A 230686-nucleotide genomic window follows, 5' to 3' on the forward strand; every position below is an offset into this window, starting at 1 on the left:
GACTCGCCGAGCGAGACATTACCCGAGGGCGGTAAAAAAGAAGCCGCAACGTTACACGTTACGGCTACCTTCAAAAGCTTAACTGAAAAGCATTAGAGCCGCTGGCTCCCTATCTATTTTACTTGTCCGCTGGCTTACTGCGGTTTTGCGGACGCGGCGCGCGGCGTTGGCCTTCGCCACTGCCCTTACCACTATTACCTTTATTACCCCCCCACGGGCTATCGCTATTACCGCCCGCTTTACGCGGCTGGCGATTGCCATCGGCCGGCCGGCGTTCGCCCTGACTCTGGCTGCGCTCGGACTGACCGCGTGGCGCGCCAGACTGTGCGCGAGGAGATGCGTTACGTGCACCACCGCCGCCACCGCCACGGTTGCCCTGACGGCCATTCACAATCGGCTCTGCCTTGATGGACGGATCCGGCTCGTAGCCTTCGATAGCGATACGTGGAATCTCACGCTTCAACAGACGCTCGATGTCACGCAGCAGTTTGTGCTCATCCACACAGACCAGTGACAGCGCTTCACCCGTTGCTTCCGCACGACCGGTACGGCCAATACGGTGAACGTAATCTTCCGGCACGTTTGGCAGCTCATAGTTCACCACGTGCGGCAGTTGGTCGATATCCAGACCACGCGCGGCGATATCCGTGGCGACCAGCACGCGAATGCTGCCGTCTTTAAAGTTCGCCAGCGCACGAGTACGCGCCCCCTGACTTTTGTTACCGTGGATAGCCGCGGCAGTAATGCCGTCTTTTTCCAGCAGCTCGGCCAGGTGGTTAGCGCCGTGTTTGGTGCGGGTAAAGACCAGCACCTGCTGCCAGTTATTTTCACCAATCAACTGCGACAGCAGTTCACGCTTGCGGCGCTTATCAACAAAATGCACATGCTGCGTAACCAGTTCAGACGGCGTATTACGACGCACGACTTCAACCGAGGCTGGATTAGTCAGCAGCTTGTTCGCCAGCGCTTTGATCTCATCAGAGAAGGTCGCGGAGAACAGTAGGTTTTGACGCTTAGCAGGCAGCTTCGCCAGTACACGGCGAATGTCATGAATGAAGCCCATATCCAGCATGCGGTCCGCTTCATCCAGCACCAGAATTTCAATCTGTGACAGGTCAACGGCGCGCTGATGCTCCAGATCGAGCAGACGCCCCGGTGTCGCCACCAGAATATCTACGCCACCGCGCAGTTTCATCATCTGTGGGTTAATGCTCACCCCACCGAATACAACTAGTGAACGCAGGCTCAGATACTTGCTATACGCCTTCACATTTTCATCAATCTGCGCGGCCAGTTCACGGGTTGGTGTCAGGATCAGCGCGCGTACCGGACGGCGGCCTTTCCCTTTGTGCTGCGCTTCACGGCTGGTCAGCAATTGTAATAACGGCAGCGTAAAGCCCGCCGTTTTGCCCGTACCAGTTTGTGCGCTGGCCATTAAATCGCGCCCTTCCAGCACGACAGGAATCGCCTGACGCTGAACGGGAGTAGGATCGCGATAACCCTGCTCGTCAATCGCGCGCAGAATATCGGCACTCAGGCCGAGAGAATCAAATGACATAAAAAGAACAACTCCAGATCCGCTCTGACCGGACAGCAGCCGGTGTAGTTTTCAGAGGGTCAATAAGACGGGTTTGGCGGGCCACGATTAACGTAACAACTTACTTAACAATCTACGTAAAACAATGACATACGCACAACCACGGTGAACGAGCACAACTACGGTGCATGACTGCCGACGATTGTAGCAGAGATTCTGACCACTAAGGGATTTTTATCTACGTTAGCCCGTTTTTGTATGGCGAGCTTCCTGCCCGCCACCCTGTGGGCCGTCGCAAGCGACGTTGAAAAACGTTCCCTACGTTTTTTTAGTGGGACGCAGTAGCGGGCAGTTTTGGCAGTATTCCTGCGGCTGCGATGCCTTGTAATAAAAACAGCAGGTGCGGCGAAAGCGCACGTCACGAAAGTTCGCCGAACGCCCCGCGACGGGAACCCGCGTTTTCGCACGAAAGAACGGTTTCAGCGGGTTGTCATCACAGCCAAAGCGTTCGCCGGGCGCAGCCCGCAAGGCGTCGAAATCCTGCTGCACCTGTTGTGCCAGCGTCATTCCCGGCGAACAGGACGCCGCCGGATCGTCCCACTCAATGCGCTGCTCGTATAACGAAAACACCCGCACCGCGACGTTTTCCCACAGAATGCGCAGCGGCGCGCCCGACACCGTAGACAGCGTATGCAGGATCGGCGACAGGTGTTGAGCAAACAGCGTGTCGAACAGGCTATCGCGCCACGCGTCTCGTCGCCCCAGCTCCGGCTGGGACACCGTCAGATCGTAAAGCGGCATGGTCGATGTCCACAGGCCGTTGTGTCCGAATTCCAGCACGCTGTTATCCAGCGTCATGTTCAGCCCTTTGTTATACACCGACATGGCGTACAGGCTGGCGGCCGTGGTTAAGAAGCCAATGCGTTTCGCCAGCAGCGAAGCGGTAACCTTGATCGATGGCGACAGCAGCGGCGGCGTCAGCGTTTCCAGCAGCCAGCGGCAATACTCAGGATCCAACACCCTACGGCTCGGGCAACTCTCCTGCCCTGCCCGCTGTGAGGCATCCGTTAATTGCAGCGTGCCGGAGAGCATCGCCCACTGCTGTGCCGTCAGGCGGTTAGCCGACATCGATCACACGCTCCGCCGCTTCACGCCCAAACGGAATGCACAGCGGCGTGCCGAAGAACGGATCGTCAATGATGCGACAGTTCAGGTTAAACACCGTTTTTACCGTGGCTTCCGTGAGAATGTCACGCGGATTGCCCTGCGCAAACACCGTCCGGTTATGTACCGCCACCATGTGATGCGCGTAGCGACACGCCAGATTCAAATCATGCAGCACCATCACGATGGTTTTGTGCTGCTGAGCATTCAGTTCCCGCAACAAATCCAGCACTTCCATCTGATGCGCCAGATCGAGATAGGTCGTCGGTTCATCCAGCAGAACGATATCGGTATCCTGCGCCAGCGTCATCGCGATCCAGACGCGCTGGCGCTGCCCGCCGGACAGTGAATCCACCGCCCGATCCTTTAATGCCAGCACGCCAGTGCTGCGCAATGCCTGAAGCACTTTTTCTTCATCCGTTGCCGACCACTGCTTCAACCATGACTGATGCGGGTAGCGCCCCATCTTCACCAGTTGATAGACCGTCAGGCCTTCCGGCGCGGTCGGCGTTTGTGGAAGAATCGCCAGTGACTTCGCCACCTCAACGGTGGACTGCCGATGAATATCCGCCCCGTTGACAATAATCGTCCCACTCGTGGGTTTCAGCAGGCGGGCAAACGACTTCAATAACGTGCTCTTGCCACAGCCGTTACTGCCCACCAACACCGAAATTTTCTGGGCGGGCAGTGTGATATCCAGCGCATCAATCACGACCTGTTTTTCATAACTCAGCGTTAGCGACTGGCTGGCAATCGCTTCTCGGTCAGTTGGGGGGACGTGTGTTGGCAACACATTCTCTAGCATCATCTTGCGATCTCAGTAACGTTGCCGAAGCAGTAAATAGATAAAGAAAGGCGTCCCAAGCACGGAGATAAAAATACCAGCAGGCAGATCCAGCGGTAAGAACGCAGTGCGGCCAATCAAATCGGCCACCATCACCAGTAACCCGCCCGTCAGCGCCGACACCAACGCCAGTCCAGGGAATGAACGGCTCGCCAACTTTTTCGCAATATGCGGGGCCAGCAGGCCAACAAACGCCATCGCGCCCGCATAGGCAATCGCCGCTCCTGCCAGCGCGACGCTCAGCGTCAACAGCGCGAGCCGGATACGCCCGACAGATTGCCCGACACCGCAGGCCAGCGTGTCATCCAGCTCATGCACATTAACGTGTCGCGCCAGCCCCACCAGAAACGGCGCACCGAGCAGCAGCCAGCCCGCCAGCGCAGATACATGCTGCCACTGTGCGCCATAAATGCTGCCCGTCAGCCAGACATAGGCCGTCAGCGTGGTACCTATCGGGCTAAACACCAGCATCATGGTCACCGCTGCGCCCATAATGGCAGACAGACCAACGCCGACCAATACCAGCCGCAGCGGCGATGCACCTTGTTTCCAGGCCAGCAGATAGATGGCGACAGCGGTGATCCACGCCCCGCCCATCGCTGCCACAGGGAGCCAGCGCTGGCTTATCGCCGTCGCCAGAAACGAGAGGAAGAACACCGCCGCTGCCGATGCGCCGCTGGTAATCCCCAGAATATCCGGCGAGGCCAGCGGATTACGCACAATGCTTTGCAGAATCAAGCCGGATATCGCCAGCGCGCCGCCCACTAGCAGCGCCAGCAGCGCACGTGGCAACCGCAGGTCGTTGACGATAAAGTGCACGCCGCTGTCTGCTTTTCCCAGCAACGCCGACATCACCTGAGCGGGCGACAGCACTACCTCGCCCAACGACAGCGAGAGGAACACGACGGCTAACAGTACCAGCAGCAGCGACAACGCTACCGCAGACGTGCGGCGATCAATCTGGCGCGATACCCTTCCCACGCGCACGGTATATACCTTACCCATGCCGCATTCCTCTTCTCGCCAGATAAATGAAGAAGGGCGCCCCCAGCAGCGCGGTCATTGCCCCGACAGGCACTTCCTGCGGCACGATCAGCAGACGCGAGGCGACATCAGCCAGCAGCAACAGCGTGGCACCGAAAATAGCGCAGCCGGGCAGCAGCCAGCGGTGATCGGCAGACAGCACGCGGCGCACAATATGCGGCACGATCAGCCCGACAAAGCCGATATTTCCAGCTATCGCCACCGCGCCGCCCGCCAGCCCGATCACGCACAGCCCGGACAGCGCACGCACCAGCGCCGTTCGCTGTCCCAGCCCTTTGGCGATCTCGTCGCCTGCCACCAGGATATTCAGGTGACGCGCCAGCAGCAGCGCTAGCAATAGCGCGATAACAAAGTACGGCAGGAGCGGTAACAGCATCGACAGACTACGGCCGGACACCGACCCGGCCAGCCAGAACAGCATGCTGTCCAGCCCGTCCTGATTGATCACCAGCAACGCCTGCGTAAACGAAATAAACAGTGCGCTAATGGCGGCTCCGGCCAGCACAATGCGTAAGTGGCTAGAACGAGCGTTGCCCAGCGTTCCCAACACGTACACCATGACGCCAGCAACGGCCGCGCCCAGATAGGCCGTCCATGCCAGCGCGATCTGCGAGGAAAAGGTAAATAGCGAAGACAGCAGGACGATGGCAAACATGGCTCCCGCATTAATGCCAAATATCCCCGGCGAGGCCAGCGGGTTGCGCGTCAGCGCCTGCATTAGCGCACCGGCAACGGCAAGGCTGGCACCGACAACGATGGCAATCACCGTCCGCGACAGGCGGGTCGTCAGCACCAAAATGTGATCGACCTGCTGCGGATCGTAATGGAATAGCGCGTTGAACACGGCGCTAAATGAAATCGTCGACTGCCCCAGCATCAGGCTGGCGACGATACTCAGCAGCAGCAATACGACACCCACTGCCGTCACGATGCACTGTCTCATCGCGTCTGACTCTCCTTGGTGATATCGGTTTTTTTACCCACGGTCTCAGCTTTGCCAGCAAACTGCCGTTCGATATCATCCAGCATATTATTCGCGCCCAAAATACCACCAGACAGGCTCCAGGCTACGTTATCCACCGGATAAACCTGTTGCTGCTGAGGCGCATGCAGCCGCTGCCAGAGCGGATGAGCCTGCCAGTCACGATAGTTCTGCGCTACCGCAGGCTTGTCTGACCGCAGCAAAACAAAGAACAGATCGGCATCCACCACCGGAATGCTCTCTTTGCTCGTAAGCTTTTGCATCACACCCGCCGTATAGCTTTCCGGCCGCGACCAGACAAAACCAATTTCCGACAGCACCGATCCAGCAAAGCTGGCGGGCAGATAGGTACGCAGGTGATCTTCACGGAATTCAAGAATAGACACGCTGAGCGGCCAGCGTTCGCCAAACCGGGCTTTCAGCCTGTCGCGCAGGGAATCCACGCGCCGATCCCAATGGGATAAAATCTCGTTCGCCTTATCTTCCCGATTCAGCGCTACGCCCATCATCTGCACCGTTTCTTTAAATTCAGACACCCTGTCCAGCGCAATTGTCGGCGCGATCTGCGACAGCAGACCGTAGATTTTCTCATGCCGAAACGTAGACGCCACGATGAGGTCAGGTTTGAGTAGCGCGATGGTTTCCAGACTGGGCTGCGTTTCCAGTCCAACCTGCGTGACGCCCTGCAAGGCGGGGCGAAGGTAGCGATAAATCGGCTTTTCCGTCCACGATTCCACCACGCCAATCGGCTTGATTCCCAGCGCGACGGCAGAGTCCGTCGCGCCCTGAAACAGCGTCACGATACGCAGCGGTGTCCCTGTTACCGTAGTCACGCCCAGCGCGTGCCGAATCTGACGCGGCGACTCAGATGCCTGCGCCAACGTCACCAGCAGAAAAGACAACAACACGGCCAGCGCAAAACGCGGTCGTGTTGCTGAATTGAGGACGGAATTAAATCGGTTAAGCTTAGAAATCAATCGAATAACCCAGCGTCACCGTGCGTCCACGCCCAGAGAAATAGCGCGTGTTGTTATTGAGCGCAGCCTGTGAGTAATACGTAATGTATTGCTTATCCAGCAGGTTAGCCACCGCAACATTGAGTCGGCCATACGGCAGTTTGTACCCCACGGCAGCATCCATCAGCAGGTAGCCGTCAAACGCCATGCCCGCATCGTCAAAGCTGCGGCCAAAGGCGTAATTTGTCTGCACGAATGAGCTCCATTGGTCATTCCAATTCGCTGACCAGCTTGTGATAAGGCGATCCGGTGCGATATTCAAGCCGTTGAATTTCTTATCCACCTTACCATCGCCATTGCTGTCATACTTCCCCTCGCTATGGGCATAAGAAGCATTAATTTTATGCTGCTCGTTAATTTGGTAGCCAGCACTGACTTCTACCCCACGGATCTGGGTACGCTGACGTTGGGACACAAAGACATCACCTTGTGCCAGAACGCGTTCGCCCAGTTTTGATTTGGACTCATAGTAGCTGGCTTCAAAGTCAAATTTATCACGCTTAAAGCGGAAACCTGTCTCTACGTTATCCGTCACAATCGGCTTAAAGCCGTCAAAATTTTTCAGGCTAATACCGGGTTGATCAATGGCACGCAACGCACGACCCACATCCGGCATGCCGAATCCTTCCGAGTAGTTGGCAAACAGGCTGAGTGAATCCGTCGCGGCATAGACGATACCGGCGTTATACAGTGTCTCATTAAATTTCGGACTCCCCCCTGCTACGGATACACTATTATCTGCCTGAGAGGCCGTACTGGAGGCCAGCGTTCGATAATCATTAACCTGAAGCTTGGCAATTTCATGGCGTACGCCCGCGTGCAATGTAACGTTATCCAGCAGTTGATATTCAGCCTGAACAAACGGTGAATAGTTGGTGTATTCCATCTCCGGCACATAGGTACGCTTGGTCAGATAGAGATCCTGCTTGCCCTTATCGTACAGCGTATCGAAACCCACCGTGACTTTCAGCGTATCATCCAGCAAATCGTCTTTAGTCAGCGCCAGCTTGGTGCCGTACTTATTGGCAACGGAGCGGGACTGATCGTACAGCGTATTTAGAGGAGCAATGGAGGTATCCTGAAAGGTATCCGACAGGGTTGCACCAAACAGTGCCTCATAGCGCTGATTAAACACCAGCGCGGACAGTTTCATCCCTGCCAGATCGTGGTGTTCGTAGGTTAATCCCGTTGTCCAGATACTGTTATTCGGCGCTTCACCCGGTGGCGTACCGCGTACCGACGTGGTAGGAATACCGAGCCTGCGCACGCCGTCAACGCTAAGGTAGTCATTGTCACCTTTGATATGATAGCGGTTCACGCTCAGTTGAACGCGCTGATAGTCATCCAGCCAGTAGCCGACTTTCGCTAACAGGTCGTAAGAGCGGGAGTCCATGGTGTCACCCTGCGTGTTATCCACGCCGACAGGGCGATTGTTACCGTCCAGATACAGCCCCTGATTCTCATAGCCAATCGCGAACAGGTAGTCGAGATAATCTTCACGTCCGTCGACCCGATAGGTGGTTTTATAGCTGGCAGTTTCACCGCGAATTTTCTCCGTCGGGATCGTGGTTTGCACATTGATGTGCTGATTAAATGAGCCGTTTTCCGGGCGACGGGTAATGATGTTAATCACCCCACCTGTCGCCCCCATGCCGTTGGTCGCGTTGGCACCGTGGATGACTTCAATACGCTCGACCATCGAGTAGTCTATCGTGTGCATCTCACGCCCGGTCGGACGCAGCGGGTTGGATTGGGGAATGCCGTCGATCATCACCAGCGCCGCACGGCCGCGGAAGGTTTCACCGCTGCCGCTCATTTTCTGCCGGCTGGGGGAGAACGAAGGCAGCAGATTGCTCAGAATTTGCGATGAGTCGGAGGTGACCTGCATCTGCTGCTCAATTTGCTCTTTAGTAATCACGGTGACCACCTGCGGCGCTTTCTGCTGCTGGATATTCGAGCGTGAGGCAGTAATCACCATCTCATCGCCGCTCGCCTCATCCTTTTTGGTCGTGTCATCCTGTGCATACGCCGGAGCAATCAGCACGCATGGCATCAGTGCGAGTAAAGTACGCATCTGGTTCACTGTCCTTCCCCTTTGGTTATGTATCCAACCGTGAATAAAAGTCATTACCGGTGACGGGTGGCTTATCTAAAAAACAGGCACCGCGACACGGACAAAAAAATGCCAAAATGCTTCGTTTCACGCGAAACATCTTGGCGGGTTATGATCGGTTCAGGCATTGAATGCAGGGATTTTCACTCTATACGCCGCGCCAGTGCTGCCAGATCACTATATCGGTGCAATAAACATGTAATTGCTAATAACAATTATTATCATTCAACGGAATAAATTACAATTTTTTCTAATTCCTTCCATTTTTTTAACAAAATAAAGGCGTTACGCCAGATAACGTCGGTATTGCGCAAAAACCTCGACCGGATGTAACGCATTTTTGTGAACTCGATCACTCTAAATCGTCATAAACCCCTGTAACCCGTCATATGATTAATAACCTTCAGAAATAAGAGACGACCTGCCCTCTTAACGGCCTGCGGGATCGCTACCGCCGACAAGCACACCGCTGATAAACAAGGAACTATGCTTGATAAACAAGGAACTATGCGTGATGAACAAGAGAAAACTGGCGTTCGCCGCCCTCGTCCTTATCCTGCTCGGCGTGGGTTACGGCTTTTATCACCACCATCAGCAGCAGGAAAAACCGCTCACGCTCTACGGCAATATCGATATCCGCACCGTCAATCTGGCCTTTCGCGTCGGCGGCAGAGTGGCCGAGCTGAACGTAGATGAAGGCGATGCCGTACAGGCAGGCCAGCCGCTGGCAACGCTCGATGCCGCGCCTTACCTGAATGCACAAAACCAGGCACAGGCGAATCTCGCCAGCGCGCAAGCACAGCTTCAGCTTGCACAGGAAGGCTACCGGCAGGAAGAGATCGCGCAGGTGCGATCTCAGGTTGTCCAGAGTCAGGCGGCCTATGATTACGCCAACAGCTTCTACCAGCGTCAGCAAGGGCTGTGGGACAAACGCGCCATTTCCGCCAACATGCTGGACGATGCCAGAACGACGCGCAATCAAGCGCTTGCGACGCTACAGGCGGCGAAAGACAAGCTGAGCCAGTTCGAAAGCGGTAACCGACCGCAGGAAATTGCCGCTGCGCAGGCAGCGGTGGCACAGGCCGAAGCCGGACTGGCTCAGGCGGAACTGAATAAGCAGGATACCGAACTGCTTGCACCGTCTCCCGGCGTGATCCTCACTCGCGCCGCCGAAAAAGGCAGTATGTTGGCATCCGGCAGTACCGTTTTCACCCTTTCCCTCACTCGCCCGGTTTGGGTTCGCGCCTACGTGAGCGAGAAAGATCTCGGCCGCGTCGTGCCCGGTAGTCAAATGCTGATTTACACCGATGGCCGCCCCAGCCAGCCCTATCGCGGTAAAGTCGGTTTTGTCTCCCCCAGCGCCGAATTCACGCCGAAAAGTGTCGAAACGGAAGATCTCCGCACCGATCTCGTTTACCGACTGCGCATTGTTGTTACCGATCCCGATGATGGATTACGGCAAGGGATGCCGGTCACGCTGCGTTTTGAGGATGCGCACACTGGAGATGCCAGTCGCGCCAACGAGCCCGTTCGTCATGACTAATGCTTCCACGCAGATTGCGTTGGACGGGCTGGAAAAACGCTTCGCCGGACAGGAAAAGCCCGCACTCGCCAGCCTTACTGCCGAGATACGCAGCGGCGCGGTTACCGGATTAGTTGGCCCCGACGGCGCAGGTAAAACCACCCTGCTGCGCATGCTGGCAGGATTATTAACACCCAGCCACGGAACTCTGCGCGTGGCGAATCTGGATCCCATCAAAGAGGATCGCCAACTCCATGCCATTTTGGGCTATATGCCGCAAAAATTCGGCCTGTATGAAGATCTGACGGTGATGGAAAACCTGACGCTGTATGCCGATTTGCGCGGTATCACCGGCGATGTGCGCAAAGAAACCTTTGACCGCTTGCTGTCATTTACCGATCTGACCCGCTTTACCGACAGGCTGGCAGGCAAACTGTCTGGCGGTATGAAACAAAAGTTAGGGCTAGCCTGTACGCTGCTGGGGCAGCCTAAGGTGCTTCTGCTGGATGAACCGGGCGTGGGCGTCGACCCGATCTCTCGCCGCGAACTGTGGCACATGGTGCACGAACTGGCCGACGACGGCATGTTGATCCTGTGGAGCACATCTTACCTCGATGAGGCGGAGCAGTGTCGGGATGTGCTACTGCTGAACGAGGGCGAACTGCTGTATCGCGGTGCGCCGCGCGATCTGACCGCACGCATGGCGGGGCGCTGTATTTTGATTGATACCGGCGATCGCCGACATCGGGATGTATTGCAGGAAGCGCTGCGCCTGCCACAGGTCAGCGACGGCGTGATTCAGGGGCAGTACGTCAGGTTGATGCTGAAACCCGACGCGGATCGAACATCGTTGCTCTCCGCCTTGCATCTGGAAGCTGGCAGCCTGCACGACACCGATCCGCGCTTTGAAGATGCTTTTATCGACCTGTTGGGCGGTGGCCCGGCCAGTGATTCATCACTGGCGAGCATCATGCCGCAGATTGACGTCAGCGGCGGTGAAACGGTGATTGAAGCCCAGGCGCTGACGAAAAAATTTGGTGATTTCGCTGCAACCGATCACGTCAGTTTTCAGGTGAAGCGAGGAGAAATCTTCGGCCTGCTCGGTCCGAACGGCGCGGGAAAATCGACCACCTTCAAGATGATGTGCGGCCTGCTGGTGCCGACTGACGGCAAGGCTCTGGTGCTCGACATGGATCTGAAAACCAGCTCCGGTAAAGCCCGTCAGCATTTGGGTTACATGGCGCAAAAGTTCTCGCTTTACGGCAACCTGACCGTCGAACAGAATCTGCGATTTTTCTCCGGCGTCTATGGGCTTAAGGGCAAAGCGCAGCGCGATAAAATGGCAGGAATGACTGACGCCTTCAACTTTCAACCGATTTATCGCCAAACGCCAGATGCCCTGCCGTTGGGATTCAAGCAGCGGCTGGCGCTGGCCTGCGCGCTGATGCACGAACCCGACATTTTGTTTCTCGACGAACCGACCTCCGGCGTCGATCCGCTCACCCGACGCGAGTTCTGGATACACATCAACGGCATGGTCAATCGCGGCGTCACGGTGATGGTCACCACCCACTTCATGGACGAAGCCGAATACTGCGACCGCATCGGGCTGGTGTATCGCGGCAAGCTGATCGCCAGCGGTACGCCGGACGAATTGAAGCATCAGGCAGCCAGCGCACAGATGCCATCGCCGACGATGGAGGAAGCCTTTATCGCGCTGATTCAGGCGTACGACGGGGAGGCGGAACATGCTTGAACAGAATAGATCCGAGCAGGATAAAACGAGCCAGCGCGGCAGCACGCACTTCTCCACGCGTCGCCTGCGGGCGCTGTGCCTGAAAGAGACGCGCCAAATCTTGCGCGACCCCAGCAGCGGGTTGATTGCGTTTGTGATTCCGCTGCTGTTGCTGTTTATCTTTGGCTACGGCATCAATCTGGACTCCAGCCGCCTGCACGTCGGTATCCTGATGGAGCAGCAGAGCGAAGACGCGCGCGATCTGGCGAATACTTTCGCGGCCTCGCCGTTTATCGCGCCGACCATCAGTAATAATCGTCAGCATCTGATTCAACAGATGCAGGCCGGCAGCATTCGCGGGCTGATCGTCATCCCCACTGACTTTGCCGAACGGCTGGCGCGGCCGGGCGATCGCGCGCCGATCCAGGTCATCACCGACGGCAGCGAACCTAACACGGCGAATTTTGTGCAGGGGTACGCGGAAGGCATCTGGCTACTTTGGCAACAGCAGCGGGCGGAAGATCGCGGTTATACCTTCGAGCAGCTTATTGAGGTGCAATCGCGCTACTGGTTTAATCCGGCCGCCATCAGCCAGCATTTCATCATTCCCGGCGCGATTACCATCATCATGACGGTGATTGGTGCAATTCTCACCTCACTGGTGATCGCCCGCGAATGGGAGCGTGGGACGATGGAGGCGCTGCTCTCTACGCAGGTAACCCGTGCCGAGCTGCTGCTGTCCAAACTCATTCCTTATTACTTTCTCGGCATGATTGCCATGACGCTGTGTATTCTGGTGTCGACCTTCATCATGCAGGTACCCTATCGCGGTTCGCTGATTTTGTTGTTTGTTATCAGCAGCCTGTTTCTTGCCAGCACGCTGGGCATGGGGCTGCTCATCTCCACCCTCACCCGCAACCAGTTCAACGCCGCAATGGTGGCGCTAAATGCCGCATTTCTGCCGGCTATCATGCTGTCTGGCTTTATTTTTGAAATCGACAGCATGCCGGAATTTGTCCGCGGCGTGTCGTACCTCATCCCGGCACGTTATTTTGTCAGCACGCTGCAAACGCTGTTTCTCGCGGGAAATATCGGTACGGTGCTGATGACTAACCTGCTGTTTCTGATTCTCTCCGCGATAGTCTTTATTGGCCTGACGGCCTGGCAAACCCGGCGCAGGCTGGATTAGGGAGCCACTATGCTACATCGTCTGTGGACGTTGATTATCAAGGAACTGCAATCGCTGCTGCGCGATCCGCAAACACGCTCCATTCTGGTGTTGCCCGTCATTCTTCAGGTTTCCCTGTTCCCTTTCGCTGCGACGCTCGACGTGACCAACGCGACCATTGCGATTTACAGCGAGGATAACGGGCCGCATGCAATAGAGCTGACGCAGCGCTTTGCCAAGGCAAAATCCTTTTCTCACGTGCTGATGCTGCACCACTCGCAGGATATTGCACCGACGCTGGATAACCAGCGCGCGCTTCTCATCCTGCGCTTTCCCCCGCAGTTCTCGCGCGATATCGCCAGCGGGAACAGTACATCGCTCCAGCTTATTCTGGACGGCAGGCGCTCAAACAGCGCGCAGATCGCCGCCAACGATGTGCAGCACATCGTACGGGATTATCAGTTGGAATTGCTGGCGGCAAGACCGGCTCAAAACGCCGCCACTCAGAACCATTCAAATCCAAACAACAGCGAGCTGGTGGTGCGCCACTGGTATAACCCGAATTTGGACTACAAATGGTTTGTGGTGCCGTCACTGATTGCCATGATCGCCACTATTGGCGTGCTGATTGTCACCGCGCTTTCCGTGGCACGTGAGCGGGAACAGGGTACGTTGGAACAGCTGCTGGTTTCGCCGCTGTCCACCAGCCAGATCTTTATTGGCAAAGCCATCCCCGCGCTGATTGTCGCCACGTTTCAGGCCACCATTGTGCTGCTGGCGGGCATATTGATTTTCCATATCCCCTTCGCCGGATCGCTGCTGCTGTTTTACACCACGATGCTGATCTATGGCCTGTCGCTGGTGGGCTTTGGCCTGCTGATTTCCTCGCTCTGTTCAACGCAGCAGCAGGCGTTTATCGGCGTGTTCGTTTTCCTGATGCCCGCGATTCTGCTTTCCGGCTATGTGTCACCGGTTGAGAACATGCCGATCTGGTTGCAGCACATCACCTGGGTTAACCCGATTCGTCACTTCACCGACATCACCAAGCAGATTTACCTCAAGGATGCAGATTTCAGCATTATCTGGGGCAGTCTATGGCCGCTGTTCATCATCACGCTAACCACCGGCTCGGCAGCCTACGCCATTTTTAGACGGAATATTGCGTAACAGCAGGTGAGAGGAAATAGTAGGTAGGAAGCTGTCTGGCGCGGGGATCCGCGCCAGACAGGAGAGATAAATTAACGACGGTTACCGAAAATACGCAGCAGCATCAGGAACAGGTTGATGAAGTCGAGGTACAACGTCAACGCGCCCACGATGGAGTATTTACGGAAGCTGTCTTTGTCATCAACGGACAACTGCTCGCCGATATTTTTCAGCTTCTGGGTGTCATACGCGGTCAGCCCGACAAACACCACCACACCGATGTAGGTTACTGCCCACATCAGCGCTTCGCTTTTCAGCCACAGGTTCACCAGCGAAGCCAGAACAATCCCGATCAGCGCCATGAACAGCATGCTGCCGAAGCCGCTCAAATCACGCTTCGTGGTGTAGCCGTACAGGCTCATCGCTCCGAACATCCCTGCCGTAATCACAAAGGTGCTGGCGATGGATTCACCGGAGTACATGATGAAAATGCTGGAGAGCGTCAACCCCGTCAGCGCGGAATAAAGCATAAACAGCGACGTAGCGACCGTGCCACTCAGGCGCTGCACCATGCCAGAAATCACAAAGACCAGCCCCAGTTGGGCAATGATCAGGCCGAAGAACGTGATCTGGCTGGAGAAAACAAAATTCAGTACGGCAGGCGTATTCGCCGCGTACCAGGAGACGAACGCCGTCAGCAGCAGGCCGCAGGTCATCCAACCATAAACCTGTGCCATATAGGCCTGAAGACCAGACTGCGAGCGCTCAACGATTGAACCCGAGCGTGGATATCTGTCCATGATGTTACCTTTGCATAAAGTTATCTGATTAACGCGGCGCGAACCGCTTGATTGGGGGATCGAGACGGAATATTCTCTCCCCGCCATCCTTTTATCCTAACACAGAAATGGACTACCAGCGCTGCGCGGCCTGTTTATCGCTGTCGCGTGATTCCACCCAGCGTTCGCCTTCCGGCGTCGCTTCTCGCTTCCAGAATGGCGCGCGGGTTTTCAGGTAATCCATGATGAATTGGGCGGCATCAAACGCCGCACTGCGGTGAGCGGCACTGACGCCAACGAACACAATTTCATCCCCCGGATAAAGTGCGCCCACCCGATGAATCACGCTCACACGCGGCAGTTCCCAGCGCTCGCGTGCTAGCTCAACAATCTCCGCCAGCGCCTTTTCCGTCATGCCGGGGTAATGTTCCAGCGTCAACGCGCTAACGTTTTTCGCCAGATTGTGATTACGCACTTTACCGGTGAACGTCACCACCGCGCCGTCCTCATCGCACTGCGCCAGCCACTGATATTCATCACCTACATTGAAGTTCTCTTCGCCGACCAGAATACGCGTGTCTGCCACGATCAACCTCCCGTTACCGGTGGGAAAAACGCCACTTCATCGCCGTCCTGTAACGGGTGCGTGAGCTCAACCAGCGACTGATTCACCGCAGCTAGCAGCTTGCCGGATTCCAGTGCCAGCGCCCAGCGCGCGCCGCGTTTGCATAGCGCCTGTCGGACATCCTCTACGGTGGCATACTCAGCAGGCAGCGACAGGCTGTCTGTCTCGATCAGTTCACGGACTTGTGCAAAAAACAGAATCGTAATCATGCTCCCTCCGCCGTAAAGTCGCCGGATTTGCCGCCGCTTTTCGCCAGCAGGCGCACCGGACCAATCACCATGTCTTTCTGCACGGCCTTGCACATGTCATAGATGGTCAGCGCAGCAACAGAAGCCGCCGTCAGCGCTTCCATCTCCACGCCGGTTTTTCCCGTCAGGCGACACACGGATTCTATACGAACCCGATTGTGCTCCGGCTGCGCTTCCAGCTCGACAGCAACTTTGCTCAGCAACAGCGGATGACAAAGCGGAATCAGTTCCCAGGTACGTTTCGCCGCCTGAATTCCGGCGATGCGCGCGGTGGCGAACACGTCGCCCTTGTGGTGGCTGCCGGCAATAATCATCGCCAGCGTCTGCGGTGCCATTTCAACGAAAGCTTCCGCGCGGGCTTCACGCACGGTTTCAACTTTGGCGGAAACATCCACCATCGCGGCTTCGCCAGCGGCGTTGATGTGGGTTAATTGTGGCTTAGATGATGACATAGTGAATAAGGCTTACCGTTAAGAGGATTTTTTCAAGTGCGGGTAAAAATTGCACGGTTTCTGGCGCGCATCCAGCTGTTCCTGAATGATGCGTTCCCATGCAGTTCGGCAGGCGCGAGTCGAACCCGGCATAGCGAAAATCACCGTCTGGTTAGCCAGACCGGCAAGCGCGCGGGATTGCAGCGTCGCCGTACCAATATCTTCGTACGACACCATGCGAAACAGCTCGCCGAAACCTTCAATTTCCCGATCGAACAAGACGCCAATGGCTTCCGGCACCACATCCCCTGCGGTAAAGCCCGTCCCGCCATTAATCAAAATGCCCTGCACCTCATCGCTGGCAATCCACGCCGAAATCTGTGCCCGAATCTGGTACAGATTCTCTTTCACGATGGCGCTGTCGACGATGCGATGTCCTGAGGACTGCGCCGCTTCACGCAGATAATCACCGGACGTATCATCTTCCGCCGTACGACGTTCGGACACGGTTAAAACCGCAAGATTGAGAGAAACGAATTCGCTGCTGACTTTGCTCATGTCAGGCTCCTTTAAGAATCAGTGATGTCGCGGATTAGCCGCCGATAAATGACAGGTTTTGCGTGATGCCGCTATTCCCTTCATGCAGGAAATGGGTCTGCTTTTTCGCCGATAGCCCGCCCGAGATACGCATTTTCAAATCATCGAGGTGGCGATCGTCGGCCAGCAAATCACGCAGCGGAATGCCCTGTTCGCCAAAGAGACACAGATGAAGATTACCCACAGCGGATACGCGCAGGCGGTTGCAGCTCAGGCAGAAATCTTTCTCATACGGCATAATCAGCCCAATTTCTCCCTGATAGTCGGGATGGCTGAACACCTGAGCCGGGCCGTCGCTGCGTGCGCGTTGTTGCTGCTGCCAGCCTTGTTGCAGTAGTTGCTGGCGGATCACCTCACCGGAAACGTGGTGACGGCGGAACACGTCGCCCCCTTCCCCTGTTTCCATCAGTTCAATAAAGCGTAGTTGAATCGGGCGGTGTTTAATCCAGTCGAGGAAAGTTTGCAGGCTGCCTGCGTTTACATCGCGCATCAGCACCGTGTTGACTTTGACCTTGGCAAATCCACAGTCAAAGGCCGCATCGATACCGTCCATCACCTGCCGGAATTTATCCTGCCCGGTAATCGCATGAAACTGGCGTGCATCAAGGCTGTCGACGCTGACATTCAGCGCCGTCAGGCCTGCATCGCGCCATTGAGCAACGTCGCGTGCCAAACGGTAGCCGTTGGTGGTTACCGCCAGCGTGCGGATAGCGGGGTTTTCACGGATTGCCGCAATGATATCGACAAAGTCACGGCGTAAAGACGGTTCACCGCCGGTGAGGCGGACTTTTTCCGTCCCTAATTCGGCAAAGGCGCGGCTGACGCGACGAATTTCATCGAGTGACAAAAAGCGATGTGGATTCGTACCATTGGCCTGATAGCCATCCGGCAGACAGTAGGTACAACGAAAATTGCAGACGTCTGTGATAGACAGACGCAAATAGTAGAACTTGCGCGCAAACGCATCAGTCAGTTGACTCACCATAAACACCTTTCCAAATACGGGAGATGCAGGCATTTCTGCCTCGCACCCTGGTGACCGCGAAGGCCACGGCCAGGGCACCGTATCATGCGCACTACGCGCATCACTTAGGCACCAAGGCTAGGAGTTTGATTCCTATCAGTTATCCGTTAAACAGCCACGAGATAACCGCTCAAGAATCGTGATTTCATTAAGCAGTCTACTGCGAAAAAGCACAGTCAACCACTCTCAAAATCGGTATATAATTAAATATATAGCGAATTTTCAATATCTTATGGTGCACAGCATACGGAAAAATACGCGGCAGAAATTGTCTCAGGTCATGCCTGCGTGAGGATTTTTCGCGTTTTAAGGTGAAATCAGCTACCTTAGCGACGATTGTCACATGTTATTCATATTACTCTGGCTCATTCATAAGGTTTTCTATGCGCAATCGCACGTTGGCCGACCTCGACAGGGTTGTCGCACTCGGAGGCGGGCACGGTTTAGGTCGTGTGATGTCTTCGCTCTCTTCCCTGGGTTCACGGCTAACCGGCATTGTCACGACGACAGATAACGGCGGTTCAACCGGCCGCATCCGTCGTTCTGAAGGCGGCATTGCCTGGGGCGACACCCGCAACTGTCTGAATCAACTGATTACGACGCCCAGCGTGGCATCCGCAATGTTTGAGTACCGGTTTAACGGTAACGGTGAGCTTGCCGGACACAATCTGGGTAACCTGATGCTAAAAGCGCTCGACCACCTGAGCGTCCGTCCGCTGGAAGCCATCAATCTGATTCGCAACCTGCTCAAGGTTGACGCCTTTTTAATTCCGATGTCCGAACATCCTGTCGATTTGATGGCAATTGATGAACAGGGCAACCCCGTTTATGGTGAAGTCGAGATCGATCAGCTGGCAGCCTTGCCGCAGGATTTGATGCTGTACCCGACGGTGCAGGCCACGCGCGAGGCGATTGATGCTATCGCAAAAGCCGACCTGATTTTGATTGGCCCCGGCAGCTTTCTGACTAGCCTGATGCCGCTGCTACTGCTGGAAGATCTGACACAGGCGCTCCGTCGTACGCCCGCTCCTATGGTGTACATCGGCAACCTAGGCAATGAGCAGAGTAACCCCGCCGCCCGCCTGACGCTGGTGGAGAAGCTATCCTGGATTGAACACAAGGTAGGGAAACCCGTGGTTGATGCCGCGATTGTCGGTCCAAAAGTCGATATCAGCCAGATCGGCGACCGTCTGGTCGTGCAGCAGGCGCTGGCCGCAGAAGATGTTCCTCACCATCACGACCGTGAGTTACTGCGCCAGGCCATCGATCGTGCGCTACAGCTGCTGGGCTCTCAATCCCGTAGCCACGGCGTATAAGTCACGCCAATCAGAATGCCTTCGGGACTCAGGAAACGCGTGACCTGCTGTCCCCAAGGCTCAAGACGGTTTTCCACCAGCAACGCATAGCCTTGCGCTTTCAGCGTGCTGGTCGCCTCCACCATGTCAGCCACTTCGAATTCCAGCCAGCTTTGCGGTTCAGGAAGATCCACAGGCCAACTTTCGTGCCCGAAACAGGATTCACTGGCCTGCGACAGCGGCCACAGCGCGAAATGCTTCACGCCCCCCATTTCATCGCTCACCAGATAGTCGCTTCCTTCCGCAACGGGCTTCAACGGCAACTTCAGCGTATCAACATAGAGCGCATGGCTGGCAGAAAGGGATTTCACGATCGGCCCAAAACCTGCCACAAACAGCACCTCAACACCCGGTATAGTCTGATCCATCATTGATCCTCAGTGAGCGCTTGCATCGTTAGGATACAGCGATAAATTGTGCGCGCAGTGCCTGTACTTCATCGCGTAGGGCGGCAGCCTCTTCAAACTCAAGGTTTTGCGCGTGCGTCAACATCTTGCTTTCCAGCTCGCGGATTTTCAGCTCCAGCGCCTTCGGCGTCATGAGTTCATAGCGTGCTGCTGGCTCAGCCGCTTTACGGTTGCCACGCCCCTTGCCTTTGTTCGTCGGCCGACCCAGTTGCAAGATATCGGAAATCTTCTTATTGATGCCCTGCGGCACAATGCCGTGCTCGGTGTTGTAGGCTTCCTGCTTCTCGCGGCGACGCTCCGTTTCACCAATCGCTTTCGCCATCGACGCCGTAATCCTGTCGCCGTAGAGAATAGCTTTACCGCTCAGATTACGCGCTGCACGGCCAATCGTCTGGATCAGGGAACGTTCAGAGCGCAGGAACCCCTCTTTATCGGCATCCAGAATCGCCACCAGCGACACTTCTGGCATATCCAGCCCTTCACGCAGCAGGTTGATCCCCACCAGTACGTCGAACTCGCCAAGACGTAAATCACGGATGATTTCCACGCGCTCGACAGTGTCGATATCCGAGTGCAGATAGCGTACCCGCTCGCCGTGTTCTTCAAGATATTCCGTCAGGTCCTCTGCCATACGCTTGGTCAGCGTGGTCACCAGTACTCGCTCGTTAATCGCGGCACGCAGACGAATTTCGGAAAGCAGGTCATCCACCTGCGTCGCGACAGGTCGCACTTCGATGATCGGATCGAGCAACCCAGTGGGGCGCACCACCTGATCGATCACTTCACCGCCCGATTTTTCCAGTTCATAGTTACCCGGCGTCGCAGACACGTAGATCGTCTGCGGAGCCAGCGCTTCAAATTCTTCAAACTTCATCGGTCGGTTATCCAGCGCTGAAGGCAGCCGGAAACCGTATTCGACCAGCGTCTCTTTACGCGCGCGGTCGCCGCGATACATACCGCCGATCTGGGGAACGGTGACGTGGGATTCATCAATGACCAGCAGCCCGTCCGCAGGCAAATAGTCAAACAGCGTCGGTGGCGGCTCGCCGGGACCACGACCGGAAAGGTAGCGTGAGTAGTTTTCGATACCGGAGCAGTAACCCAGTTCGTTCATCATCTCCAGATCAAACTGCGTGCGCTGACTCAGCCGCTGCTCTTCCACCAGTTTGTCATTGGCCAGCAGCACCTTTTTACGGTCGGCCAGTTCAACCTTGATGTCTTCCATCGCCTGCAAAATACGCTCACGCGGCGTGACGTAGTGCGTTTTGGGATAGATGGTATAGCGCGGCACCGTTTGGAGAACGTGGCCCGTCAGCGGGTCAAACAGCGACAGCCGTTCCACTTCTTCATCGAACAGTTCAACACGCAGCGCGATTTCATCAGATTCCGCAGGGAAGATATCGATCACCTCACCGCGCACGCGGAACGTACCGCGCTGAAACGCCTGATCGTTACGGGAATATTGCAACTCGGCCAGACGCCGCAAAATAGCACGCTGATCAATCAGCATCCCCTGTGTCAGATGCAGCATCATTTTCAGATAGAGATCGGGATCGCCCAGACCATAGATCGCGGATACCGAGGCCACGACGATGACATCGCGCCGCTCCAGCAGCGCTTTTGTCGCGGAAAGGCGCATCTGTTCGATATGTTCGTTAACCGACGCATCTTTTTCAATAAAGGTGTCCGAGCTGGGAACGTAGGCCTCTGGCTGATAATAGTCATAATACGAGACAAAGTACTCAACGGCATTATCGGGAAAGAATTCTTTCATTTCGCCGTACAGCTGGGCTGCCAGCGTTTTATTTGGTGCCAGCATCATCGTCGGCCGATTGAGGTCGGCAATCACATTGGCGATCGTGAACGTCTTACCTGAGCCTGTTACCCCGAGCAGTGTTTGGTGCGCTAACCCGTCTTCCAGACCCTCTTTTAAACGACGAATGGCCTCAGGCTGATCGCCTGCCGGTTTAAAGTCGGAATTCAGTGTAAATACTTTACTCATCGTTAAGCACGCTACTTATCGTTATTACCCATCGCGCAATGCGAGGTTCGTGGGTGGATGCTCAGAACTTTATTCTGAATCCCAATGATGAAATTCGCCACCGCAATGATACTGGATATAAAAACAGCATCAAGGAAATTATCGCTGGATTGGATGATTAATCGACAAATGAATTTGCTAGCACATCCCTCTTCAATCTACCAGATAAAATCATCGTGATTTATCCCCAGATTTGGTAAAAATGTAACATGCGGGGATGAGCGGTGACGTTAATTTATGCAACTACGCACCATTGATGTTCAAGACGCTTGATTTTACTTAAGCATATGATAACAAATAGATTAGCAAAACCGTGGAGAATAGCGCCAACCCGGCGACAACCCGCGCCAGCTCTCGGTTAGCGCGCGTTGTCTATCCATAATACACATAGTTATCCACAGAAATGGTGGATAACTCCCACAACACCGCATCAGCACTGAGTTAGAGAAATACCCGCTTCATTCGCGATTCCCTCTGATATGGATTTTCTTCACACTCTTTCTGTGATTTATCGCATAAGTATTAGACGGAAAAAGACTAAAAACAGCAGAGGACTAAATCGCAACAATTCAGGCATTACGGGGGATTAGAGAAAAATTCAAGAAGGTTTTAGCTATTGATCAGCATGAAAATGTAGGTTTTACGCTCATGAAACAGATGCCGGTAAAAAACAATAAAAACCGTTGCTTGATTAAACGCAGACGAAGGTTTGCCAACAGTCACCATCACAGTTGTCTTGGCAGTACAACCTCCATACCAACCCTTTTTCCCTTAGCGTCGACAAAAATCACCACCGTTTTTGTTTTATCCTTGCTCAGCCATTCTTCGCCGTTTCCCTCCACCTTCTCAAGGGTGCAGCCGATGGAAATAAGGTAGTCTCTCAATGAGGCAATATCTGCGGTGTTTTCAAAATATACTGCGCTCACTTCCGATGCTGGGCCCTCTTGAGGTGCGTTCACAAACTGATAAACCGCCGATATACGAGGTACACCTTTGACGATATCGTCAGTAATCTCTTCGTAGAGAGCTTTGTCTTCCATAGTGTAATGTTTACTTTCAAGATCGAAGCCTGAAAACAACCACCACAACAATCCCGCCGCCACGCAACAAGCGATGCCCAAGTCGCACAGTAATCGATATAGCCTCGTCATTTCTTCCCCCCAAAAGCACTCATGTCTCCCAGTTCATCACCACCACCACGGTGGCGGCAATCGAATTTCCAAATCCACTGTTTTTCCCTCAGGGTCGACAAAAATCGTTATTGCTTTGGTTTTATCCTTACTTAGCCAGTTTTCGACATTTACTTCCGTCCTATCAAGGGTACAACCGATGGAAATAAGGTAGTCTCTCAACGAGGCAACATCCGTGGTGTCTTCAAAATACACCGCGCTCACTTCCGATGCCGATCCCTGTGGTGGATAGTAAACAAACCGATAATTTGTCGAGATGCGCGGCGCGCCTTTGACAATATCGTCAGTGAGCGTTTCGTACAGGGCTTGATCCTCCACTGTGTAAAATTCAATACCAGACCCAGAACCAGTCAAAAACCACCACAACAGCCCCACTGCGATGAGACAACCCATAACCAGATTTTGCAGCAAACGATATAGCGTCGCCATTTACCCTCCTGATAATTTCAGGTGCAACCCAGTCCCATCATCAGTCACGATATCAACCCGTTCAGACGGAACGGAAGCGTAGGGTTTTATTCTCGTCATAAATGCAGGCAATACGCCGAAATAGGGCCGTGCATTAGGGTTCTTATCGGGGTCGGGAAAGAGCAGCGGCCTGAATGATTCATTCTTGAACATCCCGATAGGGCCGTAAAAATCCCAGCGCTTTAATGCCTCACCCCTGCTAACCGGCTTGAGTTCTGAGAAGTAATGTATGCCATCAACGACACGATAAAAACCCAATAAATCTGAGACAAGATCTTCGCCGCTAAATCCGCTGTCGGTGAAAAAGTTAAACGGAAAACCACCCTGTAGCCCTTCAAAACGGTAAGCGACTTTCATCATCATCGCTAACGCGATGCTGAACTGCTCGCTCCGTGACACGCCTTTCTTGATGCGCCAGACGGTATATTTAGATGTACCCACTCTCTTCCTAAATTTCCGCATATCCTGGAAATATTTCACATCGTAATACGGTTTTCCCCCACTCTCACCTGCCTCAAATTGAGGTAACAACTTTCTGATATCGTCGCCCTGTGCATGACCCAAATCAACCCAGCCAAGCACTTCAGTATAAATTAGTCCACGCTTGCCCAACGTTGCTGCTGGACCATCAACAATCTCCGAACGTTTACTCATAAAGTCCTCAATGCGTCCTTATTTACGGACTGCAGCGCAGGAAAATAGAAACAGCCAGAATGAAATGAATCAGTCATCACTTCACATAACGGTATCTTGCCAGAACAGATAGGAACTGGTGCGTGCAGCCACATGTTCCCATTCAATGGTGTGAAATTTAAAAGACACACTTTCGCTTGGCTGTAAATCGTTATGCGTCAAAGAATTAGGATACACAGCATTAATGCCAGAAATAATTCCACCTAATAACCTTATTTTGAAATACAGCTCATTACCGCCCGCCATTGCTGTCCGATAAAGAGACAGTTCACAGGTTAATTTTTCTTTATCGCCCAGAGCTTGGGATAATAGCGGCGTGGATTTATCGATGGGTTTTCTGATTTGGAGGGGATAGAATGAGACGTTATCTTCCCGCATAACGCTGGTATTTAATTCGTAAACAAAAATCTCATCTTCGTGTCCAGACTGATGCAGGTTGCCTATCGACGCCATGGTGGAGCACCCTGCTGATATCAACCCTTGTTTATCACCATTAAGTGAAAGATAAATAATATTTGCCATGATACATTCCTTGGATCATGTTAGTTGTTCGCGTAAGTATTTTAATAAAAACACATACAATAAAATAAATGTTACGAAATTTATTCTATCACTATTATTTCAAGAACGACCAGAAATTAATAAAGTGTGGCTTTAAAAAACAAATGGATTAGCGCTTTTATTAAAAACATCGCGTTAATCCATTGAGTGAGGAAATAATAAATAACGCCGTTATTATTTGGTATAAAACAATCAGCCAATAATAAAAAAATATCCCAATTTTTTAGTGACGTTACTCACCCCGCTAATAACCCAATATCAATGTACTGTCCCAAATTATGCTGCTGAAGATCCGATACATAAGGAATTTCGCCCAGCATCGGCGCGGGCAGGCGCTGTTGCAGCGTTTGCAGATACGGCTGATGCCATTTTCCAGGTGGCGTGATGTCATTTGCAATCCAGCCGCCAAGGCGCAATCCAGCGTGTTGAATGGCGTGGGCCGTTAACATCGCGTGGTTGATACAACCTAGCTTGATACCGACCACCAAAATCACAGGAAGCTGTTCCTGAACAACCCAGTCGGCAAACGTGTCCTGCTCCGACAACGGCGTAAACCACCCGCCCGCCCCTTCGACAAACAGCCAATCCGCCTGCGTTTCTAATGTCCGTAGCCCTGCGGACAACTCTGGGAGATGGATAGGCCGCTGCTCCACCGCACTGATAATATGCGGTGAAGTCGGTTCCATAAACGCCAGCGGGTTCACCGCCTGATAATCCAGCCGGACGCTGCTATTGGCCTGAAGCGCCAGCGCATCGCTGTTGCGAATGCCGTCAGCCGTCATTTCACAGCCGGACGCCACGGGTTTATAGCCCGCGGTGCGGTATCCGGCCTGATTCGCAGCCTGAAGTAGCGCCGTACTGGCGACCGTTTTCCCGACTTCGGTATCCGTGCCCGTCACAAACCAGCGCTCAATCACGATAAATCACTCCATAAACCAGTTGATAGCTGAGCGGGTAGCCGCCCTGTTCTTGCGGATAATGGGCAGACAGCGCCGCCAGACGCGCCCGGCTCAATAGCCCCAGCGCACGCCCGTCGTGCAACCAGGTCGCACCAATCCCCTTCAGCGATTTCATCAACGCCAATACGTCTGGGAAAAAGCAGACCTCACGTTCTTGAACCACATGATGGCGATAGGGCTGACAGGCTGCTTCGATAGCGGAGAGCGACAGAAAGCGATTCGTCCGTTGCGTGCCGTCCAGACGCTGCCACGCCTGTGACAGTTCACATAAGGAACCGTCCGCCAGCGTCGCAAACGCAATAACGCCCCCAGGCCGCGTGACCCGATACAGCTCGGCCAGCGCACGCGGTAACGAATCGCACCACTGCACCGCCAGATTGCTGTAGCTGATATCCACACAGCAATCCGCCAGCGGCAGATTTTCGATATCGCCTTCCAGATAACGATCGGCAACGTGCTGCTCACGGGCATGCGCCAGCATGTCCACCGACAAATCCAGCGCAGTCACATTCTTACCAGCCTGACGCCAGTGGCGACTAAAATGCCCGGTTCCGCAGCCCGCATCTAATACCTGTAAACCGCTGTGCGACGGCATCAGCGCCAGCAGGCGTTCTCCGCTGGTGCGTTGCAGTTCGGCAAAGCGGTCATAGCACCCTGCTGCGCGCCCAAACGCCTGCGCAATCGCCTGCTTGTTATAGTTTTCTGTCAGCATGGTGTAATACCGTAAGCAAGCGACTGATATCTTCCGGCTGGTGTTCCGCCGTCAGCGTAATGCGCAGACGCGCGCTACCGACAGGCACCGTTGGTGGCCGCATCGCACTGACCCACACGCCCTGTTCGCGCAAATGGCTCATCAACGCCATTGCCCGCGCATTTTCACCGACAATCAGCGGCTGAATCGCGCTCTGTGAATCCATCAATTGATAGGACGAGTTGGAAAAGCCCGCACGAAACAGCGCGATGTTATGTCGCAGCGCATCGCGCCGTGCCTCGCCCTGCCGGACACAGTTGACTGCCGCGCTAAGCGCACAGGCCTGTGCCGCTGGCATTGAGGTGCTGTAAATCAAATGACGAGCGAATTGCAGGAAGTACTCGGCCAGCGGTTCAGCGCACAGTACCGCCGCGCCGCTCACGCCAAATGCCTTGCCGAACGTGACAATCAGCAGTTCGGGTTTGACGCCCTGCTGCCAACAGCTCCCACGACCTTCATCACCCAGCACGCCAATCCCGTGCGCATCGTCCACCATCAGCCAGGCATCATGTGCCCTGCACTGAGCCTGTAGCGCCGACAGCGGCGCGGTGTCGCCATCCATGCTGAAGACGCCTTCGGTCACCACCAGCGTCTGGCCGTCCGTGGGTTTCTCCAGCAGAGATTGCAGATTATCGGGCTGATTATGTTTAAAGCGCCGCAGGGTCGCGGGTGACTGTGCAGCCGCTTCCAGCAGTGAAGCATGGCTGAGTTTATCGGCAAAGATACGGTCTTCTGACTGTGCCAGCGCCGCCACCACAGCCTGATTCGCGGCATAGCCGGAAATAAACAGCAGCGCACGCGGATAACCCAGCCAGTCGGCAAGCTGACTTTCCAGCGCGGCATGGGCATCGGTATAGCCCGTCACATGCCCGGAACCACCGCTGCCAATACCGTATTGCTCAGCGCCCTGCTGCCAGGCACGTACAATCTCAGGGTGGTGGCTCAGCCCCAGATAGTCGTTGCTGGAAAAATTCAGGTAGCAGTGGTCGCCCTGCATCAGCCAGCGCCCGCTGCCGCCTTGATTCACCCGTCGTACGCGGTAGGCATCATCGCGCTGACGCTGCACCAGCGCGGCGTCAATACGTTGCTGCCAGCTCATGATTGCGCATACCTTACCCGGCAGTTTGCAGGCTGGACGTTATACCGCAGCATTATAAAACTGCTCGCTATCGGCATTAACCAGCTGTTCCGCCAACCGCTGTTGCTGTTGGTTATCACCGTATTCGGTCGCCGTCTGTTGCGGATTCAGACCCAGTTTGAGGAACAGCGCCAGATCCTTGTCTTCTTTCGGGTTTGGCGTCGTGAGCAGTTTGCAGCCGTAGAAAATGGAGTTCGCCCCCGCCATAAAGCACATTGCCTGCGTTTGTTCGCTCATCTGCTCGCGTCCGGCGGACAGGCGTACATAGGAAGCCGGCATCATGATACGCGCAACGGCAATAGTACGAATGAAATCAAACGGATCGACATCATCGTTATCCGCCAGCGGCGTGCCTTTCACCTTAACCAACATGTTGATCGGCACGCTTTCCGGCGGCGTCGGCAGGTTAGCCAGTTGCACCAGCAGCCCGGCGCGATCGCGCACGGTTTCCCCTAGACCGACGATACCGCCCGAGCAAACTTTAATGCCCGCACCGCGCACTTTATCCAGCGTATCCAGACGCTCTTGATACGTGCGGGTAGTAATGATGCTGCCGTAAAATTCTGGCGAGGTATCGAGGTTATGGTTATAGAAATCTAGTCCAGCAGAGGCCAGACGCTCGGCCTGATCGTTGTGCAGCGTTCCCAGCGTCATGCAGGTTTCCATCCCCATTGCTTTAACGCCTTGCACCATCTGTTCCAGATACGGCATGTCGCGCTCGTGCGGGTTTTTCCACGCCGCGCCCATACAAAAGCGCGTCGAACCTGCGGCTTTCGCCTGACGAGCCGATTCCAGCACCTGTTCAACCTGCATCAGGCGTTCGGTATCAATCCCGGTGCGATAACGGGAGCTCTGCGGGCAATACTTACAGTCCTCAGGACAGGAACCGGTCTTTATCGACAGTAACGTACTGACCTGCACCTGACGGGGATCAAAATGCTGACGGTGGATCTGCTGCGCTTCAAACATCAGTTCCAGAAATGGTTTATTAAATAAGTCTTGCGCTTGCTCAAGCGTCCAGTACATGCGGTCAGCCATCTCGGCATCTCCAAACTAAAAACGTTTCGCCAGTGTAAATTAACTCGATATACTGTCAACCAAATAGAATCCATTTTGGTTTACGAAAGATCATCATGAGCCCGGAAGACATTGCTTTTGACCAACGCCACATTTGGCATCCCTACACCTCAATGACAGCACCGCTGCCCTGCTATCCGGTGATCGCGGCTAGCGGCGTCGAGCTTCAGCTGGATGACGGACGTCGCCTGATCGACGGCATGTCATCGTGGTGGGCGGCGATTCACGGCTACAACCATCCGGCGATCAATCAAGCGGTGCAGGCTCAGCTCAGCCAAATATCGCATGTGATGTTTGGCGGGATCACCCATCCGGCAGCGGTGGCACTGTGTCGCCAACTGGTGGATATCACGCCGGACACGCTGGAATGCGTTTTTCTGGCAGATTCCGGCTCGGTGGCAGTCGAAGTGGCGATGAAAATGGCGCTGCAGTATTGGCAAGCACGGGGTGAAGCCCGCCAGCGCTTTCTCACCCTGCGTCACGGCTATCACGGTGATACCTTCGGTGCGATGTCCGTGTGCGATCCGCAGAATTCGATGCATAGCCTGTATAAGGGTTACCTGCCTGCCCACCTGTTTGTCGATGCGCCGCCATGCGCCGCGATCAACGAAGGCGGTTTTACCGACGACTGGCAGGAAGCTGATATCGCGCCGCTACAGGCGATGCTGTCGGCGCACACTCATGAGATCGCGGCCGTCATTCTGGAACCCATCGTGCAGGGCGCGGGCGGGATGCGCTTTTATCATCCGGCCTACCTGCGCCGGGTACGGGAACTGTGTGACCAATGGGGCATTTTGCTGATTGCCGATGAGATCGCCACCGGATTTGGCCGCACCGGCAAGCTGTTTGCCTGCGAGCATGCAGGCATTTCTCCCGATATTATGTGTCTGGGAAAAGCGCTTACCGGCGGCTATATGACGCTCTCCGCCACGCTGACCACCCGGATAGTCGCTGAAACCATCAGCAACGGTGCGGCAGGCTGTTTTATGCACGGCCCTACATTTATGGGCAATCCGCTCGCCTGCGCGGCAGCCAATGCCAGTTTGTCGCTGTTGGCGGAAAACCGCTGGCAGCAGCAAGTGCAAAGTATTGAGCGGCAGTTGCGAGACGCGCTGCAACCCTGTGCGGATTCTCCGCTGGTGGCGGACGTTCGCGTGCTGGGCGCTATCGGCGTGGTGGAAACACAGCGTCCGGTCAATATGGCGCGACTACAGCGTTTCTTTGTCGAGCGTGGCGTCTGGATTCGACCGTTTGGCCGACTCATTTATCTGATGCCGCCGTTTATCATTCAGCCTGATGAACTGCGTAAGCTGACCGACGCCGTCTGTGCGGCCATCCGTGATGAACAGTTATTTGACTAACCGGTAAACCAAGGCGCACGCACTCGTGCGCCGCAAAACATGTCCTCTATTTTCATTACACATCATAACCATTCATTACCGCTCTTATAATTATTCACACGAATAAGTTTTTCATTTTATTCATGGTTAACGTATTGAATTACTCTGGCATCGATGAAATAAATATAAAATGTTAAGCACACCACAGTTTATATTCAACCAACCGTAGACACCTGATGAATACGTGTTAGATTTTAAAGTGAAACACCTCAAGCATATATTTAAAAGGAGATTTATTATGCTTATAATAAATAAGAAACCGTACCGTATCTTTCGCACATTATTCCCCGTATTATTTTCTGCCTTGTTACTCTCTCCATTCACCGCTTCTGCGGTCAGTTCCTCAAAAGACGCCGACAAACTCTATTTTGAGAATAATAAATATTATGTATTCAATAACGTCTGGGGAAAAGATGAAGTAAAAGGATGGCAGCAAACGGTTTTCTATAACAGCCCAACCAGTATGGGGTGGAACTGGCACTGGCCAAGTAGCTCCTCAAGCGTTAAAGCCTACCCATCGCTGGTGAGCGGTTGGCACTGGACGGCGGGCTATACGGCAAATAGCGGCTTGCCGATAAAATTGTCCAGTAATAAAAATATTACCAGTAACGTCACCTATTCCATCAAATCCACCGGCACTTACAACGCGGCTTATGACATTTGGTTTCACACCACCGACAAAGCCAGTTGGGATTCTACCCCTACCGATGAATTAATGATCTGGCTAAATAATACCAATGCAGGCCCAGCGGGCGATTATATTGAAACAGTTTTCCTCGGTGGCAGCAGTTGGAACGTATTCAAAGGCTGGATCAACGCCGGTAATGGCAACGGGTGGAATGTCTTTTCCTTTGTTCGCACCTCCAATACCAACAACGCATCGCTCAATATTCGCCATTTCACCAACTATCTGGTGGGAACCAAGAAATGGATGAGCAATACAAAATATATCAGCAGCGTTGAGTTTGGCACCGAGATCTTTGGTGGCGATGGGCAGATTGATATCACCAAGTGGAGCGTAGACGTAAAATAACGCGTCCATAATCTCTGTCTTTTCCGGTTCAGCCTCTTTGCCACACTGGCGTGGGGGTTGAGCCGAATTTATCTCATCGGCTTCACGATCCATTTCACCCCAGACAGATATCGCTCATATTTTAGGCGGACTATTCTTTCCTTCCCAACAAAATTCGTGAGCTGTGGCACGTAAATTCCATTAGCGTTATGATAATCCCCTCTGCTAATCAGGAATTTCCCATGCGTAATACGTTCATCGTGTGCTGGCAGTATTTACGCGCTTTCGCATTGATTTATCTCTGCCTGCTGGCAGGCAATGCGGTATCCGCGTTACTTCCATTCACTATCCCCGGCAGTATCATCGGCATGCTGGTCTTGTTCACCCTTCTTGCCTCGCAAATCCTGCCCGCGCAGTGGGTAAAACCGGGTTGCCATCTTCTTATTCGTCACATGGCGCTGCTGTTCGTCCCTATCGGCGTCGGCGTGATGAATTATTACGATCTGGTCAGCCAACAGTTCGGCCCCATCGTGGTTTCCTGCCTGATCAGTACCTTTATAGTGATGTTGGTTGTGGGTTTCAGTACCCAGATAATGCAGCGTGAACGAGCCGTGGCTGGCGATCGCACGCCGCCGAAGGATAACGAATAATGTTCAGCTATTTGTGGTGGTCGTTGCCCCTCACTTTGATGGTCTTTTTCGCCGCACGTAAATTGGCCGTACTGACCAGAATTTCGCTGTTGAACCCGCTGCTGGTGTCGATGGCGATTATTATTCCGCTGCTGCTGGTATTGAAGATTCCCTACGAGCACTATTTTCAGGGCAGCAAAGTCCTTAACGACCTGTTGCAACCGGCGGTGGTCGCACTGGCGTTCCCGCTTTATGAGCAGTTGCATCAAATTCGCGCGCGCTGGAAGTCAATCATCAGCGTGTGCTTCATCGGCAGCCTGACCGCGATTATCTCCGGCACGCTGGTGGCGCTGTGGATGGGCGCCTCGCCAGAAATCGCCGCCTCGGTGCTGCCTAAATCCGTCACCACGCCGATTGCGATGGCCGTCGCCAGCTCGATTGGCGGGATTCCAGCTATCAGCGCCGTCTGCGTGATTTTCGTCGGTATTCTCGGTGCTGTCTTAGGCCACAGCCTGTTCAACCGCGTCGGTATCAAAACCAAAGCTGCGCGTGGGCTGTCGATGGGTACCGCTTCGCACGCACTCGGTACGGCGCGCTGCGCAGAAGTCGATTATCAGGAAGGCGCATTCAGTTCGCTGGCGCTGGTCATCTGCGGGATCATCACGTCGCTGATTGCGCCGCTAATTTTCCCTCTACTCTTGCATGTCGTTGGCTGAATCTAGCGGGGATGGTGCGTAGCTCGCATCATCCAGCTATAAAATTGAGATACATCTCGCATTTAGCAGTTAATTTGCAGCCATTTCATTCAACAAAGAGATTTTGATCACAATTTATTGCTACTCTGCTACCTAACATGACGTCATTGACGGGTAAAAAGAGTACGCCACCATGCATCCACGATTTGAAAACGCCTTCCAGCAATTACCTGCCAGTCTGCAAGCCGCGATCGGTCCCTTGATCGATAAACCAGATTTCGCCGCCATGCTCACCGCAGACGACGTGAATGCCGTCTGCGAAGCCAGCCAGCTAGATGCCGACGCGTTGGCCTTTGCGCTATTGCCTCTGGCAGCTGCCTGCGCACAAGCGCCTATCTCGAATTTTCAGGTTGGCGCAATTGCGCAAGGACTCAGTGGCAATTTCTACTTTGGTGCCAACATGGAGTTCAGTGTCGTTCAGCTACAACAAACGGTGCACGCCGAACAAAGCGCCGTCAGCCACGCCTGGATACGCAATGAACGTGGGTTGCGGGCCGTGACCGTGAACTACACACCATGCGGCCACTGTCGTCAGTTTATGAATGAATTGCGTAATGCTGCGTCGCTGCGCATTCAATTGCCGGGTCGTCAGCCTGCCGTGCTCAGCCACTATCTGCCGGATTCCTTTGGCCCCGTCGATCTGCACATCGATACCTTACTGATGGATGACGTCAACCACGGCGCAACCTTGCAGAATGTGAATGCGCTTGCGCGTCGGGCGCTGGATGCCGCCAACCGTAGCCACGCGCCCTATAGCAAAGCCATCAGTGGCATTGCACTGGAAACCTTAAGCGGCAACATTTATACCGGACGCTACGCAGAAAATGCGGCATTTAACCCTAGCCTGCCGCCTTTGCAAGTCGCGTTGAATCTGATGAACCTTGCTGGCGACGATCCGTGCACCATTAAACACGCGGCTGTCGTTGAGCGTCGTAATGCAGTTGTCAGCCACTGGGCCATTTCGCAAATTATGCTGGCCGAATTGGGCTGCACCGACATTGAACATCACTTTATTGAGGAATAACGGCAGAGGTCAGCGCAGAATTTCGGCAAAGGGAAGTGTGAAAAACGAGAGGTGAATCGATAAAGCCTGCATTTTGACTAAGATGCAAGCCATCTGTAACTATTTTAATTAACAATTTCTGTACATATTCTCTGGGTAATTTAAGATCCGCAACAGTTTTTATCGACAACACCTGAGTTTTTTTCTGTTATCCGAAGAGTAAAAAGTCATGGAATTAGAATACGAAAGCAAACGTCCTCTCCATATTCCCTACGCTGGCCCAATCTTGCTTGAATTTCCCCTGCTGAATAAAGGCAGTGCGTTTACCGAAGAAGAACGCGCTAACTTTAACCTGCATGGTCTGCTGCCTGAAGCCGTCGAAACCATCGAAGAACAGGCAGAACGCGCCTGGCGTCAGTATCAGGAATTCAAACACGATATCGAAAAACACGTTTACCTACGCAACATTCAGGATACTAACGAGACGCTGTTCTATCGCCTGCTGGACGGTCACCTCAGTGAGATGATGCCTATCATCTACACCCCGACCGTTGGCGAAGCCTGTGAACACTTCTCCGATATCTACCGTCGCGCCCGTGGCCTGTTTATCTCCTACCCTAACCGTGCACATATCGACGATATGCTGCAAAACGCCACCAAGCAGAACGTGAAAGTCATCGTTGTGACCGACGGTGAGCGTATTCTGGGTCTGGGTGACCAGGGCATCGGCGGCATGGGGATTCCAATCGGTAAGCTGTCGCTGTACACCGCCTGTGGCGGTATCAGCCCAGCCTACACCCTGCCTGTCGTTCTGGATGTCGGCACCAACAACCCGCAGCGCCTGAACGATCCGCTGTACATGGGCTGGCGCCATCCGCGTATCACTGACGATGAATACTATGAATTTGTTGACGAATTCATTCAGGCAGTGAAGCGCCGCTGGCCGAACGTGCTGTTGCAGTTTGAAGACTTCGCGCAGAAAAACGCCACACCGCTGCTGAACCGCTATCGTGATGAAATCTGTAGCTTTAACGATGACATTCAGGGCACCGCCGCCGTTGCGATTGGCAGCCTGATTGCCGCCAGCCGTGCAGCAGGCACTCAGCTACGCGATCAGACCGTTACCTTCCTGGGTGCGGGCTCCGCAGGCTGTGGTATCGCTGAGCAAATCGTCGCACAGATGAAGTCTGAAGGGTTGAGCGAAGAAGAAGCACGCGCACGCGTCTTCATGGTTGACCGCTTCGGTCTGCTGACGGACAAACTGCCGAACCTGCTCGATTTCCAGAGCAAGCTGGTGCAGAAAAGTGAACTGCTGGCTGATTGGGATTGCAACAGCGACGCGATTTCACTGCTGGAAGTGGTACGCAATGCCAAGCCGACCATCCTGATCGGTGTATCCGGCCAGCCGGGTCTGTTCACGGAAGAAATCATCCGTGAAATGCACAAGCACTGCGCACGTCCTATCGTGATGCCGCTGTCTAACCCGACATCCCGCGTAGAAGCTCGTCCAGAAGATATCATTCGCTGGACTGACGGCTCAGCGCTGGTCGCAACTGGCAGCCCGTTCGCTCCGGTTAACTATCAGGGTAAAATCTTCCCTATCGCCCAGTGCAACAACTCCTACATTTTCCCGGGTATCGGGTTAGGTGTACTGGCGTCGGGTGCCAAACGTATCACTGACGGTATGTTGATGGCCGCCAGCCGCGCTCTGGCTGACTGCTCGCCGCTGGCGAATAACGGTGAAGGCGCTCTGCTGCCGGATCTGTCCGATATCCAGCAGGTGTCCAAACGTATTGCACTGGACGTCGGTAAAGCCGCACAGCTGCAGGGCGCAGCCGTGGTGACCTCCGCCGATGCGTTGCAGAAGGCGATTGACCATAACTTCTGGCAACCACAGTACCGCAGCTACAAACGTACCTCGTTCTAACTGCCTTACTGCTAAAAAGCGCGGCATTTGCCGCGCTTTTTTTATTCAGCTTTTCAATTTCGGGTCGAGCGCATCGCGCAGGCCGTCTCCCAATAAATTAAACGCCAACACCGTCAAAAAGATCGCCAAACTAGGGAAGATCGCGACGTGTGGGGCAATCACCATATCCGACCGCGCTTCGTTCAGCATCGCCCCCCACTCCGGCATCGGCGGCTGTGCGCCCAGCCCTAAGAATGACAGGCTGGCTGCCGTGATGATCGACATCCCAATGCGCATCGAGAAAAAAACCACGATGGAAGATACCGAGCCGGGCAAAATATGCCGAAAGAGGATCGTCCGATCGCTGGCACCAATGCTGCGGGCCGATTCGATGTAGGTAAGCTGCTTCAGCACCAGCGTATTGCCGCGCACCAGACGAGCGAAAGCGGGAATGCTGAAAATCGCGACGGCGACAATCACATTCGCCATCCCACTGCCCATAATCGCCACAACGGCAATCGCCAGCAGAATACCGGGGAAGGCAAACAGCACATCGCATAGGCGCATGATGATCCTGTCCGCCCACCCTTCGTAGTAGCCCGCCACCAGACCGAGTGTTGTGCCGATAATCATCCCGACCAGCACCGAGAGAATACCCGCCGCCAGCGAGATACGCGTCCCCATCAGGATCCGGCTGAAAATATCACGTCCTAATGAATCCACGCCCAGCCAGTGTGCCGCCGACGGACCTTCATTCAGACGTTCATAATCGAAATAATTCTCGGCATCATAAGGCATCAGATACGGTGCCAGAAACGCGACGACAATCAGCAGCAGTACAAACACGCCTGCGGTGACCGCGACGTGCTGCCGAAGAAAGCGCCGCCAGAATTCACGCCACGGCGTGCGAACGGGTTTATCCCTAATGACAGGGAGCGTCGCCAGCATAGCTTTACGTCGCCAGTGTCTCATTCCCTTTCCTTATTTATAACGAATGGCTGGATTAATCGCGGCATACAGCATATCCACCAGCAGATTGATCAGAATAAACTCCAGCGAGAACAGCAGTACCTCCGCCTGAATCACCGGATAGTCGCGCATCTCCACCGCATCCACCAGCAGCCGCCCTAGCCCCGGCCAGTTGAAAACCTTCTCCACGACGATTGAGCCACCGAGCAAGAAACCAAATTGCAGCCCCATCATCGTAACCACCGGAATCAGCGCATTGCGCAGCCCGTGCTTCACTACCACCAGCGATTCGCGCACGCCTTTTGCCCGCGCCGTACGCATATAATCTTCCTGCAAGACATCAACAAACGACGCACGGGTGAAACGCGCCATCACCGCCGCCACCGCCGCCCCCAGCGTCAGCGAGGGCAAAATGTAGTGCAGCCAGGTGTCCGCCCCCACCGTCGGCAGCCATCCCAGTTCGACGGAAAAAACCTGCATTAACAGCATGCCGAGCGCAAACGCAGGGAAAGAGAGGCCGGAGACCGCCAGCGTCATCCCGATTCTGTCTGGCCAGCCGTTGCGCCACACGGCGGACACGATGCCGATCGCCATGCCAAAAATCACCGCCCACGCCATGCTGCACACCGTCAGCCAAAAGGTCGGCATAAAGCGCATGGCGATCTCTTCGGTGACGGGGCGTTTCGATACGATCGATGTACCAAAATCCCCTTGCAGGACATTGGTAAAGAAGTGCCAGAACTGGTGCGGCAGCGGTTTATCCAACCCCAAATCCTGCCTGACCATCTCGATAACGGCAGCATCCGCTTCCCGCCCGGCAGCTAAACGCGCCGGATCGCCGGGTAGCAGATGAACGAACAGGAACACCAGCACCATCACAATCAGGAGCGTGGGAATCAGTCCCAGTAGTCGTTTAATAAAATAATTCAGCATGAACAGTTTTCCACAGACATGCGTCGGACTCCCTATGAGTGAACGAGTGTTGACCACTGCGGGCAGCCTAACGGCCACCCGACTCCCTGGTCATTCTTTTACGATGAGTCATTCCTTCAAGTCGGCCTCTTCAAAACTGAACAAGGTATCCGGCATCACGTAGAACCCAGTCAGTTTTTTGCTATTAGCCGACACCAAACGCTCTGTCGCCAGGAAAATCCACGGCGCATCCGCCCAGATTTTGTCCTGCGCATCTTTGTACAGTTTCTGTTTTTCCGTCCTATCCGTCGTTTTCAACGCATTCGCCAGATCCGCATCCACCTGCGGATTGCTGTAAAAGGCCGTGTTGAATTGCGCCGGTGGCCAAGAGGCCGTGGCAAACAGCGGCGACAGCGCCCAGTCCGCTTCCCCCGTCGAGGCTGACCAGCCGGTGTAGAACAGGCGAACGCCCGTTTCCTTAACGCCCTTACCTTCCACTTCGGCGGCGCGTTGCCCCGCATCCATCGCGGTCACCTGCACTTTCACACCAACCTGCGCCAACTGTTGCTGCGTGAACTGCAAAACTTTCTGCGCCGTACTGTGGTTATGCGACGACCACAGCGTGGTGGTGAAACCGTCCGGGTAGCCCGCTTCTTTCAGCAGCTCACGCGCTTTGGCCGGATCGTAAGGCCACGGGTGATATTTTACCGAATAATCAATGCTGCTCGGCAGTGGCCCTTCGGCTGGTGTCGCATAGCCGGAGAAGGCCACTTTAATCAGCGCCTCTTTGTTAATCGCGTAGTTTAACGCCTCGCGTACTTTCGGGTTATCAAACGGTTTCTGCGTGACATTCATACTGATGTAGCGGTGCAGAATCGACGGCGACGCCACCAGCGCCAGTTTGTCATTTTTCTCCAACACCTTGGCCTGCTCGAACGGTATCGGATAAGCAAACTGCGCTTCACCGGTTTGCAACAGCGCCGCACGCGTATTGTTATCCACCACCGGACGCCAGGTAATGCTGTCCAGTTTCGGCAACCCCGCCTTCCAGTAACCGTTAAATTTCTCGACTTTGACAAAGTCGGTCTGGTTCCAGGCCACAAAACGGTACGGACCGGTGCCGACCGGATGGAAACCAATGTCCTTGCCGTACTGCTTTAATGCTGCCGGCGAGATCATTACCGCCGCGGGGTGCGCCAGATTATTCACGAACGCGGAGAATGGCGTCTTCAGCGTAATTTTCACCGTCAGATCGTCCACCGCCTCGGTTTTGTCGATCATCTTGAACAGGTTATATCGCTTCAGGCGATTGTCGGGATTACTGGCGCGATCCAGATTCACTTTCACGGCGGCGGCGTTGAACGCCGAGCCATCGTGAAATTTGACACCCGGGTGCAGCTTGACGGTATACGTCAGGCCATCTGGGCTCACGTCATAGCTGTCCGCCAAGACGTTCACCAGCTTCATATCTTTATCGAAGCCAAAGAGCCCCTGATAGAAGGACTTCGCTACCGTCTGCGATAGCGAATCGTTGGCATCATACGGATCCAGGCTGGTAAACGTGGACCCCACGGCGATAACCGCATCTTTGGCTGCCCAGACGGGTGAAGCCGCCATCGCAGCGGTTACTCCTGCAGCCACTAACCAGCGCCGCTTTATCGTCATTACGCTCATGCTACGTTCTCCTTGTGAATCCCTGTCAATACGCGCCGGCTATCGGATGGTGCGCAACAAAGTGTCGCTCACCGACCTGAACCAGAGGCGCCGTGATCGGCTCGTCGCCAAGCGCCCGAATCGGGCTGGGTATTTCATCAACCAGCAGCACCTGCTCACGCTGGCGGCGTGAGGGATCGGCAACTGGTACTGCCGACATCAGTTTGCGGGTATAAGGGTGTCGAGGCCGCTCGAATACATCTTGCCGCGAGCCAATCTCGACAATCTGTCCCATGTACATCACCGCCACACGATGGCTAATACGTTCAACCACCGCCATATCATGTGAAATAAACAAAAACGCGATGCCGAATTCACGTTGCAGTTCCAGCATCAGGTTGATGATTTGTGCCTGAATCGACACGTCCAACGCGGATACCGCTTCATCCGCTATCACCACTTTAGGGTTCAACGCCAGCGCTCTGGCGATGCAAACACGCTGGCGCTGGCCGCCGGAAAATTCATGCGGATAGCGGCGGGCGTGTTCTGGCTCCAGCCCTACGCGCGACAACAGCCACTCAACGCGCTTTTCTGCTTCCTGCCGACGGCAAATGTTGTGCACCAGCAGTGGTTCCATAATCGAGAAACCAACCGTCAGACGAGGATCCAGTGACGCATAGGGATCCTGAAAAATCAGCTGAATATCACGCCGCAGGTGCTGTAACGCGCCCCCTTTCAGCTGATGGATTCGCTGGCCGTTAAAGGTAATCTCGCCCTTCTGACTTTCAACGAGCTGGAGCAACGCACGGCTGGTGGTGGACTTGCCGCATCCCGATTCGCCAACCAGCGAGAGCGTTTCGCCCGGCCAGAGATCGAAGCTGACATTTTCCACCGCATGCACTTGTCGGGTCACGCGGTTCAATAAACCACTGCGAATGGGAAAACGCGTCACCAGATTGCTAACCCGCAAGATCGGTTCCGACTGTGCGGGAACGGTATCCTGCGGTACGTTGTCCGCAATACGCCCCGAGCGTTGATCCAGCAGCGGAAATTTTTCCGGGAAAGGTTGGCCGCGCATGGATCCTAACGCCGGTACCGCCGCCAACAGCCCCTGAGTATAAGGATGCTGCGGTGCAGTAAAGATCTGCCCAACGCTCCCCGCTTCAACGCTTTCCCCACGGTGCATAACCAGTACGCGCTCGGCCATTTCCGCCACCACGCCCATGTCATGGGTGATGAAAATCACAGCCATTTCCATTTCACGCTGTAACACACGGATAAGTTGCAGAATTTGCGCCTGAATGGTGACATCCAGCGCGGTCGTCGGTTCATCGGCAATCAGCAGCGACGGCTTGCAGGAGAGCGCCATTGCAATCATCACCCGCTGGCGCATACCGCCAGACAGCTGGTGCGGGTAGCGATCCAGCACGTTACGCGCTTCCGGTATTCTGACCAGATCCAGCATGCGCAAGGTTTCTGCTCGCGCGGCGCGTCTGTCCATCCCCTGATGTAAACGAATCGACTCGGCAATCTGTTCGCCGACGGGGAAAACCGGATTCAGCGACGTCATCGGCTCCTGGAAAATCATCGCCAGATCCGCCCCCCGTAATGTGCGCATCGCACGCTGACGGGCACCGCGGAGATCCAGCACCTGTCCATCGCGACGGCGAAATAGCATATCCCCTTGGTGAATCACGCCGCCCGCATGTTCAACCAACCGCATCAGCGCCAGCGACGTCACCGACTTACCCGATCCCGACTCTCCGACGATAGCCAGCGTTTCGCCCCGATCGACAGAGAACGTCAAATTACGCACCGCATCTGTCCGCTGCCCCTGCTGCTCAAAATAGACACTCAGGTTGCGCACCTCCACCACCCGTTTTTCAGGCAAAACCAACCCCGGAACAGGGGAAGATAGCGAGGCATAATGATCCTGTGTGGGCGACATGAACGGCGAATCTCCATATAAATGCGGCTGGAATCAGCGCAACGCGGTCAGGGACAAATTATCAGCGATTTTCGACTATATTTAGCGCAAGGTATGATGTAAAGCGGAAACTGAAATCGGCACGGTGAAAAATTTCTTTTTATAACATTAAGTTAATTGCCGTAAAGACACGCAATCAGAGGCAATATGTCCTGCAAATCCGCCCACTTTTGCCCAAATGGTTCAACTTGTGGGCAGAAGGCCACTGTTTTACGCCATGACCCTGCCGCTCCGTGCCTAACGAGAATTCATGCGCCAAAAGCCCTATTCCTTGACCTGCCTACATTCACCCCCGTGACGAACTCTGACATAATTAATACTGGCATAGGAAACGGGTTTTCGCCTATGAACGGCGCGTTGCCGCAACACGATTCTTACTGATGAAATAAGTCATATTAATAAAATCAGTCGTATTGATGAAACACACTGTGGAGTGAAGATGGAAAGCGTTAACGCAGGTTTACTGACTCTTGAACAAGCTCTGGAAAACATGTTTTCTCAGGTTCCTTCCCTTACCGAGACAGAGCGCGTATCCCTGTTCGACGCCGCAGGACGGATCACCGCCCATGCGATTGCCTCCCCGATTAACGTCCCGCCTTTCGCCAATTCCGCGATGGATGGCTATGCCGTACGCTGCGCCGATTTGTCCGCTTCAACAACGCTGCCGCTGGCGGGTAAAGCGTTCGCTGGCGCCCCCTTCACTGGTGACTGGCCTGCCGGAACCTGCATTCGCATCATGACCGGCGCGCCGATTCCCGCAGGAGCCGATACGGTGATCATGCAGGAAGAAGCTGAAGTCAGCGAGGACGGTATCCGCTTTCCCCATGAGGTAAAACCCGGCCAGAATATTCGTCTGGCGGGAGAAGATATTCAGGCGGGTGCCAGCGTGTTACCCGCAGGCACCAAGCTGGGCGTGGCGGAGCTGCCGCTGTTGGCATCACTGGGGATTGCGCAGATTGACGTGGTGCGCCGCCTGAAAGTCGCGGTGTTTTCAACCGGTGATGAGCTGCAACCCGTCGGCGAACCGCTGGCAGACGGTCAGATTTATGACACCAACCGTTTCGCCGTCCGTTTGATGCTGGAACAGCTGGGCTGCGAAGTGCACGATCTGGGGATTATCCGTGACGATCCGGCCGCGCTGCGCGCCGCGTTCCACGAGGCCGATCAACTTGCCGATCTGGTGATTAGCAGCGGCGGCGTTTCCGTTGGCGAGGCGGATTACACCAAGCAAATGCTGGATGAACTGGGCGATATCCACTTCTGGAAGCTGGCGATCAAACCCGGTAAACCTTTCGCCTTCGGCAAATTGCAACACGCCTGGTTCTGCGGCCTGCCGGGGAATCCGGTTTCTGCTGCGCTGACGTTCTATCAACTGGTTCAGCCGCTGCTGGCCCGCCTGTCTGGCTATACACAATGGCACCTGCCGCCGCGTGTTCGCGTCAAAACCACCAGCGCACTGAAAAAGACGCCGGGGCGCACCGATTTCCAGCGCGGCATTTTCAGCCGTAACGCACAGGGTGAACTGGAAGTGAGAACCACCGGGCATCAGGGTTCACACGTTTTCAGCTCATTCAGCCTCGGTAACTGCTTCATCGTACTGGAGCAAGATCGCGGTCGCGTCGCCGCTGGCGAATGGGTCGAAATCGAGCCCTTCAATGCGTTGCTGGGACACTGAGTATGTTGCCGGAACTGAGCGATGAAGAGACGCTGCGCTACAATCGACAGATTGTGCTGCGCGGCTTTGATTTTGACGGACAGGAAAAACTGAAGGCTTCACGCCTGCTGATTGTCGGGCTGGGTGGGCTAGGCTGTGCCGCCGCGCAGTATCTGGCCGCGGCGGGCGTCGGCCATTTAACGCTGCTGGATTTTGATACCGTCTCTCTGTCTAACCTGCAACGCCAGGTTTTGCACCGCGATGCCCGTATCGGCATGGCGAAGGTTGAATCGGCACGTCTGACGTTATCCGACATGAATCCACATCTTTCGCTCGATACGGTTGATGGCGATCTCGATGACGAAGCGTTGAGCGAGCTGGTCAGCAAACACTATGCGGTGCTGGACTGTACCGACAATGTCGCCATTCGCAACCGCCTAAACCGCATTGGCTTTCAGCTTAAGAAGCCGCTGATTTCTGGGGCGGCAATTCGAATGGAAGGCCAAATCAGCGTCTTTACCTATCAGCCCGATGAACCTTGCTATCATTGTCTCAGCCGTCTGTTCGGTGCCAATGCGCTGACCTGCGTCGAGGCAGGCGTGATGTCGCCGCTGGTGGGTACCATCGGAAGTTTGCAGGCGATGGAAGCCATTAAGCTGCTGACCGGTTACGGCAGGCTAGCGACAGGGAGGCTGCTGATGTTCGATGCGATGACGCTGCAATTTCGTGAAATGATGCTGCCGAAAAACCCGCACTGCGACGTCTGCGGCAAATCAGGCTGAAAAAGGAAAGATTGGCATCCGGCACGATAAGCCATTGAATACGGCGAAAATCAGTGACACAGTACCAAGGCAAATCATCACGTAAACTGAGGAACACACCATGAGTAATGCTTTTTTGCAGTCAATCAAGGCCCGTCGTTCAATCTATGCCATCGGCAATAAGTTACCGATATCAGAAGATCAGGTTACCGCCCTCATTACCGCAGCCGTTAATGAAAGCCCCTCCTCTTTTAATTCACAAAGCTCACGCGTTGTGATTCTGTTCGGCGAGCAGCATCACAAACTGTGGGATATTGTTAAGCAGCAGTTGAAGAAAATTGTACCAGCAGACGCTTTTGCCCCGACAGAAAATAAACTCGCTTCTTTTGCCGCTGGCGCGGGTACCGTCCTGTTCTTTGAAGACACCGCCGTGATTGAATCACTACAGGAAAAATTCGCGCTTTATGCCGATAACTTCCCGGTCTGGTCTGAACATTCAACCGGTATTGCTCAGTTTGCCGTGTGGTCTACGCTGGCGCAGGAAAAAATTGGCGCCACGCTCCAGCACTACAATCCACTGATCGACGATGATGTTAAAGCACAGTGGGATCTACCAGCCAGTTGGAAGCTGCGTGCTCAAATGCCATTTGGCTCAATCGAGCAGCCGGCCGGTGAGAAAACCTATATTTCCTTTGAAGAACGTTTCCGCGTATTTAAATAATCCGCTGACTCATTCTTTATAAACAAACAGGGACACCATGTGGTGTCCCTGTTTGTTTTAGGTTCAGATTTTAATCAGGCACCGGTGGCGCAAAAACCTGAATCGCCTTTTCTCTGATCCCGAATACCGCTGGCGTTTTGCCAATCAGCTCACCGTCGGCATTGATATCGTGCGGCTTCGAGGTACTCAACGTCAGTTCTCTGGCAGAAAAAGCGCGGACTTTGCGCCAGCGACCATGCGTTCCCTTGCGGATAAAGGGAATCAGCGCCACCATTTCCCACCAGTGAGAAACCTCCAGACTATACACATCCAGCCGACCATCATCAGGCGCAGCACTGTCTGCCACCGCCATGCCGCCGCCGTAGAAACGTCCATTCCCCACCGACACCTGTACCGTTCTCACCCGCTCTTTGATGCCGTCATGCTCAATTTCCACGCGGAAAGGACGGCTTTGCTTCAAAAGCTTAAAGGCCGCCAGCGCATAGCCTAATGTTCCCCACCGTTTCTTGGATTTCGCCGACAGCCCGCGCGCCAATGCAGCAGAAAACCCAATACTGGAAACGTTAAAGAACAGATGCCCGTTGACCTCACCCAAGTCAACGGCGCGCCGCTGCCCGTTAGCGATAACCTGCACGGCCTGCCGAATCTCTCTGGGTATCCCCACCGTACGGGCAAAGTCATTCGCCGTCCCTAATGGCAGCACGCCCAGCGGCAACCCGGTATCCACCAGGCCGGGCGCGGCTGAATTCAGCGTGCCATCGCCACCGCCGATAATCACAAAATCCACCCGATCCGCATACGCACGTATAATATCGCTACACGAACCCGTGTCTTTTTCATCCGGTTCGACGATGCCAATCTGGCTTTGTTGTAATAATTCTTTCACATAGCGCGCGGAGGAATCACCGTTCCGCGCCTGTTTATTAATAAATAAAAGCGCTGTTGGGCCTGATTCCTTCGCTGCTGAATAATGGCTCATCGTCATCCACCCAACATCATTGATTGATTAAATCTAACCATAGGGATAATCAAACCGACAAGAGAGCTTTAACAAGCCCACAATAAAATACAAAACATTACGTTCCGGCAGTCTGCCGCTAATACTTCCACACGGGAACCACTATACTGAATTCTACGAGTCAGCGACTCCTTTACCCACTGTTCCATAACGTCATTCCAGTAAAATGTTGCATCACCATTTTTATGTGAAAACAGGGATTTACTCATTTATCTCATCAATGATTCTCTGGGGAGATTACTTTGCAGACTGGATTCATCAATAACGCCCGCTGGCTGGATAAAACACGCGCAATCATAATACTCGGCTCCATGCTGCTCGCCGCCTTTCTGGTGATTAGTTGGACCAGCTATGAAGTCGCTAAAGAGTCGCTGGAAGAAGAGATCGAAGAAAATACCCTACCGCTGACCAGCGATAACGTTTATTCGGAAATCCAGCAGGATTTGTTAAAACCTATCTTTATTTCGTCGCTAATGGCGCACGACACTTTTTTACGCGACTGGGTGCTGAAAAATGAAAGCGATCCGCAGGCCCTATTCCGCTATCTGAAGGAGATCGATCGCCGCTTCAACACCGTATTTTCGTTTTTCATTTCTGATAAAACCGGGCTCTATTACGATCAGCAACGCATCCTGAAAACTGTCTCGGAATCATCTCCCGACGATCAATGGTATTTCCAGCACAGAGCGCTATCGGATGACATGCCTTACGTTGTCGATCTCCGCGTCGATCCTGAAGAGCGCACTCGTCTGGATATTTTCATCAACCATAAAGTCATGGATTATGAAGACAATTTTATTGGCATTACTGGCGTAGGCATCCCGGTTGAGCGCGTTAAACATCTTATTGAAAAATACGAACAGCGCTATAACCGGACCATCTATTTCATTGATAAAGAAGGCAACATTACGCTACACGGGGAAACCTACACCCGTCCGCTGCAAATTCAAGAACAGCCGGGGCTGAACCGGATCGCGACCACGATTTTGACTTCTCCCGGCGGTGCTTATGAATATCAGTCAAACGGGGAACAGATTTTCCTCAACACTCGGCTCATCCCTGAATTCGGCTGGTATTTGATGGTTGAGCAAACCAGTCACCCCAGCGAAAAACGGCTGTTCACCACGTTGCTAAAGAATCTGGGCATCAGCACGTTTGTCAGCGTCCTCTTCCTGTTCCTGTTGTGGTTGACCATTGGCGGCTATCAACGTCGTCTGGAACAGATGGCGACGACCGATAAATTAACGGGCCTCATGAACCGTCAGGCATTTGATTATTTATTCCGTCGTCTCGGGACGAAAAATGCCTTACAGCATAAATCGCTCTCCCTGATTCTGATTGATATTGACCACTTTAAGAAAATTAATGACAAGTACGGCCACAACGTCGGAGATCTGGTTTTAAAAGAGGTTGCCGCCATTTTATCGAGCAACACCCGCTCCAGCGATCAATCCTGCCGTTGGGGAGGCGAGGAATTCGTCATTTTGCTCGACGATTGCGATCTCAACGCCGCACAGCAGCGTGCCGAAGCGCTACGCCATGGTATTGAAACCACGCACCTTCCCTACCGTGAATGCGTCATTCAGGTGACAGCCAGCTGCGGCGTTGCTGAATATCGGGCAGGCGAGACACTGAGTATGCTGATTAACCGCGCCGATATCGCGCTCTATCAGGCGAAACAGCAGGGGCGTAATCAGGTGGTAAGTTCGGCGTAATAGCCATCAGGGCAATAGCAACAGGAATAGTGGCGCGTGGATAGTGCCCGCATGAATAGTGCCTGCATGAATACGCAGGCACATTTCGATAGAAAACCAGCGGGCTTCAATAAGGTATCAAACGGATTATGTTCGGTTTCCCGTTTGCCGTTTCAGCGTAATAGAGCAGGTGTATCGGTCTGCCGGATGGATCGACACCGTGGTTTCAAAGACGTTTCCCGAGCGGTCAAGATAATGGCGGATGATTTTTAATGCCGGATAGCCGACATCAACGCCCAGCGTTTTCGCTATTTTGGCCGGAACACCCACGGCAGAGATCGTCTGGCGCACTTCTTCCCCCTGTACGCCGTAGTGCTTTTCAATCAAATCGCTAATTAAAGCAAACGGATCGCTGCGCACCAGACTTTTGACCTTGGCATAATCCGGGCTAACGTAGCTATCAGTCCAGCAGATCGGGGAGTCCTTTTTCTCGCTGTCTTCACGAATGCTGGCAATATGCAGCCAGCGATCGCCCGGCTTGCCGCCGATAATCTGTGCCAGTTCAACATCCGCCACGATTTCATCAATCTTCTTCACGACGCGCAGATTGGTTTTTGCCAGTACGAACAGATCCTCAAGGCTAGCCAGAGGATGGTTGCGTTCGCGCTTTTCATCATTATCGACAACAACCGAGCCCACGCCCTTGCGACGGGATAGCAACCCCGCCTCCGTTAGATCGCGCAGCGCCTCCCTGACGGTATGTCGACTGACCTGATACTGCTCACAGAGCTCCAGTTCGGAGGGGATTAACGACCCCGCCGGATACAGGCCTAGCGTAATATTTTGGCTGAGTTCACGGGCAATACGCTTATACAAGGGTTCTTTCATCGGCTCACGCTCTTAATCAATATTGATGCCCTGCATCACAAAATGACACTCATCTGCTTCCCTAACTTGTCCGTACATGTTGTTATAAGCATAACATGTACGGACATTTAAACTTGTCCGCATATTTACTCTTTCAGGTCATATCCGTTATCAAGGGAAACACGCTTCATTTTATTGCAAATATGGCCTGCATCTTATCACTAATACACTCGCTTCAGGAGGCGTTATGGCTTCGAATGTGCTTGATTCAGTCCTATTCCGTGATTCATTTGGTACCCCGGAAATGCGGGCGATCTTCGATGATCGGGAACTCATCCGTAAGTATGTAGAAGTAGAGATCGCACTGGCCAACGCGCAGGCGCGCTGTGGCGTAATTCCAGAAGACGCTGCCGCAGAAATTACGGCCAGCTGTAACGCCGACACGCTCGATTTTGAGCTGCTGCGCCACGAAACAGAAATTGTGGGCTACCCTATCCTGCCGCTGGTACACCAGATTTCCAAACAAGCTGGCCAATCTGGCGGTTATGTACACTGGGGCGCAACAACACAGGACATTATGGATACCGCCGTGGTGCTGCAAATCCGTGATGCCTTCGCGTTAATTGAAGCGGACATCGACGCCCTGCGCTCTATTTTGGCCGGGCTGGCCGCGCGTTACCGTAATACGCCAATGGCTGGACGTACCCATTTACAACAGGCACTACCGATTACGTTCGGCTACAAAGCCGCCATCTGGCTGGATATGTTCGACCGTCATGCCGAGCGCCTTGCCCAGATGCGTCCTCGCGTACTGGTAGGCGAGTTCGCGGGTGCTGCGGGGACATTGGCGTCGTTGGGCGACAAAGGGCTGGCGGTACAAAAAGCGCTGATGGCCGAGCTTGGCCTGGGCGTACCAACCTCAACCTGGCATGTTGCTCGTGATGGATTTGCCGAAGCCGTCAACCTGCTGGCAGTAATCACAGGTTCGTTAGGGAAAATTGGCTATGACGTCATGCTGATGGCCTCCAACGAATTCGGCGAGCTGTATGAACCGTTTGTCAAAGGCCGCGGGGCCAGCAGCACCATGCCGCAAAAACGTAACCCTATTTCCAGCGAGCTGATGCTGGCCTGTTCCAAGGGCGTTCGCCAACAGGCTGGGTTAATGCTGGATGCGATGGTGCAAGATCTGGAACGCGCCACAGGCCCATGGCACGCGGAATGGATCGCTATTCCAGAAAGTTTCATTCTTTCTGCGGGCGCACTTCATCAGGCCAAGTTCATGCTAAACGGTCTCATTGTTGATGAGAAAATGATGCTGAAAAACCTCAATATGACCAACGGCCTGATTGTGGCAGAAGCCGTTATGATGGGGCTGGCACCGTATATTGGGCGTCAGGAAGCTCATGACATCGTTTACGATGCCTGCCGTATCGTGAATGAGAAAGGCGGCACGCTGGCCGATGTTCTCAATGCCATGCCTGGCGTCTCCAGCAGACTCGACCCCAAATTAATCGAAGACCTGACTAATCCCGTCAATTATTTGGGCAGCGCGCCTGAAATGGTTGACCAGGTATTAAATAAAACGGAAAGAAAATAGTCATCACCGGCGATTATCCGGTATCACCCTAATTAACAGACTGAGATCGATACGTCCCAGACGCAAAATAATAACGCGTCTGGGCAGGCTCTCTGTTGCCGGGAATGATGGCGGATAATAATGGCTTGCACGATTAAGGAGACGTTATGTCATCCGAATCATCCACCAAGAAAAAAATAGTCGCAGTTATTATTCCTCTCCTGCTGGGCCTGATTATCTGGTTTTCTCCGGTTCCCGATGGCCTTACGCCGCAAGCATGGCATATGTTCGCGATTTTTGCCGCCACCATCGCAGCAATATTGACGCAGCCTCTGCCGTCGGGCGCGATTATGCTGCTTGTCCTTTGCATCACTATTTTCACTGGAACATTAACAGAAGCGAAAGCGTTAGCAGGTTTTTCCAGCGGCACCGTCTGGCTCATTTTTTGTGCCTATATTCTTTCTCTGGGTTTTGTGACATCCGGATTAGGAAAACGCATCGCCTACAAAATGCTGTCGCTATTCGGCGGAAGCAGCCTGGGGATCGCGTATTCACTGGGCGTTTCCGATCTCATCATGGCGCCCGCCATGCCATCCGTCACGGCGCGTTCGGGGGGAATTATCTTTCCTATCGTGCGTTCCATTAATGAAGTATTAGGCTCAACACCCGGCGTTAGCGGTAAAAAGATCGGGGACTTTCTGATCATGGTCTGCTTTCAGTTTACTCCGATCACCGGCGCGATCTTCCTCACTGGCATGGCCGCCAACCCGCTCGTCGGCAGCCTGGCGAAAACCTCATTAGGCGTAGATATTACCTGGGGCGGCTGGTTTATTGCCGCTGTCGTACCCGCCATGTGCTGCTTCTGTCTGATGCCGTTGCTGGTGTACAAAATACTGAACCCAGAACTGAAAAAAACACCAGAAGCCAAAGAGATGGGACGCCGGTCGCTGGCGGAATTGGGCAGCATGAAATCGGCAGAGAAAAAAGTCGCGTTTGGCTTTGTTCTCGCGCTGCTTGGCTGGGGCACCAGCCTGATCACCGGTTTTTCTGCCACATCCGTCGGGTTGGCATTAGTTGCCTACCTGTTCGTCACTCAGGCCGTCCAGTGGAAAGACGTACTTAGCGATCGCGCAGCCTGGGATACGGTCATCTGGTTCAGCGTCATTATCAGCCTCGCCGCAGGATTGTCTGACCTCGGCTTCATCAAGTGGATGACCGTTAAGCTGGGTAATTCCATACAGGGTTTCGGCGCGATGGAAACCTTCGTTATTCTCGGCATCCTTTATATCTATGTGCATTATCTGTTTGCAACCGCCTCTGGTCACGTAGCCGCGCTCTATGCGCCCTTCGCCGCCACCGCCATAGCCGCAGGCGCGCCGCCCATGATGGTCGCCATCTGTTTTGGGATTTTTAGCAACCTGATGTGGGGAAATACCGAATACGGCGGTGGCCCCGGCCCTATCTATTTTGCTCAGGGATATTTTGAACGGCACCGTTTCTATAAAATCAATTTCTGCATCGTCACGTTTAACGTCGCCCTGATTTTTATCGTCGGTTTAGCGTGGTGGAAACTGATTGGCTATTACTGATCGCCTGTCTTATACGTCCGCAAAAAATAACGGGAGGCCATTTGCCTCCCGTCATTTCTTCATTAGCGTTATTCAACTTTTCAGCCACTAAATGCCATCATCTTTCGTCTGCACCCAAAACGCATGCACCAACCCAGGAAAATAACCTAACAGCGTCAGAATAATATTCAGAATAAATGCCCCACCAATGCCTTTCCCCAGTAACACGCCCAACGGTGGCAGGAGAATAGTCAGTACAATACGCCAAAATCCCATATCAACCTCCGTAACGTGATGATTCCTTATGAAAGTAGTTCAGCACATGGGATTTGTCAGTACGGGATGAGATGATTGAGAGTAATCTTTGCAGAGAAAATGAAAGCATGGGTTACAACGCCTCCAGAGCCGCACCGTTCTCCATCAGGGCATGTATCATGACGTTCACTCGTGCCTGTGCCCGATTGATAAGATGACCGAGGTGTATTTCACTCGCCACCAGATTGCTACATTTGACTGAGAGTTACGCAAGGCCATTCATGAAGCAAGGCCACATCTTGTATAGCGAATGGAAACTTGTATAGCGCATAGAAACGCCTGTTCTCACCGCCTTCCCGTAATGTGCGTTATACAGCTTATTAAATTCCCCATAATTATTAATCCGATTAAATATTCATGGGAATAAGAAAAAACCATCAAAACATATTATTTGAAATGTATAGCAGAAGAAAAACAACCATATTAATAATTAGATACCCCTTGGATTTATATTTTTTCAACACCTTGCAAACCAAATTTAATTTTCTAAACTTAATCGCGATGCAAGGACTTGCATCTAAAAACAGCGATTAACATTGGAGATTGTTATGAAAAAGAAATTCGCATTCCCTTTATTATTGTCACTGACTACGATTTTCAGCGCATATGCCTATTCAGAAACATCAAGTCTTAATGATAAAGAAGGCCCGCCAGTTAAATTCACCGAAACAGCCTTCGCCCAACTGGATGGAAGCAACAGCGTATTATCCGCTTCTGAAACGGGAGAAGCAGCGACACAAACTGGTGCGCTGCGAGCACCTGCACCACCGCTTAGTCGGATTGCTATCTATGCTGTCGGTTCATCAAACTGCAATTGGGAATATATGACCACTGTCGGCCAATTTTCAACAACGTGCGATCACGGAGGGGCACAACTTCGCGTTGCTGTACAGGAAATTGGCTATGGCGGTAATGCCATTGCCTGGATGAACTCTGGCCAATTAGCAAATTCTAAAAATTACCAGACTGACTCTATTTGTGTGGTAGGGACATCTTACGTTTTCCCTTGCCCCGTCGGTGGCACGGTTGTTGGATGGATGAAATATTACAACCTTGACGGTTCGCAGAACGGTATATTTAAATTCCAGGACACTTCAATCAATGCCCCCTGGAATACACTGTACACTCAGATCAGCATTAAATAATATCGTTTCATCCCTATAGATAAATAAAGGCCAATTTATATTTGGCCTTTTTCATTAGGCAGAAATATTAGCCTTTATTGTTTTATCCTGAAAACGAAGCAACGCATCAGCAGCACGTTGCAGGTTTTCTGCGCTCGACCTTTCATTACGCGATAACGCCCCATCAATCCCTTCCTGAATTTTGGAGAACACGTTCATAGGCTGGCGCGATGAAGCGGGTGCGGTGCCATCGTAAACGACTTTAGACAACGCGGTAGGAGCCATGAAACCCAACAATGATGACGATTCGTCGAGATCCATCTGTCCACTTTGGATCAGGCTATTTACGGCTTCGGTTAACGCTTGTGGCGTCATATTCGTGAAATCGTATTTCTTAATCTGAGTCGCGGAGGTAGAAGCGTTATTTGCACTCACCTCCTGCGTTTTCCCAGCTAAAACAGCTGCAAATGAGGCTTGATTACCAGCCCGAGCCGTTGAGTTAGCGATCGAAGCACGGTGTACAAAAAGGCCGTTCTCTCCAGTCTCAATTTTCATATCCTTCTCTCCTAGTCGTTGTGAATACTCAATGCATCCAAGCAAACGATATGTCAGCGCTTTCAGTATAGGATTCTCGATGAAAATGTCCCTATTTGATTGAAGGAATAGCGCCGTAAACGTCAACTTGCTCACATGTTCAGCGACATAAAAGCACCCTCCCCGCACAGTTTATGTGCACCTGAACGCATGGCAGGTATAATAAATACTCATACCTAGCGCCTACTTACAGAGGATCAATAATGAAAAAGCTAGCTATTGCTCTTTTTGCTCTACTGCCCATCACGCAAGCCGCCGCCACAGATTGTGGCAACGCCAACACACAGTTGGAGATGAGCCAGTGTGCTGCTGATGAATATAAAAAAGTGGATGGCGAGCTGAATCGGCTTTATCAGGATGTCGTAAAGCGGGTCGTTATTGAAGAACACAAAGCGTTGCTCAAGTCAGCCCAGAGAAAATGGATCGCGTATCGCGACGCTGACTGTGAGTTTCAGACTTTCCCGACAACCGGAGGATCGGTGCATGGCATGGTGTATTCCCAGTGCCTGACAGAGAAAACCGCCGAGCGCGTAAAAGAGTTCAAAACCATGCTACGTTGTGAAGAAGGGGATTTAAGCTGTCCACTTTAAGCCACTGCCAAGTGTGGAAAGCATCACAGACTAAATGCGGGGTAAGTGTTTGAATAGCGGTGGAGAGACAGGGGATTTGCCCCCCCCCGGTCGCGTTGCCCTACGCCAGTTTTCGAGACTGGCCCGCTCCGGCATCTCTCCGTTTAGCAGTTGCCATGATGCCTACTTTTACGGCATGTTAACAGCACCCGCCCTCGCCTTTAAATTCAAGTGACGACTGAACGAGCAATAACAATGATTAAATGGCCGTGGAAAAACACTCAACCTCAGGTGCAGACGCTTGAACACTGGCAAGCTGCGATTTCCATCCCGCTTCTCGCGCCTTTAAGCGACGAAGATCTCCAGCAACTGGTCGCTCTTGCCGATCAGTTTTTGAAGCAAAAGCGCCTGATTCCGTTGCAGGAGCTGGTGTTGACGGACATCATGCAGCAGCGCATCGCCCTGCTGTTTTCCCTGCCGGTGCTGTCGCTGGGAATGGATGCGCTGGATGGCTTCCATGAAGTTCTGATTTACCCCGGTCCGTTTATTGTTGAGGAAGAGTGGCAGGATGACATCGGGCTCGTGCATAAGGGGAAGATGGTGCAGTCCGGCCAAAGCTGGGATCAGGGGCCGATTATCCTCAACTGGCAGGAAGTGCAGGATTCCTTCGACCTCTCCGGTTTCAACCTCATCATTCATGAAGTCGCGCACAAGCTGGACATCCGCAGCAGCGGCGAGGCGACGGGCGTTCCCCTGATTCCGCTGCGTGAGATTGCTGCGTGGGAACAGCACCTGCACAGCGCGATGGATGCCTTACAGGAAGAAATCGATCTGGTGGGCGAAGAGGCCGCCAGCATGGATCCCTACGCCGTCCACGATCCGGCAGAGTGCTTTGCGGTGTTGTCGGAATATTTCTTCAGCGCCCCCGAACTTCTCGAAGAGCGTTTCCCCGATCTGTACCGCTGCTTCCAAAAGTTCTATCGACAGGATCCGCTCGCCCGTCTAAAAAGCTGGCAAAGCAGCACCAATTACCGTGCGCCATCCATTTACTAACTCATAAAAAAACAGCGAATTGTACACAGCCTAAACAGTCAGACGATAAAGCTGATTTTGCCGTTGACAGTACCGCGGGTGGCGGATATCATGCGCCCCGTTCACACGATTCCTCTGTAGTTCAGTCGGTAGAACGGCGGACTGTTAATCCGTATGTCACTGGTTCGAGTCCAGTCAGAGGAGCCAAATTTAGAAAATCCTGCTTAAGGAAACTTAAGCGGGATTTTTGTTTTTATCATTTTATTCAATACCTTCACGTGCAAAAGTATTTCCGGTGCACATTCCGTCTGTATCCCGCATTGGGGTGAATGTGGTGGTCAGATTCGGGGTCACGTTGGTTCGATGACGGGGTGACCCCCAAATATCTCTTAACGACGCAAAAATCCGCAACGTAAAACCATCCGCAAGACCTTTCAACGTTTCCGATTCTCACGGTCTGTACCTTCACGTTAAACCTACTTATGCTATGCAGAACAACAAAACCAAAATCGCGCTCATCAGGCTGTTTGACAGTATCAGGACAGTGGTAAGGAACGGAATTTCGGTTCCGTTTGATGCGAAAAACCGGGAGATGTTTCTCTTCCGCACGATAGACGAACTTGAACAGGCTCCCGTCAACCACGATTAAAGGCATGCCTGTTTAACAGAATAGAAAGAAACGTCAGAACCCGTCGATGAGGAAGTCTATTGCCGCCTTTACCTGAGTGCGGTACTGCGACGCATCACAAAACACCGCACCCAGTGCCTGGACAGGGATACTTGCCAGCTCGTGGGTCATTACGGCGTATTCTTTGCCGTCCGTCAGCCTGACGACGGGGACAAGACGATCCGGTCGGCGGCCTGCCGGATACTTTTCAATAGGGAGCAATGGGATCACTATCCGACGATTCAATTGCCCAATAATATCGCTCGTGACATCGAGCAACAGCGGGTAAACGACGCTTTTCCCGGTATTACCGTATACGGTGAATTGCATGGTTAAAACGTCCTGTATTCATCGCTGAAACAACCCTGCTCATCATGAAAACGATTTAGTGCTGCGAGAGCCTCCCTGTTTTCTTCCTGCCATTTTTTCGCTTCATGACGGCGAAGCTCCGCATCCAAGGCGGTTGACAGAGTAGCACTCAGATTGATGCCCGCCTCACGCGCTCTTACCAGTAAGGCACGCTCTACTGTCATGGTCACGCTCTGCGTGTTGCGTTGTTTCGCGGTCATGGTTTCTCTCCTGTATGAAATACGTGCCTGCATGAAATACGTGCGCATTACACGGCACAATACACTTATCATAACACCAAAAACAGGCTCTGCTACCGTTGCAGTCCTGCAAACCTCACAGTCAGTCGTCATACCTGAGCCATCGTTTACAGCAATCATTGAAGGTTTTCAGCATCGGGATCTGGTCGATGTCGCCGTCTTCGTTTTCCTTCTCTAAGGTTGTATAGAAAATAGCTGTCGTGCCGTGCTCGCCTTTGCGAACCTGCCCACCGACTGCCTGTGCTTGTTTGTAGGTCATCCAGCGTGAATCACCGAAGCCCTGTTCTGACGCACTGCAACCCAGACATGCCTGGCACTCGTTTCCACGGGCAAGACCATGGTTTTACACCGGCTTCAAGCGCAGCAATGATGTTGTTGGTGACAGTCTGATAAATATCGGTTTTGGCTTTAGAAAATTTCGTTTTTGAGGAGCCTGACTGCTCCAGCGGGGATACGCTGGTCGCCGCTGCGGTGTTAGGGGCGCTAGTCTGGGTATGCAGGGAAGTCGTCATGTTTTTTCTCCGTCAGTGGTGTGAATTTCGTCTTCGTATCGCCTGACGGTTCGCTTTCCCGGCATCGTTCTGTACTGCAAGGGCGCAGAATGCGTGCCATTTACCCTTGCGGGACGGGTTGTGTTGGGAAACGATTAACCGGAAGCTGATACGGGAATGGAAATCACGCGGGAGAAAAAACTGCCCCTGTATAGTCGGGCGTAGCGCCCCTTAGGCCGCAGCGGTGAAATGGGTTTGAGAAGTTGAATTTTGTTTCATTAACTCATATCTGAGCTGGTGGTACTCTGAAGTAGAACTCTCTGAGAAAAATGTCACGTTGTGCCGTTACTGATGTTGGCTCAAATTGTAAATCTAAAAAAGCGGATGGTTCAGTTCTGAGGGGGTACTTACAATATCACTATAGGATGAGAAATAAGGTGATTTATTCCTGATCGCTACCAAAAATTCGTTTATTCAACAAATCCTCTAACACCTTAGGATAGAATAATTCATTACAGAAAGCATAAATACTTTTACTAAGCACTCATTCATATCAATATTCAATCCACTGACAATCCAGCCAATAAACATGGCATGCAATTATAGAACTTTCAATCAGTTACTATACCCTACAAAAAACTAAAAAAACGTGATGCCCACTAAAAAAACAGCATACAAAACATAACATTTTTATTCACATATAAAACCCCATTAGATATAATGCTAAGAGGCATACCCACTATTATTATCATAACATAACGTATATACAGTTAAAACCATTGGTGAAAATATGTACTTATCAAAGCTAAAAATTAAAAATTTCAGACAATTCGAAGATTTTTCTTTAGAGCTAAATAAAGGACTTAATTTACTTGTTGGTGAAAACAATGCAGGGAAGAGTTCTGTCATCGATGCTATTCGGATTGTTCTTGATACTACGTCTGTGGAATGGGTGAGTATAAAGAGTACTGACTTTCTCAGTGGCAAAAATGAGTTATATATTCAATTGAAATTTGAAGATCTGTCAGTCCGTGAGCTAGGCTTATTTTTAGAGCATTTAACTAATGAAGAAGTAACAACTGAATTAAACAAGTGCTGTTTATATATAAATCTCTCAGCGATTATAACAACTAATCCATTCAAAAAAACTCAATTTATTAAGACGGAAATTCGCTCTGGTTCGAATAATGATGGTCCAGCCATAGAACGAGATATCAGAGAATATCTTGCTTCAACATATTTGAAACCTCTACGCGATGCTGAGGTTGAACTATCAGCTGGGCGAACCTCGAGACTTTCGCAAATTTTAGGAAGTAATGTCAGTTTAGCCGGAGATGAAGGAGCGACCCAGCGAATCATTGAGTTACTAATTCACGCCACACAGGCTATTCAAAATGACTATTCGATCCAAATGACTCAAGAGAAAATCTCATCACTTCTAAACTCATTAACATTTAAATCCAATATATTTACACCCTTTTTAAGTTTATTGGGAAGCAAAGAATACACTGACATGAGCGCCCCTGAGAAAGCATTTGCACTCAAATCCATATTGGAAAAATTATCACTTGAACTCAACACCTCAGGAATTAAGCATGGATTAGGATATAACAGCCTATTATTTATGGCTACAGAGCTAATGCTAATTCGTCAGGAGGAAGATCAATATTCACTTTTACTAGTTGAGGAACCAGAAGCTCATCTTCATCCTCAGCTACAGTTGAAATTTATTAAATATCTTCGGACTGAAAATAATAAACTTCAATGTATTCTATCCACCCATAGCCCTGTGCTTTCATCAAAAGCCCCATTGGAAAGTTTAATTTTAATGCAAGATGGAAAAGCCTTTCCGCTAAGAAAAGGATGCACTGCCCTAAGTGGTGATGACTATATATTTCTTGAAAAATTTTTAGACTCAACTAAGGCAAATATGTTTTTTGCAAGAGGTGTATTGATTGTTGAGGGAATTGCAGAGATGGTGTTAATCCCTAAAATAGCTGAATTAATAGGGCGACCACTGGAAGATTATGCCGTATCATTGGTTAATGTTAATGGTTTATCCAGAAAGAGGTACGCTAAAGTTTATCGTTCTAACTCCGCTTCATTGTCTCCCTCTTATCTCCCAATTAAAGTGGCGTGTGTTACTGATTTAGATCTATGGCCAAATGAAGCTGAAGCAACGACTTCAAATAGTTATGGATTTAAACAAAAAATACAGCCTAACGAAACTACCGGCCGAGGGGGAAACCTTCAACATTGGCTTAATGAGTTGACTTCAGAACAAATAAGCCAGAAAAAATTTACTAAAGCCGAATTCGATGGAGATCTTGTTAAAACATTTATATCAAATGATTGGACATTTGAGTTCTGTCTTGCCAAATATGGACTAAGTGAAGAACTATATGAAGCCCTCCATGGTAACCTTGTAGGCTATGAAAACCTTAGCAGTGATGTACAAATAAAATCTGTTCAGTTATATGGTGAAATTGAAAGCAAAGGCGATGGAAAAAGCGAAGTAAGTTATCGTCTAGCAAATATTTTATCGAAATATAGCGAGCGGCCTTCAGAATTAAAATCTAAACTACCTCCTTATATTATAGAGGCAATTGAATACGTGACAGAAGCATTCCCTAATGAAGAGGCGATGCCAATTGAACATTGAAATTAGTGAAAGAGACATCAACGATGTAGAGCGAGAGTTAAATCTGTCATTTGATGATGCCCGACGGGAGATAATACAATCATATAATGATGTCCAGGCTTGTCCCGGTAGCGGTAAAACAACAATGGTAGCAGCCAAGTTGTTAATTATTGCAAAAAAGTGGAAGAGTTTACATCAAGGCGTATGCGTCCTAACACATACTAATGTAGCTAAAAAAGAAATTATAGAACGTCTCCATACGAGTATTCATGGTAGGAAGTTATTAGCGTCACCACACTTTATTGGTACTATTCAAGAGTTTGTTAATAAATTCATAGCAATACCTTATCTTCGATCTCAAGGATTTAAAATAACACACATCGATGATGAAATATGTTGTGCGAGAGGATGGCATCTTCTTAATCGAGGAACAAAAAATTATCTTGAACGAAATAGAATAACATCTATTCAAGATATGCAATATAAGTTTATAGATGCTGGCCTTAAACTTAACATCCCTGGTTTCCTTAGAGAATCACAATCGAACAGTTATCAAGATTTAATAAATGCCAAAAATACACTGATAAAAGAAGGTTACTTCTTTTATCACGAAATGTATGAAATATCAAAAGACTATATCCATTGCAACCCTGATATTATAAAAGCAATTCAATCTCATTTCCCCATCATTTTTATCGACGAAATGCAAGATACTCAAAAGTTTCAGGATGAATTTTTAAACACAATCTTTCTGAATGATAAAGTTAAGATGCAACGATTTGGCGATCCTGACCAAGCTATTTACGGAACTAATGAGGAAGAGAACCAAACCTATAACCACTCAGTGTTAGATAAAGTGGAGAATAGTCATCGTTTTAATAACTCCATCGCATCAATTGCTAGAAACCTAAGTTATAATCGCATAAACTTAACGTCAGAAATCGCCCATCCTAGCCAATCACTAAATACAATCTTCCTTGTTGATGATAACTCACGCACTAATGTATTTGAGCACTTCGCTAACTTATGTTCACATGCAGTTCCGATTGACTGTGAATACCCGATAAAATCCGTTGGTGCTGTTGGTAAAAAAAAGGAAAACTCTTTAACAATTTGCAGTTATTATGATAGTTTTGATAAGACTGGTTCAACAGTAGCGTTTAAAAATACCAAGCTAATTCAATATATATATGCTGCTCGCCAACTTAATCGTAATAGCGAATCCTACCGTTTAATCCTTGAAGGTATTTCTCACTTTGGGAAAATATCCAATTCTAAAATCACCATGCAAGATGGTGCACAATTTGACATATCCGTTGCGAACATAAAGAAACATCTTAAATTATCTTCAATATTTGTTGATTTTAACTTGTTGGTAATGTCCCTAATGGCAAACGAAATATCTAGAGACACTTGGGCGAATTCTGTTCCTATATTATTATCTTATCTAGGGATAAATGTCTCTAATCAAGATCAATTTTTTTTATCTTTTGAAAATGATGTAATAAATAACACCCCATCAAGTTCGACTAGAAATAGCATCTCTATTGAAGTAGACGGAAGAATCATAGAGAATCAAATTGCAACAATTCACTCTGTAAAAGGGGAGACACATGCTGCAACTTTACTTCTAGAGACAAAATATCATACTGATGATATCACCACCTTAATTGATTATATTCTTTCAGAAAACATAGCACAACCGACAGAAACCAGGAAAAAGAAATTCATGAAGCAAATATATGTCGCGTTGACGAGGCCTAAATATTTGCTATGCATTGCAATGAATAAATCAGGATTTCCGATTGAGCACATTTCCAAGCAAGAGTTTGCAGGTTGGAATATTTGCGATTTAACCTGATTAGAATGTTACCATCTCATTCAGCGAATGCTACAGATAACCCCATGGCAACAGCAATTTTGGTCTAAGGAGAAACCAGCAGTATGGAAATAAAAGAGAAATTAGAAGCAAGACATTTTTGTAATTCCTTATTACAGTAATCACAATAGTATTAGTCTGAATACTCAAACAGGCCCGTTATGTTAAGAGTACACAGAATAGTTCATCCTGTTTAGCTTATTTATTAGCCAGTTACTGGCAAAGGCGATCCCAGTTAGGGAGCCAAATTTAGAAAATCCCGCTTAAGGAAACTTAAGCGGGATTTTTGTTTTTATCACTTAATTCAATAAATTCATGTGGAAAGCATTCCGGTTCGCGTTAACCCGGCCCTTCACTGCCGGCCGCCAGCAGGGGAACCAGCACATCACTGATAGGAACGGGAATGCCGTGAGCGTGGCCGTAGCGCTGTATCACGCCGTTGCGGATATCCCACTCCATCGGGCGATTGGCCTGACGGTCAGCGAGAATAGATGTGCCTAAATCGGCAGGCGCACGCTGAAAATTATCCACAATTTCCTGCGCAACCCCATCGTCCAGCACGGCTCCCTCGGCACGGGCGACAGCAAGACACTCGTGCAGATACGCCAGAGCCAGCGCTTTGATATCCTCACGCGAAAACATTCCGGCGCGGCGATTCGCTAGCACCATCAGGCCCGCGACCGCATTTTGCAGCAGTTTGCGCCATGCGACGGATAAAAAATCCGCAGACAACTCAACCGCGCAGCACGTGCCGCTCAGCGCATCAATCACCCGTTTTGCCTGTGGGACATCCGGCAGCGTCAGACGCGGTTTGGCGCGCAGCCAGACTGAAGCATCCGGCTCGCGCTGAGCCGGAAACCAGACCACTGAAGGCAACACCGTTGCTCCATTGACCCAAGGTTCAAGCTGGGCTTTCTGTTCGACGCCGTTTTGCAAAGCGCAGACCACCGTATTTTCATCGCATAACGCACTCAACCACCCTGCGCTGTCGACGTTTTGAGTAGTTTTCACTGCGACAAAAACCAGACTGAAAGGATGGTCGATCGCCGTCGGATCGCTTAACACCGGACCTGGTACAACAATTTCGCCCCCATCGTGACGCAAAAGTAACGTTGAATGTGCGGAACGCCCGCAAAGTAGCGGCGTGCGACCCACTTCATGCAGTGCCGCAGCGATGGTCGTACCAATCGCACCAGGCCCAATCAGCGCAATAGCCGGATAGTCAGACATCGGTAGCCCTCCTGATTCGCTTAACCCATAATCAGTGCGCCGGCGACAATCACCACGCACGCCAGTATTTTTCTTAACGTCAATGCTTCGTCGAAAAACCAATAACCAAGATAGATATCAGCACCTATCTGACGATGAAACGGTGATGTTTACCCAACCAGAGAAGCATGCCGGGTTCTGGATTAACCATTGCCAGTTCATCCGTTTCTTTATGCGTATTGACCCTTACTGCTCCAGAGCGAATTAACCTCCGCAGCTCAGAGCGACTCATGTCGGCAAGCGCCTGACTACAAAAATCAATCAGTACCAGCGGTGCTTGCCCATCAACAATGAGTGGAAGATGGTCCTCTTCAGTGGGATTATGACGCTGAAATACCCGCTCAAAATGTTTGCCAGCAGCGTCAGCGGCTTCCGCGTCATGGTAGATACCTACTATCTGGTGTGCCAGATCCTTTTTAATAAGAATGGGATTTTTCCCTCGTTCCATCTGCTCTCTGACCTCAATGATATATTCTGCCGAAACATTCGTGGCCAGGCTGAAATAACTGATAATAAGCTGATCGGGTAACGACATGATCTTCCCATACATCTCTTCAGGGCTATCCGTTAATGCGATATAGTTCCCTTTCGATTTACTCATCTTATCTTTGCCGTCCAAACCTTCCAGTAGAGGCATCGTGATGACCGCCTGCCCCTCACTGCCGAAAGACTCCTGCAACATGCGTCCTACCATGTTATTAAAGAGTTGATCCGTACCACCAAGCTCAATGTCCGCGTTGATCATCACAGAGTCATAGCCTTGAAGGATCGGATACAGGAGCTCATGCAGATGAATAGGTGAAGATGCGGCATATCGCGTTTTAAAATCATCACGCTGCATCATTTGAGCTAGCGTGACGCGGGAAATCAGCCCAAGAATTTCAGAAAAGGGCATTTTTCTAAACCAGTCCGAATTGCGACGCACCTGTATACGCGAAGTATCAATAATTCGGCCGAGTTGATCGAGATAGGTCTGACTATTAAGAGCGATTTGCTTTTCACTTAATGGCGGGCGCAGCTTGTTACGACCTGTTGGATCGCCAATAGAGGCAGTAAAGTCGCCAATGATAATGACAATACCGTGACCAGCATCCTGAAATTGTTTTAATTTGCGTAATACCACAGCATGCCCGAGATGAAGATCGGGTGCGGTAGGGTCGAACCCAAGCTTAATGATAAGCTTGCGATTCTCTTTCGCGGCCAGCTCAAGCTTCTTTTCAAGCCCATTAGAGGGCTCCATGATGGCAATGTTTGAAGCCAAGACGTCAATATTATTATTCGTTTTCATTGATACTCTCAGTTAAGTTAACAAACATTTAACGACTATTGGCGTATATTTCTGTCAAACCAGAATGGTTGCCTATACCGACCAACAGTATCCTTCCACCAATCTTACCCCTGTGACTCAGGCAGTAACATTGACAAAACCATGTAAAAAGAAGGGATATTCGATATTTTCGGAAATATAGCTTTAAAGGATTGTTGGAGGTCAATACAAAATGGCAGAACCCGTTGCGAACCGCTTTATTAAACCCTAACGTGAGCATTATTCTTCACCCATTGGGTATTCATTGTTTTGATTGACGAGGGAAAATGGAACGTTTGTTTGTCTACGGGACGCTGCGTCCGGGTCACGAAAATGCCTATATTTTGGAAAACATCGGTGGGGACTGGCTACCGGGTTACGTAACAGGCACGTTTTATGAGCGTGGCTGGGGTGCCGCCGCGGATTTTCCGGGGATCGTGCTGGATGAGCACGGGCCGCGCGTCAACGGTTACCTGTTTTTGTCCGCTAATCTTGAGGCGCACTGGCCAATGCTGGATGAATTTGAAGAGGGCTACGATCGCGTTGAGGTTGTGGTTACCACGGCGGAAGACCAGCAGGTTACGGCATGGGTTTATCAGTTGCAGCCACAAACAGGCCAGTACGCGGGATAGTAAGCTACGTTCCCTGCCCTGACCTGCCCCCAGCAAGGGACCACATTTAAGAATCCCGCATCAGGAAACCGAAGCTGGATTTTTGTTTTAGCATCGTATGACAGTTGGCTAAGATTGAAGCGAATACAGCAACACTCGCCTTACAAGGAACTAAACGAGGACAGTTTAACTTCTTAAGAACGAAAGGCAGGGCGAGCTTTTCCGTTTTAGTTTTATCATAAAGTTATGCAGTTATTCACAATTAACCAGTTGAATTAAAAGTATAAATATTATTTAACAGGGTTCACTGCAACAGCGCCGATCCAGACCATACATCAAGTCATGAAGATGGCTCATGTCTATTGAAATTAAATCACTTTTACTCACGCAATGACTCTGGCATAAATTGTGCACTACTATAGACAAGATGAAACCTGCAAAATTATAAGACCTAAAAACCTTGGAAAAACAAGCAATAAATTCAGGTTTTATAGCAAGAATTAGGATGCTAGATCGCGATGAATAAGAATTTTACCTTTACGATTAAGAACACGTGTTTCGATGAGAATTATAACCCCTCCGAAAACACGCGTATCACGACCAACTTTGCGAACTTGGCGAGAGGAAAAAACCGCCAGGAGAACTTGCGCAACGCGTTAACGATGATTGACAATCGTTTCAATTCTCTGGCGAGTTGGGATAACCCCAAAGGGGATCGCTATTCTGTCGAACTCGATATCATTTCCGTTGAGGTTGATATTGAAGGCAATGGCGACAGCTTCCCAGTCATTGAAATACTGAAAACCAATATTGTTGATAAAAAAACTAACGAGCGCATTGAAGGCATAGTAGGAAACAATTTCTCCTCCTACGTGCGAGATTATGACTTTAGCGTATTGCTGGCAGATCATAATAAGAATCACCCCGGATTTAGCACCCCAGATGACTTTGGCGATCTGCATGGCAATCTATTTAAATGCTTCGTTAATTCAAATACTTACAAAGATAATTTTAGTAAAGCACCGGTTATATGCCTAAGTGTTTCAAGTAAAAACACCTATCATCGGACTGGAAATCAGCATCCCGTATTAGGTGTCGAATACCAGCAAGATGAATATTCATTGACCGATCAATACTTCCATAAAATGGGGTTACAGGCTCGCTATTTTATGCCACCAAATAGTGTCGCGCCTTTGGCTTTCTATTTTTCTGGTGATTTATTGAGTGATTATACGAATCTTGAGTTGATCAGTACCATCAGCACGATGGAGACTTTTCAAAAGATTTACCGACCTGAGATTTACAATGCGAATTCTGCAGCAGGTCTGTGCTATCAGCCAAGCCTGAACCATCAGGATCATTCATTCACTCAAATTGTTTACGATCGAGAAGAACGTAGCCTGTTGGCTATCGAGCAGGGAAAGTTTACTGAGAAAAACTTCATCAAACCATACCAAGCTATTCTTGAGCAATGGTCTGCTAATTACGTTCTTTGATTAACCAAACACACAAGGTCACCGATTATTATGAAAATATTGTTACCCACCTCAACGGCTGGCAGTTTACCTAAACCCTCTTGGCTGGCGCAGCCTGAGACACTGTGGTCACCCTGGAAATTGCAAGGCGATGAATTAATTGAGGGCAAACAAGATGCGCTACGTTTGAGCCTGGCAGATCAACAACAGGCAGGGATTGATATTGTCAGCGATGGCGAGCAGACGCGCCAACATTTTGTCACGACGTTTATTGAGCACCTCAGCGGCGTTGATTTTGAGAAACGTGAGATCGTTAAAATCCGCAATCGCTATGATGCGAGTGTACCGACAGTCATTGGTGCCGTAGTTCGCCAAAAGCCCGTTTTTGTTGAAGATGCCAAGTTTTTACGTCAGCAAACCACGCAACCCATTAAATGGGCGTTACCGGGTCCCATGACGATGATCGATACGCTCTATGATAGCCACTATAAGAGCCGCGAAAAACTCGCCTGGGAATTCGCCAAAATTCTCAATCAAGAAGCCAAAGAGTTAGAGGCTGCGGGTGTCGATATTATCCAATTTGATGAGCCTGCATTTAATGTTTTCTTTGATGAGGTGAATGATTGGGGAATTGCCGCTTTAGAAAGAGCCGTTGAAGGGCTTAAATGTGAAACTGCGGTGCATATTTGCTATGGCTATGGCATCAAAGCGAATACCGATTGGAAAAAGACGCTGGGCTCCGAGTGGCGGCAATATGAAGAAATTTTTCCTAAGCTGCAAAAATCGGCGATTGATATCATTTCACTGGAATGCCAGAACTCACGTGTTCCAATGGATCTTATTGAACTCATTCGCGGTAAAAAAGTGATGGTAGGTGCCATTGACGTGGCAACCAATACCATTGAGACACCAGAGGAAGTCGCCGATACGCTACGTAAAGCGCTTCAGTTTGTGGATGCCGACAAGCTCTATCCTTCTACCAACTGTGGCATGACCCCTTTATCTCGCCGCGTCGCAAGAGGCAAACTCAATGCGTTAAGTGCGGGTGCGGAAATCGTCCGAAGAGAACTCTTGGCTAAATAACATCGCATGGGTTTATCAGTTACTGCCACAAACAGGTCAGTACATGGCATAGATAAAATACGTTCACTGCCCTAACCTGTCCCAGTCAGGAAACCAAATGTAGAAATCCCGCGTCAGGAAACTGACAGCGGGATTTTTTTAGCCTCTTATGACGGTCAGCTAAATGGGACGCGGACACAACACCACTCACCTTCCATCCTGTTCAAAAGGCTCTCAACAAACGCTACTCATTGCCCCATTGATTCAGGAACGTCGCGATATCATCAATACGATGCTCATCAATACCGGCCTCACTGGCCATCTCTTTCTGCGACTCTTCACTGATCTCTTCGTTATTCATTAAGCGGGTGATCAGCAGTTGGAAATAGTGCGCCAGAGCGTCACGTTCCGACTCACTCACCGGTTTTTCAGATTCCGTCGAATACTCATCCGTGATGTCATAAAATTTAAGCGGTACTTCATTGCTCATAAGTCGTCCCCAGGAGTTAAGGTCTATGTCTGTTGATGCTCGTATCATCTGGTCTGGATAATACCATTCTTATTTCGTTTTTTGTCATCCATACAGTGGCAGTTGGAAAAACGGAAAATATCTTAGGTTTAGCGCAACGGATGTCCGATGCTCATTTCACAGGACAGGAGCTGACTAGTGCTATACTTGATGTTATTTCTTGTTGTTACAACAGGGAGTTAACCATCTTGTCCAGGAAAAAATATATTAGTGCGATTGTATTGATTGTGGCTTGCACCACTGCACTTTTCACCGCATAGCTCTTCCATGAAGTTCGTAATTTACAGAATTATATGGGGTATGTAGCCGAAAATGGCAAATCGGCCCTGTTCCATGAAGAGTCCATCAATCAGAATATTGCCACCCGACTTTCACGGGCGTTTTTTTCCAGGACATCTCCAGACAACCATACCGATGCTGAACTGGCAGAGATATGTCAGCACGTTGAAACTGAAGGCAGCATATCCGGGTTCAACCTTGTGGCAAAAACCATGAATAACCTTGAAGGCACCTTTCAGACACTGAACACATCGTGTGAAGAATGGGATCGAGACATTGGTGCGTTGTCCGTTATTCACAGAGCGGAGAGCAATGCATTACCGAAGTACAGTTTTTCAAACTATACCAATTATGCCTTCAAGAATATCAGATACTACATCGACCTTTCACATAACTATATTTATATCAACCGACGGGTCGATACGCGTAACTATACATTCAATAACTGGTTAGTGAACAATGGTAGCAGAATCAATATAGCGCGCAGCGCACACACCATCACTATTGATGATAATGCATTGGATGACCTCATTCGGGGTGAAAATATTGTTTCTCATATTTATCAGGATGGTTACACCAAGAATAATATTATCAGCATGCTTACTCCGGTATTCCTGAGTGATAAGGTGAAAGGTATCCTGATTACCGACGTTAATATTAACGATCTTGTAGTTTCTTTTAAAACAGTCGATCGCCCACTGCTCTGGAAATTTCTTTCTCTTTATGTGACTGACAATGCAACCGGTGCAAATATTATTTTTCATAAGCCGAGTATAAAATCTTTTGATTTAATCAATCACGACGATACTATCACTCAGTATTACACCCTCCATATTAAGCTGGATGCTATCTATGTCATTATTGCTAATATCTGGCTGGTCTTATTTTACGCTCTGATAACCTGGGTATTATGTCGATACGCCAGTAAACAGCTAAAAAGACAAGAATCGCTTTCCAGAGATAACGTTACGGACGCGATGACCGGTCTGTATAATAGAAAAATCATTACTCCAGAGCTTGAGCAAAAAATTCGTACGCTCGTTGGCAGGAACATCCCCGTCACCGTGATTGCGATTGACAGTGATGGACTGAAAAGAATAAACGATTCTCTCGGCCACCACATGGGTGACAAAGCAATACAATATCTGGGTTTAGCGCTGGGGAATGCCATTCGCAAAAGTGATTACGGCATACGGCTTGGGGGAGATGAATTCTGTTTGGTCCTTATTGATTATTCGCTGACAAAATCCCGTGACGTCATTGCCCGTGCGCAAGAGCATTTGCTCACCATTGATAAAGAAAAACTGGTGGCCTTTTCCTGGGGCGCTCATCAGCTACATCAGGGCGACACGCTGGAAGTGGCTATGCTGAAAGCAGACGAATTACTCTATCAGCATAAACGCAGCAAATATGAAGAGCGTAAATAAAGGGAAAATAAGGAGAGAAGAAACTGCCTGTTTCTCTAAAACACGATAGAACTGCGTTTTATCTTAAACGAACTGAATATGAAGCCTTAATGAAAAGCCCCGAAGGGCTTTTCATGGATAAGCATTGGCGAAATATTAATTACCACATTAAATCATCAGGCACTTTAAAATCAGCATATGGATCGTCTTCATCCTGCTCTTCCTGACTCAGCGCACTATTTAATACAATACTGTTCGCATCTCGCTGCGCAATTTTATCGGCTACGCTCGCAGGGATAATAACGTATTGATTCTCACCGCTGCTATCAACCACCAAACGAGCAATAGCGAGACGACCGCTAATTAGCTGAGCTTGAGTCAGCTTATCCACCGTTATTTTCTTAATTAAATTATTATCGGTGAAGTTAAAATCAATATCGCCTTTTGAAATAGCGATTCTATTCATTTCAATAAGTTGCTTCACCTGAGCCTTATACTCTTTAGATAAAGCCGCTTGTTTTTGTTGTTCACTTAGCTGTTTATCACGCTCAAGCTGTGCTTTTTTATTTTCTTCCACAGCCTCTCTTGCCTCACGAGCCTGAACCCGTGATTTTTTCGCCGTTCTTTGAACTTTGGCCATTTTTTTGCTGGTCACTAATCCAGCTTTTAGCATCTGCTCTTGTAAGGTGAGCTTTGTCATCTTCGTTCCTAAACCCGTGGAATAATTCACAGGATTATACCTGTAATTTTTGAGGCTGCGCCAGATTGCAGGATCCGAACGCGATGCGGCTTGAGCTTGAAGGGCTATCAGAAGCGATGCCGAAATTCTACTTATGCATGACGCAGGATTTCGGCACAGGGTCAACCCGAATGATTTCAGACCTTGAGCAGTTTCACCGTGGCATCCACGTCTATCTCATCTTCCGAGAAGATTAACGTCGTACCCTGGAAGGTGGTGATCGCCAGTTTTTTCATCGAGCGTATTTCACCAGGCTGGGCGGCTGATTTCGGCTTGATACTATTCATCAATATTCCTACAGACAGCACCGTGTTTTCTTTATCAATGCGGATATCAGCAGGCACTTCTTCGCTGTACACCAGATAAGATTTGATCGACGTGAGCTTAATGCGCTCACCGGCGATATAGATGTATTTGCTTTCCGGTAGGACTTTCACAGCATACGCTGACAGCCCCTTGTTATTCGTGGTGGGCTCGAAAGTGACCGCCGCATCTTTCTTAATCAGATCGGGGTTGGCGACCTTAATCACATGAAAATAACGGTTCTCACCGTTTTCATCTTTGATAAATCCAAAGCCCTTATCTTTAAACCAGGTTGTGATCGTTCCGTTCATCGCCATTGTCGCCTACTTAATCGTTTATCTACTCAGTTTTTGCAGCGCGCAGTGTAAAGCACAATGCCTGCGCAGACTACGTCTTTGGGTTAAGTCTGGACGATAAATTTCTGGTCTGTGAAAAAACATTCCCGATGCCCATACCCCCAGCATCGGGAAATATTCATTTAGCTGATATCACTACCATTAGTAGCAATCACCTTCTGATACCAGTGGAACGATTTCTTCTTATAGCGGTTGCCGCTGCCGGAGATTGTGTCATCCAGATCGACGTAGATGAAGCCGTAGCGTTTGCTCATCTCGCCGGTAGACATGCTGACCAGATCGATGCAGCCCCACGGGGTATATCCCATCAGTTCTACGCCGTCGGCAATCGCGTCTGCCATTGCTTCGATGTGCTGACGCAAATAGTTGATGCGATAGTCATCGGCGATGTAACGATCTTCATCTGGCTTATCCACCGCCCCCAACCCGTTTTCGACGATAAATAACGGCTTTTCGTAGCGGTCGTACAGCTGGTTGAGCGCAATTCGCAGCCCTACCGGATCAATTTCCCAGCCCCATTCGCTGGCTTCCAGGAACGGATTGCGCGCCCCGCCCAGCAGGTTACCGTGGGCTGCCGCCGCATCCGGGTCAGTTTTGTAGGTGGTGGAAGACATGTAGTAGCTGAAGCCGATATAGTCGACGGTGTGCTGTTTAATCAGCTCCAGATCCCCCGGCTGAATATCCAGCGTGACGCCCAGCGACTGCCACAGGCTTTTCGCGTAGTAGGGATATTTTCCGCCCGCCTGCACATCCGCGCAGTAAAAGTTAAATGACTGAGTCTCTTTCAGCGCCGCCAACTGATTGATGGGGTTACAGTCATAGGCGTAGTTAGTGGCAAACAGAATCATGCAGCCAATCTGGATCTGCGGATTGGTCTCATGCGCAATTTTCACCGCCAGACTGCTGGCGACAAACTGGTTATGCCACGCCTGGAACTTCGCCTGTGGCTCCAGTGCGCCGGTTTGTACCGTCAGCCCCTGACTCATGATTGGGAAGTGGGCAGCACTATTGATCTCGTTAAAGGTCATCCAGTACTTCACTTTGTGGCCGAAGCGCTCCAGCACCGTGCGAGCAAAGCGCTCGAAGTGACCGATTAACTCACGGTTTTTCCAGCCGCCGAAGACGGTAGCAAGGTGCAGCGGCATCTCATAGTGAGAGATCGTAATTACGGGCTCAATGCCGTGGGCGATGCAGGTATCAATCACCTGTTCGTAGTGACTCAGCCCCGCTTCATTGGGCTGCTGCTCAACGCCGTTCGGGTAGATGCGCGTCCAGGCAATAGAAAAGCGATAGCATTTGAAGCCCATCTCGGCAAACAGCGCAATATCCTCACGAAATCGATGATAGTGGTCGATGCCTTTATGGTTAGGATAGGTGTAACGCTGTTCATCCAGCGTGAAGTCAAACGTGTCGGAAGCCACGATGTTTAAACGCGCTTTACCACCGGGAATAGCATCCACAATCGACAACCCTTTGCCGTCGATGTTGTAGGCCCCTTCGACCTGATTCGCTGCGGTTGCCCCGCCCCACATAAAGCCGTGCGGAAATCTTTCGCTCATGGCACTTATCCTTTCTCAATGCTGATTCGTTATCGATAATCGCGCGTCCGCCTGATATTGATTGGATTTAGCGCACGCCGAACGGCAGAAATTCTAGAGGAAAAAAGAGGGCATGAACAGAAATAAGAAACCGGTTGCATATCCGGTGTATGCGGGTCCATCAGCATAGGGACATTCGCCACGGACAGCGAGTTACGCATTATTTTTTCGTCTTCGGAGGCACCTTTCGCGTGGCTGGCTTACTCGTTTTATCCTGCATCTGGCCTCTTCGGTGTGTGGTTTCAACAAGCTTCCTGAACGTCGGACATTCCATATGCGATGGCGCAGAACAGTCGGCGACGTGCCGCAGCGTGTCACGCAATACCTTCAACTCCTGAATTTGCCGATCGATGTCGTCGGCTTTCTGATGCAGCGCGGCGCGGGGCAAGTCCGGCATCCCATCCTTGTTAAACATGCCGGCGATTTCTTGCAGTGAGAATCCCGCCGATTTCCCCATCGTAATCAACCTGAGTTGCAGCAGCACGTCGGCAGGAAATTGCCGCCGGAGCCCATGTCGGGACACCGAAGCAATCAGCCCAATCTCCTCGTAATAACGCAGCGCCGAAGGCTTGATCCCACTCTTCTCCGCGATTTCGCCTATATCCAGAAATTTCATGCTTGACCTCAAGTCGACTTTAATTCGTAGCATGCTCTGGAACCCACATTCTGACAAGGATAAAAAATGACAATTAACCAACCGGGCGAACCAGAGCAGGCCAAACCGGGGGTCACCCTCACACTGGCACTCGCGATACTGTCGGCTTCACTGGGTACAAGCATTGCCAATATTGCCCTTCCGACGCTGACCGCAGTATTTTCAGCGCCCTTCGCGCAGGTGCAGGCCGTGGTGATCGCCTATCTTGCGGCTATGGCGCTTTCGGTTGTGATCGCGGGTCGCCTTGGCGATCGCTATGGGCTGAAGCCCGTTTTCATTACAGGCCTTGGGCTCTTCGCCATCGCTTCGCTGCTATGCGCCATTGCCCCCCAGCTGTGGCAACTTATCGCGGCAAGAGCATTTCAGGGGATCGGTGCGGCCTTCCTGATGACGCTCGGCATGGCACTGCTGAGGCAGACGGCTGGGGAAAAGCATGTCGGGCGAGCAATGGGGATAGTAGGAACGGTGTCCGCACTGGGTACTGCGCTTGGCCCTTCTGTCGGAGGGTTTCTTCTTGCGATAGCAGGATGGCGTAGCCTGTTCTGGATACAGATCCCGCTGGTCACGATCGTTCTGTTCATGGCCTTTACTCTACTGCCAGCCACACCGGTAAAGGAAAAAGCGTCGCTCTCAGGGGGATTGTCGTTATGGAACACTACGCTGTTGCCGAATCTCACGATCAATGCGGCCGTCACCGCCGTTATTATGACGACGTTAATCGTTGGCCCCTACTATCTTGGCCTGGGTCTTGGACTGAAGGAAAGGCTGGTGGGACTGGTGATGGCCATTGGCCCTGCCGTTGCGACCTTTAGCGGGATTCCATCAGGGCGATTGGTTGATACCTGGGGGTTTAGACGGGCTCTCACCGCCGGGCTCTCTCTCGTGGTTACCGGCACCTTTATGCTGGCGATCCTGCCCAATCTGCTCGGCGTCACGGGATACATTCTTGCTATTATTGTCCTGACGCCGGGCTACCAGCTCTTTCAGGCGGCGAACAACACCGCCACCCTTGCCGAGGTTCTCGGAAACCAGCGCGGTACCGTTTCTGGCCTGCTCAACCTGTCGCGCAATATTGGGTTGATCGCCGGTGCCTCGATCATGGGGCAGGTTTTCGCTTTAGGGGTCGGCACGGAAGATTTTACCCATGCTGCACCCGCTGCCCTCGCGAATGGCATGCAGCTCACCTTTTTTCTGGCTGGCGGTATGGTGCTTGTCGCCATCGCATTTACCCGACTACCAAAGTGGAAACAGGCCGCCCGATAACAGATCAGACATGCACCTTTTGAATTCGGGGCGACAGCGCCCCTTTCCCGGTATAAATCACCGCTGATTTATGAGCGTCATTCATAACGTCTATCCAGTCGCGCACGATTATCACGGGGCGTAATCCCGGTAAGATAATCCAAAGAATATAAAACCAAATGGACAGATATGACTCAAATTCAGACGCGCCCAGAAAAAACGTCAGGGCTATTTTTTATTGCCATTCTCAGTGCACTGATGGCGTTTACCTCTTTATCGACAGACATTTATTTACCGGCTATGCCCATCATGGCGAAGGATTTACAGGGGAATGCAGAGCTAACCATCACCGGCTTTTTAATCGGCTTTTGCATCGCGCAGCTGATTTGGGGGCCGTTAAGCGATCATCTGGGCCGCCGAATACCGCTGTTTATTGGTATGGTCCTATTTATCATCGGCTCCGTCGGTTGCGCCCTGTCTACGGATATGCCGCAGATCGTTTTTTGGCGTGTCTTTCAGGCGCTGGGAGCATGTACAGGCCCAATGCTGGCTCGTGCGATGATTCGCGACCTCTTTAGCCGTACTCGCGCAGCGCAAATGCTCTCAACGCTCATGATCGTGATGGCGATTGCGCCGATTGCCGGGCCGCTACTCGGCGGGCAATTGATCAACGTGACATCATGGCACGCCATTTTTTGGCTGCTGGCGGTGATTGGCATCGCTATGCTGATTTCATTACGCTGGCTGCCCGAAACGCTTCCCACAGACAGGCGAGTGAAAGCGTCGTTGCCCAGCGCCTTTCGCAACTACTATGCCCTGTTGACGAACGTGAACTTCATGCGTTTCACCTTATGCCTGACGTTCTATTATGTTGCCGCCTACGCCTTTATTACTGGTTCGGCCTTTGTCTACATCACCTACTTCGGTATCGATCCACAGCATTACGGCTGGCTATTTGCGCTGAATATCGTCGGCGTGATGAGCATGAGCGTGGTAAACCGTCGTCTGGTTCAGCGCTACTCGCTAGAAAGACTGCTTAAATTTGCCGTGCTGATCGCAGCCGCCGCATCGTTCATTCTGGCTATCGGTACGAAACTGCATATCGGGGGAATAATTCTGATTGTGGTCTCGGTGTTCGTGTTCTTTTCGATGAACGGCATCATCGCCGCAACGTCAACAGCCGCCGCACTTGATGCGGTGCCAAACATGGCCGGTTCTGCGTCAGCATTAATAGGGGCGCTACAGTACGGCAGCGGCATTATCTCCTCCTTGCTGCTTGCGCTACTGAGCGATGGGACGCCGTGGACAATGGCGTGGATCATCGCCTTGTTTACCGCAGCCAGCGCGGTAATCGCACCCACCACACCAGTCACGAAAACAGCCAGTTAGCGAGTAACACATTAAACTTGTCCATCATCGGAACGATAAGGAACCCGACGCCAGAGAACCGATGGAGAAAGCCACTCGTTATTGAATGCGATCAGGAAAGAAAAACGACCGAAACGGTCACCCACTGGTTAGATACGATCCAAACCGGCTGATTTGGACGAGTAATGAATCAGAAGCGATGCGACTACATTCACGCTGGAGCAATACTGTAGACGTATTTCATCCGGTGCTAATTCCTGGTGCCATCTTTATAAATTGTCCATCGAATAGCTGATCGAACATGAACGTCGCTACTTCTTCCCGCGATAACATCATGGTGTGTTTGGTCTTACCATAAAGTCCCACGTTGAGGTAACTCGACGCAGGATTATTATTAAGAAAGGCGACGCGGACCAACGTCCAATCTAATTCCGAGGCGCGGATTGTTTTTGCGAGAGCAATAATGTCCTGATAAGCGCTCGCCATCATTATTTTAATCAACCATGCAGGCAACCGAATTCTCCAGTCCGAACCGTCGTCTGGGGCAGCCGCCGTTCCGGTCGATATAGCAATCAGGCGGGTGACATTTTCCTGTTTCATCACCGTAATAATGGATTGCATCGCTTGGGTAATCGGTAACGCTTTAGGGTGCTTGAATGCGGTTGGGCCAAGCGCGGACAACACAGCATCTGCGCCCTGAATAGCGTCTTTTAACGCTTCTTTGTCCGTGAATTCACCGCGAATAACGCGGACGTTTGAATCTTCAAATAAAGAACCTGTGCGCGCAAATATCGTCAGTTCAATTCCACGTTTAAGGCCTTCGGCGATTAAATAACGCCCTGTCTTCCCCGTCGCGCCGAACAATGTCACTTTCATGTTGCACCTTTATGTATTTATCAAAATGAATAACCAAGATGTGAAATGTCAAAAAACAAGGCTGCCATCGGCAGGTAAGCGAGTCAGTAATAACCGACGGCTTACCAGACTCAGGCGCTTCAGTGCGCGCTCCCCTGTCCGCTGAACGTCAGGTGTTGCCCCGCGATAACGCCGCCATAGGGCGAAGAAGTATCGTGCGCAGTATTTTGGGTGGTAAATGAAACGAGCAAAAAGACCAGCCCCAGCCCTGCGGGTAATGCGCCGCCAGGTTTGCGCACGCCAATATGCGCAATAGCCGAAAGAAGCAGATGAAAGAACATGCCCGCATAGGCCAGATCGCTGAGCGGCACGCTAATGCGGGAGAGGATGGTAGCGACAGCGAGGAGCTTCACTGCGGTGAGGATCGGCACAAGATAACCAGGATAACCAAAGTTAATTATCGTCTGGCGGACCCACTCCCTTTTGGTGAGGTATATCGTCGCGGAGGCGATATACAGCAATGACAACAGTGTGGTACTGACCCAGTAAATGTAGTGTGCTTGCATGACATTTCCTTAAGCGTGTTTACCAATGTTGGCGCAGAATGTCTGCTAACATGAATTACCGCAAGTAGGATGAAATAATGATGGTTAGTATGGAAAACAAGACTAATGGCACCCCTGAGATCAACATGCACGAGGAAATGCGCCGGGCATTTGGGCTGCTGGCAGGCAAGTGGAAGCTAGAAATTATGTGGTTGCTCAATCAACGGATTTATCGCTTCGGAGAACTCCGAAAAGCAATTCCCGGCATTACACAACACATGCTGACGGCCCAACTGCGTGAGCTAGAAACGGATGGTCTGGTATCTCGCACCGTTTTCGCGGAAGTGCCTCCACGTGTCGAGTATGAAATTACGCCGAAAGCACGCGGGCTTGGGCCAACGATGCAAGCATTAACAGCATGGTGGATGGAATACGGCCAAACGGTGCCCGTCAAACCTGCTGCGCGGGGACGCACAGCCAGGCCAAAATCGCAGGGAAAGTAATAATTTTAGCGCCTTTACTGCTGGCGAGAGGCTGTCTTGACCAGCTCAGACAATACGGTGGTTGCCTCGTCTAAGCGCTCAGGGACGAGTTTGTAGAACACCCAGTTTTTGATGCGTTTCGATGTGACAATCCCGGCTTTCGAAAGATATTGCAGATGACCGGTGACGGTCGGCTGGCTCAGGCCGATCTTCTCAGTGATAAACCCAACACACACTCCGTCCTTAACCAGATCGCCATCTTGCTGTTTTGGGAAGTGTGCCCGAGGATCGGCCAGCCATTCCAGAATGATGAGCCGTTGCTCATTGCCGAGCGCTCGCAGCAAATCGGCCGTTGTCGTTGCCTGCTTGTTCATATAGCTAAATACCTATATAGTCATTTCCATATACAGTTGATAGGAGAATACTATGACAAGCAAACACCAAAGGGCAACCGACTCTGTAACGTTGAAGGACATTTACGCTGCGTCTCAGCAGATCAAAGCAACAATAAGCAGGACACCGCTAGACCACTCGCAGGAATTATCCGCTCTTGTTGGTGCAGAAATTCGACTCAAAATGGAAAATCTCCAGCAGACCGGTAGCTTTAAGCTGCGTGGCGCGGCAAACGTTCTTGCCAATCTGGATGCAGAACAGCGCCGCTTTGGCGTCATCGCCCCAACGGCAGGAAATCATGGACTAGGGCTCGCCTATGCCGGGCAGGTCGCGGGCATCCCCGTAACTATCTTTTTGCCACGCTCGGCAGATCCCATGAAGGTCGCAGCCATGAAAGGCTGTGGTGCGCGTATTACGTTCTTTGATGACATCGAAGACGCGCGACAGGCGGCGATAGTGGCTGCACAACAGTCTGGTGCCACCTTCGTTTCGGCCTACGATAGCCCACATATGATTGCGGGTGGTGGCACCGTCGGTCTTGAGATTATGGAAGACTGGATGGATGCGGAGATCATCCTGGTGAACATCGGCGGCGGCGGACTGGTCTCAGGGATTGCGACAGCAGCCAAGGCAATCAACCCCGCTATCGAAGTGTGGGGCATACAGAGTGAAGCGAGCCCAACGTTCGCTCGCTGGAAAGAAGCGGGTGAAGCGATTCCCGTCGATCTGGCCCCCTCCATCGCCGAGGGTGTGAGTGGCTATATAGAGCCCAGCGCGATGACCTGGCCGCTGGTTCGTGATCGCGTCGATCGCGTGTTCACCGTCTCTGAAGACGAAATCAAAGCCGCGATGCTGTCAATGCTCGATCTGCATCGCCATGTTGTCGAGCCTTCTGGGGTACCTGCCGTCGCGGGAGCCATTCGCTACGCGAAGGAAATTGGCGGACGCAAAACCGTCTGTGTCATCACCGGCAGGAACATTTCGAGCTCACGCTATCTCACGCTGCTTAATGAGGCGACAGCCGACGTAAACCGGTAGGACAAGCGCCTCTTTGCTGGCAACCTGCGGGAGGCGTTACAGCATAAATTCGTAATGTGAGCCGTCCGGCAGTTCAACATCAAGACGTAGCTTACTGCCAGTCGCTTCGACATAGCGTTTAAGCGTGGAAAGTTTCAGATCGCGACCGGGTTTCTCCATTACCGCCACGGTCGGCTGTTTTAACCCAAGCACCTGCGCCATTTCTACTTGCGTTTTTTGCACCCTCTCACGCAGTTCGGCGAGATGAATGTTGAGCAGCATCTCTGTCGCTATAGCGTGAGCATCGACCACGACCTCTGGCTTTTCATCCGCAAGAAGCTGTTCCAGTGTTCTGCCCATAGCATTACTCCCTCTTCTCTGATTTTTCCAGATAATTTGTTAACTCCCGCTCAGCAAACGGGAGCATCTCATCGTTTAAGGCGCTGAACCAGCTATCAAACACGTCCGTCGTTTCAATTCTCCACACAAATCCTCCTTATAAATATAGATCAAACCCTATATAGATGAAAGACTATAATTCAGATTATGAAGCGACAGCAGAAGATATGCACAGGCCAGTGAGAGAAATCGGAAGGTGAATTCCAATACTTCTATGCAGATGAAATAGCATTGCCAGCACCGTGCGAGCAAGGTCGCACAATGCGGTGATATTTAGATTGGAGAGAGTAATTGATTAAGAGTCAAATGGCCGTTCAAGCATTGTTTTGTCTGGCCTGACGGCGAGAGCGACAAATTTCGGCATGGTTCTTATCAGCCCACTGAATCAACAACTGCATGGGTTGCAAAAAGGAGTGCCCTAATGGCGTCAGCGTGTATTCCACGCGCGGGGGAACTTCCGCATAGATCGTCCGATGTATGAACCCATCAGCTTCGAGTCGTTTTAGCGTGCGTGACAGCATCTGACGCGAAATATCGTCGATATGGCGATGTAATTCATTAAAACGCAGCGTCTGTTGCGCCAGCGCTTCTAGTATTAACAAACTCCACCGATCGCCGATGCGATCCAGCACATCACGGATCGGGCATGGATTATCAAACGCGAAATCGTCGGGGTTTTCCGCTGGCGATGTTTTTTGGCTAACCGCGTCATTGTTGAGAGTGTCATTAGTCATTGTTGTGTGACCTGGTTGCATACTGGTGACTTCTTGTGGAGAGAAAGTCGGGAATGTACCATCCAGATTCTCTATAGTCTATTTTTGTTACTTAGTCCCAAAACAAGAAAATAAGGAGTCTACATGTCACATATCGCACTCATTGGCGCCTCAGGCGATGCCGGTTCACGCATTCTTAAAGAATTATCGGACCGTGGGCATACGGTCACCGCCATCGCACGCTCGCCAGAAAAAATTGCTTCACTGCCGAACGTTACCGCTAAGCAGGGTGACGCACTGGACAAAGATGCTCTCGTCGCATTATTCAAAGGACATGACGTCGTGGTCAGCGCCGTTAAATTTGGTTCGTCCGATCCGGCTACCCTGATTGCAGCCGTTAAAGCCGCAGGCGTGAAACGCTATCTGGTCGTCGGCGGCGCGGGGAGCCTTGAAATTGCACCCGGCCAGCGCCTGATCGATCAGCCAAATTTCCCTGATGCTTATCGTCCTGAAGCCTCTCGCGGCGCAGCCTTCCTCGACTTGTTAAAACAGGAAAACGATCTTGATTGGTCGTTCCTCTCACCGTCCGCCGAATTTGTTCCGGGTCAACGCACAGGCACCTTCCGCCTCGGCAAAGACGCGCTGCTAAGTAACGATAAAGGCAGCAGCATCTCTTTCGAAGACTATGCCGTTGCGCTGGTTGATGAAATTGAAAACCCGGCACACTCTCGTCAGCGCTTTACCGTCGGCTATTAAGCCTTGAAGGCAATCCGCACATTGACTTCTTCCCTCAGCAATGTGCGGATCTCGCGTTATACCCTAAATAATTCGAGTTGCGTGAAGGCGGCAACCGAGCGAATCCCCAAGAGCTTACTCAGGTAAGTGACTGGGGTGAGTAAGGGCAGCCAACGCACAAGCAGCTTGAAGTATGACGGGTATATATCAATATGCAGTAGAGATAGAACAGAACGGTATCAGCGAGCCGCGTGAGTTTGTTATGGTGTTGACTTAACTCGCTCTCTTTTCATGCATAAGGAGATTTTGAATGGCTACGTCCCCAACCTATGTGCCGCCAAAAGTCTGGCAGCCCGCCTCTTCCGGCGGTGCTTTCGCCAATATTAACCGCCCGATAGCTGGCCCAACGCACGAAAAAGCGCTGCCCGTTGGTAAGCATCCGCTTCAGCTTTACTCGCTGGCAACGCCAAATGGCGTGAAAGTGACAATCATGCTGGAAGAGCTGCTGGCGCTAGGCCATTCGGGAGCGGAGTACGATGCCTGGCTGATTAAGATAGGTGATGGAGATCAGTTCTCCAGCGGGTTTGTCGACGTCAACCCGAACTCCAAGATCCCCGCCTTGCTTGACCAAAGCGGCGAAAAACCGGTTCGCGTGTTCGAGTCCGGTTCCATTCTGGTGTATCTGGCCGAGAAATTTGGCGCGCTGCTGCCGAACGACCTCGCCACGCGTACTGAAACCTTGAACTGGCTCTTCTGGCAGATGGGTTCCGCCCCTTACGTTGGCGGCGGGTTCGGGCACTTCTACGCCTACGCGCCGGAAAAATTTGAATACCCGATCAACCGTTTCACGATGGAAACCAAGCGCCAGTTGGATGTGCTCAACCGTCGACTGGCAGAGAGCCGTTATCTGGCGGGTGACAGCTACACGATTGCCGATATCGCCGTCTGGCCGTGGTACGGCGGGCTGGTACAAAACGCGCTTTACTCCGCCGGAGAGTTTCTATCCGCACACGACTATACGCATGTGATTCGTTGGGCTGACGAGATTGCCGCCCGTCCGGCAGTGATTCGTGGTCGCAAGGTCAACCGGACCTGGGGCGAAGAGTCTGAGCAGGTCGCCGAGCGCCATCAGGCATCTGATTTGGATTAATCTTCTGCCGCCAGATCAATGCTGGTCGTATTCAACGACTAAAAAAATCGGCCTCTGCCCTCTCCCGTCAAGGAGGAGGCAAAGGCCGAATGTGGTAATACGCGCGCTTGACTAATTAGCGGCGTACTTTCACTTTATTCAGTACCGTCTGAATCGCCGTCGACAATTCGTTGATCTCAAATTTCGCGACGTAAGCATCTGCGCCAACATTGCGTACGTGATCTTCGTTCGCGCTACCGGACAGTGAAGAGTGGATCACCACCGGGATATTCTTCAGGAACTCTTCACGCTTGATGTTTCTTGTCAGCGTAAAGCCGTCCATTTCCGGCATTTCCAAATCGGTCAGAACAAGCGAGATCTTATCCGAGATAGGTCGGCCTTCTGACTGTGCTTCTTGCGCAATTTGTCGAATCTTGTTCCAGGCATCCTGTCCGGTGATGTGCATACTAAACGGAATGCCCATCTGGGTTAGCCCCTGCTCAAGCAGCGAACGAGCGACTTTGGAATCTTCCGCCACAATCGCAATCGCACCTGGCGTATAGGGGTAAGTCTTCTCTTCTGCGTTCTTGAGCTTGGTTTCGCGATCGCCGGGAATGATATCAAACAGAATCTGTTCAACATCCAGCACCAGCGCCAGACGGTTGCTGTCTTTGTCGTTATCAAGACGCGCGATACTTGTGATATAGGAGCTGCTCACGCCCGCTTCAGCGGCCAGAACCTGGCTCCATTCCAGACGAACGATATCGTCGACTGATTCCACGGCGAATGCCTGCGTACTACGTGCATATTCCGTGATAAGAAGAATGTTCAGGCCGGTTTCCGATGAACTACCAACCACGGCAGGCAGATCGATAACGGGAATGATTTGTCCACGAATGTTGACCATACCCAGCATCGGCGATTTCATGCCAGCCGCTTTGGTCAGCGTAGGCATCGGCACTATTTCACGCAGTTTAAACACGTTGATGCCAAACAGCTCAGATTTGCCACCTTCAGGTGATTTGCCCAGCTGGAATAATAAGAGTTCAAATTTATTAGCAGAGGTGAGGTTTGTTCTCTCATCGATTTCTTTTTGAAAATTATCCATGCTTTCCTCAGTGCGAGTCATTGTCATTATAGGTATACCGTAACAAGGCAACATTCGAGATGTGAGCAAACAGGAACCAACATCCGACCGCTCCACTGTACGTGATAGTCGTGTTCTTCAATCTTATCCAGCGTCAAACGTAAATATTTGTTAAGTGTGTCAACCTCATCATCCAACGATGGCAATCATCGGACCAGTAGACGGATATCAGCCCTCTTCAGTATAACAGTCGGCTAGCATCCTTAAGGTGCAGATAACATTCCCTGAATCATTAATATCGGCAGAATTTGCCAACACCTTATCCCAAATCGTGACAGAAATGTTGCCTGAGAAGAAAACCTCACACCTCTCTTGACACCGCTGCCAGAAAAAACTAAAAACATACCGTACAGTTTAGTTTTAAAAAGTACACATGCCGAGATTAACGCATAGCGACAGTGAAGGTGCTCTGGCACCTAAACGGCTGGCGTGACTGGATGTCGTGTGGCTAAGGCTGCGTGTTATCACGCTATTTCGCGGTTCTCTTTACAGGATTCTTATATGTTCACATTATCCCGAGTTGCACGTCCTACCGTATTGGCTCTGGCTGTCGTACTCGCAGGTTGCGCAAGCAATCCTCCCGTGCGCTACAGCGGCATCGCATCGTCTTCGCAATTGGCGCAAAACTCAGGCGAACACGCGGATCGCATTCCTTACCGCTACAGCACGCCCGTCGACTGGAAGCAGTACACCCACATCATCATCGATCCGGTCAGTATTTATCAGGGCAGTGACAACCAATTTAACGACATGTCACAGCAGGACAAGCAGTCGCTGGCCGCCTATATGCAGGATACGTTCAGTAAAACCCTGCGTTCCCGTTTTAACGAAGTGACCTCGCCTGCGCCCGGCACATTGCGGCTGAAACTGACGCTGACGGGTGCCGATACCACGACGCCGGTTGCCGGTACGTTTACCAAATTTGACCTGGCTGGCGGGCCATACAACATCGTGCAATCCATCCGTGGCAAAGAAGGTCTGCTCAACGGTTCCGTGAACTATGCCGTTGAAATTTATGATGCGGCAACCAACAAGCTGCTCAATGCCTATGTCGCGAAGCAGTACCCGAATGCCATGAACGTCAGCGCCAGCGTGGGTGCACTGAGCGCTGCGGAGGTCGGTATCGATAAAGCGGCTGAAGAACTGGCTGACATGCTGAAGTAAGCAAAAACGAATATACAACGGTGCGGAACGGCATGATGACAATCTATCCCCACTTAATTATCTGTCCGCACTGCGACAGCGTGCATCATTACCGGGCGTTAAACCCCGGTGAGGCGGCACGCTGCACACGCTGTCAGGCCACACTTTATCGTTCAGGCTGGATGAATACCGGGCATCGGCTGGCGCTGATACAAACGGCGGCCATCCTGTTTTTTATCGCGAATATCTATCCGGTACTGAGCGTCAGTTTCCATGCGTTACAGAATACGGCCACGCTGTGGCAAGCGGCGCTCGCGCTGGCTAACGGTGCGACTTTGCCGCTGGCGATAGGCTGTTTTTTTCTCCTGATTATTGCCCCTTTTCTGCAAATCATGCTGACCGGCTGGGTACTGATGTTCGCCAACCAAAGCCGCTGTGCCCCCGGTTTTATCCCCGTGATGAAGATACTGCTGTGGCTTCGTCCCTGGAGCATGCTGGAGATTGCGGCGCTGGGCTTTCTGATCGCCGCCATCAAGCTCTCCGGCTTTATGCAGGTTATGCCGGGAACGGGCTGCTGGGCGCTAGCGGCGCTGATGCTGCTGCTCGTCGTCGTCAACAGTCTGGATCTTCGCCCGCTCTGGTCGCTGGTGCCCACGGACAGTCACCGCAGCGTGGTCAGTCATGAAAAGTAATCCGTCCGCCCAGCCGTTGGTTGCCTGTCCGGTATGCGGCCTCGTCTGCCAGCATGAAGCCGACACGCACGACGCGGCGCGTTGCCCACGTTGCCAGTCGCGGCTGACGTCTTCCCACAAGGACAGCACAGCGTGCTCTTCTGCGTTACTGGTCGCCGCCCTGATTCTCTATATTCCCGCCAACGTGTTACCCGTGATGTACACCCGTCTGTTCGGGTTGGGAAGCGAAAGCACCATCTTAAGCGGTGTGATGGATTTCTGGCGCAGCGGTGATTACGGCATCGCCCTGCTGATCTTTACTGCCAGCATCGTCATCCCCTGTATGAAATTTCTGATTCTTGGCCTGCTGCTATTCATGTCACGCCAAAAAAGCCGTAAGGCAATGGCCGAGCGCGCGGCACTGTATCGGCTAACAGAATGGGTAGGTTACTGGTCCATGCTGGATGTCGTCGTCATTGCCGCCGTCTCTGCACTCGTCAGATTTCCGCCGCTGAGTGAAGCTGAACCCCGCAGCGGCATTCTTTTTTTTGGGCTGGTGGTGATACTGACCATGCTATCTGCCATGAGCTATGACCCGCGTCTTATCTGGAAAGGTGACAAAAAATGATCCACGAACAACCCGGCGATCCGGTGATTATCCGCCAACGCTGGCGAATCTCATTAATCTGGCTGGTACCGGCGCTCGCCATGCTAACGGGGCTCGCCATGCTGATTCATACCTGGTCGGACACCGGGCCGGAAATCGTGATTTCCTTTCAGAGCGCAAGCGGTCTTGAAGCAGGCCGCACCGTCGTCAAATATAAAGACGTAGCGGTAGGCAGCGTAAAAGACATCTCACTGAGTCAGGACAGTCAGCAGGTTCTTGTCACCGTACAGCTCAATAAAAATGCGGAAAATCTGGCGCATGCCGATAGCCGTTTTTGGGTAGTGCGCCCACGCGTCGCCATCAACGGCGTGACGGGTATCGATACCCTGCTTTCCGGCGCTTACATCGGGGCCGATAAAGGCGAATCGACTCAGGAAGAAACTCGCTTTATCGGTTTAGAGTCGCCGCCCGCGGTGATTAACGGCATGCCGGGCAGCCGCTTTGTCATTCAGGCAGACGATCTCGGGTCGCTGGATAGCGGTTCACCGGTTTACTACCGTCGCATCCCCGTCGGTCGCGTCGCGTCTTACCAGTTGAATCGCGATGGTCGCAGCGTCCAGCTTCAGGTTTTTATCGATGCGCCCTACGACCGTTTTGTGACGCCGAATACTCGCTTTTGGAATGCCAGCGGGGTGGACCTCTCGGTGGACGCCAACGGTTTTCGCCTCAGAACACAAACCCTCGCTGCCGTCATGGCCGGTGGCATCGCGTTTTCCACCCCCGATCTGGACGACACGATTGCCCGACCAGAACCGCTGACCACCTACAAACTGGCGAGCGATCGGGAATCGGCCCTGTCACCACCGGATGGCCCGCCCATCCTCTTCAAACTCCGTTTCGACCGTTCATTGCACGGCCTGGAGATCGGTGCGCCCGTGGAATTCTCCAGCGTCAAAATCGGCTACGTGACCGCCATTGCGCTGGATTACAGCAAAACAGGCTATCGCTTTCCTACTGTCGTCAGCATTGAAGTGTTTCCTAACCGGCTTGGTGACGTGCTGGATAGGCTGCCTAAGCAGGCAACGTCGCTCGAACAGCAAACGGCTGAGTTTACGCGCGATCTGGTTGAACACGGCCTGCGTGCACAGGTAGCACCGAGCAATTTGCTGACCGGACAGCTCTATATCTCACTCGATTTTGTGCCCGATGCGGCGAAGACACCGTTTGATCTCAACGCCCGCCCGTTAGTGCTGCCTACCGTCGATGGGGGATTTGACCGATTACAAACGCAGATGGCGAGCATCATTGGCAAGATCGATAACCTGCCGCTGGATGCTATCGGTCGCAACATGAACACCACGCTGGTAGAAGCCAATAAAGCGCTGCGGCAGGTTAACGGACAGACATTGCCGGAGGCCAATCGATTGATGAAACAAATGCAGCAGGCCACACGCCGTGCACAGGATGTTCTGGAAGAGGATTCGCCGCTGCAACTGGGTATCACACAGTCACTACAGGAAATTCAGCGCACGCTACGCGCCCTGCGCAGTCTGGCCGAGCAGATTGATCGTCACCCTGAATCGCTGCTGCAAGGACGGCCGAGCGACTCGCTGTCGGCAATTAACCACGCTCCCCTTTCCCGAGAAGGATCTTCAAGATGAAACGAGTGGCACTATTTTGTCAGCTTGTTGTTATTACGTTGCTGAGCGCCTGCTCGTCGCCTCAGGTGCGTTATCACACGCTGCTGGCGCCCGCCTCGCCAGTGGCAACCCTATCCCCTATGGCAAAAACAACGCGCGCTGCACCCTTTTTCATTGATGTGCTGCCTGTTGGCGTACCGGCGCAAATCGATACGTCTCAGCTTGTTATTCGACAGGGTGATAGCGGTGCTGTCGTGCTGGATAACGACCGTTGGCTTAGCCCGCTGAGCGAGGAAATCCGTACCGCGCTTTCCGCCGATCTGACGCAGCGTCTCAACACGCAGGATGTTTCAGGTTTGGTGCGTTCGGCAGACACGCCAGTGGTTAGAATTCACCTTCAGGTTCGGCGATTTGATAGCTGGCCCGGTCAATCGGTGACGTTTGACGCCGACTGGAGCCTAAGCACCGTTGGAGAAGAAAATGCGCGTGCACGATTGCTCTGTCGCAGCCAGTTTACCGAGCAAGCGGCGGGCGGTGATACCGCGATGCTGCACGCTCAGCAGCAGGTCATCACACGGCTGGCAGAGCAGATCGCCGCAACGGCGACCCGCTGGATGCCGGATCGCCAAGGAACCTGCCTTACGCCGCCGCTCCGGCCATAAACATGCTAACCGCATCCCCGACGATCTCGCGGATGCGTTCCAGACTCATTGGCTGCAAATGACGGTGGAATATGCGGTCATCAATTTCTGCCGTCAGCAGCGCCAAAAACTGCAACGCACGCAAACGTGGGTTTCCGGGTTTCAGTTCCTGCCGCGCTATCGCCGCAGCCATCAGTTCAGAAAGCTTATCGACGTTCTCTTTCGGGCCTGATTCATAAAACAGCGAACCAATATCGGAATGCCCGGCCTCTGCCACCACCATCCGATAAATCGCCATCGCGCTGCTATCATTGGTCAACACGTACAGAATGCGTTCGCCGAAGCGCGTCAGTTGCACATCCAGCGTTTCGGATGCCAGCGTGTCCGTCATCAGTTCCGCCGTTGCCTCGGACAGATGCATGGTCGCATGTTCACGAACGACAGCCGTAAACAGTTCTTCTTTGGTTGAAAAATAGCCATACAGCGTCGCCTTGGAACCGCCGACCCGCTTCGCCAGCTCATTCATGGTGGCGCGTTCATAGCCCATTTCCTGAAAAAGCTGCGCCGCCGTTTTAACGATGGCCTCACGACGAGCCTTAGTGCGGACTTTCATCACCACTCCTGCCAGCCGATGCTGACGAGCAAAATAGGATTCGATATAGCAATATTATCAAAACATTAGCCTCGCCGCCGCCTCTTTACACAACGCAACATTGCAGCCTGTAACAACGGGAGAAGGACGAGAAAGGTATGACGATGAACAGCAAAGGACGACGGGGGTTGATAAGCGAAAACGGATTATTTACTATCCAGCTCCGAATGACGGGATCGCTGTTTTTAGGATGTGTGGTTTGACACCACACATCCTAAATTCAGTAGACAGAACAGGAACAAAATTATGGGTAATTCCCTGGGTTGGCAAATCAATTTGTAACAATTTTTTAAAATTTACTTTCTTGAATTTTTTTATAAATTGTCCTGTTCATGAAAAAATTATAAGTGATATCATGGAGTAACAGTAGTTAGACTTAGGTATAGGTCAGCACTATACTTTTAGGATGCCATCTATATCATGGGTACTTTCTCGCTTTTATTGAGGCCGTTACATGTCTGTATTTTGCTCTGACAATGAAATTATCAATAACACGATAAAAAGCTATCTCGGCCGAAAATTAAAGCAGTATGGCGACCTGAAATACGCCTACATGATCATGAACAAGAAGAACCCGTCTCAGGTTGTGATCATCTCAAATTACCCGCAGGAATGGGTTAATACCTATAAAGAAAATAACTATCAGCATATCGATCCGGTTATTTTGACAGCGATAAATAAAGTCTCGCCGTTCTCTTGGGAAGACAACATCGTTATTAACTCTAAGCTGAAGTTCTCCAAGATTTTTAATCTGTCAAAAGAGTACGATATTGTTAATGGCTACACCTTTGTCTTGCATGACAACAATAATAATCTGGCGGCGTTATCGATTATGTTTGAAGAACACGCGCCAACGGATATGGAAAACATTGTTGAGGAAAACAAAGACAAACTGCAAATGCTGCTTATTGCCGTTCATGAAAAAATCACCACGCTTTACAAAGAGATGACGCAAAGCCCGCAGAGCAGAAAACAAGGTGACAAAGAGATTTTCTCCCAGCGCGAAAACGAAATTCTGTACTGGGCCAGCATGGGAAAAACCTACCCGGAAATTGCGCTGATTCTGGATATCAAAATCAGCACCGTGAAATTCCATATTGGAAATGTGGTAAAAAAACTCGGCGTGCTGAATGCCAAACATGCCATCAGACTGGGCGTAGAATTACAGCTCATCAAGCCTGAGCCTTTATAATTGTCATCACGTCTATTTCACTTTAGTGAGATAGACTGCTGTGCTTTCCACAACGCACGATAGCGGCCTTCAACACCCAGTAATTCGCTATGTGTTCCCTGCTGGGAAATAGCACCATTCTCGACAACCAGAATTCGATGTGCCCCCACAATTGTCGATAGCCGATGCGCGATAACAATGACCGTCTTGTCCTGAACCAGCCTGTCAATCGCCCGCTGTACGGCTAGCTCGCTTTCGGTATCCAACGCCGCCGTCGGTTCGTCCAGAATCACAATCGGCGCGTCCTTCAATAAGGCTCGCGCAATCGAAATACGCTGCCGTTCACCACCGGATAATCTGCCGCCGATATCGCCCAGCCGTGTTTGCCATCCCTGCGGCAACCGTTGAATAAATGCAAGACACTGCGCCGCGTCCGCAGCCTGCTCAACCTCGGCATCGCTGGCATCCGGCCGCGCCATCCGAATGTTCGCCAGCACCGAATCATCAAACAAATAGATATCCTGAAACACCACAGAAATCAGCTTATTCAATTCACGCGTTGGAATGCAGCGAATATCCACGCCGCCGATACACACCCGCCCGTGTTGCGGATCCGTATGGCGCATGAGCAGTCGCGTTATCGTCGTTTTCCCCGAGCCAGACGGCCCAACCAACGCCGTCATTCCCTTCTCCGGCAGCGCGATGTCCACCCTATCAAGCACCGCTTCAGCCTCATCTGTATAGCGAAAACTCACCTGCTCGAACGTAATCGCATACGTTGTCGGCACCTCAGTAGGCTGGTGTACGGGAAGCGGTTCAATCGCCAGCAGCTCGTCAATACGATGCAGCGCTGTCTCAATCAGTTCTAACACCGCTGTATAGCTGACAAACGTCGCCAGCGGTTCAGAGAAGCGCACCACAATCACCATCATCGCGGCGACGATGGCTATATCCCACGCCCCCACCACAACACCGCTGATACCAAAAATCAGCACGCCCTGAAGGCCCAACTCTACGACGCTGGCGACCACCGCACCGGGTTTCGCACCGCTGCGGTGAGCCGACGTTTGTATCTGCTGTAGATACTGAAAACGCTGACGCAGTGCCGATGTGCGTTCAGCCTGCTGACAGCTGGTTCTCAGGACGGCAAGCCCCTGTACATATTCCACAATATCGGCACTGGTTTGCTGATTCGCCTCCGCCAGCGCCTGCATCGTGCGTGCAAATGCCGGCCGCCTCCAGCGATAAAGCAGCGCGATGGCGGGAAAGATCAGCAGCAGACTCACGCCTAATCGCCATTCCACCAGCAGCATGACGAGCGCTATCACGATAGGCGTTACGATAGCCAGCAGCAGTTGATTGACTATCGCCAGCATATAGTTCAGGTTCTCATCCACGCTGCCCAGCAGCAGCGCGTTAATGTCCCCCGCCCGCGCGGATTGAAGCGTGGCCAGCGGCATGCTCCGCAGCTGTTCCCCAAGACGCATACGCAATTCGTGGGTCGCCGCCGCAAGCTGCCCGCGATATTCAAAGCCTTGTCCATACCAGCGCAGCACCAGCGTCAACAGGCTTAGAATCGTCATGATCGCCAGCCATATCGCTATCTCGCGGGCAGCCTCTGCGTGGATAAACGCGGACAGCAGCGGGAACAGGCACGCCAGCGCCAGCCCCTGAGTGATGGCCGCCGCCAGCAGACTCAGGCAACACCGACGGAATACATGAGCTTGTGAACCCGTCACCCGCTCCAGCTGGCGATACGTGTGCCACCACGCAGATAGCCACGCAGTTATGGCGAAATAGCTCATGGAGGAATGGTTTTCGTTTATCACGCGCGATCTCCTGACTGTCCGTTGCTCGACGATGTGCTGCATGGTGCGCTGCCTAGCGCCCAATTCTGCGCCTGCTCATAGTGTCGCCACAGGTCGCTATAGCGGCCTTGTGCCGCTAGCAGCGCGTCATGACGACCCGATTCGCTCAGCCGTCCACGATCGAAGACCACGATCTGGTCAGCATCGCGGATCGTCGACAAACGATGCGCCACCATGATGACCGTTTTACCCTGCATCAAGACGCCAAGCGCCGCCAGCAGCGCCGCCTCGTTTTCCGGGTCGGCAAAGGCCGTCGGTTCATCCAGCACCAAAATCGGTCGGTTATGCAACAGCGCTCGCGCAATAGCGATGCGCTGACGCTGTCCGCCAGAAAGGAACTGGCCGCGCTCACCGGCCAGCGTGTCGTAACCCTGCGGTAGCGCCATGATAAAATCGTGCGCCTGCGCCGCCGTCGCGGCGGCAACCACCTCTTCCATACTTTTTTCAGGCAAGCCGAGCCGGATGTTATTAGCGATGGTGTCCGCAAACAGGAATGACTCCTGAAAAACAAACGACACCTGCTGCATGAGCGTGGCGGTTTTCATCTGTCGGATGTCGACACCACCAATCAAAATGCGCCCGGCCGTGACGTCCCAAAAGCGAGGAATAAGCCGAGCCACGGTGGTTTTCCCTGCGCCAGATGCCCCCACCAGCGCCGTGACCGAGCCTGCCGACACCTGAAAACTGATATCCTCCAACACCCAGTCGCTCGCGTGCCGATCGTAACGGAAACTGACCTGCTCAACGCTGACGCTAGCGTCAGCGGGCAAGACATCACTCTCCGCTTCCGGCAGCGGCGACAACGCCAGCACGTCCTGAATCCGGCTGATACTCAATCGGGTTTTCGCCACCATGTGATTCAGCGCCATCATCGGCATGACGGCCTCCGCCATGCCATTACCGAGCAGTAGCACGGCTACCCACAGGCTGAAATCAAGCTCGCCGGAGTGATAGAAACCGTATGCCACCCAGCACAGTACCAGCAGCGTAGGAAGCGGGTTAAGCACCGCGAAGGAGAAGCGCGCCGAGAACCCCGCCTGCTGATACCACCGCGTAAGCACGTCCAGATAATTTTCCAGCGCCTGCTGATAGCGCCCAAACGTTGAAGCGCCCGTATCGAAGGTGCGCACCACCGGCATCGCCTGCACAAACTCGATAACGGCGGTACTGACGTCTTCCCGCGCCTGGTTGTAGCGCTGATTCATCTCGCCAGCATTGCGCATCGCCAGCATCAGCACCACGGCACCGATAACCAGCACCAGCAAGGCCGCCAGTGCCAGACGCCAGTCCAGCCAGAACAGCAACGCGCCCGTACACAGTGGTGCCACAACCGCGCGGGCGTAGAGCGGCGTGCTGTCTGCCACAAACAGGTGGAGCGCTTTTACATCATCCTGCACGATCTTCGCCAGCGAGCCGGTGCCCAGACGCTGCACCTCACCCAGCGGGATCCGCGCCAGCTGTTCCGCCAACGCGTTGCGGATCTGATTCTCCAGCCGAAACGCAGCGTAGTGAGACTGATTAAAGGCCAGCAGACGCAGCAGATAGCTGGCGCACAGGCACAGCACAGCGCCGCTGATCGTCAGCAACGGCCATGACGCGGGTTGCACGATCAGCAGTTGGATACTCCACGCCAGAAAGAGCAGAAATGCGATGCCAGCCAGAACCGATAGCCCCGACAGACACATCGCCAGACGAATCTGCCCGCGTACAGGGTGCATAATGTGCCAGGCACGATTCTGTGGCGTAGAAGGCGACGTGGCAGCGGATGAACCACCCTCAGCAGCGGAATGTGGCATAGTGTTCTCTTTTCTCCTTCCTGCACAGTCGCTTACCCGCAAAACAAGCAAATCAACTCGACGACGGCAATAAAGTCAGGAATAATAACTATTCTCAATTGTGTATCTACCCGATTCGAGCCGATTTCTACCCGAATCGGTACGGGTTATCGTCATCAACCGCGTTGCGATGATCGTCCCACGATCGGATCGTCCGATGACCGCACCCCGTATCCTCAGGAGTCTGCCCATTGAATGCCTCCCCACTGAAATCCGCCCGCGAGCCTGAAGTCACCATTTCAAATTTGATCGCTGAACTGCACGTCATGCGGCCGGATACCGGTGCGGACTGTAGCCTGCTGCGTGCTACGCTTCAGGAAGGGCTGGATATTCTGGTGTGGCGCGGGCAGTTCCGGCAACCGACGACCATGCATTTGCACGACGACTGGGGACGTATCAATTTTTCCTGTTCGTTGCAGGGAGATTCGCAATTCTCGCTGAAAGGCGATCGGGGACGAGAGCACGTACTGAAGCAAGGATCTGGCTGCATTAGCTACACTCCGGACTGTCAGGGTACGTCATCCTACGCTGGGCAGTTTGAAAGCGTCACGGTGTCGCTGAGCCCTGAGCTATTGGCTAACTGGGTGCCAGATCTCACCGGTAACCTGCAACAGCAGCTGGATTCTGGCCGGCTCTGCACCCACTGCGACTGCAATGCCGAGATGCGGGCAACCGCTCAGGTCTTGAGCCACGCGCTGTCCAGCTTGACGCATCCACAGCAGGCCGGTGAAAACCGCCATGCGCCGCTGTGGCTGCTGGGGCAAAGCATGATTCTGGTTAGCCTCGCCGTCGCCGGACATGCAGACACAGTTTCCCAGCAGGACACGTTCAGCCAGGCCGATCGCCAAAAGCTGCTGCGGGCCAAAGATCTGCTGCTGGCAGATCTGTCACAGGCTCCCACTATCGCCATGCTGTCCAGAGAAACCGGGTTAAGCGTGCTCAAGCTGAAACGCGGATTCCGCCAGCTCTTCAATAACAGTATCTATGGGTTATTTCAGGCCGAACGTATGCACGAAGCGCGGCGTCGGCTGTTTGTCACGGGTGCGCCAGTTATGGTGGTCGCCACCGATCTGGGCTACGCCAATGCCAGCCACTTTAGCGCCGCTTTCCAAAAGCAGTTCGGCGTTACGCCTTCCGCTTTCAAGCGTCTGAACATTTAATCGATAGCCAAGGCCACCGCTCATCCCGATACGGGTACAAATAGACTGGATTCGGGTAGCGCTGCAACAGCGAATGATTATCATTTTCTCCATTATAAGCAGGAGAAACCGCCATGCCCGATTCCATTGCAACGCCACATCCTTTCCTTGATACGCTCGCCTATTTTGTCGTCGTCACTTCGCTTGAAGCGCTGGCGATAACGCGGTTGGATCGCAATAAACCATGACGCACAACTCGATGACACGTTATCTACCCTATTGGTGTTTCTACCTCCATCAGGGCATGATCACCGCCCTCATTATGCAAGGCGTGGCGGGCTATTTTCGTCATGCCGGGCTGGATCTGGCGCAATTAAGCTGGCTGTCGCTAACCTTTCTGCCGTGGATTGCCAAGTGCCTGTGGGCACCGTGGGGCGAACGTCACGCACTTCCTCTGCGCGGTAATCCCTATTTAGGCAGTCTGGTGCTGCTCCAGATCGCGATGGCGGCGACGCTGGTCGTGATTGGCGTTATTTCCCCCGAACAATCCGTCCTGACAATCGTCATTGCGCTGATGCTGCTGGCGCTGCTCTCCGCCAGCCACGATATCTATGCCGACGGCATCACGATCTGCACCACCAACGCGTCCAGCCGTGCTCTGGCGAATACCGCACAGGTCGGCGGCAGCTATCTGGGCATTCTGTTCGGTTCCTATGCGTTCCTGAGTATTGCGGAACAGGCGGGCTGGCGAGGTGGCTTCTTTGCGCTGGCGGGGCTGTCGCTGCTGATGCTCATCCTGCCGCTGCGCTATATCCAACAATCCCCTATTCAGCACAGCCAGACTCAGGCTACATATCATCAGACCCGACAAGCCGCACGCCCGACGCTAAATCGTCTGACGCTTAAAGCACTCTGGCCGGTATTAGCCTTTACGGCCATTTTCTATCTGGCGATGCGCGGCATGATGGCGCTACAAACCGTCATGCTGATCGACAGACAGCTTAGCCTGAGCCAACTGGGTATCGTCATGACCGTGTACAGCACCGCCGTCAGCGGCGTAGGGATTGTGCTCGCCAATGTTCTGATTCGACGCATGGGCGCACTGCGCTGCCTGCTGCCCGTGATGGTTGTGCACGCTCTGTTGGCCATTGTGCTGGCCGTCGGCTACCCGCTGTATTCATTGAATGCCTGGATCGCACTCTTTGGCGTGGTCAATCTGGCTGCCGCCGTCGGGTTTGTCACGCTATACAACGTCCTGATGGGATTAGTCAGACCGCATCAGCCTGCTTCCGACTATGCGCTGTTCCAATCGACCGATGCCGCCGTCGCCATGATCGTGTCGATTGCCGCGCTTCAGCTCGCGCATCACACAAATTATCAGACCACGCTAGGCGTACTGGCCTGCTTCGCTGTCGCCAGCCTGTGGCCCGCCAAGCGGCTATCTGTGCGGCTTTCCCGCGCGTTTTCAGAGGGAACGCCCCCCGTTGTTGCAAACCAACAGGGACGGGATTCATGACAGGGAAAATGCGCAGGAAGCCTGCTGTATTCGGGTTGAAATAGACCCGATACGGGTAGCTCAAAAAATGCAAACGATTATCATTTAACTTTCATCATTCTCTGTCTCACACGCTTTCTATATCTTAAAAAAGCGGGTCGTGATGAAAGCCGTTGCCTTTGACATCGATTTTAGTCTTTTCAGGGATTTAATAATGAAAATAATGCGTCTTTATCCGCTTGCCTTAACCGGCGTGTTTCTCTCTTCTTATGCCTTTGCCGCTCAGGAAGATACGCTTGTTGTCACCGCCAGCAAACAGTCGCCGTATTCTGCCTCGGCCAATAACGTCTCTTCCACCGTCGTGACGGCACCGGAGCTGAAAGACGCTGGCGTCACCAGCACCGATAAGCTCACCCGTGTGATGCCCGGTCTGAACCTCGGCAATAACGGCAGCCTGCTGTTCCCGTCAATCTCACTGCGCGGTGTGTCCTCGGCGCAGGATTTCTACAGCCCGGCCGTGACCGTCTACGTGGACGGCGTACCGCAGCTCGCCACCAACACCGTGCAAGCACTCTCCGATGTGGAAAGCATCGAAATGCTGCGGGGCCCGCAGGGGACGCTGTACGGTAAAAGCGCTCAGGGCGGCATTATCAATATCGTCACTCAGCAGCCGGACAGCACGCCGCGTGGCTATGTTGAAGGCGGCGTCGCCAGTCGCGACGGCTATCACGGCAAAATCAACCTCAGCGGCCCCATTCAGGATGGCCTGCTGTACGGCAGCGTCACGCTGCTGCGTCAGGTCGATTCGGGCGCGATGACTAACCCTGCTACCGGCAGCGACAATCTCGGCGGGACAAAATCCAGCGTCGGGAATCTTCGACTGCGGCTGGCACCCGATGATCAGCCGTGGGAAACCAGTCTGGCGCTGACGGAAGACTGCACGCGCGCTACGCAGGATACTTACCTGCCGTTTGGTGATGCCAAAAACCGAACGCTGGAGATCGCCGCTGGCGCGCCCGATCCTACATTGCGCCGCTGTACGCACAGTCAGTCGCTGAGCGGAAAATACACCACCGATAACTGGATTTTTAGCCTGATTGGCGCGTGGCAGCAGCAAAATTACGACCGCACGTTCCCGAACGGTACGCTGATTGCCGATATGCCGGAGCGCTGGAATCAGGACGTGCAGGAGCTGCGTGCTGCGACACACGGTGCAGGCCGCGAGGTAGATATGGTGTTCGGTCTTTACCGACAGAACACGCGTGAAAAACTCGATCTGGCCTACAGCACGGCGGGTTCTCCGTTCATGAAGAGCAATGCCAATACGTCGTCGGAGACGTTAGCCGCTTACAGCGATCTGACCTGGCACCTGACCGACCGTATCGATTTGGGCGGCGGACTGCGCGTGTCGCACGATAAAGCCGAAACCCGTTATCACCAGCAGTTCTCCGGCATGAACGTGGGCGACCGCAATAGCGTTGATGACGATCAGGTACTGGGGCAGCTCTCCGCCAGCTATCTGCTGAATAATGACTGGCGTGTCTATACCCGCGTTGCGCAGGGCTACAAGCCAACGGGCTTTAACTACTCACCTGCCGCCGGCACACAGGCTATTCCGTACAGCGCGGAGAAATCGATTAACTATGAAATCGGATCGCGCTATCAGAGCGGCGATGTGCAGCTTCAGGGCGCCGTGTTCCATACTCACACGCGTGATATGCAGCTGTATTCCGGCCCGGTCGGTATGCAAACGCTCAGCAACGCAGGTAGCGCCGATGCCAGCGGTGTAGAGATGATGCTGAAGTGGCAGTTCGTTCCTAACTGGTCATGGGATATCAACGGCACCTATGTCCGTTCTGAATTTACTGGCGACAGTGAAAGCTATCAGGATAAGCGTGTGCCCTTCGTACCGCGCTACGGGGCTGGCACCAGCCTGAACGGACTGATTGATACCTCGTTCGGCGCGTTAATGCCGCGTCTGGCCTTCAATGTGGTAGGACCGCACTACTTCGACGGCGACAACGCGTTGCGTCAGGGCACCTATACCACGACCGATCTGCGCCTCAGTTGGCAGGCCACCGACCGGGTGAATATCGCTGGCTATGTGGATAACGTCTTCGACCGCCGCTACCGCACCTTTGGCTTTATGAGCGGCACATCGGGCTACGCGCAGGTCAATGAAGGCCGAACCGTTGGCGTGGACGTGCGGGTCGATTTGTTCTGATTTCTATTATCGGTATTCGTACCGTCGCAACCTGTCGGGATGGTGTTCAGCCATCCCGATAGCATCGCATTGAATGCCTTTTATCCCCATATCCTACAGGTTAACCTACCGTCTCTCACCCTTACAATCCGTTACCGATTAGGATGTCTCCTTGCACCAAAGTCATATTAATGACATTACCCCTGCCCCATACTGCTGGCTTATCACTGAATTCTCATGCCCCGTTTTTCCCTGCTACTTTGCGCCTTGTGCGCCTGCCGGAGACCCGTCATGAAACGTAACACGATCCTGATCTTCACGGTTTCTGCCATCATTTTACTCGCAGCAGCCACAACAATATGGTGGAAGGTTGACCGGGGAAACAGCAATGCGCTGTGGGAGATCGTCAGCGAACAGTGCGTTCCCAACCAACAGCGCAACGGTAAACCCGCCCCCTGTCTGGAAGTCAATCTGGCGAACGGCTATGTGCTTTTTGACGACAGAAACGGTCCCTATCACGATCTGCTACTCCCAATCGATAAAATCAGCGGCATCGAGAGTCCAACGCTATTGCAGCAAGGCACGCCCAATTTTTTCGAGCAGGCATGGGCCAATCGCAGCCATCTGTCGCGCGAAGCCGGTAAGCCGATCAGAGATGATTATCTCTCGCTGGCGATTAACTCACGCTATGGCCGTACACAAAACCAGCTGCATATCCACATTGCCTGCCTGCGCCCAGAGATTTATCAAACGTTGAACCAGCAGTTCCCGACGCTCTCTGGCGACTGGAAAACGCTGCCGGTAAAAATTAACGGGCACGTCTATCTGGCAAAAACGCTCGCGGTGAACGAACTGGCGCAAAGCAATCCGTTCAAAACGCTCGATCGCTACGCACAGCAGCAGAATGAATCTATCGGCAAATACGGCCTTGCAATGGTCTCCATGCCGACGGGCGAAAAGGTGCTGCTCGCCAGCAGTTTGGACGTGTTCAATATGAGTCTCGGATCCGTGGAAGAAATTCAGGATTTTTCCTGTGCGCTGGCGAAATAGCCACTGACCGCGCCAGACAGCGGCCTGCGCGAGCTAAAGGCCTATAGCAATCAATTCGCTATAACTTATAAATTTTTGTTCATTGCGTTGCTAGTCGACCTCCGCCTAAAAAGTGGGGAAAATCGATAGGGTAGGTAGCTGCAATATGCATCTGGATTTACGGCAATTACGCAATTTTCTTGCACTGGCCGAACATGGGAGTTTTGTACAGGCCGCTGAGGCCGTCTGCCTGTCGCAATCGGCATTCAGCCGCAGCATTCAGGCGCTGGAACAAACGATGGGGCATCCGCTTATCGACCGCCAGAGCCGCCGCTTTGCGCTGACGTGGCAGGGCAATACGCTGCTGCCGTTTGCACGGCGTATGCAGGAACTGTCCTGGGAATTGATGACCGACATGCGGCAGATCAGCGAGGCACAGGAAGGCGAACTGACGTTTGGCTGCGGCCCGGCACCGTCTACCACGCTGATCCCCAAGGCGGTGGCACATTTTCACGCCCTTCGTCCGCGAGCCAGAGTCACCTACAGCGTGGATAACTGGCAATCCCTGCGTGAACGGCTGCTAGCCGATGAGTGGCCTTTTATCGTTGCCGATACCTGGCAGGCCGAAATGGAAACCAACCTTCATGTCCAGCCATTAAGCCAGCAGCGCTGCTTTTTTATCTGCCACTCTTCGCACCCGCTGGTACAGCAGGCAAACGTCACGCCGGACGATCTCCTGCGCTTTCCGCTCGCCTCCCCTTTTATGCCCGTCGGCATGCGCAAGGTGCTGGCTGCCTTAACGCGCCAGCCCGATTATCGGCCACAGATTCAGTGTGACCATATCTATTCTGTTTTCAGCATTCTACGGCATACGCAGGCCATCAGCTTTGCCAGCGAGGATGGCTTTGCGCTGGGTCGATTAAGCCATCAACTGGTAGAAATTCCACTGACAGGCACGCCGCCGGAATGGGCAAATATGCAAACCCGCTTCGGTATTGTCACCTGTTTGCAGAGAACGCTACCACCGCTGGCCGAGCTGATGATCGAAAGCATATTGGCACAGGACAGGCTGCGCTCACCGGCTCCGGCACTGCCGACCCTGTGAGCGCATTCGTGATTATTTCGCAGGATTACCGCTGGCGTCATACACTGCCCAGTTCGATTCCAGCCCTTTGGCTTTCAGCGCCCGGTCAACAAACTGGCCGGCAAACCAGTCGCTGGCCGAGAACGTGCTGCGAATCAACCCGGCGGCTTTCGCCCGCTCAATGCTGTCCTGCAAGCTGCTGAGTAGGAACGGATCGAGACGCGGCGAGCTTTGGAAAGGGAGATCCTCCGCTTTCAATTCTTCCTGAAAAATCGTCTGCGGAATCTGACTCTGCTCGGCCATGAGCGCAGTGTATTCCGGCAGGTGCTGCGCATCGCCAATCCACTGCGCATTGTCCACCAGCACATTCACCAGTTGCTGCGTCGTGCCCGGGTAGCGATCGATAAAGTCCTGCGTCGCCAGCACCGCGGCCTGTGTGGTATTCGGCCAGCCCAGCGCCCGACTGGTGGTCACAATATTGATGCCCTGCTTACGCAACGCCAGCAGAGAGACGCCTCCCCACACCGCATCCACACGTCTGGCCGCCAGTGCTGCCTTACCCGCCGTCCAGTCCAGATTGATGACTCGCACATCGCGCTCGTTTAGCCCGACGCTTTTAATCGCACGCTCAAACGACAGCTGATCGGCCGTTCCCTTGTAGACCGCAATCCGCTTGCCGCGTAAATCTTCAATGCGTTGAATACCCGATTCCGGCGTCGCCGCCAGATAAGAATTAGAGCCGCGCGACCCCACCAGCACCCGCGTTGGCAGACTACCCGCACGGCCGATAATAGCCGCCAGATCGCCCAGATACACTACATCCAACTGTTTGTTTGCCAGCGCCTCATTCACCGCTGGGCCCGCTCCTTTAAAGAACGACCAGCGAATGTTGATCCCCTGCGGCTCAAATTCCTTCTCTAACTGTTGGCGAATATGTGCCAGCCCCAGCGGCCCACGAATAAAGGGTTTGCTGCCTGCACTCTGATCCGGCAAACCAATACGAATCTCCGTCGGCTTCTGTGCATCCTGCGGGGCGGCGTCGTTTGCCTGAACGGTGGAAACGAGCGCGGCGCCCATCAGCAAGGCAGTACTTAATACCTTCATCCCCCAGCGCCAGCGGGAAGATGCCGTTATCGGAGAGGCAGTGATCAACAGGGTGGCTTGCTGCATACGGTTTTCCTTAATAATCCATTTTATCTGCCATGAAACTAGCGAACCGTCGGCGTCAGGCTTAAATAACATTTACAGGTTTGTTCAGCGGAAAAAAGCATAAATCAGGGCTGGCGGGCTTGGGCTCCGCGTATGCATTTATTGCACGACGACCATCGCTTTATTGCATTGGCGTTCAACGTCGAAACCTGTTTTTTATTCCCTATTCATCCAGCTGCGATGGTTTTCGGGAATAAAATGAATAAGTCGATACTGCTGAAAAAAACCGCGGTCGTCTGGCCTGCTCTGCCGATAGCGCGGGTCTATTCTCTTGTCGTGTCAATAGTGGTGCCGCTAATCGTGCCGCTGGCGCTGCTGGCGTTGTGGTATATCAGCACCCATTACGACTGGATGCCCGCCCAGATTCTCCCAGCTCCCGACATCGTCGCTAAAACCGCCGTCGAACTCTGGCACAACGATCTCCTGCCGCAGCTCTTTATCAGCCTGCAACGGCTAGCTAGCGGCCTGCTGGCAGGCGTACTGGCGGGAACGCTGCTTGGTGCGCTGATGGGAGCCTCACGCCGTGCCGAACACCTGCTGCACCCAACGGTCTACGCGCTGGCACAAATTCCAACGCTGGGCTGGATCCCGCTGTTTATGGTGCTGTTCGGCATCGATGACGGCCTGAAGCTCGCCGTCATCATCAAGGCCGTGATTATCCCCGTGACGCTGCATACGCAAACAGCCGTGCGTAACGTGCCACATGCACTACAGGAAGTCGCTCGCACTCTGCGCCTGCCGTGGCATCAGCGCCTCATCAAATTGACGCTGCCCGCCGCGCTACCCACTTGGTTAACCGGTTTACGGCTGGCGCTCTCGCAGGCGTGGGTGTCTCTGATCGTGGTCGAACTGCTGGCATCATCGCAGGGCATTGGCTACCTGCTGGTATGGGGACGCCAGCTGTTTCAGTTGGATATTGTGTTTGTCTGTATCGCCGTCATCGGGCTGGCAGGGCTGACGATGGAATGGGCAATCAATCAACTGGAACGCCGTCTGGTTTTCTGGCCACACCCGCCGCTCAGCCGCTTAACCGCCGCACCGTCTCGCCGCTTATCCGCGTTGGTTTTACCTTTTCTGCTTCTGCTGCTCTGGCAACAGGCCAGCCGTTTTGGCTGGAGCGATCCGCTGCTGCTACCACCGCCCGCTGACGTGTGGCACATGCTGTTGCAAGGCGTGCGTGACGGCTCGCTCACCGAGGCGATGCAGGCCAGTCTGACCCGCGCGCTCGCCGGTGCGGTATGCGGGATTATCGCGGGCCTCGTGTGCGGTGTGCTGCTGGGGCTGAATGCCACCAGCGACGCGCTCTTCACGCCTACGGTCGCGACGCTGCGCCAGATCGCGCTGTTTGCCTGGCTGCCGCTGCTGACCGCCTGGGTCGGCAACGATGAAACCGGGAAAATCACGTTTGTCGCGCTGGCCTCGTTCTTCCCCATGCTGGTAGCCAGCCATCGCGGTATCCGCCAGCGTTCACAGGCTTTACAGGAGGTCGCGCAGGTGTTGCAACTGCGTTTATCAACTCGCCTGCGGGTGCTGATCCTGCCGGGGGCCGCGCCCGCGATCTTCGCCGGTTTACGTCTGTCACTGATTTACGCCTGGCTTGGCACCATCGGCGCGGAATATTTCATGTCATCCGGCACCGGGATCGGCAGCCTGATGATCAACGCCCAACAGCTACTGGATATGCCCCTGATTATCAGCGGCATGCTGTTGATTGGATTAACGGGCGCGGTGCTCGACCGCGTCGGATTAGGTCTGGAACAGCGGATGACGCGCTGGCGTTCCGCAGGAGAAATCGCATGACGTCCACAACCCTTGAGGTATCACCGCCAGTCGTACAGTTCGATCGGCTGCGTAAACAGTTTCGTGTACAGGGCGAGTCGTTGACGGTAATCGATGATTTTTCACTGTCGATTCACAGCGGTGAGCTGGTGGCGATTGTCGGCAGCAGCGGCTGCGGCAAATCCACGCTGCTGCGCATGCTGGTCGGGTTGGACAACGACTATCAGGGACGGGTGCTGGTCGAAGGGAAAACCGTGCGCGGCATCGGACGTGAGCGCGGCATGGTGTTTCAGGAACCACGCCTGTTTCCGTGGCTGACGGTGCGGCAAAACATCGCACTTGGACTGGCGAATGAAGCCATCGATAACAAAGAGCGGAAGCGCCTGATCGACCACTTTATTCAGCTCGTGCATTTGCAGGATTTTGCCGATGCCCTGCCCGCCCAGCTTTCCGGCGGCATGGCGCAGCGTGTGGCTATCGCTCGCGGACTCGTCGCCAATCCACGCATCCTGATGCTGGATGAACCTTTTGGCGCGCTGGATGCGTTGACCCGCCAGCAGATGCAGCAGGAGCTGCGCCGCATTCATCAGGCGGAAGGCACGACCACGCTGCTGGTCACGCACGACGTCGAGGAAGCCGTCTATCTCGCCGATCGCGTCGTCGTGCTGGCACCGCGACCGGGACGTATCCGCCAGATTGCGACCATTTCGCTGCCGCATCCGCGCCAGCGTGACAGTCAGGCCTTTCACCAGCAGTGCAGCGACCTGCTCGCACTGTTGACGCAGCCTGCCGACACGGCTGCCGACTTCTCTTCTCTGAACACGTAAACACTGGAGCACCATTATGGGACACCCTTCCGTCTACCCGACCGGCACAACGATTTACAACCTGGAAAAAGCCTGGGGCGGCTACACCGTCTTTCAGGCGCTGGAACGTGGCGCGGTGCTGGTAGATATGAACGGCACCGAACTGCGCCTGTGGGAAGGCCTGCACGGCTTCCCCAACAAAATCCTGCCCGGCGGCTACATCCTCGGGCACAGCGGCGAACGTGATTCACGCTACGGCATGCAGGACATGGTCGATCTGATTCAGGTCGACTGGGACGGCAACGTCGTCTGGAAATTCAACGGCTATGAACACATTACCGATCCTGACCTTCCGCCAGAATGGATGGCACGCGTCCACCATGACTACCAGCGCAGCGGCAATCCGGTCGGCTATTACGCGCCGGGTCAAGAACCGCAGTCGATTGGCGGCAACACATTATTGCTGGCGCATACCAATCTGCATAATGAACGGATCAGCGACAAACTGCTGCTCGACGACACCATCATCGAAGTGGACTGGGAGGGCAACATTTTATGGGAATGGCGTTGCAGCGACCATTTCGATGAACTCGGCTTTGATGACGACGCAAAAACCGCGCTGTACAACAATCCCAACCTGCGCAAAAGCGGCGGTGGGATGGGCGACTGGATGCATATCAACTCCATGTCGGCACTCGGCCCCAATCCGTGGTTCGATCAAGGCGATACCCGTTTCCACCCGGATAACATCATCTGGGACGCGCGCGAATCCAACATCATTGCCATCATCGACAAGCAGAGCGGCAATATCGTCTGGCAGCTTGGCCCCAACTACAACACGCCTGAGCTCAAACACATCGGCTGGATTATCGGCCAGCACCACGCGCATATGATCCCCGCAGGCTTACCGGGCGCGGGCAATATTCTGGTGTTTGATAACGGCGGCTGGGCTGGCTACGGCGCGCCCAACCCGGCATCGGCCGACGGGGTAAAAAACGCCTGGCGTGACTATTCCCGCGTGCTGGAAATCAACCCAGTCACGCTGGATATTGTTTGGCGCTATTCACCCTACGAAGCGGGCATTCCGCACCCAACTGACGCCTTCCGTTTTTACAGCCCGTACATCAGTAATATCCAGCGCCTGCCGAACGGCAATACGCTGATTAACGAAGGGGCCAACGGTCGGTTGTTTGAAGTCACCGCCGATCATGAAATTGTCTGGGAATTTATTTCCCCCTATTGGGGCAAGACGGTGAACACCAATATGCTGTACCGCGCCTACCGCGTGCCCTACGAGTGGGTGCCACAGCTGCCGCGCCCACAGGAAACACCGGTGATTGCCCCAGATAATACTCAGCTACGCCAGCCCGGAGCCGCCGCGCCCGGCTTCGCCAGCGTGATTCGTATTGACGGCACACGCCCTTATAAAAAGAGCGGCGATGCCCTGTGTGTCGCGACCGACAGCGAAGATCTCAAGCGCAGCCCTAAGCTCTTTGCCGTCAACCGTGAGCGTTTTGCGCCACTCACCGCCGACCGTTGGCCTGAACTGGCCGCGCAACGTGGCCCACAGTTGCTGCTAGTCGGCGCGGAGCGCTGCGTCCACTGCAAAAGCCTCTATCGCCAGTTAGAAGCGATTCTGGATAACGAGGTATACCGTCAATTGCCGAGCCATTATCTGGACGCCGATCATCACATTGCACTGGCGGAGAAATTAGCGGTCAGGACGCTGCCAACTCTGCTCTGGATAGAAAACGGTGAAGAACAAGCACGCCTAAGCGGCGCCCAGCAGCCCGACCGCCTGCGCCAGTGGCTGACCACGCAACAGAGCTAACCCTCACACCTTAACGCGATCTCGCTCCCAGTGAGATCGCGTCGTTGCTTTCATTTCTCACTTTTCTTGCGTACATCCTTCCATACCAACGCAGTCGTCCTCTGCGCTTCTTTCCTGCCCATATCCGCTTCTTTTACCATTGCCTACAGATTATTCAGGGACGGAAAAACAGCATGGCCGCGCATGATGCGATTTTTAAACAGTTTCTCAGCGACCCAGCCGTCGCAAAGGATTTTTTCGCCATCCACCTGCCAGAAGAAATCAGGCATATCTGCGACTTCAGCTCGCTGCAACTGCAATCAGCCTCTTTTGTGGACGAGGAACTACGCGCAAGAATATCGGATATGCTGTACTCAATTCAGACAACCACAGGGCAAGGTTATATCTATTGTGTGATTGAACATCAGAGCCGCCCAGAAAAACTGATGCCATTTCGCCTGCTGCGCTACGCGCTGGCTGCTATGCAGCAGCACCTCTCTCAAGGTCACGATACGTTGCCACTCGTCGTTCCTTTACTGTTTTATCACGGCCAGCGTAGCCCTTATCCCTATACGCTGCGCTGGCTCGACGGTTTTGCTGACGCTATTCAGGCAGAAAAACTCTACAATGCCTCCTTTCCTTTGGTTGACCTAACGGTGATGCCAGATGAGGACATCAAGACGCATCGCCGCGTGGCGCTGTTGGAACTGGTGCAAAAACACATTCGCACGCGAGATATGCTGGAACTGGCGCAGGATATCGGGCTATTATTTGAGCGCTGGCAGGTACCGCTGCCGCAAAAAAGAGCAATACTGTTTTACATCGCGCGGAGCGGCAACACGTCAAGGCCTGCAGAGTTTATTGAGACCGTCGCGCAGTCTCTGTCAACGGATCGGGAGGCGATCATGACCATCGCACAGCAGCTTGAGAAAATCGGTTTTGAAAAGGGCATCAAGCATGGCATGCAGCAGGGGATACAGCATGGTATGGAGCAAGGAATGAAAGCCAGTGCTCAAAATATTGCTCGTCAGCTTCTGCTTAGCGGCATGGAACCTGCTCAGGTTTGTCAGATGACTCAGTTGAGCGCGGCGGAACTGGAACAGCTTGTTGATTCATCGAACGAGTAGGCTCTAAAGATACATCTCGCTTTCCTACAATTTACCCTTCCCCCCTCTTTTTCATCAGCGACGCGGTCAGCTAAGGCTGCGTCGCGGCGCCAATTTATACGCTCTGGATCACATTTCCTTTGCACCACGCTGTTGTAATTTGTTATGTTATTACATATCGATTTACACAGACCCTATACGTTAGCCATGATTAACTGGAACAGACACACAGACGCCATTCTTCAGATAGAGAACCTGAGCCTGTCTATTGGTGGTGAAACCAAGGTCAGCGATATCAGCTTTACGCTGTTCGCGGGTGAGCGTGTCTGTTTACTCGGTGCATCCGGTTCCGGTAAATCCCTCACCGCCAAAGCGATCATCGGCACACCGCCGTCGGGCTGCCAGATTAGCGGCAGTATTCGGGTGAATGGCGAAGAAGTCAGCCAGTTGAAAGCACTGGCGCGCCCGCAGGTCAGTCGCGTCTCTGCCGTGTTCCAGGACTCCGCAACGGCGCTTAATCCCCTCATGCCGTTGGGAAAACAGCTGTCTCTGGCGTTGAAAACCACCTCTTCCTCTGAGCTTTCTGCACTTCTGGCTGCAATGAAGCTGGATGATATTCCCAACCTCCTGCAACGCTATCCTGCCGAACTGTCCGGTGGCCAGCGCCAGCGCATTTGTATTACCCTCGCCCTACTCGGCAAGACACGCCTGCTGGTGGCGGACGAACCGACAACTGCGCTCGATGTCATTACCCAGAAGCAAGTATTGCAGGTCTTACAGGAACGTAGCGCGCAGCCGGATGCTCCTGCCCTGCTGTTTATTACGCATGATATCGCCGTTGCCGCCCAACTCTGCCAGCGTGGCCTGGTGATGGAAAACGGACGAGTCATTGAATCCGGCAGTATGCAGCAACTACTGAATGCACCACAGCAGCCGTATACCCGCAGTCTGGTCGCTGCCGCGCGTCGCGCTGACACGCTTTTATCTGACAATCTTTTTCCTGATAATGTGTTACCCACCGCTGTTGCCGGAGCGCTTGCCGGATGAACCACCACCTGCACGCGGTTCCCTCACCGTTTTTAAGCCTTGAGCACGTCAGCCGCTATCGTCAGACGTCACGTTTGCCGTGGCAAAAGGCCGATCCTGCCAGTGCCATTTTTCACGACCTGTCGCTAAACCTGCAACAGCACGAACGCGTCGGGCTGGTCGGTGCTTCTGGCTGTGGTAAATCCACGCTGCTAAAAACCCTGCTCGCGCTTGAAGCGCCAGAAAGTGGTGTGGTGTACTGCGACGGCAACCTGATTAAACTCGGTTCAGTACGTTCGCTGCTCTGGTATCGCCGCCGCGTCCAATATATTCCGCAGGATCCGGCAGGCTCGCTCGCGCCACGTCAACGCGTCGCCGATCTCCTCATCGAGCCGCTGAAGCGACTCCGCCCCGATGAGAACCGTCATGCTAATGGAAACCATTCTGCCCGCCTGGGCGAAATCATGGATCAGGTAGGACTGAGCGTCACGCTTCTGGATAAGGTCGCCGGGCAGCTTTCCGGGGGACAGGCACAGCGTGTCGCGCTGGCACGAGCGCTGATTGTTCGCCCCGAATTTTTACTGGCGGACGAGCCCGTCAGCGGTCTGGATTTACCGCTGCGCGAACAGATTAAAGCCCTGCTTCAGCAGGTCACCGAACAAAACAAAATGGGCTTGCTGATGGTCTCGCACGATATTTCCATGCTCGCCGGGCTGTGCGACAGAATGCTAGTCATGGATGGCGGATGCATTATTGAAGATCGCCCCACGACCGAGGTGCTGGCTTCACCGCAACAGGCGCACACCGCTCATCTGTTGCAGGCCGTCCCCGCGCTATCGACGTCAGGCTATTAGCTCGCTGAAAACGCGCTTTTTACAATAAAATATCGCATCAATAACACCTTCCCCCGTAACGGGCTTTTTATAACGGATCATGACATGTCAGACCTTACCGCCAACCGCGCACCACGGCCTTATCCCCCGTTACTTCTGGGTAGCCAGCTTGTTTTCAATATTGGCTTTTATGCCGTCGTACCGTTTCTGGCGATTTTCCTGCGCGACGACATGCTGCTTTCCGGCTGGGCTATCGGGCTGGTGATTGGCTTACGCACCTTTTCTCAACAGGGCATGTTTTTAGTCGGCGGCGCGCTGGCTGACCGATTCGGCGCGCGCGTGATCATTCTGTGTGGCTGTGTCGTGCGTATCAGCGGCTATCTCCTGCTGGCGTTAGGCGACTCGCTATGGCCGATCATCCTCGGCGCCTGTCTGACCGGTGTCGGCGGTGCCCTGTTCTCTCCCGCCATCGAAGCGCTGATGGCACAGGCCGGTACGCAAAGTGAAAAAGAGGGAAAACGCAGCCGCTCCGAGTGGTTCGCCCTGTTTGCCATTTGCGGCGAGTTAGGCGCAGTGCTGGGGCCGTTGCTCGGCTCAGTGCTGGCCGGATACGGATTCCAGCGCGTGGCGCTTGCGGGTGCGGGCGTGTTTGTTATCGCGCTCATCGTCCTGTTTTTCAGCCTGCCGCCGACGCAGCGCAATCAGAACGAATTACAGATTGCCCCGTGGTGGGAAACGTTCCGCCAGCGCCGCTTTGTCGCGTTCATCATTGCCTACAGCGCTTACCTGTTCAGCTACAACCAGCTCTATCTGGCACTGCCAGTTGAACTGCATCGCTCCGGCAGCAGCGAGAAAGATCTCGGCCCGCTGTTTGTCCTGGCCTCCCTGCTGGTGATCGGATTACAGCTCCCGCTGGCGCGTTTTGCCCGCCGGGTTGGCGCGGCACGCATGCTGCCACTCGGCTTCGCGCTGCTGGCTGCGTCGTTCTTTAGCGTCGCGCTGTTTGCTTCCAGCACGCCGCCTGACGGGTGGCAGCGCCTGCTTCCGGCGATCTCGTTAATTACGCTGCTGACGCTGGGGCAGATGTTAATCGTCCCCGTCGGGATGGACCTTATCCCACGCTTTGCCAACAACAAAAATCTGGGCGCGCACTATGGCGCACTGGCGTCGATGGGCGGCATCGCGGTACTGGTCGGCAACTTTATACTCGGCAGCCAGCTCGATCGCGCGCTGACGCCGTCGCCACAGGCCGCAATTCCGTGGGTGCTGCTGGCCGCCGTGCCGCTGTGCAGTTCGCTGGCCATGATGGTCATCTGCCGCCCATTTAAATCCGCTTCAACCGTGCATGAATAAGGACAGACTGATGAATATGCGCAATCTCCTGTGGCCCGTTTCCGGCTTGCTATCAGCCACGCTGCTGCTTTCAGGCTGCTTCAATGAGCCTGAGGAAAACCACAGCTCACATCATGACGGTCGAATCAAACTGGCGATGCTTCAGCCGCCGCGCTCCGGCCTGACGCCGCTGAGCGATGATGCCTTTAAGCTGTCGCGTTGGAGCACCGCAGAAACGCTGGTGGTACTCGACAAACTCGGCGAAGCCCAGCCTGCGCTGGCGACAACATGGCAGCAGATCGATGATAAATCCTGGCGTTTTGAACTGCGCCCGAACGTCCATTTTCACGATAACACCGCCTTAAACGCCGCCACGGTAGTGAATGCGCTCACCGTGGCCTCCACCGCTGCCCCCAAACCGCGCATTCTGGACGGCGTGCAGTTAACGGTAAAAGCTGATGGCGATAACGCTGTGATTGTCTCCACAGCTAAACCGGATCCGCTGCTGCCACAGCGGTTATCCAGCCCGCAGTTGGCGATACTCTCCACCGCGGCATACGGCAAAAATGGCGTTGTTAATCCGATCAACACCGGAAGCGGCCCGTTCGTTCTGCGTACCGTCACCGGTACCAGCAGCGCGGTATTGGATCGATTCGACGCTTACTGGGGTGATAAAGCACAGGCCAGCGGTATCGACGTCAGTTTTGTGTCCGACGGCGCGGCACGCGCTGCTGCATTACGTACCGGCACGGCAGACATTGTCGAAGCCATTCCGGTTTCTCAGGCACCGTTGCTGGATCAATCGCTGGTGCATGAAGTCCCCATGCCCCGCACCAATACGCTGTATCTGAATACGCGTCATGGCGTGATGCAAGATCCCACGATGCGTGCTGCCGTACGCGATGCGATCAATCGCCAACAGCTGGTGGATAACGTCTATGAGAAGCGTGCTGATATCGCGCAGGGTCTGTTAGGTCCCGCGCTGCCGTGGGCTGCGGAACTGCGTCAGCCGGTAGCGAATCCGGTCAAAGCTGGTACGCCTGCGGGTGCAACCATCACGTTGGCAACGTTCAGCGATCGCGCCGAACTGCCTGAAGTCGCGGTCTATCTGGCACAGCAGCTCACTGCCGCTGGATTTACGGTGAAACAGGTGGTGCGTGAGTATGCGCAGATTGAGTCCGACGCGCTGGCAGGCAAGTTCGATGCCTTTATTTTATCCCGCGCCACCGTGCTGGACTCTGGCGATCCGGTGGCTTATCTGTACAGCGACTTCGCCTGTGAAGGGTCGTTCAATATCGCTCAGCTGTGCCGCCCAGAGATCGATCAGGCGTTGCAAAAAGCGGCCGCGATTCCTGCGGGCGTTGCACGCCGTCAGGCCATCATGCAGGCAGAAAATCTGATCCTGGCCAGCGATGCCGCGATCCCAATGCTGCATGAGCGCGTAATTCAAGGTGAAAGCGCACAGGTCAAAGACGCACTGCGCGACCCGCGTGAACGCACGCTGATTAACGCCGCCACGCATATTGCCACCAGCGCCAAGTAACGGATAGCGCACCCGCAACCAGAAAGATGACGAGTTTATGAGCGAATCGCTGTATTGCCGCACCTGTGCGACCATCAACCAGACGCAACGCCCGCGATACGGCGTGCTGATCCCGCTGTTTTCGCGGCTGCTGACGCTGGCGGGCATCGTGGTATTGATTGGCATGTTGCCGTGGCTATCCGGTCAGGATCCGGCGCTGGCGCTGCTGCGTGCCCGTTCAGGCGAGCAGGAAGCGACGGCGGAAACGCTAAACGCAATTCGTCACTCTCTTGGACTGGATCAAGGCCCGTTGCAGCTGCTGTTGAACTGGCTGACGGGCCTATTGCACGGCGATGCGGGTAACTCCTGGGTTTCTGGTCGACCGGTTCTTCCGGGGATGTTGCAGGCGGCGGGCGTCTCGCTCACGCTGATGGCGTCTTCGGCGCTGGTGGCCTTTACGCTGGCTGCCGTACTGTGCGCCCCTACCTTTCGGCAAGGGTTACGCGGTCAGGTTCATCGTTCAGGCGGCCTGTTTGCCGCCTTGTTTACCGCACTGCCCGAATTCCTGCTGGCGTCATTTCTGCTGATCGTCGGCGCCGTCTGGCTACAGTGGTTCCCACCCTATGGCTGGCTAGGCTTGCACTACGCGGTACTGCCGTCGCTGGCGCTCGGTATTCCAGCAGGCGGTTACCTTGGCCGGATTATCGCCGACGCGCTATCCGCCACTTTCAGCGAAAACTGGCTCACTACCTGGAGCGTGTCGGGCGTGAGCCGTCGTCATATCGCACTGGCAGTGCTGAAGCGCACGTTGCCCAGCGTGATGCCGCTGGTCGGTCTGGTTCTGGTTTCGTTAACCGGCGGTGCTATCGCCGTCGAAAAAGTGTTCGCGATTCCCGGTCTGGGACGTGCAACGCTGGGGGCAGCGGCCGCGCAGGATCTGCCCGCCTTGCAGGTCGGCGTGCTGATTCTCTTACTCATCGCCTCGCTGGCTGGCATAGCAGCAAGCGGCGTACGACTGCTGATTCTCGGACGCGCGCTGCGGAGCGGCGCTATGCCGGTACCGGAAGAACACAGTAATCCGGCATCTCGTCATGCTATCTGGCTGCCGATTATCTGCGTGCTGCTGCTGGCGCTTCTGCTGCTGGCTGGCCTGCCGCGCGATCCCTATACCTCCGCCTTTCTGCGCCTGCAACCGCCGTCGTTCCTGCTGCCTTTTGGCGCGGACGCGATGGGGCGCGATTTATTGGCGCGCGTCGCACACGGCACGCTAAATACCTGTCTGCTGGCGCTGGCGGTGTCGCTGGCCTGTCTGGCGATTGGGCTGCTGGTTGGGCTGTTCCCGCGTCTGTTCAGCGGCCCTATCGAAGTGACTAACGCCCTGCCACCAGTGATTGCCGGGCTGCTGGTTGCTGCGGTTAATGGTCCGACGGCAACGGGCGCGGCGATTGCCGTCATTGCCGTCAGTTGGGCTCCACTCGCGGCTCACACGGCAGCGCTGGTCGCCGAAATCAATGCGCGTCCTTATATTCGGATGCTGCCAATTCTCGGCGTCGGTCCAATACGGCGCAGCCTGTTCTATATTCTGCCCGCGCTGATTGGTCCGCTTTTCCGTCACGCCATGCTGAAACTGCCAGGTATCGCGCTGGCGCTGGCATCGCTCGGCTTTTTAGGTCTGGGCGCGTCACCGCCGACGCCAGAATGGGGACGCGTTTTAGCCGAAGGGATGCCGTATATCGAACGTGCCTTCTGGGGCGTGCTGGCACCGGCGGCCGCACTCGGCGTGCTGTCGATACTGGCTGTGAGCGCAGCGAACCTCTCCGGTCGCCACAAGCACTAACCTATCGAGAGACTCACGCCTCTCTCTACGTTCACAGCCCTGCCAGATTTCACGATGGCGGGGCTGTGCATCTTCAGTTACGCTGTGAGCTAACAGCAGAGCGTGATTAAAGGAGAGAATATGCATAACAGCGGATCCCACGTCAGTCTTACCGTCACTCAGACTCTGGATAAACTGGAAGCGCTGTATGATGACGCCGTCTCAGCGCTGCGCGACGCCATTGGTGACTTCATCAATGATGGCACACTGCCCGATGCTACCGCGCGTGCAGCAGGACTATTTGCCTACCCAGCCTTACGCGTCAGTTGGAGTGGCAATTCGACCGGTCATCCCCGACATCGCGCCTATGGGCGTTTTACTCATCCCGGTAGTTACTCCACCACCGTTACCCGTCCGGCATTTTTGCGTGCTTATCTGGCGGAACAGCTGGCGCTGCTGGAAGGGGATTATGACGTCACCATCGAGGTTAGCCCATCACAGCAGGAAATTCCCTTCCCCTACGTGCTCGACGGTTCCGACCTGATTCTTGACCGTTCCATGAGCGCGGGCATCGCCAAGCATTTCCCTACGACAGAACTGTCGCAGATTGGGGACGAGACGGCAGATGGGCTGTTTCACGCTACCACCACATCGCCGCTATCGCACTTCGACGCGCTGCGTACCGATTTCTCGCTGGCGCGACTTCGCCACTATACCGGCACGCCGGTAGAACATATTCAGCCGTTCATTCTCTTCACCAACTACACCCGTTATGTCGATGAGTTTGTGCGCTGGGCCTGTGCGCAGATTGCCGATCCCGATAGCCCGTATGAGGCGCTGTCCTGCGCGGGGGGGATCTATATCACCGCCGACACGCCTAACCCCGAGCAGACGGTGTCCGATCTGGCCTGGAAGAACCACCAGATGCCTGCCTATCATCTGATTCCCCGTCAGGGTAAAGGGATTACGATGGTCAACATTGGCGTCGGGCCATCCAACGCTAAAACCATCTGCGATCACCTCGCCGTCATGCGCCCCCATGCCTGGTTGATGATCGGCCACTGCGGCGGCCTGCGCGAAAGCCAGTCCATCGGCGATTATGTGCTGGCGCACGCTTACCTGCGTGACGATCACGTACTGGACGCCGTGCTGCCGCCGGATATCCCGATTCCCAGCATCGCCGAGGTGCAGCGTGCGCTGTACGACGCGACCAAGATGGTCAGCGGTATGCCGGGGGAAGAAGTTAAACAGCGCCTGCGTACTGGCACGGTTGTTACCACCGATGATCGCAACTGGGAGCTACGCTATGCGGCCTCTGCCCTGCGGTTTAACCTCAGTCGCGCCGTGGCGGTAGATATGGAAAGTGCGACGATTGCCGCACAGGGGTATCGCTTCCGCGTACCTTACGGCACGCTGCTGTGCGTCTCGGACAAGCCGTTGCACGGTGAAATCAAGCTGCCGGGACAGGCGAACCGTTTCTATGAAGGGGCGATTTCGGAGCATTTGCAGATTGGCATCTGTGCCATCGATCTGCTGCGGGCGGAAAGCGACAAACTGCACTCACGTAAGCTGCGCACCTTTAACGAGCCACCGTTCCGTTAATCGAACAGCGTTGTTCAGACAGCCGACCCTATTCAGGCGGTCGGCTGCTCTGGCGCGACTAAATACGTTATGTTATAACAGTAAAAACACCATAACGGATGTGCCCAATGAAAAAAGGTCTGTCAGTTCTGTTTCTTTCCCTGGTGGCAGCACAAGCTTCCGCTTTTCAGGCGAAAATAGCCCAGTCCGATGATGCTGGGTTACGTAATATCGATGAGGCCAAGCGCACTTTCTCTGGCTTTACGCCAATGGGACTGGAAACCATTCACCCCGGTCAGTGCGATGCGACCTCTGTTAACGGCTGCGGTTGCCCATTTTGCACCCAGTTACGGCTCATTGGTCGCTGAGCATCGCACCTTTAGCATCGAGAATGCAGGCATCCCTGCCCGCATATCGCTTCAGCCCTGATTGGGCTTTTAGCGCTTACCCGCCAACTCGGTGGGTGCGCCATCAATTTTAATATCCAACCCCTGCTTCGCGCTGTTCAGGTAAAACTCACGAATTCGCTGATTCACTGGATCACTGACGTACACGCTGCCGCCGACAATGGCGAGAGATGGTGTTGGCGTTTTCGCACCGTAAGCGCAGTCAAACGCCTCAACCGCATCAAAGCTGGCGACTTGTTTCCAGTTCGGCGCCACGTCATACAACCGCAGCTTGCCATCCGGCGTCAGGTTGGCGACCCGCTTGCCATCAGCAGAGACTTCAAATTTGCACACGGCCTGAGCGTCTGGGATAGCAAACGTATCCTGTGCCGTGAGCTTTTTCGCCTGAGGATCGATGCGAATGAGTGCATTAAACGGTTGCCCACCCAGCCCACCGTAATTACCAACCATATAAGTGCCTTGCAGGCCGGATTTCAACGTGCTGGTACGGCGATCGTCAGGGTACGCAAGCTTATGCGATACCCATTTCCCACTCTGCTGTTTTACGACCAAAACACCGCCGTCGCTTTTCGCATCGCCATCCGATAATTTCGCGTTACAGCCAAAAACGTGGACGTGATTTAGCGCGCTGTGCCCGTGAAACTCTTTACAAGAACGCTGGAGATCCTGCTCCTGATTAAAGTCCGCTATCGCTTTCCAATCCTTGTCTTGCTGATAAACCACAAAACCGTTAGGACGCGATGTCACCGTTTTATCATCCCCTTTGGCATAGGCTGCTTTCGGCACGGAAATCAGCCACTGATTATTCCCCAACGGTGCGGTGATGCCGTGCTGCGGTGCCGGGCTTTTGCGCTTCTCAACAACAGGATTCGCGCTATCCAGATCCGACAAGCGGATCATGACCGATTCTGGCTTGCTGGGGCCGTCCCACGGACGTAAGCCATCGTACGACCAGGCCACCCAGCCATTCTCAGAGGTAATATGTGAGGGTTTGTCTCCCGTCACCCGTAGCGGCAAAAGACGCGGTTCGCCTTTATGCACATCCAGATGGTCATCGTGCGATTCATAGGTCAGGCCGGTATCAAGAAAAGCGATAGTGCCTGCATCATCATAAAGGTTGACGATTGTGAATCGCCCATCCTCTGTAGGCACCAACGCCGCATTCGCCCGGCCCACGTCAAAGGTATGCGTAACCTTGAAGGTATCCAGATCCAGCACGCTGAGCGTCGGTTTCTGGTGATCGGAAAAGATTAACCGCCCGCGCAATACCTCATGATCGTGCGCCTGAACGCTCGCACTCCCCGCCCCCATCAACAGCGCCAGAGTCGCTGCGATTGTCGTTTTCTGCATCTTTCTCTCCGTGATGTTATTGTGATTTTTAGTTATGTTATAACATAACAATTAAAGATGCCAGACTTGGGCAGGAAGGGGCATAGCAAAAGCGCCACATCTGTGGCGCTTGCTTAAGACAGTAAAATTGAGGCTAATTAATCTCAGGATGCTGTTCGGTCAGCCGTTTTCTTTTCTTCTCCAGTTCGGCAATTTGCTCATCGATTTCTTCTATTTTCTGCTCGATATTGTCGTACTGTTCCTGCAACAGCTCTTTGGCTTCCGTCCGATCCGATGCCGCTGGCGTTGCGCCTTTCAGCGGTTGGTTAGCGGTTTCCCGCATCGACATCCCCGTAATCAGGCCGATCAGTCCAATCACCATAAGGTAATACGCCGGCATATATAAGTTACCGGTAGACTCCACCAACCACGCAGCCGCCGTTGGCGTAAAGCCCGCAACCAGTACGGAAACGTTAAATGACGTCGCCAGCGCGCTATAACGAATGTGCGTGGGGAACAGCGCAGGAAGCGTTGACGCCATCACCCCCGTAAAGGAATTCAGCAGTACGGCCAGCATCAGCAATCCGCAGAAAATCAGCCCAATCACATCGCTGTTAATCAAGATAAAGCTGGGCACCGACAGCAACAGCAGCCCAATACTGCCGCAAATAATAAACGGTTTACGCCCGTAGCGGTCGCTCATTAGCCCCATCACCGGCTGCACAAACAGCATCCCGATCATGACGGCGATAATAATCATCACACCATGATCTTCTGAGTAATTCAGGCTGTGTGAAAGGTAACTCGGCATATAGGTCAGCAGCATGTAATAGGTGACATTGGTGGTAATCACCATCCCGATACAGATCAACAAGCCTTTCCATTGTTTGGTCACAATCTCACGCAGGGAGACCCTCGGCGGAGATTGGATGCTGTCTTTTGATTCTTTATCAATTTTGTCAACGTGCTGTTGGAACGTCGGCGTTTCTTCCAGCGCATGGCGCAAATAAATCCCGATTAATCCGAGCGGCGCGGCAATAAAGAACGGAATACGCCATCCCCAATCCAGAAAACTCTCTTCTCCCACGATGGAAGAAATGAGCACCACGACACCTGCCCCCATTACGAACCCGGCAATAGAGCCGAAATCCAGCCAGCTCCCTAAAAAGCCGCGTCGTCTGTCCGGGGAATATTCAGCAACAAAAATCGCCGCGCCGGTATATTCTCCCCCGACGGAGAATCCCTGCGCCAGTTTCGCCAACAGCAGTAATATCGGTGCCCAAATACCAATCGATTCATAGGACGGAATCAAGCCGATACAGAATGTGCTCACCGACATGATAATAATGGTGATCGACAGGACTTTCTGGCGACCAAATTTATCCCCCATCGCACCAAAGAATATCCCACCGAGCGGCCGAACCAAAAAGGGAACCGAGAACGTCGCCAGCGCGGCAATCATTTGTACGCCGGGATCGGCGCCGGGGAAAAAGACCTGTCCGAGTGCATATGCCACAAAGCCATATACGCCAAAATCAAACCATTCCATCGCATTACCCAATGCGGCGGCGGTAATGGCTTTTTTGAGTCTGGCATTATCAATAATGGTAATGTCCTGAATTTTCATCGGTTCAATTTTTTTCTTTTTTAATCTCATCCTTTTTTCCTTTGCTTAAAAAGCGACCCTTTATTAAAAATAAAATGCTCTCTTTCATGCACAGGGAACCACCCGACTGTGCGCTGAAAAATGAACAGTTTATTGGCCGCAATATTCATTACTCGTTGATACTGCTGGATGAAGTATAGAAGAATTTGGACAAAAGCTCGGATTCAGGCACCGCCTGCCTAAATAACGCACGGGAATATAATCAAAGGAAAATAACGGTAAATAGTTATTACAACATCATCACATTAATGTCAGCGGGGTATTTTTACTTACGTGAAGCAATCATTTTCGGGTTACGGTTAAAATAGCGCGTAAATGCCAGGCTGAAATTAGCGGGATGTCGATAGCCAACTTGCCAGGCGGTCTGCGCCACCTGAAATCCCTGTTCCAGTAGCTGATGCGCCCGTTCCATCCGCATCCGTAATAACATCTGACCCGGCGTGGTCGCAAAGCAGCGATGAAACCCAAGCTTGAGTCTGGATTCGCTCATTCCTGCCTGTGCCGCAATACAGGCGAGCGTCAGCGGTTCAGCCAAATGCTCACGCATCCAGCAGCATACTTGATCTATTTGCTGCCGCTCCTGTGGATGAATACCGCTTCGTTTCTCTTCCGGTTGCAGGACGTGCCGATACTGCGCCAGCAGGCTTAAGACGTGGATATGGCGATTTAGCGGCTCGGCGTCAGCGCACAGCGCATTGACATGAACCTGACTGGCCGCAGATAGGGGCGTAAACGCACGCAACGCTACCCCATCGTCACTGAATAGCTGTTCCGCACAGTTCGCGCCAAAATAGCGAGTCACCGCCGTTTTTCCCACCAGCAGCCGTAGCTGATCGACCTGCTGTTGAGCCTGATAATGGCGTTCGCCCACGCTGGTGCCAAACGTTGTGATAGTGACATGCTGTTGACGAAACCAGATCGATGAACCGCCACAATCGTAATAAGCAGACTCCCCTGCCAGCGCAAACGTCATGACCAGCATCGGCTGCGAATGCGGATTCTGCGTTTCTTCCACCAAGTCGCGGCGCGGGCGATATTGCGAACGAGCCAGCGACAGATCCGTATCAATATGGCTAAAATCCGACCAGCATTCGCCGATAACGCCCGGCAGTGTTCGACGCGAATCAGAACGATTCACCTCACCCGCATGACATCGATCGCCTGATGATAACCCCTCTCGCCCCTGCTGCTGCCTTTGCGCCATCGTCCCCCCGCCGTTTCGCATATGAAAAACGCCGCCTCGCATAACAATGAACATAATAACCATTCTCATTTATAGATAGCATATTCCCTATCGACTGACCATCAATGAGAAAGACCGTTTATGAACCCATTAGAGACGTTATGGCAGCTTGCCGCCAGCAGCGTGAAGGCTGACGCCTTACATCTGGCACTGGAACAGCAGATTTTCGACCGGCTGGAAGAGGTCACCACACCGGAACAGCTAGCGGAAACGCTGGGTTGGCAGCCGGAAAAAACCGGATTTCTGCTTGAGATCCTGTGGAGCATGCAGCTATTGACGCGTCATCACGACGGTTATCGCACCGCTCCGGCCTGCGCCGCCGTACTCTGTCGCAGCAGTACACGTTTTCTGGGCGACGCCTGGCGTTTTCGCCTGACCAGCCTGCATCAGTTTGGTCAGGGACTCGGCGACGGCATGCATCAGCCGCTGCAAACGCAGTTGAGCGAGTTACCGCGCGATGCAGCGTGGGCCAACGCCGCAGAACAGCAGATCGCACAAGAGCAGCGGGCGGTGACGGCCGACCGTGCCGAGCAACTGATTGCCAGCCTGCCGGATTTTCCGCAAATCAGGCACGTTCTCGATCTGGGCGGCGGTCCCGGTTGGGTGGCAATTACGCTGGCGCTGCGTCACGCTCAGCTCTCCGGCACGGTGTATGACCTACCGCAGACCGCCGCCGTGGCCCAACGCAATATCGACGACGCCGGGTTATCCGCTCGCCTGTCAGCGCAAAGCGGCCCGTTTCCCAGCGAAAAATACGATCTGATTTGGAGCTCTTCTTTCCTGCATTTTGTCGAAGACATTCCCGCCATGCTGGGCACGCTCCACGACGCGCTAACATCGGAGGGCACGCTGATTCTGGCACAGGCGGAGATTGCCGAAGCGCCGGAGGATGCCGCACCGGTTCTGCCGTTTTATCTGCCGATGCAAATGAGTGGACGCCACGTCACGCGGGAAGGCCAACTGACGCAGTGGTTACTGGCTGCGGGCTTTACCTCTGTCGAAACTCATCGTCATCAGGCATTCCCCATGGCACCGCTGAATGTGCTGATCGCCCGTAAACACCGATAACCGCGCATTCGCAAGTCATGCTTCCTGAATGTAAACAGCCTCCAGAATGCAAAAAGCCAGTCAGCAAAAACTGACTGGCAAATAAAACTTTCAATAACACTATCTGCTTTATGATTCCTTACTTTCACTCTATCCCTGACGTGCTGGCGGCCATACTATTTTCATTATCAGAAACGGGTCCAGTCAGACGCACCAGGGGCATGTGCTTTGGAAGAGACTGGAAGCATAGCAACAAGCGACAGCGTCTCCGTTACCGGCTGCTTTGGCGCCGATCGTTCATATCCCGCAATCCTGAACACCGAGACTTCTCTGACAAGTTGATCCGCTTGCTCCTTGAGGCTTTGTGCTGCCGCAGCGGATTCTTCCACTAACGCGGCATTTTGTTGTGTTGTCTGATCCATTTGGCTGACAGCGATACCGACCTGCTCAACCCCTGTCGATTGCTCAGCACTTGCGGAGCTAATCTCTGATACGGTGTCGCTCAACTGGCGGATGGACATCACCACCTGCTGCATCGTTTCCCCCGCTTTATTCACTAATACCGAACCAAGCTCGACACGTTCAACGCTCGCAGTAATCAGGTTTTTGATCTCTTTAGCGGCTTCTGCGCTACGCTGTGCCAGATTACGCACTTCCCCCGCCACAACGGCGAATCCTCGCCCTTGTTCGCCAGCTCGGGCAGCTTCAACGGCGGCGTTAAGCGCCAAAATATTCGTCTGGAACGCAATGCTGTCGATGACATTGATAATGTCCGCAATACTGCGCGAACTTTCATTAATGGACTTCATCGTGTCCACCACGTCATTGACAACATTCCCTCCCTGAAGGGCAACGGTGCTCGCATTTTGCGCCAGCACATTAGCCTGACGGGCATTGTCGGCATTGTTTTTTACCGTCATCCCTAATTGCGTCATGGTTGAAGAAGTTTCTTCGAGTGCGCTCGCCTGTTCTTCGGTACGTGATGACAAATCAGCGTTACCCTGAGCAATCTGCATGCTGGCTGTCGCGACACTCTCCGCATTATTTCTGACGCCAATAACCATCCGCGTCAGCGCAGCCTGCATCTCTTTCATTTCTTCCAACAACAGGCCCGTTTCATCACGGCTATTCACATCAATTGAACCACTCAGATCGCCTGCGCTAATACGTTTCGCAGAGGAAAGTGCTGTGGATAACGGTATGGTGACGCTACGGGTTAATGACCAGGCAGTAAAGCACCCTAAAGCAGTTGAGAAAATGGAGAGCATCAGCATCCACAACAGCGCATTAGTAATATACGTTCTCGTCACCTGTTTGGCATGATCAACAAACGATACCTGTAGCCCGGTAAATTCACTTAATTTGGCAAAATAAACGGCCTGAATGTTTGCTATATCACCAAATACCAATTCTGTTGCCAGCGCATCTTCATCTTCCATCGCATAGCCAATCGCTTTATTAATGCTCAGGCTATACTGTTTTCTGATATCGATAAGCTGATTAAATAACTCCCGCGCACGTTCCGAATTGACCATACCATCAAGCTTTTTATATATATCACTTGCCGTGTCAGTCGTTTTTACTATGGTCGCCTTTAGTTCCTGTTTTTCTTGCGTTCTGTCTGCGGGGAGGAGAATAATATCACGCAGCGTGCGAACATTGGTGTTCAACACGTCCTGAATATCGCGTAGCATGTCGACCTTAACCATTCTATCTTCAGTCACCTCATCAAACTCAGCGCCAATATTTTTCATGAAATAATAGCTGACGGATGACAAAGTCAGTGTCAATAAAATTAATAAGCCAAACCCCAAAAAAAGCCGATTGCCAATTTTTATGTTTTTAAAAAAAATCATGTTAGCACCAGAATATTACATTTTAAAAATCGTTACCCAACCACGATTGATGACATAGTCAGCCGCTGTCTGTTTAACGAAAAAACAGCACAGACGGTAAAGCGAACCGCTATCGCACCGGGCTCCCTGGCTTCTCTAAATCTCTTATTTTCTGATGCATGTAACAGAATACTGGCATAAGAAATCCATTTGGCCATATATTGTTATATCTCACATTGCATGTATCTTTGTGATGTTTGCTTACTGAAACGGTTTACTTGATAAAGTAATTTAACTCTCCTTTTTTATTCCTCGCTGAAATTCAAATTATTTATTGCATAATAAAAAGCACGCTATTGCTCAAAGAAAGTTAAAAGCTTTAGCCCTCACCTACCGAATTCGAGTTAGTGTTACGCTTAATTATTGAGAGTCTGTATAAATAAAAAACAACATCAGATCGAAGCAAACTACATTCTATAACCATACACTATCACAAATGGAAGATCGATCGGAAATAACGATCATTAAACCGTTCAATGTTCTTTGTTCGATCGTTTTTTTCTATCAAAAAATAATAATGGGAAAAATCTGAGTTTCATTAATTAAATCAGACTTATAAGTTAGAAAGCTAATAGTTAAGATTAAGTAACAATACTGTTCATATCATTACGCTTTGTGACACTCAATATAGTGTAACGTGACTGAATTAATTAGATTTAAAGCATAATGGCAGGTTCCCGCGTCTCGCAGGAAGATAAAAAAAGCCAGTCAATAAGGGCTGACTGGCTTTCGGAGTGAACATAATCGGGTGCTGCGTGTTTCCGTCTCGTTTTTCACTCTACCGCATATTCCTTCATTTTATTTTCGTCAGGCATTGTGCCATTGAGTTTCTTGAGCACTTCCTTCGCTTCTTTCAGCACTCGGGCACATTGCTCGCGCGTGATGGTAAGCGGTGGCTCAATCCTGACCGATTTAGCATTATTCAAAGTGCCCGCAACCAGAACATTACGTTGAAACAGCTCTTTCGAGAAGGCATACCCGATCTCGTTTTTCCTGAACTCGATAGCCTGCAACAGCCCCATTCCTCGTGCTTCGATAATCAATTGAGGATATTCAGCTGCCAGCTGCTGTAAGCCCTGCAACAAAAATTCCCCCTGTATCGTCGCCTGTTCCGGCAGATTCTTCGTCAGCAACTCATTAACCGTCGCCAGCGCCGCCGCGCAGGCCAGCGGATTGCCGCCAAACGTGGTGGTATGCAGGAATGGATTTTCAAACAGTACGGAGAAAACTTCTTCCGTAGCCACCGTTGCGCCAATCGGCATCACGCCGCCGCCCAGCGCCTTCGCCAGACACAGAATGTCAGGCTGCACGCCATAATGCTCACAGGCGAACATCTTGCCCGTGCGCCCCATGCCGGTTTGTACCTCATCCAGAATCAGCAATGCCCCAACCTCATCGCATAATGCTCTGACCGCAGGCAAGTAATTTTCCGGTGGCACAATCACGCCGCCTTCCCCCTGAATAGGTTCAAGGATGATGGCTGCAACGTCATCGCCAGTCTTCTGGCATTGCTGAACCTGCTTGCGCATGGCGTTGATGTCACCAAAAGCAACATGATGGAAGCCAGGTAACAGCGGCATGAAAGGACGACGAAACGCGGGTTTGGCGGTGGCGGAAAGCGCGCCCAGCGATTTCCCGTGGAATGCGCCTGTCGCGGCGATAAAGGTATATTTCCCGCGCGGTGACTGGTAGGCCTTCGCCAGCTTTAACGCTGCCTCAACCGATTCCGTTCCACTATTGCAGAAGAAGCTGTATTTCAGATCGCCCGGCGTCAGCGCCGCCAGCGTTTTCGCCAACAGCCCCCGCAGCGGATCGAGCAGTTCCTGACTGTGCAGCGGTTGTCTGGCGAGCTGGCGCTCAACGGCAGCAATGACGTTAGGGTTACGATGCCCAACGTTAAAAATGCCGTAACCGCCGAGGCAGTCCAGATATTCATTCCCTTGGGTATCAATCAGCGTATTCGGGCCGCTGGCGCGCCATTCGACTGCGCCGTAGTCGCCGCCGGTAGTGACAGATTTTCGGTACTCCAGAAAACCCGGGTTGACGTATTCGCGAAAACAACTCAAAACTTCTCGATTCAGTACCGCCATGTCATCGTGGGATAGCGTGTCACTATGAATCCAATGCAGTGCCTGCTGAGTACACTCTAGCGGGTTAAGGTGGGCGTTTGATCTGGACAAAATGCGCTCCTTGAAAACGGACATCACGCGATGCCACTTTAATTAATGCACATAACACGCCAGTCGCCCGCCCCAAATCAGAATAAAATACAAAAACGCGATCTAATCCAAAAATTCAGCAGATGATTTGAACTAAATAAGAATGGACGGAATTAATAACCAACAAGAATGACGAATGCCAGTATGAAGAAAAGCAAAGCATTTTGTGATGCCCCACTTTTGTCCAGCGCGCCCTTTTTTGGGGCACGCCGGGGCTGGATAAACGCGCTATGTCATTACCCGCTTGTCGTTCAGGATAAACAGAACTCTGCGGCAGACAGAAGATCCTCAGTGCCGGATCATGATATGGCGCACGATGGTGTAGTCCTCCAGACCATACATCGACATATCCTTGCCGTAGCCAGACAGCTTCTGCCCACCGTGCGGCATTTCACTCACCAGCATAAAGTGGGTATTCACCCAGGTACAACCGTACTGAAGGCACGCGGCCAGACGGTGCGCCCGCCCGATATCACGCGTCCAAACCGACGAGGCCAGCCCGTAATGTGAGGCATTCGCCCAGCCAATCACCTGCGCTTCATCGTCAAACGGCGTGATGGATATCACCGGGCCAAACACCTCTTTCTGAACGATTTCGTCTTCCTGCTTTGCCCCCGCCAGCACCGTAGGTTGGAAGTAGAACCCCTGCCCTTTCACCCGCTCGCCACCGGTCACCACCGTAATGTGCGGCAGCGCTTTGGCGCGTTCGACAAAACCAATCACGCGTTCCAACTGTGGCTCGGTAATCAATGGCCCCAGCTCGGTCGTTTCATCATGTGGATCGCCTATTTTCAGCGTCGCTACCGCTTTTCCTAATGCTTCTACGACCTCATCGTAGATCCCTCGCTGCACATACAGCCGACAGGCCGCGGTACAATCCTGCCCCGCATTGTAAAAACCAAAGCTGCGAATTCCATCAACCACCTGATCGATATCAGCATCGTCGAAGACAATCACAGGCGCTTTACCCCCCAGCTCCATATGCGTTCGTTTTACGCTCGCGGCGGTATGCGACAGAATATGCGCGCCGGTCGCAATCGAACCCGTCAGCGACACCATGTTGACTTTCTCATGCCCCGTCAGCGCATCGCCGATATCCGCCCCGCGCCCGAACACGATATTCACCACGCCCGCTGGCAGGATCTCCGCCAGCAGATGTGCCAGATAGAACGTGGTCAGCGGGGTTTGCTCCGCCGGTTTCAGCACCACGCAGTTTCCCGCCGCCAGCGCGGGTGCCAGCTTCCACGACGCCATCATCAACGGGTAATTCCACGGTGCGATGGACGCCACCACGCCAACCGGATCGCGCCGGATCATCGAGGTGTGCCCCTCAAGATACTCTCCCGCCGCCGAACCGCTCAGGCAGCGTGCCGCACCGGCAAAAAAGCGAAAAACATCGGCGACCGCAGGCACTTCATCATTCAGCGCCGCGTGGTAGGGCTTACCGCAGTTCAGCGATTCAAGCTCGGCAAACGTCTCGGCGTTTTCCTCGATGGCATCGGCAATCTGTAGCAACAGCGTCGCGCGCGTTTTCGGCGTGGTCTGGCCCCAGTGTGCAAAAGCGGACTCTGCGGCCAGAACGGCTGCATCAACCTGGTGCAGATCGGCCTGCGCAATAGCGGCAATTTGCTCTCCCGTGGCAGGATTAAATACCGCTAACGCCTCGCCTTTCCCCGCGACCAGCTTGCCTTCTATCAGTAATTTATCGTGCATACATTTTCCTTACAGAGAGAAAACCATCTTGTTTTTCATCACTATCTGCAAAATGTCTGTGCAAAAAACCTGCCACGTTGTGCTTAGCTGTCGCTCCGTTCTGCAACCCGTGGCATTACACTAGGGTGCGTTGCCTGATTCTTTCTGCGTCTGCGTGGCGGCCTGTCTGGCTTCCTCAGCCAGCGCTTCAATCTCTTCTTCCGTCAACTGCTCTGATGCCTCATGCACCTTTGCCAGCCCTTCGCTGACCGTCACCTCTTTAGGATCCTGCGTTGAGTCCTTCGTGGTCATCTCTGTATCTCCTGATTAAATAATAAGCCAGCAAAGATAAGTGTAGTCGATGACGAGAATCCGCCAATCTGAAGAAGATTTAACTCTGCTTTCCGGTTCGTCATATGTGATAATAATTATCAATTACATTAAATTTGTACCCTAAATAATTCGAGTTGCAGGAAGGCGGCAAGAGAGGGAATCCCGATGAGCTTACATAAGTAAGTGATTCGGGTGACTGAACGCGGCCAACGCACAAGCAGCTTGAAGTATAACGGGTATATTATTCAGGGCCTTACCCCGTCGATATCAACGGACAGGATCGCTATGGATAGCGCCGTGATAAGGGAAAGGGGTTCTGTTGCCGCAGAGTCGGCGGGAAGGTCACCTGACGGGACGTTGGCATGTCAGAGTCTGAACTCAGAATGCTGTTCAACCATTATGCAGAACGGTTGGAACGCTATCTCAATCATAAACTGCGCGACCCTCAGGCAGCGGCAGATCTGGTGCAAGAGAGTTTTTTACGGTTGGCACAACGGCTGGAACAGCAAGATGATGTAGACGACAAGAAGGCGTATCTCTATAAGACAGCAAATAATTTGCTGCTTGATCATGTCCGTCACCAGCAGCGCTGGCAGATGGCGACGTCCGTTGACGACGTGGAAGCGACGCTAGAATACCTGCCGGATGCCGCTCCCCAACTCGATCAAACGGCCATCGCGCAACAGGAGCTGGAGCGTCTGGCAAAGGTACTGGCGACGCTGCCGGAGCGCACACAGCTGATATTTCATCTGCACCGGTTTGAACACATGACGCAGGCGCAAATTGCTCAGCAGTTGGAGATTTCCCTCAGCACCGTTGAGAAGCATCTTGCCATGACGCTGAACGCGATGATGACGATCCGCGCCTCGTGAAACGCGTCGCCCATCGTGAAATAATCACAAATTATTTACGGGTTTATTGCCGTCAAACGTCTACGTATTTAGAGACCCTACATATTCCAGGCCTACAACATGAACGATTATCCTCCTGAAATCCAACAGCAGGCAGCACGCTGGGCCATCCGTTTGGCCGAAGCGCCGCTGGACGATGAACAGGAACTGACATTCCAACATTGGCTGGCACAGGATCCGCGCCATCACCACGCGCTGGAACAGGCAGGGATGCTCTGGCATGGGCTTGGGTCGCTCAGCGCCGAGCAACGGCAGGTGCTGCAACCACAGCCGCCAGCAACCTTTCTCATCAGGCGCGTTAACCGCGCAACACAGTGGAAAATCGCCGCCTTGCTGCTACTGGGCTTCAGTCTCGGTGCGACGTGGATTTCCGACGGCATCCTCATGCTGCGCTCGGATTATCATGCGGCACATCAGGTCAAACACGTTACGCTGCCGGACGGCAGTGAGGTTGATATGGATGCAGGCAGCGCCATTTCGCTCGCCTATACGCCACAAGAACGGCGCGTCACGCTGCTGCAAGGCTCGGCCTGGTTCACCGTCGCACCGACGACGACACAGGAAAAACGGCCTTTCCTGGTCGATGCGGCATCGGGCACCACACAGGCGCTAGGCACGCAGTTCATCGTGCAAAATTCATCACAGACCACGACCGTCGGCGTGGTGGAGCACAGCGTTCAGGTAACGGCAAACGGGCAAGCGCTGCGGCTTGATGAGCAACAGGCGGCACGCTATACCGAGCAAGGGATGACTCGCCTCCCCGGTTGGAATAGCCGCGAGCGCGGTGACTGGCGGCGCGGCCTGCTAATTTTTGATCAACAGCCGCTGGCTATCGTGATTGCACGTATCAATCAGTACCGCGTGGGTACGATCGTCATCCCCACGTCAGCGCTGCGTCAGCGCCAGGTCAGCGGCATTTTTTCGCTGAACGAGCTGGATGGCGCATTGCAAACCATCGCTACCGAACTGGGTGCCAAAACCGTTTCACTCCCCGGCGTCACGGTTCTGTACTGATCCTTTCTCCCACCAGCCTTCCCCACTCCTGCCATGCTGCTCAGGAGTGGTAATCACGCATAATTTCCCCTTACGTTCACAAGGCCGCAACGCGCCGGAGAAAAAAATTTAAATATTTTTTTACGGGTTCTGTCATCTCAGCCGTCTTCATATTTAGGTAATGATTTTTATTATCATTTTCATTAAGAAAAAGAGGGCTAATTATCCCTTTGTTTATTAATGCTTATTGATGATTTAACAGATGGCAGACCAGGCGAAAATGTTTAAAAGAACACAACAGCAAGACAGCCGCTTGTTACAACGTAATCCACTTTCTCTTGCCGTCGGCATCGCACTGTCGCTGTCTGGCTCGCTCCACTATGCGCAAGCAGAAACGCAGGCCGCCAGCGTTCAGGAAGCGGCTCGTCAGAGCACCGCCTTTTCCATCAGCGCGCAGCCGTTGAGCAGCGCGTTGCTGCGTTTCGCCGAACTGGCGGGGTTACAGGTCTTTTTTGCCGACGTTAAACTGGAAAACATGCAGGCCGCCGCGCTTCAAGGGCGTTTCACGCCAGAGCAAGGATTACGTCAGTTGATCGGTACCAACCCAGTCGACTTTCAGATCGGCAGCAATGGCGTCATTACCCTGCGCCCTCGTTCAGTCAACGTCGATACGGCAAAAATAGACGACGTGATGACGGTACGCGCATTTACCGTCGCCAATCCAGGCGACTGGATCTATGAACAGCCGCGCGCCATCAGCGTCATTTCACGCGAACAGATGGATAACCGCCCTTCCCGCCACGCCGCTGATATGCTGGAACAGTCTGCTGGCGTTTACTCCAGCGTCAGCCAACAGGACCCTTCGCTATCGGTCAACATTCGCGGAATACAGGACTTCGGTCGCGTGAATATGAACATTGACGGCGTGCGGCAGAATTTTCAAAAAACTGGCTACGGCCAGCGCAACGGACAGATGTATATCGATTCGGAGTTGCTCTCCGGCGCAACGATTGAAAAAGGCGCGACAAACGTGATGGGCAGCGCGGGCACATTGGGCGGCGTCGCCACATTTAATACCGTCAACGCCCACGATTTTCTCGCTCCGGGTAAAGAGCTGGGCGGAAAACTGCACGCCAGCACGGGCGACAATGGAACGCATTTTATCGGCAGCGGCGTGCTCGCACTGGGTAACGAACGCGGCGACATTCTGGTCGGCGCCAGCGAGCGTCATCTGGGCAATTACTGGCCGGGCAATGATGGCAACCTCGGTAATATCCGTATCCCGGGCAATTCAAGTAATTACGAAGCGTGGGCCAATAACTTAAAGCATCAGAAAGTGACCAGCGCGGCCTACACCATGCGCTCGCGGCTGGCGAAAATCGGCTGGAACCTCCCTGCTAACCAACGCTTCCAGCTCAGCTATATGCAAACGCAAACCTCTTCTGAAAACGCCGGGACGTTGTCCAACCTTTCCAATACCGAACTGGGTTGGAAGGCCAGCGGGCACAGCGAGATTATGGCGCGCAGTACCGCGCTGGATTACAGCCTGAAGCCAGACAACCAGCGCTGGCTGGATTTTAAGGCCAAGATTTATTACGCCGATACCAATAACGACACCAATAACTATGCCCTCGCTAATACCAGCGCGTATCACGAGAGCACGCGGTTACGCACCTACGGGGCACAAGCGCAAAACACTTCAACGCTGTGGCAGCAGGGCGCGCACGATCTGAAAGCCGACTACGGGCTAGACTTCTATTACGACAAGATCACCACGGACAGCACCAATAGCACAGCCAGTAACGCCACTCCGGAAGGAAACCGTGCAATGGCCAGTCTGTTCGCGAATCTGAATTACGCGTACGACGAATGGGTAACACTGCAAGGCGGCCTGCGTTACGATCGCTATCGGCTACGCGGCACCACCAGCATCAGCTATCGGGAAATCCCCTATACCGTCACCAATCCCTGCACTGCACGGTCGATCGCGCTCTGCCCGCCGTTCGTGACCACCACGCAGGATTGGAATGTCGATGACGAACACGGCAAGCTGTCCCCCACGTTGTTTGCTGGCGTCCGTCCCGGCGTTGAATGGCTACAGCTGTACACCAGCTATGGCCTATCCTGGCGACCACCATCAGTCAGCGAAACCTTTGCCAACGGCACCTACAGCGCAGGCAACTATTACCTCTATCCGAACCCCAACCTTAAGCCGGAGCGTTCCCGCGCCTGGGAGGTCGGGTTCAATATTCAGAAACCAGAATTGTTCACTGACGGCGACAGGCTGGTCACCAAGGTGTCCTATTTCGACACTAGGATAAACAACTACATCAGCCTGAACGGCGCGCGCAATAAGCCGGGCTATAACGGCTATTCCCTCAGTAATTCCGTGTTCCAAAACAATCTGGCGAAGAGTCGATTTCGCGGCATGGAATACCAGCTTAACTACGACGCAGGCTTTTTATATGTCGATGCCACCTACACCCACATGATCGGCAATAACGACTTCTGTGCGCCGGTGGCCTGGATGGGTGGCGTCACGACCGTTGGCGGCTCCCGCGGCAACTACTACTCCACACCTGTCGATACCACGGCCAGCGATGCCTCTTGCCAGAAAACGCTGTTATTCAGCAACGCCGCCTATCTGCCGGGCGACCGCGGTTCCGTCACGCTGGGGACGCGCGTCTTCGATCGCAAGCTGGATATGGGGGTCACGATGCGTTTTGCTCCCGGCTATCAAGATGCCGCTGCACCGGCCAACTCCGCCTATTTAGCCGACTGGCCCAAATATGAAGTTTACGATCTGTATGCCAGCTATCGTCTGACCGACAGCCTGACGGTGCGCGGTTCCGTCGAGAATATCGCTAACCGTACTTACGTCGTGAGCTATGGCGAATCACTGGGTTACACGCCAAGCCGGGGAAGAACGGTGCAGGCTGGCGTGGAGTATCGATTCTAATTTCTCTGTTTCCCCACTCGGGAGGCAGGAAAACAAAGGGGATGGGAGGGCTCATCCTCTTTTACGACAGACACGGATGACCGTGCCTGTAGATCGTTAGTTAATGAGGAATCTATTATGAGTTTTGCAATTACCTACGATGCCTACTATGCCAATTACAGCATTGCCAGCTATCTGACTGAATGGTCGGCAGCGTTTGGTGACGTTAATCATACCGCGGGTAACACACAAGTCGGTGGCAATAATACCGGGGGCTTTTACGGCGGCGACACCTTTATTGACGGTACTCAATATGCGATCACGAGTACGCAGAACGACTTCTCTGCACTTATTGCAGGCGGCGATCTGACCTATAGCCTCTTCTCCCCTCCTGCCCACACGCTGTGGGGTCAGTTGGACAGCCTGTCATTCGGTAATGTCCTGCAAGGCGGCACCACGGCTGGCACCACGTATTCTCTTGCTGAACCGGAAGTGACCTTCAGCGGGCTGGATCTCTCCACTGATATTGCCAACCAGACCGTTAGCGATCGCGGCGTAGTGCATGACGTGATTTACGGCCTGATGAGCGGTCAGGTTCAGCCGCTTCTGACTGCGCTGACCAATGCGGGTATCGATATTAACGCGAGCCTGGATAGTCTCAGCTTCGCCACCGCGACCGCTGATGCCGCACTTTCTGCCGATACCGTGGTTGACGTAGTTGGCGTCGCAGAAACCGCCGATCTGCTGGCGGCATAAGAAAACGGCTAAAAGATGACGCTTTTAGCCGTTTGAGTGAACACCGTCGCGGTACGGAGAGAGTATATACCCTCAATATTTCGTGTTGCACGGATGCAGCGTGAAGTATGGCGGGCACGGCACCGCGACGGTCTAGTGAGTGTAATAACCGTTGGCAAACCGCGTCAATAGCAGTACGGCTAACCGCCCCCTCTTCCACCTTGTGGGGATACCACGGTGAGAACGATGGCACTTTATTGAAGAAGGAACATCCCATGCCCGCATCGCATCCGGCTTCATCAGGCCGGGAGATTATTGACGCGCTGGCCGCCTACCGTCAGGGATTTTGGGGAATTGGCCTGTTCAGCGCCATCATCAACCTGCTGATGCTGGCTCCGGCAATTTATATGCTCCAGGTTTATGACCGCGTACTGCCGTCCAGCAGCACCATGACGCTGGCGATGCTAACGATCATTATGCTGGGCCTGTTTTTACTGATGGGGTTACTGGAATGGATACGCAGCGCCGTGGTGATCCGCCTCGGTACGCAGATGGACATGCGCCTGAATCAGCGCATCTACAATGCAGCGTTTGAAAGCAATCTCAAGAATGGAACGGCGGGAGCCGGACAAGCCTTAAACGACCTTACCGCCCTGCGCCAGTTCGCCACCGGAAACGCGCTGTTCGCCTTCTTTGATGCGCCGTGGTTTCCGGTCTATCTTCTGGTGATCTTCTTACTTCATCCTTGGCTGGGCGTGATGGCGCTGGCGGGGGCGATCATCCTGATTGTGCTGGCCTGGCTGAATCAAAAACTCACTCGCGAACCCTTGGCCTTAGCCGCACAAAACACCGTTCAAGCGACGCAACAGGCTAACGCTAACCTGCGCAACGCTGATGCCATCGAAGCGATGGGAATGCTGCCCGCCATGCGCGAACGCTGGCTGACGCAGCACAAATCTTTTCTCTATTATCAGAATGTTGCCAGCGAAAAGAGCGCCAACATTACTTCACTGACGAAAAGCACCCGATTGGCGCTTCAGTCGCTGATGCTAGGTCTGGGTGCACTGCTGGCCGTCAAGGGCGATATCACACCCGGCATGATGATTGCTGGCTCCATTCTGGTGGGTCGCGTACTCAGCCCGATCGATCAGATCATTGGCGTCTGGAAACAGTGGATGCAGGCGCGTCTCGCCTGGCAGCGTGTCAATCTCTTACTCGATAATCACCCGGCGCGTCCTGCTGGCATGGCGCTGCCCGCACCTGAAGGCAAACTCCAGGTGGAACAACTCAGCGCCAACGCACCTAGCACGCGTACACCCATACTCGCCAATATCACGTTTGAACTGGCTCCCGGCGATGTACTCGGCGTGTTAGGGCCTTCGGGCTCAGGTAAATCCACCCTTGCCCGTCTGTTGGTTGCCGCCATGCCCGCCCTCGGTGGCAAAGTCAGGCTGGACGGCGCAGACATGCACCAGTGGGACAAAGCCGATTTGGGTCGCTTCGTCGGCTATCTGCCGCAGGATGTTCAGCTTTTCAGCGGGACGATTGCCGAAAACATCGCCCGCTTCACTCAGCCAGATCCAGAAAAGATCGTTTCCGCTGCCGTCACAGCGGGCGTTCACGAGATGATTCTGCGGCTGCCGCAAGGCTACGATACACTGCTGGGCGAAGGCGGTGCCGGGCTGTCCGGTGGTCAGAAGCAACGTGTCGCCCTGGCCAGAACCATTTACAACCAGCCGCGCCTAATTGTGATGGACGAACCGAATGCCAGCCTGGATGACGACGGCGAGAAAGCCTTATTGGCCGCGATTGCCGCCCAACAGGAAGCCAAAAGCACACAGGTGCTGATCACGCACAAACCCACACTACTTTCCTGCGCCAACAAGCTGTTAGTCCTACGCGCCGGACAAATCCAGTATTTCGGTGCAACAGAGCAGGTGCTGAAAGAACTACAGCGCGCCAAGCCCGCCAAGGCTCCTATCGCCACATCACCCAGCGTGAAACCTGCGCCAGTTAAGACAGCCGACGCCGCAAATGCCTTTATCCCAAAGGAACCGAGTTCAGCCGGGCTAAGTATGGTGTACAGCGCACCGGCGTCTCGCCGCGCCGTACCGGATAAATGAAATTCAGCCTATTGATAGCAAACGCCTGTCGTCAGAACAGCATCACGGAAAGAAGAGGATAACCATGTCCGCGTTACGCGAAGTCACATCACAGCCGACAACGCCCCTCCCTCAGGTGGCGGATAACGTCGCGGCGATGCCGTTACACACCGACGCCGGACGCTATTTGAAGTACGGCCTCTGGCTGGTTCTGGCAGGCTTTGGTGGCCTGCTACTCTGGGCCGGCATGGCACCGCTGGATAAAGGGGTCGCCGTATCCGGCCGAGTCGTCGTTGCAGATAACCGCAAAACCGTGCAGCCCGTCAGTAGCGGACGCATCGCCTCGCTCACCGTACGGGATGGCGACCACGTGCAGGCTGGGCAAATCCTTGCCACGCTGGACCAAACGCCCGCTCAGGCGCAACGCGATAATCTCGTCACGCAGCTTCAAGAAGCGCACGCGGGCGAAGCACGTCTGCTGGCGGAACGCGACGATCTCAGTACGATCGTTTTCCCTGCTCCCACAGAGCAACACAGCACCGTCACGCAACAAATTCAGATCGCCCAGCAGCAGCTCTTCATCAGCCGTCGCGCTGCGCTACAACAGGAACGCGCGGCGATGCAGGCCGCCATCATCGGAGCAAAAGCGCAGTCGCAGGGATCACAAGCGCTGTTGGCCAGCAGCCAGACGCAATTCCAGATTATCAGCGAACAGCTACGCGGGCTGCGTCCGCTGGCGCAAGAAGGCTATATCGCCCGTAATCGCCTGCTGGACGTCGAACGGCAGGCCGCCCAGTTAGCGGGCGCGATGGCGCAGGAACGGAATAATCAGATACAGCTCCAGCAGCAGGTCGTCGAGCTGGAGCAAAAGATCCAGCAGCGCCAGAACGAATATCAGAAAGAGGTGCGCGCCCAGCTCGCCGATACCCAGCGTTCCATTCAGGATCTCACCCAGCGGCTGAAAACGGCGGAGTATGAACTTCAGCACACGCACATTCGCGCCCCTGCCAGCGGCACGGTAGTCGGGCTGGCGCTGCACACCGAAGGCGGCGTGGTGAATAGCGGACAGATGCTGATGGAGATTGTTCCTGATGGCCAACCGTTATTAATTGACGCACAGCTGCCTATCGAACTGGTAGACAGAGTCAGCAACGGGCTACCCGTCGAGCTGCTGTTTTCTGCGTTCAACCAAAGCACCACGCCGCGTATTTCCGGCGTTGTCGCGCTGATCGGTGCCGATCAGTTAGTCGAACAACAGACGGGAAAACCTTATTACGCCTTACGCATTCACGTCGATGAACAGGGTAAGCAGCAACTCGCCGGGCTGGACGTTCGTCCCGGCATGCCAGTGGAAGCCTTCATTCGTACCGGTGAACGCTCCCTGCTGAACTACCTGTTCAAACCGCTTTCCGACCGCCTGCATCTGGCGCTGACCGAGGAGTAATCATGCTGCGCTTTTCATCCGTTTATCGCGCGGCGATCCGCTCCAGCTATGCCATCCCGCTTTTTCTCACGCTGATCTACAGCGCACCGAGTCAGGCACTGGGATTAATGGAAGCCTGGCAGCAGGCGCTGACGCACGATCCGGCTTTTCAGGCCGCCGTGCATGCGCGTAATGCCGACAGCGAAGAGAAAAACATCGGGCGCGCCGGGCTGCTGCCAAAAGTCACCTATGACTACAGCCAGTCCCGTAACGATTCCACGGTGACGGCGGGTGGTCAGCAGTCGGAGCGGGATTACACCAGCCGCGCTTCCAGCTTTTCCCTGCAACAGCCGTTGATCGACTACGCGGCGTGGTCGCGCTATCAACAGGGTGAAGCCAGCGCCGTGCTGGCAGATGAACAACTGCGCGATGCCAGCCAGCAACTGCTGGTGCGCTTGTTTCAGGCCTACACCAACGTGCTGTTTAGCCGTGAGCAGATCGCCTTGGTTCAGGCACAGCAGCGCGCTTATCGCGAGCAATATCAACTAAATCAGCGCCTCTTCCAGCAGGGAGAAGGCACTCGCACCGATATGCTGGAAACCGAAGCGCGCGTCAACCTGACGGAAGCGCAGCTTATCGAAGCACAGGACAATTTGGATATCAGCCTGCGTGAACTGGAAACGCTACTGGGGATGCCCGTTGGCGTGGATCAGCTTGCGGAGTTAACGCCACGCTTTACGCCGCAGGCGCTTCAGCCTGCGGGCTATCAGCACTGGCAATCGCTGGCGCTCCGCCACAACGCGCAGCTATTGGCGCTAAACCAATCGCTGGACGTGGCGAAATACGGCATTGAGCGTAACCGGGCGGGTCACTTGCCGCAGGTCACGCTGGTCGCCAGCACGCGCAATACGCAGTCGGATACCGAAAACAGCTACAACCAGAAATACGATACGCGGTCGATTGGTATCCGCGTCAGCGTACCGATTTTTGCGGGCGGCGGTGTCTCTGCCGCGACGCGTCAGGCACAAGAGCGCTATCAGCAAACCGCGCGGGAAAAGGACGAACAGACGGCGACAATCCAGACGGAATTGCGTCGCCAGTTTAATCTGGTCACCAGCAGTCAGGCGAAAATTCGCGCCTATGAGCTGACGGAAAAGTCGGCGCTGGCGCTGGTCACCGCCACACAGAAGAGCGTTCAAGGCGGGGAGCGCGTGAATCTTGACGTGCTGAATGCCGAACAGCAGCTCTACGGCGCACGGCGCGATCTGACCGAAGCGCGTTATACCTGGCTGACGGCCTGGCTACAGCTGCGGTACTACGCCGGTACGCTCGATGAACAGACGCTGCGTCAGCTCGCGACCTATTTCGTACACCTCTAAAAACGTGAATTCAGAACACAAACGCTGATGTGCGGCTATATCCTATTTAGGAAGGAAAATAAGCCGCATCCGGATATTCTAAAATATTTATAAAAAATTTATATTAATAACCAATCACACTATAAAAAGTGTCCCTCTTCGCACCCGATGTAAAAACAACAGTAAACCCGTCAGCTATATTTCTGACGTGAATAACGACAGCATGGCGACCCTTTTTATTTTTCGGCCATACCTCGGCGGTCTGACGTTGACTTCATTACCAAAAAGGGATTCATTTTATTATTTTTAAACTAATCATTTAAAAACAATACAATATGCACAAATACCTCGTTGGAGGTAGAAAAAGAGGCGTTAGGGTATGGTTTTTTGCGGTTAACGTTAACGAGAATAAAAAGTAAAAGAACACAAAGCACAACAAAATAAGAACAAGAATTTAATCAGTTTTGAAAATCGCCTGTTATTCATTAACAACCACCTCGAGAGACATGCGCTCGAATCATTAATAAATTAAAATTACACTTAAAAAACTAAATAAATCAAAAATACGCAATTATTGAGAGCGAGATCTTTTATTTTCAGGAAATAGCGCAAAGATAAAAATTAATAGATTTAGATCAAGAAAATAAATAACAACCCGTCCATATAGTAGCCGCAGTAAAAAACTCACTTATTTTAATTCTAACTAATCAGTTCATTACTTACTCTAAATAATTCAAGTTTCAGGAAGGCGGCAAGCGAAGGAATCCCGATGAGCTTACTCAAGTAAGTGATTCGGGTGAATGAACGCAGCCAACGCACATGCAACTTGAAGTATGACGAGTATATTGAGCAATGTAATGGGGCTACTATGGATTTCATCATTCAATTAGTCATTGTCCTGATCTGCCTTTTTTACGGGGCAAGAAAAGGCGGGATCGCGCTGGGTTTATTAGGCGGGATTGGACTTGTTATTCTGGTCTTTATTTTTAAACTACAACCGGGTAAACCGCCCGTTGACGTCATGCTGGTCATCATCGCCGTGGTGGCTGCATCGGCAACGCTTCAGGCATCGGGCGGGCTGGATGTCATGCTACAAATCGCGGAACGTATGCTGCGACGTAACCCGAAATACGTTTCGATTATCGCGCCGTTTGTTACCTGTATTCTGACTATCCTGTGCGGTACAGGCCACGTGGTGTATACCATTCTGCCGATTATTTATGATGTCGCCATCAAGAATAATATCCGTCCTGAAAGACCGATGGCCGCCAGCTCGATCGGCGCTCAGATGGGGATTATCGCCAGTCCGGTCTCTGTTGCGGTGGTGTCGCTGGTTGCCATGTTGGCTAATTTCACCTTCCAGGGCAAACATCTGGGATTCCTCGATCTGCTATCTATTACCATTCCTTCTACCCTGCTGGGTATTCTGGCGATTGGGATTTTCAGCTGGTTCCGTGGCAAGGATCTGGACAAGGATGAAGACTTTCAGACATTCATCGCCGATCCAGAAAACAAACAGTATGTATATGGCGATACGGCCACGCTGCTGGACAGAAAACTGCCGCGCAGTAACTGGGTTGCCATGTGGATCTTTCTGGCAACCATCGCTGCGGTAGCGATTCTGGGTGCCGTTGAAGAACTGCGTCCAGTCTTTGCTGGTAAGCCGCTGTCGATGGTGCTGGTCATCCAGATGTTTATGCTGCTTTCCGGCGCCATCATCATTATCGCGACCAAAACCAATCCATCATCAATATCGAAGAATGAAGTGTTCCGTTCGGGGATGATTGCCATCGTCGCGGTATACGGTATCGCCTGGATGGCGGAAACCATGTTCGGCGCGCATCTGGAAGAGATCAAAAGCACACTCGGCTCAATGGTGAAGGTCTACCCGTGGGCTTACGCCATTATCCTGCTGATTGTGTCCAAGTTCGTTAACTCGCAGGCGGCGGCGCTGGCGGCGATTGTGCCCGTTGCGCTAGCTATCGGGGTGGATCCGGCGTATATCGTGGCGTCTGCGCCAGCCTGTTATGGTTACTACATTCTGCCGACCTACCCAAGCGATCTAGCGGCTATCCAGTTTGACCGTTCCGGTACCACCAAAATCGGCCGTTTCGTTATCAACCACAGCTTCATTCTGCCGGGCCTGATCGGCGTGAGCACATCCTGCGTCTTTGGCTGGGTGTTCGCTGCAATGTACGGCTTCCTGTAATTCGGTTATCTCTACCTAAAAGCTGCCCAATAATGGGCGGCTTTTATTTTTGTTGCCAGATACGAACGCAGGCCTGCGCCAGCGTACGTGTCGGATCGATACTGATGTCCCGCCAGCGTGACGACACCGCCTCCAGCGCAGGCGGGATTTCCGTGCAGGCCAGCACCAGACGTTCTGCTCCCCGTTCAACCAGTTGTGCCGCTAACTGATCCAGCAAACGTCCACCATGTTGTAGCTCGCCACGCTTTACCGCATAGCACCCCGGTACGAAGAGCGTTGTCATTTCCTGTTCACTCGGCACCACGGTTTCCGCACCTAACTGCGTAGCAAAACGCTGCTGATACCATCCTGCATTGAGCGTCCCGTGAGTCGCAATCAGCCCGATTTTACGCGGTGATGCCTTTGCCTTATCTACCTGTGTCAGCGCGTGCAGCGTGGCATCGGCAATATGCAGCAGCGGTGCATCACTGGCCTCCGTCAACGCGTCAAACCAGTGGTGCGCCGTATTACACGGCACCACAATATGGCTGACCGACAGGCGATTAAGCTGCCGGATAACGTGCAACAGCGTCGGCAGCGGCGATTCACCGGTACCTGCCAGCGCCTGTTGGCGATCGGGAATCTGCGGTACGTTCCAGGCCACCACCGGCACATGATCCTGATCGCGACTGGCGGGCGTTTCTTCAACAATTTTATGCAACAGATCGACCGTCGCCAACGGCCCCATCCCGCCCAGCACGCCAATCAGTGGCGTACTCATTGCGCGGCCGTTTGTTCGAACAGTTGACGGTAGCCAAACAACCCCGCCGAACCGCCGGTATGAATGAAAACAATGTTTTCATCGGCGCGAAAATGCCCTTGGCGAATCAAATCGATCAGCCCCGCCATTCCTTTGCCGGAATAGACCGGATCGAGCAAAATCCCCTCCAGCTGTGCCAATAGCCTGAGCGCTTCCAGCGTTCCTTCGGTTGGAATACCGTACCCTTTGCCGACATAGTCGCTGTTCACCTGCACCGCGCTGCGCGGCAGTGCGCCTGGAATCCCCAGCAGCTGCCAGGTACGCTGCGCTAACGCGTAAACATTCTCTTCCTGCTTCGCTTTCGGCGCTCTGACGCTGATGCCTAATAGTGGAATCTGGCTGTTTGTCGCCACCAGCCCGGTCACCAATCCTGCCTGCGTGCCGGTACTGCCCGTCGCGTGAACAATATGATCGATACGCAGACGCTGCTGGCTGGACTGAAATAACAGCTCTTCCGCACAGGCAACATAGCCCAACGCGCCTACCGGGCTGGAGCCGCCGCCGGGGATGACATAAGGCTTCAATCCTTCTTTACGCTGTGATTCCGCTAACGTTTCCATCGCCTGCTGCATATCCGTACCCGCGGGCAGATGATCGATAATTTCGCCGCCAAGCAGGTTATCCAGCAGCACGTTACCGGAGCGCTGGTAGTCTTCACCGTAGTCCTCCACGCGCTTTTCCAGCAGCACCTTGGTTTTCAAACCCAGCTTTGCCGCCGCCGCAATGGTTTGTCGCACATGGTTAGACTGCGTCGCGCCCTGCGTGATGATGACATCCGCGCCCTGCTGCTGCGCATCGGCAAGCAGGAACTCCAGCTTGCGGGTTTTATTGCCGCCGGTCGCCAGCCCCGTGGCGTCGTCACGTTTGATGTAAATCGTCGGACCGCCCAGATAGGCAGACAGGTTCGGTAACGCCTCCAGCGGCGTGGGAAAATGGCCCAGTGATAAACGGGGGAATCGAGCAAGGTGCATAATATTCTCCTGAAATACGGATTACAGATTGAGGTGACGACGCGCTTCTTCACGAACGCGATGTAAAATACGCTGCTTCAGTGCGGCGTAGTCAGGATGCTGTGCCAAGGTTTCGATTTCTCTCTCGCGGCCAAACGGCAGCGGGATCGTCTCCGCAATACGACCGGGACGTGCGGACATCACCAGTACCCGGTCGGCTAAGAACAGCGCTTCGTCCACGTCATGCGTGACAAATAACAGCGTGGTGCCGGTTTTCTGCCAGGCAGATAGCAGCAGTTCCTGCATCATCAAACGGGTTTGTGCATCCAACGCACCAAACGGTTCGTCCATCAGCAGCACCTCGGGGTTAGGCAGCCAGGCGCGCGCCAGCGCCACCCGCTGTTTCATTCCGCCAGAGAGCTGCCAGGGATAGTGCTGCTGGAACCCTTCCAGCCCAACCAGCGCCAGATAGTTTTCCGCGTCACGCTGAAGTTGGGCTTTATTCGCTCCCTGCATCCGTGGGCCAAACGTCACGTTTTCCAGCACGGTGAGCCACGGGAATAAATTGGCCTGCTGAAATACCATGCCGCGCAAGGGCCCCGGACGACGAACAGGCTCCCCACCGCACAGCACGCGCCCCTTATCGGCGGATTCAAAACCAGCAATCATGTTGAGAATGGTCGATTTGCCGCAGCCGGAAGGGCCCAGCAACACCACGAATTCGCCTTTAGCAATCTGGAGAGAAACGTCATCCAGCACCGTGAGAGAACCGCTTTTTGACGGAAACGTGAGGCTAACGCGCTCAACAACAATGTGTGGCGCATCAGGCTGAGAATGTTCGGTCATGATGATTTCCCCGCCCACGGCACGAAGACTCGCTGTGCACCGACCAACAGGAGATCGAGCGCATAGCCAATGCCGCCTAATAATAAGATGCCCAACATCACAATATCGGTGCGCAGGTAGGCGCTGGCATTCATCACCATCCAGCCGATGCCCGAAGTGGCAGCGACCATTTCCGCCGCAATCAGGGATGTCCAACCGATACCGATAGCCAGCCGCACTGTGGTAAACAGCTCCGGCAGCGTATCGGGCAACACGACATGGAAAAAAATCTGTCGACGACTGGCCCCGAGCGTTTGTGCGACGCGGATACGGGAACGTTCCACGCGCTCAACGGCGGCACAGGCACCAACCACGACGCTGAGAAAAGTCGCGATAAAGATCAGGAAGAACTTGGATGCCTCACCAATTCCCAGCCAGACCACCGCCAGCGGGATGAGTGCGATTTTAGGCAACGGCCGTAGAAACTGAACGAAAGGATTAAAAACGGCAGCAATCGGAGGCGATAGCCCCATCAACAGGCCAAGCGGGACACCAAGGATAATCGCGACACTGAAGGCGCTCAGCGCCCGAGCGACGCTGACGGCAATATGTTCCCATAGCGATACTTGCCGATAGCCGTCCTGCGCCAACTCTCCGGCGGTCAAGATGATATCCGACAGCGGCGGTAGCAGCAGCGGATCCACCCACTGCTGCGCTCCCGCCCACTGCCACAAGGCGAGCACCGCCGCCACGGACGCGATGCTCAATAACACATAAGACGTTCTTTTCACGACCCGTTAATTCCCTTTCGCCGCCTGCTTCAAATAGGAGGAATTAATGGAGTCGGCGAATGAAGCGGGAATATCACGCTGGCGAACTTCGCCGATACTCTCCAGAAAATGCGCCGTTTTAGCGACGGCCTGACCGATGCCGCTCCGATCCGTGTTATTACCATCACCCAGCCATTGCGCCGTCGCCTGCTGTTCCAGCGTCGGGTATTCCAGCCCTGACAGCGTATTGGTTGCCGTTGTGACCGGCGCTCCCACCTCTTTTGCCACAATCGCCGCTGCTTTTTCCGGGTCCTGACGGAACTCATCAACTTTCTGCTGGTGTACCCGCAGGAAGCGCGCCACCGTTTCTGGATACTGTTGGGCAAAGGCCTTTCTGACCACATAGTTGTTGTAAATCAGGTAGCCATCTTTTTGCAGATCTTTGGTCGCAAAAATGGCGTGTCCGGCGGAGGCTTCCAGCTCTTGTGCGAACGGTGCCCAGACGTAGCCTGCATCAATATCGCCACGCTTCCATGCGGCCACCATCTCAGCCGGACGTAGCGGAATGAGGGTAATTTTGCTGCGGTCGAGTTTATTCACCGCGATGGCCGCTTCCAGCGCGTACTGCGCCGTTGAATTTGGCGGATAAGCGACGCGCTTACCTTCGATATCTTTCAGCGTGGTGATGCCAGATTTTGCAATCAGCCGCTCATAGGTAGCGATCACGCCAGATACACCAACAATCTCCACCGGAAGTTTTCTGACAATACCGGCTGTCGCCGGGCTGGAACCAAAGTTGGCAATATCTATCGCATTACTGGCGAAATAATTCAGCGCATCAGCGCCGGAAGCAAACTGCACCCACTTTACTGGCGCGCCCAGCGCTTTTTGTAGCGAACCGTCGGCTTTGGCTAAGACTAATACCTGTGAGCCGCCGCTGTAGGCCACACGAACTTCATCAGGATGTTTTTCTGCCGCCAGCACGGATGTCGTCATTAATAACAACCCACCGACGCCCACTGCACTCAATATATTTCTCATCGTGTTACCCTATGGTGATAAATAAAAAATCAGTTAAATAAGTTAATAAATTATTAATTAATTCTTCAGGCCACTTTGTTATTTAAATAAGATAACTGCCCCCAACTGACATCATCGACAAAAATACCGTTCTCCAGCCGTTGACGATAAGTTTGCTTTTCTTTATCGCCGGGCAGTAATAATGCGTCGTCATCACGGGATTGGCGCACCCATTCTAATAAGGCCGGAATTTCCTGCTGATAGGTTGCCGCGCCGCCTAATTTCTGCGGATCGATTAAAATCGACAGCATGCTGTTAATAATCTGCTTACCCTCGCCTTTCGCCGTGCGTTCGGTTTTCCCGCCGGTCAGCGCCGCGCCAAGCAACGAACAAACCAGTGAAAGCCCCGATCCCTTATGTTCGCCAAACGGCAGTAGCGCCCCCAGAGGTTGTTCCATCAGCCAGCGGGGATCCACCGTCGGATTGCCTTCGTTATCAACGATACAGCCGGGTGCAACCTGTTTACCCTCATTCCACGCAATACGGGCTTTGTTACCGGCAATCACGCTGGTAGCAAAATCCAGAATCACCGGATCGTCATGCTCAACCGGAATACCGGCGCAGAATGGATTCGTCCCAAAACGCGCCTGCTGGCCCTGCCACGGCAGCACCACTGGTTTGGTATACACGTTGGCAAAATGCAGCGACACCAGCCCGACCTCCGCCGCCTGTTCTGCCCACGCGCCGATGCGTCCCAGATGGTGAGCATTAGCTAAACTCACCACCGCCAGACCATGCGTTTGTGCACGCGCAATACCTTCTGCCACGGCCTGTTTTGCCACCACCTGACCAAAGCCCTGCTGGCCGTCGAACGAAATCAGCGGGCCAAAATCCAGCGTTTTTTCCGCCTGTGCGTGGGGTGAAAGTCCACCTTCCCGAATCGCATCGATATAGCGCGGCAGCATGCTCACACCGTGCGAGTCATGCCCTTTCAGGCTGGATTCGACGAGGTTATCCGCCACAATCTCTGCAATTGACGCGTTCACGTCATTCTCTGTCAGCCGATCGCGTAAATAATCGCGTAAATAATGATGAGTAAAAACAGGCATATTTTCTCTGTATACCACAATAGACATTTATATATTGCCCACTATAACGCGCAGATTTTTATCCATAACTGACAAATAAGACTATCCATAGTGAATATTTAGCTAAAGCGGTTATTTACTTGTTTTATCGCACGCATGGCTATTTAAAACATCATTTATTCTAACTTATTCCAAAAAACACTTTAGCTGCAACGCGCTAAGAAAATAGGATGCCTTCTTTAATACATTATTTACGACGAATAATTTATTGAAATAATACCTTGTGGTTCTTCTCTATTTTATTGCCGACCCTATTACTATTAATAATGAGACAACGATAATGAATCCCTCACTACCTACGAAAAAATCGACGCGTTTCACACGCCTTGCCGCCATGATTGGCCTGACGTTAACGGCATTTGGCGCGAATGCGGAAGGCACCATCAGCATCGCGCAGCAGTTTGGCATCGGTTACCTGATTCTGGATGTGGTGCGCGACCAAAACCTGATAGAAAAACACGGTAAACAGCAAGGGCTGGATATCAAGGTAGACTGGCGCACGCTTTCTGGCGCGACAGCGATCAACGAAGCACTGCTGTCCGGCGCGCTGGATGTGGCCTCCGCTGGTGTTCCGCCGATGCTGACCGTGTGGGACCGCACGCAGGGCCGCCAAAATGTGAAAGCGATTGCCTCACTCGGCTCCATGCCCAACTATTTGCTCAGCAATAACCCGGCGGTGAAATCCGTCCGTGACCTGAGCGATAAAGATCGTATCGCCGTGCCTGCTGCTGGCGTTGGCTTCCAGTCACGCACGCTGCAAATCGAAACCGCGAAGCTCTACGGCGCGGAGGATTTCAAACGCTTCGACAAGATTTCCGTCAGCCTGCCGCATCCCGATGCCAGCGCAGCCCTTATCGCTGGTGGTTCCGAGATCAACGCCCACTTCTCCAGCCCGCCTTTCCAATATCAGGCGTTAGAACATGCCAATGTGCACAAAATTTTGAGTTCTTATGACGTGCTGGGCGGTCAGGCAACGTTCAACGTGCTTTATACCACGCAGAAATTCCATGATGAGAACCCAAAAACCTACCGTGCTTTCTACGACGCACTGAAGGAAGCCTCGCAGATCGTCAAAGCAGATAAAGCTGCCGCGGCCGACACCTACATTCGGGTAGAGAAATCGAAACTGGATCCTGAACTGGTGAAACGCATCGTCGCCGATCCCGAGATCGACTTCACGATCACCCCTGAACGCACCTATGTTTATGCCGAAAAGCTGCACCAGCTTGGCGTACTGAAAAACAAAGCCGCCTCCTGGAAAGACTATTTCTTTGCAGAAATTCACGAACAGCCGGGCAGCTAAATGCTCAGAGTCGCGCTCATTCGACGAGAACTTCGTCGCTACGCAGGAGAACAAGCATGACACACCACACTCACGACACGATTGACCAGCCGCTGTTGCAGGTTGACGGCGTCGGACTGGAATACCGAACGCGGCGCAGCCTGGTACGCGCCACCCATGATGTGAGTTTTGACGTCTTTCCCGCCGAGCGCTTTGTGCTATTAGGGCCTTCCGGCTGTGGTAAATCCAGCTTACTCAAATCTATCGGGGGCTTTCTGTCGCCGGTAGACGGTGAAATCCGCCTCGACGGCCAGCGCGTCACAAAACCGGGGCCGGATCGCATCATGGTCTTTCAGGAATTTGACCAGTTGCCACCGTGGAAAACCGTGCTGGAAAATACGCTGTTTCCACTGGTTGCCAGCCGTCAGGCGACGCGAGCCGAAGCAGAAGAACGCGCCCGCTATTTTCTCGATAAGGTCGGGCTGGCGAAATTTGCCGATGCCTATCCGCATACGTTATCCGGCGGGATGAAGCAGCGCGTCGCCATCGCGCGGGCGCTGACCATGCAACCGAAAGTGCTGCTAATGGATGAACCGTTCGCCGCACTGGATGCGCTGACCCGCCGCAAAATGCAGGAAGAATTGCTGGCGCTGTGGGAAGAGGTGCGCTTCACGCTGTTGTTTGTCACCCACTCGATTGAGGAAGCACTGATCGTCGGCAGCCGGGTTTTGCTGCTCTCACCGCATCCGGGTCGCGTGCGGGCGGAAATCAACTGCCATCAGTTTGCGCTAAACGATCAGGGCAGCGAAGCCTTTCAGAGCACCGCGCAACGCATTCACCATCTTCTTTTTCCAACCGATGTTGACGCGCCTTCACCCGTCACATCCACGCAAGGTAAACCCTATGAGCATTCAGCCCCCCGTGCGGCCCGAGTATCAGCGTGAACTGACACCGCTGAAAGATTTTACCCTCACCCAGCCTCTGCCGCTGACGACGCGCCTGTGGAATCAAACCTGGCTGCGCAAGCTGGTGCTACTGGCTGGGCTGCTTATCCTGTGGGAGTTCGCCGCACGTTGGCAAAACAATGACCTGATGCTGCCGAGCTTCCTGCAAACCTTTCAGGCTTTTCGCGACGATCTCGCCAGCGGTGAACTACCGCAGAAGATGGTGGTTTCACTCGGCACGCTGTTGAAAGGCTATGTCATTGGCAGCCTGCTGGCACTCGCCCTCAGCGCGTTGGCGGTTTCCACCCGTTTCGGACGCGATCTCTTAGGCACATTAACTTCCATGTTCAACCCGCTGCCTGCGATTGCATTACTGCCGTTGGCGCTGCTGTGGTTTGGGCTGGGAGAGAAAAGTCTGGTATTCGTACTCGTCCATTCCGTGATGTGGCCGATGGCGCTGAACACCTACTCCGGCTTTCTCGGCGTTTCGGAAACGCTGCGTATGGCAGGCCGCAACTACGGCCTGACCGGCTTTCGCTACATTAGCGCGATCCTGATACCTGCCGCGCTGCCGTCGATTATTTCCGGCCTGAAAATCGGTTGGGCGTTTGCCTGGCGCACTCTGATTGCCGCTGAACTGGTGTTTGGCGCATCCAGCGGCAACGGCGGTTTGGGCTGGTACATCTTCCAGAACCGTAACGAGCTTTACACCGACCGCGTTTTTGCCGGGCTGGCTTCCGTCATCATCATCGGGCTGCTGGTTGAAGGGCTGGTGTTTTCCACCATCGAAAAGGTCACGGTAAAACGCTGGGGAATGCAGCGCTAGCTTGCGCGTTATACCCATTCTGGTTATGCGGAATCTGTCCATTCATAGCCAGAATTGTTCTTTTGCGGCGTTCTGCATCGCTGCTACAACTGATTTATCTTTTCCCACAGAGATGAGAGATCGCGAACATGATTGCAATACAAGCGCCACAAACCTATCTGAATCGTGATGGCGTCATTCGTTCTGTCGGCGAATATGCAGCGCCCTACGCCAGCACAGTATTGATTATTACCAGCCCACAGGCATGGAAAACGACGTCGGATGCCGTTGAACGCAGCCTCAGTGATTACGGCTTACGGTATCAGGTCGAATTCTTGCCGGGTGATTGCACCAAGCCAGCGATAGAAGCGCTGACCGCACAGGCACGAACATTCGGCGCAGAACTGATTTTAGGCATTGGCGGCGGGCGCGTGTTGGATGTCGCCAAAGCCGTCGGCGATATTTTGGGGCAAATTCCCGTCATCGCTGTCCCCACCATTGCCGCGACCTGCGCCGCCTGGTCACCGATCAGCGTGATATACAGTGACAGCGGTGCACACAACGGGGCATTTCCGCTAACGCGCCTACCCGTGTGGGTGCTGGTAGACAGCGAGATCATCGCCCATAGTCCTTCACGCTACCTCAAAGCCGGTATCGTGGATGCACTGGCGAAATGGTACGAATTTCAACCCTATCTGCGTCACGGCGATAGCGGATTGGCATTGGCGCTAAAAGCGCAGGCCGCACGGCTGGCCGTAGAGACATTTAATACGTATGGCGAACAGGCCATCGCGGATAATGAGCAAGGTCTGGTCACGCCAGCCCTGCGCAGCGTGATCGACGCCGTTATCGCACTAGCGGGTCTGGCAAACAGCATGAAAGATGAGGTGCCACGCATTGGCGTCGCCCATGCGATTCACAACAGCATGACGCGCCTGCCAGAGCTGCATGACTGGCTGCACGGCGAGAAAGTGGGCTTTGGGCTGGCTGCACAGGCGTTTCTGGAACACGATAACGACGCCGACCGCGAAGAGCTGTTCGCTCAACTGCGCCGCTACGGTAGCCCGATCACGCTAAGAGCCCTCGGCCTGAACGAACGTCCACAGCTGGTTGAAAGCATCGCGCAGAACGTGAAAATCGCGCCGAAAATTGCCGCCCGCCTGCCTTTTGCAACGGATGCCGAACGTATTGAACAGGCTCTATGGCGCACACAAACCTTAGAAACCCGCGTGATAGACAGCCACGCAGCATGACGGTCGATCAATAAAATAAACGGGCGCTTCGATCACTCGACGCGCCCGTTCATAAGCTATTTAAACTATACCGGGATTATCCCTGTTGGGCTGGTTCCGTGCTTATCCCTTTAAGCTCACGTTCATAGGCCAGTGCTTTCTCTTCATCGAACTGGTTTTCCCACTTGGCAATGACCAGCACCGCTAGCGCATTTCCTACCACGTTCAACGCGGTGCGCGCCATGTCGAGGATACGGTCGACACCCGCAATGAACGCAAGACCTTCCAGCGGAATTCCGACGCTGCCCAGCGTCGCCAGCAGCACAACAAATGACACACCCGGTACGCCAGCAATGCCTTTGGAGGTCAGCATCAGCGTTAACACCAGCACGATTTCCTGCCCAATCGACAGTTCGATGCCGTAGAGCTGTGCGATGAAGATCGCCGCAATACTTTGGTACAGCGTAGAGCCATCGAGGTTAAAGGAGTAACCGGTCGGCACCACGAAGCTGGTGATCGACTTCGGTGCGCCATAGGCTTCCATTTTTTCAATGATGCGCGGCAGCACCGTTTCGGAACTGGCGGTGGAGTACGCGAGGATTAGTTCATCTTTCAGGATACGGATCAGGATGGTGATACGCAGCTTACACAGACGTGCGACGATTCCGAGCACCACCAGCCCGAAGAAGAAAATCGCGGCATAAACCAGCATAACCAGCTTGGCTAACGGCCACAGCGACGCAAAACCGAAGTTGGCAACCGTGACAGAAATCAGTGCAAACACCCCAACTGGCGCGTAACGCATGATCATGTGCGTCACCTTGAACATGGTTTCCGACACGCCGCGGAAGACGTTCAGCAGCGGTTCGCGGTGATCTTTCGGCAACGAAGATAGCCCCAGACCAAACAGCACCGAGAAGAAGATGATCGGCAGCATTTCGCCGTGTGCCATTGCCGCAAAGATATTCGGCGGGATCAGCGACAGCACCGTCCCCACCAGACTGTGCGAACCGCTCTGCACCTGCTCGGTGGTCTTTTGATACTGCGAGATATCCACGGCGGTCAGCGTCGACATATCGATGCCGTGACCCGGCTGGAAGACATTAGCCAGCGTGATGCCAAGGATAATCGCTACTGTCGTGATAATTTCAAAATAGAGGATGGTTTTGAAGCCGATGCGTCCGAGCTTTTTAGCATCCCCTACGCCCGCAATCCCGACAATCAGCGTGGCGATCACGATCGGGACAACAATCATTTTGATCAAGCGGATAAAGATGTCGCCCGCAGGGCTGAGAATATTGCTGATGAGCCACTGGCGGCTTTCTTGCTGTTCATGCAGCACGGCACCGAGTGCAATACCCAGAACCAATGCGATAAGGATTTGCCAGGCAAGGCTGATTTTTTGTGTTTTCATCGTCATTTTCCGTTTTAAACTCCCCGCCATCATAAACATGGCGCTAGCGCGACTCCGGCGCAATGCGAACCGAAAAAATCAACGTGGAGGTGACTGACTAGTGAGAAGGATGTCTGATGGATTGCTACCGTTATTTTTCTATCGTGATACCCAAATCGTTAACATAATTATTCAATAAAAATGCACAAGCATTTGTATCACTTAACAAAAATACAGACATAAGTTATTGTTATGAATGGGATGCTACTATTGCAGCACGATCAGATCAAGCAGATTATCGGCACGATAAACCATATTTATGCTGAATCAAGTACAGTAAACAACGGGCATCGCGGCACAAGAAATCGCGACGAAATCGAAAGGAAAAGACCTGCCCAGAGGGAAAGCATCAGCCTGTAGTTTTACAGCTACGGGATTTTTCATCATATCCTCCAACCGCTAAATTTTACTTATATAAGGATATATTGTCACATTTTCTCAAAAAACAATATCTTCACACCGTAATTAGTAGAATGAAAATCACTAGTCAAGCAAAAATATTGAAACATCGCCAATTATTCGGGTAAACTACCTGTATAAAGGGAGAGGAATAGCCTAATAAAAGGGATGTAATATGCAATTATCAGAATATTTAAAATACAAAATGGAATCTGACAGAGTTCTTGCCACTCATCTGGACAGTATGGCAGATAAAATTAAAGATAATACAATAAAAATTGGTGATGATTTATACAGTGGTATAGAAAGAGCAACATGGTATTCATCCTGTTTTATAGAAAAATATAATTCTGACTGCCAGCAACTAAAGTCTGAAAATGAAAGGATGTATTTAGCCATTAAACAGATATACAAGAGAAAAGATGTAATAATAGATATGCTAATAGAGTATCTTAAAATACTTCTAAAAGATACTGAAGAAAGAGAGCAAGAATTAATAGCTAAAGCCATATTAGGCGTATCAGTTGCATCAGAGTTCGCAACAAGTCGGGCAGTAAAAATGTCAGTCGCTTATCTGCTTGCAAAGCATATTGCAACTTCGTTGAATTTTTCACTATCCATTCGCAGAACGATTAATAAATACTCACTGATAGGGATGAGTGCTCTCACATTTCATGGGAAAGTTCAGAAGGCGGCAATGTCTGCACGACACCTGCATGACGTATGTCCGGAGCTATACTGGTCTCTCTATGCTATGCAGGTTGAGATGTTATACTTCGTATTTGAAGAGCGCCTGTCTCCCTACGTGCCCAAAAATCCCTATGACAAAATCGATATCACAGAATCAATAAACGGAATTCTAAAAAAATGAGCTTAAAAAAAATAATTTCTTATGCCGTTAAAGAGTTTATTAACACCTATACCACAATGGCATTAATGATTGTTTTGGGGGTTTTATTCTACGAATTCATCCCTGACCATTGGGGTAAGTTGATTATTCTTTCGATTGTTATTATCGTTTATGTAGACATAAAATTCTTTTCAAAAAAATCAGGCCGAAAATAATTCGGCCTTTCATATAATTTTAGTAGGCTACATTCTGCCAAAGCATATAAGCGCTTGTTCTTGCAATAACATGTTCCCATTCAATAGAAGCAAACTTAAATGATACGCTTTCCTGTGGCTGAACTTCATTATGTGTCAGTGAATTAGGGTAGAAAAAACGAATATTGCTGATAAGTGCATCCCGAAGCTTCATCTTAAAATAAAGTTCATTTCCACCAGACTGCGCCGTTCGGTAGAACGAAAAAATGCACTCCAGCTTTTCCTTATCATTGATTGCCTGAGCGAACAATGGCGTGGCTTTATCAATTGGCTTTCGGATTTCTACAGGAAGCATTGAAATATTCTCTTCCCGACTAATGTTGTTCACCAACTCATAAACAAAAATTTCATTCTCATGTGCCGATTGATACTTGTTGCCAATAGAGTCCAGAGATGAACATCCTGCTGATATCAGTCCCTGTTTTTCCCCAGTAACGCTAAGATAAATAAGATTGGACATTATGTCTCCATACAAAGAAATTCCATTCTACGGTTCAGAGCCGTAGTTCCTATCGCATGGATATAATACTCTCTCAGGTAAGGTTTTAAAACACGCCCTCCTGGCAGGATAGTTGTCACTACTTAACATTTAACCAGTTGGGGCGTTAAGGCTTGATTGTGCCGCGCTATAGTGAAGAACGTAAACAAGCGATCTTGAGTAAATTGCTGCCTCCTTTAAACATGACTATTGCTGAAGTGGCAAGAAGTGAAAGGATTGGCCTGCAAACGTTGCATAATTGGCGCGATAAAGCCAAACAAGAAGGTCGTCCTATGCCCGGAAATAAATCCCCCCAGTGCATTGGTCGGCAGAAGCAAAGCTTGCCACCGTGATTGAAACGGCGAGTTTAAATGAAGCTGAATTCAGCGAATACTGTCGTGAAAAAGGCTTGTATGTCGAACAAATAAAGACCTGCCCAGTCAGAAAAAATGCTGGCTGGGCATCGGGTTAGGAAATCGCGCTATCAGTCAGATTTGGTAATCAATCACCGCTTCATCGTTATCCGAGAACACCTTATCTTTAATGTCATCCAGCGACAGTTCAGTATTACACAGCTGAATAAATTTCCAGGCATAGTTACGCTGTAACTGACCCTTTTTCAGCCCCAGCCAGACCGTGTTAGCTTCAAACAAATGCTCAGCATTCAACCGTACCAGCCCTTTGTCACGCACCGGATCGAATGACATATCGGCCACAATCCCGACGCCAAGCCCCAGCTCAACATAGGTTTTAATCACATCCGAATCCTGTGCGCTGAGCGTAATATCAGGCGACATACCTACCGCCTGAAACGCACGATCCAAACGTGAACGACCGGTAATCCCCTGACGATAGGTAATCAGCGGCTCCGCATTCAGCATCTCCAGCGTAATAACGGGTTCCTGCGTCAGCGGATGGTGTTCCGGCACAATCACCGAATGGTGCCAGCGATAGTAGGAAAACGCCGCCAGCGAGGGATCGTTAATCAACTGCTCACTGGCAATACCAATATCGGCTTCACCAGAATGGAGCATCGCTACAATTTCATCCGGCGTGCCCTGATTCAGCACCAGACGCACCTGTGGATACAGCGAGCGGAAGGCTTTAATCACCGGCGGCAGGCTGTAACGTGCCTGTGTATGCGTCGTCGCGATCACCAACTGGCCGGTATCATTATTGGTGAAGACATTCGCCAGCCGCCGGATATTACTGGCGTCATTCAGGATGCGCTCAGCCACCACCAGCAGTTCTTTTCCCGGCTCGGTCATACCTAACAGGCGTTTGCCGCGGCGGATGAAGATTTCAATCCCCAGCTCTTCTTCCAGCTCGCGGATGTGACGACTCACGCCGGATTGAGAGGTAAACAGCGTATTCGCCACCTCGGTCAGGTTGTAATTGCACCGTGCTGATTCACGAATAATCTTCAGTTGCTGAAAGTTCACCTTTCACTCCCTTGTTCTTTATTACAGATAGCAATATTGATGCAAGTAATGAGAGTCAGAACAAATAAGCAAATGGAGTTGATTATATTTTTTTATACTAACGGTATGTCTGCCGCGCTACCTTACCTAACAAGGAATAGACATAAACATTAAAATCAAACAGTTATATGGAATCATTTTTGTCACATGCGCACCGTCAATCAACCATTTCGCTATGATTTATTCCTTTCTGGTCTATTTATCTCCGCGCTTTTATTCCCTTTTTCGCGTATTTCTTCTCAAGCTAAATAGGACACACGACTTCAAGCTGATGTGCTATACCCCAAATAATTCGAGTTTCAGGAAGGCGGCAAGAGAGGGAATCCCGATGAGCTTACACAAGTAAGTGATTCGGGTGAGTGAACGTAGCCAACGCACATGCAACTTGAAGTATTACGGGTATATCGCTGCTATGATGGCGGTCTGAATCAAAGACGAGGTGGCAGCATGCAGGGCGTACCGGAACACTTTACCGATGAGAGAGACTATGCCCAATTCCGGCACTTGCCAGCGCTGCCCGGCATCGAGCTTTATCACGCGCACATCTGCCGTTATGCCTTTGAGCCACACACGCATGAGGCGTTTGGCATCGGCACTATTGACGACGGTGCGGAGCGGTTCCGCTATCGTGGAGCCAAGCACATTGCGCCTGTCGATTCGTTAGTGTTGATGAACCCTGATGAGCTGCACACGGGGGAATCCGCGACGGAAGATGGCTGGCGCTATCGCATGATCTATATCCCGCCCGATGTGCTGGAGAACATCTCCGGCGAGAAAGGTTGGTGGTTTACCGACGTCGTGCGCCACGATCCCGCGACTGCACGCCAACTGGCGATGACGCTGGCCGCCATGTGGCAGACGACCGATCCCTTGGCGAGTGAAAGCCTGCTGCTGTCGCTGATTGCGCTTTTCCGGCCTCACGCTCACATTGCCCAGCGTCAGATTATTGAACCGTTCCATCGCTTTGATGTGGTGAAGGATTACTTACGGGAAAACTTCGCCCACACGATTACCTTAAAAGAGCTGGCGGCGCTGGTTTCTCTCAGCCCGTACCACTTCCTGCGCCAGTTCAAAGCCCAGTTTCATGTCACGCCACACCAGATGCTGATGGCAATTCGATTGTATGAGGCCAAGCAGATGCTGACGCACGGTATGGCGGCTGCCCATGTTGCCGTCGCCGTCGGGTTAACCGATCAGGCGCATCTGACTCGCACCTTTGCCCAGCGCTATGGCGTCACGCCCATTCGCTACCAAAAGCAGGTGTATCCAGTTCGCCGCTAACGCTTTCAGCACGCATGCTTTCACCGCTTCCCCACAGATGATATACCTTAAATAATTCGAGTTGCGTGAAGGCGGCAACCGAGCGAATCCCCAGGAGCTTACACAAGTAAGTGACTGGGGTGAGTAAGGGCAGCCAACGCACAAGCAGCTTGAAGTATGACGGGAATAAACAGCAATATCCTACAATAATTTGCCGCCGACTCTCCCTAGACTGGCGCGATGCACTATTGTGAAAAAACGGGTTTATTATGCTGATTGGTGTTTTATTTGCGCTTGCCGCCGGGCTGATGTGGGGGCTGATTTTCGTTGGGCCGCTGCTCGTACCGGACTACTCTGCCGCCTTGCAGTCCACCGGACGCTATCTGGCTTTTGGATTGATTGCCTTACCGCTGGCATGGCTCGATCGCCGTCGTCTGCGCCAGTTAACCCGCAGCGACTGGCTGGAGGCCACGAAGCTCACGATTATCGGTAATCTTCTGTACTACTTTCTGCTCGCCAGCGCGATTCAGCGCACGGGCGCACCGATCTCGACGATGATTATCGGCACCCTGCCCGTGGTGATTTCTGTCACCGCGAATGTGTTGTATAGCAAGCACGATGGCCGCGTCGCCTGGCGTCGGCTACTGCCGTCGCTGCTGCTGATTGCGGCGGGGTTGGTCTGCGTCAATATTGCAGAGCTAAAGGGAAGCACGGCCACATTCGATTTATGGCGTTATGCCAGCGGCATTGCGATGGCTTTCCTCGCCGTGGTTTGCTGGACCTGGTATCCACTACGCAACGCCCGCTGGCTGCGCGACCACAAAGGCAATACGCCGACCACCTGGGCCACGGCGCAAGGGCTGGTCACGCTACCGCTGGCGCTGTTGGGTTATCTGCTGGTGTGCGGCCATCTGGCGCTAACGGACAGCACCTTTACGCAGCCGTTCGGCCCGCGGCCTGAGGTTTTCATCCCGTTGATGCTGGCGATTGGGCTGTTTTGTTCGTGGATCGGTACGCTGTTCTGGAATGAAGCCAGCCAGCGTCTGCCGACGGTGCTGGTGGGGCCGTTAATTGTGTTTGAAACGCTGGCGGGGCTGGCCTATGCCTTCATCATCCGGCAATCCTGGCCGCCGCTGTTGACGCTCTGTGGCATCACCTGCCTGATTGTCGGGGTGATCTACGCCATGCGGGTGAAACCGGAACCAGTGATTGTGGAAGTCCCGATGCCAGTTTCACGAACAGAGTAAACGCACGCCTGACATGCTGTGGAAATAAGCCGGTCTTTATGTCCGGCTTGCCAGCTTCTGAAACAGTTCGGTCAGTTGCGCTTCATCCCTTGCACCCTGATGCTGATCGGTCACCTTGCCGTTCGCATCAATAATAAATGAAGTTGGCGTGCCGCTGACCTGATAGCGCTCTTTGGTAATGCCCAACTGATCGCGCACCACCGGATAGGTCACCTTGTGGTGCGCCAGCATCGACGTGATATCCACGCTGTCAGGGTCGGTGTTAACCGCAATCACCACCACTTTATCGCCATATTCCTTGCTCAACTTCTCCAGTGCGCCCATTTCGATCATGCAGCCGCCACAGCCTGACGACCAGAAATTCAGGTACACGCTTTTCCCCTGCCAGCGTGACAGATCCACCTGCTGCCCTGACAGATCGTAGGCCGCCAGCGCCGGTGCCTGCGCCCCGACGCTAACCTGTTCTTCCTTACAGCCGCTCAGCGCCGCTGCGCCCAGCAGACACAGCGCGGTAATCGCGTTACGCCATTTCATGATGATTCACCTCTTCACCAAAATACTTGCCGTGTTGCAGGCGGATAATGCGGTCAGCAAACCGACCTAATTCAGGATTGTGCGTCACCATCACAATGGTGCGCCCCTGCTGATGCAGATCTTTCAACAGATCCAGCACCCGCCGCTCGTTCTCCTCATCCAGATTTCCCGTCGGTTCATCGGCGAAAATCACAGGAGGTTCATTCACCAACGCTCGGGCAATACACACGCGCTGTTGCTCACCGCCGGAAAGCTGGCTCGGTAAGTGATCGACGCGATGCGCCAGCCCAACCTGTTCCAGCACGCGCTGCGCCGCCGCTTCATCCACCACGCTATGGTAGTGCTGCGCCAACATTACGTTTTCCAGCGCGGTCAAAAATGGAATCAGGTGGAACTGCTGGAATACCAGCCCAATCTTATCGGCCCGGAACTGGCGCCGCCCTTCTTCATCCAGCCCAGCGGCATCGACGCCGTCCAGCAATACCTGCCCTTCACTCACCGTATCCAGACAGGTGAGAATATTCATCAGCGTGGTTTTGCCCGAACCCGACGCGCCCATGATGGCGACAAACTCGCCGCGCGCGATGCGGATGTTGATGTTCTCCAACGCGGTCACCTGACCAAAGCGTTTATAGAGCTGGCGAGTTTCAATCACCGCCTCCGCTGCCTGCGCCCTTTCCTGCGCGTTCACCTCTACAGACATCGACCTACTCTCCTTTTAAGACTTTGGCTGGTTCGACGTAGATCGCCCGCCGAGTGGGAACCACTGCCGCGACGGCAGCAACCAATAACGATAGCACCAGCGTGAGCGGGAACACCGGTAACCGCAGCGAGATCGTCGCGTTGAATACGGCCATTCCCAGCACCTGTGCCAGCAAATAACCCAAAAGCGAACCGCACACCACGGCCGCCAGTGCGATGATGCCGGTTTCCGCCAGCATCTGCCGGATGATGTCTCGTCCGCTCGCGCCCAGCGCCTTCTGTAGCGCAAATTCGCGGGCACGTTCACCGACAATCGCCATCAGCGTGGTGTTTACACACAGGGAAGACAGCACGAGGATCACCGCCGATACCAGCCCCATCAGCCCTTTGATTTTATTCAGTACCTGACCTTCCGACGCCGACACCTTCAGGATCGGGCGGATCTCCAACTGCGGATACTGCTGCTGGAGCTGTGCGGCAAAGCGATCGACCTGCCCCAGATCGTTACTGACGCTCAGCAGGGCATTACTGATCGCACCCTCTTTATCCAGCCACTTTTGCGCCAGTTCCAGATTCACGATCAGCATGTTGTCTGTCGCATCACCAGATTCCACGATGCCTTTGATCTGCAACCGCTGCTTGCCGCCGTCGCCCACCAGCGTGATACTGTCGCCGACTTTGACGTTCAGCCGCTCCGCCAGCTTCACCCCGATCATGGCGTTACGGTCATCGAAGCTGACGCCAATCCAGTTACCCGTGACCTGCCAGTACGGTGCCAGTTGCCGCAGCGATTCGAACCACACGCCCATCAGCACCACTTTCTCCAACTCCGTACGCGCCATACCGTACAGATAAGGGCTGGACGCATTGATCAACCCAGCGGGTGCGTTGTCGATAATCGGCTGAAACGTGCTTTGTGGAATCGTATTGCCTCGCGCTGGCCCAATATAAAAATTCGCGCCGAAGGTGCGTAGTTCCTGGCTCATCTTGGCGTTGATATCGAAATAGACGGCGGACATCGCCGTCACAATCGCTGCCCCGACCATCAGCGCGGCGAACACGACGCTGACGCGCTGCATACGCAGTCGCAGTGCGCGAAACACCAGCCGCCAGAACATGCTGTTCATCCAGCCATTAGCGCCCATACAGCACCTCCACTGGATACAGTTTGGCGATCCGGCGCGCCGGGAACCACGTTCCGATGATGGCAATCAGCATCGAGATCACCAACACACAGGGAATAACGATCCAAGCGAAACTCAACGGTACGCCGAACAGCATCAGGCCAATGGCTTTCGCCAGCCCCCAGCCTGCAACACAGCCCGCGATACCACCGGCCAGACCGCTCAGCGCGGCTTCGAGATAAAACAGCAGCATGATCTGCCACTGGCGCGCGCCTAGCGCTTTCATCAGTCCGATCTCTTTAGCCCGTTCCATAATGGTGCTCGTCATCAGCGAGGCAATCCCCATCGCTGCCGCCACCAGCGCGGCGAAGGTCACCACTGCCAGAAGCAGTTGGATCTTGTCAATCACCACGCCTTCCGAGGCGGCGACCTGCCAGATAGGACGTACCACCGAGCCAGAAATCGCTTCTTCCAGCTGGTGCGCAATCGAAGAGACATACGCGGTGCAGTACCAGAGGTCATACTCTTCGGCATTCAGCGCTTCCAGATTTTCCCGCGCCCGCCGCGACAGTTCATTTTCCGGCACGGTCAGCGCCGACACGCGAATCGCCTGAATTTTACCAGACAGTCCCAGCAGCGATTGCACCGTTGCCAGCGGCATCACCAGACGGCTTTCTTCATCACCGCCGCTGCTCAGAATGCCGCTAACCTCTACCGTTGCGTCCCCTTTTGCGCCGTGTAACGCGAGTTTATCCCCGACTTTCCAGCCCGTTTGCGCCGCCAGCTGTTTTCCTACCAGCGTCTGCGCCACATTTTCCGTCGTCACCGGTTCCTGCGGCCACTGCCCGGCCACCTGCCAGTAAGGGCTAACGGTCATTTGTCCCGAGCGATAGTCTTCTTCATCCGGCACCGCAACAGGCTGAGAAAAGAAGGTGCCCAGCACGGCAACCGGCTGACCCTTGATCTCGACATCACCGCTCAGCAGCGGCGCAAAGCCGACAATGTTATTGCGCCAGAAGATATCTTTGATGTTCGGCAGCTCAGCCTCATCAAGGAAATCCTGCCCCTCCAGCGGATTACTGCGTTCGCCAAACAGCGCGGGTAGCGCCGCTTGCCCTGCTGGCTCAATCAAAATATTCGCACCGTAGGACTTCAGCTCACGCGCCATTTTGTCGCCGATGTCGATAGACACCGCCAACAGCGCAGAGATCAACCCCGCCGCCAAAAACACGGTCAGCACCGCCAGCGATTTACGCCGAATATTTCTGCGCCAGGACTGACGTAACAGTCGCCACAGCATGATTATTCCTCCTCAGCCTGCTCGCCAGCCGCCGCTTTGGCAGTGGCAAATTTCGCGGGACTTTCGCGGAAGCGGTTGTAGTTGGCCTCCGACGAGAAGAAGTACGTTTTACCGCCGTAGCGATATTTATGTTCCGCATTCACGTTGGTCAGTTTGGAGCCATCAACCGGATCGATAACGTCCATCGACACCACCGTCGAGAAGTAATTCGTGCCTGCCGCCAGTGACGCTCGTCCAATCACCAGCTCATTATCGTCGTTGCTCCAGCCTTCAATCGGCACCGGATTACAGCCGCCCGCCTTCCCGATAGAAGGAATGAAAATATGCACGCCGCAGGCGACACAAATCACCTGATTGCCTTCCATCACATAGCCTTGATCGCCGCACAGCAGGCAGGCGTCAAACACTACGCCAAGACGCAGGCGATCGGGATAGCGGTTAATGATGAAAAAGCGCACGGCCTTGCCGTCATCGGCAATCCACACGAAGCGATGCAGCTTGCCATCGCGCACTTGCTCAATCGGAATATGTACTTTGCCATCGGCCGCCAGTGTCACGGGCTGTGCTTCCGACAGACGAGGCGGCTGCGACGCGACCTTGTCCCAATAAAGCTGGGCCAGCACCACCACCAACAGCGCGGTGACCGTCGACAGCAGCGTGCGGCGCAGCGTGCGATAGCCTGCTGTCGCTTTACGCTTTTCAATCGCCTCATGCGTGACCAGCATCTGGCGACGCGCATGCCGCAGCGGCCAAACCAGCCCGGCAGCCAACGCCGCCATGAACAATGCGCTGAGGTAATTTAATAAATATGCGCTGTTGGTGACGTGTGCCACATAGCTCAGGCGCGGCTTGGTGAGCCCCAGCGCCTGTAATTTCATCAACAGCAGCAGCAGATTACCGCTTATCGGCAACAGCAGAAGTGCAACCAACAGCGCCAGAAGCGGCCAGCGCAGTAAACGAATACGGCGCACAATCATGCCGCACAGCGCGGCACAGAACACCAGCCAGCCAAACGCCAGCAGCACGGCGCTGAAATTCAGCAGCAGATCGGTATTCACCACATGGGTGGTTGTCAGCGCGGTCAGATTGGGATCATTGCCCCAATGCACCGCCGCTCCCGCCACCAACAGCGCCTGCCACAGATAGCCAAGACGCGGGTGGGAAAAACACTGACAGACCAGAAACAGGATCAAGGCAAGCGCTTGGAGCGCCGTAAACCCCAGCAGAAACGCTTGCCCGTTAGGAAAATGTACGCCAATAAACATCCCGGCAAACAGCGCCAGCAGCGTGATCCAACCCAGCGATTTGACTGTCGGCGTGGAACGATGGCTCCAGTTCAGCCCCAGCAATAGCGCTATCGGCAGGAAGGATTGGAGGGTCGTGATAAAAAAATTCATATATACCCGTCACCTTTCAAGTTGCAGGTGCGTCGGTTGAGTGCGATACCGGGTGGCATCAGCACGCTGGCCGGAAAATCACCGCCTCTACGGGCAACGAAAGTGTACCCGCAGAGGCGTGAACATGGCCGCGACAGAACATCGCGGACAGAAGACCTTATTCTAAGCCGACGTATTTGAAGTCAAAGCTGACATCAAACGGTTTCCACCAGCGGCCTACGCCCGTTTCACCATCAGTGTGACGGTGCATACCGGCTTTTGATGGCGGATCGATGTGGTAAGTTACTTTGTAGTTGCCCACGCCCATCATTTTAATGTTCGCGCCGTAGTGCGGGCCATCGCTGGCAACCATCGGCATGAAGGTACCTTCCTGCTTCGCACCGGTATCGGTGTTGGTCAGGGTATAAGCGATGGTCAGGAACGGCATCCACTCACCGGCACCGAAACCATTCTTGTTGCCTTCAGCGGCATGAATATCGGCTTCCAAATGGATGTCCGCTTTCGCAGCAGGCAGGCCCATCCCACGCGGTTCCATGTCGATAGGTTGCAGATAAACAGCGGCAATTTCCATTTCGTTCATGGAAACCGGCTCACCCGCTGGATATTCTTTAAACGCCAGCGCGGCAGGTGCAGTGAAAATACCGGCAATAACGGCACCCGCAATCAGACTTTTTTGCATATTCATCAAACCCATCCTCATCTCAGTCGTCCCTCTTCGCTTAATTCGCTAAGCGATTGGGGTTGTTATGGTTATTTGCTGCTCTTATTGCTTTCAGTATTAAATTAACGTCGGATGCCTTCTTTATCAGATGGCAGACGCCCTGCGCCGCATCACCCACAGGGCGATTAGCGCCGCGACCACCAGCACACCCTGTGGAATCAGCGTCTCCACATAAGGATAAATCCCCAACCCGCTGATTTCCGGCACGCCAGTCAGCAACGTTGGTTCAAACAGTTTGCCCTCGATCAGCTCCAACACGCCTTTACCCGCGAACACAAACGCCATCAGGTACATAAAGCAGCCGGTAAACATGAAGAACGGCTTCAGTGGCAGTTTGACAATGGTGTAGCGCATCACGAAGTAGGCGATCAGCAGGATCACACAGCCGATGGCAAACCCAGCCAGAATGGAGAGGTGCCCCGCCATGTTGCTGGCATCACCGACCAGCGCGTAATAGAACAACACCGTCTCCGCGCCTTCGCGATACACGGCCAGAAAGCTGGTGAGCCACAGACCGATCATGGAGCCGCTGCTTAGCGAATGGGACAGCTTACCTTCCAGATAAGCCTTCCAGTGCCGCGCTTCCACTTTGGACAACAGCCAGTAGCTCATGAAGAACAGCATCACCACAGCGATCAGCATCGTAATGCCTTCCAGCAGCTCACGGCTGGCGCCGGAATTGGTGAACACGAGCTGGAAAATGACGGCGGTAATCACGCTACACAGCAGCGCGACGTAAACCGACTGGCGAATCAGCGGCAGCTTGTCCTGCTGATTGTTTTTCACCAGATAGGCCACGATCGCCGCCACAATCAGCAAGGCTTCCAGACCTTCGCGCACAATAATCAGCAGGCTGTAGATCAACAGGCTCCAGTGGGTTTCGCCGCCGTCACCCAGCATGGTCACGGCCTTCGCCAGTTCCTGCTGCAACGCGTCGGCCTGCCCTTGCAGCTGTTCCGCAGGCTGTTTAGCGTTCATCAGGCTCACCAGACGGGTGAAATAGCCTTCGAGCGTCGATTTGAACGCCGCATCGCGAGAACCAATTTTGTTCTCCATGCCGGTGGCTTCAAACAGATCGAAATAGGTGTCCTGCACCGCCATGATGGCGGGTTTGACCTGGCCTTGACGGTACTGCGCGATCGCAGCAGCAATGGCCTGATTGATATCGTCGGCGACTTTCGCCCAGTTCGCATCCGGCACTGCACCGGTATCCGCGTTCGCGGCAGGTGTTGCCGTCGCCTGCTGGCTGTCACGCGTTGTCGGCAACCCTGGCAAGACATCTTCGATATCCTGCAACAGCGTGGTGACCCGATAGGCGACGTCTGTCAGTTGATCGGGCTGGCTGGCTAACGTAATCAGCGCGGAGAATTGTTGATTAATGGAAGCCGCCTGCTGCGCTGAGCGATTCTGTCTGACCGACATCTCCATTTCAGAGTTTTTAAAGCCCTGATAGTGCGCCTGCTGCACGCTCTGGCTGGCCTTTTTGTAATCGCCGGCCTGATATTCCGTCACGGCTAGCGCGAGCTGGTCATCGATGATTTTGAAACTCTGCTGCCAGTACGTCGCAATGTCGGTGTTGTCATAGGCACCGTGCTGTTCCTGTGCGACCAGCTTGTGCCCTTCCGACAGCACGGGCAGAACAGCATCCAGTTCGCCCTTCAGCCAGGAGATTTTTGCCTGTACCTCGGCCTGCGGCTTTCCTTCGCCAATCATGCGACGAATTTCACCGAACGTAGCCTCTAACTGATAGCTTTTTTGCGCGGAAATGTTGATGCGGATAGGGCCTTCAAGGTTTTCAAACACCTCGAAATAGGCCATCTGAACTTCGGTGCGGGCCTCATCCGGCTTTTGCTGCTCATAGAGCTGAGCCGTTTTATCCAGCCTGGTTTCGATATCTTGAATAAATGAGGCGTAATCGGTCGCGGCAACCGCCACTGAACAGCTAAACAGCCAACACAACACGAGAAGCGTTTTTTGCCAAATAGACATAAGCGAGTGATGAAGCACAAATGATATTTATTCTTATTATCACTTTGAAGCCGCCATCTGTCTTGATTTACGTCACGAAAATATGAGCAATAACCACTTTAGTGTGTAACAAATGATTTCTAAATTAATTTAATGCCAAAAAATCCCGTTTTATTTCTACAACCCCAGAAAAGTACAGCTTTTTGATCTCAAAAACGGCAAAAAACCACCAATAAAATAAAGCAATAAATATGCCAATATTTTAAATTACCTATTTTAATAATGGAGATGCCAGTATTAAAATGGCATTTCTTTACATTAACACAGTAAGATTTACAGAGAAAAACGCCATTTTCCCTCTGTAATCCAACGCATTACACGTGTTGACACCAACGCGTTTCACCGACCATTTTTGGGCGATTACTCGCGATCAACAGAACCGGGTAGATTCCTTTCCGCCCGGTTCGTCGCCAGCCTCACGGGCTATCTTACGTTCAACGTCTGTCGCGTATTTAACCCGCTACGGATCAGAATTTTTCCCATCCCTCACCGTTGCGACCCTGTGCCGACAGTAGCGGCGTAGAACCCTGCCCAACCGCGCGATGAACGGGGGCAGCGATCGCCTGACGGGAAAAAGACATTGTCGGATCGCAATCTGATTCCAGATCGAACACATCCACCACGGCAGACAGTTCGCTGGTTTGTTCATCCAGACGAGCAGCCGCTTCCGCTGATTGCATCACCAGCGATGCATTCTGCTGCGTGACGCTATCCATTTCGTGCACCGCCTGACTAATCTGCGTAATCCCGCGCGTTTGCTCATCCGTTGCCGCCGCGATTTCACCAATCAGATCGTTAACATGCGAAATGGAAGCGATAATGGCCGTCATCGCTTCACCGGATTGTCGAACCTGTCCTGCACCGGTTTCAACGCGCGAAACCGATTCCGCAATCAGCGCCTCAATCTCTTTCGCCGCCTGCGCACTGCGCTGCGCCAGTGTGCGAACCTCACCAGCTACCACGGCAAATCCTCGCCCTTGTTCACCGGCCCGCGCGGCTTCAACCGCCGCATTCAGCGCTAGGATATTGGTCTGGAACGCGATGCTGTTAATCACCGAGGTGATATCGGAAATTTGTCGGGAACTGGCGCTTATGCCATCCATTGTCGTCATCACGCTGGTGCTGATATTCCCGCCTTTTTGCGCCGTCTCCGCCGCCTCCTTCGCCAACTTACGCACCTGATGCACATGATCGGTAGTTTGCCGCACCGTGGAGCTAATCTCTTCCATACTGGCCGCCGTCTGTTGCAATGCCGCGGCCTGCTGCTCCGTGCGGCTGGACAGGTTATCGTTGCCATCCTTAATGCTCGACGTCCCGTTGTTGATTTCCGTCGTGCTCTGCCGGATGACCGTCACCGTATCACGCAAACTTTTCTGCAATTTCTTAATATCGGGAATCAACCGCCCCGCACAGTTTTTGCCAAACTCCGCCAATTCACAGCCTAAACGACCCGCCGTGAGCTGTGCCAAATGAGATTTGAGCACGGAGATCGGGATAACCAGATAGTTTCTCAAATAGTATTCCGTGAAAATCAACACGATGAGGCCAATCACCATCACAGTAATTAACGAGTTACGATTTTGGGCATTGTGTTCATTCACACTTGGAATCAACGAGGAGGCGGTAATGCTGTCCGAATAGCGTTTAACGTCTTCGCCAAACGTCAGGCTAATGGGGGGATAAACAGAACGAAATATCTGTCGAAATCCTTCGTAATCATTGCGTTGTAGCGCCGCATTCATTGGATCGATTGCGGTAGCAATCAGGGTACTCCACGTTTTGTCTACCGCCTCAACCGTGGCTGACTCGACACCAACGTGCTCCGCTGCCTGGAATTTCTCCAACGAATCCTTGGTATTTTTTAGCGCAACCTGTGCCATTTCCAACGTCTTTTTGGCGTTTTCTGGCTCGTTACGCTGCAAATAATCCATCGTTCTTTCCATACGAGTTACGGCCCGAAAATATTGATCGGTTCCATAGACCAGATGGGAATACGTTTTTCGCTGAGTCTCACTTTTATCAAGCAAATTGGTGACCTGATAAAGCGAGTAAAGACTGAATCCTGATGCCACTCCCCACGCCACTAACAGGGAAGCCACTATGACCAGCACCATTATTTTTATGCTGACATTTCTTAGAAATTCCATAATGCACTCCGCGACGTTAACAAATATTTCCCGCCCGCACGCTCTGTCGGAAAAGTATTTACTTTTACTCATGACGGTGCCGCCCGTTGTCTCGCGCCCTTATCCCACGCGATCTAACAGACGTTCTGGAATTCCCTGATTCATGCCCCATTAGATGGGAAATCTAGCTCAAAAAATTAACGAATAGAATGCGTTATCTTCCTTGAGATGCCAATTTCCGTTGTTTTAAACAGCCGACAGGCATGGCTACCCGAGCCTCATCGGTGGCACATAGAGTTAATATCGTCAAAAACAGTATAGGCATTAACAGATAAAGAGGATAAATACGCTGTCACGTTATTTTCCAGACGAATGTCCTATGGAAAAAGGTCGCGGCACTCAACACGTTAGGACGATTTATCATCGCCCTGAGCATGACCACGATCAGTAAATTAATTTTCTTTATCGGTGATTATCGAAGGTTAGATGACTGCATCAACAGCCTGCCGCAGGAATGCAGTTCTTACGATCCAAGACTCGGCTTTGGAGAATAATCATGCAGAAAGTGCTTACCGTCTGTCCGTATTGCGGGTCAGGCTGCAAAATTAACCTGCTGGTAGAGAACGGCAAAGTGGTTGGTGCGGAAGGGGCAAACGGCGTCACCAATGAAGGCGAGCTGTGCCTGAAAGGCTATTACGGCTGGGATTTTCTTAACGACACGAAAATTCTGACGCCGCGTTTAAAACAGCCGCTGATCCGACGCCAGAAAGGCGCGCCCTTTGAGGCTGTATCCTGGGATGAAGCTATCGGTTTCGCCAGCTCCCGACTGAAAGCGATTAAAGAGAAGTACGGTGCCGAGTCGATTATGCACACCGGCTCGTCACGCGGCCCCGGCAATGAAACTAATTACGTGATGCAGAAATTTGCTCGGGCAGTCACCGGGAATAATAACGTCGACTGCTGCGCCCGACTCTGCCATGGCCCTTCGGTTGCCGGGCTACAGGTTACGCTAGGCAACGGCGCAATGAGTAACTCTATCTGCGAAATCGAAAAAACCGACTGCATCCTGATTTTTGGCTATAACGCCGCAGATTCACACCCCATCGTGGCGCGTCGAATCCTGAAAGCGAAAGCGCGCGGGGCAAAAATCATCGTGTGCGATCCGCGCCATATTGAAACCGCCCGCATCGCCGATCTGTGGCTGCCATTGAAAAATGGCTCCAATATGGCGCTGGTCAACGCGTTCGCTAACGTGCTGATCAACGAAGGCCACTACGATAAAGCGTACGTCGCCCGCCATACCGAAGGCTTCGAGGAATTCAGCAAGACCGTCGCGAAATACACGCCGGAGTATGTCGCCGACATCACCGGACTGTCGCCGAAATTGATTCGCGACGCGATGCGGATCTATGCCGCTGCGCCGTCCGCCACCATTCTCTGGGGAATGGGCGTGACACAGTGGGGCCAAGGCGTTGATGTGGTCAAAGGGCTGTCCGGCCTGGCATTGCTGACCGGGAATCTGGGACGTCCGAACGTGGGCGTCGGGCCAGTGCGTGGGCAGAACAATGTACAAGGCGCCTGCGATATGGGTGCGCTGCCCAATATGTTCCCCGGTTATCAAAATGTCACGGATAAAGCGGTGCTGGCGAAATTTGCCGATGCCTGGGGTGTGCCTGCACTCTCCGATAAAATTGGCTACTCGTTGACCGATCTCCCGCACAAGATAAAAGAAGGGAAAATCCGAGCCAATTACGTGATGGGCGAAGATCCGCTGCAAACCGAGCCGGATCTGTCGATGCTGCGCGATGCGTTCAACGAACTGGACTTGCTGATCGTACAAGACATCTTCATGACCAAAACCGCAGCGATTGCCGATGTGATTTTACCGGCGACCTCTTGGGGCGAGCACGAAGGGGTCTATACCGCCGCTGACCGGGGATTCCAGCGCTTTTATAAAGCCGTGGAACCACAGGGCGATGTGAAACCCGACTGGGAAATCATCAGCCTGATGGCAACGGCGCTCGGTTATCCGATGCACTATAACAACACGCAGGAGATCTGGGACGAGCTGCGGCAGCTCTGCCCGCTGTATTACGGCGCGACCTACGAGAAAATGGCCGGACTAGGCTATGTGCCGTGGCCGTGCCCGACGGAAGACAGCCCCGGCACACCGTGGCTGTATGAAAACAACCACTTCGATCGTCCCGGCGGGAAAGGCCTGCTGCTCACAGCCGAATGGCGACCGCCTATGGAGTTGGTCGATGACGATTACCCGCTGGTCTTGTGCACCGTGCGCGAAGTAGGCCATTACTCCTGCCGTTCCATGACGGGCAACTGCACCGCATTACAAACGCTGGCGGATGAACCGGGCTACGTGCAGGTTAGCCCCTATGACGCTGAGCGTTTAGGCATCCACGATCAGCAGTTGGCCTGGATCTCGTCACGACGCGGCAAGGTGATCTCTCGCGTTGCCGTCAGCGAACGCATCAATAAAGGTGCCGTCTATATGACCTACCAGTGGTGGATTGGAGCCTGCAATGAACTGACGCTGGATCATCTCGATCCGGTATCCAAAACACCGGAATACAAACACTGCGCTGTGAAGCTGGAAGCCATTGACGATCAGCAGGCAGCAGAGAACTATGTACAGCAGGAATACAGCCACCTGAAAGATCGGCTACGCAGCACCGCAGAAAACGTCAGTTAATCTCCCTTACCTAAGCCGCCGCGAACCTAAGCCGTCCGGTAAAAGCCGTGGCGGCTTAGGAAATACGGATGGTTTAGACACCGTTTAACTTTCCTCGCCGATAATGCCTTTATTCCCCACCCCATCTTGTAAAATTTCATTAATGAAAACGGATAAATTTCCGTTAATCGGTAATAAACTTCTACGCACAACTTAAATTTTCACATCTCTGTTTATCTTTTAAAATTATGTTGGCTATCACCGCCCTCCCCTCTGCCAAATTGTTTTTTATTCCAATTTAGCGCAATTTGCGTTTCATTTTACAATGCTTTAATTTGTTTTTAACAAAAAGAGCCCCCTGTAGCGGCAGCTATCAAATCGATTAAAATAATTACTAAACAATCGGTTAGATGGACGTTAGCGGGGATAAAAGGAATATTATTATTGCTCGCATAGAGGTCGTTTATGTTACCGATTACCGTTATCTTATCGCTCCCTCATTATCTGTCCTTTATTATTCGTATCGACCCTGGAAGCTAATCCCCACCTTTCATTCGTATTCTTCTGAACGTCGCTGACGTCGGGAAATAACCTAATCTCATCCCTTTCGATATGCAGTTATAAAAAACTGTACGGCTTTTTGCACCCCAAATTCGCCGAAAGAAAGGCAGTAAGTTATTCAGAATATAATAAAAAACAGGAGATTCACTGTGCTCACTATTCTCGGTTTCTCTATGGTCATCTGCTTTATGTACCTGATCATGACCAAGCGGATGTCTGCGCTTATCGCGCTGATTCTTGTCCCTACGCTGTTCGCACTGGCGGCAGGTTTTTATCAGGGGCTAGGCGCGATGATGCTGGACGGCATCAAGACGCTGGCACCAACCGGCGTTATGCTGACGTTTTCTATTCTCTACTTCGGCATCATGATCGATGCAGGCCTGTTCGATCCGCTGGTGCGCTTCATTCTCCGTCTGGTTAAAGGCGATCCGCTGAAAGTGTTGGTCGGCACCGCCGTGTTAACCTTAATGGTCGCGCTGGACGGCGACAGTACAACGACCTATATGATCGCGATTGCCGCATTCCTGCCGCTCTATCAGCGGTTGGGGATGAACGTGCTCGGATTGACCTGTCTGGTTAACATCGCCAGCGGCGTGATGAACCTTTCTCCGTGGGGCGGCCCCACAGCGCGCGCCGCCGCCGCATTACGCGTTGATGCACTGGACGTTTTCCTCCCCATGCTCCCAGCGATTATTTTAGCCAGCCTGACGCTGGTCGGCGTGGCCGTTTTTCTGGGTCTACAGGAGCGCAAACGGCTGGGGATCATTGATGTCAGCAGCTTCCAGAATGCTTCTATCAATCTGGGCAACGGCAGCGACGAAGAAAGCGACGCCAACCGCCGCCCTAACATGTTCTGGCCTAACTTTATTCTGACCACCCTGCTTCTGGTGTTTCTGGTGATCGGCCTTCTGCCCATTCAGGTGCTGTTTATGGTCGGCTTCGCTATCGCCGTCATGCTCAACTATCCCAAGCTGGAGGAGCAAAAAGCGCGGATCGGCTCACACGCCGCTAACGTGCTCGCAGTAACATCGCTTATTTTCGCCGCTGGGATTTTCACCGGCATTTTATCCGGTACAGGCATGGTGGATGCCATGGCGAAAAGCCTGTTGCAGGTGATACCAGAAAGTTTCGGCCCGTATCTTGCGGTGTTCACCGCACTCATTAGCCTGCCGTTTACTTTTTTGATGTCCAACGACGCGTTCTATTTCGGAATCTTACCGGTTATCGCCCAGACGGCGGTCAACTATGGTATTACCCCAGAAGAGATCGCCCGTGCGTCGATTGTCGGCCAGCCGTTCCACCTGCTCAGCCCGCTGGTGCCGTCGCTCTACCTGCTGGTCAGTCTGGCAAAAGTGGACATCGGCGATCACCAACGCTTTGCAATCAAATGGGCGATTTTTGTCAGCCTGTCGCTGCTGGTCGGTGGTATTGTCTTCGGCGCATTTCCGTTCTATCACCAGTAAAACAGGATTGCTCCGGCCTGGCCGGAGCAGACTCTGCTGGCAGGCGAGCCGTACTGACAAGAATATAAAGATTCCTCGTAACACCCTAACCGACATAGCAGGATAGCCATGGCTTTAACTCCCCTACAGACAAGGATTGTCAGACAGATTGTCGCCTACATTCGCCGCGAACAGCTGCCGCCCGGCGCTCACCTGATCGAATCGTCGCTGGCGCAGGTACTGAACGCCTCGCGCACGCCGGTCAAGGTCGCGCTGCTGTATCTGACGGAAAAAGGCATGCTGCATTACCACCGCAATCGGGGGTTTTATCTTGACTGCCATGCCGATGAATTAGGGCATCTGGTCACCGAGTTAGCCGCCAGCAGTGAAGAGCCGCTCTACCGGAAGATTGTTGATATGCGCCTTTCCCGCCGGTTGCCGGAACAGTTTTCAGAAGTGGATCTGATGCGTGAATGTCAGGTGTCCCGCTCCGTACTGCGTAATGTCCTGACGCGTATTCAACAGGAAGGTTGGCTGGAGTTCCGCACTGGGCAAGGCTGGCGAACCACGCCGATTATCGATTCTGTCACGGCCTATGAGGAAAGTTTTACTTTCCGCCTGCTGGTCGAGCCGGTCAGTCTGCTGTCGCCGCAGTTTCGTATCGATCAGCACACGCTCAGCGCCTGTCGTAAGCAGCAGGAAGACATTCTCAATGGGGGTTACCTGACGCTCACACCGCATGAAATGTTTGATGCCAATACGCACTTTCATGAAACGCTGCTTGCCTGTAGCGGCAACCGCTTCGCCCACCATAGTTTGCAACGAATCAATCAATTACGGCGTCTGGTGGAATATCGCCAAGGGAGTCCAGCCTTCAACCCCAAGCGATTGGAACAGATTGCAGAGCATCTGGCGATTCTGGATTTCCTGCAGCGGGGAGAGATCGAAACAGCGGCAGAGTGGATGAAAAAACATCTGGAAAAAGCGTGTCACGATAAAGTGAGCATCGATCTTTTTCGGTGAAATAACCAACAGCGAGGCCTCAAATCATCAGTAACATATGTTTAAAAAATAAAAAACACCATTTTAAACACCCTAAACGCCCAAGCAGTTACAAATAGAAACATATAGAGCAATAATTAAACTTTAAATCAACAACAAAAAAAAGAAGCATAGATTACAAAAACAAAGTCACGATTTAAATAATTAAAAAATTAATCTACTCATGAAATGGCATGTATATAAACTTTTCGTTAATTGTTCTTTTATTTTTACTTAATCTTTAAGTAATTCACCATCTGTTTTATTGATGTATCGCCACCTATCATTAGCAACACTACTTCAACACCTTGACTCATCTGCCTTTACCAGCAAAAAACCAAATTAAACCATTGTTTAATAATGAATTAATAAAAATATCACGATTTACGCGATCTGCGCATCACATCCCTATTTATCATTACAAGCGACATGGACATGCATTTTTCGCATGACAAAGATCACAATTACATAACAATCCGCAGAAAAAAAATGTAAAAAGCAAGAATCGTTGTAATATCGGCGGGCAGACACAACACCCCAATAACAGGTTCGGGTGAGGCATTGGTGTATTCAGGGAAAGCACCAGCCATCACGCGGCAATAATATTGTGTTGTCTGAATCAATTCATCAACATGAGGTTTATATGCAAAGGCAGAAGTTACTTGTACAGATAGTCTTGGCTATCGTCCTGGGAATATTAATCGGCTGGGCTTGCCATCAATATCTTGACGGCAGTCGAGCGAAAGAAGTTGCATCTTATTTCAACATGGTTACCGATATCTTCCTGCGCCTGATTAAAATGATCATCGCGCCACTGGTCTTCGCTACGCTGGTTTCCGGCCTGGCAAGCATGGGAGGAAACTCTTCTGCCGTTGGCCGTATCGGTATGAAAGCGATGATCTGGTTTGTCAGCGCCTCGTTCATTTCCCTGCTTATCGGTATGGTCTTCGCCAACCTGTTCCAACCTGGCGCGGGCATGAATCTCGAAATCCCCGTACAGCATGTTGCGACAGGCCTGAACACCGACAGCTTTACGCTTAAGAGCTTCATCAGCCATATCTTCCCGAAAAGTATCGTAGAAGCGATGGCGAACAATGAGATCCTGCAAATTCTGGTGTTCTCTCTGTTCTTCGGCTCCGCGCTTGCCTATGTAAAAGGCCACAACAAGCACGCGACCACGATCATTTCCATGATCGAAGAACTGACCAAAGTGATGTTCCGCGTGACCGACTACGTGATGGCGCTGGCCCCTATTGCTGTCTTTGCCGCAATCGCTTCCGCGATTACCACGCAAGGTCTGGGTCTGCTTTACGACTTCGGTAAACTGATCGGTGAGTTCTACCTCGGTCTGGCCGTACTATGGGGCGTTCTGTTCCTGGTTGGCTACCTGTTCCTGGGTAAAGGCATCGTTAGACTGGCGAAACTGATTCGTGAACCGACCATGCTGGCTTTCGCCACGGCGAGCAGTGAATCTGCTTATCCGAAAACCATGGAAGCGCTGACCAAGTTCGGCGTGCCGAAAAAAGTCACCAGCTTTGTGCTGCCGCTCGGTTACTCATTCAACCTCGACGGTTCTATGATGTACCAGTCCTTTGCGATTCTGTTTATCGCACAGGCTTACAACATCGACCTGAGCGTTACTGAACAAATCCTGATTCTGCTGACGCTGATGATCACCAGTAAAGGGATGGCGGGCGTAGCGCGTGCTTCCATCGTGGTGGTTGCCGCAACGCTGCCAATGTTCAGCCTGCCGGAAGCCGGTATCCTGCTGATTATCGGTATCGACCAGTTCCTGGATATGGGCCGTACTGCAACTAACGTCATCGGTAACAGTATCTCTACCGCCGTTGTGGCCAGTCTGGAAAAAGACGTGCGCGATGATGAGGAAGAGGCTGCCGACGAAGTCGTCGCCTATAAGGAACCTCAGCAGGCTACGCAAAATAGCTAATACTGAGTAAGTGAATATGTCATCTATAGCGGCCTTCGGGCCGCTATTTTTTTATCTCTCGTTGCACTGCCAACGCTGTCGCGACGTTTATAACCCAGATGCTAATGACAGCCCTTTCATGTAGCGCCAGAATTTCTCAGAAGCCACGTTCAACCGCGCATCGAGGCGATACAGATAAACGCCCATGCGGATCACGGCATTTTCCATACTCAGGATCGTCAGCTCTTTGTTTTTCAGCTCTTCCTGAATGGAATAGTCCGGCAGCCAGGCAATCCCATAACCTTTCTTCGTCATACGTTTGAGCAAGTCGCTCATGGAAGAGACGAAATTGACCGTAAACTTATCGCTGTCGACGCTGGATAAATAGCGGCTGACCTGACGCCCCATGTAACTCGTCTCGGTATAGTTGAGTAGCGGCACCGATGAGGCGCTCACATCAAACAGCGGCTTCCCTGCGCTATCACACGCGCAGACCGGATAAAGCCGGGACTCCAGTATCTTCTCGTGCATGAAGGGCTCTCCCATCAGATCCTCATTGTAAAATGAGAAAATGAAGTCACTGCGCCCTTCCTTGAGATTCAGCACCGCCTCATCGACATCGATCGATTCGACATAGAAGATTTTTTCCTGCGGGTCCGGCACGTCTTTTAACAGCTCCGGCATGATGAAGACCGACAGCGAATGTGCCGCGGCGATGGTGATCTTATTCTTGTAATTGTCCCCGCCGTGCAGCTTATTAAGCTGATACTCCAAATCGTCCAGTGTATTGCGGATATAGGCGTGGAACACGCGCCCCTGCTCGGTTAACTGTAGCGGCAACGCGCTACGGTCGAAAATATCAAACCCAACCGCCGCTTCCAGCGCCTGAATTCGCCGACTGAATGAGGATTGAGAGATATTCCGCTTCTCGGCTGCCAGCGTAAAACTCCGGTGTTCTTCCAGCACGATAAAATCATAGAGCCACTTGGTTTCGATATTATTCAGCATCGTCCCTCACTCAAAACGCTCAGCGCCATGTTTTCGCTCCCTATGCCAACGTTCTATATCTGCCAGCGACCTACATCGCCAATAAAGCTGCTGCCCACTATACACCGTTAAAACCAATAAAAGCATAGGGATGCTAATAGTTATGCAAATCCCACATAGGAGATGGGAATTTAGCAATTCACATTGCCCGGCAGTGTGCGATTATCCTTTTAATTTCATAATGCTACAGGGTTAACAGCATGAACAGTCTCGTGGGAATTCTTGGCGGTATGGGGCCGGGTGCAACCGTCGATGCGATGCAAAAACTGATCAAAAACACGCCAGCCTATCGGGACCAAGACCATATTCCGATGATTGCGGTTTCTATTCCTGATATCCCTGACAGAACACAATGCATTCTCCAGCACAGCGCGTCACCGCTGGATAAAATGCTGCAATATATGAAAATTCTCGAAAACGCGGGCGCTGAATGCATCATTATCCCATGCAATACCGCGCACTATTGGTTTAATGACTTAAAACAGCAGTGCCGTGCGGAAATGATCAGCATTATTGATGTGACCTGTCAGGCGATTAAGCATGCCAACACCACACGCGTCGGCCTATTGGCGACGACAGCGACGGTCAAAGCGAGAATTTATCAGGACAACCTGATTACCGATAATATTGATTGCTACACGCCGGATGATGCAGACCAACACCAGGTAATGGAAAGCATCTACGCGTATAAATCGGGTGATATCGCCGGAGCCTATAGCCTGTTGTCACCGGTAAAAGATCGCCTGTTGCAGGCTGGCGTTGAGAAAATTATTCTGGGTTGTACCGAGCTTCCCCTGATTCTGGAGCAGGAAGTCAGAACATCACCGCAACACTATGTCGATGCAACGGAAGAGTTAATTAAGAAAACAGTCGAGTGGTATTTTACTCACAATACGAGAAATAATATCGCCGCTTAATTTTTTGAACGAACCTATTATATTGCGTTGAACATGAACCAATAACTATGCCACTCGGCATTAACAAATTCGCCGAGTGGCATAGTGCGATAGACTCAGTATTTAATGCATTTCACTTCACAATAAAATACCGCGCATACTGGAACGTCATTCAATATACGTTCAACGATTACGATGGGAATTTGAGAGCACTATTTTGCGCTCCCGCATTAGATACCACCCAGGATTTCGCCGCTGAAGTGGTCATCAAACTGTATGAATAGTTAGATGACGCCGTCCATTTCGCCGCAGGCGATTTGCTCGCCACCGCAGCCGGTGAACTGCCATTATCCGTAAAGGTTGAACCATTGCCTTTATCGTCCACCATTCCTTTCTTTTCCGCGCCGGTGCCAAATACGTTACGCTCAGAAATTACATTGGCATTCTGCGCAACCGTAAAGGCCAGGTTGAATTTATTGACGTAGTTGTTGAAGACGTGGAAATAACCATAACGCATCAGGCCGGGCGCACGCACCTGAATATTTTCGTAATAGTTATGACAAATAGTCAAACGTGGATAGCCATTGTAAGCGCTGTTATTGTCATCAGCCGGATGACCGAAGATGCAACCATATTTATGGTTTGAGAATAAGCAGTTACTGATCGTGATGTAATCCGCCTTCTCACCGATATAAATCAGTTTATCGAGGCTACCATCGTTATCGCTCCACGTATGCCCAGGCCATGAACAGTGATCCACCCAATATCCCTTACCGTAGTTCAAATACAGCTGGATATCGTCATTATCTTTGATGGCAACATCATGTTTAAAAACCAGATTCTGGAAAATGACGTTAGATGAATTGCTCTCAGCACGCAGGTGGATATTGGTCAGTACATTAGCGCCACTGAAAGAACCGACGATGGTTTTATTGCTGCCGAATACCACCTTGGTCAATGCCGAGGCTTTCAGCGATGTTCCCAGCACCACAATAGTTTTTGCGGAACCGCTCACGGCTGATTTAAAATCGGCCAAAGAATTTACCGTAACGACTTTACCGCCCGTTCCTCCGGTAACTTTTGCCGCTTTTGCAAAACCAATAAGCCCAGTAAGATTTGTTGTTGGATAAGCCATAAATATTCCTTTTTACAATGAGTGAATAATAATGTCTTCCAGCGTCTTATTTAATTGAGACTAAATAATACGCCTCCGACAATTAAAAATTGTATATAAAGGATTTCATTACGCTTATTAATCGAGTTTAATAAAAAAACAACCTTGCGAATAATTCAAAACCCAATTAATACGCTGCCATCTTTTAGTAAAATGGCAGCGCTACGATTATCACATTATTATCATTACCAGCCTTTTACCGCGCCGCCATTAAAAATACGGTTCGCAGCCTGTTCAACTTCATCAGACTGATAGGCCTGAATAAATTTTTTGACGTTTTCCGCCTCTTTATTATTTTCACGCGTCACAATAATATTCACATACGGTGATTCTTTATCCTCAATAAAAATACCGTCTTTCGTTGGCGTTAAGCCCGTTTGCTGAATATAGGTCGTACTAATAATGGCTACCGTCACTTGCGGATCGTCCAGCAAACGCGGCAACTGTGCCCCTTCCACTTCCATAATACGCAGGTTGTGTGTGTTGGTCGTAATATCCAGCACCGTCGGCAATAAGCCCGTGTCAGGCTTTAGAGTAATTAATCCGGTCTTTTGTAGTAGCAGCAACGCTCGCCCCAGATTGGTAGGGTCGAAAGGAATCGCAATGGTATCGCCGTCTTTCAGATCGTTGATATTTTTAATTTTCTTCGAATAACCCGCCATCGGGAAAACGAAGGTATTTCCTACCGCCACCAGCTTATAACCGTGTTCGCGATTTTGCTGTTCGAGGAAAGGACGATGCTGAAAGACGTTTGCATCCAAATCGCTTTTATCCGTCGCCTCGTTCGGCAATAGCGAACCGCTGAACCCCACCAGCTCAACATCCAGGCCATACTTTTCTTTTGCCACTTTCTTCGCGACGTCGGCGACGTCCTGTTCCGCGCCGTTAATCACACCGACTTTAATGTGGTTGGCAGAGTGACTTGCGCTATCGCATGCCGTCAACACCATCGCCGCCGTAACCATTCCCGCCACCAGCGCTATACGCCATTTATTCATCATTCTGGTTTACCTGATATCGTAACTGTATTGATTTAAAGAGAAAAACAGTAACGCTCCATAATTCACCGAGTCAAATAACTCCGCGTTCTATGAATATGCATTTCATTATTCGATGAATAAGTGTGGTGATATCTGTTAAGCCGATTCCATTTTACCTATCTGCTATTGCTCGCCTCTGCATTCCCCCGCATTATGACGTTTTGATGACTTTGCATTCACACGGCGAAACCATGATTAATGTGGCTTTAGTTGACGATCACATCGTTGTACGGTCTGGCTTTGCACAGCTTCTGACATTAGAAAATGACATTCAGGTTGTTGGACAATATGCTTCGGCGGCGCAGGCGTGGCCCCATCTACTCAAACAGCCGATTGACGTCGCCGTGATTGATATCGCCATGCCGGACGAAAGTGGCCTGTCGTTATTAACCCGTCTTCGTCAGCAGCGCCCCAATTTTCGCGCCATTATTCTGAGCATCTATGACACCACGGCGTTTGTACAAAGCGCGCTGGACGCGGGCGCGGGCGGCTATCTCACGAAGCGCTGCGGCCCGGAAGAGTTAGTGCAGGCGGTTCGCGTGGTTAGCAGCGGCGGCCTTTACCTCTGCGCCGATGCACTGCACGCCATTCGCCATCAACAACAGCCACCGAAAGAGCTACTGGCGCTGACCCCACGCGAGCGGGAAATATTCAGCTTACTGATCAACGGGATTAGTGTGAAAAGCATCGCTGAACAGCTCGAACTCAGCCATAAGACCGTTCACGTTCACCGCGCCAATATTCTCAGTAAATTACAATGTGAATCCACGGTAGAGCTGGTGCACTTTGCGCTGCAACACCAACTGCTGGCTGGAAAATAAATCATGCGCCGCCTGCACGTCATTGGTATGACGCTGTTTCTCGCCTTTTTCTATAGCCTGATTTGGCTGGCGCTGTGGACCATCAGTTTCTATTTGAGCAACAACGGCCAGCAGGCGGCGCTGCTGTTACCACAAGGGCTGCGGCTGGCGTTGATGATTTTGCTGCCGCGCAAATACTGGCCAACCTTGCTACTTGCGGAAATCGCCATCCAGAGCTGGCTTATCAGCGAACAGCTCATGACGCGTTCGCTGCTGCTACTTTCCCCGTTCCTTAGCCTGATTCCGGCCATCATCACGCATAAAATTTGGCATCGCTATACGCTTTATTGGCAGCGACTCCTGCTATTACTGGCGGCGCTGACACTCAACACCGTTCTGCACGGCATCGCCATCGGCCCCTGGTTACATTCGCAGCTGACACAAACGCTGCTGGCGACGTTTACCGGCGGCGTCCTGCTGATTCCGTTCATCTATTTGCTGTACGAATACATCAAGCAGCAGCACTTGCAGACATTGCTGGCACAGGAGATCCCCGATCCGCCGCTGCGCACCTCACTGCTGATTTGGTGCTCGCTGTTTTTTTCTATCGGCGTTTGCCTGCAAATGACGTTTACACCCGAGATGGAACGCCTGCTGCTGATCTTCGTTTTTCTACCTAACGTGGTCATGGCGTATAAATTCGGCTGGCAAGGCGGCGTGCTCTCCGCCGTGCTCGGCAGCCTGATGATTGCCGTCACGCGTCAGGTGAGCGGAGCCTTCGACGATCTGCGCGAGCTGGAACTCTTTCTCTCCACGCAGGCGCTACTCGGCATTGGGCTGGGGATCGCAATAAGCCGTCAGCAACAGCTGGCACAGCGGCTCCAGCGCTACCGCCACCAGTTGGAGCAGGAGTTGAAGACCCGGCGGCGGCTTATGGAGCGCATCATCCACACCGAAGAGGCCGTGCGCAAAGACATCGCGCGCGAGCTGCACGATGACATCGGCCAAAATATCACTGCGATTCAGATTCAGGCCATGCTGGTGAAACACAGCGCGCCCGCCGATGCCGCCCAGCATGCCGCCGGACAAATCAGCGAACTGTCGCGGCGCATCCACCACACCACCCGCCAGCTTCTGCGCCAGCTGCGCCCGCCGGTGCTGGATGAAATGGTGTTAGATAAAGCGCTACATCATTTGGCAGACGAGTTTGCCTTCTCGGCTCGCGGCATCCAGTTTCAGTTGGATTATCAGATCCCCACGCCTCCGCATGATGACGTGGTGGTTTTCACGCTTTACCGGCTGGTGCAGGAACTGCTTAACAACATCAACAAGCACGCCAGCGCGACGCAGATTACCGTTCGGCTTTCCCAGCAGGATGACCTGATTACGCTCGACGTCATTGATAACGGTGTGGGCATCGCACAAAAAGACAGGCCGAACCCGACAGGCGGTGGCTTCGGCCTGCAAGGTATCGAGGAGCGTGTACAGGCGCTGGGCGGTAACTGGCTGGTAAAAGCAGCCACCATTAGCGAATCTGCCACGCCGCGCGGTACGCACATAATTGTTAACCTGCCCACAAAATTTAAACAAAAAGACGATTAGCTAGGAATTATTCCTAGTCGCCTAAAACCTTGTCTCATCCTTTTTAATTCACATCCCCCTACTCTTCTCTCAACGCGACGGAGAACCCCATGCAGGCACCCATGTTTCCACCGGGACAGCTTTCACCAACACAAATCAGCCAGCGTTATCGCTACTGGCGACCGCGGTTGTTGATTTCCATGGTCATCGGGTACGCCACGTTTTACCTGACGCGTAAAAGCATCAACTTCGTCATGCCGGTGATGCAGTTGGAATTAGGGTTAAGCAAAGGCGATATCGGTCTGCTGGGGACGCTGTTTTATCTCTGTTACGGTGCATCCAAATTTATTTCCGGCATCGTGTGCGATCGCAGTCAGGTGCGCTGGTTTATGGGTGTCGGGCTGATGATTACTGGCGTGTTGAACATTCTGTTCATGTACTGCCAGTCGCTCACGGGTTTGCTGATTGTCTGGGCGCTGAATGGGTTCTTTCAGGGCTGGGGTTGGCCGCCTTGCGCCAGACTGCTGAGCAGTTGGTATTCGCGCAATGAGCGCGGCCTCTGGTGGGGATGCTGGAATACATCGATCAACATCGGCGGTGCGGCGGTTCCCCTGCTGGCGGGCTATCTGGCCTCCGAATGGGGATGGCAGGCGGCGCTGCTGGTGCCGGGCATCATCGGCATTGTGATTGGTCTGTGGCTATGCTGGCAGCTGTGCGACAAGCCGCAGCAACAGGGGTTGCCAAGTGTCGGCCAGTGGCGGCGCGATGCGCTGGAACTGCGTCAGGAGCAACAGAGTCCACCGATGCCGATGCGCCAGATTCTGCGCGATGCGATTTTGCGGAACCGTACCATCTGGCTGCTTGGGGTTTCCTACATTCTGGTGTACCTGATTCGCATCGCACTGAATGACTGGGGGAACATCTGGCTGTCGGAGAGTCACGGTTTCAATCTGCTTAGCGCGAACGCCACGCTGTCGCTGTTTGAACTGGGCGGATTGATGGGGGCGCTGTTTGCCGGCTGGGGTTCAGACCTGCTGTTTCGTGGTCAACGCGCACCGATGATTTTGCTGTTTGCATTAGGGCTGTTTTTAACCATGACCGCGCTGTGGCTGGCACCGATTCACCACTATTCACTGCTCGCGGCCTGTTTCTTCAGTATCGGTTTTTTTGTTTTTGGACCACAGATGTTGATTGGTCTGGCTGCGACGGAATACAGCCATAAGGATGCCGCAGGCACGGTGACAGGTTTTCTGGCGTTGTTTGCCTATCTGGGGGCAGCGCTGGCGGGCTGGCCGCTGGCACAGGTGCTGCAACACTACGGATGGTCGGGATTTTTTACTCTGCTGGCGTTGGCTTCAGCCTGCATCGGACTGTTACTGATGCCGCTGCTGATGGCAGGTGTCAGCCGCCGGGAACGTTTGATGACATCAAAATAGCAATAACAACAGATAGACACCTATAAAGGAAAACATCATGAAACTGAGTACCTTAACTACCCTCATCGCCGCTGGACTGACCGTTGCTGCCGTTACCACCACCACCGCTCGGGCGGAAGGTCGCCTGGTCATTTACTGTAGCGCCACGAACGCCTTCTGCGAGGAAGAAGCCAAGGCCTTCGGTGAAAAATACGACGTTAAAACCTCCTTTATCCGCAACGGCTCTGGCAGCACGCTGGCGAAAGTCGATGCAGAGAAGAAAAATCCACAGGCTGACGTCTGGTACGGCGGCACGCTGGACCCGCAATCTCAAGCAGGTGAAATGGATCTGCTGGAACCCTATCAGTCTAAAAATCTTGATCAGATCATGCCGCAGTTCCGCGATCCGGCCAAACGTAAAGGCAACTACTCGTCTGCCGTCTACGTCGGCATTCTCGGTTTTGGCGTCAACACCGATCGTCTGAAAGAGAAAAACCTGCCCGTTCCACAGTGTTGGAAAGATCTGACCAACCCGGTCTACAAAGGCGAAATCCAGATTGCCGATCCACAAAGTTCCGGTACGGCCTATACCGCACTGGCGACCTTCTCCCAGCTTTGGGGCCAGGATCAGGCCTTTGATTACCTGAAAAAACTGAATGCCAACGTGTCGCAGTACACCAAATCCGGTATTGCCCCGGCACGTAACGCTGCACGTGGCGAAACCGCCATCGGCATCGGCTTCCTGCATGACTACTCGCTGGAAAAAGAGAAAGGCGCCCCGCTGACGCTGATCTCCCCGTGTGAAGGCACCGGCTATGAAATTGGCGGCGTCAGCATCCTGAAAGGCGCACGCAATATGGATAACGCCAAGCTGTTCGTTGACTGGGCACTGTCAAAAGAAGCACAGGAACTCTCCTGGAAGAAAGGCCAGTCCTACCAGATTCTGACCAACACCACCGCCGAAGCCTCTCCGCTGTCGCTGAAGTTGCAGGATCTGAAACTGATCAACTACGACATGGACAAATACGGCGCAGCAGACGTGCGTAAAGAGCTGATTTCCAAGTGGGTTAACGAAGTCAAAATGGGCCAATAATCTCGATTCATTGCCCTTGATTCATTGACCTTTATTGATTGCAAAACAACGGGAACACAGCGGTAAGCTCGCATTTCGCTTAACGCCGTGTTCTCAGCATCGCTAATTAACCATTACTCAATATTATTCACCAACCAATACCTGTGACGATTCAATCTCATAAAACAACTCAATATCCCTAAATAATTCGAGTTGAGTGACAAAACGTTAGCGTTTTGAACAACGCTATGCGTTGGCCCGTTAGGGCAAGGCTCATTTATAGCCTTGTAATGCGGCAACCGAGCGAATCCCCAGGAGCTTACTCAGGTAAGTGACTGGGGTGAGTAAGGGCAGCCAACGCACAGGCAACTTGAAGTATGACGGGTATAAAACTTGCACGCACCAGGGAACCATCATGTCACACACACTAACTCTTTCACCGACGCCTAAGCGGGATCCCGTTTTCCTGTGGCTGGCGCTGATTGCAGCAACATTTTTGCTGCTGCCAGCGTGGAGCCTGGATTACGGCCTGCTGGATGCCTCACGCGATGAACTGCTGGCGGCCTACAGCTGGTCGAGCCTGAATATCAGCCTGCTGTGGTTCCTGCTCCCAGTCGGGTTGCTGGCACGTCCACTGCTTACGCCCGGTCGGGAACAGCGTGGCCGCCACCGTTTTGATGCAGCTTACGCGTTGTTCTGTGCCCTTTTCGTGGTCATCAGTGCCACGGTTGAAGGTCGCGGGATGGGCTATGGCACTATTGCGCTGTTTGTCGCGCTGAGTGCGATTATTACGCTGGCGCTATCGCGGCTGGACTGGCTGGGTGGCGATCGCTTCGTCATCGGCTCGCTCATCAGCATCATCGCGCTGATTGGCGTCTTTATCCTTTACCCCAGCATCGCTATCTTCATCCCGATGTTCACCAACGACAGCGGTGAATTCGCGCCGCTGGCATTTATGCAGATTTTGGGTCAGACACATATTTTACGGGTGATCTGGAACTCATTCCTGCTGTCGGTTGCCGTCGGTATCGGCTGTACCTTCTTCGGTATGGTGCTGGCGATCTACACCTCGCGCATCGCCCGCCGTTCCGCGATTATTGGCCGAATTTTCTCTATTCTGCCTATCGTTACGCCACCGTTTGTCGTCGGGCTAGGCGTAACTCTGATGATGGGCCGCTCCGGTTACATGACCGAGCTGATGGTGGATTGGTTCGGGCTGACGAACACCAACTGGCTGTACGGTTTTACCGGCATCTGGCTGGCGCAGGTGCTCGCCTTCACGCCAATGTCGTTTATGATTCTGGAAGGCGCGATGAAGACAATTCATCCGTCGCTGGAAGAAGCGTCGTACACCCTGCGTGCCAACCGCTATCAAACCTTTCAGCGGGTTTTCCTGCCCTTGCTGAAACCGGCGCTCGCCAACTCGTTCCTGATCGTGATCGTCCAATCGCTGGCTGACTTCAGTAACCCACTGGTGCTGGGCGGTAACTTCGACGTACTCGCGACCCAGATTTACTTCTACATTACCGGGGCACAGCTAGATTACCAGTCAGCCAGTACGCTCGGCGTTGTCCTGCTGGTGTTCTCACTGGCCGTGTTCTGCGTGCAATATCTGTGGATCGGTAAACGCTCCTACGTGACGATTTCTGGTAAGTCCTCTCGGGGTGATGTGCAGCCGCTACCCGTTTCGCTGGTGTGGATCGTCAGCATCCTGCTTTATGTCTGGATTGCCTTTAACGTCCTGCTGTACGGCAGCATTTTCTACGGCAGCTTTACCGTTAACTGGGGCGTGGATTACACCCTGACGTTGGCAAACTTCAGCAAGCTGTTCGGGCAAGGCTTTAGCGACGGTGCCTGGCCTTCCCTGCTGGATACGCTGTTGTTCGCGGGTATCGCTGCGCCGATTACGGCACTGTTTGGGCTGCTTATCGCCTACATCGTGGTGCGCCAGCAGTTCTACGGCAAGAAAGCCATCGAGTTCACCACCATGCTGTGCTTTGCGGTACCGGGCACGGTTGCCGGTGTGTCTTATATTCTGGCCTTTAACAGCGCGCCGGTTTACTTAACGGGAACGGCGGTGATCGTCATCATGTCGATGGTCATGCGTAACGTGCCGGTTGGTATCCGTGCGGGTATTGCCGGACTGGGACAGTTGGATAAATCGCTCGATGAGGCGTCGCTCAGCCTGCGTGCGGGTTCGATGCGCACGGTGTTCTATATTCTGCTCCCGCTGCTGCGTCCGGCCATTTTGTCTGCGCTGATATACAGCTTCGTGCGTGCGATTACTACCGTCAGCGCCATTATCTTTCTGGTTACACCGGATACTCGCGTCGCCACGTCTTACATTCTTAACCGCGTGGAAGACGGTGAATACGGTATGGCGATTGCCTACGGTTCCATCCTGATTGTGGTCATGCTGGCCATTATTTTCCTGTTCGATTATCTGGTCGGTGAAGCGCGGATTTCCCGCACGAAAGCCAAGAATAATGCCTAAGCGGAGTGATTACCTTGAATACTGAAAAAAGCTTTGTCGAACTGAAGCACATCACTAAACGTTTCGGCAACAACACCGTCATTGATGATTTGAATCTGGCGATCCCACAGGGAAAAATGGTCACGCTGCTGGGGCCCTCTGGCTGCGGTAAAACCACGGTACTGCGGGCCGTTGCTGGTCTGGAAAAGCCGACGGAAGGCCAGATTTTCATCGATGGCGAAGACGTCACCGAGCGCTCCATTCAACAGCGCGATATCTGCATGGTGTTCCAGTCTTACGCCCTCTTCCCACACATGTCGCTGGGGGAAAACATCGGCTACGGGCTGAAAATGCTCGGTCGTCCGAAGGCGGAAATCAATCAACGCGTAAAAGAAGCGCTGGCGCTGGTCGACCTGGAAGGATTTGAAGATCGCTATGTCGACCAGATTTCTGGTGGACAGCAACAGCGTGTCGCTCTGGCGCGTGCGCTGATCCTCAAACCTAAAGTCCTGCTGTTCGATGAACCGCTGAGTAACCTTGATGCCAACCTGCGCCGCAGCATGCGTGAGAAAATCCGTGAGCTTCAGCAGCAGTTCAACATCACCTCGCTGTATGTTACGCACGATCAGAGCGAAGCCTTTGCGGTGTCCGACATGGTTCTGGTGATGAACAAAGGCAAAATCATGCAGTTGGGCGCACCGCAGGAGCTCTACCGCCAGCCAGCTTCCCGCTTCATGGCCAGCTTTATGGGTGATGCCAATATCTTCCCTGCCACCTTTACGGCAGACAGTGTGAATATCTACGGCTATCTAATTCCGCGTCCGCAGGGCTTTGCCGCCGGATTAAGCGAATCCGTCGTCGGTATTCGCCCGGAAGCCATTACGCTCAGCCATCAGGGTGACGAAAGCCAGCGCTGCACCATCACGCAGGTCGCCTACATGGGGCCACAGTATGAAGTGCAGGTGGACTGGCACGGTCAGTCCATGCTGTTGCAGGTTAACGCAACCCAGCTTCAGCCGAATCCGGGCGACAGCTACTATCTGCAAATTCACCCTTACGGCATGTTTGTGTTGTCGGAGCAGTAAACATCGAATAACTCACTATCCACCACAAACCGGGAGCGCTTGCTCCCGGTTTGTGGGCAAAGGCCGTCGAGCGGTAGTAACGGATAGATCGTAAAGACGCTGTAAACACATCCCTGTGCGCTCGGATTGCGCCATCCCTGGCTCAAACGCTTTACTCTTCTATTCCGTTACTACCGCTTTCATTCTGCACATAGGTTTGTCATCAGTCTGGCCGTTAGTATCCGCTCCCGGTTTTACTTTCTACAAACATCTAAAAACCCCTACAAACGTCAGCTTCTCTTCGGCCTGCGTTGATTACACCGGAATACGCACACCAATTACGGATTCCCTGCGCGATTTGTTATGATAATGCTCTTTCAAGTACATAATCACGCACGGAATCGCCGCGATGAAACAGAAACCCATAACACTAAATGATGTCGCCGAGTACGCTGGGGTTTCCTATCAGACGGTTTCCCGCGTGCTGAACCAAGCGCCTCATGTTTCATCCCGTACTCGCAGTAAAGTCGAACAGGCGATGGCGGCGCTTAACTACACGCCTAATCGCGTCGCCCAGCAGCTGGCAGGGAAAACCATCACCACGTTGGGGCTGGTCACTACCGATCTTTCGCTGCACGCGCCTTCACAAATTGCCGCCGCAATTAAGAGCACCGCCAGTCAGCTAGGCATTAACATCGTGATGTCCATGCTGAGCAGCCCAGATGTCAACACCTGCAATAACGCCGTTAACGACCTGCTTTCTCAGCGTGTCAGCGGCGTTATCGTGAATGTTCCGCTATCCACGGATGACGTCGCCCACATTAGCCAAACCTGTGCCGACACGCCCGTCCTGTTTATGGATGCCGATCCGCATACCGACATACTCAACGTCATGTTCGATCCCGATCACGGCGCACGCTTAGCCATCACGCATCTGGTACAGCTGGGGCATCAACACATTGCCTTGTTGACCGGGCCAATGACGTCGATCTCCGCCCGCCTGCGTTATGAAGGCTGGCTGGCCGAGCTGGAAAAACAGCAGTTGTCCCCCGCTTCGGTGCTACACGGTGACTGGAGCGCCGCATCCGGTTACCATCAAACGCTGGCCCTACTGGGGCAATCTCTGCGCGTCTCGGCCATTGTTGTCGCGAACGATCAAATGGCACTTGGCGTCCTGCGCGCGCTGCACGAATATGGCCTTCGCGTACCGGAGCAGATGTCAGTGATCGGCTTTGACGATACTCAGGACAGCGCGTATTACACCCCACCACTAACGACCATTCGCCAGGATTTTAGGCTATTAGGTAAAGAAGGCGTCACCCGTTTGCTCGACACGCTACGCGATCCTACCCAGAGCACGTCACTGCTGTTACCCACCGAACTGATCGTACGCCACAGCACCGCCGTACATTCATCAACCCACGCCTCCCTGCAAGAACTCACTAAAAACCTGTTGGACATTACACGCCAGCTACAAAGGCTGTAACCCTTTACACTGTTTGTAACCCTTTACACAACAGTAGCTTTTCACTACCGATGCCAAACCCTAACAAAATAAGATGATAAACAATAAGTTATTTATCATCTCTCGTTGGTTTATTGCGTAGCGCTTTCCAAACTCGATGTATCCCTATTCATTTTACAAACGATCTTTGTGATCGCTTCCACTTTATTGTCATGTTCCACTTTACTCGCCATATCGAGTCGATATGTTATGAGCAACAGAAATTGTGAGCGGATAACAATTTTAAAATTCAATCACAGAGATAGACTCAAAAACGTTCAGGAGCCAAGCCATCATGAGCGATACCGTTTTATCGTATCCAGCACACCATCGCGCCACGCTGCAAGAAATTCTTGCCCGACGTGATTGGGAAAACCCAGCCTGTACTCACTATCAGCGGCTCCCTGCTCACCCACCGTTCAACAGCTGGCGTAGCATGGCTGCTGCACAACAAGATGAGCCCTCTCAGCGGCTTCGTCGTCTGAATGGTGAATGGACGTTTAGTTATTTCACCCGCCCAGAAGCCGTACCGGAAAGCTGGTTACAGCAGGATCTGCCTGATTCAGATACCATTCCAGTGCCTGCCAATTGGCAGCTACAGGGCTATGACACCCCGATTTACACCAACGTAAAATACCCAATCCCCGTCAACCCGCCCTATGTGCCAGAAGACAATCCCACAGGTTGTTATTCGCTCACTTTTAAGGTCAACCACGACTGGATCAGTCGCGGACAAACGCGGATTATTTTTGATGGCGTTAACTCCGCGTTTTATCTCTGGTGTAACGGCCACTGGGTGGGATATTCGCAGGATAGTCGCCTGCCTGCGGAGTTTGATATCGGTCGCTATCTGACGACCGGAGAGAATCGGCTGGCGGTGATGGTGCTACGCTGGTCTGACGGCAGCTATCTGGAAGATCAGGACATGTGGCGTATGAGCGGTATTTTCCGCGACGTCACGCTTCTGCATAAACCGGCGGTTCACCTCAGCGATATCCAACTCACTACGCCGCTCAGCGCCGATTTCCGCCACGGCACGCTGGATATTCAGGTGAAGGCAACGCTCTCTGAAACTGAGGCCAAAAACCATCGCATCCACGCACAGCTTTGGCGTGGTAATAAGCTCATCGGTGGTACGCGACAGGCGTTCGGCAGCGATATTGTCGATGAGCGCGGTGCCTATCATGACAAATCTTTTCTCCGCATCGACGTGCCACAGCCCGACCTGTGGAGCGCCGAACAGCCGCACCTGTATCGTGCCGTCATTGCATTGGAAACGGCGGAAGGTAAGCTAGTCGAAGCAGAAGCCTATGATGTCGGTTTCAGAAAAGTTGAAATCCGCAGCGGCCTGCTGCTGCTGAACGGTCAACCGCTGCTGATCCGCGGGGTTAACCGTCACGAACACCACCCGCAGCACGGTCAGGTCATGGATGAAGACACAATGCGGCGCGATATTATGCTGATGAAGCAGCATAATTTTAACGCCGTACGCTGCTCCCATTACCCCAACCATCCGCTGTGGTATCGGTTGTGCGATCGCTACGGTCTGTATGTTGTAGATGAAGCGAACATTGAGACGCACGGCATGCAGCCGATGAATCGTCTGTCGGACGATCCCATCTGGCTGCCGGCCTACAGCGAACGCGTATCAAGAATGGTGCAGCGCGACCGCAATCATCCCTGCATCATTATCTGGTCATTGGGGAACGAATCCGGCTACGGCGCAAACCATGATGCGCTCTACCAGTGGATCAAACGCCACGATCCGACTCGCCCTGTGCATTACGAAGGCGGCGGCGCGAATAGCCGTGCAACCGACATTGTGTGCCCAATGTACGCCCGCGTTGATGAAGATCAGCCCTTCCCCAGCGTACCCAAATGGTCGATCACCAAATGGGTCAGCATGCCAGACGAACATCGGCCACTCATTCTTTGCGAATACGCACACGCGATGGGCAACAGTCTGGGAGGATTCGCCCGCTACTGGCAAGCATTCCGCCAATATCCTCGGTTACAGGGTGGATTCATTTGGGATTGGGTCGATCAGGCGCTGACCCGCCGCGACGAACAAGGCAATGCCTACTGGGCATACGGCGGAGATTTTGGCGACATGCCTAACGATCGCCAGTTCTGTCTGGACGGCTTGGTTTTTCCCGATCGCACCCCGCATCCCAGCCTGTATGAAGCCCAGCGGGCACAGCAACACATTCAATTTTTCTGGCAGGCAGAATCACCGTGTGAGCTGCGCGTTACCAGTGAATACCTGTTTCGCCATACGGACAACGAGCAGTTGAACTGGAGCATTACGCTGAATGATAAGACGCTCGCAGAAGGTTCTCTGCCGCTGACGCTCGCTCCGCAGGCAACCCAGACTCTAACGCTGCTGGAATCCTTTCCCACTGTCGATCATGCAGGGGAGCTTTGGCTTAATGTTGAAGTCGTACAGCCAAAAGCCACCGCCTGGTCAGAAGCCAATCACCGCTGTGCCTGGGATCAGTGGCAACTTCCTGCACCGCTTCATCTTCCCGAGGCACCTTACTCTGAACAGAAGAAACCTCCTGTTCTACATTCGTCCGATGCGTACTTTGACATCATTCAGGGCGAACAGCGCTGGCGCTTTAACCGACAAAGCGGCTGGCTGGAACAGTGGTGGACGGCGGATACCCCAACGCTGTTAACCCCCTTGCAGGATCAGTTTGTTCGCGCACCGCTGGATAACGACATCGGTATCAGCGAGGTCGATCGCATCGATCCGCGCGCCTGGGCCGAACGTTGGAAATCGGCCGGACTTTATCAATTGCAGACGCAGTGTGTTGCAATTCAGGCTGACCAGCTCGCCGATGCCGTGCACATTGCCACCGAGCACGTATTCAGCCATGCCGGACAGATCCTGCTACGGAGTAAAAAGCGCTGGCAGATTGATGCACATGGCGTGATGACCGTGGATATCGATGTTGATGCCGCCACGATACTGCCGTCACTAGCCAGAGTGGGCTTGAGCTGCCAGTTAGCCGACATCGCGCCTCAGGTCAGTTGGGTCGGGCTTGGACCACATGAAAATTACCCAGACCGACAGCTCGCGGCACAGCATGGGCACTGGAATCTGCCACTGGATGACCTTCACACACCTTATATTTTCCCAACGGAAAACGGGTTGCGCTGCAATACACGCACGCTGGCCTATGGCAAATGGATCATCACCGGAAACTTCCACTTTGGGTTAAGCCGCTACGGGCTAGCACAATTGATGACGTGTACCCACCATCATTTATTAGAAAAGGAAAAAGGCGTTTGGCTCAATCTGGATGGCTTCCACATGGGAATTGGCGGCGATGACTCTTGGAGCCCTAGCGTTCATCGCGATGATTTACTCACGGCCACGCATTATCACTATCGCGTCGCTCTTCAACATCATCAGCCGTATTGATATGAAAAAACAGTATTAAAAAACAACGAAAGAGAGCGGTTATTACCGCCTCTTTTCATCCTGATTGTACCCAGCAGGTATATATCCGCCGTCAAAATAAACGCTGCGGATATATACCCTAAATAATTCGAGTTGCGTGACAAAAATGTCAGCGTGTTGAACAACGTGATGCGTTGCACCTTTAGGACAAAGCCCACTACGAGCAGAGTCAACCAAGGAAACCAACACACATGCGGCTTGAAGTATAACGGGTATAATGCATATCGGAGAAAATAACATGTACTACCTACATAATAAGAATTTCTGGATATTCGGCCTGTTTTTCTTTTTCTATTTCTTCATCATGGGGGCTTACTTCCCCTTCTTCCCTATTTGGCTTCATGATATTAACCAAATAAGTAAAAGTGACACAGGGATTATCTTCGCCTGCATATCCTTTTTCGCCCTGTTATTTCAACCAATATTTGGTTTACTCTCCGATAAATTAGGATTGAGAAAACACCTGCTATGGATTATTACCATAATGCTGGTATTTTTTGCTCCATTCTTTATTTATGTTTTTGGCCCATTACTAAAATACAATATCGTTTTAGGTTCTATTGTCGGCGGGATTTACCTGGGGTTCATCAACAATGGCGGTGCACCAGCTATTGAGGCCTATATCGAGAAAGTCAGCCGCCGTAGCCAGTTTGAATTTGGCCGTGCGCGTCTGTTCGGCTGCCTCGGCTGGGCGCTCTGTGCATCTATCGTCGGTATTATGTTTACCATCAATAACCAGTTCGTTTTCTGGCTAGGTTCCGGTTGTGCCGTCATCCTCGCCATCCTGTTGCTGCTAGCGAAACCAGAGGCTTCCTCCAGTGCTCTCGTTGCCGATCAGGTAGGCTCCAACCAAAAACCGTTCAATCTGAAAATGGCAGCCGAACTGCTAAAAGAACGCAAAATCTGGTTCCTGACGCTCTATGTTGTCGGCGTTTCTTGCACCTATGATGTTTTTGATCAGCAATTTGCCAACTTCTTTACCTCATTTTTCGAGACCCGACAGGAAGGAACACGAGTATTTGGCTACGTCACCACGCTGGGTGAATTGCTTAATGCCAGCATCATGTTTTTCGCCCCGCTGATTGTGAACCGTATCGGTGGTAAAAACGCCCTGCTCATTGCTGGTACGATTATGTCAGTGCGCATTATTGGTTCGGCCTTTGCCAGTTCCGTGCTGGAAGTGATTGTGCTGAAAACGCTGCACATGTTTGAAGTACCGTTCCTGATTGTCGGCTGCTTCAAATACATTACCACAGTCTTTGAAGTCCGCTTTTCCGCGACAATTTATCTGGTGTGTTTCTGCTTCTTTAAACAGGTATCGATCATTTTCATGTCCATCTTTGCTGGCAATATGTATGACAGCATCGGTTTTCATGGCACTTACCTGATTTTAGGCGGCATTGCCCTCTCCTTTACAGCGATATCCCTCTTTACCCTGTCAGGAAAAGGGCCACTGTATGCCTTTTCCGATAAACAGAAAGCGCCGCTGAATACACTCTAGCGATGGCAGGACGCGATAAAATGCCGGTATTTGCCAAAAATATCGGCAGATTGCACATTCTCTCACCGAACAGTGCAATTTTGTGGTTTACGCCTTTGACATGCACGGCACACGCCGTTATTATGCGCCCCGTTCACACGATTCCTCTGTAGTTCAGTCGGTAGAACGGCGGACTGTTAATCCGTATGTCACTGGTTCGAGTCCAGTCAGAGGAGCCAAATTTAGAAAATCCCGCTTAAGGAAACTTAAGCGGGATTTTTGTTTTTATCCATTTATTCAATATTTTCACGTGAAAAGTGTCCCAGATACACATTTCATTCTCCTTCAGCATTGGGAGAAGGTGGTGGTCAGATTGGGGGTCAAGTTGGTTCGATAATAGTGTGACCACCATAGGTCTCTCACGACACAAAAGTCCGTAACGTAAACCCTTCTGATTACGCCTTAAGAGTCTCAGATCCATAGCATGATGACTTCGTTGTTAACGGAAAGAAGTTACCCCTGCATCTTGATGACAACTTTTCCCTTTGCATGCCCTTGGGCAAGATAGGTAAGTGCATCTTTTGTTTCAGTAAAAGAAAACACCTTGTCGACCACTGGCTTGATTTGTTCCGTTTCAAGGAGTTTGCCAATTTGGGTCAATTGAGCACCATCAGGTCGAACGAAATGGAATGTGTAGGCAGTGCCCCGCTTTTTCGAAAGGCGCATAATCTTTCGGCTCATCAGCCAGAAAACGAAAGTCAGAAAAAAGTTTAATCGCCGAGCCCGTGCGAACCCTGCATCTAACGGCCCGATGAGAGAAACAATTATTCCTCCAGGCTTAAGCGTGTTGATGGATTTTTCAATCGCGTCACCTCTGAGAGTGCCAAGTACAATATCGTAGCCACTCAGCACGTTTTCGAATTCTTGCTTTTTATAGTCAACCACATCATCTGCGCCAAGATGACTTACCCATTCGACGTTGCTTGTACTCGTGGTCGTTCCCACTGTTGCCCCAAAGTGTTTCGCCAGTTGGATTGCAAAGGTACCAATGCCCCCCGAACCTGCTGGGATCAAAATCTTCTGACCAGGCCGGAGTTTGGCGCGCTCGATCAGTGCCTGCCAGGATGTGAGGCTCACCATCGGGAGCGAAGCCGCCTGCACAAAATCCAGGTTTGCTGGTTTCATAGCCGCAGCGCTCTCAGGCACCACGGCAAATTCGGCGAGAGAGCCCGTTCCCCTATCGAAAATGCTGGCAAAAATTTCATCGCCTGGTGCGAAACGAGTCACACTGCTCCCTACTGCGATGACGACACCAGACAGGTCACTGCCCAATGTTGCAGGAAGCGTAAAATGCAGAACTGGCTTAAATATTCCGGTAGGGATCATATTGTCGATAGGATTTAGCCCCACAGCGTAAACGTTAACCAAGATTTCATCAGCGTTGAGCGAAGGATAATCTACGTCATCGAATCCCAATTCAGGATGCTTACCATAACGTTTAAACGTGAAGGCTTTCATCGTCTTATTATTCATTTTTTATTTATCCTGCCGTATCAAGCTGAAGACTATTACGCACCACGTTGTCGAGGAATTTTGCGGGCGCAAATCTAAGCAAAAAATTCAACTGGCCAGCCAATTTCCCCGCCGTGTAGCGTAACTTAGGCTGCGAACTCTGAGCCGCTTTAACGACGACTTCCGCCACTATCTCGGGGCTTTCCGCCTCAGCCATCGCCTTACCAACAACTTTCGTCAGCTTAGCCCGAATACCTTCATACTCATCAAGCTTCGCGTCCGGCTCTATGTTATTGACTTCAAACTGGGTTTTTATGTACGCAGGTTCGATCACAGACACTCTTATGCCTTGAGTCCGTAGTTCATGATCCAGTGATCCCGAATACCCTTTGACCGCATGTTTACTGGCTGCATAAAGTGCCACATACGGCAACGGAATCGTTCCCAATATCGAACCGATGTTGATGATGCGACCGCTGCCCTGACGGCGCATGTGGGGAACGACCGCTCGAGTCAACCGGACTATACCGAGGAAATTCGTGTCAAAAAGGCTCTTAGCCTGTTCGATCGAGCTTTCTTCTGCTGCCGCTGGCGCAATACCAAAGCCTGCATTATTCACCAAAATATCGATCCGGCCTTCCCGCCGCAGCAGCTCATCAATAGCGGCCTTTACGGACGCGTCATCGGTGACATCAAGCGCCAATAAAGGAAAGGAATGCTTACCGGCCTGAGAACTGCGTCGACTCGTGCCATAGACCGTATACCCCGCGGCTAATAGTTTGTTAGCCGATGCCTCGCCAATTCCTGACGAGGCTCCCGTAACAAGCGCTACACGTTTATTTGTCATGCTGAAATAAGACCTTCATAAGTGGTTTGGGGCATACTCCTCTGCAGAACAACCAAAGACTGTTATTCGCGTCCTGCAGAGTGTGACTCATTGGTTAAAGGGCTTTATATCGCTCTGCAGCTTCATCTTGTTTGATGTCTGAAAGCAAAACCTGACGCGAAGCATCGAGGGTGTCCCAGCGTGCAGCATTATGTAAAGGTGGAATAGTGACGAGTTCGCGGCGATCAAAGCCAACCAGTGCGGCATCCACTAACTCGCCCACTTCCATGAATTTTGGAGAATTACTGATGTCGATACCTGCACGGTCCCAAATTTCCGTATAAGTACCGGCAGGAAGTACCGCCTGAATATAAATGCCCTTAGATGACAGCTCTACATTCATTCCCTGAGACAGGAAAAGGACAAAGGCTTTGGTTGCGCCATAAACCGTCATCGCAAATTCCGGAGCGAGTCCGACGATGGAACTGATGTTGACGATCGACCCTTCACCCGCTTGCACAAATCGTGGTGCCACAGCACTGGCCAGTCTGGTCAGGGCGGTGACATTAAGCGCGATAAGGCGTTCTATCGAATCAGGCGTCTGCTCGGTGAAGCCGCCCGACTGTGCGATACCCGCGTTATTAATAAGAATGCCAATCTGCGCATCTTCCCGCAGGCGAGCTTCGACCACGGCTAAATCACTCGTTTGCGTGAGGTCAGCAGGCAAAACATCGACAGAAATGCCATTTTCCTGTCGCAGACGATCGGCAAGTGTCACTAATTTTGCTTTGTCGCGGGCGACCAGAACCAGGTCGTGCCCCCGGCGGGCGAACCGTTCAGCGTAAACCGCACCAATACCCGTTGATGCACCCGTAATGAGAACTGAAGCTTTAGTCATAAGTTGATCTTCTCTATTGATGTGTAAACAAAATCCGTAATGTGCGATGCAGGTAGAACCATGACACCTGCCGCTTTACTTGCTGGTCTCGGTAAGCGACGGGTAATCGGTATATCCCGCTGCACCACCGCCATAAAGTGTTTCAGGATTGAGTGAGGCCAGAGACGCGCCCGTCTTCAGCCTTTCGACCAGATCCGGGTTGGAGATGAACGGACGACCGAACGCGAACAGGTCGGCTTTGCCTTCAGAGAGGTGAGTTGAAGCCAACGTCAGGTCATAGCCGTTATTACCAATGTAGGTATTTTTAAAGCGCCGGCGCAGAGAATCGTAATTAAACGGTGATGCATCACGCGGGCCGCCCGTAGCACCTTCAACGACGTGGAGATACACGATGCCTAATGCATTGAGTTGATCAGCGACGTAGTCATATTGTGGCTGCGGATCACTGCAAGAAATCGCATTCGCAGGGGAAACGGGGGAAATGCGCACACCCGTGCGATCTGCACCAATCTCCTCTTTAACCGCCGCCGTGACTTCTAACAGCAGGCGCGCACGATTCTCGACAGAGCCGCCGTACTCATCCGTACGCTGATTGGCACCGTCTTTAAGGAACTGTTCCAGCAGGTAGCCATTCGCACCGTGAATCTCAACACCATCAAATCCAGCGGCAATCGCGTTGGCTGCTGCCTTCCTGAAATCGTCGATAATGCTCTTTATTTCTCCCAGTTCGAGCGCACGTGGCTCAGAGACGTCCGAGAATCCATTGTTCACAAACGTTTTAGTCTCGGCACGAATGGCTGAAGGGGCAACTGGCGCTGCGCCATCAGGTTGTAAGTCAACATGGGATATACGCCCTACGTGCCATAGCTGTACGAAGATATGTCCGCCTTTGGCATGAACCGCGTCAGTCACTTTACGCCATCCTTCAATTTGCGCTGGCGTGTAGATCCCTGGGGTATCTTGATAACCCTGCGCTTGTGCGGAGATCTGCGTAGCTTCAGTAATCAACAGACCTGCTGTGGCACGCTGCGCGTAATACGTTGCTGCCAGCTCGCTGGGTACCAGACCTTTTCCTGCACGATTGCGTGTCAACGGTGCCATCACAATGTGGTTGGCGAGCGTTAATGGCCCAAGGCTATAGGGTTGGAATAATTGTCGGTTCGTCATGTTTGTTCCCTTGATAGTGATTTGTGAAACGCTAAACATAATGATGATGATCGTAATCTAAAAAGTCAAACGGTTTGATTACGATCATCATCAATGTATACTTGTGACATAACTTTTTAAGAGAGGACCCTAAAGCGATGAAAGTTTCGAAAGAGCAGGTTCGCGAAAATCGAATGCGTATCGTTGAGACGGCCTCAGTGCTGTTTCGTGAGCGGGGGTATGACGGCGTGGGTATAGCAGAACTCATGTCAGCCGCAGGTTTAACGCACGGCGGATTTTACAAACACTTTAGCTCCAAGGCAGATTTGATGTCGGAGGCGATGAGTTGCGGTTTTTCACATTCGATAGAAAATACCGTGGGTGTCGATATGGCGGGTTTTGTAGAGCAATATCTCTCTCGCAAGCATCGTGATTCGATGGGAAATGGCTGTGTGATGTCAGCGCTTGGTGTGGATTCAGCACGCCAGTCAGCATCAATTAAGGAAAGTTTCGCGGCTGGAATTGAGAATCAACTGGCAGCATTAGAAAACGAGAACGGGTCGGGAGACGACGTGCGTGCCGAAAGAATTAGCGCCCTTGCTCACCTTGTTGGCGCTCTGATGTTATCGCGTGCCTGCCCAGATGATTCCGCCCTCGCCGATGAGATCCTCGCGGTTTGCCGCTCACGAATTCTCAATCAGGAAGCACAATCCCCGGCAAGTGATTAATCCTTCTCAGATTTGCCGGCGAGTGACCTCCTTACAGAAGTGCGGAAAAATAACGGGCAATTCTCAGTGTGGCTGAACTTATTCCTGCAGGAAATTTTTAAGCTGCTCAGAGAATTTCAGCGGTTCCTTCAGATGCAGGAAGTGATCGCCGTTTTCATTTTTACCATAAATCAGCGCCTGACCATCAGGTACGGTTTCCGCGATCCAGCGCTGACTTTCCACCCAGTTACTGTGTTCACCGGACACTACCAGTGTCGGACGCTGGATTTTCCAGGAAAACACATCTCGCCAGTCGTTCAGAATGTGATCGAACAGAACATGTTGAAGCGCAGCCATATCCGATGGCACAAATTCTTCAGCAAATTTGTGTGAGTTCTCAAACGCGGGTGCACCGACAATAGTATAAAAATCAAAAATATCGGTGTTCACCGCAAGGCGATTGGATGGCCCTTTACCGTAATACATAGCAATCATGGCTTCGGCAGATATCGTAAATGCTCCGGCCTTCACCCGCTCTTCTTCGGTCCAGTCACTGTGACAATAGATTGATGGCGGTTCATCAATAAACACCAGTTTTTCAATTTTACTGTCACCATATAAATCGATATAGCTCCAGATAACGGAACATCCCATCGACCAGCCACAAAGATGTGCCTTTTCAATATTAAGTGCAGTGAAGAAATCGTTCACATCAGCAGACAAGCGAGAAATACGATTGCCAAACATCACCTTGTCAGACAAGCCGTGGTTACGCTGATCCAGCACATACACTTCATAGTCTTCTTTAAGAAGGTGAATGAGATTGATGTACTCAGCCCCATGAGAGGACCATCCCGGAATCAAAACGAGCGGCGTACCTTGACCAGCCTTCCAGTAGGAAAGTGACACGCCATCGTTAGTCTGAAATGAACCAATCTCCAGACCTTCCACATCTGAGAGCTTAGCGGGTAGCCCCTGGATAGCATTAGGAAAGTCGAAATCTCGTCCAAAGTGTTGCAGTGCAGTTCTACGCATAATTCTTGCCCCTTCTGGCTTTTAATAGCCTGTTGCCTGAAAACAGATACATTTTACTGAGCCAATTCTTTAGTATGTAGAGCAGAAAATGAAAGTAGCCCTTCCATATCTGAGAGGAAGAAATATTGGATCTGAATGCGCTTAACATGTTCGTCATGGCCGCCCGGAGTGGAAGCCTGACTGCTGCTGCCCGAGAGAACAACATCCCGCTGCCGACCCTGAGTCGCAGGATTCAAGATCTGGAAAAAGAGCTCAAGGTGCTACTGCTCGAACGAACAGCGAAAGGCTGCAAGGTAACGGAAGCTGGGAAAAGATTACTTAACCACGCAAGCTCTGCGATGGATATCCTTAACGACGCTGAACAGTTTATGGTGCCAGATCATCCTCATATCACCGGACGGCTGCGTTTGACGCTTCCCCAGTCTATGGGACCCTGGTGGGAAATCATCAGGCAGTTTCAGCAGACATACCCACGCATTGCGGTAAATGTGTATTCCACCGAGAGAAGAGTGGACCTGATATCCGACGGGGTCGATGTTGCATTACGGGTGGGTACCATCTCCGATGATTCAGTGGTTGCACGACATTTAATGGATTTTCGCCATATTCTTGTTGCCAGCCCGAGATTACTGAACGCGTCACCGCCCCTGCGTGAACCATCTGACCTGATAAAATTCCCTTGTGCTGCCTGGGGATCCATTATTGACGCCCGCCCTGTATGGATGCTGGGCAACCACGCTTATGACGTCTCAGCCGTATTGACGGTTAATGATTATCTTCATTTGCGAGCAGGTGCCCTTGCCGGGGATTTCATCACCGAATTACCGGCGTTTTTCGCTGCTGAATATATCAAAAGAGGAGAGCTGACTGAGCTGCTTCCAGAGTACCCGCTGCCCTATTCCTCTTTGCATCTGGTATATAAAAAGCAGCAGCACATCTCTTCAACGGCCAGAGCCTATATCGATTTTTGTACAGCGCACATCGCCGTATTATCAGAACAATGTCACGTTCCGCCTGACGCTCATTACAAGTAAGAATGAGTCATATATTGTGTTGCCTGACTCAAAACGCTGCCCATTAAGAAAAAAATCCGGCATGTTATAAACGTCCCTAAACGCTAAAAAGTTACGCCTCACCGAGCAGAACAGTTAATCATGTAATACCGAGGTTTTAGAGTATTAACGATTTAAAAATGAGAGAACGCCGCCATCAGTAAACACCGTGGCAGCGTTCTCTCGATAAAATTAATGGCCGTATTTAAAATTAAAACCTAATGCGTCACCCGTCGTATCGTATTCGCGGAAGTTGTAGATCAAAGGCTTCCATTTTGACGAGTCGATGACATCATTTGATCCTAATAGCTCGCTCTCCACCCAGACATTCACAATATCCAGTTCGACAAGAATAAAACGCCCTTTGTCCGTCGTGCTAACGGTCTTACATTCCGCCTGAATAGGACATTCAATCACCCGGGGCGGCGTAATATCGGTAGAGGCTTCAGTATGAAGGCCGACTTTGGAGAATTTATCGTGGCAGACCTGAACGCCCCATTTAATCTGACCTTCAGATAGCGCATCGCTTCCGGTTAACTTACCCAGTGCTTCAACTTTCTCCCACAGTTTGTAATCAGGAATATTGATGACAACATCAGAGCCGGATAATAAATTACTGTAGGTTTTACTTCCTTTCGTGACACCGATAATAATTTTATCGCCGAGGGAAATTGATGACGAAATAGACGCAACATTGACTTCTCCGTTGCTATTATCCGTCGTCGTAACAAGAAAAACCGGGAAGCCATAATAAAACGAACTGAGTTTTACGTTCTTTTTCATTTGAGTTCAGACCTCATCATAGAGTGGCGTTATATTTTTTCATTTCTACTCTTTTGATTTCCCTTTAACAATAACTCTAACTGAGTAGCCGTAAGGATGATTTATTCAATTCAATATCCCTAATAAGTAGACCATCAAAAAATAACTTAATGTAACTATTCCTTGATGTTAGTTTTTACCTCAACACATCGACGGAGAAAAATAACCGACGTGGGAAACATGAACCCTTGGTAAATTGATCCTTGATAATACGGCCTTTCCGCGAAGTGTTGCGATATTGTAAAAAATTAATGAGCAGAAAATAATTCACAAACATTAAAAGAGGTATATGATATACACCATATGGTTTTTTCCTTCCCACCCTGCAATGTGGCTGGGTAAAGCATGAGGTTTAAACATGGAACGAATTGTTATACCCGCGAATTATGTTCATACCCGAACAACGCCTTTCTGGACAAAAGAAACAGCCCCGCCGTCTATCTGGAAACGCCATTTGGATGCAGGGACGCGGCAAGGCGTCTACCCACGCTTGTGCGTGATGCAAGGGACGATTCGTTATTATGGCTACGCGGATGAGACAAGTACTGAGCCCGTCGAAACGCTAACGATCGAAGCCGGACAATTTGGCGTATTTCCCCCAGAGAAATGGCACAGAATCGAAGCGTTATCTGATGATACGCTATTTAACGTGGACTTTTATGTCGATCCAAAAATTTTGATAGAAGGTTGAGGTAAACATAATGACAAGTGAAAATAAAGGCTATTCATTAACACTGTTGAACCGTGAAAATAATAAAAAAGCAGAAAAGGTTTATCTTAAACCAATGGCTTTTTATGTCCCCGATTTCGCCGCAGGTGCAGTTGTAGAATTACTCAACGAACTGCCTTCAGCCAGTGAGAATAAAAAAGGATTTTTGCTGACCGTCACGAATAATAATAACGGCGTGTCCGTTGATAAAGATCTCGCTACGGTCGAAGAATTAAAAGACAAGACAATTTCAGCTGAAGCAGTAAAAGATCTGGTTAATATCGTACGTGGCTACGATGCGGATGAAGACACTAACGTCTGCGGCTGGTAGTATCGACTACCCCGTACTCGGATTATTTAAGATATACCTTTAGTACCCTACTCATTAAAAAAAGGCGCTGGATGTCTTATGACTTAACAAGCGCCCCTGTACCCTACCTATCCTTCGATTATTAAAAATAGCCATTCATGCCGTAATGCAGGCTTATCAACGGCAACCATCGATTTCACCACTTTGTTTATCCGCCTCGATCACTAATCAGGAAAGCATAGCCACATGGGTATTAGCTGATTATCTCATTCAGTAAATGAAATCTGTCTATAGCGGTTCGTCTAACACAACCATCCCATTCTGGATGAGCAGAACATGTAACTTAATAGTTATCATGATTATTATTAGTGTGAGTAAATTAAGAACGAGAAGAAAATATACGTTCAAAGTCTATAAAGCGTTATTAAAATAACCATAAATACTTAAACATTTTTTATATAATGCCGATTTATTATCAAATCACGTGGTCTGCCTGCGTTTATGGCTACAGCACACAGCGTCGTATTCCACGTAGCAGGATAGAAAGAATAAAAAGACTGTAGTCGCAGATGAAAATACATGGAGTTTTTTCAAATGAAATCAAGCAATATTCTGTTGTCCTCACTGTTCATGACAGCCCTTTTTGCATCAGCTGCTGCTAATGCGGGCCCGAAATTCAATGTCACCTTTAAGAATCTTGGTGCATCCTCAGCCCCTGCCGCTGTTTTTTCTCCGACGACAACAGCAGAAGTTTTCTCGCAGGCGAACGCTTCACCGACGCCAAAAGAAAGCGTCAAGTCTGGGGATTCAGACAAATATACGATCTCCAATCCAATCAGTGACGTTGGTTCAATGCATGTTCGTTACAAAGTTGGAGCCAAAGTTTGCCAGTTTGATATGACGTATACTGTGAAATATGTGCTGGGAAATAAAATTCCCCAATGGACTAAGAGCACAACACCTAGCAACGGCGCACGCTGTGACCTGAGAGTGACTTATGCCAACGTCAACACTCACGACTCAGATGTAGAAATTACCATGAGATAACACCCGTACTGAAAAATAGCTGAGCAACCACTCAAGCGTTTTTTATGAATAGGGATAAGCAGCATTAATCGTTACTTATCCCTTAATCACAACGAGTGAGAAGAACGAATGATTAACTTCAATGGCCTTTCAAAAAGTACGGTGGCAGATGCGCAGTCCACCAATGACAGTCGCTCGATAAAAAAGCAGGAAAACGTATCCGAAAGCACACAGTCTGCGTCTACAGCGTCTGATGGTTATTCAAATAAAAAAAATAGCGGCATTACCACACTGGCAAAACAGCTCAGCGATGCCGCCGTCAGAGCCGAAGCCAGAGACGCCAAAAGCGACCGCAGTACATTGGCAGCCAGAGCCAGAAGCGTGGATGATGAACTGGTCGGCATGGGCTATGTCAGTAGTAAGAAAGTACACGATGCGGAAGTCCCCAATAGTGATGACCCCGAGCGATTAGCCAGAGCGAAACAAGCGACAGCGTATGCCAATGGCCAAGGAAGTAACCCCTTCAAAGGCTTGTCTCGTGAACAGCTGGCGCTGATTACCTATGACGACAGCGGAACCTTTACAGTGAATGAGCGGCGTGCAGCCTGGAGCGAGGCTTATGACCAGGAGCAAGTGTGGCGCACAATGGCCATAGCACAAAGCAAACTGGAGTGGAATCGCGGCGAGTTTAAACAAACCGAATTTTTCAAAATGGTGTTAGATCACCATGAGAGTCTGCCATTAATCGAACAAGCACAGGCACCTGAAGGCTATGTACCACGTCTGAAGTACCTGATAGAAATGGACTTCAACTTTATGACTGGGGAATCAGGCAAAGACGCCGATCCGTTCAACCGCCTGTTTGAGCTCCTTTCCCCCACCAAGCTTCACTTAGAAGATGGCAAACTCACTCTGGATGCCACCAAAGATGCCTGATAATTACACCTGCACAGGCATTTACGGTTGTGCTGTGATGACGTCAAAAGCGCGGGTTTGATCTTTTTTTCGTGTGACTTTATTGGCGTACATAGCAGCATCCGCTCGGCGGATCACACCATCCGGTTCATCGACGGAAGGATCTGCCGTGACAATCCCTATGCTTGCGCCTAGATATTCAATATTGACCGAACCGAGCGAACTGGCCTTACCGAGAGAATAGCTCCCCTGTAACAAAGGCGTAATGTCGTCTCTGAAGGAAGCAATCACGCGTTCATTCTCTCCCGGCGCAACGTTGACCATACGGGCAAAGACAAATTCATCACCACCAAGACGCCCGACGACATCACCCGGATTCCCCCACGCCAGCAAGCGTCGTCCCACCTCTTGCAAGAAGATATCACCGGCTTCGTGGCCGAACTGGTCGTTAATTTTTTTAAAGCCGTCGAGGTCAATGAACACAATCAACACCTGCTGGTGGTCATTCCCGGCCTGAGAAAACATCGCTTCCAGCGAGTAAAACACGCCACGACGATTAAGCAACCCGGTCAGTGAGTCGGTGTAAGAATATTCATGTAATGCGGCATTGGCAGCCGTTAACTGCTGCACCAGCCATTCTTTCTGCACCTGCTGAGCAATAAGTTGCGCGAATAAACTTAGGATCTGTTCACCTTTGGTCGTCAGCGGCTTATGGTCGGAGCTTGCGGCACAGAGGGTGCCATATAACTGCCCGTCTTCCATACGTACTGGCGTACTGGCATAGGTCATAATACCCAACGCTTGCGCCGCCTCAGAATCCCCCCAGCATTCAGCCACGTTAGGCGTGTAGCTTTGCCCTTCGTCCAGCGCACGTTTGCACAGCGTGTCATGCCACGGAACCGAGATCCCTTCAGGAATATTGAGCGTTTTCGTGTTGTGAGCAAACAGGATATTTTGAAAACCCGCTTCGGTGTCAACCTGTGTCAGGTAGGTCGATTCCAGATCGGTGACCAGCTCCAGCATAACTAATAACTGGCGAACGAGCCCCTCGAAGGAAGCCTCTGAACGTAATGTGTTCGAAAGGTGAGAAAGCAAATTATCAGTCATAACAACAAATCCCAACGGTGTATATTTTTAATAAAAAACAATCAACTACCTAAAAAACGACGTACGCCAACCTATCGTCTGTGCAAACGGGTGACCTCCCTATTACGACAGAAATCCTACGTGCTTTTCACCTCTCGCTGACCCATTTGCACTTGGCGAGTTTATCTAGTTCTGTTTTCTATAATCGGTTAAAAAGCGCCATGTTTTATGCAACATGCCTGAGATTCATCAGCGCTGTCAGGCTAAGCCCTCCATTCTGCTATTGCCATCACACTTACCTATCAGGGCTGCACGATCTGTTTGACTTTCCCGCGTGTGAGGACTTACAACAGCAGCACAGGCGTGTAACTAGTTTTCTAGGCAAGACCTGAAGCTCTCCCACTCAACATCATGGGAAGAGCTTCAGGTCTTTTTTCGTTTCTGGATCAGGGGAATCGTCGTATGAGCCATACAGCAGCAGATAATAACGCGACAACCTATACCACCACTGCGGAAAAAATCATCACGTTAGTCGGTGGAATTGACAACATTGAGCATATTGAACACTGTTCTACACGGCTACGGCTAAGCCTTTATGACAACAGTCAGGTAAACCAGAACGAGCTGGAAAAGGTACCGGGCGTGCTGGGCGTTCGGGTTAACGTACAGTGCCAGGTGATCATCGGCAGCGAAGTGATGCAGGTGTACGAAGCGGTGCAGAACCTCGCGGCAGGCCGTAAGAAAACAGATCGCGCCGTGCCAGCAAAAACCAATCGCACCGCCTTTGTTATCGATTTTATCATCAGTGTTTTTCAGCCGCTGGTGCCTGCGATTGCTGGCGGCGGCGTGCTCAAATCGCTGTTACTGCTGCTGGACCTGCTAGGTTGGCTCACCAAAGACAGCTCAACGTATAAAGTGCTGGATAATATCGGTTCCGCCCCACTCTATTTTCTGCCAATTCTGGTGGGGATCACCACCGCGATGAAGCTGAAAGTAAATGTGCTGGTCGCCGTTTCCGCCGTCTCTGTCATGGTGCTGCCGGCCATGTCGAAACAGCTGGCGGAAGGCGCGGAATTTCTCTCTTTCGACCTTAAAAACGTCGCTTACGCCTCACAGGTTTTCCCAGCGATTCTGTGCGTCATTTTCTATGCGCAAACCGAAAAGCTCTTCAATCGCTACTCGCCGAGCTCCCTGCGTATTTTCCTGTCACCAATGCTGTCGCTGTTGGTTACCGTTCCCGTCACGCTGCTGGTACTTGGCCCGCTCGGTTATGAACTCGGCGCGGGTCTGGCTAGCGTGATCCTCTGGCTGTACAGCAAGCTGGGCTTTGTGGCGACGGGGTTACTCGCCGCTGCACTACCCTTCATGGTGGCGTCGGGGATGCATAAGCCCATGCTACCCTATGCCGTGTCCTCCATGAGCCAGTTTGGTAAGGAAATGCTCTATCTGCCTGCGTCGCTCGCACACAACATTGCCGAATCGGGTGCCTGTATGGCGATTGCGCTCAAGAGCAAAGACAAAACGCTAAAATCAACGGCGATTTCAGCCGGTATTTCTGCCCTGTTCGGCATCACCGAACCCGCGCTATACGGGATTACGTTGCTGAATAAAAAGGCGCTCTACAGCGTGATTGCGGGTAGCCTGGTCGGCGGTGCGTTTATCGGTTGGATGGCGATTGAAGCCTTTGCGCTGGTTGGTCCCGGCCTGGCTAGCATCTCCATGTTTATCTCGCCGGAAAATAGCTGGAATATCGTTTATGCCATTGCTGGTGCCGCACTCTCTTTTGTCATCGCCTTTCTCTCCGCCCTGTTCCTCTGGCGAGAAGAGAAGCCTGTCGTCACCGTAGAAGAAAGCCATCACGCGATTACCGAATGCCAGTTCACCAGCCCGATTGAAGGAAAAGTGATTCCGCTGGACAACGTGAATGACGAGATTTTCTCCAAACGGATTATGGGTGACGGCATCGCCATCATCCCCGAGAAAGGTGTGCTTTATGCGCCCGCGAACGGCACCATTGAGAACGTATTTGAAACCGGCCACGCTGTCAGCATGCTCACCGACAGCGGTGCTGAACTGATTTTCCATATCGGCATTGATACCATCAAACTCAATGGTCAGGGCTTTCAGCCGAAAGTCACGGCCGGCCAACAGGTTAATACTGGTGATATCCTCGTTGAATTTGACCTCGATAGCCTCATCGCCGCCGGTTACGATCCCGTCGTCATGATGGTTATCACCAACAGCGAGCGCTTTCGCGTGATACCGGAAGCCACTGACGTCGTCATCCATCCCCACACCATCATCATGACCTTAAAGGAGTCTGTGTAATGGATAAAAACATCGCATTCCCGGAACACTTTTTATGGGGCGGCGCGATTGCCGCGAATCAGGCCGAAGGCGCATGGAATGAAGACGGCAAGGGGCCGTCGGTCGCGGACGCCATTACCTGGAAGCCGAATCTCGATCTGAAGAATTACCATGCCCACATGGCGCTGACGGACGAAAATATCGCTGATGCGCTCAACGGAAAAAATGACGCGTTCTACCCCAAACGACGCGGCATCGATTTTTATCACCGCTACCAAGGCGATCTGGCGCTGTTTGCCGAAATGGGCTTCAAGGTGCTGCGCGTCTCTATCGCCTGGTCGCGCATTTTTCCGACCGGAGAAGACAGCGCGCCGAATGAGGCTGGTTTACAGTTTTACGACGATCTGTTCCGCGAGATGCGCAAACACGGCATCGAACCGCTGGTGACGCTTTCACACTACGAAATGCCGCTGGCGCTGAGTGAGAAATACAATGGCTGGGTGCACCGCAACGTGTTGGATGCCTTCGTACGCTTCAGCAATGTCTGCTTCGATCGCTATAAGGATCTGGTGCGCTACTGGCTGACCTTTAACGAGATCGACAGTATCCATCGTCATCCGTTTACCACCGCGGGTATCCGTGAAGAAAAAAGCGCGCCGGGACAGGCCAAGCAGGATATTTATCAGGGGTTGCATCACCAGTTTGTTGCTTCTGCCCTCGTCACCCGCGACTGCCATGAGAAGATCCCAGGTAGCCAGGTCGGTTGCATGCTGACCAAGCTGACGACCTATCCGCACTCCTGCCGCCCGGAAGATGTCGAAGCCGCGCTGAAAAAGAATCTCGAAAACTACTTTTATGCCGATGTGCAGGTGTTCGGTGAATATCCGCCGCTCATTAAGCGCGACCTTGAGCGACGTGGCATTCACCTCACCATGCAGCCCGACGATCTGGCCATTCTTAAGCAACACACCGTTGATTTTGTGTCGTTCAGCTATTACATGTCACTTACCGAATCCACGCAGCCGGACGCCGAGAGAATCCCGGGGAATACCGTTCTGGGCGTAAAAAACCCGTACCTGCCGGCCTCAGATTGGGGATGGCAGATCGACCCGGTCGGGCTGAAAATCTCCCTACTGGAGCTTTACGATCGCTACCAAAAGCCGCTGTTTATTGTCGAAAATGGGCTGGGTGCAAAAGACGTTGTCGAAAACGGCAAAATCCACGATCCTTACCGCGTTGACTACTTCCGTTCACATTTCGAGCAAATGCGTGAAGCGATTGGCGAAGGCGTTGAACTGATGGGGTTCACCAGTTGGGGAGCAATTGACATCATCAGCGCGGGCACGTCACAAATGTCCAAACGCTATGGCTTTATCTATGTCGATCAGGATGATGAGGGCAACGGTTCTCTGGCGCGACTGAGGAAGGATTCGTTCTACTGGTATCAGAAAGTCATCGCGACCAATGGTGCCGACCTCACCTGACAGACAGCGCTACCGCAGACTACGTGTGCAATGACAGGACATGACTGTGATTGGAAAAACGTAATGAGAAAACCAGCATGATTGGAAGAAAAACGTGATTAAAGTGAAAAAAGCGTTAAATAACAGCATGCTGTTAGTCGACCATGAACATCAGGAGATGATCCTGTTGGGTAAAGGCATCGGATTTGGTGCCAAACCCGGTTCATTGATTGATGTGACGCACGTTGAGCAGGTTTTCATTCCGCTGGAAAACCTGAAATCACGGCATTTTCTTTCATTGACCGACACGATTCCTGCGGCTTTTTTTGACATTACCCATGAGATCGTCACGCTGGCACAAAGTCAGTACGCCGAAAAGCTGAATTCGGTGCTGTTCTTTACGCTGGCGGAACATCTCTATTTTGCAGTTGAACGCTGTAAAACGGGCAACCACTTCATCAATAAGCTCAGTTGGGAAGTGAAACGCTATTACCAAAAAGAGTACGCCCTCGGCGTGCAGGCAAAAGATCGCGTGTCGGTGCGTTTTAACGTCGCGCTACCCGATGACGAAGCCATCAACATCGCGTTTCACCTCATTAATGCCGCTGGCAGCGCCGAAATTGCCGATGCCCACCAGCAGGTTCAACTGGTGAATCGTCTGGCTGAGATTGTCCGCTACAAATTAAACAAGAATATCGATGTCAACGCCGTCGATTACCTGCGCTTTATCACCCATCTGCGTTATTTCTCCGAACGGGTGATTGCCCGCAAAATCGCCCCCGGACGCACGGACGATTTCTATCAGGAACTGCTGAAACACTACCCTGAAGCGATGGCGATCTCTTGGGCCATCAGGGATTACGTGCAGGAAAAATACCAGATGGCCTTGCCGAAAGAAGAGCTTACCTGGCTGACCATGCATATCAGCAGGCTGGCCGAAAGCCAGACGCCATAGCAATAACCTTACTCAAGACAGCCAATCATTACGGTTTTTATCGAGATGCTGACAAATAAAACCGAGATCGCTCCTGAGGAGTGAGTATGTTGACTCCCATCACGATAGTGAATAAACCGCGTTAATGAGATTGCAAATAAGAGTGATTATCATATATTGTTTTAGTCACCTGCCGAAAATATCTCCTTATTTTATTCATTTACGCATCACATTCACTCTGGAGAAGATAATAACATGTCAAAAACGCTGTCTGTTCTGCGCAAAAAAGCACGCCTGCTGACGCTGGCCTCATCGATAATGGTTGCCTATGCCCTGCCTGCTGCTGCCGCAGATGACTCTCTGACGCTTTACACCACGCGTGAACCCGGCCTGATTCAGCCGCTGCTGGATGCGTTCACCAAAGAGACGTCGGTTAAAGTCAATACCGTGTTCATCAAGGACGGCATGTTGGAACGTGTGAAGGCAGAAGGCCAAAACTCACCGGCTGACCTGCTGATGACGGTTGATGCCGGTAACCTGATCGATCTAGTAGACGCCGGTGTCACGCAGCCGATTCAGTCCAGTGCATTAACCGAGGCTATCCCGGCAGCGCTGCGTGACAAAGATAACCAATGGTTTGGTCTGTCGATGCGCTCTCGCGTGCTCTATGCAGAAAAATCACTGCCGCTGACCGGCATTACTTACGAAAATCTGGCCGATCCGAAATGGAAAGGCAAAGTGTGTATCCGCGCGGGTCAACACCCTTACAATACCGCACTGGTTGCCGCGATGATTACCCACCACGGTGAAGCCAAAACCGAAACCTGGCTGCGCGGTGTGAAAGACAATCTGGCGCGTAAAGCCACCGGTGGTGACCGCGACGTTGCGCGCGATATCCTCGGCGGCATCTGCGATGTAGGTCTGGCGAACTCTTATTATGTCGGCCACATGAAGAACGCCAAAGAAGGCACCGACGCCCGCAAATGGGGCGATGCCATCAAAGTCGTTCAGCCTACCTTTGAAGACGGCGGCACACACGTCAATATCAGCGGTGCAGCCGTTGCACGTCACGCGCCGCATAAAGATCAAGCCGTGAAATTGATGGAATATCTGGTCTCCGCTCCGGCTCAGCAGATCTACGCACAGGCAAACTATGAATATCCAGTTCGCAAAGGCGTCACGCTGGATTCCACCATTGGCAGCACGATTGGTGACGTTACTGTGGATAGCATTCCGCTGACCGACATCGTTAAATTCCGTAAACAGGCCAGTCAGTTGGTAGATAAAGTTGGATTCGATCAATAAGACCGGTTCGTCAACGATGCGCGGCGCCTTCGGGCGGCCGCGCCTCTTTTTTTCTCCGCTTCGCATCGCTGCCGTTGTCATTGCTCTCGGCGTACTGGCTCCGCTGGTTTCCCTGCTTTGGCTAGCCGCTGGCGCAGGCGTCGGCCATTGGGATCACCTGATGCGCTACGTTCTGCCCGATGCCGCACTCAACACGCTGATTCTGCTCGTCGGCGTCGGCGCGCTCGTCATGGTGATTGGCGCAGGCTGCGCCTGGCTGGTGACCGCATTTAATTTCCCCGGTAGACAGTTCGTTAGCTGGGCGCTGCTGCTACCGCTGGCGATGCCAACCTATATTGTCGCTTTTGCCTGGCTCGATCTGCTGCATCCTATAGGGCCGATTCAGGAAGCGATCCGCAGTGTGCTGGGCTACGACAGCCCGCGTCAGTTCCGCCTGCCGGATCTGCGCTCCATGACGGGCGCTATTCTGCTGCTCGGGCTGGTGCTCTATCCGTACGTTTATCTGACGATGCGCGCAATGTTTATCAGCCAGCCCGCACACCTGCTGGAAGCCGCACGTACGCTGGGGTTGAGCGCAACAGGCACCTTCCTGCACGTCGCCCTACCGATGGCGCGCCCTGCGCTGGCTGTTGGCACCAGCCTGGCCTTGCTGGAAACGCTGAATGACATTGGTGCCTCCGAATTCCTTGGGGTGAATACGCTGACCGTGACGGTTTACACCACCTGGGTCACCCGTTCGGATTTACCCGCCGCCGCGCAGATTGCCTGCACGATGCTGACGGTGGTTATCCTGCTGCTGACGCTGGAATATTACGGCCGGAAAAACCAGCGCTACGGCACCAGCCGACAGATGCGCGGCATTCTGCCCGCCCCGCTGAAAGGGGTACGCGCCTGGCTGGCAACCGGTGCGACCGCGTTGCCTATCCTGCTCGGCTTCATCGCCCCCGCCCTCTTTCTGGCATGGGAAAGCGCTAAGCGGCTGGGCGATAGCGTGACGATCTCCGCAGGCCTGATACAGTCATTGCAGAACTCACTTCTGCTGGCCGTTGGCGTCACGCTGGTCGTCACGTTCGTCAGCCTGATTATTGCGTGGTATGCCCGTCATTCCGCCATCGCTGACCGTTCGCCGGAGCGCCGTCGCACCCTATTGAGAATTGCCTCGCTGGGCTATGCTGTACCCGGTACGGTACTGGCGATTGGCATGCTGACGCCCGGTATGGCTACGGATAATTTTCTCGCTGAATTGATAGGTTATAAGGGATTGCCGCTGCTTTCCGCCGGTATCCTGCTGGTAATCTGCTGCGCCATTCGCTTTATGGCGATTGGGATTGGTGCGCTTGATGCCGGACTGACGCGCATTCCCCCCGTGATGGAACAGGCATCGCGTCTGCTGGGCGAAAGTGAATTCGTCACCTTTTTCCGCGTGCACCTTCCCCTGCTGCGCCCCGCACTGGTGACCAGTGCGCTGCTGGTGTTTGCTGATGCAATGAAAGAGCTCCCCGCTACGCTGCTGCTGCGCCCCGTCAACTTCGAAACGCTGGCGACCGTTCTGTATGCCGAAGCCGCCAGAGGCACCTACGAAGAAGGCGCGATTGCCGCACTGCTGATTGTACTGGCGGGTACGCTCCCCGTTGTCCTGCTGGCTCGCAGCCAGCTAAAAACGCCGGTTGAGAAAGAATGAAAATCATGAGGAAGAGTCAAGGTGTCTGAGGCTACACTCGTTCTGAATAATGTCCACGTCGCCTACGGGCACAAGCATAATGTTCATCACGTGCTGAACGGTTTTTCCATGGAAGTTGCTGCCGGTGAACTGGCCTGCCTGCTGGGTGCATCAGGATGCGGTAAAACCACGGCTTTACGCGCGATTGCGGGTTTTGAGCACCTGACTCAGGGAACGATTCACGTCGGCGGGCGCTGCGTGGCTGGTCCAGACGTGCATCTGCCGCCGGAACAGCGCAACGTCGGGATGGTGTTTCAGGACTATGCCCTGTTTCCCCATCTGACCGCCGCGCAGAATATTGCCTTTGGCCTGAGAAAACAGCCGAAAGATCTCCAGCAGTCGCGCGTCCGCGCCATGCTTGAGCTGGTCGATCTCGTCTCACTGGCACAGCGCTATCCGCATGAAATGTCAGGCGGACAACAGCAGCGTATTGCACTCGCGCGGGCGCTGGCTCCGCAACCCGCCGTGCTGCTGCTCGATGAACCGCTATCCAGCCTCGACCCCGACAGCCGAAAACGGCTGGGACAGGAAGTACGCGACATCCTACGCGATGCCGGACAAACCGCGCTTCTGGTCACACACAGCGAACAGGAAGCCGAGCTAATGGCCAGCCATATTGGCTATTTGAAAGCAGGCAAGCTCGATAATATTTCGGTGAACCGAGACGTCTGATTCAGGTGGTTCAACCCTGACAAGATGGGAAATAATGAGTATGATTAAATCCTATCGGTATGTTAAAGGGGTAGACAATGAGAACAACACAGCAGATGAGTATAACGCTGCCAAATGAAATGGCTGCGCAGGTGAAAGCCCGAGTTGCCCGCGGTGAATACGCGTCAGAAAGTGAGGTTATTCGGGAAGGACTTCGAGCGCTGATTGCACGCGATAATGCAGTAGAGAATTGGCTGCAGGAACAAGTCGTTCCCGCCTGGAACGCGCTGCAACGCGGTGAAACAGAAAGCCTCAGCAGTAGCGACATTAGGAACAGATTAAAAGCCGAGTTCAGGAAGATGACCGGAGAAGAGTAATGGATTACAGGGTGGGGTAACATCCCCCAACATAATAGGTCAGCGGCCTACAGCTGATCTATAAGCCACTGCCCATTCTTACGTTCGTTTGCCAGTATCGCTACACATTGCCCTGCCTATGCTTATCCGCATACTCAGGACTGTTGATCCACTGGTGATCCGCTTCCCAGGTGAAGCGCCACTGGCGCGTCGGGCCTGCCATCACATTCAGATAGTAGCTGTCATAGCCTGCAATGGTGGCAACTGGGTGATAGCCGCGCGGCACCTGCACCACGTCCTTATCGTAGACCGCCATGCATTCATCTAATGAACGGTCATCGGTATAGACGCGTTGCAGGCAGAATCCCTGCTCTGGATTCAAACGATGATAGTAGGTTTCTTCCAGATAGGTTTCCTGCGGCGGGCTGTCGACATCGTGCTTGTGGCTGGGATAAGAGCTGGTGCAGCCTTCATCGGTGTACACTTCGACCACCAGCAGGCTATCTGCCGCTTTGTCCTCCGGCAAAATATTATGCACATAGCGCTGGTTGTTGCCGACGCCACGCTGCTCGGCGTCGATATCCTGCGGCGCGATCAGCCGAGTCGGATGCGTGCCGAATCCCGGTGCGGCGCAAACTGCCAGTTCCAGCGCCGTGTGCGACGTCACCGTAATCGTCTCTCCAGACGTGACATAGACCGCATAAGGTTTTCTGCGCTCAAACGGGCTCATCCTATCGCCAATCTGCTCAAAGCGCTCACCTGGCGTGACCACCGTTGCCTTGCCGCTGACCAGCACCAGACAGCGTTCGTCATCGCTGGCGGGCAGCGATAGCACTTGTTCCGGTGCCAATTGATATACCTCGAACCCCACGTATCGCCAGCCCGCCGTTTCCGGCGTGATGTGCTGCGTACAGCCATGTTCGTCAGGGGCGCGATGGCGTGATAATAGTCGGGACATCTTTTGCCTCCTTTATCTCCCCCGATTTCAAACTGCCTGCACGTTGATCTACTGGCAGCTTGAAGATGCGGGGGATATCACCACGAATCAGATCAATTCCGCCTGCTGGGCGAAACGTTGCAAGTTATTGTAGCCTAGCGTCGCGTACGTCAGCGGATGCGCAACAGCCGGATCCTGTTCCGCTTCGACCACCAGCCATCCGCTGTAGTTATGGGCTTTCAGGATGCTGAACACCGCTGGATAATCGACACAGCCGTCGCCCGGCACGGTAAAGACGCCGCTCAGCACCGCATCCAGAAAACTGGTCTTGCGGTTTTTCACGTCTTTCAGCACATCAGGGCGAATATCTTTGCAGTGAACATGATTGATGCGGTGAATCCAGCGCTTCGCCACCGCCACCGGATCGGCACCTGCGAACGTAAAGTGTCCGGTATCCAGCAGCAGCCCGACTTCCGGCCCGGTATGTTCCATCAGATTATCCACGTCCTGCGCACTTTCAATCACCGTGCCCATATGGTGATGATAGGCAATCTGCACGCCCTGACTTTGCGTGTAGCGCGCAAACTCGGTCAGCTTTTTGCCATATTCCGGCCAGCGCTCTTCGGGGAAACGCGGGCGCAGATGAACGGGTTTCTGTTGGTCGCCGTGAATCGCGCCCGTGACTTCGGCAAACACCAGCACCGTCGCACCGAGATCGCGTAACAGCGCCAGATGTCCCTGCACCGCCTCAATCTCTTCTTCTACTGAGCGAGTGAGCAGTTCGCCGGAATACCAGCCGGAGACTAAGCGCAAGTCGTGCTCTTGCAGGATTGGCCCCAGCACGCTGGCCTGACGCGGGAATTTATTACCTAATTCAAAACCGGCGAAACCGGCCTGCCTCCCTTCACTCAGGCAGGTTTCCAGCGGCGTGTCCGCGCCCAGAGAAGGCAGATCGTCATTGGTCCAGGTGAGTGGATTAATACCAAGTTGAACGGTCATGTTATGTCCCTTTATTGAAATAAATAAAACGGGTTAACCGCGCTGACGCCAAACGGCGATCAGTTGCAGGTAGTTATGTTTAACTTGCTCAATCAATTCGGCGTCATCGATCTCATTACGCAGCCACTTTTGCGCGGGCTGGGCAAACAGGGTGCGGCCGACGGCAAAGCCTTTGACAATCGGGAAACCCACGGCGGCGCTGAAGCCTTGTTGTAACGTTTCCAGCGGCGCATCCAGCCCCAGAATGACCACGCCCCGACAGTAGGGATCGCGCTGTGCCAGCAGCGGCGTGAGTTGTTCCCAGCCTGCGGCAGACAGCGGCGGCAGTTTCCACCAGTCTGGCCGCACGCCGAGGTTGTAGAAGCGTTGAATGGCGCGCAGATAAAGCGCATCGCTGTGCGGCATCCCCGCGGGCAGAATGACTTCGAGCAGCAGTTCATGGCCGGATTGGCGACAGGCCTGATAGACCTCTATCACCTTCATTTCCTGCTCTCGCCGCAGCGCGTGGGCATCTTCTGGGTGGAAGAACACCAGGCATTTCACCACGTGCTCCAGCGGCCAGCTCACCAGCTGTGAGCCAATATTGCCGCGCTCCATCATTAACGGGCGCGATCCCGGCAGCTCAATCGGTCGGCCAATCCACCAGCCTTTTCCGGTGATGTCGTTCAGCGCATCCTGCCCGAACGTGCCGTCACACAGCAGACCGGCTTTACCTTCCAGCCCTGCCTGCTGTGCCGCGTCATAGCTGGCATGCAGAATCAGCTTTTTCAGTGCCGGAATACGGCTGATTTCCGTACCGCAGTTCAGCGCCATGTCTTCCAACTGGCTGCGGTGATCGAACGCGATCACGCACAGTTCATGCCACTGTTTACGCCGTGTCGTAACGCGGTGCAGATGGTTAAGCTCTTCGTCCAGATCGGGACGCGGCACGCTCGCCGCCCGTGCTAAATAGTTATCCAGTTCGATCTTGCTTGGCATCGCTGGCGCACAGCCGTGGCGTGACACCACCAGCGCGCCGCAGGCATTGGCGTACGCACAGGCTTTCTCCCAGCCTTCACCGTTGAGATAGCCACGCAGCAGGCCGGACATAAACGCATCGCCCGCCCCCAGCACGTTCAGCACATCCACGCGCACGCCTTTGATCGTGATCCCTTTATCCAGATGGTCGGGAATCGCGTCACTAAACACCGAGCAGCCCAGCGCCCCGCGTTTGCACACCAGTTCCGCCTGCGTGTGCTGCCGTACCGTGCGCAGCGCCTGCAAGGTATCCGTGCTCCCGCCTGCAATGTGGAACTCCTCCTCGGTGCCGACAATCACGTCGAACAGCGACAACACCTGCTGCAACTGCTCCGTAACCGCCTGCGCTTCAACAAAGCGGGTTTCGCCATCGCCCAGCGACGTCAGCCCCCACAGCACCGGACGGTAATCGATATCCAGCGCCGTTTTCACCCCGTTGCGCCGCGCGTATTGCAGCGCCGTCAGCACCGCTTCACGCGTGTTAGGGTGAGAAAGATGCGTGCCGGTAATCGCCAGACAGCGTGACGACGCGATGTAATCCTCGGTGAAATCCTCCGGTGAGATCGCCATATCGGCGCAGTTGTCGCGGTAGAAAATCAGCGGAAAGGTATCGCGATCTTTGATGCCCAACAGCACCAGCGCCGTCAGACGTTCCTTATCGGTAATCAAATGGCTGGTATCGCAGCCGACCTGATTCAGCTCTTCACGCAGGAAGCGCCCCATATGCTCGTCGCCCACCCGCGCCAGCATAGAAGAACGCAGCCCTTGTCGTGCCGTGCCGTAAGCCACGTTGCCGGACGACCCACCCAGATACTTGGCAAAACTGCCCATATCTTCCAGACGCGCGCCGATTTGCTGCCCGTACAGATCGACAGCAACGCGCCCCATGCAAATCACATCAAACGTCTTTTCCTTACTCATAGCGGCCAATCCTGTAAAAAGAAGAAATCACGTCAGCTGGCGTATTAGCCCACCTCGTCCACATTCACCCAACGCGCCGTTTCGTGTGACTGCACGATCGCATCCAGAACTCGCGAGACTTTCCAGCCCTCTTCGAAATCCGGCCACATGGGGACGCCAGCCGCAATACCGTCGATCAGATCGCGCACCTCTACCGTTTTCTGATCGTTAAATCCAATACCGTGTCCGGCGCTGGCGCAGAAGGCCGCATAGTCAGGATGCTGCGGCCCGGTCAGCAGCGTTTTGAATCCCTGCCGGTTCTCTGGGTCGTCATGTCGATAGAGCTTCAGCTCTGCCATACGTTCCTGCGTGAAACTCAGCGTGCCTTTGGTGCCAGTGACCACGTAGGTCAGGCCCATTTTGCGGCCACAGGCGATGCGTGAGGTTTCAATCACGCCGCGTGCGCCGCTGACAAACCGAACCATCGCATGCGCCTGATCTTCATTCTCCACCTGCACCTGCTCGCTGCTGCCCGGAGCCGTTGGACGCTGCGTAATCACCGTTTGCAGATCGCCGCAGACGCTGGCGATATCGCCCACCAGATACTGCGCCATGTTGACGATATGCGCCGCCAGATCCCCCAGCGCCCCCAGTCCTGCCGTTTCTTTGAAACAGTGCCAGTCGGCGGGTTTATTCGGATCGGCCAGATAATCTTCGTTATGCGTGCCGTAAAAATGCACTACTTCGCCAATCTCGCCGCTGGCGATAATCTCTTTGGCCAGCTGTGAGGTCGGGTTCTTCATGTAGTTGAAGCCCACCAGCGTTTTCACGCCGGCCTGCTGCGCGGCATCGACCATTTCTCGGGCATCACGCGCGTTCAGCGCCAGCGGTTTTTCCGAGTAAACGTGCTTGCCGTGCTGGATAGCCGCCATCGCCATCGTTTTATGCAGAAAATTCGGCGCGCAGATATCCACTACGTCAATGTCTGGGTCCGCCACCAGCGCACGCCAGTCCCCCGTTGAGCGCTGGAAGCCAAACTCCTGTGCCCGTTTGGCCGCCAGTTCCGGCGACACTTCTGCCAGCATCGCCTTCACCAGATTGCCTTTCAGCGGGAAGACCGTCGGCGCCTGCGCGTAGGCGATGGCATGCGTACGACCGATATAGCCGGTGCCGATTAACCCAATGCGTACATCCTTCATATCCACCTCGGTGCGAAAAAAGAGTCGGTACAGGTGCGGCTCAGATAGCGCCGCGACGGCTCTTGGCGTAGGTGTCGAACGCCACGGCCAGCACGATAATTAACCCGGTGATAATCTGCTGGTAGTAAGCCGATACGTTCATCAACACCAGTCCGTTAATCAGGATCCCCATGATGATCGAACCGATGATCGTGCCGCTAATCCGGCCATAGCCGCCCATCAGCGATGTACCGCCAATGACCACCGAGGCGATAACGCGCAGCTCGAAGGTGATCCCCGCGACCGCTTCGGCGCTACCGAGACGGGCGCTGAGAATAAAGCCCGCTAGCCCCGCCAGACAGCCAATCACGACGTAAACACTGACCAATACACGCTGCACGTTCACCCCAGCCAGACGTGCGGCTTCGGTGTTGCCGCCGATGGCGTACACAAAGCGGCCCCAGCGGGTTTTATGCAGCGCGAGATAACCCAGCAAGGCGACCAGCGCGAAGATCCAGATCGGCACCGAAATACCCAGGATTTCGCCTCGTCCCCACCAGCGATAGCCGGGGTCGAAACCGGCAATTGGCGCACCGTCGTTCATTACCAGCGTTAATCCACGCCAGATCGTCATCCCGCCCAGCGTGACGATGAACGGCGGCAGACGCAGTTTGGTGACACCCAACCCATGCAGGAAACCAATGAAAGTGCCCATCGCCAGACAGACGCCCAATGCAACCAGCCAGCTCAAGCCGTACCAGGCATCAGGATCAACGGTAGTGAAGTTGTCGCCTTTAATCACCGAGGCAGCCGTGATGGCGCACACCGCCAGAATCGAACCGACGGACAGGTCGATCCCGGCTGTCAAAATGACGAACGTCATCCCTACGGCCATGATCCCGTAGATGGAGACTTCGGTCAGGATGTTGGTGATGTTGCGTTCAGACAGGAAATTGCTGTTCTGCGACTGAAAGAAGATCAGCAGCAGAATCATGAAAATAAACACGCCAAAGCGTTCAAAAAAGGCAATCGGGTCAAAACGTCCACGCGGATTGGACGGCGTAATACTCTTAGAAAGCGGCTGCTGGGACATGCGTCACCTCCGTTATGCTGCGTGTAATGCGTCGTGGCAAATGGCCATCATCGTCATCAGTTTTTCTTCTGTGGCGTCATCGCCATGAATTTCCCCGCTGATCCGCCCTTCGCTGAGCGTGATAATGCGGTCGGAAATCGCCATGATCTCCGGCAGGTCGGAGGAAATCACAATCACGGCGACGCCCCGTTTAGCCATATCGAACAGCACCTGATGCACTTCGGACTTGGTGCCGACATCGATGCCGCGCGTGGGCTCATCCACGATCAATACCTTGGGATTCAGTGCCATACAGCGGGCAAGAATCACCTTTTGCTGGTTACCGCCCGACAGCTTGCGCACTTCCTGCTCGCTGTTCACCATCTTGATGTGCAGCGCCTGACGGTAGGCCTCAATCAGGTCGTCCTCCTTGCGGGTGTCGACAAACCAGCGCCAGCGCATCAGCGACGAGAGGTTAGATAGCGAGATATTTTCCCTGATTGACAACCCCAGCACCGCGCCCTCTTTCTTGCGATCTTCCGGCACCAGCGCGATGCCTTGAGACAACGCATGCAGCGGCGTGGAGGGATAATAGGGTTCGTCATCCAGCACAAATTCACCGGTAGAGAATGCGTCAGCACCAAACAGGCAACGCGCGATTTCTGTACGTCCCGCGCCCACCAGCCCGGCAATACCGAGCACTTCGCCAGCATGCACCTGGAAGTTGATGTCCTTTAGCGCGATGCCGTGCGCATCCAGCGGCGGTTTCTCCCGGCTTAAGCCTTTCACCGCCAGCCGTACCGGCTTATCCCGATGATGCGTTTCCGAAGGCGGACGGCGGTTAAACACCACGTCACGGCCGACCATCAGGCGAATAATCTCCTGCACATTCGTACTGGCGACATCCCCGGAACCGGTGTAGCGGCCATCCTGAAAGACGGTAAACCGATCGCACAGCTGGAAGACTTCGTGCAGCCGGTGTGTGACATACACCACGCTCACACCGCGCCCTTTCAGCTCGCGCACCACGCGGTGCAGGCTGTCGACTTCACTGTCGCTCAGCGCCGCCGACGGTTCGTCCATCACAATCAATTTGGCATTCAGCGTTAGCGCTCTGGCGATTTCCACCATCTGCTGCTGCGCCACGCTCAAACGCGCGACCTGCGTCGTCGGCGCAATGTTCAATTTCAGATAATCCAGTACCGCTTTCGCCTCGCGATTCACCGCCAGCGCGTCCACGAATACGCGGCTACGCTGCGGTTCGCGTCCCAGGAACATGTTCTCCGCTACGCTCATATTGGGCAGCAGATTAAACTCCTGATAAATGGTGATAATCCCCCGCTTTTGGCGCTCAACGGGCGATTCGAGCGGTAACAGCGTCTCGCCACCAAACCAGATATCGCCGCTGGTCTGCGGCTGCGCCCCTGCCAGCGCCTTCAACAGCGTCGATTTGCCCGCGCCGTTTTCTCCCAATAGCGCATGAATTTCTCCCGGCTGTACGGTCAACTGCGCGTTGCTCAGCGCCCAAACGCCGGAGAAACTCTTTGCCAAATTGGTAATGTTCAGTAGGGGTTCCGTCATGTTTACCTTCCTCCCGCAAGGCCGCGCGGACGCGGCCTGCTGAATACCTGTTATGTAGAGAGCGATTTATTTACCCGCTTCGCCAATACGCTCGGCATCGTTCAGGTTATCTTTGGTAATCATGGTCGGTTGGTAGTCGGCCCCGGTGATAGGCGCTTTACTGCGGATGTTATTGGTCAGCTGCGTCAGTGCGGTCGTCACCGCGTAGCCCGGACGTTGATCGGCAGTTACCGCCAACCAACCGTCGCGTACGCGAGCCAGCGCTTCCGGCACGGCGTCAAAGCCAGTCACCATCACGTCGCCGGGTTTCAGACCTTGCCCTTGTAACGCTTCAATCGCACCCAGCGCCATGTCGTCGTTTGCTGAGAGGATCACCTGCGGGCGTTTAGGCAGCGAAGGAAACACACTTTCAACGATGCGCATCCCTTCGGAACGCATCCAGTTCCCCGTCTGGTCCGCGACGATGTGGTATTTGCTCCCGCCTGCTTTCAGGCTGTCGCGAATCCCCTGCGTCCGCTCGATGTTAGAAGACGAACCCGGTTGACCGGTCAGCAGAATGATCTCTGCGCCATCTGGGAATTTGGTTTTGACATAGTCGGCAATCGCCTGGCCGCCTTTATAGTTATTGGCACCAAAGTGCGGCACCGCTTTTTCCGTTTTTACCGAACGATCCAGCGTCACCACGGGCAGCTTGGCATCCTGAATGTCGGTAACCGCGCTGGACACCGCGTTGACATCATTCGGCGATACAACAAAGCCCTGTGCCCCACGCGTAATGGCATTTTCCAAGTCGGCGGCCTGCTTCGGTGAGCTACCCTGCCCATCCAGCACCTGTAAATTCACGCCCAATTCTTTGGCAGCTTTAACGGCGGTGCGCTGCATGTGTACTTCAAACGGCATAGCGAGATTCGGCGTACTGAAAACGATTTGTTCATTTTGGGCCTGAGCAAAACCAGACAGACCCAGTGCGATGGCGATTGCGGAAACGCTAATGATCTTTTTCATATGTCTTTTCTCTGCTTCTGTAATAGGTATGGGTGTAGGGTTGAAAGCAGGTAAAACGCGATGTGCCGATGCCGATAGGGTTACACGGCGACCTCCTTGCCTTGAGCCAATGATTCAAAGGCTTTATCCGCCAGATTTAGCGCACGCTCACCGTCCAGCCCGGAGCATTCCGGCTGCGTGCGGCCATTCAGCACATCGACAAAGTGCTGCCACTCTGCAGCGTAGGCGGCGTGATAGCGTTGCAGGAAGAAGTATTCGGGTTTCGCCGCCAGACAACCGTCGTCGGTCCACTGCTCGACCACATTTTCGCGGATGTTGCCCGCGCTGAGCACGCCTTTCGCGCCATGCAATTCGAGACGCTGATCGTAGCCGTAGCCAGAGCGGCGGCTGTTGACGATGGTCGCCATCGCGCCAGAAGCAAATTTCAGCACGATAAACGCGGTATCGATGTCACCCGCTTCACCGATTGCCGGATCGACCAGATTGCTGCCTTGCGCAAAGACCGACACGGGCTCTTCGCCCATAATGAAGCGCGCCATATCGAAATCATGGATCGTCATGTCGCGGAACATACCGCCGGAAACGCGGACGTACTCAGCAGGCGGCGGCGACGGATCGCGGGAGATAATCAGGAGAGATTCCGGCTTGCCAATGCGACCTTCACCCGCCAGCGTTTTGACGCGGCGGAATTGCGGGTCGTAGCGGCGGTTGAAGCCGACAAACAGTGGCACGTTCTGCTGTTTGACGACGGTCAGGCAATCGCGAACGCGAGCAATATCCAGATGCACCGGTTTTTCACAGAAAATGGCTTTGCCATGTTTGGCGGCCAGCTCAATCAGGTCGGCGTGCGTATCGGTTGCGGAGGCAATCAGGATGGCGTGTACCGCCGGATCGCTCATGACCTCGTCAACCGTTTTTACTTTGGTATGATAACGTTCTGCCAGCGCCGTGGCATTTGCCGGGTTGGGATCGACCACCGCGTACAGGTTGGTTTCTTTGTGTGCCGCGATGTTCACTGCATGGACCTGACCGATGCGGCCCGCGCCCAGTAAAGCGATGTTAAACATAGATGCTCCCTTGCTGCCTGAGTGGCGTGTAATGCCAGACTGAAAAAGTGACGGATAACGGCTAGTCGCATTCTCCCCAGCCTCATCATCACCCGCTCTTTACCGCGAATCCTGATAGATAAAATAAAACATTTATTTCAGTTTTGTATAAATTGAAAATTATGTTTTTGCGTGCCAGTTAACATTTTCATGACATCTTCGCTGTTTTCTGCAACCCCAATCACACATCGTGTGAGTAAGTCTGTGGAGGTATACAAGGCTGTCAGCAGATCGAAGCTGTGCAGGAACGTAATAGGAGAGAAAATGAAACCGTGGTTTGAAAATGAAATGGATGTTTCAGTTTAATCATCTTCCGTATTCACTCCTCTCAGAAACACGAATACAGAGAGTCATCGCGAATTTTGCCCTTATCAGGCGTAAAAAATTATGCTGAGGAGATAGCTGGCTTCGGATGAGCCGCAGGACGCGGCGAAAGCTTGCGCCACGTATGGAACGTGTCGCAAGCGGTCCGTTAAGCCAGATACCGACGAAGGCACCGCGTAAGCGGCATAATTCCCGCCGAAAGCCTGGGGTCAAGGGGCGAGCGGCGTTTGAGCCGTCCCTTGTCGGGCGCGTGCTACGGGGTAGCATGAAAATGACGGCACTATCGCGCACGAAACCGTCTCTTAGTCTTCATAAAAACTGTGACTAAGAGACAGTGCGAAAGGGGAGCATTTAATACTGTCGGGCGCGGGAGAGCGCGGCTTTCACGCTATTGGCAGCAGCCTCAATCTCCGGGTTGTCGGCAACCTGTGCCGTGCCGGTGCGCCACCAGGATTCGTAGCCATGCGTCATGGTCTTCGGCAGTACTTTGATATCGAGCAGCACGGGTCCCGGATGTTCGCGTGATTCCGTCAGCGCCTGCCTGAGTGAGGCTTCATCATGCACCCGCCACGCTTTGCAGCCGTAGCTTTCCGCGTTCTTGGCGAAATCCACCGGAATGAGTGCACCGCGCAACTGCCCCGACTCCGCATCGCGGTAGCGATTTTCCGTACAGAAGCTCCCCATTCCCTGACTCATTTGCAGGTTGTTAATACAACCAAAGCCCGCGTTATCGAATAGCAGCACGGTGATTTTGATGCCCTCCTGTACCGCCGTTTGCAGTTCGGTATGCAGCATTAAATAAGACCCGTCGCCGACCATCGCGTAGACCGGCTGTTGCGGTGCCGCAAGGCGTGCACCAATCGCCGCCGCAATCTCGTATCCCATACAAGAATAGCCATATTCAAGATGATAGCTGTCCGGCGTTTTCACCTGCCACACGCGCTGTAGATCGCCCGGTAACGAACCCGCCGCTCCCACCACAATCGCGTTGTCTTCCAGTTTCTCATTCAGAATGCCCAACACGCGCGTTTGCGTCAGATGGGTATTCAGCATCTGGCGGTATTCATCCAGTTTGTCTTCCAGACCATCCACCACTTCCGGCACCAGTTCACCGTTATCCTGCACAGTAAACAGCCGCTGTAGCTCGCGTTCCCATTCCGCACGAGCCAGCTCGACAGTCTGCTGCCAGCCGCTACGATACGATACCGTCTCCAGCCGTTCGGCCAACGCCTCCAGCCCGACACGCGCATCGGCGATCAGAGGCAGCGCCTCCAGTTTTAGTGCATCGAACTCGGCAACGTTGAGCAGTAAAAATTCAACGTTCGGGTTCTGAAACAGCGACTTGGAACCGGTGGTGAAATCGGTTAAACGCGTCCCGACGCCGATAATCAGATCCGCCTCGTGCGCCAGCCGATTCGCCGCCAGCCCGCCCGTCACGCCGATACCGCCGCAGTTCAGCGGATGTGAGGAAACAATCGCGCCCTTGCCCGCCTGCGTTTCGCCAAACGGAATCGCAAACTGCTCGGCAAACTGCGCCAGCGCCTCATGTGCGCCGGAATAACGTACGCCGCCGCCGCAAATCAGCATCGGGCGACGCTTGCTCGCAATCAGCGCCGCCGCCTGATCCAGCCGTGCCGCATCCGGCGGGCGTCGTTCGAGATGATGGACGCGCTTGCGGAAAAACGATGCCGGATAGTCCCAGACTTCCGCCTGCACATCCTGCGGCAAGCACAGCGTTACCGCGCCAGTATCCGCCGGATCGGTCAGCACACGCATCGCATTAATCAGCGCGCTCATCAGCTGTTCAGGGCGATTAATGCGATCCCAATAGCGGGAAACGGGTTTGAAGCAGTCATTGGTGCTGATCGACAGATCGTGATATTGCTCGACCTGCTGCAGCACCGGATCTGGCTGTCGGCAGGCGAAGAGGTCGCCCGGCAACAGCAGTACCGGAATGCGGTTGGCGGTGGCGGTCGCCGCCGCAGTCACCATATTTGCCGCGCCCGGCCCCACCGATGAGGTCACCGCATAGATTTTCCGCCGTTTGTGCTGTTTAGCGAATCCGACGGCGATATGCGCCATTCCCTGTTCGTTGCACCCCTGATGCACGGTGAGACGATTCGCCTCCTGCTCCAGCGCCTGACCGATGCCCAGCACATTACCGTGACCGAAAATGGTCATGACGCCCTGCACAAAGGGGGATTCTTCACCGTCTACGCTAAGGTATTGCTGGTTGAGAAATCTGACCAGCGCCTGCGCCATGGTGATGCGACACGTATCCATTGATCTACTCCTACCTGTTTTATCCAGACGGCTAGCCACCGTGCTAGCCATAGAAACGATTTCTATGTCAGTCGGCATAAAGTTTCGTGCGTGTTGCACAAATTACTTATTTTTCACACTGCTGCACACGCCCGACACGGGCAGCTCAATCGCCGCTGCCCCGTGACCCCAGGCTTTTCCACGGGAAATTGCGTCGCTACGCGATACCTTCAGCGTTCGTGCCCGTAGCCGGGCCACCAGTGACGCGATTACTCGCCCCATAAACGGGGCTCGCCCTTCGGGCCAGCACAAGTGCTGTTCAAAAACGTCTCTGACGTTTTTGTCCGGCGCGGCACTGGCTTTCGCGACATCCTTGTCGCTCACCCGACGGTCACGCCACCTCAGCGCAATTTTTTTACGTGAAAGGAAAAACAATAAATCTGCCCTGCCATTTATCGTAATGAACCAGCCAGAGGTTTAGTTCTTTCATGACATCCTCACTCCAGCGTGGGCATGACGAAGCTGCTGGTGTGGTGTTCCAGACGGACGCTGGCGGGCCAGCGGCTGGTGACGGTTTTCATGCGGGTGTAGAAGCGCACGCCGTCGTTGCCGTGAACGTTCAGCGGCCCAAAAATGGAGCGCTTCCAGCCGCCGAAGCTGTGGAATGCCATCGGCACCGGAATCGGTACGTTTACGCCGACCATGCCTGCCTGCACCTCTTCGCAGAACTGGCGTGCTGTTTCACCATCGCGGGTAAAAATAGCAGTGCCGTTGCCGTATTCATGGTTATTAATCAGCGTCACCGCCGTCTGGTAATCCGGCACGCGCACTACGGACAGCACCGGGCCAAAAATTTCTTCCTGATAGATCTTCATCTCCGGCGTGACGTTATCGAACAGCGTCGGCCCGATGAAGTAGCCTTGCGGGTGCCCCTGTACAGACAGCGTGCGGCCATCGATGCGCAACGTCGCGCCCTGATCGACGCCACTTTGAATATAGTCGGCAATCTTCGCCCGGTGCGGTGCGCTGATCACCGGCCCCATTTCATTTTCCTGCCCGTCAACCAGACCTGGCCCGACGCGCATTGCTTTGATCTGTGCGCTCAGACGCTGATGCAGCGCTTCCGCCGTGTCATCACCAACAGCCACCACCACCGACAGCGCCATGCAGCGCTCGCCTGCAGCGCCAAACGCCGCGCCCATGATCGCGCTGGCAGCCATGTCCATGTCGGCATCCGGCATCAGGATACAGTGGTTTTTCGCCCCGCCCAGCGCCTGACAGCGTTTGCCATGTGCCGACGCCGTCTGATAAATGTATTCCGCCACCGGCGTCGATCCCACAAAGCTTACCGCCTGTACCCGCGGATCGGTCAGCAGTACGTCCACCGCTTCTTTATCACCCTGAACAACGTTAAACACGCCATCCGGCAGACCCGCTTCTTTCAGCAGTTGCGCTAACAGCAGCGAAAGCGATGGATCTTTTTCTGACGGCTTCAGCACAAAGGTATTGCCGGTCGCCAGCGCAATCGGGAACATCCACATGGGCACCATCGCCGGGAAGTTGAACGGCGTAATCCCAACACACACGCCGAGCGGCTGCATGAGTGAGTGGCTATCCACTCCAGTGCCGACATTCGCCGAGTGTTCGCCTTTTTGCAGATGTGGAATACCACAAGCAAATTCAACGACTTCCAGACCGCGCGTCACCTCCCCCACGGCATCGGAATAGACTTTGCCGTGCTCCTGTGAAATCAGACGGGCCAGCGTATCCATTCGTTCTTCCAGCAGCGCTTTGAAGCGAAACAGCACGCGCGCACGGCGTAGCGGAGAGTGTTTTGACCACGCAGGGAATGCCGCCGCCGCGCTGGCAATCGCCTGCTCGACTTCCGCCTTATCAGACATCACAACCTGGCGAATCTGCTCGCCCGTCGCTGGGTTATACACCGCGGCGTAGCGTTGGCTGTTGCTGGAGGCAATCGCCCCCTGAATGAAGTTAGATACGGTTTCCATGTTTACACCTTTGTGGGTTTTGAGGAGACAAACGGCTGACATCGGATTACAGTATATGAAATGAATATTCCATTTAACGTAAAAATAAAATAAATGTTGATTATTGTGATCCGCTGCGAATTTTTATGTAAACTTGAAGACAGCCGTCCATAAAGACAGGCGAGCAGCCTCTGAAAATAGCCGTATCGATAAAAGGCGTGCCGCCAAAAATGTCGTACAGATAAAACAACCGTATCCAGAAATGAATTTTCTGTTCCGTTTCAGGCGCCAGTCATGAAATCGCCCTAATGGGATAGGTTCTTATACGTCTTTGGGAGATAACCCGATATGCCCATGGCAACCAGCCTGAGAGAGTTACAGGAACAGATCCGCGAGCGTTATGATTCGCTCAGCAAGCGGTTACAGCAGGTGGCGCACTATGTGCTGGATAATACCAACAGCATCGCGTTCGATACCGTCGCGGTGATCGCCGAACGCGCTGACGTTCCCCCCTCAACGTTGATTCGCTTCGCCAACGCCTTTGATTTCAGCGGCTTCAACGAAATGAAACAGCTGTTCCGTATGAATCTGGTGGAGGAAACCGCCAGCTATACCGACCGGGCGCGGCTGTTTCGGGCGATGGAAGCTGACGCCGTGCCAGAAACGCCGCTGGATATTCTGCATGAGTTTGCCCGCTCAAACGCACAGGCGATGCAGCAGTTGGCGGCACGCACCCCGCCAGAGGATCTGCAAAAAGCCGTCGATCTGCTGGCACAGGCGGAAACCATCTATATCGTAGGACTTCGGCGCTCGTTCAGCGTCGCCACTTACCTGACCTATGCGCTCAGTCATCTGGAAAGCAGCCCGATTCTGGTCAACGGGTTGGGAGGCATGTTTCGCGAACAGCTCAGCCGAGTCAGCTCACGCGACGTGGTGGTTTCCATTAGCTTCTCGCCCTATTCACAGGAAACCGTGATGGTCAGTGAGATGGCAGCAAAAGCCGGCGCGCGGCAAATCGTGATTACCGACAGTCAAATTAGCCCGCTGGCGACGCTCAGCGACGTTTGCTTTGTCGTGAAGGAGGCGCAGGTTGATGCGTTCCGGTCACAGTCCGCCACGCTATGTCTGGTGCAATCGCTGATGGTGTCGCTGGCCTACCGGCAGGGAAACGGCGCAGATCAGAGTGAAAAACAGCAGCGCGGCTAGTTGGAATCGTTTAATTAGCAGGACTCACAGAGAGGGAGAGCCGTTTTATGCTTAAAGTGATCGCACAGGATTTTATTAAGCCTGAATGCATTGAAATCGTCATGCCGCTGTACCGCGAATTAGTGGAGAAAACCCGACAGGAGCCGCTGTGCATCTCCTATGAGCTTTTTATCAATCAGAAAGATCCGGGGCATTTCACCTTTATCGAAGCCTGGCCGGATAGAGCCGCGCTGGATATTCACTGCCAGACAGAACACTTCCAGCGTCTGGTTCCGATGATCAATAGCCACCAGCGCGCCGAGTGCACCTTCCTGCTGATGGATCCGTTTGAGTAACGCTGCGCCGCTCGCTGGCTATCAACCTATTTTGAAAGTAACGACGGGAGCTCCCACCGTTTCTTTGCATATTCAGGCAACCTCAGTTCGGCGGCGGCCTTTGTTTTTTGCCCGGTAAAGTGCCATATCGGCGGTCTTTAACCAGTCAATATATTGACCCATTTCCGGTGAAATCTCCGCAATGCCGACGCTGACAAACACCGCCAGCTGCGGCGTTTGGTTCAGGAATTTCAGCGATAAGCTCTCCCGAATGCGATTCACGGCGTCTAACGCCTCTCCCGCGCTAGTCTGCGGTAAAATAACGGCAAACTCATCTCCGCCGAATCGCCCAATCACATCCGTTTCCCGAAAGCCGGATGTCAGCTCACGCGCCAGTAGCAATATCGCCTGATCGCCGACATTGTGCCCAAAGTTATCGTTAAAGGCTTTAAAATGGTCGATATCAAACAGGACTAGCGTCGCCGTACGCTTATAGCGCTGGCAACTATCATACTCATGCTTTAGCAGACGTTCCCAGTGGTGACGGTTATAGAGGCTGGTCATCCCATCATGAATACTGACTTCCATCAGCATACGTTTGTGTTCCGCCAGTTTCAGCGCAGTAGTGTAAGTGACATAACCCAGAAAAATCGGGTAGACCAGCAACATCGGTAGACAGGCATAAAGCTGTAGCGGTGTCGTATCCAACGAAACCGGCACGGAAAACAGCACAAGCACCAGCACACAGGCGACACACTGTAAGACGATGCCCTGAACAAGCAGCCTTACTCCACCGCCAGCCGTGCAGTTCATCCCTACCATTGCCGCAATCACGGCGCTGGGCAGAAGATTCACGCCCATAAACCCAATCCAGATGCCACCAAACGCCACATCAATCAATAAATTACGCTTCTCGCACTGCATCGGGTCGCGTGACCGCAGGGATAGCGTGTAGGCAATGTGAGGCCAGATAAAGGTGTTAAGAAAGAGCAACACCCACAAGAGCGTCGGGACAGGCCGGGTAATTAGCACCGAGGAAATAAAGAGAGCGCACAGTATCGTACCGACAATCCGTGGAATATAGACTCGCTGGGAAAAGCGTAGCCCTGAGCGACGTACATCTACCGTCAAAAACGTCGGCGGCGAGGCTGACATAACGACCCCCATTGCGGTTCACGAACAAATAGCGAGAAAAAAGAACATTATGGCTGAAAGCATGTCAGCACGAGTGAACAATTTTTGAATTTATTTTGTTACATAACGAAACGAAGTGATGTCGTAAGGGTTGGAGAGAGTAGCACGGATGTTAAAGGTAGCTGGTCTTACCCGTGGCTTTCGTCCCATTCCGATTATTGCCGTAGACGTCCCCATCATGATAGCCCATGTTATTAAGCTGGAGAGGGTTGTAACCGGTTGATGTGAATGGTCAGAAACATGATCTCATCTGTTGTTAGCTGGCAACTGTAATTTTTTTCCACATAATCATAT

The 230686-nt window shown here is 52.8% G+C and carries 195 protein-coding genes, 3 tRNA genes, 3 pseudogenes and 1 riboswitch (1 of these 202 cut by a window edge); of the genes and pseudogenes, 102 read left to right on the forward strand and 99 right to left on the reverse strand.

The genetic code is table 11. From position 1 onward, the window contains the following. Positions 1-118 precede the first annotated feature (118 nt). From rhlE to BUB06_RS13100, 7 genes are all read right to left on the reverse strand, one after another. Complete coding sequence (gene rhlE, locus BUB06_RS13070) at positions 119-1558, reverse strand: ATP-dependent RNA helicase RhlE (RefSeq protein WP_039473404.1); 1440 nt, start codon at positions 1556-1558, stop codon at positions 119-121. Positions 1559-1855: 297 nt separating this feature from the next. Then, the gene (locus BUB06_RS13075; protein WP_039473408.1) at positions 1856-2665 is read right to left on the reverse strand and encodes an IucA/IucC family C-terminal-domain containing protein; all 810 of its coding nucleotides are present in this window, start codon (positions 2663-2665) and stop codon (positions 1856-1858) included. Beyond that, positions 2655-3506, reverse strand: a complete 852-nt coding sequence (locus BUB06_RS13080; protein ID WP_039473872.1) for an ABC transporter ATP-binding protein — start codon at positions 3504-3506, stop codon at positions 2655-2657. Before BUB06_RS13080 ends, BUB06_RS13075 begins: the two co-directional genes overlap by 11 nt. A gap of 12 nt (positions 3507-3518) precedes the next feature. After that, entirely contained in the window at positions 3519-4550 is a 1032-nt protein-coding gene (locus BUB06_RS13085; protein ID WP_039473411.1) for a FecCD family ABC transporter permease, read from the reverse strand. Beyond that, entirely contained in the window at positions 4543-5532 is a 990-nt protein-coding gene (locus tag BUB06_RS13090; RefSeq protein WP_039473414.1) for a FecCD family ABC transporter permease, read from the reverse strand. Before BUB06_RS13090 ends, BUB06_RS13085 begins: the two co-directional genes overlap by 8 nt. After that, the gene (locus tag BUB06_RS13095) at positions 5529-6548 is read right to left on the reverse strand and encodes an ABC transporter substrate-binding protein (RefSeq protein WP_039473416.1); all 1020 of its coding nucleotides are present in this window, start codon (positions 6546-6548) and stop codon (positions 5529-5531) included. Before BUB06_RS13095 ends, BUB06_RS13090 begins: the two co-directional genes overlap by 4 nt. After that, entirely contained in the window at positions 6538-8661 is a 2124-nt protein-coding gene (locus tag BUB06_RS13100) for a TonB-dependent receptor (protein ID WP_039473874.1), read from the reverse strand. Before BUB06_RS13100 ends, BUB06_RS13095 begins: the two co-directional genes overlap by 11 nt. A 553-nt stretch (positions 8662-9214) precedes the next feature. Between BUB06_RS13100 and hlyD the strand changes: the two genes are divergently transcribed. From hlyD to BUB06_RS13120, 4 genes are read left to right on the forward strand one after another with little or no spacing between them, the layout of a single operon-like run. Further along, complete coding sequence (hlyD, locus tag BUB06_RS13105; protein WP_039473419.1) at positions 9215-10243, forward strand: secretion protein HlyD; 1029 nt, start codon at positions 9215-9217, stop codon at positions 10241-10243. Continuing rightward, positions 10236-11978, forward strand: coding sequence for an ATP-binding cassette domain-containing protein (locus BUB06_RS13110; protein ID WP_039473422.1), 1743 nt, complete (start codon positions 10236-10238; stop codon positions 11976-11978). Before hlyD ends, BUB06_RS13110 begins: the two co-directional genes overlap by 8 nt. Beyond that, complete coding sequence (locus tag BUB06_RS13115; RefSeq protein WP_039473424.1) at positions 11971-13146, forward strand: ABC transporter permease; 1176 nt, start codon at positions 11971-11973, stop codon at positions 13144-13146. The genes BUB06_RS13110 and BUB06_RS13115 overlap by 8 nt, the downstream gene beginning before the upstream one ends. 9 nt (positions 13147-13155) lie before the next feature. Continuing rightward, positions 13156-14292, forward strand: coding sequence for an ABC transporter permease (locus tag BUB06_RS13120; RefSeq protein WP_039473426.1), 1137 nt, complete (start codon positions 13156-13158; stop codon positions 14290-14292). A 71-nt stretch (positions 14293-14363) separates the two neighbouring features. Here the strand turns inward: BUB06_RS13120 and BUB06_RS13125 are convergent, their stop codons facing one another. From BUB06_RS13125 to moaA, 6 genes are all read right to left on the reverse strand, one after another. Next, positions 14364-15071 carry a Bax inhibitor-1/YccA family protein gene (locus BUB06_RS13125; protein WP_010297658.1) on the reverse strand — a complete coding sequence of 236 codons (708 nt, stop codon included), beginning with the start codon at positions 15069-15071 and terminating at the stop codon, positions 14364-14366. 112 nt (positions 15072-15183) lie between these two features. After that, positions 15184-15636, reverse strand: a complete 453-nt coding sequence (gene moaE / locus BUB06_RS13130; protein ID WP_010297660.1) for a molybdopterin synthase catalytic subunit MoaE — start codon at positions 15634-15636, stop codon at positions 15184-15186. A gap of 2 nt (positions 15637-15638) precedes the next feature. Then, positions 15639-15884, reverse strand: a complete 246-nt coding sequence (gene moaD, locus BUB06_RS13135; RefSeq protein WP_039473428.1) for a molybdopterin synthase sulfur carrier subunit — start codon at positions 15882-15884, stop codon at positions 15639-15641. Further along, a complete protein-coding gene (moaC, locus tag BUB06_RS13140; RefSeq protein WP_010280924.1) occupies positions 15881-16375 on the reverse strand; it encodes a cyclic pyranopterin monophosphate synthase MoaC in 495 nt (164 codons plus the stop codon). Before moaC ends, moaD begins: the two co-directional genes overlap by 4 nt. Before the next feature lie 18 nt (positions 16376-16393). Further along, positions 16394-16912, reverse strand: coding sequence for a molybdenum cofactor biosynthesis protein B (gene moaB / locus BUB06_RS13145; RefSeq protein ID WP_039473429.1), 519 nt, complete (start codon positions 16910-16912; stop codon positions 16394-16396). A gap of 34 nt (positions 16913-16946) precedes the next feature. Continuing rightward, complete coding sequence (moaA, locus tag BUB06_RS13150) at positions 16947-17936, reverse strand: GTP 3',8-cyclase MoaA (protein ID WP_010297668.1); 990 nt, start codon at positions 17934-17936, stop codon at positions 16947-16949. Further along, positions 17924-18072, reverse strand: a riboswitch (molybdenum cofactor riboswitch). It overlaps the preceding gene by 13 nt. Positions 18073-18358: 286 nt before the next feature. On the opposite strand from moaA, the gene yvcK reads away from it, so the two are divergent. Beyond that, positions 18359-19291 (forward strand): uridine diphosphate-N-acetylglucosamine-binding protein YvcK, encoded by a 933-nt coding sequence (yvcK, locus tag BUB06_RS13155; RefSeq protein WP_010297673.1) that lies wholly within the window; start codon positions 18359-18361, stop codon positions 19289-19291. Here yvcK and BUB06_RS13160 read toward each other — a convergent pair. From BUB06_RS13160 to bioB, 10 genes are all read right to left on the reverse strand, one after another. After that, positions 19267-19698, reverse strand: a complete 432-nt coding sequence (locus BUB06_RS13160) for a VOC family protein (RefSeq protein ID WP_039473431.1) — start codon at positions 19696-19698, stop codon at positions 19267-19269. The genes yvcK and BUB06_RS13160 overlap by 25 nt on opposite strands. A 28-nt stretch (positions 19699-19726) precedes the next feature. Next, positions 19727-21739, reverse strand: a complete 2013-nt coding sequence (gene uvrB, locus BUB06_RS13165; protein ID WP_039473433.1) for an excinuclease ABC subunit UvrB — start codon at positions 21737-21739, stop codon at positions 19727-19729. Positions 21740-22503: 764 nt separating this feature from the next. Next, positions 22504-22929: a hypothetical protein gene (locus BUB06_RS13170; RefSeq protein WP_039473435.1), complete on the reverse strand. Its 426-nt coding sequence runs from the start codon at positions 22927-22929 to the stop codon at positions 22504-22506. Between the two features lie 36 nt (positions 22930-22965). Beyond that, complete coding sequence (locus tag BUB06_RS13175) at positions 22966-23397, reverse strand: hypothetical protein (RefSeq protein WP_039473437.1); 432 nt, start codon at positions 23395-23397, stop codon at positions 22966-22968. Then, the gene (locus tag BUB06_RS13180) at positions 23398-24090 is read right to left on the reverse strand and encodes a hypothetical protein (protein ID WP_039473439.1); all 693 of its coding nucleotides are present in this window, start codon (positions 24088-24090) and stop codon (positions 23398-23400) included. It lies immediately after the preceding gene. Between the two features lie 81 nt (positions 24091-24171). Then, positions 24172-24651: an Hcp family type VI secretion system effector gene (locus BUB06_RS13185; RefSeq protein ID WP_014914910.1), complete on the reverse strand. Its 480-nt coding sequence runs from the start codon at positions 24649-24651 to the stop codon at positions 24172-24174. 275 nt (positions 24652-24926) lie between these two features. Continuing rightward, entirely contained in the window at positions 24927-25607 is a 681-nt protein-coding gene (gene bioD / locus BUB06_RS13190) for a dethiobiotin synthase (protein WP_039473440.1), read from the reverse strand. Beyond that, positions 25600-26361: a malonyl-ACP O-methyltransferase BioC gene (gene bioC / locus BUB06_RS13195; protein WP_039473442.1), complete on the reverse strand. Its 762-nt coding sequence runs from the start codon at positions 26359-26361 to the stop codon at positions 25600-25602. Before bioC ends, bioD begins: the two co-directional genes overlap by 8 nt. Further along, positions 26342-27499 (reverse strand): 8-amino-7-oxononanoate synthase, encoded by a 1158-nt coding sequence (bioF, locus tag BUB06_RS13200; protein WP_039473444.1) that lies wholly within the window; start codon positions 27497-27499, stop codon positions 26342-26344. Before bioF ends, bioC begins: the two co-directional genes overlap by 20 nt. Before the next feature lie 39 nt (positions 27500-27538). Further along, positions 27539-28576, reverse strand: coding sequence for a biotin synthase BioB (bioB, locus tag BUB06_RS13205; protein WP_010303333.1), 1038 nt, complete (start codon positions 28574-28576; stop codon positions 27539-27541). Between the two features lie 95 nt (positions 28577-28671). On the opposite strand from bioB, the gene bioA reads away from it, so the two are divergent. The 6 genes from bioA to BUB06_RS13235 all read left to right on the forward strand — a co-directional run bounded on the left by bioA (position 28672) and on the right by BUB06_RS13235 (position 35341). Next, positions 28672-29976: an adenosylmethionine--8-amino-7-oxononanoate transaminase gene (bioA, locus tag BUB06_RS13210; protein ID WP_039473445.1), complete on the forward strand. Its 1305-nt coding sequence runs from the start codon at positions 28672-28674 to the stop codon at positions 29974-29976. 277 nt (positions 29977-30253) lie between these two features. After that, a complete protein-coding gene (locus tag BUB06_RS13215; RefSeq protein WP_039473447.1) occupies positions 30254-31048 on the forward strand; it encodes a GH12 family glycosyl hydrolase domain-containing protein in 795 nt (264 codons plus the stop codon). Positions 31049-31269: 221 nt separating this feature from the next. Then, positions 31270-31677, forward strand: coding sequence for a CidA/LrgA family protein (locus BUB06_RS13220; RefSeq protein WP_010303345.1), 408 nt, complete (start codon positions 31270-31272; stop codon positions 31675-31677). Next, entirely contained in the window at positions 31677-32372 is a 696-nt protein-coding gene (locus BUB06_RS13225) for a CidB/LrgB family autolysis modulator (protein WP_010303349.1), read from the forward strand. Before BUB06_RS13220 ends, BUB06_RS13225 begins: the two co-directional genes overlap by 1 nt. Positions 32373-32544: 172 nt before the next feature. Next, positions 32545-33435 (forward strand): cytidine deaminase, encoded by an 891-nt coding sequence (cdd, locus tag BUB06_RS13230; RefSeq protein ID WP_039473450.1) that lies wholly within the window; start codon positions 32545-32547, stop codon positions 33433-33435. 208 nt (positions 33436-33643) lie between these two features. Continuing rightward, the gene (locus BUB06_RS13235; RefSeq protein WP_010303353.1) at positions 33644-35341 is read left to right on the forward strand and encodes an NAD-dependent malic enzyme; all 1698 of its coding nucleotides are present in this window, start codon (positions 33644-33646) and stop codon (positions 35339-35341) included. Positions 35342-35386: 45 nt separating this feature from the next. Here BUB06_RS13235 and gsiD read toward each other — a convergent pair whose 3' ends face one another. From gsiD to BUB06_RS13255, 4 genes are all read right to left on the reverse strand, one after another. Then, positions 35387-36292 (reverse strand): glutathione ABC transporter permease GsiD, encoded by a 906-nt coding sequence (gene gsiD / locus BUB06_RS13240; RefSeq protein ID WP_039473452.1) that lies wholly within the window; start codon positions 36290-36292, stop codon positions 35387-35389. A 9-nt stretch (positions 36293-36301) separates the two neighbouring features. Then, positions 36302-37222, reverse strand: a complete 921-nt coding sequence (gene gsiC / locus BUB06_RS13245; RefSeq protein ID WP_010303365.1) for a glutathione ABC transporter permease GsiC — start codon at positions 37220-37222, stop codon at positions 36302-36304. A 108-nt stretch (positions 37223-37330) separates the two neighbouring features. After that, positions 37331-38875, reverse strand: coding sequence for a glutathione ABC transporter substrate-binding protein GsiB (gene gsiB, locus BUB06_RS13250; RefSeq protein WP_175552162.1), 1545 nt, complete (start codon positions 38873-38875; stop codon positions 37331-37333). A gap of 25 nt (positions 38876-38900) precedes the next feature. Continuing rightward, positions 38901-40802 carry a dipeptide ABC transporter ATP-binding protein gene (locus tag BUB06_RS13255; RefSeq protein WP_039473454.1) on the reverse strand — a complete coding sequence of 634 codons (1902 nt, stop codon included), beginning with the start codon at positions 40800-40802 and terminating at the stop codon, positions 38901-38903. A 478-nt stretch (positions 40803-41280) separates the two neighbouring features. Between BUB06_RS13255 and moeA the strand changes: the two genes are divergently transcribed. The 3 genes from moeA (at position 41281) to BUB06_RS13270 (ending at position 43977) form a co-directional block, all read left to right on the forward strand. Continuing rightward, the gene (gene moeA, locus BUB06_RS13260) at positions 41281-42516 is read left to right on the forward strand and encodes a molybdopterin molybdotransferase MoeA (RefSeq protein ID WP_039473456.1); all 1236 of its coding nucleotides are present in this window, start codon (positions 41281-41283) and stop codon (positions 42514-42516) included. Between the two features lie 2 nt (positions 42517-42518). Next, positions 42519-43277: a molybdopterin-synthase adenylyltransferase MoeB gene (gene moeB, locus BUB06_RS13265; protein WP_039473458.1), complete on the forward strand. Its 759-nt coding sequence runs from the start codon at positions 42519-42521 to the stop codon at positions 43275-43277. A gap of 100 nt (positions 43278-43377) precedes the next feature. Beyond that, the gene (locus BUB06_RS13270; RefSeq protein ID WP_039473459.1) at positions 43378-43977 is read left to right on the forward strand and encodes a nitroreductase family protein; all 600 of its coding nucleotides are present in this window, start codon (positions 43378-43380) and stop codon (positions 43975-43977) included. A 70-nt stretch (positions 43978-44047) separates the two neighbouring features. Here the strand turns inward: BUB06_RS13270 and BUB06_RS13275 are convergent, their stop codons facing one another. Next, positions 44048-44962, reverse strand: a complete 915-nt coding sequence (locus BUB06_RS13275; RefSeq protein ID WP_039473461.1) for a lipid kinase — start codon at positions 44960-44962, stop codon at positions 44048-44050. A 275-nt stretch (positions 44963-45237) separates the two neighbouring features. On the opposite strand from BUB06_RS13275, the gene BUB06_RS13280 reads away from it, so the two are divergent. Next, entirely contained in the window at positions 45238-46710 is a 1473-nt protein-coding gene (locus tag BUB06_RS13280) for a sensor domain-containing diguanylate cyclase (protein ID WP_039473463.1), read from the forward strand. A 126-nt stretch (positions 46711-46836) separates the two neighbouring features. On the opposite strand, the gene BUB06_RS13285 is transcribed toward BUB06_RS13280, so the two are convergent. Beyond that, entirely contained in the window at positions 46837-47577 is a 741-nt protein-coding gene (locus tag BUB06_RS13285) for a GntR family transcriptional regulator (protein WP_039473465.1), read from the reverse strand. Positions 47578-47803: 226 nt separating this feature from the next. Here BUB06_RS13285 and BUB06_RS13290 point away from each other — a divergent pair, with 226 nt between their 5' ends. Next, positions 47804-49153: a class-II fumarase/aspartase family protein gene (locus BUB06_RS13290; RefSeq protein WP_039473467.1), complete on the forward strand. Its 1350-nt coding sequence runs from the start codon at positions 47804-47806 to the stop codon at positions 49151-49153. A gap of 146 nt (positions 49154-49299) precedes the next feature. Then, positions 49300-50721, forward strand: a complete 1422-nt coding sequence (locus BUB06_RS13295; protein ID WP_039473469.1) for a DASS family sodium-coupled anion symporter — start codon at positions 49300-49302, stop codon at positions 50719-50721. An 87-nt stretch (positions 50722-50808) separates the two neighbouring features. On the opposite strand, the gene BUB06_RS13300 is transcribed toward BUB06_RS13295, so the two are convergent. After that, complete coding sequence (locus BUB06_RS13300; RefSeq protein ID WP_010280855.1) at positions 50809-50976, reverse strand: YqaE/Pmp3 family membrane protein; 168 nt, start codon at positions 50974-50976, stop codon at positions 50809-50811. Positions 50977-51563: 587 nt separating this feature from the next. On the opposite strand from BUB06_RS13300, the gene BUB06_RS13305 reads away from it, so the two are divergent. Next, positions 51564-52160 (forward strand): YolA family protein, encoded by a 597-nt coding sequence (locus BUB06_RS13305; RefSeq protein ID WP_039473470.1) that lies wholly within the window; start codon positions 51564-51566, stop codon positions 52158-52160. 54 nt (positions 52161-52214) lie between these two features. Here BUB06_RS13305 and BUB06_RS13310 read toward each other — a convergent pair whose 3' ends face one another. Further along, positions 52215-52694: a hypothetical protein gene (locus BUB06_RS13310; protein WP_039473879.1), complete on the reverse strand. Its 480-nt coding sequence runs from the start codon at positions 52692-52694 to the stop codon at positions 52215-52217. Between the two features lie 242 nt (positions 52695-52936). On the opposite strand from BUB06_RS13310, the gene BUB06_RS13315 reads away from it, so the two are divergent. Continuing rightward, positions 52937-53323 (forward strand): lysozyme inhibitor LprI family protein, encoded by a 387-nt coding sequence (locus BUB06_RS13315; protein ID WP_039473473.1) that lies wholly within the window; start codon positions 52937-52939, stop codon positions 53321-53323. 60 nt (positions 53324-53383) lie between these two features. Here BUB06_RS13315 and BUB06_RS22150 read toward each other — a convergent pair. After that, positions 53384-53464: transfer RNA gene (locus BUB06_RS22150), tRNA-Ser, on the reverse strand. A gap of 93 nt (positions 53465-53557) precedes the next feature. On the opposite strand from BUB06_RS22150, the gene mtfA reads away from it, so the two are divergent. Together mtfA and BUB06_RS13325 are read left to right on the forward strand one after the other, a co-directional pair. Further along, positions 53558-54355, forward strand: a complete 798-nt coding sequence (gene mtfA, locus BUB06_RS13320; RefSeq protein WP_010307981.1) for a DgsA anti-repressor MtfA — start codon at positions 53558-53560, stop codon at positions 54353-54355. 110 nt (positions 54356-54465) lie between these two features. Further along, positions 54466-54541, forward strand: a tRNA-Asn gene (locus tag BUB06_RS13325). 475 nt (positions 54542-55016) lie between these two features. Here the strand turns inward: BUB06_RS13325 and BUB06_RS13335 are convergent. From BUB06_RS13335 to BUB06_RS13345, 3 genes and pseudogenes are all read right to left on the reverse strand, one after another. After that, positions 55017-55331, reverse strand: a complete 315-nt coding sequence (locus tag BUB06_RS13335; protein WP_039360030.1) for a CcdB family protein — start codon at positions 55329-55331, stop codon at positions 55017-55019. Between the two features lie 2 nt (positions 55332-55333). Beyond that, positions 55334-55570, reverse strand: coding sequence for a type II toxin-antitoxin system CcdA family antitoxin (locus BUB06_RS13340; RefSeq protein ID WP_039473880.1), 237 nt, complete (start codon positions 55568-55570; stop codon positions 55334-55336). 160 nt (positions 55571-55730) lie between these two features. Beyond that, positions 55731-56121 (reverse strand): annotated as a pseudogene (locus BUB06_RS13345) (ArdC-like ssDNA-binding domain-containing protein); the annotation flags it as partial. 769 nt (positions 56122-56890) lie between these two features. Between BUB06_RS13345 and BUB06_RS13350 the strand changes: the two are divergent. Then, positions 56891-58762, forward strand: coding sequence for an ATP-dependent nuclease (locus tag BUB06_RS13350; RefSeq protein ID WP_039473476.1), 1872 nt, complete (start codon positions 56891-56893; stop codon positions 58760-58762). Next, complete coding sequence (locus BUB06_RS13355; RefSeq protein ID WP_199689747.1) at positions 58752-60602, forward strand: UvrD-helicase domain-containing protein; 1851 nt, start codon at positions 58752-58754, stop codon at positions 60600-60602. The genes BUB06_RS13350 and BUB06_RS13355 overlap by 11 nt, the downstream gene beginning before the upstream one ends. Before the next feature lie 357 nt (positions 60603-60959). On the opposite strand, the gene BUB06_RS13360 is transcribed toward BUB06_RS13355, so the two are convergent. Both BUB06_RS13360 and tyrS read right to left on the reverse strand, forming a co-directional pair. Beyond that, the gene (locus BUB06_RS13360; protein ID WP_039473479.1) at positions 60960-61850 is read right to left on the reverse strand and encodes an oxidoreductase; all 891 of its coding nucleotides are present in this window, start codon (positions 61848-61850) and stop codon (positions 60960-60962) included. Positions 61851-61974: 124 nt separating this feature from the next. Further along, positions 61975-63177: a tyrosine--tRNA ligase gene (gene tyrS / locus BUB06_RS13365; RefSeq protein WP_039473482.1), complete on the reverse strand. Its 1203-nt coding sequence runs from the start codon at positions 63175-63177 to the stop codon at positions 61975-61977. 305 nt (positions 63178-63482) lie between these two features. Between tyrS and BUB06_RS13370 the strand changes: the two genes are divergently transcribed. The 3 genes from BUB06_RS13370 (at position 63483) to BUB06_RS13380 (ending at position 66364) form a co-directional block, all read left to right on the forward strand. Further along, the gene (locus tag BUB06_RS13370; RefSeq protein ID WP_039473485.1) at positions 63483-63827 is read left to right on the forward strand and encodes a gamma-glutamylcyclotransferase family protein; all 345 of its coding nucleotides are present in this window, start codon (positions 63483-63485) and stop codon (positions 63825-63827) included. A 497-nt stretch (positions 63828-64324) separates the two neighbouring features. Next, positions 64325-65302 (forward strand): DUF1852 domain-containing protein, encoded by a 978-nt coding sequence (locus BUB06_RS13375; protein ID WP_010298740.1) that lies wholly within the window; start codon positions 64325-64327, stop codon positions 65300-65302. A 30-nt stretch (positions 65303-65332) separates the two neighbouring features. After that, positions 65333-66364: a methionine synthase gene (locus BUB06_RS13380; protein WP_039357231.1), complete on the forward strand. Its 1032-nt coding sequence runs from the start codon at positions 65333-65335 to the stop codon at positions 66362-66364. 223 nt (positions 66365-66587) lie between these two features. Here BUB06_RS13380 and BUB06_RS13385 read toward each other — a convergent pair whose 3' ends face one another. Continuing rightward, entirely contained in the window at positions 66588-66833 is a 246-nt protein-coding gene (locus tag BUB06_RS13385) for a YmjA family protein (protein WP_039473488.1), read from the reverse strand. A gap of 311 nt (positions 66834-67144) precedes the next feature. Between BUB06_RS13385 and dgcJ the strand changes: the two are divergent. After that, positions 67145-68578 (forward strand): annotated as a pseudogene (gene dgcJ, locus BUB06_RS13390) (diguanylate cyclase DgcJ); the annotation flags it as partial. A gap of 139 nt (positions 68579-68717) precedes the next feature. Here the strand turns inward: dgcJ and BUB06_RS13395 are convergent. The 4 genes from BUB06_RS13395 to BUB06_RS13410 form a co-directional block, all read right to left on the reverse strand. Then, entirely contained in the window at positions 68718-69257 is a 540-nt protein-coding gene (locus BUB06_RS13395; protein ID WP_039473491.1) for a DUF2058 domain-containing protein, read from the reverse strand. 176 nt (positions 69258-69433) lie between these two features. Continuing rightward, positions 69434-69916 (reverse strand): cold-shock protein, encoded by a 483-nt coding sequence (locus tag BUB06_RS13400; RefSeq protein ID WP_010298733.1) that lies wholly within the window; start codon positions 69914-69916, stop codon positions 69434-69436. 161 nt (positions 69917-70077) lie between these two features. Beyond that, positions 70078-71514: a glycoside hydrolase family 1 protein gene (locus BUB06_RS13405; RefSeq protein WP_039473494.1), complete on the reverse strand. Its 1437-nt coding sequence runs from the start codon at positions 71512-71514 to the stop codon at positions 70078-70080. Positions 71515-71713: 199 nt separating this feature from the next. Next, on the reverse strand, positions 71714-72169 hold the full coding sequence (locus BUB06_RS13410; protein WP_039473497.1) for a helix-turn-helix domain-containing protein: 456 nt from the start codon (positions 72167-72169) through the stop codon (positions 71714-71716). Between the two features lie 66 nt (positions 72170-72235). Between BUB06_RS13410 and BUB06_RS13415 the strand changes: the two genes are divergently transcribed. Then, the gene (locus tag BUB06_RS13415; protein WP_039473500.1) at positions 72236-73471 is read left to right on the forward strand and encodes an MFS transporter; all 1236 of its coding nucleotides are present in this window, start codon (positions 72236-72238) and stop codon (positions 73469-73471) included. A gap of 168 nt (positions 73472-73639) precedes the next feature. Beyond that, a complete protein-coding gene (locus tag BUB06_RS13420) occupies positions 73640-74839 on the forward strand; it encodes a multidrug effflux MFS transporter (protein ID WP_039473502.1) in 1200 nt (399 codons plus the stop codon). Between the two features lie 219 nt (positions 74840-75058). Here BUB06_RS13420 and BUB06_RS13425 read toward each other — a convergent pair whose 3' ends face one another. Further along, on the reverse strand, positions 75059-75694 hold the full coding sequence (locus BUB06_RS13425) for an NAD(P)-dependent oxidoreductase (RefSeq protein ID WP_039473505.1): 636 nt from the start codon (positions 75692-75694) through the stop codon (positions 75059-75061). 119 nt (positions 75695-75813) lie between these two features. Beyond that, on the reverse strand, positions 75814-76239 hold the full coding sequence (locus BUB06_RS13430) for a DoxX family protein (protein ID WP_039473509.1): 426 nt from the start codon (positions 76237-76239) through the stop codon (positions 75814-75816). An 89-nt stretch (positions 76240-76328) separates the two neighbouring features. Here BUB06_RS13430 and BUB06_RS13435 point away from each other — a divergent pair, with 89 nt between their 5' ends. Then, positions 76329-76721, forward strand: coding sequence for a winged helix-turn-helix transcriptional regulator (locus BUB06_RS13435; protein WP_039473883.1), 393 nt, complete (start codon positions 76329-76331; stop codon positions 76719-76721). Between the two features lie 14 nt (positions 76722-76735). On the opposite strand, the gene BUB06_RS13440 is transcribed toward BUB06_RS13435, so the two are convergent. Then, positions 76736-77074, reverse strand: a complete 339-nt coding sequence (locus BUB06_RS13440; RefSeq protein ID WP_039473511.1) for an ArsR/SmtB family transcription factor — start codon at positions 77072-77074, stop codon at positions 76736-76738. Positions 77075-77126: 52 nt separating this feature from the next. Here BUB06_RS13440 and BUB06_RS13445 point away from each other — a divergent pair, with 52 nt between their 5' ends. Continuing rightward, on the forward strand, positions 77127-78131 hold the full coding sequence (locus BUB06_RS13445; RefSeq protein ID WP_072013020.1) for a threonine ammonia-lyase: 1005 nt from the start codon (positions 77127-77129) through the stop codon (positions 78129-78131). Positions 78132-78167: 36 nt separating this feature from the next. Here the strand turns inward: BUB06_RS13445 and BUB06_RS13450 are convergent, their stop codons facing one another. Both BUB06_RS13450 and BUB06_RS13455 read right to left on the reverse strand, forming a co-directional pair. Then, a complete protein-coding gene (locus BUB06_RS13450; protein WP_010298722.1) occupies positions 78168-78470 on the reverse strand; it encodes a helix-turn-helix domain-containing protein in 303 nt (100 codons plus the stop codon). A gap of 353 nt (positions 78471-78823) precedes the next feature. Beyond that, a complete protein-coding gene (locus BUB06_RS13455; RefSeq protein ID WP_039473514.1) occupies positions 78824-79264 on the reverse strand; it encodes a winged helix-turn-helix transcriptional regulator in 441 nt (146 codons plus the stop codon). A gap of 102 nt (positions 79265-79366) precedes the next feature. On the opposite strand from BUB06_RS13455, the gene BUB06_RS13460 reads away from it, so the two are divergent. After that, complete coding sequence (locus BUB06_RS13460) at positions 79367-79978, forward strand: NAD(P)-dependent oxidoreductase (protein WP_010298719.1); 612 nt, start codon at positions 79367-79369, stop codon at positions 79976-79978. 289 nt (positions 79979-80267) lie between these two features. After that, positions 80268-81107, forward strand: a complete 840-nt coding sequence (gene yghU, locus BUB06_RS13465) for a glutathione-dependent disulfide-bond oxidoreductase (protein ID WP_039473516.1) — start codon at positions 80268-80270, stop codon at positions 81105-81107. A gap of 115 nt (positions 81108-81222) precedes the next feature. Here the strand turns inward: yghU and BUB06_RS13470 are convergent, their stop codons facing one another. Further along, on the reverse strand, positions 81223-82194 hold the full coding sequence (locus tag BUB06_RS13470; RefSeq protein WP_010298717.1) for a chemotaxis protein: 972 nt from the start codon (positions 82192-82194) through the stop codon (positions 81223-81225). 540 nt (positions 82195-82734) lie between these two features. Between BUB06_RS13470 and BUB06_RS13475 the strand changes: the two genes are divergently transcribed. The 5 genes from BUB06_RS13475 to BUB06_RS13495 are packed head-to-tail and all read left to right on the forward strand — an operon-like array spanning position 82735 to position 86956. Next, on the forward strand, positions 82735-83397 hold the full coding sequence (locus tag BUB06_RS13475; RefSeq protein WP_039473518.1) for a DUF3313 domain-containing protein: 663 nt from the start codon (positions 82735-82737) through the stop codon (positions 83395-83397). 35 nt (positions 83398-83432) lie between these two features. Further along, positions 83433-84068 carry a paraquat-inducible protein A gene (locus BUB06_RS13480; protein ID WP_174447506.1) on the forward strand — a complete coding sequence of 212 codons (636 nt, stop codon included), beginning with the start codon at positions 83433-83435 and terminating at the stop codon, positions 84066-84068. Continuing rightward, the gene (locus tag BUB06_RS13485; protein WP_039473522.1) at positions 84058-84675 is read left to right on the forward strand and encodes a paraquat-inducible protein A; all 618 of its coding nucleotides are present in this window, start codon (positions 84058-84060) and stop codon (positions 84673-84675) included. Before BUB06_RS13480 ends, BUB06_RS13485 begins: the two co-directional genes overlap by 11 nt. Further along, positions 84672-86315 carry a PqiB family protein gene (locus tag BUB06_RS13490; protein ID WP_039473525.1) on the forward strand — a complete coding sequence of 548 codons (1644 nt, stop codon included), beginning with the start codon at positions 84672-84674 and terminating at the stop codon, positions 86313-86315. Before BUB06_RS13485 ends, BUB06_RS13490 begins: the two co-directional genes overlap by 4 nt. Further along, complete coding sequence (locus tag BUB06_RS13495) at positions 86312-86956, forward strand: PqiC family protein (RefSeq protein WP_039473527.1); 645 nt, start codon at positions 86312-86314, stop codon at positions 86954-86956. The genes BUB06_RS13490 and BUB06_RS13495 overlap by 4 nt, the downstream gene beginning before the upstream one ends. Here BUB06_RS13495 and BUB06_RS13500 read toward each other — a convergent pair. Further along, positions 86934-87548, reverse strand: a complete 615-nt coding sequence (locus BUB06_RS13500) for a TetR/AcrR family transcriptional regulator (protein ID WP_039473528.1) — start codon at positions 87546-87548, stop codon at positions 86934-86936. The genes BUB06_RS13495 and BUB06_RS13500 overlap by 23 nt on opposite strands. 493 nt (positions 87549-88041) lie before the next feature. Between BUB06_RS13500 and BUB06_RS13505 the strand changes: the two genes are divergently transcribed. Beyond that, complete coding sequence (locus BUB06_RS13505; RefSeq protein ID WP_039473530.1) at positions 88042-88779, forward strand: helix-turn-helix transcriptional regulator; 738 nt, start codon at positions 88042-88044, stop codon at positions 88777-88779. 17 nt (positions 88780-88796) lie between these two features. Here the strand turns inward: BUB06_RS13505 and BUB06_RS13510 are convergent, their stop codons facing one another. Beyond that, positions 88797-90563, reverse strand: a complete 1767-nt coding sequence (locus BUB06_RS13510) for an ABC transporter ATP-binding protein (protein ID WP_413783456.1) — start codon at positions 90561-90563, stop codon at positions 88797-88799. A gap of 20 nt (positions 90564-90583) precedes the next feature. Continuing rightward, positions 90584-92422 (reverse strand): ABC transporter ATP-binding protein, encoded by a 1839-nt coding sequence (locus BUB06_RS13515; RefSeq protein ID WP_039473532.1) that lies wholly within the window; start codon positions 92420-92422, stop codon positions 90584-90586. 230 nt (positions 92423-92652) lie between these two features. Here BUB06_RS13515 and BUB06_RS13520 point away from each other — a divergent pair, with 230 nt between their 5' ends. The 5 genes from BUB06_RS13520 to BUB06_RS13540 all read left to right on the forward strand — a co-directional run bounded on the left by BUB06_RS13520 (position 92653) and on the right by BUB06_RS13540 (position 99432). Then, a complete protein-coding gene (locus tag BUB06_RS13520) occupies positions 92653-93621 on the forward strand; it encodes a helix-turn-helix transcriptional regulator (RefSeq protein WP_039473534.1) in 969 nt (322 codons plus the stop codon). A 223-nt stretch (positions 93622-93844) separates the two neighbouring features. Beyond that, positions 93845-95116: an MFS transporter gene (locus tag BUB06_RS13525; RefSeq protein WP_039473536.1), complete on the forward strand. Its 1272-nt coding sequence runs from the start codon at positions 93845-93847 to the stop codon at positions 95114-95116. Between the two features lie 193 nt (positions 95117-95309). Further along, the gene (locus tag BUB06_RS13530) at positions 95310-97319 is read left to right on the forward strand and encodes a TonB-dependent siderophore receptor (protein ID WP_039473539.1); all 2010 of its coding nucleotides are present in this window, start codon (positions 95310-95312) and stop codon (positions 97317-97319) included. Between the two features lie 270 nt (positions 97320-97589). Continuing rightward, on the forward strand, positions 97590-98348 hold the full coding sequence (locus BUB06_RS13535) for a CDP-diacylglycerol diphosphatase (RefSeq protein ID WP_039473542.1): 759 nt from the start codon (positions 97590-97592) through the stop codon (positions 98346-98348). A gap of 145 nt (positions 98349-98493) precedes the next feature. After that, entirely contained in the window at positions 98494-99432 is a 939-nt protein-coding gene (locus BUB06_RS13540) for a LysR family transcriptional regulator (protein ID WP_039473546.1), read from the forward strand. Positions 99433-99444: 12 nt separating this feature from the next. On the opposite strand, the gene BUB06_RS13545 is transcribed toward BUB06_RS13540, so the two are convergent. Then, positions 99445-100581, reverse strand: a complete 1137-nt coding sequence (locus tag BUB06_RS13545; RefSeq protein ID WP_039473549.1) for an ABC transporter substrate-binding protein — start codon at positions 100579-100581, stop codon at positions 99445-99447. A 237-nt stretch (positions 100582-100818) separates the two neighbouring features. Here BUB06_RS13545 and BUB06_RS13550 point away from each other — a divergent pair, with 237 nt between their 5' ends. The 11 genes from BUB06_RS13550 to BUB06_RS13600 all read left to right on the forward strand — a co-directional run bounded on the left by BUB06_RS13550 (position 100819) and on the right by BUB06_RS13600 (position 114599). Continuing rightward, on the forward strand, positions 100819-102420 hold the full coding sequence (locus BUB06_RS13550) for an ABC transporter permease (protein ID WP_039473890.1): 1602 nt from the start codon (positions 100819-100821) through the stop codon (positions 102418-102420). Next, a complete protein-coding gene (locus BUB06_RS13555) occupies positions 102417-103226 on the forward strand; it encodes an ABC transporter ATP-binding protein (protein WP_039473551.1) in 810 nt (269 codons plus the stop codon). Before BUB06_RS13550 ends, BUB06_RS13555 begins: the two co-directional genes overlap by 4 nt. A gap of 16 nt (positions 103227-103242) precedes the next feature. Beyond that, entirely contained in the window at positions 103243-105036 is a 1794-nt protein-coding gene (locus tag BUB06_RS13560; protein WP_039473554.1) for an aryl-sulfate sulfotransferase, read from the forward strand. 173 nt (positions 105037-105209) lie between these two features. Continuing rightward, positions 105210-106142, forward strand: a complete 933-nt coding sequence (locus BUB06_RS13565; RefSeq protein ID WP_010302120.1) for an Rpn family recombination-promoting nuclease/putative transposase — start codon at positions 105210-105212, stop codon at positions 106140-106142. A 186-nt stretch (positions 106143-106328) separates the two neighbouring features. Then, entirely contained in the window at positions 106329-107168 is an 840-nt protein-coding gene (locus tag BUB06_RS13570) for an ATP-binding cassette domain-containing protein (RefSeq protein WP_175552167.1), read from the forward strand. Then, positions 107165-108001, forward strand: a complete 837-nt coding sequence (locus BUB06_RS13575; RefSeq protein ID WP_039473557.1) for an ABC transporter ATP-binding protein — start codon at positions 107165-107167, stop codon at positions 107999-108001. The genes BUB06_RS13570 and BUB06_RS13575 overlap by 4 nt, the downstream gene beginning before the upstream one ends. An 84-nt stretch (positions 108002-108085) precedes the next feature. Next, positions 108086-109333, forward strand: a complete 1248-nt coding sequence (locus BUB06_RS13580; RefSeq protein ID WP_039473560.1) for an MDR family MFS transporter — start codon at positions 108086-108088, stop codon at positions 109331-109333. A 10-nt stretch (positions 109334-109343) separates the two neighbouring features. After that, a complete protein-coding gene (locus BUB06_RS13585; RefSeq protein WP_039473562.1) occupies positions 109344-110855 on the forward strand; it encodes an ABC transporter substrate-binding protein in 1512 nt (503 codons plus the stop codon). Between the two features lie 37 nt (positions 110856-110892). Continuing rightward, positions 110893-112671: an ABC transporter permease subunit gene (locus BUB06_RS13590; protein WP_039473563.1), complete on the forward strand. Its 1779-nt coding sequence runs from the start codon at positions 110893-110895 to the stop codon at positions 112669-112671. Between the two features lie 120 nt (positions 112672-112791). Continuing rightward, positions 112792-114252, forward strand: coding sequence for an AMP nucleosidase (locus BUB06_RS13595; RefSeq protein WP_010302103.1), 1461 nt, complete (start codon positions 112792-112794; stop codon positions 114250-114252). A gap of 107 nt (positions 114253-114359) precedes the next feature. Continuing rightward, positions 114360-114599: a hypothetical protein gene (locus BUB06_RS13600; protein WP_039473566.1), complete on the forward strand. Its 240-nt coding sequence runs from the start codon at positions 114360-114362 to the stop codon at positions 114597-114599. 69 nt (positions 114600-114668) lie between these two features. On the opposite strand, the gene BUB06_RS13605 is transcribed toward BUB06_RS13600, so the two are convergent. The 3 genes from BUB06_RS13605 to BUB06_RS13615 form a co-directional block, all read right to left on the reverse strand. Beyond that, complete coding sequence (locus tag BUB06_RS13605) at positions 114669-115988, reverse strand: hypothetical protein (protein WP_039473569.1); 1320 nt, start codon at positions 115986-115988, stop codon at positions 114669-114671. Between the two features lie 133 nt (positions 115989-116121). Further along, positions 116122-117624, reverse strand: coding sequence for a glycine betaine/L-proline transporter ProP (gene proP, locus BUB06_RS13610; RefSeq protein WP_039473572.1), 1503 nt, complete (start codon positions 117622-117624; stop codon positions 116122-116124). Between the two features lie 274 nt (positions 117625-117898). Then, positions 117899-118891, reverse strand: coding sequence for an AraC family transcriptional regulator (locus BUB06_RS13615; RefSeq protein ID WP_175552164.1), 993 nt, complete (start codon positions 118889-118891; stop codon positions 117899-117901). A 66-nt stretch (positions 118892-118957) separates the two neighbouring features. On the opposite strand from BUB06_RS13615, the gene BUB06_RS13620 reads away from it, so the two are divergent. Next, entirely contained in the window at positions 118958-119944 is a 987-nt protein-coding gene (locus BUB06_RS13620) for a class I SAM-dependent methyltransferase (RefSeq protein WP_039473578.1), read from the forward strand. 167 nt (positions 119945-120111) lie between these two features. On the opposite strand, the gene BUB06_RS13625 is transcribed toward BUB06_RS13620, so the two are convergent. From BUB06_RS13625 to BUB06_RS22155, 4 genes are all read right to left on the reverse strand, one after another. Beyond that, positions 120112-121779: a methyl-accepting chemotaxis protein gene (locus BUB06_RS13625; RefSeq protein WP_039473581.1), complete on the reverse strand. Its 1668-nt coding sequence runs from the start codon at positions 121777-121779 to the stop codon at positions 120112-120114. An 812-nt stretch (positions 121780-122591) separates the two neighbouring features. Continuing rightward, complete coding sequence (ygjG, locus tag BUB06_RS13630) at positions 122592-123998, reverse strand: putrescine aminotransferase (protein WP_201777495.1); 1407 nt, start codon at positions 123996-123998, stop codon at positions 122592-122594. Between the two features lie 327 nt (positions 123999-124325). After that, positions 124326-125750, reverse strand: a complete 1425-nt coding sequence (gene patD, locus BUB06_RS13635; protein ID WP_010302077.1) for an aminobutyraldehyde dehydrogenase — start codon at positions 125748-125750, stop codon at positions 124326-124328. A 120-nt stretch (positions 125751-125870) separates the two neighbouring features. Continuing rightward, positions 125871-126041 (reverse strand): hypothetical protein, encoded by a 171-nt coding sequence (locus tag BUB06_RS22155; RefSeq protein WP_162847959.1) that lies wholly within the window; start codon positions 126039-126041, stop codon positions 125871-125873. A gap of 383 nt (positions 126042-126424) precedes the next feature. Between BUB06_RS22155 and BUB06_RS13640 the strand changes: the two genes are divergently transcribed. The 8 genes from BUB06_RS13640 to BUB06_RS13680 all read left to right on the forward strand — a co-directional run bounded on the left by BUB06_RS13640 (position 126425) and on the right by BUB06_RS13680 (position 138731). Beyond that, positions 126425-126934 (forward strand): RNA polymerase sigma factor, encoded by a 510-nt coding sequence (locus BUB06_RS13640; RefSeq protein WP_010309476.1) that lies wholly within the window; start codon positions 126425-126427, stop codon positions 126932-126934. Between the two features lie 99 nt (positions 126935-127033). Then, positions 127034-127987 (forward strand): FecR family protein, encoded by a 954-nt coding sequence (locus tag BUB06_RS13645; RefSeq protein WP_039473586.1) that lies wholly within the window; start codon positions 127034-127036, stop codon positions 127985-127987. A 259-nt stretch (positions 127988-128246) separates the two neighbouring features. Next, positions 128247-130925: a TonB-dependent receptor gene (locus tag BUB06_RS13650; RefSeq protein ID WP_039473894.1), complete on the forward strand. Its 2679-nt coding sequence runs from the start codon at positions 128247-128249 to the stop codon at positions 130923-130925. A 117-nt stretch (positions 130926-131042) separates the two neighbouring features. Next, positions 131043-131660: a heme acquisition protein HasA gene (locus BUB06_RS13655; protein ID WP_010309465.1), complete on the forward strand. Its 618-nt coding sequence runs from the start codon at positions 131043-131045 to the stop codon at positions 131658-131660. Between the two features lie 254 nt (positions 131661-131914). Further along, on the forward strand, positions 131915-133762 hold the full coding sequence (locus BUB06_RS13660; RefSeq protein WP_039473588.1) for a type I secretion system permease/ATPase: 1848 nt from the start codon (positions 131915-131917) through the stop codon (positions 133760-133762). Between the two features lie 64 nt (positions 133763-133826). Next, positions 133827-135185, forward strand: a complete 1359-nt coding sequence (locus BUB06_RS13665) for an HlyD family type I secretion periplasmic adaptor subunit (RefSeq protein WP_039473589.1) — start codon at positions 133827-133829, stop codon at positions 135183-135185. 2 nt (positions 135186-135187) lie between these two features. Continuing rightward, entirely contained in the window at positions 135188-136543 is a 1356-nt protein-coding gene (locus BUB06_RS13670) for a TolC family outer membrane protein (RefSeq protein WP_039473591.1), read from the forward strand. 847 nt (positions 136544-137390) lie between these two features. Continuing rightward, positions 137391-138731, forward strand: coding sequence for an anaerobic C4-dicarboxylate transporter (locus BUB06_RS13680; RefSeq protein WP_039473594.1), 1341 nt, complete (start codon positions 137391-137393; stop codon positions 138729-138731). Positions 138732-138774: 43 nt separating this feature from the next. Here BUB06_RS13680 and cuyB (BUB06_RS13685) read toward each other — a convergent pair whose 3' ends face one another. The 6 genes from cuyB (BUB06_RS13685) to BUB06_RS13710 all read right to left on the reverse strand — a co-directional run bounded on the left by cuyB (BUB06_RS13685) (position 138775) and on the right by BUB06_RS13710 (position 144204). After that, complete coding sequence (gene cuyB, locus BUB06_RS13685) at positions 138775-139491, reverse strand: cysteate racemase (protein ID WP_039473597.1); 717 nt, start codon at positions 139489-139491, stop codon at positions 138775-138777. Beyond that, positions 139488-140501, reverse strand: coding sequence for a D-cysteate sulfo-lyase (gene cuyA / locus BUB06_RS13690; RefSeq protein WP_039473600.1), 1014 nt, complete (start codon positions 140499-140501; stop codon positions 139488-139490). Before cuyA ends, cuyB (BUB06_RS13685) begins: the two co-directional genes overlap by 4 nt. Before the next feature lie 21 nt (positions 140502-140522). Continuing rightward, positions 140523-141326: an ABC transporter ATP-binding protein gene (locus BUB06_RS13695; protein WP_039473603.1), complete on the reverse strand. Its 804-nt coding sequence runs from the start codon at positions 141324-141326 to the stop codon at positions 140523-140525. Beyond that, positions 141323-142096, reverse strand: coding sequence for an ABC transporter permease (locus BUB06_RS13700; RefSeq protein ID WP_039473606.1), 774 nt, complete (start codon positions 142094-142096; stop codon positions 141323-141325). The genes BUB06_RS13695 and BUB06_RS13700 overlap by 4 nt, the downstream gene beginning before the upstream one ends. Positions 142097-142102: 6 nt before the next feature. Beyond that, positions 142103-143116 carry a taurine ABC transporter substrate-binding protein gene (locus BUB06_RS13705; protein ID WP_039473609.1) on the reverse strand — a complete coding sequence of 338 codons (1014 nt, stop codon included), beginning with the start codon at positions 143114-143116 and terminating at the stop codon, positions 142103-142105. 65 nt (positions 143117-143181) lie between these two features. Further along, positions 143182-144204, reverse strand: coding sequence for a malate/lactate/ureidoglycolate dehydrogenase (locus BUB06_RS13710; protein WP_039473897.1), 1023 nt, complete (start codon positions 144202-144204; stop codon positions 143182-143184). Between the two features lie 319 nt (positions 144205-144523). On the opposite strand from BUB06_RS13710, the gene BUB06_RS13715 reads away from it, so the two are divergent. From BUB06_RS13715 to BUB06_RS13730, 4 genes are all read left to right on the forward strand, one after another. Then, positions 144524-145546, forward strand: coding sequence for an ABC transporter substrate-binding protein (locus BUB06_RS13715; protein ID WP_039473612.1), 1023 nt, complete (start codon positions 144524-144526; stop codon positions 145544-145546). A 56-nt stretch (positions 145547-145602) separates the two neighbouring features. Beyond that, positions 145603-146469: an ABC transporter ATP-binding protein gene (locus tag BUB06_RS13720; RefSeq protein ID WP_039473615.1), complete on the forward strand. Its 867-nt coding sequence runs from the start codon at positions 145603-145605 to the stop codon at positions 146467-146469. Further along, positions 146429-147295: an ABC transporter permease gene (locus tag BUB06_RS13725; protein WP_010298413.1), complete on the forward strand. Its 867-nt coding sequence runs from the start codon at positions 146429-146431 to the stop codon at positions 147293-147295. The genes BUB06_RS13720 and BUB06_RS13725 overlap by 41 nt, the downstream gene beginning before the upstream one ends. A 128-nt stretch (positions 147296-147423) precedes the next feature. Next, entirely contained in the window at positions 147424-148527 is a 1104-nt protein-coding gene (locus BUB06_RS13730) for an iron-containing alcohol dehydrogenase family protein (RefSeq protein ID WP_039473617.1), read from the forward strand. Positions 148528-148603: 76 nt separating this feature from the next. Here the strand turns inward: BUB06_RS13730 and gltP are convergent, their stop codons facing one another. After that, a complete protein-coding gene (gltP, locus tag BUB06_RS13735) occupies positions 148604-149920 on the reverse strand; it encodes a glutamate/aspartate:proton symporter GltP (RefSeq protein ID WP_039473619.1) in 1317 nt (438 codons plus the stop codon). 613 nt (positions 149921-150533) lie between these two features. Between gltP and BUB06_RS13740 the strand changes: the two genes are divergently transcribed. Beyond that, on the forward strand, positions 150534-151229 hold the full coding sequence (locus BUB06_RS13740) for a hypothetical protein (protein WP_039473621.1): 696 nt from the start codon (positions 150534-150536) through the stop codon (positions 151227-151229). A 213-nt stretch (positions 151230-151442) separates the two neighbouring features. Here the strand turns inward: BUB06_RS13740 and BUB06_RS13750 are convergent, their stop codons facing one another. Beyond that, positions 151443-151922, reverse strand: coding sequence for an Hcp family type VI secretion system effector (locus tag BUB06_RS13750; RefSeq protein WP_039326242.1), 480 nt, complete (start codon positions 151920-151922; stop codon positions 151443-151445). 158 nt (positions 151923-152080) lie between these two features. Between BUB06_RS13750 and BUB06_RS22265 the strand changes: the two are divergent. Continuing rightward, positions 152081-152370, forward strand: a pseudogene (locus BUB06_RS22265) (transposase); the annotation flags it as partial. 58 nt (positions 152371-152428) lie between these two features. Here the strand turns inward: BUB06_RS22265 and cbl are convergent. Next, a complete protein-coding gene (gene cbl / locus BUB06_RS13760) occupies positions 152429-153382 on the reverse strand; it encodes an HTH-type transcriptional regulator Cbl (protein WP_010285215.1) in 954 nt (317 codons plus the stop codon). A gap of 486 nt (positions 153383-153868) precedes the next feature. On the opposite strand from cbl, the gene BUB06_RS13770 reads away from it, so the two are divergent. After that, positions 153869-154702, forward strand: coding sequence for an AraC family transcriptional regulator (locus BUB06_RS13770; protein ID WP_039473627.1), 834 nt, complete (start codon positions 153869-153871; stop codon positions 154700-154702). Between the two features lie 248 nt (positions 154703-154950). Next, positions 154951-155928, forward strand: a complete 978-nt coding sequence (locus BUB06_RS13780) for a DMT family transporter (protein WP_039473630.1) — start codon at positions 154951-154953, stop codon at positions 155926-155928. A gap of 36 nt (positions 155929-155964) precedes the next feature. Here the strand turns inward: BUB06_RS13780 and BUB06_RS13785 are convergent, their stop codons facing one another. From BUB06_RS13785 to BUB06_RS13820, 8 genes are all read right to left on the reverse strand, one after another. Further along, positions 155965-156462, reverse strand: coding sequence for a TlpA family protein disulfide reductase (locus BUB06_RS13785; protein WP_039473633.1), 498 nt, complete (start codon positions 156460-156462; stop codon positions 155965-155967). After that, positions 156449-157165: an ABC transporter ATP-binding protein gene (locus BUB06_RS13790; protein WP_039473636.1), complete on the reverse strand. Its 717-nt coding sequence runs from the start codon at positions 157163-157165 to the stop codon at positions 156449-156451. The genes BUB06_RS13785 and BUB06_RS13790 overlap by 14 nt, the downstream gene beginning before the upstream one ends. Positions 157166-157169: 4 nt before the next feature. After that, positions 157170-158309 carry an ABC transporter permease gene (locus tag BUB06_RS13795; protein WP_039473638.1) on the reverse strand — a complete coding sequence of 380 codons (1140 nt, stop codon included), beginning with the start codon at positions 158307-158309 and terminating at the stop codon, positions 157170-157172. Further along, on the reverse strand, positions 158299-159588 hold the full coding sequence (locus BUB06_RS13800; RefSeq protein ID WP_039473640.1) for an ABC transporter permease: 1290 nt from the start codon (positions 159586-159588) through the stop codon (positions 158299-158301). Before BUB06_RS13800 ends, BUB06_RS13795 begins: the two co-directional genes overlap by 11 nt. Before the next feature lie 2 nt (positions 159589-159590). Then, on the reverse strand, positions 159591-160985 hold the full coding sequence (locus BUB06_RS13805; RefSeq protein WP_039473643.1) for a Fe-S-containing protein: 1395 nt from the start codon (positions 160983-160985) through the stop codon (positions 159591-159593). A gap of 157 nt (positions 160986-161142) precedes the next feature. Next, entirely contained in the window at positions 161143-161670 is a 528-nt protein-coding gene (locus BUB06_RS13810) for an iron transporter (protein ID WP_010285198.1), read from the reverse strand. A gap of 120 nt (positions 161671-161790) precedes the next feature. Continuing rightward, positions 161791-163695 carry an FTR1 family iron permease gene (locus BUB06_RS13815; protein WP_039473647.1) on the reverse strand — a complete coding sequence of 635 codons (1905 nt, stop codon included), beginning with the start codon at positions 163693-163695 and terminating at the stop codon, positions 161791-161793. Positions 163696-164201: 506 nt separating this feature from the next. Then, the gene (locus BUB06_RS13820; RefSeq protein WP_072013024.1) at positions 164202-165881 is read right to left on the reverse strand and encodes a methyl-accepting chemotaxis protein; all 1680 of its coding nucleotides are present in this window, start codon (positions 165879-165881) and stop codon (positions 164202-164204) included. Positions 165882-166416: 535 nt separating this feature from the next. Here BUB06_RS13820 and fdhF point away from each other — a divergent pair. From fdhF to BUB06_RS13840, 4 genes are all read left to right on the forward strand, one after another. Then, positions 166417-168567, forward strand: a complete 2151-nt coding sequence (gene fdhF, locus BUB06_RS13825) for a formate dehydrogenase subunit alpha (RefSeq protein WP_039473654.1) — start codon at positions 166417-166419, stop codon at positions 168565-168567. A 689-nt stretch (positions 168568-169256) separates the two neighbouring features. Next, on the forward strand, positions 169257-170570 hold the full coding sequence (locus BUB06_RS13830; protein ID WP_010298373.1) for a CitMHS family transporter: 1314 nt from the start codon (positions 169257-169259) through the stop codon (positions 170568-170570). Positions 170571-170678: 108 nt separating this feature from the next. Beyond that, a complete protein-coding gene (locus BUB06_RS13835) occupies positions 170679-171572 on the forward strand; it encodes a GntR family transcriptional regulator (RefSeq protein WP_039473657.1) in 894 nt (297 codons plus the stop codon). Positions 171573-172233: 661 nt separating this feature from the next. Beyond that, a complete protein-coding gene (locus BUB06_RS13840; RefSeq protein ID WP_039473660.1) occupies positions 172234-173538 on the forward strand; it encodes a dicarboxylate/amino acid:cation symporter in 1305 nt (434 codons plus the stop codon). An 87-nt stretch (positions 173539-173625) separates the two neighbouring features. On the opposite strand, the gene hypT is transcribed toward BUB06_RS13840, so the two are convergent. After that, positions 173626-174525, reverse strand: coding sequence for a hypochlorite stress DNA-binding transcriptional regulator HypT (gene hypT / locus BUB06_RS13845; RefSeq protein WP_039473663.1), 900 nt, complete (start codon positions 174523-174525; stop codon positions 173626-173628). Positions 174526-174764: 239 nt separating this feature from the next. On the opposite strand from hypT, the gene cuyB (BUB06_RS13850) reads away from it, so the two are divergent. Continuing rightward, positions 174765-175481: a cysteate racemase gene (gene cuyB / locus BUB06_RS13850; protein WP_010298365.1), complete on the forward strand. Its 717-nt coding sequence runs from the start codon at positions 174765-174767 to the stop codon at positions 175479-175481. Positions 175482-175650: 169 nt separating this feature from the next. Here the strand turns inward: cuyB (BUB06_RS13850) and BUB06_RS13855 are convergent, their stop codons facing one another. Next, a complete protein-coding gene (locus BUB06_RS13855) occupies positions 175651-176595 on the reverse strand; it encodes a pectate lyase family protein (protein WP_039473666.1) in 945 nt (314 codons plus the stop codon). Positions 176596-176819: 224 nt separating this feature from the next. Beyond that, positions 176820-177635, reverse strand: a complete 816-nt coding sequence (locus tag BUB06_RS13860) for a MetQ/NlpA family lipoprotein (RefSeq protein ID WP_039473669.1) — start codon at positions 177633-177635, stop codon at positions 176820-176822. Positions 177636-177865: 230 nt separating this feature from the next. Between BUB06_RS13860 and BUB06_RS13865 the strand changes: the two genes are divergently transcribed. From BUB06_RS13865 to BUB06_RS13910, 10 genes are all read left to right on the forward strand, one after another. Then, positions 177866-178495: a response regulator transcription factor gene (locus BUB06_RS13865; protein ID WP_010285873.1), complete on the forward strand. Its 630-nt coding sequence runs from the start codon at positions 177866-177868 to the stop codon at positions 178493-178495. A 3-nt stretch (positions 178496-178498) separates the two neighbouring features. Next, the gene (locus tag BUB06_RS13870; protein WP_039473670.1) at positions 178499-180076 is read left to right on the forward strand and encodes an MASE1 domain-containing sensor histidine kinase; all 1578 of its coding nucleotides are present in this window, start codon (positions 178499-178501) and stop codon (positions 180074-180076) included. Positions 180077-180165: 89 nt separating this feature from the next. After that, positions 180166-181491, forward strand: coding sequence for an MFS transporter family glucose-6-phosphate receptor UhpC (uhpC, locus tag BUB06_RS13875; protein ID WP_010307031.1), 1326 nt, complete (start codon positions 180166-180168; stop codon positions 181489-181491). Positions 181492-181528: 37 nt separating this feature from the next. Further along, positions 181529-182563 (forward strand): ABC transporter substrate-binding protein, encoded by a 1035-nt coding sequence (locus BUB06_RS13880; RefSeq protein WP_010307028.1) that lies wholly within the window; start codon positions 181529-181531, stop codon positions 182561-182563. A gap of 394 nt (positions 182564-182957) precedes the next feature. Continuing rightward, on the forward strand, positions 182958-185036 hold the full coding sequence (locus tag BUB06_RS13885) for an ABC transporter permease (RefSeq protein WP_010307024.1): 2079 nt from the start codon (positions 182958-182960) through the stop codon (positions 185034-185036). Positions 185037-185041: 5 nt separating this feature from the next. After that, positions 185042-186100, forward strand: coding sequence for a ferric ABC transporter ATP-binding protein (fbpC, locus tag BUB06_RS13890; RefSeq protein ID WP_039473674.1), 1059 nt, complete (start codon positions 185042-185044; stop codon positions 186098-186100). Positions 186101-186488: 388 nt separating this feature from the next. Continuing rightward, on the forward strand, positions 186489-187565 hold the full coding sequence (locus BUB06_RS13895; protein ID WP_039473676.1) for a LacI family DNA-binding transcriptional regulator: 1077 nt from the start codon (positions 186489-186491) through the stop codon (positions 187563-187565). 313 nt (positions 187566-187878) lie between these two features. Further along, a complete protein-coding gene (locus BUB06_RS13900) occupies positions 187879-191010 on the forward strand; it encodes a beta-galactosidase (protein ID WP_039473679.1) in 3132 nt (1043 codons plus the stop codon). Between the two features lie 277 nt (positions 191011-191287). Next, entirely contained in the window at positions 191288-192550 is a 1263-nt protein-coding gene (locus BUB06_RS13905) for an MFS transporter (RefSeq protein ID WP_039473900.1), read from the forward strand. A 142-nt stretch (positions 192551-192692) separates the two neighbouring features. Next, positions 192693-192768: transfer RNA gene (locus BUB06_RS13910), tRNA-Asn, on the forward strand. 274 nt (positions 192769-193042) lie between these two features. On the opposite strand, the gene BUB06_RS13915 is transcribed toward BUB06_RS13910, so the two are convergent. From BUB06_RS13915 to BUB06_RS13930, 4 genes are all read right to left on the reverse strand, one after another. Further along, positions 193043-194062, reverse strand: coding sequence for an NADP-dependent oxidoreductase (locus BUB06_RS13915; protein ID WP_039473681.1), 1020 nt, complete (start codon positions 194060-194062; stop codon positions 193043-193045). A gap of 7 nt (positions 194063-194069) precedes the next feature. Then, positions 194070-194888, reverse strand: a complete 819-nt coding sequence (locus BUB06_RS13920; RefSeq protein WP_039473683.1) for an oxidoreductase — start codon at positions 194886-194888, stop codon at positions 194070-194072. A gap of 94 nt (positions 194889-194982) precedes the next feature. Beyond that, the gene (locus tag BUB06_RS13925; protein WP_010304766.1) at positions 194983-195765 is read right to left on the reverse strand and encodes an SDR family NAD(P)-dependent oxidoreductase; all 783 of its coding nucleotides are present in this window, start codon (positions 195763-195765) and stop codon (positions 194983-194985) included. Between the two features lie 75 nt (positions 195766-195840). After that, the gene (locus BUB06_RS13930) at positions 195841-196932 is read right to left on the reverse strand and encodes an alkene reductase (protein ID WP_039473686.1); all 1092 of its coding nucleotides are present in this window, start codon (positions 196930-196932) and stop codon (positions 195841-195843) included. Positions 196933-197069: 137 nt separating this feature from the next. Between BUB06_RS13930 and BUB06_RS13935 the strand changes: the two genes are divergently transcribed. Then, entirely contained in the window at positions 197070-197639 is a 570-nt protein-coding gene (locus BUB06_RS13935; RefSeq protein ID WP_010304761.1) for a TetR/AcrR family transcriptional regulator, read from the forward strand. A gap of 78 nt (positions 197640-197717) precedes the next feature. Here the strand turns inward: BUB06_RS13935 and BUB06_RS13940 are convergent, their stop codons facing one another. Further along, positions 197718-198653, reverse strand: a complete 936-nt coding sequence (locus BUB06_RS13940) for an alpha/beta fold hydrolase (protein ID WP_039473690.1) — start codon at positions 198651-198653, stop codon at positions 197718-197720. 125 nt (positions 198654-198778) lie between these two features. Between BUB06_RS13940 and BUB06_RS13945 the strand changes: the two genes are divergently transcribed. Further along, entirely contained in the window at positions 198779-199687 is a 909-nt protein-coding gene (locus BUB06_RS13945) for a LysR family transcriptional regulator (RefSeq protein ID WP_039473693.1), read from the forward strand. A gap of 210 nt (positions 199688-199897) precedes the next feature. Here the strand turns inward: BUB06_RS13945 and BUB06_RS13950 are convergent, their stop codons facing one another. Further along, a complete protein-coding gene (locus BUB06_RS13950; RefSeq protein ID WP_039473696.1) occupies positions 199898-200488 on the reverse strand; it encodes a flavin reductase family protein in 591 nt (196 codons plus the stop codon). A 397-nt stretch (positions 200489-200885) separates the two neighbouring features. On the opposite strand from BUB06_RS13950, the gene BUB06_RS13955 reads away from it, so the two are divergent. The 4 genes from BUB06_RS13955 to BUB06_RS13970 all read left to right on the forward strand — a co-directional run bounded on the left by BUB06_RS13955 (position 200886) and on the right by BUB06_RS13970 (position 203508). Then, positions 200886-201218, forward strand: a complete 333-nt coding sequence (locus BUB06_RS13955) for a TehB family protein (RefSeq protein WP_039473698.1) — start codon at positions 200886-200888, stop codon at positions 201216-201218. A 10-nt stretch (positions 201219-201228) separates the two neighbouring features. Next, entirely contained in the window at positions 201229-201567 is a 339-nt protein-coding gene (locus BUB06_RS13960; RefSeq protein WP_039473701.1) for a DUF1869 domain-containing protein, read from the forward strand. Positions 201568-202140: 573 nt separating this feature from the next. Beyond that, positions 202141-202593: a hypothetical protein gene (locus BUB06_RS13965; protein WP_039473903.1), complete on the forward strand. Its 453-nt coding sequence runs from the start codon at positions 202141-202143 to the stop codon at positions 202591-202593. A gap of 108 nt (positions 202594-202701) precedes the next feature. After that, a complete protein-coding gene (locus BUB06_RS13970; RefSeq protein WP_039473704.1) occupies positions 202702-203508 on the forward strand; it encodes a hypothetical protein in 807 nt (268 codons plus the stop codon). 21 nt (positions 203509-203529) lie between these two features. Here BUB06_RS13970 and BUB06_RS13975 read toward each other — a convergent pair whose 3' ends face one another. Continuing rightward, positions 203530-204594 carry a sensor domain-containing diguanylate cyclase gene (locus BUB06_RS13975; RefSeq protein ID WP_039473706.1) on the reverse strand — a complete coding sequence of 355 codons (1065 nt, stop codon included), beginning with the start codon at positions 204592-204594 and terminating at the stop codon, positions 203530-203532. A 441-nt stretch (positions 204595-205035) separates the two neighbouring features. Between BUB06_RS13975 and BUB06_RS13980 the strand changes: the two genes are divergently transcribed. From BUB06_RS13980 to BUB06_RS14010, 7 genes are all read left to right on the forward strand, one after another. Continuing rightward, a complete protein-coding gene (locus tag BUB06_RS13980; RefSeq protein ID WP_048329223.1) occupies positions 205036-206901 on the forward strand; it encodes a beta-glucoside-specific PTS transporter subunit IIABC in 1866 nt (621 codons plus the stop codon). Then, on the forward strand, positions 206901-208364 hold the full coding sequence (locus BUB06_RS13985; RefSeq protein ID WP_039473708.1) for a glycoside hydrolase family 1 protein: 1464 nt from the start codon (positions 206901-206903) through the stop codon (positions 208362-208364). The genes BUB06_RS13980 and BUB06_RS13985 overlap by 1 nt, the downstream gene beginning before the upstream one ends. A gap of 94 nt (positions 208365-208458) precedes the next feature. Next, a complete protein-coding gene (locus BUB06_RS13990; protein ID WP_039473711.1) occupies positions 208459-209298 on the forward strand; it encodes a PRD domain-containing protein in 840 nt (279 codons plus the stop codon). Between the two features lie 234 nt (positions 209299-209532). After that, positions 209533-210582: a Fe(3+) ABC transporter substrate-binding protein gene (locus BUB06_RS13995; RefSeq protein WP_039473714.1), complete on the forward strand. Its 1050-nt coding sequence runs from the start codon at positions 209533-209535 to the stop codon at positions 210580-210582. Next, complete coding sequence (locus BUB06_RS14000) at positions 210566-212263, forward strand: ABC transporter permease (protein ID WP_039473716.1); 1698 nt, start codon at positions 210566-210568, stop codon at positions 212261-212263. The genes BUB06_RS13995 and BUB06_RS14000 overlap by 17 nt, the downstream gene beginning before the upstream one ends. Positions 212264-212284: 21 nt before the next feature. Next, entirely contained in the window at positions 212285-212974 is a 690-nt protein-coding gene (locus tag BUB06_RS14005; protein WP_014914768.1) for an ABC transporter ATP-binding protein, read from the forward strand. A gap of 77 nt (positions 212975-213051) precedes the next feature. Then, the gene (locus tag BUB06_RS14010; protein ID WP_010304717.1) at positions 213052-213330 is read left to right on the forward strand and encodes a ribbon-helix-helix domain-containing protein; all 279 of its coding nucleotides are present in this window, start codon (positions 213052-213054) and stop codon (positions 213328-213330) included. 100 nt (positions 213331-213430) lie between these two features. Here BUB06_RS14010 and iolB read toward each other — a convergent pair whose 3' ends face one another. From iolB to BUB06_RS14065, 11 genes are all read right to left on the reverse strand, one after another. Next, a complete protein-coding gene (gene iolB / locus BUB06_RS14015; protein WP_039473719.1) occupies positions 213431-214267 on the reverse strand; it encodes a 5-deoxy-glucuronate isomerase in 837 nt (278 codons plus the stop codon). An 87-nt stretch (positions 214268-214354) separates the two neighbouring features. After that, entirely contained in the window at positions 214355-215245 is an 891-nt protein-coding gene (gene iolE / locus BUB06_RS14020) for a myo-inosose-2 dehydratase (protein ID WP_039473722.1), read from the reverse strand. A gap of 33 nt (positions 215246-215278) precedes the next feature. Then, entirely contained in the window at positions 215279-217183 is a 1905-nt protein-coding gene (locus BUB06_RS14025; RefSeq protein ID WP_039473724.1) for a bifunctional 5-dehydro-2-deoxygluconokinase/5-dehydro-2-deoxyphosphogluconate aldolase, read from the reverse strand. A 44-nt stretch (positions 217184-217227) separates the two neighbouring features. Next, positions 217228-218361 (reverse strand): Gfo/Idh/MocA family protein, encoded by a 1134-nt coding sequence (locus BUB06_RS14030; RefSeq protein ID WP_039473726.1) that lies wholly within the window; start codon positions 218359-218361, stop codon positions 217228-217230. A gap of 40 nt (positions 218362-218401) precedes the next feature. Beyond that, positions 218402-219433, reverse strand: a complete 1032-nt coding sequence (locus BUB06_RS14035; RefSeq protein WP_010281439.1) for an ABC transporter permease — start codon at positions 219431-219433, stop codon at positions 218402-218404. A gap of 12 nt (positions 219434-219445) precedes the next feature. Further along, the gene (locus BUB06_RS14040; protein ID WP_039473729.1) at positions 219446-220993 is read right to left on the reverse strand and encodes a sugar ABC transporter ATP-binding protein; all 1548 of its coding nucleotides are present in this window, start codon (positions 220991-220993) and stop codon (positions 219446-219448) included. A 66-nt stretch (positions 220994-221059) separates the two neighbouring features. Further along, complete coding sequence (locus BUB06_RS14045; protein ID WP_010308444.1) at positions 221060-221998, reverse strand: substrate-binding domain-containing protein; 939 nt, start codon at positions 221996-221998, stop codon at positions 221060-221062. Positions 221999-222078: 80 nt separating this feature from the next. After that, positions 222079-223065, reverse strand: a complete 987-nt coding sequence (iolG, locus tag BUB06_RS14050; protein ID WP_039473732.1) for an inositol 2-dehydrogenase — start codon at positions 223063-223065, stop codon at positions 222079-222081. A 714-nt stretch (positions 223066-223779) separates the two neighbouring features. Beyond that, on the reverse strand, positions 223780-225711 hold the full coding sequence (gene iolD, locus BUB06_RS14055) for a 3D-(3,5/4)-trihydroxycyclohexane-1,2-dione acylhydrolase (decyclizing) (protein WP_039473734.1): 1932 nt from the start codon (positions 225709-225711) through the stop codon (positions 223780-223782). Positions 225712-225813: 102 nt separating this feature from the next. Continuing rightward, on the reverse strand, positions 225814-226074 hold the full coding sequence (locus BUB06_RS14060; RefSeq protein ID WP_039473909.1) for a hypothetical protein: 261 nt from the start codon (positions 226072-226074) through the stop codon (positions 225814-225816). Positions 226075-226187: 113 nt separating this feature from the next. Next, positions 226188-227699, reverse strand: a complete 1512-nt coding sequence (locus BUB06_RS14065) for a CoA-acylating methylmalonate-semialdehyde dehydrogenase (RefSeq protein ID WP_014914754.1) — start codon at positions 227697-227699, stop codon at positions 226188-226190. Between the two features lie 327 nt (positions 227700-228026). Between BUB06_RS14065 and BUB06_RS14070 the strand changes: the two genes are divergently transcribed. Both BUB06_RS14070 and BUB06_RS14075 read left to right on the forward strand, forming a co-directional pair. After that, positions 228027-228884 (forward strand): MurR/RpiR family transcriptional regulator, encoded by an 858-nt coding sequence (locus BUB06_RS14070; protein WP_039473737.1) that lies wholly within the window; start codon positions 228027-228029, stop codon positions 228882-228884. Positions 228885-228931: 47 nt separating this feature from the next. After that, positions 228932-229219, forward strand: a complete 288-nt coding sequence (locus BUB06_RS14075) for a putative quinol monooxygenase (RefSeq protein ID WP_039473739.1) — start codon at positions 228932-228934, stop codon at positions 229217-229219. Positions 229220-229291: 72 nt separating this feature from the next. Here BUB06_RS14075 and adrA read toward each other — a convergent pair whose 3' ends face one another. Further along, complete coding sequence (gene adrA, locus BUB06_RS14080) at positions 229292-230353, reverse strand: diguanylate cyclase AdrA (RefSeq protein ID WP_039473740.1); 1062 nt, start codon at positions 230351-230353, stop codon at positions 229292-229294. 233 nt (positions 230354-230586) lie between these two features. Then, positions 230587-230686, reverse strand: partial view of a BglG family transcription antiterminator LicT gene (gene licT / locus BUB06_RS14085; RefSeq protein WP_039473747.1) — the 3' end only. Its footprint extends 737 nt past the window's final position; only the last 100 of its 837 coding nucleotides appear in the window; the start codon falls outside the window, past its right edge — the gene reads right to left on this strand; its stop codon occupies positions 230587-230589.

The sequence above is a fragment of the Pectobacterium carotovorum genome, from assembly GCF_900129615.1.
Classification (GTDB): Bacteria; Pseudomonadota; Gammaproteobacteria; order Enterobacterales; family Enterobacteriaceae; genus Pectobacterium; species Pectobacterium carotovorum.

Coding starts and splice junctions, on each gene's coding strand:
- BUB06_RS13445 (WP_072013020.1), top strand. CDS start 77,127: ATGACAAGCAAACACCAAAGGGCAACCGACTCTGTAACGTTGAAGGAC.
- BUB06_RS13220 (WP_010303345.1), top strand. CDS start 31,270: ATGCGTAATACGTTCATCGTGTGCTGGCAGTATTTACGCGCTTTCGCA.
- iolE (WP_039473722.1), bottom strand. CDS start 215,245: ATGACCGTTCAACTTGGTATTAATCCACTCACCTGGACCAATGACGAT.
- BUB06_RS13720 (WP_039473615.1), top strand. CDS start 145,603: ATGACACACCACACTCACGACACGATTGACCAGCCGCTGTTGCAGGTT.
- BUB06_RS13970 (WP_039473704.1), top strand. CDS start 202,702: ATGATTAACTTCAATGGCCTTTCAAAAAGTACGGTGGCAGATGCGCAG.
- BUB06_RS13075 (WP_039473408.1), bottom strand. CDS start 2,665: ATGTCGGCTAACCGCCTGACGGCACAGCAGTGGGCGATGCTCTCCGGC.
- BUB06_RS13585 (WP_039473562.1), top strand. CDS start 109,344: ATGAATATGCGCAATCTCCTGTGGCCCGTTTCCGGCTTGCTATCAGCC.
- BUB06_RS13895 (WP_039473676.1), top strand. CDS start 186,489: ATGAAACAGAAACCCATAACACTAAATGATGTCGCCGAGTACGCTGGG.
- BUB06_RS13855 (WP_039473666.1), bottom strand. CDS start 176,595: ATGGCTTATCCAACAACAAATCTTACTGGGCTTATTGGTTTTGCAAAA.
- BUB06_RS13650 (WP_039473894.1), top strand. CDS start 128,247: ATGTTTAAAAGAACACAACAGCAAGACAGCCGCTTGTTACAACGTAAT.
- BUB06_RS13455 (WP_039473514.1), bottom strand. CDS start 79,264: ATGCAACCAGGTCACACAACAATGACTAATGACACTCTCAACAATGAC.
- BUB06_RS14065 (WP_014914754.1), bottom strand. CDS start 227,699: ATGGAAACCGTATCTAACTTCATTCAGGGGGCGATTGCCTCCAGCAAC.
- BUB06_RS13865 (WP_010285873.1), top strand. CDS start 177,866: ATGATTAATGTGGCTTTAGTTGACGATCACATCGTTGTACGGTCTGGC.
- BUB06_RS13950 (WP_039473696.1), bottom strand. CDS start 200,488: ATGAAAAAGAACGTAAAACTCAGTTCGTTTTATTATGGCTTCCCGGTT.
- cdd (WP_039473450.1), top strand. CDS start 32,545: ATGCATCCACGATTTGAAAACGCCTTCCAGCAATTACCTGCCAGTCTG.
- BUB06_RS13920 (WP_039473683.1), bottom strand. CDS start 194,888: ATGACAAATAAACGTGTAGCGCTTGTTACGGGAGCCTCGTCAGGAATT.
- BUB06_RS13805 (WP_039473643.1), bottom strand. CDS start 160,985: ATGAATTTTTTTATCACGACCCTCCAATCCTTCCTGCCGATAGCGCTA.
- BUB06_RS13505 (WP_039473530.1), top strand. CDS start 88,042: ATGTCTGTATTTTGCTCTGACAATGAAATTATCAATAACACGATAAAA.
- BUB06_RS13525 (WP_039473536.1), top strand. CDS start 93,845: ATGACGCACAACTCGATGACACGTTATCTACCCTATTGGTGTTTCTAC.
- BUB06_RS13510 (WP_413783456.1), bottom strand. CDS start 90,563: ATGAGCTATTTCGCCATAACTGCGTGGCTATCTGCGTGGTGGCACACG.
- adrA (WP_039473740.1), bottom strand. CDS start 230,353: ATGTCAGCCTCGCCGCCGACGTTTTTGACGGTAGATGTACGTCGCTCA.
- BUB06_RS13900 (WP_039473679.1), top strand. CDS start 187,879: ATGAGCGATACCGTTTTATCGTATCCAGCACACCATCGCGCCACGCTG.
- BUB06_RS14040 (WP_039473729.1), bottom strand. CDS start 220,993: ATGACGGAACCCCTACTGAACATTACCAATTTGGCAAAGAGTTTCTCC.
- BUB06_RS13395 (WP_039473491.1), bottom strand. CDS start 69,257: ATGACAAAGCTCACCTTACAAGAGCAGATGCTAAAAGCTGGATTAGTG.
- BUB06_RS13495 (WP_039473527.1), top strand. CDS start 86,312: ATGAAACGAGTGGCACTATTTTGTCAGCTTGTTGTTATTACGTTGCTG.
- BUB06_RS13515 (WP_039473532.1), bottom strand. CDS start 92,422: ATGCCACATTCCGCTGCTGAGGGTGGTTCATCCGCTGCCACGTCGCCT.
- fdhF (WP_039473654.1), top strand. CDS start 166,417: ATGCAGAAAGTGCTTACCGTCTGTCCGTATTGCGGGTCAGGCTGCAAA.
- BUB06_RS13555 (WP_039473551.1), top strand. CDS start 102,417: ATGACGTCCACAACCCTTGAGGTATCACCGCCAGTCGTACAGTTCGAT.
- BUB06_RS13340 (WP_039473880.1), bottom strand. CDS start 55,570: ATGACCGCGAAACAACGCAACACGCAGAGCGTGACCATGACAGTAGAG.
- BUB06_RS13740 (WP_039473621.1), top strand. CDS start 150,534: ATGCAATTATCAGAATATTTAAAATACAAAATGGAATCTGACAGAGTT.
- BUB06_RS13475 (WP_039473518.1), top strand. CDS start 82,735: ATGTTCACATTATCCCGAGTTGCACGTCCTACCGTATTGGCTCTGGCT.
- BUB06_RS13800 (WP_039473640.1), bottom strand. CDS start 159,588: ATGCTGTGGCGACTGTTACGTCAGTCCTGGCGCAGAAATATTCGGCGT.
- BUB06_RS13570 (WP_175552167.1), top strand. CDS start 106,329: ATGATTAACTGGAACAGACACACAGACGCCATTCTTCAGATAGAGAAC.
- BUB06_RS13680 (WP_039473594.1), top strand. CDS start 137,391: ATGGATTTCATCATTCAATTAGTCATTGTCCTGATCTGCCTTTTTTAC.
- BUB06_RS13335 (WP_039360030.1), bottom strand. CDS start 55,331: ATGCAATTCACCGTATACGGTAATACCGGGAAAAGCGTCGTTTACCCG.
- moeA (WP_039473456.1), top strand. CDS start 41,281: ATGGAAAGCGTTAACGCAGGTTTACTGACTCTTGAACAAGCTCTGGAA.
- BUB06_RS13440 (WP_039473511.1), bottom strand. CDS start 77,074: ATGAACAAGCAGGCAACGACAACGGCCGATTTGCTGCGAGCGCTCGGC.
- BUB06_RS14075 (WP_039473739.1), top strand. CDS start 228,932: ATGCTTAAAGTGATCGCACAGGATTTTATTAAGCCTGAATGCATTGAA.
- BUB06_RS14030 (WP_039473726.1), bottom strand. CDS start 218,361: ATGAAGGATGTACGCATTGGGTTAATCGGCACCGGCTATATCGGTCGT.
- BUB06_RS13565 (WP_010302120.1), top strand. CDS start 105,210: ATGGCCGCGCATGATGCGATTTTTAAACAGTTTCTCAGCGACCCAGCC.
- BUB06_RS13420 (WP_039473502.1), top strand. CDS start 73,640: ATGACTCAAATTCAGACGCGCCCAGAAAAAACGTCAGGGCTATTTTTT.
- BUB06_RS13110 (WP_039473422.1), top strand. CDS start 10,236: ATGACTAATGCTTCCACGCAGATTGCGTTGGACGGGCTGGAAAAACGC.
- BUB06_RS13985 (WP_039473708.1), top strand. CDS start 206,901: ATGGATAAAAACATCGCATTCCCGGAACACTTTTTATGGGGCGGCGCG.
- BUB06_RS13780 (WP_039473630.1), top strand. CDS start 154,951: ATGCTGATTGGTGTTTTATTTGCGCTTGCCGCCGGGCTGATGTGGGGG.
- bioF (WP_039473444.1), bottom strand. CDS start 27,499: ATGAGCTGGCAGCAACGTATTGACGCCGCGCTGGTGCAGCGTCAGCGC.
- BUB06_RS13655 (WP_010309465.1), top strand. CDS start 131,043: ATGAGTTTTGCAATTACCTACGATGCCTACTATGCCAATTACAGCATT.
- BUB06_RS13575 (WP_039473557.1), top strand. CDS start 107,165: ATGAACCACCACCTGCACGCGGTTCCCTCACCGTTTTTAAGCCTTGAG.
- BUB06_RS13185 (WP_014914910.1), bottom strand. CDS start 24,651: ATGGCAAATATTATTTATCTTTCACTTAATGGTGATAAACAAGGGTTG.
- BUB06_RS13480 (WP_174447506.1), top strand. CDS start 83,433: ATGACAATCTATCCCCACTTAATTATCTGTCCGCACTGCGACAGCGTG.
- mtfA (WP_010307981.1), top strand. CDS start 53,558: ATGATTAAATGGCCGTGGAAAAACACTCAACCTCAGGTGCAGACGCTT.
- BUB06_RS13350 (WP_039473476.1), top strand. CDS start 56,891: ATGTACTTATCAAAGCTAAAAATTAAAAATTTCAGACAATTCGAAGAT.
- gltP (WP_039473619.1), bottom strand. CDS start 149,920: ATGAAAACACAAAAAATCAGCCTTGCCTGGCAAATCCTTATCGCATTG.
- BUB06_RS13120 (WP_039473426.1), top strand. CDS start 13,156: ATGCTACATCGTCTGTGGACGTTGATTATCAAGGAACTGCAATCGCTG.
- BUB06_RS13100 (WP_039473874.1), bottom strand. CDS start 8,661: ATGCGTACTTTACTCGCACTGATGCCATGCGTGCTGATTGCTCCGGCG.
- BUB06_RS14035 (WP_010281439.1), bottom strand. CDS start 219,433: ATGTCCCAGCAGCCGCTTTCTAAGAGTATTACGCCGTCCAATCCGCGT.
- BUB06_RS13995 (WP_039473714.1), top strand. CDS start 209,533: ATGTCAAAAACGCTGTCTGTTCTGCGCAAAAAAGCACGCCTGCTGACG.
- BUB06_RS13160 (WP_039473431.1), bottom strand. CDS start 19,698: ATGGATCAGACTATACCGGGTGTTGAGGTGCTGTTTGTGGCAGGTTTT.
- BUB06_RS13665 (WP_039473589.1), top strand. CDS start 133,827: ATGTCCGCGTTACGCGAAGTCACATCACAGCCGACAACGCCCCTCCCT.
- BUB06_RS13915 (WP_039473681.1), bottom strand. CDS start 194,062: ATGAATAATAAGACGATGAAAGCCTTCACGTTTAAACGTTATGGTAAG.
- BUB06_RS13285 (WP_039473465.1), bottom strand. CDS start 47,577: ATGAAAGAACCCTTGTATAAGCGTATTGCCCGTGAACTCAGCCAAAAT.
- BUB06_RS13595 (WP_010302103.1), top strand. CDS start 112,792: ATGCATAACAGCGGATCCCACGTCAGTCTTACCGTCACTCAGACTCTG.
- BUB06_RS13310 (WP_039473879.1), bottom strand. CDS start 52,694: ATGAAAATTGAGACTGGAGAGAACGGCCTTTTTGTACACCGTGCTTCG.
- BUB06_RS13430 (WP_039473509.1), bottom strand. CDS start 76,239: ATGCAAGCACACTACATTTACTGGGTCAGTACCACACTGTTGTCATTG.
- cuyB (WP_010298365.1), top strand. CDS start 174,765: ATGAACAGTCTCGTGGGAATTCTTGGCGGTATGGGGCCGGGTGCAACC.
- BUB06_RS13695 (WP_039473603.1), bottom strand. CDS start 141,326: ATGACCGAACATTCTCAGCCTGATGCGCCACACATTGTTGTTGAGCGC.
- BUB06_RS13930 (WP_039473686.1), bottom strand. CDS start 196,932: ATGACGAACCGACAATTATTCCAACCCTATAGCCTTGGGCCATTAACG.
- BUB06_RS13955 (WP_039473698.1), top strand. CDS start 200,886: ATGGAACGAATTGTTATACCCGCGAATTATGTTCATACCCGAACAACG.
- BUB06_RS13810 (WP_010285198.1), bottom strand. CDS start 161,670: ATGAATATGCAAAAAAGTCTGATTGCGGGTGCCGTTATTGCCGGTATT.
- BUB06_RS13360 (WP_039473479.1), bottom strand. CDS start 61,850: ATGTCTGACTATCCGGCTATTGCGCTGATTGGGCCTGGTGCGATTGGT.
- BUB06_RS13235 (WP_010303353.1), top strand. CDS start 33,644: ATGGAATTAGAATACGAAAGCAAACGTCCTCTCCATATTCCCTACGCT.
- BUB06_RS13535 (WP_039473542.1), top strand. CDS start 97,590: ATGAAACGTAACACGATCCTGATCTTCACGGTTTCTGCCATCATTTTA.
- yvcK (WP_010297673.1), top strand. CDS start 18,359: ATGCGCAATCGCACGTTGGCCGACCTCGACAGGGTTGTCGCACTCGGA.
- BUB06_RS13490 (WP_039473525.1), top strand. CDS start 84,672: ATGATCCACGAACAACCCGGCGATCCGGTGATTATCCGCCAACGCTGG.
- BUB06_RS13670 (WP_039473591.1), top strand. CDS start 135,188: ATGCTGCGCTTTTCATCCGTTTATCGCGCGGCGATCCGCTCCAGCTAT.
- BUB06_RS13795 (WP_039473638.1), bottom strand. CDS start 158,309: ATGGGCGCTAATGGCTGGATGAACAGCATGTTCTGGCGGCTGGTGTTT.
- proP (WP_039473572.1), bottom strand. CDS start 117,624: ATGAGATTAAAAAAGAAAAAAATTGAACCGATGAAAATTCAGGACATT.
- BUB06_RS13295 (WP_039473469.1), top strand. CDS start 49,300: ATGTCATCCGAATCATCCACCAAGAAAAAAATAGTCGCAGTTATTATT.
- BUB06_RS13410 (WP_039473497.1), bottom strand. CDS start 72,169: ATGAAATTTCTGGATATAGGCGAAATCGCGGAGAAGAGTGGGATCAAG.
- BUB06_RS13580 (WP_039473560.1), top strand. CDS start 108,086: ATGTCAGACCTTACCGCCAACCGCGCACCACGGCCTTATCCCCCGTTA.
- BUB06_RS13115 (WP_039473424.1), top strand. CDS start 11,971: ATGCTTGAACAGAATAGATCCGAGCAGGATAAAACGAGCCAGCGCGGC.
- BUB06_RS13880 (WP_010307028.1), top strand. CDS start 181,529: ATGAAACTGAGTACCTTAACTACCCTCATCGCCGCTGGACTGACCGTT.
- BUB06_RS13605 (WP_039473569.1), bottom strand. CDS start 115,988: ATGCAGAAAACGACAATCGCAGCGACTCTGGCGCTGTTGATGGGGGCG.
- BUB06_RS13305 (WP_039473470.1), top strand. CDS start 51,564: ATGAAAAAGAAATTCGCATTCCCTTTATTATTGTCACTGACTACGATT.
- BUB06_RS13435 (WP_039473883.1), top strand. CDS start 76,329: ATGGAAAACAAGACTAATGGCACCCCTGAGATCAACATGCACGAGGAA.
- iolD (WP_039473734.1), bottom strand. CDS start 225,711: ATGGATACGTGTCGCATCACCATGGCGCAGGCGCTGGTCAGATTTCTC.
- BUB06_RS13545 (WP_039473549.1), bottom strand. CDS start 100,581: ATGCAGCAAGCCACCCTGTTGATCACTGCCTCTCCGATAACGGCATCT.
- BUB06_RS13090 (WP_039473414.1), bottom strand. CDS start 5,532: ATGAGACAGTGCATCGTGACGGCAGTGGGTGTCGTATTGCTGCTGCTG.
- hypT (WP_039473663.1), bottom strand. CDS start 174,525: ATGCTGAATAATATCGAAACCAAGTGGCTCTATGATTTTATCGTGCTG.
- BUB06_RS13885 (WP_010307024.1), top strand. CDS start 182,958: ATGTCACACACACTAACTCTTTCACCGACGCCTAAGCGGGATCCCGTT.
- bioB (WP_010303333.1), bottom strand. CDS start 28,576: ATGGCTGACCGCATGTACTGGACGCTTGAGCAAGCGCAAGACTTATTT.
- BUB06_RS13835 (WP_039473657.1), top strand. CDS start 170,679: ATGGCTTTAACTCCCCTACAGACAAGGATTGTCAGACAGATTGTCGCC.
- BUB06_RS13975 (WP_039473706.1), bottom strand. CDS start 204,594: ATGACTGATAATTTGCTTTCTCACCTTTCGAACACATTACGTTCAGAG.
- BUB06_RS13175 (WP_039473437.1), bottom strand. CDS start 23,397: ATGGCGACGCTATATCGTTTGCTGCAAAATCTGGTTATGGGTTGTCTC.
- moaA (WP_010297668.1), bottom strand. CDS start 17,936: ATGGTGAGTCAACTGACTGATGCGTTTGCGCGCAAGTTCTACTATTTG.
- BUB06_RS13815 (WP_039473647.1), bottom strand. CDS start 163,695: ATGTCTATTTGGCAAAAAACGCTTCTCGTGTTGTGTTGGCTGTTTAGC.
- BUB06_RS13225 (WP_010303349.1), top strand. CDS start 31,677: ATGTTCAGCTATTTGTGGTGGTCGTTGCCCCTCACTTTGATGGTCTTT.
- BUB06_RS13645 (WP_039473586.1), top strand. CDS start 127,034: ATGAACGATTATCCTCCTGAAATCCAACAGCAGGCAGCACGCTGGGCC.
- BUB06_RS13590 (WP_039473563.1), top strand. CDS start 110,893: ATGAGCGAATCGCTGTATTGCCGCACCTGTGCGACCATCAACCAGACG.
- rhlE (WP_039473404.1), bottom strand. CDS start 1,558: ATGTCATTTGATTCTCTCGGCCTGAGTGCCGATATTCTGCGCGCGATT.
- bioA (WP_039473445.1), top strand. CDS start 28,672: ATGAGCCCGGAAGACATTGCTTTTGACCAACGCCACATTTGGCATCCC.
- BUB06_RS13425 (WP_039473505.1), bottom strand. CDS start 75,694: ATGAAAGTGACATTGTTCGGCGCGACGGGGAAGACAGGGCGTTATTTA.
- BUB06_RS13640 (WP_010309476.1), top strand. CDS start 126,425: ATGTCAGAGTCTGAACTCAGAATGCTGTTCAACCATTATGCAGAACGG.
- BUB06_RS13530 (WP_039473539.1), top strand. CDS start 95,310: ATGAAAATAATGCGTCTTTATCCGCTTGCCTTAACCGGCGTGTTTCTC.
- gsiD (WP_039473452.1), bottom strand. CDS start 36,292: ATGAGACACTGGCGACGTAAAGCTATGCTGGCGACGCTCCCTGTCATT.
- BUB06_RS13470 (WP_010298717.1), bottom strand. CDS start 82,194: ATGGATAATTTTCAAAAAGAAATCGATGAGAGAACAAACCTCACCTCT.
- BUB06_RS13560 (WP_039473554.1), top strand. CDS start 103,243: ATGGGACACCCTTCCGTCTACCCGACCGGCACAACGATTTACAACCTG.
- gsiB (WP_175552162.1), bottom strand. CDS start 38,875: ATGAGCGTAATGACGATAAAGCGGCGCTGGTTAGTGGCTGCAGGAGTA.
- BUB06_RS13085 (WP_039473411.1), bottom strand. CDS start 4,550: ATGGGTAAGGTATATACCGTGCGCGTGGGAAGGGTATCGCGCCAGATT.
- BUB06_RS13080 (WP_039473872.1), bottom strand. CDS start 3,506: ATGCTAGAGAATGTGTTGCCAACACACGTCCCCCCAACTGACCGAGAA.
- uvrB (WP_039473433.1), bottom strand. CDS start 21,739: ATGAGTAAAGTATTTACACTGAATTCCGACTTTAAACCGGCAGGCGAT.
- moaB (WP_039473429.1), bottom strand. CDS start 16,912: ATGAGCAAAGTCAGCAGCGAATTCGTTTCTCTCAATCTTGCGGTTTTA.
- BUB06_RS13840 (WP_039473660.1), top strand. CDS start 172,234: ATGCAAAGGCAGAAGTTACTTGTACAGATAGTCTTGGCTATCGTCCTG.
- BUB06_RS13460 (WP_010298719.1), top strand. CDS start 79,367: ATGTCACATATCGCACTCATTGGCGCCTCAGGCGATGCCGGTTCACGC.
- BUB06_RS13785 (WP_039473633.1), bottom strand. CDS start 156,462: ATGAAATGGCGTAACGCGATTACCGCGCTGTGTCTGCTGGGCGCAGCG.
- BUB06_RS13710 (WP_039473897.1), bottom strand. CDS start 144,204: ATGCCTGTTTTTACTCATCATTATTTACGCGATTATTTACGCGATCGG.
- BUB06_RS13660 (WP_039473588.1), top strand. CDS start 131,915: ATGCCCGCATCGCATCCGGCTTCATCAGGCCGGGAGATTATTGACGCG.
- moaC (WP_010280924.1), bottom strand. CDS start 16,375: ATGTCATCATCTAAGCCACAATTAACCCACATCAACGCCGCTGGCGAA.
- tyrS (WP_039473482.1), bottom strand. CDS start 63,177: ATGAAAACGAATAATAATATTGACGTCTTGGCTTCAAACATTGCCATC.
- moaD (WP_039473428.1), bottom strand. CDS start 15,884: ATGATTACGATTCTGTTTTTTGCACAAGTCCGTGAACTGATCGAGACA.
- cuyA (WP_039473600.1), bottom strand. CDS start 140,501: ATGCACCTTGCTCGATTCCCCCGTTTATCACTGGGCCATTTTCCCACG.
- BUB06_RS14045 (WP_010308444.1), bottom strand. CDS start 221,998: ATGAAAAAGATCATTAGCGTTTCCGCAATCGCCATCGCACTGGGTCTG.
- BUB06_RS13770 (WP_039473627.1), top strand. CDS start 153,869: ATGCAGGGCGTACCGGAACACTTTACCGATGAGAGAGACTATGCCCAA.
- gsiC (WP_010303365.1), bottom strand. CDS start 37,222: ATGCTGAATTATTTTATTAAACGACTACTGGGACTGATTCCCACGCTC.
- BUB06_RS13980 (WP_048329223.1), top strand. CDS start 205,036: ATGAGCCATACAGCAGCAGATAATAACGCGACAACCTATACCACCACT.
- BUB06_RS22155 (WP_162847959.1), bottom strand. CDS start 126,041: ATGACCACGAAGGACTCAACGCAGGATCCTAAAGAGGTGACGGTCAGC.
- iolB (WP_039473719.1), bottom strand. CDS start 214,267: ATGTCCCGACTATTATCACGCCATCGCGCCCCTGACGAACATGGCTGT.
- BUB06_RS13375 (WP_010298740.1), top strand. CDS start 64,325: ATGAATAAGAATTTTACCTTTACGATTAAGAACACGTGTTTCGATGAG.
- BUB06_RS13180 (WP_039473439.1), bottom strand. CDS start 24,090: ATGAGTAAACGTTCGGAGATTGTTGATGGTCCAGCAGCAACGTTGGGC.
- BUB06_RS13905 (WP_039473900.1), top strand. CDS start 191,288: ATGTACTACCTACATAATAAGAATTTCTGGATATTCGGCCTGTTTTTC.
- BUB06_RS13400 (WP_010298733.1), bottom strand. CDS start 69,916: ATGGCGATGAACGGAACGATCACAACCTGGTTTAAAGATAAGGGCTTT.
- BUB06_RS13730 (WP_039473617.1), top strand. CDS start 147,424: ATGATTGCAATACAAGCGCCACAAACCTATCTGAATCGTGATGGCGTC.
- BUB06_RS13725 (WP_010298413.1), top strand. CDS start 146,429: ATGAGCATTCAGCCCCCCGTGCGGCCCGAGTATCAGCGTGAACTGACA.
- BUB06_RS13380 (WP_039357231.1), top strand. CDS start 65,333: ATGAAAATATTGTTACCCACCTCAACGGCTGGCAGTTTACCTAAACCC.
- hlyD (WP_039473419.1), top strand. CDS start 9,215: ATGAACAAGAGAAAACTGGCGTTCGCCGCCCTCGTCCTTATCCTGCTC.
- BUB06_RS14070 (WP_039473737.1), top strand. CDS start 228,027: ATGCCCATGGCAACCAGCCTGAGAGAGTTACAGGAACAGATCCGCGAG.
- BUB06_RS13255 (WP_039473454.1), bottom strand. CDS start 40,802: ATGTCGCCCACACAGGATCATTATGCCTCGCTATCTTCCCCTGTTCCG.
- yghU (WP_039473516.1), top strand. CDS start 80,268: ATGGCTACGTCCCCAACCTATGTGCCGCCAAAAGTCTGGCAGCCCGCC.
- BUB06_RS13385 (WP_039473488.1), bottom strand. CDS start 66,833: ATGAGCAATGAAGTACCGCTTAAATTTTATGACATCACGGATGAGTAT.
- BUB06_RS13450 (WP_010298722.1), bottom strand. CDS start 78,470: ATGGGCAGAACACTGGAACAGCTTCTTGCGGATGAAAAGCCAGAGGTC.
- iolG (WP_039473732.1), bottom strand. CDS start 223,065: ATGTTTAACATCGCTTTACTGGGCGCGGGCCGCATCGGTCAGGTCCAT.
- BUB06_RS13935 (WP_010304761.1), top strand. CDS start 197,070: ATGAAAGTTTCGAAAGAGCAGGTTCGCGAAAATCGAATGCGTATCGTT.
- BUB06_RS13550 (WP_039473890.1), top strand. CDS start 100,819: ATGAATAAGTCGATACTGCTGAAAAAAACCGCGGTCGTCTGGCCTGCT.
- BUB06_RS13705 (WP_039473609.1), bottom strand. CDS start 143,116: ATGAGAAATATATTGAGTGCAGTGGGCGTCGGTGGGTTGTTATTAATG.
- cuyB (WP_039473597.1), bottom strand. CDS start 139,491: ATGAGTACGCCACTGATTGGCGTGCTGGGCGGGATGGGGCCGTTGGCG.
- uhpC (WP_010307031.1), top strand. CDS start 180,166: ATGCAGGCACCCATGTTTCCACCGGGACAGCTTTCACCAACACAAATC.
- BUB06_RS13275 (WP_039473461.1), bottom strand. CDS start 44,962: ATGACGATGAGCCATTATTCAGCAGCGAAGGAATCAGGCCCAACAGCG.
- BUB06_RS13960 (WP_039473701.1), top strand. CDS start 201,229: ATGACAAGTGAAAATAAAGGCTATTCATTAACACTGTTGAACCGTGAA.
- BUB06_RS13270 (WP_039473459.1), top strand. CDS start 43,378: ATGAGTAATGCTTTTTTGCAGTCAATCAAGGCCCGTCGTTCAATCTAT.
- BUB06_RS13540 (WP_039473546.1), top strand. CDS start 98,494: ATGCATCTGGATTTACGGCAATTACGCAATTTTCTTGCACTGGCCGAA.
- BUB06_RS14025 (WP_039473724.1), bottom strand. CDS start 217,183: ATGAGTAAGGAAAAGACGTTTGATGTGATTTGCATGGGGCGCGTTGCT.
- bioC (WP_039473442.1), bottom strand. CDS start 26,361: ATGCTGACAGAAAACTATAACAAGCAGGCGATTGCGCAGGCGTTTGGG.
- BUB06_RS13500 (WP_039473528.1), bottom strand. CDS start 87,548: ATGAAAGTCCGCACTAAGGCTCGTCGTGAGGCCATCGTTAAAACGGCG.
- BUB06_RS13965 (WP_039473903.1), top strand. CDS start 202,141: ATGAAATCAAGCAATATTCTGTTGTCCTCACTGTTCATGACAGCCCTT.
- BUB06_RS13315 (WP_039473473.1), top strand. CDS start 52,937: ATGAAAAAGCTAGCTATTGCTCTTTTTGCTCTACTGCCCATCACGCAA.
- BUB06_RS13860 (WP_039473669.1), bottom strand. CDS start 177,635: ATGATGAATAAATGGCGTATAGCGCTGGTGGCGGGAATGGTTACGGCG.
- BUB06_RS13870 (WP_039473670.1), top strand. CDS start 178,499: ATGCGCCGCCTGCACGTCATTGGTATGACGCTGTTTCTCGCCTTTTTC.
- BUB06_RS13415 (WP_039473500.1), top strand. CDS start 72,236: ATGACAATTAACCAACCGGGCGAACCAGAGCAGGCCAAACCGGGGGTC.
- BUB06_RS13370 (WP_039473485.1), top strand. CDS start 63,483: ATGGAACGTTTGTTTGTCTACGGGACGCTGCGTCCGGGTCACGAAAAT.
- BUB06_RS13290 (WP_039473467.1), top strand. CDS start 47,804: ATGGCTTCGAATGTGCTTGATTCAGTCCTATTCCGTGATTCATTTGGT.
- BUB06_RS13485 (WP_039473522.1), top strand. CDS start 84,058: ATGAAAAGTAATCCGTCCGCCCAGCCGTTGGTTGCCTGTCCGGTATGC.
- BUB06_RS13170 (WP_039473435.1), bottom strand. CDS start 22,929: ATGACGAGGCTATATCGATTACTGTGCGACTTGGGCATCGCTTGTTGC.
- BUB06_RS13790 (WP_039473636.1), bottom strand. CDS start 157,165: ATGTCTGTAGAGGTGAACGCGCAGGAAAGGGCGCAGGCAGCGGAGGCG.
- BUB06_RS13820 (WP_072013024.1), bottom strand. CDS start 165,881: ATGGAATTTCTAAGAAATGTCAGCATAAAAATAATGGTGCTGGTCATA.
- BUB06_RS13625 (WP_039473581.1), bottom strand. CDS start 121,779: ATGATTTTTTTTAAAAACATAAAAATTGGCAATCGGCTTTTTTTGGGG.
- BUB06_RS13615 (WP_175552164.1), bottom strand. CDS start 118,891: ATGTTCATTGTTATGCGAGGCGGCGTTTTTCATATGCGAAACGGCGGG.
- moeB (WP_039473458.1), top strand. CDS start 42,519: ATGTTGCCGGAACTGAGCGATGAAGAGACGCTGCGCTACAATCGACAG.
- patD (WP_010302077.1), bottom strand. CDS start 125,750: ATGCACGATAAATTACTGATAGAAGGCAAGCTGGTCGCGGGGAAAGGC.
- BUB06_RS13300 (WP_010280855.1), bottom strand. CDS start 50,976: ATGGGATTTTGGCGTATTGTACTGACTATTCTCCTGCCACCGTTGGGC.
- BUB06_RS13125 (WP_010297658.1), bottom strand. CDS start 15,071: ATGGACAGATATCCACGCTCGGGTTCAATCGTTGAGCGCTCGCAGTCT.
- BUB06_RS13600 (WP_039473566.1), top strand. CDS start 114,360: ATGAAAAAAGGTCTGTCAGTTCTGTTTCTTTCCCTGGTGGCAGCACAA.
- BUB06_RS13620 (WP_039473578.1), top strand. CDS start 118,958: ATGAACCCATTAGAGACGTTATGGCAGCTTGCCGCCAGCAGCGTGAAG.
- BUB06_RS13215 (WP_039473447.1), top strand. CDS start 30,254: ATGCTTATAATAAATAAGAAACCGTACCGTATCTTTCGCACATTATTC.
- BUB06_RS13715 (WP_039473612.1), top strand. CDS start 144,524: ATGAATCCCTCACTACCTACGAAAAAATCGACGCGTTTCACACGCCTT.
- BUB06_RS13940 (WP_039473690.1), bottom strand. CDS start 198,653: ATGCGTAGAACTGCACTGCAACACTTTGGACGAGATTTCGACTTTCCT.
- BUB06_RS14010 (WP_010304717.1), top strand. CDS start 213,052: ATGAGAACAACACAGCAGATGAGTATAACGCTGCCAAATGAAATGGCT.
- BUB06_RS13925 (WP_010304766.1), bottom strand. CDS start 195,765: ATGACTAAAGCTTCAGTTCTCATTACGGGTGCATCAACGGGTATTGGT.
- BUB06_RS13405 (WP_039473494.1), bottom strand. CDS start 71,514: ATGAGCGAAAGATTTCCGCACGGCTTTATGTGGGGCGGGGCAACCGCA.
- BUB06_RS13750 (WP_039326242.1), bottom strand. CDS start 151,922: ATGTCCAATCTTATTTATCTTAGCGTTACTGGGGAAAAACAGGGACTG.